The sequence below is a fragment of the Kitasatospora sp. NPDC005748 genome (genome assembly GCF_040630735.1).
Classification (GTDB): Bacteria; Actinomycetota; Actinomycetes; order Streptomycetales; family Streptomycetaceae; genus Kitasatospora.
Window position 1 is genome coordinate 1 of the sequence record NZ_JBEXYD010000008.1, and the last position, 199,185, is coordinate 199,185.

Here is a 199,185-nt window from a genome sequence, read left to right on the forward strand (position 1 = left end):
TCCTCGATCACGATCACCGTCGCCAGCGCGTCCGCCCCCGCACCACCGAACTCCTCCGGCACGTGCACCGCGTGCAGGTCGTTGCCCCGCAACGCGTCCAACGCCTCCTGCGGGAACCGACCCTCCTCGTCCACCTCCGCCGCGAACGGAGCGATCTTCGCCTCGGCCAGCGAACGCACCGCCTCACGCAGCATCTCGTGCTCCTCGGAGATCCGGAAGAGATCGAAGTCCGCCGACCCTGCGCTGCCCGCCATGATGCCTGCCTCGCCGCTCAGTTGTTAGTTACCGTTAAGTAGATCCTAGGGCTCCGACCTGCGGCTGCCTAGGTTCAGTCGACGTCGGACCCGAGGGTGTCGCCGGCCCGGTGCTCCTGGAAGTACTCCGGCATCCGGTCGTTGCGCATCGCCTCCCAGAGCTGCGCCGCCGGACGCTCGTCCAGCAGCACGACGCTCTGGCCGTCGCGGGTGTCGAAGCCGCCGAACGGCGCGTTCATGAAGCGGACATCGTCGGCGCGCAGCGAGCGCAGGCCCCAGGCGAGCTGGAAGAGGTCGGTGTTGGAGAGCCGGTCGTCCACGCTGACCACCTCGCCGACCGACTGCAGCAGGCCGCCGAGGCGGGACGGACTGGCCAGCGTGCCGGAGTCCATGACCCGGAGCATCAGCGCGCGCAGGAAGTTCTGCTGCCGCTTCGTGCGGTCGAGGTCCCCACCGGGCAGGCCGTAGCGCTCACGGACGTACAGCAGCGCCTGGGCGCCGTCCATGTGATGGGTCCCGGCCTCCCAGGCGCGGGCCTCGCCGGCCGCCTCGATGGTGCGCGCAATGGTGATGTCCACGCCACCGACGGCGTCGGTGAGGGCGCGGAAGCCGTTCCAGTCGACCACGGCGAGGTGGTCGATCCGGATGCCGGTGAGGTTCTGCACGGTCTCGGTCATCAGGGCCGGGCCTCCCCAGGAGTACGCGGCGTTCAGCTTGGCCTTGCCGTGCCCGGGGACGTCCACCCAGGTGTCGCGGGCCAGCGAGACCAGCGAGGCGCTGCGGCCGTCCTCGGACAGGTGCAGCAGCATCATGGTGTCACTGCGGGCCGCGCCCTCCTGCCAGACCGGGGCCTTCGCCACGCTGCCGGTGGTCGGCACGTCGGAGCGGGCGTCCAGGCCGACCAGCAGCAGGTTGAGGCCGCTCGCCGGGACGGGCCTCGGCTGGGCGGACTCCGGCGCGGTCGGGAAGGCGTCCGGGATCCGGGTGACCGAGGAGGCGTAGTGCTCGGCCGCCCAGAAGAGCGCGCCGCCCGTACCGAGGACCAGCACCAGCAGCGCGGAGAGCGTCCACAGCAGGACGCGGCGGGTGCGACGGCGGCGGGCCGGCGGCTCGGGGCCCCGGCCCGGCCCGGCGGCCTCCGCGCCGCCGGCGCGCGGCTCGAAGAGGCTGAGCCCCTCCGCCCGCCCGCCGGACCCGTCGGGACGCGGCGGTTCTTCGGTGGGGGGCGCCTCGTCGGCGTGGGGCGGTTCTGCGGCGTGGGGCGGGCGCGGCGGTTCTTCGGCGTGGGGTGTGTCCGGTGTGTCCGTGCTCTCGGGCTTCGGATCCATGCGCGCATTGTGCCGCCGGTCACAGCACCCGTGTGGGGGTTCCGCCGGATCGCGCCCGGCGCACACCCGGCGCCCGGCGGCAGCGCCCGGGTGCCCGAAACATCGGCGCAGGCGGGACGGCCTGGGCCGGGTCCGGACGGGCGGATAGCATCGGTGCTCGCACGTCCTGCCCGTCCCACGGCAGGCAAGGTCGAGATTCCGCAAAGGGGAACCCGTGACCCTCCGCATCTCCGTGATCGGCACCGGCTATCTCGGTGCCACCCACGCCGCCGCCATGGCGGAGTTCGGCTTCGAGGTGCTGGGTCTGGACATCGACCCCGAGAAGATCGCCACGCTGACCGCCGGCCGGGTGCCGATGTACGAGCCGGGCCTGTCCGAGCTGCTGCTCAAGCACGTGGCGGGCCACGAGGGTTCGACCGGCCGGCTGCGCTTCACCACCTCCGCCCAGGAGGCCGCGGAGTTCGGCGACGTGCACTTCGTCTGCGTCAACACCCCGCAGCGCAAGGGCGAGTTCGCCGCCGACATGTCCTACGTGGACGCCGCGATCGACGAGCTGGCCCCGCACCTGACCCGGCCGGTGCTGGTGGTCGGCAAGTCCACCGTGCCGGTCGGCTCCGCGAACCGGCTGGCCGAGCGGCTGGCCGCGCTGGCGCCGGTCGGCGAGGACGCCGAGCTCGCCTGGAACCCGGAGTTCCTGCGCGAGGGCTTCGCCGTCCAGGACACCCTGCGGCCGGACCGGATCGTGGTCGGCGCCCGCAGCGAGCGCGCCGAGCGGCTGCTGCGCGAGGTGTACGCCGAGCCGATCGCGGCCGGCGTGCCGTTCGTGGTCACCGACTTCGCCACCGCCGAGCTGGTCAAGGCCGCCGCCAACTCCTTCCTGGCCACCAAGATCTCGTTCATCAACGCGATGGCCGAGGTCTGCGAGGCGGCCGGCGCCGACGTCACCCTGCTCTCCACCGCGCTCGGCCACGACGACCGGATCGGCCGCAAGTTCCTCAACGCGGGCCTGGGCTTCGGCGGCGGCTGCCTGCCCAAGGACATCCGCGCGTTCATGGCCCGGGCCGGGGAGCTGGGCGCCGACCAGGCGCTGGCCTTCCTGCGCGAGGTCGACTCGATCAACATGCGGCGCCGCTCCCGGATGGTCGAGCTGGCCCGCGAGCAGTGCGGCGGCGGCTTCCTCGGCCGCCGGGTCGCCGTCCTCGGCGCCGCCTTCAAGCCCAACTCCGACGACATCCGGGACTCCCCCGCGCTCAACGTCGCCGCCCAGATCCAGCTCCAGGGCGCGCAGGTCACGGTGTACGACCCGAAGGCGATGGACAACGCCCGCAAGATGTTCCCGGGACTGGCCTACGCGCAGTCCCCGCTGGAGGCCGCCGAGGGCGCGCACGTGGTCCTGCACCTCACCGAGTGGCAGGAGTTCCGCGACCTCGACCCGGCCGAGCTGGGCACGGTGGTCGCCGAGCGCCGCCTGCTGGACGGCCGCAACGCCCTGGACGCCGACGCCTGGCGCGCGGCCGGCTGGACGTACCGGGCGCTGGGCCGCCCGAGCTGACGCGGCACGCGCCGAGGCCCGCCGGTCGTTCCGACGACCGGCGGGCCTCGTGCGTGCTAACCGAACCGCCCGCCGAGCCCGAGCCGGGGGATCTCGATGGCGGGGCACTTGTCCATCACCATCGCGAGACCGGCCGCGCGGGCCCGCTCGTAGGCGGCCTCGTCCACCACGTCGAGCTGGAACCAGACGCCCTTGGCACCGATGGCCACGGCTTCGTCGGCCACCGCGCCGGCGAGGTCGGACCGGACGAAGGTGTCGACCACGTCGACCTCGAACGGGATGTCCGCCAGCGAGGCGTACCCCTGCTCCCCGTGAACGGTCTCGGCCTTCGGGTGCACGGGCACGATCCGCTTCCCGAAGCGCTGCAGCACCTCGGCGACGCCGTACGCGGCGCGCCGGCGGTTGGACGACAGGCCGACCACGGCCCAGGTGTCGCCCAGCTCGGTAAGGATCTTGCGGACCGTCTCCGGGTCGCCGTACATGCCCTGCCTCCTCGCAGCCGCGGACTCAACCACTGGCAGCACCCCGGTCCGTCCGGCCATTCCCGGGCGGACCGGGCCGGGAACGGCCGTCCGTGCTGGTGCTCAGCCGTCGAGGCCGTGGACGTCGTGCTCAGCCGTCGACGTCGTGCTCAGCCGTCGAGGCCGTCGAGCTGCGCGAGGGTGGCGATGGACGGGCGGCGGGTGGTCCGCAGCTCACGCGCGACGGCCTCGGCGTCGCGCAGCACGCGTACCGCGTTGTGCCAGGTGAGCTTCCCGAGGTCGGTCGGCGACCAGCCCCGGCCGAGCAGTTCGGCGATCAGGTTGGGGTAGCCGGCCACGTCGTCCAGCCCGGCCGGGAGGAACGCCGTGCCGTCGAAGTCGCCGCCGATGCCGATGTGGTCGATGCCGGCCACCTCGCGCATGTGGTCGAGGTGGTCGGCGACGGTGGCCGGGGTGGCGACCGGGCGCGGGGTGGCCTGCTCGAAGGCCCGCTGGCAGGCCATCCCGGCCGGGGTGGTGTCGAGGTGGTCGAAGCCGTGGGCGCGCATGTTCTCGTCCGCGGCGGCGGTCCACTCGATGGCGGCGGGCAGGATGAACTTCGGGACGAAGGTGGCCATCGCCACGCCGCCGTTGGCCGCCAGCCGGCCGAGCACGTCGTCCGGGACGTTGCGCGGGTGGTCGCAGACGGCGCGCGCCGAGGAGTGCGAGAAGAGCACCGGCGCCTCGCTGACCCGCAGCGCGTCGCGCATGGTGTCGGCGGAGACGTGCGAGAGGTCGACCAGCATGCCGAGCCGGTTCATCTCCCGGACGACCTCCTCGCCGAACCGGGTCAGGCCCCCGGCCGCCGGCTTGTCGGTCGCCGAGTCGGCCCACGGGGTGTTGTCGTTGTGGGTGAGCGTCAGGTACCGGACGCCGAGCTCGTACAGGGCGCGCAGGGTGGCCAGCGAGGAGTCGATGGAGTGGCCGCCCTCGGCGCCCATCAGGGAGGCGATCCGGCCGTCGGCGCGGGCGGCCTCCATGTCCTCGGCGGTGAACGCGAGGCGGAGCCGGTCGGGGAAGCGCGCGGCCAGGGCCCGGACGAAGTCGATCTGCTCCAGGGTGGCGCTGACGGCGTGGTCGCCGGCCAGCCGCGAGGGGACGTAGACGGACCAGAACTGCGCGCCGACCCCGCCCGCGGCGAGGCGGGCGAGGTCGGTGTGCAGCCGTGAACTCTGGTCGGCGGCCAGGTCGAGCGTGTCGAGGTCGTAGCCGACCTGCTCGCGCATCGCCCAGGGGAGGTCGTTGTGGCCGTCCACCACGGGGGTGTCGCGGAGGAGGGCGCGGGCACGGTCCAGCAGGGCGGCCGGGTCGGGCTGCTCAGCGGAGTCCAACAGCTCAGAGGTCATACGAGCTGTTGTATCCGATATGACTACTTTCCAAAGCCGAAGGAGGCGGAACCCGCCACCTTGGCCCGCAGCTTCTTCCCCTTCTCGGTGGCCTGGCTGTTCAGCTCGGCCTGGAAGTCGGTCATCTTCTCGGTCAGCTCCGGGTCGAACGCGGCCAGCATCCGCACCGCCAGCAGGCCCGCGTTGCGCGCACCCGCCACCGAGACGGTGGCCACCGGCACCCCGGCCGGCATCTGGACGATCGACAGCAGGCTGTCCATGCCGTCCAGGTAGCGCAGCGGCACCGGGACGCCGATGACCGGCAGCGGGGTGACCGAGGCGAGCATGCCCGGCAGGTGGGCGGCGCCGCCGGCGCCCGCGATGATCGCCTTCAGGCCGCGCCGGTGGGCCTCCTCGCCGTACGCGACCATCTCGCGCGGCATCCGGTGCGCGGAGACGACGTCCACCTCGTAGGGGATCTCGAACTCGTCGAGGGCCTGGGCCGCGGCCTCCATGACCGGCCAGTCGGAGTCCGAGCCCATCACGATGCCGACCAGGGGGCCGTGGGAAGAGGAGGTCATTCGGTGATCGTTCCTCGCAGGTAGGCGGCCGCGTGACGGGCGCGCTCGCGGACGTCGTCGAGGTCGTCCCCGAAGACGTTGACGTGACCGACCTTGCGGCCGGGCTTCACGTCCTTCCCGTACATGTGGATCCGCAGGCCGGGGTCACGGGCCATGCAGTGCAGGAAGGCGTGGTACATGTCCGGGTAGTCGCCGCCGAGCACGTTGACCATGACGGTCCACTTGGCGCGCGGCCGGGGGTCGCCGAGCGGCAGGTCGAGCACGGCCCGCAGGTGGTTCTCGAACTGCGAGGTGACGGCGCCGTCCTGGGACCAGTGCCCGGAGTTGTGCGGGCGCATGGCCAGCTCGTTGACCAGGATCCGGCCGTCCCGGGTCTGGAACAGCTCGACCGCCAGGTGGCCGGTGATGTCCAGCTCGCCGGCGATCCGCAGGGCCAGCTGCTGGGCCTCGTCGGACAGCGCCGGGTCGAGGTCCGGCGCCGGGGCGGTCACCTCGGCGCAGACGCCGTTCTCCTGGACGCTCTCCACCACCGGGTAGGCGACGGCCTGGCCGCTGGGCGAGCGGACCACGTTGGCGGCCAGCTCGCGGACGAAGTCCACCTTCTCCTCGGCCAGCACGGGGACGCCGGCCAGGAACGGCGCGTGCGCCTGCTCCTCGTCGTCGACGACCCAGACGCCCTTGCCGTCGTAGCCGCCGCGGACGGTCTTGAGGACGACCGGGTAGCCGGCGCCCTCCTCGGCGAAGGCCGTCACGTCGGCCGGGCCGGAGACGATCCGGTGCCGGGGGCAGGGCACCCCGATGGAGTCGAGCCTGGCCCGCATCACGCCCTTGTCCTGGGCGTTGACCAGCGCCTCCGGGCCGGGCCGGACGGCCACGCCGTCGGCCTGCAGGGCCCGCAGGTGCTCGGTCGGCACGTGCTCGTGGTCGAAGGTGATCACATCGCAGCCGGCCGCGAAGCGGCGCAGCGTGTCGAGGTCGCGGTAGTCGCCGAGGACGGTGTCGGAGACCACCTGCGCGGCGGAGTCCTGGGGCGTGTCGGCGAGGAGTTTGAACCGGACCCCGAGCGGGATGCCCGCCTGGTGTGCCATCCGGGCCAGCTGCCCGCCGCCGATCATGCCCACTACTGGAAAATTCGCATTGCCCGGGGAAGTCACCCCGCCAGGATATCCGGGCCGGTCGGGGGCCATGGAACCGCCATGGAACCGCACGGCCGGCGGGCACCGTCCCAGGGAGCGAGGAGCCCGGGGGGCTGAGCCGATCGGCGGAACCGGGTAGCCTGGACCGCTAGGTCCTGGTACGCGTGGTCCGATCATGTGCGTGCACGCAGGGCTCAAGGGGCCAGCCGCGCATCCGCTCCGGGCCCCCTCGTCCGCAGCACATGGAGGCAGCCCGGTATGGCGACGACCGCAGCGTCGAACCCCCCGCTGACGCAGAGACTGCGCGGTCTGTCGGGCGAGGTGGTGAAGTTCGGCATCGTCGGCCTGAGCGGTGTGGTGGTCAACTTCGCCGTCTTCTGGATCTGCATCAACGGGTTCCACCTGGCCTCGCTACGGTCCAACATCGCCGCCACCCTGGTGGCCATCGCGACCAACTACCTCGGCTACCGCTACTGGCTGTACCGGGACCGCGACGCCGCCTCGCGCAAGCGCGAGATCACGCTGTTCCTGCTGTTCAGCGGCGCCGGGATGCTGATCGAGACCGGGGTGCTGGGCTTCTCGGTCTACGTGCTCGGCCTGGACTCGCACTTCGAGCAGCTGGCCGCCAAGGTGGCCGGCCTCGCGGTGGCCACGGTGTTCCGCTTCGTCTCCTACCGGACGTGGGTCTTCACGGCCGTCCCGGAGACCGGCGCCGAGCCCGCCCCGGCGGCCGAGGTCGTCGCGCAGGCCGAGCTGGTGCTCGCCGCCGAGGAGATCCGGTACGCCAAGGCCGAATAGGCCCACCCCCTTGCCCCGCCCGCTCGGGCGGGAGGACAGTGGTGACCGAGGGCGAGCACGGCCGGCGAACGATCGAGGCCCGGGGGATCACAGGAGGCTCGCCATGGCGTTCGTCCAGATCATCGACTGCAAGACCGACAAGGTGGACGACCTCAACCGGCTGATGGACAGCTGGGCCGAACAGACCGAGGGCCGGCGGACGGTCGGACACGCGATGGTCGGCGCCGACCGCGCGGACCCGCGGCACCTGGTGGAGATCGTCGAGTTCGCCTCCTACGAGGACGCGATGAAGAACTCCGCGCTGCCCGAGACCGACCGGATCTTCCGGGAGATGGTCGCGCTCTGCGACGAGCCGCCGACCTTCACCGACCTGGACGTGGTCCGCGACACCCGGTTCTGAGGGCACCGCACGGGCCGGACCGGGAGCGCCGCGCGAAGACCTGCCGCTCAGGCCTCGCGCTGGCTGCGGCCCAGGAAGATGGCGAACACCGGCGGCTTCAGCGAGAGCAGTTCGAGCCGGCCGCCGTCCGCCTCCGCGAGGTCGCGGGCCACCGCCAGGCCGATCCCCGTCGAGTTGCGCCCGCTGACCGCCCGTTCGAAGACCCGGTTGCCCAGCTCCGGCGGCACCCCGGCGCCCTGGTCCTGCACCTCGACCACCACCGACGTCCCCGACGGCCGCACCCGCAGGGTGATCAGCCCGGCGCCGTGCATCAGCGAGTTCTCGATCAGGGTGGCCAGCACCTGGGCCACCGTGCCGGGGGTGCCGACGGCGGTGACCCCGTGCAGGCCCTCCACCTGGAGCACCCGGCCGGTGCCGCGCAGCGACGGGCCCCACTCCTCCACCTGCTGCTTGACCACGTCGTCCAGGTCGAAGGCGACGGCGGTGGGGCTGCGCGGGTCCCGCTGGGTGGTGAGCAGCCGCTGGACGACGTCGGTGAGCCGCTCGACCTGCTGGAGGGCGATGGTCGCCTCCTCCTTGACGGTCTCCGGATCCTCGGCGACCGCGGTGATCTCCTCCAGCCGCATGGAGAGCGCGGTGAGCGGGGTGCGCAGCTGGTGCGAGGCGTCGGCGGCGAGCCGCCGTTCGGCGGTGAGCATCCGGGCGATCCGCTCGGCGCTGACGTCCAGCACCTCGGCGACCCGGTCCAGCTCGGGCACGCCGTAGCGGCGGTCGCGCGGGCGCGGGTCGCCGGAGCCGAGCCGCTCGGCCGTCTCGGCGAGGTCGGTGAGCGGCCGGGCCAGCCGCTTGGCCTGCCAGACGGCCAGGGCGACGGCCGCCTGGACGGCGAGCAGTGCCACCACGCCGAGCAGCAGCAGCATGTTGGCGATCTCGTGGTCGACGCCGGCCCGGGACTGCTCGACGGTGACGGTCTCCCCGCTGGCGCCCTGCTCGACGGACTTCAGCAGATGGGTCCCGGCCGGCCGCTCGCCGCTGGAGACGACGGACTTGCCGGGGATGTCCACCTCGACGTACTGGCCGTCGGTGACCTGGTTGGCGAACTTGTCGCCGGTGACCGGCTCGCCCGCGGAGAGCCGGTTCTCCACCAGCGCGAGCACCCGGACGGCGGCCGCGTCCACCCGGTCCTGCGCCGAGTTCACGATGGTGCGCTTCTCGACCAGGGCGAGCGGGACGCAGAACACCGCGACCACCACCAGGACGACGCCCAGCAGCGAGTTGATCATCCGGCGCTTCACGCTGCCGCTCCCCGTGGTGGTTCGTTCCCCTTACGGGGGCCAGTTCTTCTTACAGGGGCTAGTTCTTCTCGAAGCGGAAGCCCACTCCGCGCACGGTGGCGATGTAGCGGGGGTTGGCCGCGTCGTCGCCGAGCTTCTTGCGCAGCCAGGAGATGTGCATGTCCAGCGTCTTGGTGGAGGTCCACCAGGTGGTGTCCCAGACCTGGCGCATGATCTCCTCCCGGGTGACCACCCGCCCGGCGTCCCGAACCAGCACCCGCAGCAGCTCGAACTCCTTGGCGGAGAGCGTCAGCTCCTCCTCGCCGAGCCAGGCGCGGTGGGACTCGATGTCGATCTTCACCCCGTGCGCGCCGGTGGTGAGCTGGTCCACGTTGCCGCGCCGGAGCAGGGCCCGGACGCGGGCGAGCAGTTCGGCGAGGCGGAAGGGCTTGGTGACGTAGTCGTCGGCACCGGCGTCCAGGCCGACCACGGTGTCCACCTCGTCCGCACGGGCGGTGAGGACGAGGACGGGGCAGCTCTTGCCGTCGGCCCGCAGGCGGCGGCAGACCTCCAGGCCGTCCATCTCGGGAAGACCGAGGTCGAGGACGACGAGGTCGACCTCCTCGGTGAGCCCGGCGGCCAGTGCGGCCGGACCGTCCTCGCGGACGAGCACCTCATAGCCCTCGCGTCGCAGGGCCCGGGCGAGCGGTTCGGAGATCGCCGGATCGTCCTCGGCGAGCAGCACACAGGTCATGTGGTGATGGTAGTCCGCCGGGGATAGGGGGCCTGCGCTGTGAGGTAGTTCACAGAGCGTGATCGTTATACGGAGCGCGATCACCGCTCAACGGACATGCCCCAACCGCCTGTTCGGCGAAGATTCCACGGCTGGGTCTTGCATCCGAAGGAACATGTCCAGCCCTACCATGGATCTATCGATCAGATTGATCGCAGACTTTGCCATCGCCATACCTAATTGGCGTGTTTTGTCAGCTGATAACGCCAAATCTGGCCACGTACAGTGGTTTGGTCCACGTCCGCCGTACCCCCCTAGGCGGACGCTGTCAGCAAGGAACCACTACACATGGCGTCTACGACCCTGGAGTCCGGCGTTCAGTCGGCCTCTCCCAGCGGCAAGACCTTCCTCGGGCACCCCCGTGGACTCGCCACTCTCTTCATGAGTGAGATGTGGGAGCGCTTCAGCTACTACGGCATGCGCGCCCTGCTGGTCCTTTACATGACCGCCTCCATCACGGAGGGCGGTCTCGGCATGAAGATGGCCGTGGCCAGCGCGGTCTACAGCGTGTACACGGCCATGGTCTACCTGCTGGCCCTGCCGGGCGGCTGGATCGCCGACCGATTCCTCGGTGCCCGCAAGACCGTCGCGGTGGGCGGCTCGATCATCATGATCGGCCACTTCCTGCTGGCCGTTCCGGCGAGCGTGTCGTTCTTCGTCGGCCTGGCGTTCATCGCGCTCGGCTCCGGCCTGCTGAAGGCCAACATCTCGACGATGGTCGGCCACCTGTACGACGGTCCGAACGACCCGCGCCGTGACGGTGGCTTCACCATCTTCTACATGGGCATCAACCTCGGTGCCTTCGCGGCGCCGCTGGTGATCGGCACCATCGGCCAGAGCGTCAACTGGCACCTCGGTTTCGCCCTCGCCGGTGTCGGCATGGCGATCGGCCTGATCCAGTTCATGCTGGGCAGCCGCCACCTGAGCGCCAAGAGCGACGTGGTGACCTCGCCGATCTCGGCAGCCGAGAAGCGCGTGATCTTCAGGAAGGCCGGCTTCTGGCTGGCGCTGGCCACCGTGTTCTACGCGGTCGTCGCGCTGACCGGCCACTTCACGATCAACTGGGCGATCTGGCCGCTCTCCATCGCCGGCATCGCGCTTCCCGTGTTCGTCTTCGCCAAGGTGAAGCGCGACAAGGACCTCGACGCGGGCGAGCAGTCCAAGATGAGCGGTTACATCTGGTTCTTCGTGGCCGCCGCCGTGTTCTGGATGATCTACGACCAGTCGGGCTCGACTCTGAGCATCTTCGCGGACGAGAACACCTCGTCCACGCTGTTCGGCTTCGACTTCCCGTCGACCTGGTTCCAGTCGCTGAACCCGCTGTACATCATGGCGCTGGCCCCGGTCTTCGCCTGGCTCTGGGTGGCCCTGTCCCGCAAGGCCAAGAACCCCAGCACCACCATGAAGTTCGCGTTCGGTCTGCTGATGATCGGCGCCTCCTTCCTCGTCATGATGCTGGCCATGGCGGCTGCCGCGGGCGGCACCAAGGTCACCCCGCTCTGGCTGGCCATGGTGTACCTGATCCAGACCGTCGGTGAGCTGACGCTCTCCCCCGTGGGCCTGTCCGTCACCACCAAGCTGGCCCCGGCGAAGTACGCCAGCCAGATGATGGGCGTCTGGTTCCTCGCCGTCACCGCCGGTGACTGCGTCGCGGCCATCTTCCAGCTCGTCCTCGGCGACAGCGTGGTCGGCAGCACCTGGTACTTCGCGGTCCAGGGTGCGATGGCGATCGTCGCGGGCATCGGTCTGGCGATGTACCGCAAGAAGGTCGTGAAGCTGATGGGCAACGTCCACTGACGCACCCCGAAGCACCGCCGGGCACGCCCCGGCACGAGGGGCCGGTACGGATCGGAAGATCCGTACCGGCCCCTTTTTCGGACGCGTGACCGCCCCGAGGCGTGTCAGGGTGTCGGGCATGTCGAGTGAATCGCTGCCCCGTCAGCTCGCCCGTACCCGTCGGTTCTCCCTCGGGGTGCCCGCCCATCCGGTCGTCTGCGACGGCGGTCGGACGGTGCTGTTCCTGCGCAGCCGGGCCGGGGACGACCCGGTCGGCTGTCTCTGGGCGCTGGACGCCGACAGCGGCGAGGAGCGGCTGCTGGCCGATCCGGCCGGGCTGGGCGGCGAGGGCCGGGACGTCCCCGAGGCGGAGCGGATCCGCCGCGAGCGCTCCCGCGTGCACGCCACCGGAATCACCGCCTTCGCCGCCGACCGGGCCGGCCGGACGGTCGTCTTCGCCCTGGGCGGGGAGCTCTGGGTGGCGGACCCCGTCGGTGGCGGCGTCCGCCGGATACCGACCGCCACCGGCGTCTACGACCCGCGCCCGGACCCGACCGGCCGCCGGATCGCCTACGTGGGCGACGGGGCGCTGCGCGTCATCGGGGTGGACGGCACCGGGGACCGCGCGCTGGCCGAGCCCGAGCACGCCGAGGTCGCGTACGGCGTCCCCGACCACGTCGCCGCCGAGTCCATGCACCGCACCCGGGCGTACTGGTGGTCGCCGGACGGCACCCGGCTGCTGGCCGCCCGGGTGGACAACGGCCCGCTCGCCCGCCTCCACCTCGCCGACCCGGCCGATCCGGCGCGGCCGCCGCGCGTCCTGCGCTACCCGCTGGCCGGCACCACCAACGCCGACGTCTCGCTCTGGCTGCTGGACCTCGACGGCGGCCGTACCGAGGCCCGCTGGGACCGCGCCGGGTTCGAGTACCTGGCCGCCGCCGGCTGGGACGCCCACGGCCCCTTCGCCGCCGTGCAGAGCCGGGACCAGCGCACCGTCCGCACCCTCGCCGTGGATCCGGCCGACGGCGCCACCCGGACGCTCGCCGAGCAGCGGGACGAGCACTGGGTCGAACTCGTCCCCGGCCTGCCCGTCCGCACCGCCGCCGGGGTCCTGGTCGACGCCGCGGACCTCGGCGACACCCGCCGGCTCACCGTGGGCGGCGAGCCCGTCACCCCGCCCGGTCTCCAACTGCGCTCGGTGCTCGGGACCGACGGCGAACAGGTCCTCTTCACCGCCTCCACCGAGCCGACCGAAACCCACCTGTGGTCGTACGACCCGGCCGAGGGCGCCGTACGGCTCAGCTCCGCGCCCGGCGCGCACACCGGCGTACGGAGCGACGGCACCCTCGTCCACACCGCGCGGACGCCCGGTGCGCCCGGCGGGCACACCACCGTCCACCGGAACGGGCGCCCCGCCGTCGACCTGCGCTCGCACGCGCAGCGCCCCGTCCTCACCGCCCGGCCCGAGCTGCTCCGGCTGGGCCCGCGCGAGCTTCGCGCCACGCTCTTCCGGCCCACCGGCCACCGCCCCGGCGACGGCCCGCTGCCCGTCCTGCTCGACCCCTACGGCGGGCCCGCGCTGCAGAAGGCCACCGCGGCCGGCGGCTGGCCCGACCTGGTCTCGCAGTGGTTCGCCGACCAGGGCTTCGCCGTCCTGGTGGTGGACGGGCGCGGCACTCCCGGCCGGGGCCCGCACTGGGAGAAGGCCGTGTTCGCGGACATCGCCACGCCCGTGCTGGACGACCAGGTCGAGGCCCTGCGGGAGGCCGCACTGGCCCGCCCGGGGCTGCTGGACCTCGACCGGGTCGCCGTCCGGGGCTGGTCCTTCGGCGGCTTCCTGGCCGCCCTGGCCGTGCTGCGCCGCCCGGACGTCTTCCACGCCGCGGTGGCCGGGGCCGCGCCCACCGACCACCGGCTGTACGACACCCACTGGAAGGAGCGCTTCCTCGGCCACCCGGACGAGCACCCGGAGCGCTACGACGCCTGCTCGCTGATCCCCGACGCCGCCGGCCTGCGCCGGCCGCTGCTGCTGGTGCACGGCCTGGCCGACGACAACGTGCTGCCCGCGCACACGCTGCGGCTCTCCGCCGCCCTGCTCGCCGCCGGCCGCCCGCACGAGCTGCTGCCGCTCAGCGGGGCCACCCACTCCCCCAGCGACGAGACGGTGGCGGAGAACCTGCTGCTGCACCAGCTGGACTTCCTGCGCCGCGGCCTCGCCGCGCGGGGCCGGTAACGGCCCGGGGGGCGACGGCGGTCGCCGTCGCCCCCCGGGCCCCGGAGCCGTGAAGGTCAGACCTCGCGGACCCCGGCCCGCCAGACCGCCGCCGTCAGCGGGACGCCCGGCCGGTACGCGAGGTGGACGTGCGAGGGCGCCTCCAGCAGCTGGAGGTCGGCCCGGGCGCCGACCGTCACCACGCCGACGTCGGTGCGCCGCAGCGCCCGGGCGCCGCCCGCGGTGGCGGCCCAGACCGCCTCGTCCGGCGTCATCCCCATCTCCCGGACCGCGACCGCGATGCAGAACGCCATCGAACTGGTGAAGCTGGAGCCCGGGTTGCAGTCGGTGGAGAGCGCGACGACGGCGCCCGCGGCGAGCAGCCGGCGCGCGTCCGGGTAGGCGGCGCGGGTGGAGAACTCCGCGCCCGGCAGCAGCGTCGCCACCGTCTCCGAGCCGGCCAGCGCGGCCACGTCCTCGTCGGTGAGGTGGGTGCAGTGGTCGGCCGAGGCCGCCCCCAGCTCGACGGCGAGCTGGACGCCCGGGCCGTAGGAGAGCTGGTTGGCGTGCACCCGGGGGGTGAGACCGCGCTCGATCCCGGCGGTCAGGATCGCCCGGGCCTGGTCCCCGTCGAAGGCGCCGTTCTCGCAGAAGACGTCCACCCAGCGGGCGTAGGGCGCGCAGGCGTCCAGCATGTCGCCGGTGACCAGGTCCACGTAGCCCGCCGGGTCGTCGGCGTACTCGGGGGCGACCACGTGGGCGCCCAGGTAGGTGGTCTCGGAGGTGTACGAGGAGGCGATCCGCAGCGCCCGGGCCTCGTCGACGACGGTCAGCCCGTAGCCGGACTTGCACTCGATCGCGGTCGTCCCCTGCCGCAGCGCCTCGCGCACGAACCGGGCCAGGTTGGCGTCGAGTTCGGCGTCGCTCGCGGCCCGGGTGGCGGCCACCGTCGTCCGGATCCCGCCCGCGGTGTACGACTGGCCGGACATCCGGGCGTTGAACTCCGCGGTGCGGTCCCCGGCGAACACCAGGTGGGCGTGCGAGTCGACGAAGCCGGGCAGCAGCGCCCGCCCGGCCGCGTCGAACCGCTCGTCCGCGGCGGGCGCCTCGGCCGCCGGCCCGACCCAGGCGACCGTGCCGCCGTCCACCACCACGGCCGCGTCGGTGAGCAGGCCGAGCGGCCCGGTCCCGTACGCGGGGTCGTTGGTGACCAGGCTGCCGATCCCGGTGATCAGGGTGCTCGGCATGCCCTGACTCTGCGGGCTGCTCGGGGTGCTCACATCAGGCCTTTCGGGGCTGGACCCGGGGCGGGCGGGGTCGGCCCCGCCCGCCCCCGGGAGGTACGGGGACTCAGCAGCTCAGCGCGGCGATCGAGGACCGCAGCGCGGCCGGGACGTCGGGCACCAGCTGGTGGACGCCGTCCCGGACGATCTGCCGTCCGCCGACCACCACGTGCCGCACGTCGGCGGCCGAGGCGGCGAACACCGCGATCTCGGCGCCGAGCCGGCTCGGCGGCCCGGCGGTGCGCACCGAGTCCAGGGCGATCACGGTGAAGTCGGCCAGGGCGCCGGCCTCGATCCGCCCGGCCTCCGGCCAGCCGAGCGAGGCGTGTCCGTCCTCGGTGCCCGCCCGCAGCAGCGAGTTGGCCGTCCAGTGGCCCCGGGTCCTGGTCCGCAGCCGCTCGTCCAGCTCCAGCGCGCGGGCCTCCTCGAACGGGTCGATGACGGCGTGGCTGTCACTGCCCAGGGTGATCGGGCAGCCCGCCGAGGCGAGCCGGCGGGCCGGACCGATGCCGTCGGCGAGGTCCCGCTCGGTGGTGGGGCACATGCAGATGGCGGTCGAGGAGTCGCTGAGGAGCTTGACGTCCTCGTCGGTGAGGTGGGTGGCGTGCACCGCCGAGGTGCGCGGGCCGAGCGCGCCGTGGTCGGCGAGCAGCCTGGTCGGGGTGACGCCGTGCGCGGTGAGGCAGGCGTCGTTCTCGGCGGTCTGCTCGGAGAGGTGGACGTGCAGCGGGGCCCGGCGGCCGTCCGTCCACCGCGCGACAGTGCCGAGCTGCTCGGCCGGTACCGCCCGCACCGAGTGGATCGCGGCGCCGATCCGGGCGTGCTCGCGCGGCTTGAGCGCCTCCACCCGCTCGGCCCAGGCGTCGGCGTCGCCGTCGCTGAACCGGAGCTGCGGCCTGGTCGGCTCGGCGCCGAAGCCGGCCGACAGGTAGCAGGTGTCCAGCAGGGTGATCCGGATCCCGGCCCGGGCGGCGGCCTCGATCAGCGCCTCGCCCATCGCGTTCGGATCGTCGTAGCGGCTCCCGCCGGGCGCGTGGTGCAGGTAGTGGAACTCCCCCACCGCGGTGATCCCGGCCAGCGCCATCTCGGCGTAGACGGCGGTGGCGAGCTCCAGGTAGCTGTCCGGGTCGAGCGCCCCGGCGAACCGGTACATGGTGTCGCGCCAGGTCCAGAAGGTGCCGGAGCCGACCTGCACGTGGCCGCGCAGCGCCCGGTGGAAGGCGTGCGAGTGCGCGTTGGCCTGGCCGGGCAGCAGCAGCCCGGCCAGCCGGACGGCGCCGGGCGGGCAGGGCCCGCTGTCCGGCGTCACCGCGGTGATCCGGCCGCCGGGGCCGGTGGCGATCAGCACGTCCTGCTCGACCACCGGCCCGTTGGCGTGCGGCAGCCAGGCGTGCTCCGCCCAGTAAGTCGTCATGTGCGCGCCTCCGGCACGGCCTACTGACACGCCAGGTCCTCCAGTACGTCGGCGAGGGCGGTCACGCCGGCCAGGCAGTCGGCCGTCTCCGCGTGCTCGGCCGGGGAGTGCGAGACCCCGCTCGGGTTACGTACGAACAGCATGGCGGTCGGGATCGCCGATGCCAGGATTCCGGCGTCGTGTCCCGCGCCGGTGGGCAGGATGGGCACGCCGTCGGGGGCGCCCGCCGCGTTGAGCCGCCGGGCGAGCCGGTCGCGCAGCGGGCCGTCGAACTCCACCACCGGGGTGTAGGACTCGCGGGTCAGTTCGACCCGGACGCCGTCGCGGTCGCCGCGCTCGTACGCCGCCCGCTCGATCTCCTCGACCAGGGCGGTGAGCGTCTGCTCGTCGGCGGCCCGGGAGTCCAGCCAGCCGCGCACCAGGGAGGCGATCGCGTTGGTGCCGTTGGGCTCGACCGCGACCTTGCCGAAGGTGGCCAGCGCCCCTGCCGTCCGCGCCTTCTTCCGCGCCGCGAGCACGGTGTTGGCGTAGGTGAGCATCGGGTCGCGGCGGTCCTCGATCCGGGTGGTGCCGGCGTGGTTCGCCTCCCCGTGGAAGTCGAACCGCCAGCGGCCGTGCGGCCAGATCGCGCCGGCCACGCCGACCGGCTGGTCCTCGGCGAGGTAGCGGCCCTGCTCGACGTGGAGTTCGACGAAGGCGCCGATCCGGGCCAGCCGATCGCCGTCCGCGCCGATCCCGGCCGGGTCGTAGCCGGCCTTCTCCATCGCGTCGGGCAGCCGGACGCCGTCGGCGTCGCGCAGCTCGTACGCCTGGTCGCGGCCGAGCACGCCCGCGCTCAGCCGGGAGCCGATGCAGGCCACGCCGAACCGGGCGCCCTCCTCGTCACCGAAGTTGACGATGGCCAGCGGCCGGTCGAACTCGGCTCCCCGCCCGCGGAGTTCGTCCAGCGCGGCGAAGGAGGAGACCACCCCTAGCGGGCCGTCGAAGGCGCCGCCGTCGGGGACGGAGTCCAGGTGCGAGCCGGTGACGATCGCGCCCTCGCCCGCCGGGTCGCCCAGCCAGGCCCACTGGTTGCCGTTGCGGTCCAGCTCGTAGGTCAGCCCGCGGCCGCGGGCCTGCTCCTCGAACCAGGACCGGCACTCGGCGTCGGCGGAGTTCCAGGCGAAGCGGCGGTAGCCGCCGGAGGAGGCGGAGCGGCCCACCGGGAGTAGCTCCGCCCACATCTCTTCGAAGGTCACAGCTCACCCATCGGGCCGTGCTCGTTCATCGGGACGCGGACGCCGCGCTCGGCGGCGACCTCGTCGGCCCGGTCGTAGCCGGCGTCGACGTGGCGGATCACGCCCATGCCCGGGTCGTTGGTGAGCACCCGGCGGATCTTTTCGCCGGCCAGCGCGGTGCCGTCGGCCACCGTGACCTGGCCCGCGTGGATCGAGCGGCCGATGCCGACGCCGCCGCCGTGGTGGATGGAGACCCAGGACGCGCCGGAGGCGACGTTGACCATGGCGTTGAGCAGCGGCCAGTCGGCGATCGCGTCGGAGCCGTCCAGCATTGCCTCGGTCTCCCGGTACGGGGAGGCGACCGAGCCGCAGTCCAGGTGGTCACGGCCGATCACGATCGGCGCGGACAGCTCGCCGGAGGCGACCATGTCGTTGAACCGCTCGCCGGCCTTGTCGCGCTCGCCGTAGCCGAGCCAGCAGATCCGCGCCGGCAGGCCCTGGAAGTGCACCTTCTCCTGGGCCATCTTGATCCAGCGGTGCAGCGACTCGTTCTCCGGGAAGAGGTCGAGCACGGCCTTGTCGGTCTTGGCGATGTCCTGCGGGTCGCCGGAGAGCGCCGCCCAGCGGAACGGGCCCTTGCCCTCGCAGAACAGCGGCCGGATGTAGGCCGGGACGAAGCCCGGGAAGGCGAACGCGCGGTCGTAGCCGGCCAGCTGGGCCTCACCGCGGATCGAGTTGCCGTAGTCGAACACCTCGGCGCCGGCGTCCATGAAGCCGACCATCGCCTCGACGTGCCGGGCCATCGACTCGCGCGAGCGCTGGGTGAACTCGGCGGGCTTCTCGGCCGCGTAGGTCGCCATGTCGTCGAAGGCGACGCCGACCGGCAGGTAGCTCAGCGGGTCGTGGGCGCTGGTCTGGTCGGTGACGATGTCGATCGGCGCGTCCATCGAGAGCAGCTGCGGGAACACCTCGGCGGCGTTGCCCAGCAGGCCGATGGAGAGCGGCTCGCGGCGGTCGCGGGCGGCGGTGGCCAGCTCCAGCGCGTGCGCGAGGTTCTTGGCCTCGACGTCCAGGTAGCGGTGCTCGATCCGGCGGGAGATCCGGGACGGGTCGCAGTCGACGCAGATCGCCACGCCGCCGTTCATCGTCACGGCCAGCGGCTGGGCGCCGCCCATGCCGCCGAGGCCGGCGGTGAGGGTGATCGTCCCCGCCAGGGTGCCGTCGAACCGCTTGTTGGCGACCGCGGCGAAGGTCTCGTAGGTGCCCTGGAGGATGCCCTGGGTGCCGATGTAGATCCACGATCCGGCGGTCATCTGGCCGTACATGGTGAGGCCGAGGCTCTCCAGCCGCCGGAACTCCTCCCAGTTCGCCCAGTCGCCGACCAGGTTGGAGTTGGCGATCAGCACGCGCGGCGCCCACTCGTGCGTCTGCATGACGCCGACCGGCCGCCCGGACTGGACCAGCATGGTCTCGTCCTGCTTCAGCGTCTCCAGCGTGCGCACCATGGCGTCGAACGAGCGCCAGTCCCGCGCCGCCTTGCCGGTACCGCCGTAGACGACGAGCTTCGACGGGTGCTCGGCCACCTCGGGGTCGAGGTTGTTCATCAGCATCCGCAGGGCAGCCTCCTGCTGCCACCCCTGCGCCGTCAGCCCTGTACCGCGCGCCGCCCGCACCTCGCGCGGCCCGCTCGCCTGCTGCTGCACCATGTCCCGGCTCCCTACGGATGAATTCATTCAAGCTCGACTTGGCTGAATATATCCAATCATTCAGTCTCCGGCCAGACCTGAGCGCATCCGATCAGCCGGCATCGCGACAACCCCGCCGCGCTACCCCGAGTCGGGCGAACACCAGCCACTCGGCCCAGGCGCCGCCGGGTGGAGGGCACGGCGACGCCCCCCGCCGTACGCCCCGGACGGCCGCCGCGGAGTCCGGGCGAGGCATGGGCCGGCGCGCGCGGGATCGTCGCGGGAGCCGCCCGGCCCTGCGCGGCGGGCGCGCGAGGCGGACGGCCGACCCGACCCGGCGTCAGGCCGCCGCGCCGCCGTCCCAGTCGATGCCGATCTCGGCGAGCCAGCGGCGGTCGTCGGCGTCGGGGTCCGCGGGCGCGGCCGGGGCGGCCTCTGCGGCCGGGCGCGGCGGGCGGGGGATCTCCTGGACGGGGCCGAGGCCGTACTTGTCGGCGGCCGCCGCGGCGCGGCCGTCGGGCTCGATGACGCCGACGTGGACGGCGCTCTCGTCACCGGCGTCGAGGACGACGAGTTCGGGTTCGGGCAGCCGCCGCAGAGTGACGCGGCGTCCGCAGGCCGGGCAGGACCATTCGTCGGCGCCCGAGGCGAGTCGGCCGACGAACTTCATCTCGTGGATCACGCGCATCACAGGCTCCCCCTGCCGGTCGGCCCTGCTCCGGGGCCTGTTGACAGGATTCCCGCCCCGGGTACGGTCCTACTCCAAAAACAGCCCACGAGCCGTCGCGGACTGCTCGATCGACTCCAACCGGGCCTCGGCGCCGGGGAGTTCGTCGCACATCGTCTGGAGCAGCACCCGGCCGAGCATCATCGGCGCGCACGCGGTGTCGAAGACCAGGCCGGTGCCGACGGCGGCCGGCAGCATCAGGTCGGAGAGCTTGGCGACCGGCGCGAAGGCGCTGTCGGCGACGGTCAGCACCGTCAGACCGCAGTCCCGGGCCACCGTCAGGGCGTCCATCAGCTCGCGCGGGTAGCGCGGCAGAGCGAAGCAGAGCAGCGCGGAGGCGCCGGCGGCGGCGGCCTGTTCCAGGCGGTCGGCGAGCATGCTGCCACCCTCGTCGAGCAGCCGGATGTCCGGGTGCACCTTGGCCGCGAAGTAGGCGAAGCCGCGGGCCTGCGCGGAGGCGGCCCGCAGGCCGAGGACGGGCAGCGGGCGGGAGGCGGCGAGCAGCCGGGCCGCGCGGATGATCGGCTCGGGGTCGGCGAGCAGCTCGGCGAGCAGCCGCAGGTGCTCGATCTCGGCGAGGACGGCCTGCTGGTGCTCGTTGCGCACCACGTCGTCCGGGGTCTCCGGGGCGCTCGGCTCCCCCGCGCCCAGCTCGCGCAGCTGCTTGCGCAGCGCCGGGTAGCCGTCGTAGCCGAGGGCCACCGCGAAGCGGGTGACCGAGGGCTGGCTGACGCCGGCCAGTTCGGCGACCTCGACGCTGGAGAGGAACGGCGCCTCGGTGGCGTGCCGGACGAGCGAGTGGGCGATCCGGCGCTGGGTGGGGGTGAGCCGGTGGCCCTCGAAGAGCTGGAGGAGTCGGGCGGAGGGGCCTACCGTGCCGGTGTCGTCGGTGGCGGTCATCAGCGGTACCTCCGGGTGCGAGCTGTTCGGACGACGACTGTGCAGCAGCGGACTGCCGCTGGCAAAGACGTCTCGTACGCCGGGACGCCCGATGAGACCCCCCGGCGGTGCGGATCACCCCTCCGGGTGACCCTGATTTCCCCCTGATCCGCCCCGATCCCGGCGCGAACCGATGGACTGGAGCCCCGGCGCTGCACCAGGCTGAGCGCCATGGACACACGCCAGGACGAACTGCGACGCGACCTCGACGCGGCTCTGCAGACCCGCAAGGAGCTGGGCGAGGAGTACGAGTCGGAGATCGTCGACTCGTTCCTCGCCCGGCTGGACGCCCGGTTGGACGCCCGCCTCGACGCGCGGGTGGAGCGCCGGGTGGCGGAGCGGCTCGACGGCTACGGCCCGGCGGAGCACCTGCGCCGGCGCTCCTTCGGCCGTTCCGGCTCGAAGCTGCCGCTGATCTCGCTGGTCCTCGGCATCCCGCTGACCGGCATCGCGACCAGCGGCTCGAACGGCTTCATGGGCCTGCTGGTCTGCTGGGCCGGCATCGTCGGCGTCAACTACGCCGCCATCGCCGCCGACCGGCGCGAGGAGAAGCGCGCCCGGCCGCCGCGGGGCGAGTGGGACTGACTCCCGCCCGCCCCGGGCGGTGGCGGCCTCGTCAGGCCAGCGGCCCGGTGACCTTCTCGACGGCCCGCACCAGCTCGCCGGAGGCGACCAGCGCGGCGGCGGCCTCCAGGTCCGGCGAGAGGAAGCGGTCGCGGCCGGCGCCGCCGACCCCGGCCTCCCGGGCGACGGCCAGCGCGGCGAGGGTCGCCGGCGAGGGCGTGCCGCTGGCGTCGGCCTGCCGGCGGATCTCCAGCGCGCGGGAGGCGGCGGTCAGCTCGACGGCCAGGATCCGGCCGAGGTTCTCGACGGACTGGCGCAGCTTGCGGGCGGCCGACCAGCCCATCGAGACGTGGTCCTCCTGCATCGCGGAGGACGGGATCGAGTCGACCGAGGCCGGCACGGCGAGCCGCTTGTTCTCGCTGACCAGGGCCGCCTGGGTGTACTGGGCGATCATCAGACCGGAGTCCACGCCCGGGTCGTCGGCGAGGAAGGCCGGCAGGCCGTGCGAGCGGGCCTTGTCCAGCAGCCGGTCGGTACGGCGCTCGGAGATCGAGCCGAGGTCGGCGGCGGCGATGGCGAGGAAGTCCAGCACGTAGGCGACCGGGGCGCCGTGGAAGTTGCCGTTGGACTCGACCCGGCCGTCCGGCAGCACCACCGGGTTGTCGACCGAGGCGGCCAGCTCGCGGGAGGCGACCAGGGCGGCGTGGGCCACCGTGTCGCGGCCGGCGCCGGCGACCTGGGGGGCGCAGCGGATCGAGTAGGCGTCCTGGACGCGCGGGGCGTCGTCCTGGTGGTGGCCGGTGAGGCCGGAGCCCTTGAGGACGGCCAGCATGTTGGCGGCGCTCAGCGCCTGGCCGGGGTGGGGGCGGATCGGGGCGTGCAGCTCGGGGGCGAGCACCTTGTCGGTGCCGAGCAGCGCCTCCAGGGTCATCGCGGCGGTGATGTCGGCGGTGGTGAAGAGGCGCTGGAGGTCGGCGATGGCCATCACCAGCATGCCGAGCATGCCGTCGGTGCCGTTGATGAGGGCCAGGCCCTCCTTCTCCAGCAGCTCGACCGGCTCGATGCCGGCCGCGGCGAGCAGCTCGCCGGAGGGCTTGTCGACGCCGTCCGGGCCGGTCGCCACGCCCTCGCCCATCAGGACCAGCGCACAGTGCGAGAGCGGGGCGAGGTCGCCGGAGCAGCCGAGCGAGCCGAACTCGCGGACCACCGGCGTGATGCCGGCGTTCAGGATGGCCGCCATGGTCTGGGCGACCACCGGGCGCACGCCGGTCCGGCCGGAGGCCAGCGTCTTCATCCGCAGGAACATCAGCGCGCGGACCACCTCGCGCTCCACCGCCGGGCCCATCCCGGCGGCGTGCGAACGCACCAGCGAGCGCTGCAGCTGGGCGCGGAGCTCGGGGCTGATGTGCCGGACGGCGAGCGCGCCGAAGCCGGTGGAGACGCCGTAGACGGGGCGCGGCTCGGCCGCGAGGGCCTCGATCCGGGCCCGCGCGGTCGCCATCTCGGCGAGCGCGTCCGGACCGATCTCTACCCGGGCGTTGCCCCGGGCGACGGCCAGCACGTCCTCGGCGCTGACGTCGGCCTTGCCGACCTGGACGAGGGGCGCATCGGGGGCCACAGCACTGTGCATATCCATATGCATCATCACACCAGCTGAATGAAGATATGACAACCAGTGGATCCCACCTGGCGGACTCCCGCCCGCCGGACGGAGCCGGCCGCGGCCGCCCTCCACGTCCCGCCGGAGGGCGCGCCGGCTCCGACGGCCCCGGCCGGGACCTCCACGCCACCTTCGCCGACGGCGGGCGCCGGCCGCCTCACGGCATCGCCGATCAGGTGACGGGCGCCCGCCCACGAGTCGCCCCCACCGGCGCCCGGCCACCGGCCCCACCCCGATTTCCGAAGCGCCACCCCGATACCGCACGCTGGGGTCGACGGACGGCACGGAGCGGAGGACCGATGACGCGGGCGACGGCACGGCGGCGAGTGGTGCGGCTGCACGGGGACGGCCGCAGCACGCGACCGGACGCCCTCGCGGCGGAGGAGCCGCTGGAGATCCGGGTCGGCGGCGAGCCGCTGACGGTGACCATGCGCACGCCCGGCCAGGACTTCGACCTGGTGGCCGGCTTCCTGGTCGGCGAGGGGCTGGTGCACACGGCCGAGGACCTCGCGGCCCTGCGCTACTGCGCCGGGACGGACGAGGACGGCGCGAACACCTACAACGTGGTGGACGCGGCCCTGCGCGGCGCCCGCGCCCTCCCGCTCTCCGCCCACCGCAACCTGCTCACCACCAGCGCCTGCGGCCTCTGCGGCCGCGACACGGTGGACGCCGTCCGCACCCACGTCCGCCACCCCGTCGGGGACGACCCGCTGACCGTCCCCCCGGCCCTGCTGTACGGGCTGGCGGACCGGCTCCGGGCCACCCAGCGGACCTTCGACTCGACCGGCGGCCTGCACGCGGCCGGGCTGTTCGACGGGACGAGCGGCGCACTGCTCTGCGCCCGCGAGGACGTGGGCCGGCACAACGCGGTGGACAAGGTGGTCGGCTGGGCGCTGCGCGCGGGCCGGCTGCCGCTGACCGGGCACGTGCTGCTGGTCAGCGGTCGCGCCTCGTTCGAGCTGACCCAGAAGGCCGCGCTGGCGGGCGTCCCGCTGCTGGCCGCCGTCTCCGCGCCGTCCTCCCTCGCGGTGGACCTCGCCGAGGAGCTGGGCCTGACCCTGGTCGGCTTCCTGCGCGGCGAACGCGCCAACGTCTACACCCGCCCGGACCGGATCAGCGGCTGACCGGCCGGCCACCGCCCGCCCCACCGGCGAGCCGACCCGCCGCGGAGCGTGCGGGCTCGGTCCGAACCTTCAGCAAGACGAGACGTATCGTTTCGGCAGCGCCCTAGAATGGGCCCATGACCCGCAGCAGCTCTCCCGATCCCGCCCGCCGCAGCGAGCGCTCCCGCCAGGCCGTCCTCACCGCCGCCGCCGAACTGGTGGCCGAGGTGGGCTTCGGCAAGCTGACCATCGAGGCGATCGCCGCCCGGGCCGGCGTCGGCAAGCAGACCATCTACCGCTGGTGGCCCTCCAAGGGCGCGGTGGTCTTCGACGCCTTCCAGGCCGCCAACGAGAACGCCTCCGGCAGTCTGGCGCTGCCCGACACCGGCGACCTCGCCGCCGATCTGCGCGCCGTCCTGCGGCCGACGGCCGACCAGCTCGCCGACCCGGGCTTCGACAACACCGGCCGCGGCCTGGTCTCCGAGCACCTGCGCGACCCGGCCCTGCTGCGGGAGTACCGCGAGCGCCTGCTGGACCCTCTGCTGGAGGTCACTCGGGAGCGCCTGCGCACCGCCCGCGAGGCCGGGCAGATCACCGCCGACGCCGACCTCGACCTCGCCGTCGAACTGCTCTACGGCCCGATGTACTACCGCTGGCTGCACGGCCTCGGCCCGCTCGACCACGCCTACGCGGACCGTCTGGTGGCGGGCGTCCTGCGCGCCCTGCGGCCGTGACCGGTCCGGCGGCCGGCCCGTGGACCCACCGGGTCCACGGGCCCGCGCGGTCTACTGCCGGTTGCGGCGGCGGAGCATCACGACCACCGCGATGATCACGGCGATCACGATCAGCACCACCACGATGCCGATCACCACACCGATGATCTTGCCGAAGAAGCCCTTCTTCTTCTTCTTCGACTTCGACTTGGACTTGTCCTTGGACCCGGCCAGCCGGGTGCCGTCCTGCTGCCCGGCCACGGCCGGGGCCGCCTGGGCCGCCTGGACGGCGCCCCCCGCGGCGGCAGAACCGGCGGCAGAACCGGCGGCGGTGCTGACCGCGGCGGCGCGCGGCGCGGCCTCGGCCACCGGGGCGGCTGCCAGCGTGGCACCGCCCAGCGCCAGCACCGCGGAGAGGACAAGGCTCGTCAGACGAGCGCGCATGGGTTTCGACCCCCGTTCCGGCCCGGCCCCCGTGGCCCGCCGACGGCGGATACCATCCCACGTCCGGGGCTCGCCGCCCAGCCCCGCGGCAGCCTCCGCACCGGACCGCGACCGGCTCGGAACAGGCCGGTCACCGAACCGGCACAAGCCCCCCGCCCGGTCCGTCCACGAACCGGGCCCGCCTCAGCCCGGCGGCGGGGAGGCCGGGCCGGAGAGCGCCACGGCGACCAGGGCCCGCATCGCGCTGGCGACCTGTCCGAGCGGCAGCGTCGCGTCGTCGGCGAACAGTTCCACCAGCCAGCCGCCGGCCGGGTTCTGGCCGCCCGCCGCGACCATCCCCCGGTAGCCGCTGACCACCAGCATGGCCTCCTCGGACGGGTCGTTCCCGGCCGCGCCCGCGCGCAGCGCGAAGGACCCGCCGCGCACCGCCTGCCGGGTCATCGGGTAGTGCCGCAGGTCGAAGACGGCGTCCGGGGCCTCGATCTGGGCCCGCTGGGTCTCCGCCCGCGAGCTGCTCGGTCCGCTGGTCATCCGGTACACGGCGTGCTGGGCGGTGCGCATCAGGTGCGAGCCGGGCGGCACGTAGGAGACCCACCAGCCGACCGCGTCGAGCAGCCGGGAGGCCGTCTCCGCGACCACCGCCAGCTTGCCGATGGTGTCGGCGGGGTGGACCGAGCGGGTGACCCCGCGCTGGTCCAGGGCGGCGAGCACGGCGGTGAGCAGCTGTCCCGGGTCGGCGCTGTGCGCGGCGCCGCGGAACCGCCGCCGGTCGCCGGCGCCCGGCCGGCCCGGGACGCGCCCCCGGCCGTCGGCCCGGTGGTGCGGATCGGCGGCGTCGGCCAGCAGCACGGTCGGGTCCGGCGACAGGCCGGGGCCGTGGCTGCGGCCGGCCACCACGGGATGTGCGGCGCGGGCTGCCTTGGCCCGGTACTGCGCGGCGTCGGCGAGCCGGAACAGCCGGTCGGGCGTGGTGACCGGGCCGATCGAGTCCCCGGTGGAGGCGACCCCGCAGGCGACGCCCTCGCCCTCGGCCAGCGCCAGGGCCCGCGCGCACAGCTCCTCGGCGACGGCGACCACCTCGTCCGCCTTCTGGCCCTCCACCAGCAGGCAGAACTCGTCGCCGCCGAGACGGGCGGCGAGGCTGCCGGGCAGCCTGGCGGCGGCCAGCGACAGCTGGTGGGCGAAGCGCTCCAGCAGCCGGTCGCCCATCTCGTGCCCGAGCTGGTCGTTGACCCGCTTCAGGCCGTTGACGTCGCAGACCACCAGCGAGACCACCGTGCCGTCGCGGTTGTGCGCCTCCAGCGCGCTCTCCAGCCGGGCGTCCACCGCCCGCCGGTTGGCCAGCCCGGTCAGCGGGTCGGAGAAGGCGAGCTTGCGCAGGTCGGCGAGGCGTTCGGTCTGCGCGAGCCCGGCCGAGATCTGGGCGGCGAGCAGGGTGGCGTACTCGGCGTCGCCCTCGGTGAACTCCGCCGTCCCGGTGGACCTGGCCAGGTAGAGCTCCCCCCAGGCCTGTCCGTGCAGCACGATCGGGGCGACCACGCAGCAGCCCCGGCCGCGCCGGCGCAGCGCGGCGGCCCGCTCCTGGCAGTAGGCCCCGGCGGTGGGGTGGGCGTGCCCGGCGTGGAGTTCGGTGTTCTCGGCGCTCTGCAGCCAGGCGCGGGGCAGCCGTCCGGTGGTCCAGCGCTCCTCCAGGTAGGTGACGATCTCGGGGAAGTCCGCCACCGGGTAGGACTCGTCCTCCGGCAGCTCCTCCTCGCCCGGCGCCAGCTCCCCGTAGTTGACCAGGACCCGCAGCCGGCCGGACTCCCGGTCCCAGACCGAGACGGCCGCCATGGTGGCGCCGAGGGCCTCGGTGGCGCGGACGGCGGCCGCGCGGACCGCCTCCAGCGGGGTGAGCGCCCCCGCCATGTCCTGGGCGAGCTCCACCACGGACGTCAGCCGCGGGTCGGGGACGGCCGGCAGCTCCGGGCGGTCGCACACGCAACCGCGGTCCGTCGTGATCGCCTCACTGCCCACCGGCTCGCCCCGTTCCCTGTGCTCGGTCCCGTCCGGCGCGGTGGCTCACCCACCGCGAACCGGACCCGTCCGCCTGCACCAAGACTAGGGCGGTTTCGCTCGGTTATGCCCCGTTTGCCCGCACGGATCCGCCCGGCCGGACCGGTTTCAGCCGTACGGCTTTCGGACGACGGCCACCGGCCCCGCCGGGTGACCGTGCCGCCGGCCCGGACTCCGCCGCGCCCTGCCCGGACGTCGGCCTACCCCGTGAGCGGCCGGGTACTCCCCGCGGCCTCCGGGAGCCCGGCGGTACGTGGCGGCGCCCGCTACTCGCCGCGCGGCCGCCGCGACAGCAGCCACGGCTCGACCAGCCCCAGCCCGCGCACCGGCCGGCGCCACATCGGCTGGAGGCTGAACCGGCGCCCCGCGTCCGGCGCCGGCACCGGGAGCCCGGAGGCGGGCAGTCCGGAGGCGGCCGACAGCGCCTCGGCCAGCCCCGGCCCGTCCGCGTCGGCCGGGGCGACACTGCCGTTCTGCTCCAGCGCGGCCGCGAACTCGCCGTCGATCAGCACCGCGTCCTTCGGGGCGATCGAGGTGAGCCGGCTGGCCAGGTTGACCGTGGTGCCGAAGACGTCGCCCATCCGCGAGGTGACGGTGCCGAAGGCCATGCCGACCCGCAGCGCGGGGATGGTGTCGTCCTCGGCCAGCGCCTCGATCAGGCTGAACGCGATCTCGGCGGCCGTCCCCGGGTCCTCGGAGACGTACAGGATCTCGTCGCCGAGGGTCTTGATCACCCGGCCGCCCTGGCCGGCGATCAGGTCGGAGCAGGTGTTCTCGAAGGTCTCGACCAGCTCGCCGAGCTCCTCCTCCTCCAGCCGGCGCGAGAGCCGGGTGAAGCCGACCAGGTCGGCGAAGCCGACGGCCAGCCGGCCACTGGTGATCTCGGTGTCCTCGGCGGCCTGCACCACCCGGCCGGTGACGGCGGCCAGCTGGCGGCGCCAGACGTACACCAGGAACTGCTCCAGCTCCGGCAGCAGCAGCTCGACCAGCGGGTAGGCCACGTCGGCGCGGGTCAGCCCGGGCTCGACGGACTGGGTGAGGTTCTCCAGGAAGGTGTCCATCTGCCAGCCGGCCAGCCGGGCGGTGGTCTGCCCGGTCGAGCGGGCGACCTGGATCGCCATCGGCTCGCTGAGCAGGCCCGACTCCACCAGACCGGCGAGCCGGCGCAGCGCGATCACGTCGCCGTCGGTGAGCGCCCGGGACTGCCCGATGTCCGGGAAGCCCATCGCCCGCCAGAAGCGGGTGGCCAGCTCCATCGGGACGTCGGCGGCCCGCGCGGCCTGGTACGGGGTGTAGCGGCGTGGCGCGTCCAGGATCAGGCGTTCCAGGTCGAGCGCGACCGTCTGGTCGTCGGAGCCCGCCGTACCGCCGTTGCCGCCGTCCTCTGCCACCGGTCCGTCCCCGTGCGGTCGCCGCACTTGCCTCGTGTCCTGCCTGTCCGAACGCGCCCGCCACCCGCCGGGCAGTGGCGCGCCTCACACTGCTGCCAGGTGGAATGTTCGCACGGAATCCCGCGATCCGGGGCATCCGCCCGGGTCAAGGAGAGGTGAAGAGTGCCGCTCAGCGCGGCTCGGGGCGCACATGGACGACGTCTCCCGCGCCCACCGGACGCCGTGCACCGTCGGGGGTGCGGACCACCAGCCGGCCGTCGCCGTCGATCGCCACCGCCTCGCCGACGAGCTCACGGTCGCCCGGCAGGTGGACCTTGACCGGACGGCCGAGCGTGGTGCACCGGTCCGCGTAGGCGGCCAGCAGACCGCTGGCGTGCGGGTCGCCGGCCGCGGCCGTCCACTCGGTGTAGAGGACGGCGAACTCGCGCAGCAGCGCGCGGAGCAGGGTGGACCGGTCGGTCACCGCGGCGCCGGCCAGCAGCAGCGAGGCGGCGGTCGGGACGGGCAGCTCGCCCTCGCGCAGCGACACGTTGAGGCCGAGGCCGGCCACCACCGCGCCACCGCTGAGCTCGGTGAGGATGCCGCCGAGCTTGCGCTCCGCGCCGTCGACGGTGACCTGGAGGTCGTTGGGCCACTTCAGGCCGACCTCGACCTCGGCGACCCGGCTCAGCGTGGCGGCCGCGGCGACGCCGACCAGGATCGGCAACCAGCCGTACCGTTCGACGGGTACCTCGTCCGGGCGAAGCAGGACGGAGAGGAAGAGCCCCGACCGGGGCGGCGCCGTCCACTGCCGCTCCAGCCGCCCGCGCCCGGCGCTCTGCGCCTCGGCGACCAGCACGGCGCCCTGCGGCGCGCCGGCCCCGGCCCGGGCGGCGAGGTCGCTGTTGGTGGAACCGGTCTCGGTGACGATGTCCAGCGCGGTCCAGAACCCGCCCGGCCGGACGAGGTCGCGGCGCAGCGCCTCGGCGTCCAGCGGCGGCCGGTCCAGATCGGTCCAGGGCGACGGCCCGGCGTGGCCGAAGCCGCGCAGTCCACTGCGGCGGGGGGTGTCGGATTCGGTCATGACCACGAGACTAGGGGTTTCGCCCCGCCCGCCGCGCGGTGGCCGTAGGCCGCCATATCGTCCCGCAGAACGGGCGTTGACACACTGTGTCGCTGGCCATAACCGGAAAGCCCCGGTGCTGGCTACGCTACTCGACGGTAGTTCGTTGCGCCGCCCTGCCCTCATGCGCGTGTCCCCGCCCAGACGCGCGTACCACCGAACAGGCCGCGGCCCATGGATCAGGGAGAGCCCACCCGATGACCGAGGCCCCGTACGACCCCCACACCACCGCCGGCAAGCTCGCCGACCTGCGGCGCAGGATCGACGAGGCGGTGCACTCCGGCTCCGCCAAGGCCGTGGAGAAGCAGCACGCCAAGGGGAAGCTGACCGCGCGTGAGCGCGTCGTCGAGCTGATGGACGAGGGCTCCTTCGTGGAGTTCGACGAGTTCGCCCGGCACCGCTCGACCAACTTCGGCCAGGAGAAGAACCGCCCGTACGGCGACGGCGTGGTGACCGGCTACGGCACCGTCGACGGCCGTCAGGTCGCCGTCTTCGCGCAGGACTTCACCGTCTTCGGCGGCTCGCTCGGCGAGGTGTTCGGCGAGAAGATCGTCAAGGTGATGGACTTCGCGCTGAAGACCGGCTGCCCGGTCATCGGCATCAACGACTCCGGCGGCGCCCGGATCCAGGAGGGCGTGGTCTCGCTCGGCCTGTACGGCGAGATCTTCCGCCGCAACGTGCACGCCTCCGGGGTCGTCCCGCAGATCTCGCTGATCATGGGCCCCTGCGCGGGCGGCGCGGTGTACTCGCCCGCGATCACCGACTTCGTGGTGATGGCCGATCAGACCTCGCACATGTTCATCACCGGCCCGGACGTGATCAAGACCGTCACCGGTGAGGACGTCGGCATGGAGGAGCTGGGCGGCGCGCGCACCCACAACACCAAGTCCGGCAACGCGCACTACCTGGCCGCGGACGAGAAGGAGGCGATCGAGTACGTCAAGAGCCTGCTCTCGTACCTGCCCTCCAACAACCTCTCCGACCCGCCGGCCTTCCCCGAGGAGGCGGACCTCTCCGTCACCGACGAGGACCTCGAACTCGACACCCTCGTGCCGGACTCGGCGAACCAGCCGTACGACATGCACACGGTGATCGAGCACGTCCTGGACGACGGCGAGTTCCTGGAGACCCAGGCGCTGTACGCGGGCAACATCATCACCGGCTTCGGCCGGGTCGAGGGCCACCCGGTCGGCATCGTCGGCAACCAGCCGATGGACCTGGCCGGCTGCCTGGACATCAACGCCAGCGAGAAGGCCGCCCGGTTCATCCGGACCTGCGACAGCTTCAACATCCCGGTGATCACCTTCGTGGACGTGCCCGGCTTCCTGCCCGGCACCGAGCAGGAGTGGGACGGCATCATCCGCCGCGGCGCCAAGCTGATCTACGCCTACGCCGAGGCCACCGTGCCGATGATCACCGTGATCACCCGCAAGGCCTTCGGCGGCGCGTACGACGTCATGGGCTCCAAGCACCTGGGCGCCGACCTCAACCTGGCCTGGCCGACCGCGCAGATCGCGGTGATGGGCGCGCAGGGCGCGGCCAACATCGTCTACCGGCGCGAGCTGGCCGAGGCCGCCGCCGCGGGCGCCGACGTCGACGCCCGCCGGGCCGAGCTGGTCTCCGAGTACGAGGACACCCTGCTCAACCCGTACCTGGCCGCCGAGCGCGGCTACGTGGACGCCGTCATCGCGCCGAGCGACACCCGCCGGCACATCGTCCGCGGGCTGCGCGCGCTGCGCGGCAAGCGTGAGGTGCTGCCGCCGAAGAAGCACGGAAACATCCCCCTGTAAGCGCTGCCGCGAGAGGATTGAGCCATGGCCCCGATCCACGTGCTGCACGGGCAGCCGACCCCCGAGGAGCTGGCCACCGTCCTGGCGGTGGTCCAGTCCCGGGCCGCCGCCGCGCAGGCGGCCGCCGAGGCGGCCCGCCGGGCCGGCGCCGGCCCGGACTCCGCCTGGAACGACCGCGCCCGCCGGCTGCGCGCCACCCCCCGCCCGGGCGTCAACGCCTGGCGCACCTCGGGCTGGGCCGGCTAGCACCGCCGGGAGGGGGTGGGAGGCCGGCCCGTCCGGCGTCCCACCCCCTTCGCGCGCCCGGATTGCCCCGAAAGCTGAGTACGCGTACTCAGGCGTCACCGCGGCGGCGCGACGCACCCTGGACAGGTGCTCTGGTCCGACCCCCGCGACGAGCCCTCCCCGGAGGCCCGCCGACTGCAGGAGAGGCTCCGCCGCGCCGGCCATGTGCTCGCGGCCTGCCTCCTGCTGATCGCCGTCCTGCTGATGGTCTGACCGGTGTGGTCTGACCGGCGCCCGGACCGGCCCCCGGCGGGCGGGCGGAGCGACGGCGGCCACCCCCTACCCTGGTGGGCATGACCGACCGCCGCGCCCTCGTCCTCGCCTCCGCCTCCCCCGCCCGCCTCGGGCTGCTGCGCCAGGCGGGCCTCGACCCGCGCGTGGTGGTCAGCGGCGTCGACGAGGACGCGATCACCGCCGCGAGCCCCGCCGAGCTCGCCCTCGTCCTCGCCGAGGCCAAGGCCAAGGCGGTCGCCGCCGAGCTGACCGGCGGCGAGCTGGTGATCGGCTGCGACTCGGTGCTGGAGCTGGACGGGCAGGCGCTCGGCAAGCCCGCCGACGCCGCCGAGGCCCTCGCCCGCTGGCAGGCGATGCGCGGCCGGTCCGGGGTGCTGCGCACCGGGCACTGCGTGATCGACACCGCCACCGGCGAGCAGTCCTCGGCCACCGCCTCCACCACCGTCCGCTTCGGCACCCCGGACGACGACGAGGTCGCCGCCTACATCGCCTCCGGCGAGCCGCTGCACGTGGCCGGCGCGTTCACCCTGGACGGCCGCTCGGCGCCGTTCGTCGAGGGCATCGACGGCGACCCGGGCAACGTCATCGGCCTCTCCTTGCCGCTGCTCCGCCGGCTGCTCGCCGACCTCGGCGTCCGGATCACCGACCTCTGGGCCTGATCCGCCGCCGGCTCCCCCGCCACGAGGACCGACCGCTCCCCTCACCGTCCGTCCCCGTGGCCCTCGCGGGAGCCCGCTAGGCTGACCGCCGCCGTTCGAACGGGGAGGGGACAGGCCGATGACCGACAGTCTGCTCAACGTGCTGCTGGGGCTGGTGGCGAGCGCGATCAGTGCCGCGCTCGCCTGGCTCGCGCAGAACCTGCGCCGCCGCCGGCGGCTGGAGCGGGTCCGCGCCTTCTTCGGCCTGCCGGCCGGCAGCGAGTGCCTGATCGTGGTGAACCGCAGCGTCGGGGTCGGGGCGCACGCCCGGACGGTCACCCGGCGCGACGCCTACGCGCTGATGGAGCTGGCCGCCCTGGTGAAGGAGTGCGACGCGCGGACCGACCTGGTCGCGCACGACGCCGTCCACCGCGGCCTGGGCACCAAGACCGAGTTCTGCTTCGGCGGCCCCAGCAGCAACGAGCGGATGGCCGCCCACCTGGCCTGGGGGCTGCCCGGAGTGACAGTCACCAACGGCTCGGAGGGCCCGAACAACGTCATCGTGGTGGGCGACCGGACCTTCACCGTCGACTGGGACACCGAGGTGTACGCCCTGCTGGCGCGCCTCGCCACCCCCGAGGGCGGGCACCCGGTCTTCCTGATATCCGGCCAGACCGGCATCGCCAACCACGCCGGCGTCCGCTACCTCGTCGCCAACCACCGCCGGCTCGCCCGCCGGTACGGTGAGGACGGTTCGTTCGCCCTGGTCCTGAAGGTCGTCAACCCGAAGGCCTACGGCCCCGATGTGGTGGAACTGGCCGCCGACATCACCGCGCCGGCCCGCGAGCGGGCCGCCTCCGCGGCCCCCGCGGGGTGAGTGTGGCCAAGGCCACCGCGTCGCCGCGCCGCCCCGTCACCGTCCGCACGGGACGGCTCGCGGCGACGGCACCGGCACCCACCTGGGAAGACCCCGACCGGGTCGCGGATCGGGTCCCCGAACGCATCACCCTCCGTGTGGGATAGTTCACAACCTGGGGCTACTCGCCGGTACCACCCAGAAATCCATAAACTCGACCAGGTTCAAGAAGGGAGCCACAGTGCGCAAGGTGCTCATCGCCAACCGCGGAGAAATCGCCGTCCGCGTCGCCCGGGCCTGCTCGGACGCCGGTATCGCCAGCGTCGCCGTCTACGCCGAGCCGGACCGGGATGCGCTGCACGTCCGCGCGGCCGACGAGGCTTACGCGCTGGGCGGCGACACCCCCGGTACCAGCTACCTCGACATCGCGAAGGTCCTGAAGGCCGCCGCCGACTCGGGGGCGGACGCCGTCCACCCCGGCTACGGCTTCCTGTCGGAGAACGCCGAGTTCGCCCAGGCCGTCCTCGACGCGGGCCTGACCTGGATCGGCCCGCCCCCGCAGGCCATCCGCGACCTCGGTGACAAGGTCACCGCCCGGCACGTGGCGCAGCGCGCCGGTGCCCCGCTGGTCGCCGGCACGCCGGACCCGGTCTCGGGCGCCGACGAGGTCGTCGTCTTCGCCCAGGAGCACGGCCTCCCGGTCGCCATCAAGGCGGCGTTCGGCGGTGGCGGCCGCGGCCTCAAGGTCGCCCGCACGCTGGAGGAGATCCCGGAGCTCTACGAGTCCGCGGTTCGCGAGGCGGTCGCCGCCTTCGGTCGCGGCGAGTGTTTCGTCGAGCAGTACCTGGACAACCCCCGGCACGTCGAGACCCAGTGCCTGGCCGACCGGCACGGCAACGTGGTGGTCGTCTCCACCCGTGACTGCTCGCTGCAGCGCCGGCACCAGAAGCTCGTCGAGGAGGCGCCCGCGCCGTTCCTCACCCCCGAGCAGAACGCCGAGCTGTACCGGGCGTCCAAGGCCATCCTCAAGGAGGCCGGCTACGTCGGCGCCGGGACCTGCGAGTTCCTGGTCTCCCAGGACGGGCTGATCTCCTTCCTGGAGGTCAACACCCGCCTCCAGGTCGAGCACCCGGTCTCCGAGGAGGTCACCGGGATCGACCTGGTCCGCGAGATGTTCCGGATCGCCGACGGCGAGGAGCTCGGGTACGACGACCCGGAGGTGCGGGGTCACTCGATCGAGTTCCGCATCAACGGCGAGGACCCGGGCCGCGGCTTCCTGCCCGCGCCCGGCACGGTGACGCTGTTCGCGCCGCCGTCCGGCCCCGGCGTCCGGCTGGACGCGGGCGTCGAGACCGGCTCGGTCATCGGCCCCGCCTGGGACTCGCTGCTCGCCAAGCTGATCGTCACCGGCACCACCCGCAAGCAGGCGCTGCAGCGCGCCGCCCGGGCGCTGGCCGAGTTCAAGGTCGAGGGCATGGCCACGGCCATCCCGTTCCACCGCGCGGTCGTGACCGACCCGGCGTTCGCGCCCGAGGTGCACGGCGGCGACGGACCGTTCACGGTCTTCACCCGGTGGATCGAGACCGAGTTCCAGAACACCATCCCCGCGTTCGCCGGTGCGCCCGGCGAGGGCGAGGAGGCCGAGGGCCGCGAGACCGTGGTGGTCGAGGTGGGCGGCAAGCGGATCGAGGTCTCGCTGCCGTCCTCGCTGGGCGTCGCGTCCGCCCCGGCGGCCGCCACCGGCGGTGCGGCCAAGGCCAAGCGCCGGGTCGGCGCCAAGAAGGCCGGCTCGGCGGTCAGCGGTGACACCCTGGCCTCCCCGATGCAGGGCACCATCGTCAAGGTCGCCGTCGAGGAGGGCCAGGTCGTCGCCGAGGGCGAGCTGATCGTCGTCCTGGAGGCGATGAAGATGGAGCAGCCGCTGAACGCCCACAAGGCGGGCACCGTCGTCGGCCTCAAGGCCGAGGTCGGCGGCAGCGTCAGCAGCGGCGCCGCGCTCTGCGAGATCAAGGACTGACGGCTCAGGCCGCCGGACCGGTCCGTACGCCCCTCGGGGTGTGCGGACCGGTTCCGTTTCCGGCCCCGCGACGGCGGTACCGGTCGGCGCCGCCACCGGCACGGCGCCCGCCCGGTGGCGGCGTCAGCGCCCGCGCGGGACGGCCCCCAGCTCGGCGAGCCGGGCCGGCAGTGGGCCGCCCGGCCCACCGGGGCCGCCGTGCGCGCCGGGGCGGCGCTGACCGGGCAGCGGGGCACCGGGCGGCGGGGCCGCGCGCCGGGCCAGCGGGCCGGGCTGGGTCTGGTGGACGGGCCCGCTGCCGGTGCCGTGCACGGGGGCGTCCCCGGTCGGCGCGGCGCTCAGCGGCGCCAGGTCGATCTGCACCCCGCAGTCGGCGAGCGCGTCCAGCTCGCGGGCGGTGGTGTCGTCGGCGGCGGCGTGCTCGTCGGTGACCAGCCGGGTGATGGTCTCGGTCGGGACGGTCTGGAACATGGTGTCCGCGCCGAGCTTGGTGTGGTCGGCGAGGACGATGACCTCGGCAGCCGACTGCACCAGAGCCCGGTCCACGCTCGCGGAGAGCATGTTCGTGGTCGACAGCCCGCGCTCGGCGGTCAGTCCACTGCCGGAGATGAACGCCTTGGAGACCCGCAGCCCGTGCAGCGACTGCTCGGCGCCACTGCCCACCAGGGCGTAGTTGGAACCCCGCAGGGTGCCGCCGGTCATCACCACCTCCACCCGGTTGGCGTGCGCCAGCGCCTGCGCGACCAGCAGGGAGTTGGTGACCACCGTCAGCCCGGGCACCCGGGCCAGTCGGCGGGCCAGCTCCTGCGTGGTGGTACCGGCGCCGACCACCACCGCGTCACCCTCCTCCACCAGGCCCGCGGCGAGATCGGCGATGGCGCTCTTCTCGGCCGCGGAGAGGTGGGTCTTCTGCGGATAGCCGGGTTCGCGGCTGAAGCCGCCGGGGAGCACCGCGCCGCCGTGCCGGCGGTCGAGGAGCCCTTCTGCCTCCAGTGCCCGTACGTCACGACGTACGGTCACTTCGGAGGTCTGGACGACGCGGGCCAGTTCGCGGAGCGACACAGCTCCGTTGGCGCGCACCATTTCGAGGATCAACTGGCGACGTTCTGCTGCAAACACAGAACCGACGGTAACCTGCGTGACCGTCTGCTTTCAGGCGTTTGCAGCTAGTAGCGGGAATTGCTCACGCACGAGCGGCGCGTGACCGTACAATACGCGCCGTCAGCAATCCGGGACTGCGCCCGCCGTCCGGGTGACGGACCCGCCCGCGCGAAGGGCGGCCGCCGACCGGCAGCCGCCCCCAACTGCGCGTCCGGTGCTCAGGATTCGCCGTCGGCCCGCTTGCGGATGTGCAGCTGCCGGGCGGCCTCGGCGGTCGAGCCGGAGACGGACGGGTAGACGGTGAAGGCGCTGGCCACCTGTTCGACCGTCAGATTGGCGTCCACCGCGAGCGCGATCGGGTGGATCAGCTCGCTGGCGCGCGGGGCGACCACCACGCCGCCGACCACGATGCCGGTGCCCGGGCGGCAGAACAGCTTCACGAAGCCGTCCCGGATGCCCTGCATCTTGGCCCGCGGGTTGCCCCGCAGCGGCAGCTTGACCTCGACCGCGTCCATCTTGCCGCAACTCACGTCGGCGGCGGTGTAGCCGACGGTGGCGATCTCCGGGTCGGTGAAGACGTTGGAGGCCACGGTCTTCAGGTTCAGCGGCTGCACCGCGTCGCCGAGCGCGTGGTACATCGCGATCCGGCCCTGCATGGCCGCCACCGAGGCGAGCATGAAGACGCCGGTGCAGTCACCGGCCGCGTACACGCCGGGGGCACTGGTGCGGGAGACCCGGTCGACCTTGATCTGACCCCAGTCGTTGAGCTTCACCCCCGCCTCCTCCAGGCCCATCTCGGCGGTGTTGGGGATCGAGCCGACCGCCATCAGGCAGTGCGTGCCCCTGATCACCTTGCCGTCGGAGAGCGTCACCTCGACGTGGTCGCCGACCCGCTTGACCGTCTCGGCCCGGCTGCGGCCCATCACGTTCATGCCGCGGCGGCGGAAGACCTCCTCCAGCACCTCGGCGGCGTCCGGGTCCTCGCCCGGCAGCACCCGGTCGCGGCTCGACACCAGGGTGACCTTGGAACCGAGCGCCTGGTAGGCGCCCGCGAACTCGGCGCCGGTCACACCGGAGCCGACCACGATCAGCTCGGCCGGCAGCTCCTCCAGGTCGTACACCTGGGTCCAGGTCAGGATCCGCTCGCCGTCCGGCTGGGCGTCCGGCAGCTCGCGCGGGTGCGCGCCGGTGGCGACCAGCACCGCGTCCGCGTGCAGCGACTGGACGCTGCCGTCGGGCGCGTCCACCAGCACCTCGCGGGAGCCGTCCACGGCCTGCCCGCCGCCGCCGAGCCGGCCCCGGCCGCGCAGCACGGTGACCCCGGCCCGGGTCACCGACTGGGTGATGTCGTGGGACTGCGCGATGGCGAGGCGCTTGACGCGTCGGTTGACCTTGCCGAGGTCCACGCCGACCACCCGGGCCTGCCGCTCCAGCGGTGGGGTGTCGTCGGCGACGATGATGCCCAGCTCTTCGTACGAGCTGTCGAAGGTCGTCATCACCTCCGCGGTCGCGATCAGGGTCTTCGACGGCACGCAGTCCGTGAGCACCGCCGATCCGCCCAGACCGTCGCGGTCGACGACGGTCACCTCCGCGCCGAGCTGGGAGGCGACGAGCGCCGCCTCGTAGCCGCCGGGTCCGCCACCGATGATCACGATCCGAGTCACGTCCACCATTGTCCCGTATGCCGAGCGCGCTGCCACGCCGGGGTCGGGGCTTCTGTCCGATCGCCCAGTCGCCGTAGGCTGCACCCCATGCCCCTCTACGCCGCGTATGCCACCAACCTCGATGCTCGGCAGATGACCCGCCGCGCTCCGCACTCCCCGCTGCGCGGTACCGGGTGGCTGGACGGCTGGCGGCTCACCTTCGGCGGCGAGCAGCTCGGCTGGGAGGGCTCGCTGGCCACCGTGGTCGAGGACGAGAAGGAGCAGGTCTTCGTCTCGCTCTACGACGTCGCGCCGATGGACGAGGAGGGCCTGGACCGCTGGGAGGGCGTCCAGCTCGGCATCTACCGCAAGATCAAGCTGCGCGCGCACACCCTGGACGGCGACATCCCGGTCTGGACGTACGTGCTCAACGACTACGAGGGCGGCCTGCCCGCCGCCCGCTACCTGGGCCTGGTCGCCGACGCGGCGGAGAGCGCCGGGGCGCCGCACGACTACGTCCTGGACCTGCGCCGCCGCCCCTGCTGACCTCCGGGCCCGCGCGGCACCGCCGCACCCCCGACTCCTCCCGGCCCCCGACTCCCCCCGGCCCGGGCGCCCGCCGCCCCCGGGCCGGCGCACGGCTCGGCGCCGCCCGGCCCGGCGGCCGCGCGGCGCCGGACGGCTGTAGCTTGCTCCCACCAGAGCCGCCGGAAGCAGGCCTGCGAGCTGTACTTTCACGCCATCCGGGTAACGATCCGGCACGTCGTACCGGGATCTTCTACGCGCGTAGCCGATTCCCGTCTATCCTCGGACCTGTGAACGCATCTCCTCAGTCGGTCGTCTCCGCCGACCCCTACGCCGCCGCCCAGGCCGCCGCCGAGCGCCTGCGCGAGCTGACCGGCGCCGAGCGCCACGACGTCGCCCTGGTGATGGGCTCCGGCTGGGTGCCGGCCGCCGACGCCCTCGGCGAGACCGTGGCGGAGTTCCCGGTCACCGACCTCCCGGGCTTCCCCGCCCCCGCCGTGGCCGGCCACGCCGGCACGATCCGCTCGGTGAAGATCGGCGACAAGCGCGCCCTGATCTTCCTGGGCCGCAACCACTACTACGAGGGCCACGGCGTGGCCACCGTGGTCCACGGCGTGCGCACCGCCGCCGCCGCCGGCTGCGGCATCATCGTGCTGACCAACGGCTGCGGCGGTCTGCGCGACGGCTGGGTCCCCGGCCAGCCGGTCCTGATCAGCGACCACATCAACCTGACCGCGGACTCCCCGATCGTCGGCGCCAACTTCGTCGACCTGACGGACCTCTACTCCAAGCGGCTGCGCGACCTCTGCCGCGAGGTGGACTCCACCCTCGACGAGGCCGTCTACGTGCAGTTCCGCGGCCCGCACTACGAGACCCCGGCCGAGGTCCACATGGCCCGGGTGATCGGTGGCGAGCTGGTCGGCATGTCCACCACGCTGGAGGCCATCGCCGCCCGCGAGGCCGGCGCCGAGGTGCTCGGCATCTCGCTGGTCACCAACCTGGCGGCCGGCATCACCGGTGAGCCGCTCAACCACGCCGAGGTGCTGGAGGCCGGCAAGGCCTCCGCCGAGCGCATGGGCGCGCTGCTCGCGAAGGTCCTTGAGCGGATCTGATCCGGCTCTGACGCACAATCGTGAGCGACGGGGTTCGCGGGCGGCTGTGATCCGCTGATCACACCCGCCCGCGGGCCCCGTCCGCATGCGCGCCCCACTCTCGCGGAACCCTCCGGCCGACCGAACCGACGCACTTCCCCATGGAGTCGCAGCCATGACGCAGGCACCCACCACCGATCTCCTCGCCCGGGCCCGGACCTGGCTGGCCGAGGACCCCGACCCGCAGACCCGCGAGGAGCTGGCCGCGCTGCTGGCCGCGGCCGAGGGCCCGGACGCCGAGTCGGACAGCAAGCTCGCCTGGTCGCGGCTGGCCGAGCGGTTCTCCGACCGCCTCCAGTTCGGCACCGCCGGCCTGCGCGGCGAGCTGGGCGCGGGCCCGATGCGGATGAACCGCGCCGTGGTGATCCGGGCCGCCGCCGGCCTGGTGGCGTACGTGAAGAAGGAGAACCTGGGCGACCTCGTCGTCATCGGCTACGACGCCCGGCACAAGTCCTTCGACTTCGCCCGGGACACCGCCGCCGTGGTGGTCGGCGCCGGCCTGCGGGCCGCCCTGCTGCCGCGCGCGCTGCCCACCCCGGTGCTCGCCTTCGCGGTCCGCCACCTGGGCGCGGCCGCCGGCGTCACCGTGACCGCCAGTCACAACCCGCCGCAGGACAACGGCTACAAGGTCTACCTGGGCGACGGCTCGCAGATCGTCCCGCCGGCCGACGCCGGGATCGCCGCCGAGATCGACGCGATCGGCTCGCTCGCCGAGGTCCCGCTCGCCGAGGACGGCTGGGACGTCGTCGGCGAGGACGTCGTGGACGCCTACCTGGCCCGCGCCGTCTCCATCGTGGACCCGCACAGCCCGCGCGACCTGGCCGTCGTCTACACCCCGATGCACGGCGTCGGCCGGGACACCCTGGTCGCCGCCTTCGACCGGGCCGGCTTCCCCGCGCCCACCGTGGTCGCCGAACAGGCCGAGCCCGACCCGGACTTCCCGACCGTGGCCTTCCCCAACCCGGAGGAGCCGGGGGCGATGGACCTCGCCTTCCGCACCGCCGCCGCGGTCGGCCCGGACATCGTCATCGCCAACGACCCGGACGCCGACCGCTGCGCGGTGGCCGTCCCGGCCAACGGCACCGCCGACGGCGACGGCACCGGCTGGCGGATGCTGCGCGGCGACGACGTGGGGGCGCTGCTGGGCGCCGCGCTGGTCGCCAAGCGGGCCACCGGCACCTTCGCCACCACCATCGTCTCCTCCACCCTGCTCGGCCGGATCGCCGAGGCGGCCGGGCTGGGTTACGCCGAGACGCTGACCGGCTTCAAGTGGATCGCCCGCGCCGACGGCCTGCGCTACGGCTTCGAGGAGGCGCTGGGCTACTGCGTCGACCCGCAGGGCGTGCGCGACAAGGACGGCATCACCGCCGCCCTGCTGGTCGCCGAGCTGGCCGCGACCCTCAAGCGGTCCGGCCGCACCCTGGCCGACCTGCTGGACGACCTGGCGCTGGAGCACGGCCTGCACGCCACCGACCAGCTCTCCGTCCGGGTGGAGGACCTCGCGCTGATCGCGGAGGCGATGCAGCGCCTGCGCGAGCGGCCGCCGACCGTGCTGGCCGGCCTGACGGTCACCCGGGCCGACGACCTGACCGCCGGCTCCGCCGACCTGCCGCCCACCGACGGCCTGCGCTACTACCTGGCCGGCGAGGGCGTCCGCTCGGCCCGGATCGTGGTCCGGCCGTCCGGCACCGAACCCAAGCTGAAGTGCTACCTGGAGGTCGTCCTCCCGGTCGGCTCGGCCGCCGACCTGGCCCCCGCCCGGGAGCGCGCCGCCGAGCTGCTGGGCGCGATCAAGCGCGACCTGGCCGCGGCCGCCGGCATCGACGCCTGATCCACCCGCGCATGCCGAAGGGGCCCGCCGTTCCCGGCGGGCCCCTTCGTCGTGCTCCTCGGCGTGCTCAGGCGACGATCGCGGCGATCAGCGCGACCAGACCGAGCAGGGTCGGCGCGATGATCCACCAGCACCACCGCACGACCAGCGGGCCTGCCGCGTCGGGGCGGCCCGCGTTCCGCTCGGCGGTCTCCTGGAGGATCGCGACCACCTGGTCGGACCAGGCCCGGTTCGGGTCCGGCGCGCCCTCGACCACCGACGGCGCCGGCCGCCCGAAGGCCGTGCCCAGCCGGGACGCGTGCTGCTGCCCGCCGCCGCGCTGCTGGATCCGGTTGGCCCGCTTGCGCTGGCGCAGCGACACCGGCACGGCCCACACCTGGTACTTGTGGCCCCCGGCCAGCAGTTCCACCGAGTACCCCGCGCGCAGGGCGTCCACGGCCGCCCACGGCGCGGTGATCGTCCGCAGCGGGTTGCGCACCACCAGCCGGCGGTCGTTCACCCGCACGGCCGGCCGCAGCGTGTAGGCGATCACCGGGAAGGCGAACACCGGTACCGCGGCCAGCGCGACGTACGGGGTCCTGCCCGTCCCGTTCAGCACCGCGTCCCCGATCAGCCACCCGGCCACGGCCAGCAGGAGCACACCGGAGATCACACCGGGAATGGAGCGGTACACGCGGTCGGCGTACACGGGCTCCCCGTCGGAGCCGGCCGAGCCCTGGTGGGGCTTGCCGTCGGATTCGGTCATGGCGACGATTCTGCCCCATGCACCCCGTGATCTACAGGGGTGGCGATCACCGTGGTGGCCCCGGCCGTCGCCCCCGGCCCGGCGGCCGGGCCCCGCCGTTCCTCCCGCCGCTCCTCCCGCCGCTCCCCGCCGCTCTCCGGCCACTCCCCCGCCGCGAGCCGCTCCCGGGCCGCGCCCACCGGGCCGAGATCTCGGTCCGGCATCGAAAAGCGGGCCCCCTAGCGGTTGGCTACGCGCGTAGATATGCTGGTGTGGTGACTATGTCCACTCTTGCAGCCAATGCCCCCGGCGCTGCGGGCAGCGGTCTTGAGGACGTTGCGGCGTCCGAGGCCTCGCTCCGCCGCTTCCTGCACGGCCTGCCCGGCGTCGACCAGGTCGGCCTGGAGGCGCGCGCCGCCACTCTCGGTACCCGCTCGATCAAGACCTCGGCGAAGGCGTACGCCATCGACCTGGCCATCTCGATGATCGACCTGACCACCCTCGAAGGCGCGGACACCGCCGGCAAGGTGCGCGCGCTGTGCGCCAAGGGCCGGACCCCGGATCCGTCCGACCCGGCCACCCCGCGCGTCGCCGCCATCTGTGTCTATCCGGACATGGTCGCCACCGCGAAGGACGCCCTGCGCGGCACCGACATCCAGGTCGCCTCCGTCGCCACCGCCTTCCCCGCCGGGCGCGCCGCGCTCCCGGTCAAGCTCGCCGACACCGCCGACGCGGTCGCGGCCGGCGCCGACGAGATCGACATGGTGATCGACCGGGGTGCCTTCCTCTCCGGCCGCTACCTGGACGTCTTCAACGAGATCGTCGCCGTCAAGGAGGCGTGCAAGCGCCCCGACGGCACCGCCGCCCACCTCAAGGTGATCTTCGAGACCGGCGAGCTGCAGACGTACGACAACGTGCGCCGCGTCTCCTGGCTGGCGATGCTGGCCGGCGCCGACTTCATCAAGACCTCCACCGGCAAGGTCGCCGTCAACGCGACCCCGCCGGTCACCCTGCTGATGCTGGAGGCCGTCCGCGACTTCAAGGCGCAGACCGGCGTCCAGGTCGGCGTGAAGCCCGCCGGTGGCATCAAGACCACCAAGGACGCCATGAAGTACCTGGTGATGGTCAACGAGACCCTCGGCGACAACTGGCTGACCCCGCACTGGTTCCGCTTCGGCGCCTCCAGCCTGCTCAACGACCTGCTGATGCAGCGTCAGAAGCTGACCACCGGACGGTACTCCGGCCCCGACTACGTGACGGTGGACTGATCACCATGGCCAAGAAGAAGAACATCGAGGAGCCCGCGGCCCAGCCGACCGGCGGCCTCTTCAGCTACGCCCCGGCACCCGAGTCCCCCGCCGCCGCGGGTGACATCGCCACCTCGTACGGCCACTTCATCGGCGGCGAGTTCGTCGACTCCTCCGGCAGCGAGGCCCTGAAGACGGTCAACCCGGCCACCGAGCAGGTGCTCGCCGAGTTCGCCCAGGGCACCGAGGAGGACGTCGACCGCGCGGTCGCCGCCGCCCGCAGGGCCTTCACCGACTGGTCGGCGCTGCCCGGCAGCGAGCGCGCCAAGTACCTGTTCCGGATCGCCCGGATCATCCAGGAGCGCAGCCGCGAGCTGGCCGTGCTGGAGTCCATCGACAACGGCAAGCCGATCCGCGAGACCCGCGACGTCGACCTGCCGCTGGTCGCCGCGCACTTCTTCTACTACGCGGGCTGGGCCGACAAGCTCGACTTCGCCGGCTACGGCGCGAACCCGCGCCCGCTGGGCGTGGCCGGCCAGGTCATCCCGTGGAACTTCCCGCTGCTGATGCTGGCGTGGAAGATCGCCCCGGCGCTGGCCACCGGCAACACCGTGGTGCTGAAGCCGGCCGAGACCACCCCGCTGACCGCGCTGCGCTTCGCCGAGATCTGCCGCCAGGCGGGCCTGCCGAAGGGTGTCGTCAACATCGTCACCGGTGACGGCCGCACCGGCGCCGCGCTCACCTCGCACCCGGACGTCAACAAGGTCGCCTTCACCGGCTCCACCCCGGTCGGCCGGGCGATCGCCAAGCAGATCGCGGGCACCCGCAAGAAGCTCTCGCTGGAGCTCGGCGGCAAGGCCGCGAACATCGTCTTCGACGACGCGCCGATCGACCAGGCGGTCGAGGGCATCGTCAACGGCATCTTCTTCAACCAGGGCCACGTCTGCTGCGCGGGTTCGCGCCTGCTGGTCCAGGAGTCGATCCACGACGAGCTGCTGGACGCCCTGAAGCGCCGGATGGGCACCCTGCGGGTCGGCGACCCGCTGGACAAGAACACCGACATCGGCGCCATCAACTCGGCCGCCCAGCTGGCCCGGATCACCGCGCTGACCGACGCCGGCGAGGCCGAGGACGCCGAGCGCTGGTCGCCCGCCTGCGAGCTGCCCGGCACCGGCTTCTGGTTCAGGCCGACCGTCTTCACCGGCGTCAGCCAGGCCCACCGGATCGCCCAGGAGGAGATCTTCGGGCCGGTCCTGTCGGTGCTGACCTTCCGCACCCCGGCCGAGGCGGTCGACAAGGCCAACAACACCCCCTACGGCCTCTCCGCCGGCATCTGGACGGAGAAGGGCTCGCGCATCCTCTGGACCGCAAACCGGCTCAAGGCCGGCGTGGTCTGGGCCAACACCTTCAACAAGTTCGACCCGACCTCGCCGTTCGGCGGCTACAAGGAGTCGGGTTACGGCCGCGAAGGTGGCCGCCACGGTCTGGAGGCCTACCTCGATGTCTGATGTCGTGAGCCGTCTTGATGTCCTCAAGACCTACAAGCTGTACGTCGGCGGGAAGTTCCCGCGCTCCGAGAGCGGGCGGGTGTACGAGGTGACGGACTCGAAGGGCGAGTGGCTGGCCAACGCCCCGCTCGGCACCCGCAAGGACGCCCGGGACGCCGTGCTGGCGGCCCGCGCGGCCGTCAAGGGCTGGGCCGGCACCACCGCGTACAACCGCGGCCAGGTGCTGTACCGCGTCGCCGAGATGCTGCAGGGCCGGCGCGAGCAGTTCGCCGCCGAGGTGGCGCTCTCCGAGGGCGTCGGCCCGAAGAAGGCCGCCGCCCTGGTGGACGCCGCCATCGACCGCTGGGTCTGGTACGCGGGCTGGACCGACAAGGTCGCCCAGATCGCGGGCGGCGCCAACCCGGTCGCCGGGCCGTTCTTCAACCTCTCCACCCCGGAGCCGACCGGTGTGGTCGGGATCGTCGCCCCGCAGGCCGGTTACGGGCACTCGCTGCTCGGCCTGGTCTCGGTGATCGCGCCCGCCATCGCCACCGGCAACACCGTGGTGGTCGCGGCGGCCGCGGACGCCCCGCTGCCGGCCCTGTCGCTGGGCGAGGTGCTGGCCACCTCGGACGTCCCCGGTGGCGTGGTCAACATCATCTCGGGCCGGACCGCCGACATCGCGCCCACCCTGGCCTCGCACCAGGACGTCAACGCGGTGGACCTCACCGGCGCCATCGCCGCCGACGGTCCCGGCGCGGCGGGCGCGCTGGAAGCCGCCGCCGCGGATACCCTGAAGAGGGTGGTCCGTCCGGAGCTGGACCCGTTCGCCCAGGACTGGACCAATGCTCCCGGTACCGACCGGCTACTCTCGTTCCTGGAGACGAAGACGGTCTGGCACCCGATGGGGATCTGACCTCCTCGTCACCCCCGGGCCCGGTGGGCCCACCGAGTAACAACTCCACAAGCTGGCCGTCCCCAGTGCCCTCACCCCCCCAGGGCCCGGACGGTCATTGGACGGACCCGCGCCTCTCCCCCCCTGGCGCGGGTCCGTCGACTTTCCGCCTCCGGTGTCCCCGGCGGCTCTCCTCCCTGGATCCGTCGACTTTCGTCGCCGGCCCGCCATCCTTTCGGCGCTCCCGGCCGGCCCCCGCCCCCGCGCAGACTGGGGCGACACCGCACACCGAGGGGGCACCGCGTGGGAGAGATCGCCGGCGAGCTGATGGCACTGTTCGCGGACGGGTTCGTCCGCAGGCTGTTCGTGGCCCGCGCCCGGCGCCGGCTGGCCGCCGGCAAACCGGTCCGGATCCCCTGCTCGGCCCGCTCCGACGGTCCCGGCTGGCCGCCGCGCTACGTCAACGGGGGGATCCGCGTCACACCGGGCGCCGCGAGCGCCGAGTTCGGCTCGCGCGAGCTCGACGGCGCCGGCCCGGTCGTACTGGCCGCCGGCGGGGCCTTCCGGGCCCCCGAGCCGGACACCTGGCACGACCACGACTGGGCCGCCACCGCCTACCTGGCGCCCGGCGCCGGGCAGCCGGTCTTCCTCCAGGCCGACAGCCGGTACCTGCCGCTGCTGCACCTCGCCCTCGCCGCACCGCGGTCGCCGCACAAGGGGTGACCCGACGGGTTTCGGCATCCGGCCCCGATGCGTCAGACTGGTGTCCCGTGAGTGACTCCCCGCTGAATGCCGCGCCGATAGCCCGTGCCCGAGTGGTCCTGCTGTCCGGGCCCTCCGGATCGGGGAAGTCCTCACTGGCGGAACGGAGCGGCCTGCCGGTGCTCCAGCTCGACGACTTCTACAAGGACGGGGACGACCCCACCCTGCCGCTGCTGGACGACGGCGCGGTCGACTGGGACTCCCCGCTCGCCTGGCACCGTGACGAGGCCCTGGCGGCGATCCGCGGCCTCCACGAGAGCGGCCGCGCCGAAGTCCCGGTGTACTCGATCCCGGCCAACGGCCGCGTCTCCACCCAGGTGCTGGACCTCGCCGGGGCGCCCGCGTTCATCGCCGAGGGCATCTTCGCCGCCGAGATCGCCGGCGCCTGCGCCGCCGAGGGCCTGCTGGGCGACGCCCTGTGCCTGCGCAACGGCGCGCTCACCACCGCCTGGCGGCGGCTGCGCCGGGACGTCCGGGAGAGCCGCAAGTCGCTGCCCGTCCTGGTGCGCCGCGGCTGGCGGCTGATGCGGGCCGAGCGCTCGATCGTCGGCCGGCAGGTCGAACTGGGCGCCCACCCCTGCACCGGCCCGGAGGCGGACCGGCGGATCCGCGCGGCGGCCGGACGGCAGCTCTCCGCGGTCTGAGCTCCACCGCGGGCCGGCACGCCCGCAGGCACGCTTGCACGTCCGCACTCACGCACTCACGCACGAAGAACGGCGGGCCCGGTGCGTCTCCCCCGCACCGGGCCCGCCGCCTTCCCGGACGGTCATCGGGCTCCCCCGGTTACGCCGCTCCCCCGAGCCGGCGCTGCCAGTTTCCCTGACCGTCCTCACCCGTCCCCCGACGGGAGTCCCTCGCCCCTCGCGGGGCCGTTCTCAGGCGACCAGCTCGCCGAACGCCCGGGCGGTGTCGCCCGACTTGTTCAGGTGCTCGTCGTCGCGCAGCCGGCGCAGCGCGCGCCAGATGCTGCTCTTGACCGTGCCGACGCTGATGCCGAGCACGTCGGCGATCTCCGGGTCGGTCTTGCCCTCGTAGTAGCGCAGCACCAGCATGGTGCGCTGGTTCTCCGGCAGCTTGGCCAGCGCCTGCCAGAGCACGGCGCGCAGCTCGGTGCCGCCCATCGCGTCGGTGTCGCCGACCGTCTCCGGCAGCTCCTCGGTCGGGTACTCGTTGACCTTGCGGCGCCGCCAGGCGGAGATGTGCAGGTTGGTCATGGTGCGGCGGAGGTAGCCCCCCACCGCGGCCTTGTCGGTGATCCGGCCCCAGGCCCGGTAGGTGCTGAAGAGCGCGCTCTGCAGCAGGTCCTCGGCCTCGAAGCGGTCACCGGTCAGGTGGTACGCCGTGGCGTACAGGGAGGCGCGGCGCTCGCGCACGTACGCGGTGAACTCCGTGGTGTAGTCCTCCGCGACGGCCGGGTGCTCCCCCTGCGCGTCTCCCTGTCCCGCCTCGGCGGTGCGGGTCGCCGCGGGGTTCAGCCGCAGCAGCGTCGCACCCGCGGCCCCGCGGCCGGCCGACTCCCCCGAGTCGACCTTCCGCAGCCCGCTCCCCCCGATCCCCCGGGTTCCCCCGTTCCCCCCCAGGGTGTCCTTGCCCTCGACGCGGACGGGGAGGATCCCCCGCAGCGTCAGGGTGTTGGCGGAGTCGGCCACGTTCCCCCGGTGGCCGATCCCGTACAGCTCCCCCTGCCTGCCGCCGCCGCTCACCCGGCGGGCGACAGTGTTTCCACCGGCGCTGTGCGCGCACCCCCGCACGGTCACGGCACCGGAGGTCTCGTCGGTCCTGACCTCGTAACGGGTCCGGTGGGTGGCCGATGACGAACGCGCGGTGCGGTCAGCCGGGTTGGTCCGGGTCTGCAGCCTGGCGTTCATCGTGCGCCCCCTTGGTCGGTACGAGCGGTTCCTGTTGCCGCCGTTCAGCCGGCCAGTTGGCCCGCTGTCCTGCGGCGACATGGAAAATCTTGCCCGCCGGTTGTGATGACGCTGTCCGTCGACTGTCACAGGGCTGTCACAGGGGCGGGGCTTTCGTCCCGCATCGCCTCCCGCCGTGACGGACGCCGGTGGCTCGGGTTCCGGTTCCCACCCGCTCGGTGGCCGGTGCCGGGGGGTGATTCGGCGCTCCGGGTGAGCCAGAATGAGGCCGTGCCTTTCCTCCTACTGATCGAGGACGACGACGCCATCCGTACCGGCCTCGAACTCGCTCTCACCCGCCAGGGCCACAAAGTGGCCACCGCCGCCTCCGGCGAGGACGGTCTGAGGCTCTTCAAGGAGCAGCGGCCGGACCTCATCGTGCTGGACGTCATGCTGCCCGGAATCGACGGCTTCGAGGTCTGCCGCCGGATCCGCCGCACCGACCAGCTTCCGATCATCCTGCTCACCGCCCGGTCCGACGACATCGATGTCGTGGTCGGCCTGGAGTCCGGCGCGGACGACTACGTCGTCAAGCCGGTGCAGCCGCGCGTCCTGGACGCCCGGATCCGGGCCGTGCTGCGACGCGGTGAGCGGGAGAGCTCGGACTCCTCCGCGTACGGGACCGTGGTGATCGACCGCGCGGCGATGACCGTCACCAAGGACGGCGAGGACCTCCAGCTCACGCCGACCGAGCTGCGGCTGCTGCTGGAGCTCAGCCGCCGGCCCGGGCAGGCCCTCTCCCGCCAGCAACTGCTGCGCCTGGTCTGGGAACACGACTACCTCGGCGACTCCCGGCTGGTGGACGCGTGCGTCCAGCGGCTGCGGGCGAAGGTCGAGGACGTGCCCTCGGCGCCCACCCTGATCCGCACGGTGCGCGGGGTCGGCTACCGTCTGGACCCGCCGGCGTGACCGCGCCCGGCAGCGCCCCGCTGCTGATATCCCGCCTCTCCTGATCTTCCGCAACGACAGGCTCCCGTGACTGACCTTCAGACGACCAGCCGCTTCTCCTCGGGCCCGTGGCGACGGCTGCGTTCCCTGCGGGTGCGGCTGATCGCGGTGTTCGCCGCGGTCGCGCTGCTCGCCGCCGTCTCGGCCTCCGGCATCGCGTACTGGCTCAACCGGGACGCGGTGCTCAAGCGCGCCCAGAACACCGCGCTCAACGACTTCCGGGTCTCGCTCACCCGCAACGTCTCCGAGCTGCCGCTGAACGCCACCTGCGCCGAGCTGAACCAGCTCGCCGCCAGCGTCGCCAGCTCCGGGCTCAGCTACGAGGTGGTGGTCTCCGACCCCGCCCACCCGGACTGCCTCGCCTCCTCGGCCCCGCTGACCTACACGCTCGCCGACGTCCCGGCCAAGCTGCGGGACACCGTCGCGAAGCCGCGCGAGCTCACCGAGAACAACCCGTACGCGTTCCACCTGTACTGGCAGCGGCAGAACCTGGAGGGGCGGCCGTTCGTGATCGGCGGCACCAAGGTGGTGCCGACCGGGCCGACGGCCTACATGTTCAAGTCGCTGGAGAACGAGCGGGCCGACCTGAGCACGCTCGGCTGGTCGCTGGCGATCGCCACGCTGCTGGCGCTGATCGGCTCGGCGCTGCTCGCCCAGGCCGCGTCGGCGACGGTGCTGCGCCCGGTCAAGCGGCTCGGCGAGGCCGCCCGGCGGCTCGGCGAGGGCCATCTGGACACCCGGCTCGAAGTCGAGGGCTCGGACGAACTCGCCGATCTGGCAAGGACGTTCAACCGCACCGCGGAGTCGCTGCACGAGCAGGTCGAGGAGCTGAGCGCGCGGGAGGCGCAGAGTCGGCGGTTCGTCGCCGACATGTCGCACGAGCTGCGGACGCCGCTGACCGCGATGACCGCCGTGACGGACATCCTGGAGGACGAGGCAGAGTCGCTGGACCCGATGATCGAGCCGGCCGTGCGGCTGGTGGTCAACGAGACGCGCCGGCTCTCCGACCTGGTGGAGAACCTGATGGAGGTGACCCGCTTCGACGCCGGTACGGCCAAGCTGGTCGCCGACGAGGTGGACATCGCCGATCTGATCATGTCCTGCATCGACGGCCGGGCCTGGTACGACGCGGTGGAGCTGGACGCGCCGCGCGGTGTCCGGGCCGTGGTCGACCCGCGCCGGCTGGACGTCGTCTTCGCCAACCTGATCGGCAACGCGCTCAAGCACGGCGGCTCGCCGGTGCGGGTGACGGTCCGGGAGGAGGGCCCCGCGCAGGCTCCGGCGGACGGCCCGGCCGACGGCCCGACGGACGGCCGGGAGGATGACGGCCCGGTGGTCGGCCCGGCGGTCGGAACGGTGATCGTCGAGGTCTCGGACAGCGGCCCCGGCATCCCCGAGGACGTGCTGCCGCACGTCTTCGACCGGTTCTACAAGGCGGACAAGGGGCGGGCGCGTTCGGAGGGCAGCGGTCTGGGCCTGTCGATCGCGATGGCCAACGCGCAGATCCACGGGGGGACGATCACGGCCGCGAACGGGGAGGTGGGGGCGGTGTTCACGCTGACGCTGCCGCGAACCCAGCCTCCGCCGTCGGCCGACGACTCCGAGGAGAGTGCGCTGTGACCTCCCGCCCGTCCGTTCCGGCGGGTCCGGCCGACCGGGCCCGCGCCGTCCGCGGTTCCGGCCCGGGCCGCGGTTCCCGCCCGGACCGTGGTTCCCGCCCGGGCCGGGTGTTCGGCGCCGCCGCCCTGGTGGCGCTGGCCGCCCTCGCCGCCGGGTGCGGCATCCGCCCGACCGCCGTCCCGGTGGACGCCGGCGCGCCCGCCAGCCGGACGGCCTGCCCGACCGCGCCGCAGATACCGACGGTGCCGGCCGCACCGTCACCGGTCGGCCCGACTCCGCCCGCCGCGCACTCCTCGGCGAAGTACTTCGGGAGCCCGTCCCCGTCGGTCACCCGAGTGACCCCGGGGCCGTCCACCCCGCCGGCGGACAACGTGTTCACCGCGGTGGCGACGCCGTCGCCGACGGCGTCGGCCACCTGCCGCTGATCGACTCCGTGGGATCCGGGCCGCATCTCGACCGGATCGGGTCCGAACGGGGGCGCTCCGGGCCGTTTCGGTCCGCTCCGGGCGTGCGGCGGAATGTTCACGCCGGGCGTGGAACCGCCGCGCCACCGGCTCACGTCCTTCCCCGCGTGCAGCGAGATGGCACCAGGGCACGCGACGAGCGTTCCGGCGTGCGGACCGAGACCGGGCCGGCGGCGGCCGTCCACCGTCCCCTACGGCTGGTCGGCCTCGTCGGCCTCACCCTCCACCTGGCCCTGGCGGGCTGGCTGGTGCTGAGACCGTTGCCGGTGGCCTGGGTCTACGACGCCAACCTGACGCCGCTGGCCTCGCTCCGCTCCTCCACCGCCTGGCAGGTCCTCGGCGAACTGCTGCTGCTGGCCCCGCTCGGCGTCCTGCTCCCGCTCGCGGGCGGCCGCCTGCGAGCCCCCTGGCTCCCGTCCTTCCTCCGCACCACCGGCGCCTCCGCCCTGCTGGCCACCGCCCTGGAGTTCCTCTCCTCCTGGGCCCCGGGCCACATCCTGAACGTGGACCACATACTGCTCGCCAGCGTCGGCGTGGCGATCGTCCACCTGGCCCTGGTGCCCGGCTGCCGGTCCCTGCTGCTCCGGCCCCGCCGCGCGGGCGCCGACCGCCCGGCGCCCGCCCGGGCCCCCGCGCCGGCCCACACGCCGCCTCGCACGCCGGTCCACGCACCGACCCACGCTCCCGTCTACGCGGAGCCCGTCTCCTCCCACGGCCGCTGAGGCGGCTCGCTGCTCGCCGGGCAGGAAAGGCAGCCGGGAGCCGCCACCGCGCACGAGCCCGGGTCGAGCAGCCGCCCGTCGTCGGGGGCGACCCGCCCGCACGCCCGGCAGCGCACCGCGACCCGCCCGCCCGCCGCCCGCAGGCGGGCCACCGCGACGTCGAGGTCCCGCAGGTTTCCGTCCCGCACGGGTGCGGGCAGGTCGTCCAGCAGCAGCCTGCCGCGCCAGAGGCTCAGCCCGGTCACGGCGCGGAGGGCGCGGAGCAGCTCGATCCGCCGCTCCCCCGCGCCGGTCAGCTCGGCGACGAACTCCGGTTCCTCCATCCGCCCGGCCCTCCCCGGCCCGCCTGCTCCGGCCCGCCTGCCCGCTCCGGCTCGCTCCGCCCGGCCGGGCGTACCCGGCGGGCGGTCAGCGGCCGGGGCGCTGCGTGCGCTGCCGGCGGCGCAGCACCACCAGGGCACCCAGCCCCATCGCGATCGCCATGCCGCCGGTGATAGCCATCGGCGCGGAGGAGGACCCGCCGCCCGTCGACGCCAGCCCGGAGGCCTGGTCCGGCACGGGGACGGGCACCGGCACCGGAGCAGCCGTGGTCGCCGGGCCGTTCGGCGCCGAGGCGGTGACCTGCGCGACGACCACCGCGGCCGCCGACGGCGCGGTCGGCACCGGAGCGGGGCTCGCCGGAGCGCTCGCCGTCCCGGTGGCGGTCGCGGTGGCGGAGGGCGTCGCAGACGCCGTGGCGGACGGCGTACCGGCGCCGCCCGGCGCCGCGATGCCGAACGGGACCGCCCGGCTGGACGTCGTGACGCCGAGCCCGCTGACCTCCGGCATGCTGTGCCCGGTGAGCAGCACGGACGCGGCACCGACCGGGGCATCCTTGGCGAAGGCCAGCCGGACGTTGATCGTGCGGGACTCGCCGTCGTGCAGCTTCACGAGGTCGGCGTCCTTGCTGCCCGACGGGAGCCCCAGGATCAGCCTGCTCGTCGCCGCCTCTGGGAGGGGCCTGGCGGCCAGCCACTCGCCCTCCGGGGTCTGGAACTCGAACCGGACCGCGTCGGCGGGCAGCGTGCTCCCGGCCTGGAGGGTGACCTCGGGGAGGACGCGGATGTCCTTGCCGCTGTGGTTGGCGAGGACCAGCTTGAACGCCTTCGCCTCGCCGCCCGTGGTGAAGGAGGCGGGGACGCCCTCGACGCTCGGCTCGGCCGGGCCGGGAGCGGTCACCGGCGGGGTGCTGGGGCCGCCCACCGGGTCGATGGTGAAACGTCCGAACTCGCTGGCCGGGGTGGAGATCCGCTGCTCCGGGGGCAGCGTCGGGTCCGACACCACGGCCCGGAACCCGGCCGTGGCCGTGCCGCCGACGGCGCCGGTGGTGACGGCGAGACGCAGCCGGTAGGTGACCGAAGCACCGGCCGGCACGCTGATCCTGGTGGCGAAGGTGTCCAGCTCCCACACCGCGCCGACCGTCTGGCCGGGGCTGAGCAGGGCGTTCTTCCACTGCGTGCCGCCGGGCGACTGGAACTCCAGCTTGAGCTGGGTCTCCTTGATGCCGGAGTTGACGTCGGCCAGGGTGAAGCCGGTCGTGGCGTCGACCGCGTGGTCGGCGGAGTTCTTCAGGGTCGCGGTGAACTCGACCGGCGCCGCACCGGCGGTGAAGGTGCTGGGCAGGCCGCTCAGCGTGATCGACACGGGCCCGTTCTGGGCCTGGGCGCCCAGGGTGCCCTGGGTGTGCCGGGTGATCGAGGGGGCGGCGAGCGCCGCCGGGGCGGCGGCGACGGCGGTGCCGGAGACCAGGGTGGCTGTGGCCGCCAGAGCGAGGAGACTGCGGTGCTGAGTGCGCAAGGGGACCTCACGGAGGAGAGCGGGCCGAGCCCGGCAGACGATGGGTCGCCTGGACTGAGAGGGAACCTCGTCGCAGGCCATGTCCGTCCCGCTGCTTCGCCCCCAAACCTCCAGCAACGGCGGCATCATATCCGAACGTGTGGACCATTCGTGAAGGAGTATCGGTCGCCGGGACGAACGCCGGGTGACGGCTGTCACGCCGCTCGCCGCACCCGGCCGCCGACCTCGATCAGGCCGCCGGGCCGGACGCCGGTGACGAGCTGGGAGCCGACGCCTTGAGTGATGATCAGGTCGCGCCCGAGCTCGGCCGTGAGCAGGATCGCGGCGGCGCCGGTGGCCTCGTCCTCGTCGATCCCGTCACCGCGGCCGGGGAAGGCGCGCGCCCGTACCGTACCCGCCCGCTCGTCCTGCCAGGCCCAGGCGTAGATCCACTCCCCCGGCGGCGGGACGTCCAGCACGTCCACCTCGGCGGCGGACCCGTACCGCCTGAGCGTGCGGCCCGGCGCCCAGGCGGCGCGGCCCTCGATGCGGGTGAACTCGCCGTCGCGGCGCACCCCGACGGCGCCGGCGGCGGTCACGAGCCGGTCCACGCCCAGCAGCCAGGCCGCACCGACACAGGGGTGCCCGGCGAAGGGCAGCCGAAGGCTCGGCGTGTAGATGTCGATCACACCGCGCTCCGCGTCGTCGACGAAGACGGTCTCGCTGAAACCGAGCTGCCGGGCGACGGCCAGCCGGTCGGCCGCACCGGGAACGGCGGCGCCGTCGCGGACCACGCCGAGCGGGTTCCCGTGACCGCCGTCGGGGCCGCAAAAGACCCGAAGGACCTCATAGTCAGTCATTCACCCACCCAACCACGGGTGGGGGCGCCGCCGGTATACGAGTTCGTGACGAAAACGTGGCGGCGATTGTCCGCGGGGTCCAGTACTGTGCCCACTCGTCCCCAAGGATTTCTTTCTCTCACCTCCCACAGGAATTGACTCCGTGAATCTCGACTTCACCGTTGACCCGCTTTTCTCCTGGTACGTCGTGCTGCTGGCCATCAGCGGCATCGCCATGGTCGTGCTCGGCGCCGTCAACGTCGGCGGCGGCCTGAGCGGCGGCTGGCGGGTCATCAACGTGATCGCCGGCATCGCGTTCGCCGGCTACGCGTACTACCTCGCGTTCGTCTTCGAGGGCGGTGAGTACCGGATGTTCTTCCAGGCGTTCATCCTCCCCGTGCTGCTGATCGCCAACGCCGTGAAGGCCCTGGTCGCCCGCAGCAACGCCCCGGCGGCCCCGCAGCCGGCGGCCTACCAGGCCACGTACGACCCGAACGCCCAGTACAACCCGAACGCCGCGCAGAACCCCTACGCCCAGCCCGCCCCGGCCCCGCAGGCGGCCCCGGTCGCCCAGCCGCCGGCCCCGCAGGCTCCCCCGGCCGGCTGACCGGCTCGCATCCCCACGCCGTCCGCCGGGCACCCGCCCGGCGGACTGCGGCGAGCGAGAACAGCATTCACGGGCGGGGAATCTGCTGGCGCAGATTCCCCGCCCGTCACGCCAGCGCCTCCATCGCCGCACCGATCAGGGCCCGGGCCTGCTCCCCGTGGACGGCCTGGTCGGCCAGTTCGCCGAAGGCCTGGGCGTAGAGGGCGATCTCGCTGGGCTGGGTGATGGTGAGGTAGCCGGAGACCAGTTCCACGTTGACCTGGGCGGTGTCGTAGATCCAGAAGCCCTCGACCGGCATCCGGGAGCGGCCCGGCCCCATGGGGACGATGCCGAGACTGACATGGGGCAGCGCGCCCACGGTCAGCAGGTGCGCCAGTTGCTCGCGCTGAACATCCCGGCTGCCGGGGCCGGACCGCAGGACGGACTCCTCCAGGAGAACGGCGAACCGCCGGTCACCTTCGCGGAGGATCCGCTGCCGCTCCATCCGGACTTCCACAGCGGCGTCCACATCGTCCACCACGACCCGGCGCCGCTGCACGGCCCGCAGCACCGCGTCGATGTAGGCCCGCGTCTGGAGCAATCCGGTCACCAGCCACGACGAATACGCCCGGAAGCGGCGCGTGCGCTCGTAGCGCGGTAGGACTGACTCCTGCACGCGCTTCAAACCGTCACGCTCGATGCGGCGCCATTCGACGAACATGCCCTCGACAGCCCGCAACGAGGCAATGAGATCCGAGGCCTGGTCATCGGCTCCGGAAACCCGACACCAAGCCAGAAGATCTGCGGGTGAAGGCACCGTCCGGGCATTCTCGATTCGGGACGTCTTGGACGGATGCCAGCCACAGAGCTGCGCGAGTTCCCGCCCGGTGATCCCCGCCTCCCGCCGGATCTCGCCGAGCCGATCGGCGAGATCCCGGCGCGCCTGCTGAACGCTTGACGATGCTGACAGAGTCACGGATCAGGTCGGCCGGTACTCCGAGTGGGGGACGGCGCGCAGCCAGACGGATTCGAATGCCCTGGCGTACAGCTCTACCAGAGCCGGGTCCGTGCAGACCTCCATGCCCGAGCCGGCCCACTGCCCATCACCGCTGAAGTGATGGAGGATCAGCGTCTCGCTGTCCACTACCCAGCAGTCCAGAGCGGGCAACAACAGATCACGCGCTGTCGATCGAGGCAGCCAGCGCACCTGCTCACCTGCCGCGATATTCGTGAACGTGCCGTCGTACTCGTACTGGATGTAGTCACTGACAGGCTCCGACACGACGCGGGCCCGCCGCACCGAAACGCCTCGTCCGGTCGTCTCGGCCACGACATCGAGCCATGGCCGCCACCAGGATTCACGATCCTCCGGATCTTCCCGGTGCCCTCCCTGCCAGGAGATGAACGCCGGGTCGTCACGCATGTAGCTGTCACGCATCTCAAGGTGCACGGCCGACCGCCGGGCCTTGGCGAGCGCCTCACGAACCGCAGTGGCCACCGTTGACCTCGCCATCGACTCGGGGGACGAACTGAAGCATGTTGGCGGGGAGCCTGATCACGGTCTCGTGATCGGGAACGTCCGTTGAGTGCCCAGGAATCGACCCGATCTCCTGGCAGCGCCTGATGGTCTCCTCGTCTGCTTTCCACGATTGAATGACCAGGTCACCACTGGTCTCATCGAGCCAGATGGTCGGAGATCCGTCGTCCGGGGTGTTGGGGTAGATCCCGAGGAACTTGAGCGGCATTCCTGTCTCCCTCTGTGTCGAGTGAGTCACTTCTGCCGCAAGGGTTCACCGCCCGTCGATCCTGGGTCAAGGCCACGACCCGGCGCACCGGAGTGAGGCCCGGCGCGGGGGCGCATCAGTGCAATTCGCCGCAACTCTCTTGGAGACAAGGGAGATCGCTACCTACCGTGGCGATGGCTCGACGTATCGAGCCATCGCCACCATGCGAGAGGTGTCTTCATGACCGCCCCCGGAGATCGCCCGAAGCCCCCAGAGCGTCCGCCCGGTCCGATGCCGCCGGACGTCCGGGGTCGCGCGACTTGATTCACCTCAACCACCCTCAGCAGCAGAGGAGAAGGACCATGGCATGGGGAACCGGCAAGGGCGGCAGCTCCGGCGGAGGCAGCGGCCCCAACGACGGCGGGCAGGGCAGGCACGCCGGCAACAAGGACCCGGGCAAGGCTGCGCCGAGCCCTGACACCGACAAGGCGAAACCGGAGCCGAAGCACAAGTGACCCAGATCCAGCAGGAGGAGGAGCAGGTCGCCATTCGCGGCCTGCTCCTCTCCGTACGTGATGAGCTCGGTCACGAGGTCGCCGCCGAATGGCGGACGGCGGCACTCGCCCTCCCGCGACACCGCTTCCTTCCCGATCTGATCTGGCTCCGGGACGACCGGGGCCGCTACCGAGCTTGTGATCGCCGGACAGATCCCGCAGCTTGGTTCACCGCGGCCTACACCGACGAGGCAGTGGTGACACAGATCAATGACGGTGCGTCTCCGGCGGAGGGCGACCGGCCGTGGCCGTCGTCCTCCGCCTCTGCGCCGTCTGTGGTCTTCCGCATGCTCGAAGCACTCGATCTCTCGGCCGGCATAAGAGTCCTGGAGATCGGCACCGGTACCGGCCTCACCTCGGCCTACCTCGCACACCGGCTCGGCGATGCCAATGTGGTCACCATCGAGGTGGATCCGGCACTCACGGAGAAGGCCCGGGCAGTGCTGGCGGCGAACTCGGCGAAGCCGACGGTGATCTGCGGGGACGGGCAGAAGGGTTGGCGGCGAGATGCACCGTACGACCGGGTGGCTGCCACCTGCTCCGTCACTCGCGTACCGGACGCATGGGTTCAGCAGACCAGGCCCGGCGGGGTGATCCTCACGCCGTGGGACAACCCCTGGATCTGCTGGGGCCTGTTGAGGCTCACGGTCAGAGGGGACGGCACGGCAGAGGGCCGGTTCAGTCCGTACAGCGCCTTCATGACGTTGCGCGACCAGCGGCAACAGCACCGGATCTACCGTGACGTGGTGCGGGACGAACACGAGCCGAAGGAGTCCTCGACCGGGCTCGCCCCCCGGCTCGTGGCCGGCGGTGAATGGGAGTCGGACTTCGCCGTCGGCCACCGGCTCGGTGACGTCTGGTACGTCTGGCACGACGATCCCGAGGTGGAGGGAGTACAGCGGCGACTGTGGCTCGCCACGACGGACTGCACGTCGTGGGCCGCCGTCGACTGGGACGGTGATGAGAACGCCGAGCGGTACGCGGTATGGCAGTACGGTTCGCGGCGCCTCTGGGAGGAGGCCGAGGCGGCATACCGATGGTGGGGTGACCACGGACGGCCAGGACCGGAGCGATTCGGCCTCACGGTGAGTGGCGAAGGCCACCAGGTCTGGCTGGACGACCCTGCGAACAGTTGGTTACTGCGCGGTTGAGCGATTGTGTGGGGGCGGGCGGCCTGGTGGCCGCCCGCCCTCCGCGCTCGCTACTCAGATGAAGTGGTCGAACTCGCCGGCCTTGACCCCGAGGATGAACGCCCGGAGCTTGGCCACGTCGGTCGTGACGACGACATCGGGGTCGTCCGACTCGCGCAGATGGCGCAGGTCGCCGGTGCCGGAGGCCAGTTCGAGGCAGTTGTTCGAGGCATCTCCTCCGCTGAATGACGACTTCTGCCACAGGACTTCTGACATCACAGGCCTTTCAGACTTGGATCAGGTAGAGAAGGTGGTGGAGGAGGCCCCATGAGTCACGGAAGGCCATCCCACGCCGAGGCTCGGCCGCGCTGACAGCAGGAAGGGCCAGATCCTTCAACTGATCGAACATCTGCCGGTAGGCCGCGATGCTCTCCGGGTCACCATAATGCTCGGCACGACGCAGGAGGCCCGGTAGGCGTCATCCGTCTCCCGGGGTCCCGACCCGGTCAAGAAGAGCCGCCCTGGCGCCCGGAGGCGCAAGGACGGCGCAGGGACGCACCGGCGACTCGGCAGTGGCGGCACGCGCTGCTCAGACCAAGTGGTCGAACTCGCCGGCCTTGACCCCGAGGATGAACGCCCGGAGCCTGGCCACGTCGGTCGTGACGACGACATCGGGGTCGTCCGACTCACGCAGGTGGCACAGGTCGCCGGCGCCGGGGGCCAGTTCGAGGCAGTTGTTGGAGCCTTCCCCTTCACTGTAAGAGGACTTCTGCCAGGAGAGATGGGACATCGGGCACCCTTCAGGACTGAAGCAGATAGACGAGATGTTGGATGAGCCCCAGAGAGCTGCGAGCAGGAAGGTTACGCAGGGACTTGCTCGTGTCAACGGCAGGAAGTGCAACGTCACTCAGCTGCTGGAGCTTCCGACGATAGGCCGCGATGTCGGCCTGGTCACCGAGGTGCTCGGCACGCCGGGGAGCGTCCAGAATCACGGTCGATAGATCGGCACAGCCAGGATCGCACAGGAGGAACGAGGCCGAGAGGGGCGCATGCCTCGGAGCCGTGAACGGCAACACCTGGACAGTGACATTGGGAAGTGCCGCCATATCAACAAGGTGGAGCAATTGAGCCATCATGACGTCGTCGCCAGCGAACCGCATGCGCAGTGCAGCCTCGTGAATGACGAACCGGAACTCACGCTGCCTGTCGTCCGACAGAATTCGTTGCCGCTCCGTCCTGAACCGAACCTGCGTCTTGGAATCCCACACAGTCGTCTGGTTCGGACTCTCATAGATCGCTATGGCGTACGCAGGGAGCTGGAAGACTCCTGGGATGTAGAGGCTGTCATAACTGGCCAGTGAGGTTGCCCGGTCCTCTACCTCGGCCAGATCCAGCGCGAGGGTCGGGACCTTCCCCTTGAACTCCGTCCACCAGCCCTTGCCGTCGCTGGCACCCAGCTCGTGCAGGATGGCCATGTAGGTCTCATCCGTGCACCCATAGGTGGACAACAGAGTCGTGAGTCGGGCCGGGTCGAGCCCGGTCCGTGCCGCCTCGATGTGGCTCAGTTGCGGACCGCCCATGCCGATCGTGGCTCCGGCATCCTTCACCGCCAGCCCAGCGGCCTCACGAAGTCTCCTCAGCTCAGCGCCGAACCGCTTCTGCCGCTCGCTGATTTGAGTCCTGAGTGCCAAGGGTCTTCCTTCCGTGTCGGAGCAGTTTCCCCCTTCGAGGGCGCGAGGCGCCACCCACAAGAGTGAGGCTACTCAACTGACGAGCCCATCTTGGCCGATCGTGTTGCACGCGTGGAACTTGTGTTCCTACTCTCAGTGTTGCACCGATCACACGACGGAGCGTCAGTAATGCCCTGTCCGGGCGCCGCAGAGCAGCCGACACAGCCTGGCTCACGGTCTCGCCTTCGTCGCGAACTCCCTCTCCCCTCCCGGAGGTTCTTCGTGCGCGCCCTCACCCCTCCCGACTGGTCCGCCGCCCGGCGCGAACTGCGTGCGGCCCTCGCCTCCTCCGGGTGGCCGCCCGACCCCATCGCCGACGCCGAACTCGCCCTCCACGAGCTCTTCGTCAACGCCTGGCGCCACGCAGGCAGCCAGGCGCCCCTCGTGGTCGTCGTCCTCGCGAACCGCACCCTCCGGGTCTCGGTCGCCGACGACAGCCCCACCCTCCCCGAGCAGCGCACCTCCGCCGACCCCTACGAACTCTCGGGCCGCGGCATCCACTTGGTCCGCTCGCTCACCCACCGCTTCGGCGCCGACGCCCGCAAGGACGGCAAGGTCGTCTGGTTCGAGCTGGACGCCGCCGCATGACCCACCACGCCCCGGTCGCACCGGACGCCCCCCGGACGCGCGACTACACCGAACCCCAGGTCGCCGCGCTGCTCGCCGAACTCCACGAGCGCGGGCGCCCGTTCGGCATCGCCTGGGGCTCGGCCGCCACGAACGGCAGCGCCGACGGCCGCGTCCTCATCGGCTTCGGCAACGCCCCCGTCGCCACCCTCCTCAACCCCCTCGGCCTCCTGCGCGCCGCCGCGAGCGCCGCCGAACGGGGTGACCCGTGGGCGTCCTGATCCCGCTCCTCACCCAGGCGATCCACACCGAGCGCACCACCGTCGCCTACCTCGCCGTGGAGGCCGTCCCCGACGCCGCGCTCCAACTCCGCGTCGCCGTCGACCTCGACGTCAACGCCGGCCCCGGCGAGCACCTCGCCCTCCCGCTCACCCGCGACCAGGCCGACGAACTGCTCCACGCACTCGCCGCCCGTCTCGGCCGCCGCGTCATCGGCGTCCGGCGGTGAGGGCCGGCGGCACCGCCGGCTTCCTCGTCGCCACCGCCTTCGTGCTCCTCCTCGCCCTCGCGCTCCTCACCGTCGTGCTCGGCGTGATCACCGCGCTCAGCGTGAACCGGCGCACCGAGGACGATCCCGAACGCGAGCGCCTGCCCCGCTGACCCACCCGGGCCCGGCGGCTGCCGCCCCAGCCGCCGCGACCTACCGACGCACAGGAAGCCGGCCCGGCCGACGTCCCACTCCATTGCAGAGTTGTCACCTCGTCCGAGCGCGTGTGCTCAACCCCACCGGTCGTCTCGCCATCTTGTACGGCCGGAAGCCGAAAGGGGCGCCCTGGCGGCCCGACAGTCTGGTCCGGATTCTGACCAGCGAAGCCGCAAGGGGCTACCTCATAAGCGGTGGCCGGGCCGTGATCGGCGACGACGGCACGCCTGTCCGTATCGCGCCGCCCCTGGGGGACCGGGCCAGGTACGACGCCCTGGTGGCGAAGTTCGGCCCGAAGCGCAAGGCCCCGAGGAAGAGACCCCGGCGGATTCCCGCTGGGGTCGGCACACCCGCGTGTACGCCGAGCTGTGCGAAAAGCTCGGCGGGTTCGTCCACCACTACCCGGAGCGCCACGATGAGGCGGCTCTGGTCCGGACCGTCGCCCTGATCGAGGAGGCCGGGTACACGCCCGACCACGAACTCTGGACCGGCCCGACCCGCTCCCTGGTGTCCGTGGCCGCGAACTGCTCCCACACTCCGGTGCCCGGTGGTTGCGGGCCGATCAACCCCGGAGGGTGCGCATCGCACTGCAACGGGGGTGGCGGAGGCGGCGGAGGTGGTGACGGCGCCCGCTAGCCTGGGCGCACCGAACTCCGAAAGGGCGGGAAACGTGGACGAGAACGAAGCCCAGCAGATGGCCAACACCCTCCGGCGGTTGGGCGTTCGGGGGATCGTCTCCCCCGAAGACCTCGACAATCCGAACGGCCGCTGGCGGGTGTACGACAGTGCCGATGTCACTACCCGGCGGGACATCACCGACGAAGCACTGACCGTCATTGCGGGTAGGTCCCAACAGGGCGGTCCGGCGCGAGGGTTCGTCGTTCCGCAGTCTCGCTGAGTCACCCATCGAAACGGCCCCGTCCCGGTTCGCCGAGGCGGGGCTACTCCTTCGTCCGATCCTTCACGTAGCTGCCGCGTCGCGCCACGGTGAACGCGTACCCCTCGCGCCTGAGCGTGAACCGGCGCGCCCCGACGCGCAGGAAGTCGGCCCGCCCGACGTCCCGCTCCGCCGCAGAGTCGCCACCTCATCCGGGCAAGCGGAAGGCAGGACCCCCCGGGAGAAGAAGGCCCTGCCCGACAACCGCACCCCACGCCGACTCAGCGCACCCGGCGCACCCACAGCGCGCAGAAGACCAGCAGCGCCGCCGTGGCCAGCAGGCTCAGCCCGGTCTGCGTCCAGTGCATCACCCACTCGTCGGCCGGCGGGTGGTAGAGCGTGTAGAACCGGTCGATGGTGTCGTAGTGGGCCTGGCAGGCCTCGCTGGGGCAGACGGCCGTCCCGTCCGGGAGGGTGCCGATCCAGTCGCCGTCGGAAGGGATCCGCAGGCCGTCCCGGGTCAGGAAACCGTTCTCCACGATGTGCGATTCGAGCGGCGAGGACGTCGTCACCCGTCCGGTCTGGACCACGGACATCGGGCCGACCGCATCGGGCGCAGCCATCCGGACGCTCGCCAGCGCCTCCCGCGCCGGCGTCAGCAGGTACCGCCCGGAGTCCACCGCGAACCGTACGGCGACGGTCAGCACCGCCGTGACCACGATCGAGGCCACCACCCGCCGCACCACCAGTCCGACGGCGGCCCCGAGCGCGACGGAGAGCAGGCAGGACGCGACCAGCGACGGCCCGGAGGCACCGCGGCTCATCCAGCTGAACCAGTGGTACAGGCCGGGGAGGGAGAACCGCCCCTCGACCTGGTGGACGAACCGGGTCGAGACGACCGCGAGCAGGCTCGACCCCACCAGGGTCAGCAGCAGCGGCACGCCCAGCCGGGCCGCCAGCCAGCGCTGCCGCGACACGGACTGCGTCCAGGCCAGCGCGTACGTCCCGGTCTCGAACTCCCGTGCCAGCAAAGGCGCGGCGTAGAAGACGCCGAAGGCGATCGGCAGGATCACCAGCAGCCAGCCGGTGATCATCACGGCGACGCCCCAGTGCGCGTCGAGCGTGATCGCCTGACTGGTCTCGCACTCCGCCGGGAAGTAGACGACGGTGCAGCCCTGGAGATGCCATTCGGCTATCTGGTCGGCGATCCGGCTGTGCAGGTAGACCATCCAGCCGCAGAGCAGCACCAGGACGGAACCGGCGATCAGGAGCGGCGTGCGGTCCTGGCGCAGGCCCAGCCAGGTGGTGCCGCTCAGCAGGCGACGCCCGGACGGGCGGCTCCGCGGCAGGGGGGCGAGGTCGGCGGTGCTCATCGGGCCGCCACCTCCTCGCGACCGGCGGTGTGCGCGCCGACCTCGACCGGGGGCCGGCCCTGCGGGGCGGCGGTACGCAGATAGGCGATCAGAATCTCCTCCAGGTTCGGCCGGCTGACGTCCCAGCGCGGGTCGATCTCTCCGTGGGGCCTGAGCAGCGCGGTCGCCTGGCGGCCGGTGCGGCGCAGCTCGACGAGCTCGTGGCGCGCCAGCTCGGCCGGGGTGCCGTCGGTGCCCTCGGTGGCGCCGACCACCAGGCGGTGGTCGTCCAGCAGGTCGTCGACGTCACCGCTGAGCCGGATCCGCCCGTCGCGCAGCACGGTGACGTGGTCGCAGACGCCGTCCAGCTCGGCGAGGACGTGCGAGGAGATGAGGATGGTCGTCCCGTGCTCCGCCGCCTCGGCCATCAGGATGCCGGTGAGTTCCTGGCGGGCCACCGGGTCGACGTCGGCGAGCGGCTCGTCGAGCATCAGCAGGTCGGGGCGCTTGCCGAGGACGAGCGCGAGGGCGACCCGGGTGCGCTGGCCGGCGGTGAGCGTGCCCACCCTGGCGTTCTGCGGGAGGTCGCCCAGCCGGACGATCCGCTCAGCGATCTCCTGGTCCCAGCCCGGGTTGAGCTCCCGGCCGGCGCGCAGGGTCTCCGCGACGGTGAACCGCGGGTAGAGCGGCTTGTCCTGCCGCAGGTAGGCGGTGCGCCGCAGGGCGGCGGCTCCGCTCGGTCCGGTCCCGAACACCGCGACCGTTCCCTCGGTCGGCGCGAGGAGTCCGGCGGCGAGCGCCATCAGGGTGCTCTTGCCGGCGCCGTTCGGGCCGACGAGCGCGCAGACGCGGCCGGCCGGGAGCCGGAGTTCGCAGTCGCGCAGGGCCCAGCGCCGGCGGTACTTCAGACCGAGGCCGGTCGCCTCCAGGGCGGGGGCGTCCTCGGTCGGTCGGTGCTCTGCTGCGGGGTGGTTCACCCGGACTCCTCGGGGGCCTCGGTGCTGGTGGGGTAGGCGCGGTCGAGGGCGGTGTCGACGAGAGCGGCGATGTCCTCGCGTTCCAGGCCCGCGTCCCGCGCCCGGGCGATCCAGTCGGCGAGGTCGACGCGCAGGGCCGAGTCCTCGACGGTCGGCGGTTTGGCGAGGGACTTCCGGACGAAGGTCCCGACGCCCCTCCTGCTCTCGACCAGGCCTTCGCGTTCGAGCTCGCGGTAGGCCTTGAGCACGGTGTTCGGATTGATCGCCGTCGCCTCCACCACCTCGCGGGCGGTGGGGAGTTGGTCACCGGGTCGGAGCACTCCGAGCCGCAGTGCCCGCTTCGTCTGCTCGATGATCTGCAGATACGGCGAGAGGCCGCCGCGACGGTCGATGAGGTACTCGACGATGACATCCACCTTTCCACTAGTTAACTAGTGGAATAGTGCACCGGAGATGATCGGCCGTCAACTCCGAACCGGACCGTCGCCCCCACGAGCGGCCCTCCGACCCCCTCGCACCGGAAGTCGGCCTGCCCGACTTCCCACTCCTGCGCAGGCGAACCTCCGGGGCACCCCCGAGACAAACCCCGAGGTCGGGTCCTCCTCACCGGGGACAAAGGCCAGGGTCGGGATCGCCGCCGAGGCTGAGGATCCGGGGGCGGAGGCGGCGGAGTATGGAAGTACGCCCTCCGGAGAGCCCGGACCGGGCGCCAGGAACACGGAGACCGCCATGAGCCGCCTCGCCCGCCCCCGCCACAACCGCGTCATCGCCGGCGTCTGCGCCGGGATCGCCGAGCGCTTCGGCCTGACCCCGTGGACCGTCCGGATCATCTTCCTCGCGTCCTGCCTGCTCCCCGGCCCGCAGTTCCTGATCTACCTGGCGCTCTGGCTGCTCCTCCCCCAGGAGCCGTGAGCCCGGCGCCCCCACGCCCCCTTCGCCTCTGGCGCCCAGCACCCACGCACCCACGCACCCACGCACCTGAGTCCGAACGCCGAAACGGGCCGCCCGCACCCCGGGATCACCGGGGTGCGGGCGGCCCGTCGGCCGTGGCGGGAGCGTCAGCCGCCGAGGCCGGGCAGCGGGAGGGCCTGGGTCAGGCCACCGACCGGGGTGCTGCCGAGACCCGGGATGCTCGGCACGCCGGCGCGGGGAGCGGCGTCCGCGGCCGGGGCCATCGCCTGGCCGGCGCTCGGGGTCAGGGTGCCGAGGGTGCCGGCGACCTTGTCACCGCCGGGCAGCTTGCTCGCGGTGTCGGTGACCGCGCCGGTCACGGCGGGGTTGGTCACGGCGCCGGTGGGAAGCCCGAGGCCACCCGCGGCGACCGGGTCGGCGGACGCGCTGCCGGCGCCGACCGCCGCGATGGCGAGCCCGAGCACGGCGGTGCCGGCGGCCTTGAGAGTGGCCTGCTTCATGTTCGTCCCCTTGGATCCTCGTCGGTGGCCGACATTCACGGCGGGGTAGCGGGTTCCGCCACCTCCGCCGGTCGGCGTTGACTGCCACACCGTAGTGATCGGATCGCACGGGGACCAAAGGCCGTTAACCCACACGAGTGGGTAGTCAGATGAACGCCAACACCCAGGGGTGACCAGGGCGTTCACCCGACCGACCGCACCGCCTCAGGAGGTCGCGCTGAACAGCCACTCCGCCTTGAGCTCGGCGTAGCCCGGCTTGATCACGTCGTTGATCATCGCCAGCCGCTCGTCGAACGGCAGGAACGCCGACTTCATCGCGTTCACCGTGAACCACTCCATGTCGCCCAGCGTGTAGCCGAACGCCTCCACCAGGTGCCCGAACTCGCGGCTCATGCTGGTGCCGCTCATCAGCCGGTTGTCGGTGTTGACCGTGACCCGGAACTTCAGCCGGCTGAGCAGCCCGATCGGGTGCTCGGCGTACGACGTGGCGGCCGCCGTCTGCAGGTTGGAGGTCGGGCACATCTCCAGCGGGACGCGCTTGTCGCGCACGTACGCGGCCAGCCGGCCCAGCTCGACGCTGCCGTCCTCGTTCACCGTGATGTCGTCGACGATCCGCACGCCGTGGCCGAGCCGGTCGGCGCCGCAGCACTGCAGGGCCTCCCAGATCGACGGCAGGCCGAAGGCCTCGCCCGCGTGGATGGTGAAGTGGTTGTTCTCGCCCTTGAGGTAGTCGAAGGCGGCCTGGTGGCGGGTGGGGGGGTACCCCGCCTCGGCACCGGCGATGTCGAAGCCGACCACGCCGCGGTCGCGGTGGCGGTTGGCCAGCTCGGCGATCTCCGAGGAGCGGGCCGCGTGCCGCATCGCGGTGATCAGGGTGCCGACGCGGATCCGGTGACCGGCCGCGCGGGCGTTGGCCTCGCCGAGGCGGAAACCCTCGTTGACGGCGTCGACGACCTCGTCGAGGGTGAGGCCGGCCTCCAGGTGCTGCTCGGGGGCGTAGCGGACCTCGGCGTACACGACGCCGTCGGCGGCCAGGTCCTCGGCGCAGTCCGCGGCGACCTTGATCAGGGCCTCGCGGGTCTGCATCACCGCACAGGTGTGCGCGAAGGTCTCCAGGTAGCGGACCAGCGAGCCGGAGTCGGCGGCCTCGCGGAACCACTCGCCGAGTTCCTTCGGGTCGGTGGTGGGGAGGCCCTCGTAGCCGACCGCGGCGGCCAGCTCGACGATGGTCTCGGGCCGCAGCCCGCCGTCGAGGTGGTCGTGCAGGAGCACCTTCGGGGCGCGGGCGATCTGGTCGGGGGTGGGGATCCGGGGGCCGGTGCCCGCGGTGGTGACAGGGGTCTGGTTCTCCATTGCGGGAGTGTAGCTCCTACGCGCGTAGACAGGCCACACCCGCGCGGCCGGTTCGGCCAATGTGCACCGGGAATTCCTCCGAAGGGCCGAGCGCGGCGCGCGGCGCGCCAGCTCAGTCGTGCTGCAGCAACCGCCCCCGGCGGGCCAGCACGAAGTCGCGGAACGCCGCCACCGGCGGGGTCGGCGGCCGACCCGCCGCCCAGGCCAGGCCGATCGCCCGCCGGGTGCGCGGCGCCGTCACCTCCAGCTCGACCGCCCCCGGCCGGGGCACCAGCGCGGGCGGCAGCAGCGCCACCCCGAGCCCGGCCGCGACCAGGCCGCGCAGCGTCTCGGCGTCCTCGCCCTCGAAGGCGAGCCGCGGCACGAACCCGGCCTCGGCGCAGAAGCCGTCGGTGATCGCGCGCAGCCCGTAGCCGCGCTCCAGCCCGACGAACGGGTCCCGGGCCACCTCGGCCAGCCGGATCCGGCGCCGCCCGGCCAGCCGGTGGTCGGCCGGCACCACCAGGTGCAGCCGCTGCTCGTCCAGCGGGCGGGCCACCAGCGCCGGGTCGTCCGGCACCGGCGAGACCAGGCAGAGGTCCAGCTCGCCGGCCAGCAACCGCTCCAGCATCGCGCCGACGTAGTCCTGCACCAGCTGGAACCGCACCTGCGGGTGCGCCGCCCGGAACCCCCGCAGCAGCGCCGGCACCGCGTCCGTCCCCATCGTGTGCAGGAAGCCGAAGACCACCCGCCCGGCCGCCGGGTCCGCCTCCGCCCGGGCCGCCTCCGCACCGCGTTCGACCTCGGCCAGCGCCCGCTCCACCGAGGCCAGCAGCAGCCGTCCGGCCCTGGTCAGCCGGACGGTCCGGCCCTGACGGGCCAGCAGGTCCACGCCCAGCTCGGCCTCCAGCCGGGCCACCGCCCGGGACAGCGTCGGCTGCGGCACGCCCAGCAGCGCGGCCGCCTGCGTCATGTGCTCCAGCCGGGCCACCGCCGCGAACTGCGCCAGCCGGGGCGCGAGTTGGACGGCCGGCAACTCCGGCCCCAGCTCCGCCGGCCGGTGCGGGCGATCGGCCTCGTCCGTGCTCTCCGCCACTCCCGCGCCATCCTCACCGCTTCGAACTGCACTCATACCCCTGCGCATCGATTCTCCCGCATTCATGCATTGGACGCATCAGAGCGGCCGGTCCTAACGTCGACGACATGCAGCCCGCCAGTACCGGGGCGTCCGCGACCGTGCCGGATGCCCTCGCCAAGCCGTCCCCGCTCGCCACCGACGACGCCCGCCACCGCCCCGGGCAGCGCGCCTTCCGCCGCGCCAACCTGGCCCTCTTCGCCGCCGGCATCGCGACGTTCGTCCTCCTCTACTCCACCCAGGGCCTGCTGCCGGTCCTCTCGGCCGACCTCGACCTCACCCCCGGCCAGGCCAGCTGGACGGCCTCCGCCGCCACCCTCGGCCTCGCCCTCGCCCTGCTCCCGGCCAGCGCCCTCTCCGACCGGTACGGACGCACCGCGGTGATGACGGCCTCCGTGCTCGCCGCCTCCGCGCTCGCCCTGGCCCTGCCCTTCGCGCCGGACCTCACCACCCTGGTCGTGCTGCGCGTCCTCCAGGGCGCCGCCCTCGCCGGGCTCCCCGCCACCGCGATGGCGTACCTCGCCGAGGAGATCCACCCCAGCGCACTGGCCTCCGCGATGGGGCTGTACGTGGCGGGCAACAGCATCGGCGGCATGGGCGGGCGGCTGATCTCCGGCTGGACGGCCGCCGGCTTCGGCTGGCGCTGGGGCCTGGCCGCCTCCGCCGCCCTCGCGCTGCTGGCCGCGCTCGCCTTCCGGCTGCTGATCCCGCCCGCCCGCCACTTCACACCCGCCCCGGTGGACGCCCGCGCGCTGGCCCGCACCGTCGGCCGCCACCTGGGCAACCCGCTGCTGGTCCGGCTGTACGCGCTCGGGCTGCTCTTCATGGCGGTGTTCGGCGCGGTCTACAACACCGTCGGCTACCGCCTGATCTCCGCGCCGTTCCACCTGCCGGAGTCGGTGGCGGCCTCGATCTTCGTCGTCTACCTGGTCGGCACCGGCACCTCCGCCGCCGCCGGACGGCTCTCCGGCCGCCTCGGCCGACGCGGCGCGCTGTACGTGGCGATCGGCGTGACCACCGCCGGCCTGCTGCTCTCGCTCGCCGACTCGCTGCTCTGCGCGCTGCTCGGCCTGGTGCTGATCACCGCCGGCTTCTTCGCCGGCCACGCCACCGCGTCCTCCGCCGTCGGCCGCACCGCCACCGAGGGCCGCGCCCAGGCCTCCGCGCTGTACCTGATCGCCTACTACCTGGGCAACAGCCTCGGCGGCACCATCGGCGCCGACGCCTACCACTCCACCGGCTGGCCCGGCGCGGCCGCCGTCGGCCTCACCGCGATGACCCTCGCCGCCGGCGTCACCCTCTACGCCACCCGCCGCGCCCACACCACCCGCCGTGCGGCCGTCCCGGTGGGGCGCTGACGATCGGCTTCTCCCCGACGGATACCTGACACAGGGTGTCGGGTATCCGCCGTAGCTTCCTCTCGTCGCCCAGCCCGTTCGACCGCCGACCGATGGACCAGAGGAAGAAGACGCCATGGCCACCTACGTACTCGTCCCCGGCATGCTGCACGGCGCCTGGTGGTACCGGCCGCTCACCGAGGGGCTCCGCGCCGCCGGGCACGAGGTGTACCCGGTGACGCTGACCGGCGTCTCCGAGCGCGGGCACCTGAACAACGCGGCGGTCGACCTGGACACCCACGTCCAGGACGTGGTCGGACTGCTGGAGGCGGAGCGGCTCACCGACGTGGTGCTGGTCGGGCACAGCTACGGCGGGATGGTCCTCTCCGGGGTCGCCGACCGGGTGCCGGAGCGGGTCGGGGCGCTGGTGTACGCGGACGCCTTCGTCCCCCGCGACGGCGAGTCGGCCTACCGGATCGTCAACGAGGTCTGGAAGCAGCGCTACCTGGCCGGCGCCGCGGCGGGCGGCGGTGTCACCGTGGTCGGATCGAACCCCGCCCTCGACCCGCGCGCCACCGTCCACCCGGTGGCCAGCCTCCTCCAGCCGATCGCCCTCACCGGCGCGGCCGACGCCGTCACCCGCCGGGTCTACATCCACGCCGAGCGCTTCGAGGACAGCCCGCTGCTGGAGACCTTCGACCGCCTGCGCGACGACCCGGCCTGGACCGTGCACACCCTCCCGGTCGGCCACGACCTGATCCACGAGGCCCCCGAGGAGTTCCTGAAGATCGCCCTCACGGCGGCCGGCTGAGCGACGGCGCGGCTGTCGGGGCCCGTCGATACATTCCGAGCATGAGCATCGATCCTGCTGTGTACGCTCGGTTGCGCGAGATCGCCGATCAGCTGCCGCAGATTCCCGGCATAGGGAAGGTCGAGATCGCCGACGGCGAGATCGTCATGACGATGTCGCCGGTGAAACGGCACGAGCTCGCCGTGATCCGCCTGGCCCGGCAACTGAACGCCCAGTTGCCGAACACCCACCCCGGCTACATCGCCCACGGTGGCGCGGATCTGGAGGACATCGGACTGGGACGGCTGCGCAATCCCGACCTGATGGTGTTCCCCGAAGCCGCCCTGGACGACGAGGGACGAGCTCTGCTCCCCCACGAGATCCTGCTGGTGGCGGAGATCGTCTCGAAGTCGAACCCGGAGAACGACTACCACGGCAAGGTCCGCGACTACGCGGCCATGGGCATCCCGCTCTACCTGCTGGTCGACCCCCGCAAGGGCACCGGCATCGTCCACGACGGGCCCGGCTACCCGTCCCGCAGGGAGTTCGCCTTCGGCGACACCGTCACCGTCGGCCCGTGGACGCTGGACACCGGTGTCCTGCGCACGTACGCCTGAGCGGCCGCACGTGCGCAGGACGGCGGGTCACGCGATGCGGTCCAGCACGATCGGGTTCGGGGTGAACGCGGTGCCCGCCGGGGCGACCTCGATGCCGCCGGCCAGCGCCTCGATCGCGTAGTCGTAGCGCTCGGGGGTGTCGGTGTGCAGGGTCAGCAGCGGCTGGCCGGCCACCACGGTGTCGCCGGGCTTGGCGTGCATCTCGACGCCGGCGCCGGCCTGCACCGGGTCCTCCTTGCGGGCCCGGCCGGCGCCCAGGCGCCAGGCGCAGACGCCCACCGCGTACGCGTCCAGCGCGGTGAGCACGCCCGAGGCCGGGGCCGGGATGACGTGCTGCTCGCGGGCGACCGGCAGCGGGGCGTCGACGTCGCCGCCCTGGGCGGAGATCATGCGGCGCCAGTGGTCCATCGCGGAGCCGTCGCGCAGCGCGTCGGCCGGGTCCTTGCCGTGCACGCCGGCCGCGGCGAGCATCTCGCGGGCCAGCGCCAGGGTGAGCTCGACGACGTCGGCCGGGCCGCCGCCGGCCAGTACCTCGACCGACTCGCGGACCTCCAGCGCGTTGCCGGCGGTGAGGCCGAGCGGGGTCGACATGTCGGTCAGCAGCGCGACGGTGTTGACGCCGGCCGCGGTGCCCAGGCCGACCATGGTGCGGGCCAGCTCGCGGGCGTTGTCCAGGTTCTTCATGAAGGCGCCGGAGCCGACCTTCACGTCCAGGACGAGGGCGCCGGTGCCCTCGGCGATCTTCTTGGACATGATCGAGGAGGCGATCAGCGGGATGGCCTCGACGGTGCCGGTGACGTCGCGTAGCGCGTACAGCTTCTTGTCGGCGGGGGCCAGACCGTCACCGGCGGCGCAGATGACGGCGCCGGCGTCGTGCAGCACCTTCATCATCTCGTCGTTGGAGAGCAGGGCGCGCCAGCCGGGGATCGACTCCAGCTTGTCCAGGGTGCCGCCGGTGTGGCCGAGGCCGCGGCCGGAGAGCTGCGGGACGGCGGCGCCGCAGGCGGCGACCAGCGGGGCGAGCGGCAGGGTGATCTTGTCGCCGACGCCACCGGTGGAGTGCTTGTCGCTGGTGGGCTGCGCGAGGGAGGAGAAGTCCATCCGGACGCCGGAGCGGATCATAGCGTCGGTCCAGCGGCTGATCTCGCGCGGGTTCATGCCGTTCAGCAGGATCGCCATGGCGAGGGCGGACATCTGCTCGTCGGCGACGTCGCCGCGGGTGTAGGCGTCGATGACCCAGTCGATCTGAGCGTCGCTCAGCTCTCCGCGGTCGCGCTTGGTCCTGATGACGGAGATGGCGTCCATGGCTGCTCCAAGAGGGGTTCAAAATGCGAAGAGTGTCGCGAGCTGGCCGGATTGCGGCCCCACTCGCGACACTCTACGCGCGTAACAGAAACAAAGACTAGAGCCGCTCCGGCCCGAACGCGTCGGGCAGGACCTCGCTCATCGGCTTCACGCCGGACGGCAGCTCGACCAGCAGATCGGGCCCGCCGTGCTCGTACAGCAGCTGGCGGCAGCGGCCGCACGGCATCAGCAGACCGCCGCTGCCGTCCACACAGGTGAACGCGGTCAGCCGGCCGCCACCGGTGGCGTGCAGCATGGAGACCAGGCCGCACTCGGCGCAGAGCGCGAGTCCGTACGAGGCGTTCTCCACGTTGCAGCCGGTGACCACCCGACCGTCGTCCACCAGCGCGGCCGCGCCGACCGGGAACCTGCTGTACGGGGCGTAGGCGTGGGTCATCGCCTCGCGCGCCGCCGCCCGCAGTGCCTCCCAGTCGACCGCCGCCGCGGGGGCCGTCACTTGCCCTGGCCCTTGCGGTAGATCTGGCCGTCGGCCTTCGGCGGCCGCAGCCGCTGCGAGGCCAGCGAGAGCACCACCAGGGTGATCACGTACGGCGTCGCCACGATCAGCGGACGCTGCACCTCCTCGGTGGTGGCGTACCAGACCGCCAGGCCGCCGGCCACCACGAAGGTGATCAGCGCGGCCGGGATCTTGCGGCGGTACAGGTTCCAGAGGGCCAGCAGGAACATCGCGATGGCGACCACCAGGATCAGCACGTGCACCGACTCCGGGTCACGGAGCTGGAGGCTGTCGGTGAAGCCGAACAGACCGGCGCCCATGGCCAGGCCCCCCGGCATCCAGTTGCCGAAGATCATCGCCGCGAGGCCGATGAAGCCTCGGCCGTTGGTCTGGCCGTCCTTGTAGAAGTGCGCCGCGACCAGCGAGAGGTACGCGCCGCCGAGGCCCGCGAAGGCGCCGGAGGTGATGACCGCGAGGTACTTGTACTTGTAGACGTTGACGCCCAGCGACTCGGCCGCCGTCGGGTTCTCGCCGCAGGAGCGCAGGCGCAGGCCGAACACGGTGCGCCAGAGGGCGAAGTAGCTGACCACGATCAGCGCGCCGGCCAGCAGCACGACCACCGAGATGTTGGTGACCAGACCGCCGAGCACGCCCGCGACGTCGGACACCAGGAACCAGTGGTGGGTCTCGATGTCCTTCAGCCCGGAGGAGAGCCCGGGGATGGTGATGTACGGCAGCGGATCGGCCGGCGGGGACTGGTTCGCCCCGGCGCCGACGGAGATGTAGTCCTTGTAGTAGATCCGGTTGACGTACGCGCAGATGCCGGGGATCAGCAGGTTGACGCCGACACCGGAGACGATGTGGTCGACGCCGAAGGTCACCGTGATGACGGCGTGCAGCAGACCGCCGAGCGCACCGCCGAGCATGCCGGCCACCAGGCCGAACCACGGGTTGACCAGGTAGCCGCCCCAGGCGCCGCAGAAGGTGCCGGCGACCATCATGCCTTCGAGGCCGATGTTGACCACGCCGGCCCGCTCGGACCAGAGGCCGCCCAGACCGGCCATGCCGATCGGCACGGCGGCGCTGAGCGCGGCGGTGACCTGGCCGGAGGAGGTCAGCGAGTGGTTGCCGGTGGCCATGCCCACGGCGGAGAAGAGGACCAGGGCGCCCGCGATCAGCAGCAGCACCACCGGCCAGGACAACTTGCGCTTCTTGGCGGGAGCGCCCGGCGCCTTCGCGCGGGCAGCGGTGGCCGTGCTCATGCGGACACCTCCTTCTTCTCGTTGGCGGCAGCCTGGGCCGCGAGCTCGGCGCCGACCTTCTGCTGCTGGCGCTTGAGGCCGTAGCGGCGCACCAGCTCGTAGGCGACGACGACGCAGATGACGATGGTGCCCTGCATGACCGGGACGATCTCGAACGGGAAGCCGCCCTGGAGGGGCAGCTGCGAGCCGGTGGCGTCCAGGAAGGCGAACAGCAGCGCGGCGAAGGCCATGCCGATCGGGCTGTTGCGGCCGAGCAGGGCGACCGAGATGCCGAGGAAGCCGAGGCCGCCCTGGAAGCTCTGACCGAAGTTGTACGAGTTCTGCAGCAGCTCGGGCATGCCGATCAGGCCGGCCAGCGCACCGGAGACCACCATCGAGGTGACGACCATGCGCTTGACGTTCACGCCGGAGGCGGTCGCGGCGGTCTCGGAGCGGCCGGTGGCGCGCAGGTCGAAGCCGAAGCGGGTGCGGGTCAGGGTGAACTGGAAGGCCACGCCGACCAGGATCGCGATGAAGAGGAAGCCGTAGAGCGGCCCGCCGTCGGTGTTGATCGCGAAGAAGTGGCTGGACTCCGAGACCGGGCTGGTCTGGATGGAGTTGCTGGTCGAGCTCTTCTCCGGCGCGAAGATGCCGGGGACGAGCAGCAGACCGACGATCGCCACCGCGATGGCGTTCAGCATGATGGTCGAGATGACCTCGCTGACGCCGCGGAAGACCTTCAGCAGACCGGCGATGCTCGCGTACAGGCCACCGACCAGCATGGCGGTGATCAGCAGCAGCGGGATCTGGATGAACGACGGCAGGTCGAGCCGGCTGCCGACGAACGCCGCGAACAGCGCCGCCACCTTGTACTGGCCCTCGACACCGATGTTGAAGAGGTTCATCCGGAAGCCGAAGGCGGCGGCCGCGGCGGCCAGGTAGTACGTGGTGGACCGGTTGAGGATGGCCACCTGGCCGTCCGACTTGGTGGCGTACGTGATCATCACGTTCCAGGCGTCGAACGGGTTCTTGCCCGAGGTCGCCAGGAGCACCGAACAGATCGCGACGGAGAGCAGCACGGCGAGCACCGGCGCTGCGAGGGCGAGCACGATCTTCTCGCCGTCGAACCGCTGCGCCAGCTTGCTCTTGGCCGCGGGGTTGGGACTGGTCATGTGGCTACTCCCCCGCCTGCGGGTCGGCGGTGTCGGTGGGGGTGTCGGACGAGGTGGCGTCCTGGGCGGCGGCGTCCTCGGTGGAGCCGGTCCCGGCGGCCTCGGCCTCGGTGCCCTCCGCGGTGACCGCGTGGAACTCCTCGACGGCCTCGGGCTCGGACTCGATGTGGCCGCGGGCGGCACCGGTCATCGCGGTACCCAGGTCCTCGGCGGTGACCGTGGCCGGGTCGGCGTCGGCCACCAGACGGCCGCGGTAGATCACCCGGATGGTGTCGGAGAGGCCGATCAGCTCGTCCAGGTCGGCGGAGATCAGCAGCACCGCGAGACCGGCCCGCTGGGCGGTCCGGATGTGCTCCCAGATCTGCGCCTGCGCGCCGACGTCCACCCCGCGGGTGGGGTGGGCGGCGATCAGCAGCTTGGGGTCGTGGCTCATCTCGCGGCCGATGATCAGCTTCTGCTGGTTGCCGCCGGAGAGCGACGCCGCGGTGACCTCGATGCCGGGGGTGCGGACGTCGTACTCGTCGACGATCCGCTGGGTGTCCTTGCGGGCACCGGCCGGGTCGAGCAGCATGCCCTTGGAGTTCGGGCTCTCGGTGACGTGACCGAGGATCCGGTTCTCCCAGAGCGGGGCCTCCAGCAGCAGGCCGTGGCGGTGGCGGTCCTCGGGGATGTAGCCGATGCCGGCCTCGCGGCGGCTGCGGGTGAGCGAGCCGGAGAGGTCCTTGCCGTCCAGTGTGACGGCGCCGCCGTCCAGCGGCAGCATGCCCATGATGGCCTCGACCAGCTCGGCCTGGCCGTTGCCCTCGACACCGGCGATGCCGAGGATCTCGCCCTTGTGGATCCGCAGCGAGATGTCGTCGAGCACCACGCGCTCGATGCCCTCGGCGTCGGTCTTGGCGATCCGCAGGTCCCGGACGTCGAGCATCTCGGTGGTGGTGACGGTCGACTCGCGGCTCCCCGGGGAGGGCAGCTCGGCACCGACCATCAGCTCGGCCAGCTGGCGCGCGGTGACGTTCGCCGGGTCGGCGTCGCCGACCGTGGTGCCGCGCCGGATGACGCTGATCGCGTCCGCCACCGACAGCACCTCGTGCAGCTTGTGCGAGATGAAGATGACGGTGACGCCCTCGGCCTTGAGCTCGCGCAGGTTGCCGAAGAGCGCCTCGACCTCCTGCGGGACGAGCACCGCGGTGGGCTCGTCGAGGATCAGGATCTTGGCGCCGCGGTAGAGCACCTTGAGGATCTCGACCCGCTGGCGGTCGGCCACGCCGAGGTCCTCGACCAGCGCGTCCGGGCGCACGCCCAGGCCGTACTGGTCGGAGATCTCCTTGATCTTCGCCTTCGCCTTGGCCCCGATGCCGTGGAGCTTCTCGCCGCCGAGGACGACGTTCTCCCAGACGGTGAGGTTGTCGGCGAGCATGAAGTGCTGGTGCACCATGCCGATGCCGCGCGAGATGGCGTCACCCGGGGTGTTGAACTCGCACTGCTCGCCGTTGATCGCGATGGTGCCCTCGTCCGGCTTCTGCATGCCGTAGAGGATCTTCATCAGCGTCGACTTGCCGGCGCCGTTCTCACCCATGAGGGCGTGCACGGTGCCGGTGCGGACGGTGAGGTTGATGTCGTGGTTGGCCACGACGCCGGGGAAGCGCTTGGTGATGCCGCGCAGTTCGACGGCCGGTGTCGCCGTCCCCGCGCTGGGGGTACCGCCCTTGCTGAGGGCGGGGTCGGATGCGGTGATGGCGATCTCCTGGTGGTCTGGAGGCGCGTCGTTGCGCTGGAGGGCCAAGAAAAAACGGTGGGGTACGGGACGGGGCCCGGGGGTACGCACTGAGCGCACCCTTCCGGGCCCCTCCCTGATGCTGCGTCAATCATTGCGCTGCCGGGCAGGCGGCAGCGGCAGCGACGTCCGGGCGCGCCTTACGGAGCGGTCGGGACGGTGGTGGCGCCGCTCTTGATGGCGGTGGCGGCGTCGTTGAGCTTGCCCTGGATGTCGTCGATCTTGCCGCCGGTGGTGGCGAGCGAGACGCCGTCGGCCTTCAGGTCGAAGTTCTTCACGCCGGTGAAGGGGGAGCCCTTCTTGGCGGAGTCGATGTAGGCGAAGACGGCCTTGTCGACGTTCTTCACCATCGAGGTGAGGATGCTGGCCTTGTACTTCGCCAGGGCGGGCTGGGCGGCCTGGTCGGAGTCGACGCCGATCGCCAGCTTGCCGGCGTTGGCGACGGCCTCGATGGCACCGTTGCCGGAGGAGCCGGCGGCGGTGTAGATGACGTCCGCGCCCTTGTCCAGCTGACCCTGCGCGGCCTCCTTGCCCTTGTCGGGCGAGTTGAAGCCGGAGAAGTCCGGGGGGGTGGTCAGGTAGGTGGTCTCGACCGCCATGCTCGGGTCGACGGACTTCACGCCCGCCTTGTAACCGGCCTCGAACTTCTTGATCAGCTCGGACTGCACACCGCCGATGAAGCCGACGTGCTTGGTCTTCGTCTTGAGGGCGGCGGCCACACCGGCCAGGTACGAACCCTCCTGCTCCGAGAACGTCAGCGAGGTGACGTTGCTCGGCTGGGTGTCGGACGCCGAGTCGATGATCGCGAACTTGGTGTTCGGGTTGTCCTTGGCGACCTTCTCGACGGCGCCCTGGTACACGAAGCCGACCGCGATGATCGGGTTGTAGCCGGCGGTGACCAGGTTCTTGAGCCGGGTCTCCTTGTCGGCCTCGGCCTCACCGGTCTTGGCGTCGGCCTCGGTGACGGCGACGCCCAGGTCGGCCTTGGCCTTGTCGAGACCGCGGGCGGCGGAGTCGTTGAACGACTGGTCGCCACGACCACCGATGTCGTAGGCCATACCGACCTTCAGGCCGCCCTCGGACGAGCCGGAGGAAGCGGTGGTGTCGTTGCTCTTTGCGCCGCAAGCGGCGAGCGAGGCGATGCCCAGGGAACCCGAGAGCACAACCGCAGCGAGCTTAGTAGAACGGCGCAAGGGAGTATCTCCTTCTCACACGCACCCGTTTAGCGTGGTCGGACGCCACCGTAACGCGCGTAGAACACGGTTGGGTCACAGGTCGCCGGAGCATTCGGGTTGTTATCAAACCGTGGTCTGACAGTCTTCCCGGGGCCCCTTTCCCGTACGCGGAGGGTGATCGGAACTGGCGCTGCCCAGTGTACGTAACCGGACAAAAAGCCAGGAAGCAGATAACTCGGGCGTTGCTCGATCGAGGCCCGGCCCGGTGAACCGACGACGGGCCCGGTCCGTTGCGGACCGGGCCCGGGACGCCCACCGGGGAGCGGACTACGCCCCCTCGGTCTCCAGTGCCAGCGCCGCGAACAGCTCCACGCCGATCCCGATCGCCCGCTCGTCCGCGTCGAAACGGCCCTGGTGAAGGTCACGGACCGTGCTGTCGCCGGGAGTGCGGACGCCGAGCCGGGCCAGCGCGCCCGGGGCGTGCTCCAGGTACCAGGAGAAGTCCTCGCCGCCGAGGCTCTGCTCGGTGTCCTCCACCACCTGCTCGGCGGCCGCCGTGGCGCGCCCCTCGTCCCGGTGCCCGAAACGGGCCGTCATCGCGGCCTCCAGCAGGCCCACCGAGACGGCCTCGTTGACCACCGGCGGCACCCCGCGGTGGTAGTCGAGCGTCCACTTCGCCCGGTAGGTCTCGGCCAGCTTGGCGATCAGCTCGTGCAGCAGGTCCGGCGCCTCGCGCCAGCCCTCCAGCTCCAGGCAGCGGACGGTGCCCTCCAGCTCGGCGTGCTGCGGGATGACGTTGGGGGCCGAGCCCGAGGCGATCCGGCCCCAGACCAGGCTGACGCCCCAGCGCGGGTCCATCCGGCGGGACAGCGCGGCCGGCAGGTCGGCGGCCATCCGGGCGATCGCGGTCACCAGGTCGGTGGTCAGGTGCGGGCGGGCGGTGTGGCCGCCGGGGCCGTCCAGGTGCAGCACCAGGCGGTCGCAGGCCGAGGTGATCGCCCCGGTGCGCAGCGCGATCCGGCCGGCCTCCACCTTCGGGTCGCAGTGCACCGCGAAGATCCGGCCGACGCGGTCCATCCCGCCGGCGGCGATCACGTCCAGCGCGCCGCCGGGCATCAGCTCCTCGGCGGGCTGGAAGATCAGCCGGACCGGGCGGCGCAGCTCGCCGGACCGGGCCGCCTCGGCGAGCACCAGGGCGGTGCCCAGCACGACGGAGGTGTGCACGTCGTGGCCGCAGGCGTGGGCCCGGCCGGCGACGGTCGACCGGTACGGCACGTCCGTCTTGGCGTCGTCGATGGGCAGCGCGTCGATGTCGGCGCGGAAGGCCAGGAACTCGGCGCCGCGCGGGGCGCCCTCCGGGACGATGTCGACGATCATCCCGGTGCCGCCGGGCAGCACCCGGGGGGCCAGACCGGCGGCCGTCAGCCGGTCGCGCAGCAGGGCGGTGGTGCGGAACTCCTGGCGGCCCAGCTCCGGGTGGCGGTGCAGATCGCGGCGGAACGCGATCAGCTCCGACTCCAGCGCCGCGACACGGTCGCGCAGGGCGGCGACGGGGCGGGCAGCGGTGGGCATGACGGCCGGCTGGGCGGACTCAGGACGGTTCATCTCAACAAGGGTAGGCCTGTTGGGGGGATTTGGCCCGACTTCCCGAAAAGAAGTCCCCGTATGGGCGCATAGGGGCTGAGCAGGTGGGTATGACATCTCGTTTCAGTCGCCTTCCCCGGGTTGCGTGCCCTGTGCAACGACGACCCGCACCGGCGGTCACGGGGCCACTCCGACGGGGGATTGACGCCGTTCGGGACGGCTGGAGGACCCACCGGGGTGGACGTCCCCCACCGCGGCGCGAGCCCGGTCGGCGTCATTGAGATGATCGGACGAGCGACCGACGTACTTCCCCCGACCGACGCGTTCCTCCAGGGAGTGGCAATGACCGAGCACAAGGTGGCCGTGGTCACCGGAGCCAGCAGTGGAATCGGCGCGGCGACCGCCCGCCGGCTCGCGGCCGAGGGCTTCGAGGTGGTGCTGACCGCCCGCCGCACCGAGCGGATCGAGGAGCTCGCCAAGGAGCTCGGCGGCCGCGCCCACACCCTGGACGTCACCGACCGGGCGGCCGTGGACGCCTTCGCGGCCGAGGTCGGCCGGGTGGACGTCCTGGTCAACAACGCCGGCGGGGCGATCGGCGCGGAGCCGGTCGAGACCGCCGACCCGGCCGACTGGCTGGCGATGTACCAGGTGAACGTGCTCGGCGTGCTGCACATGACCCAGGCCCTGCTGCCCGCGCTGCGGGCGAGCGGCGACGGCACCGTGCTGGTGCTCTCCTCCACCGCGGCGCTGGCCGCGTACGAGGGCGGCGGCGGCTACGTGGCGGCCAAGCACGCGGCCCACACCATCGCGGCCACCCTGCGGCTGGAGCTGTGCGGGGAGCCGATCCGGGTGATCGAGATCGCCCCCGGCATGGTCAAGTCCGAGGGCTTCGCCGTCACCCGCTTCCGGGGCGACGAGGAGAAGGCCGCGGCCGTGTACGCGGGCGTCGCCGAGCCGCTGACCGCGGACGACGTCGCGGACACCGTCGCCTGGGCGGTGACCCGGCCCCCGCACGTCAACATCGACCTGCTGGTCGTCCGCCCACGCGCCCAGGCCGCCAACCACAAGGTGCACCGGGTCTGACGTCCGGGCGGCGCGGGCGGGCGGTCCGACGCCGGGGCCATGATCCACGCGGTCCCCCGGCAGTGATACATACGTGCGATGAGATCTCTTCGGGCCGCCCGCCCGCGCTTTCTGCTGACCGCTTTCGCGGCCGGCACCCTGCTTCTCGGCTCCGCCTGCAACGACAGCACCAAGCCCGCCCAGGACGGGGCCGCCGCGGCCCCGTCGGCCGCCCAGGCCACCCCGACGGCCGCCCCGACGCCGACCGCCAAGCCCACCGGCGCCGACGACCCCGCGCTCAAGCCGTTCTACGGCCAGCAGATCGCCTGGGCCGCCTGCCCGGCCGACCCGCAGGCCGCCCGGGCCAAGATCGACATATCCGCGATGCTCTGCGGCCGGCTGCACGTCCCGCTCGACTACACCGCCCCCGCCGCCGACGCCCTCGACCTCGCGCTGATCAAGCTGCCCGCCGCCCGGCCGGACCAGCGGCTCGGCTCGCTCATGGTCAACCCGGGCGGCCCGGGCGCCTCCGGCGTCGAGATGGTCAAGTACGGCGCCACGGAGTACGACGGCACCCTGCACGACCGCTTCGACGTGGTCGGCTTCGACCCGCGCGGCACCGGCGAGAGCTCCCCGGTGGTCTGCTACGACGACAAGCAGCACGACGAGGTCAACCAGCGTGACACCCCGCTGGAGCCGGCCGCCCGCACCGCAGACCGGGTCGGGAACGCCACCGACCACGCCGCCGCCTGCCAGGCGAAGTCCGGCCGGCTGCTGCCCTTCGTCGGCACCCGCAACACCGCCCGCGACCTGGACGTGCTGCGCGCCGCCGTCGGCGACCGGAAGCTCAACTACCTCGGCATCTCCTACGGCACCTACCTCGGCGCGCTCTACGCCGAGGAGTTCCCGCAGAACACCGGCCGGCTGGTCCTGGACGGCGCCGTCGACCCCGCCCAGGACCGGCTGGACCACGGCGTCGACCAGCAGATCGGCTTCGAGAAGTCCTTCGAGCGCTTCGCCGCCGACTGCGTGAAGAACCACGCGGCCGAGTGCCCGCTCGGCAAGGACCCGGCCAGGGCCGCCCAGAAGGCCGCCGACTTCCTGGACGGCCTGTACGGCCACCCGATGACCGCCTCCGACGGCCGGAAGGTCGGCCGCGACCTCGCCTGGACGGGCGTCATCAGCGCGCTCTACGGCGACGAGAAGACGTCCTGGACGTACCTGCGCAACGCGCTCGGCTGGGCCATGGTCGGCCACAAGGTGGACCCGCTGCTCGCCTCCGCCGACGGCTACGACGGCCGCGACGAGAAGGGCCACTTCAGCCCGATGGAGGAGGCGAACCGCGCGATCAGCTGCGCCGACGCCGCCCCGCCGGCGCCCACCGCGGAGCGCGCCCAGCAGGCGGTGGCCAGGCTCCTGGCCGAGGCCCCGCTGGTCTCCAAGGGCGTCACGGTGGAGGACTACAGCGAGGCCGGCTGCGCCCGCTGGCCGTTCCGGACGACGGAGCGGCCGCACGCCGTCCGCGCCGAGGGCAGCGCGCCGATCCTGGTGGTCGGCACCACCGGCGACCCGGCCACCCCGTACGCCTCCGCCGAGGCGCTCGCCAAGGGCTTCGCCGACGCCACCCTGCTGACCCGGGTCGGCGAGGGGCACGGCGCCTTCGGCAAGGGCAACGGCTGCGTCGACGCCGCCCTGACCGCGTACCTCGTCGAGGGGACGATGCCGGCGCCGGGGACGCGCTGCTCCTGAGTGGAGCCGGCGGCCGAAAGGCCTGGACGATTAGCAGATGTGAACGGGGAGGGCGCTGACACCGAGGTGTCAACGTCACAACTTGATAGCTCGATCGGATGAATTCCGCGTGCGCTCTCCCCAACTGATGACTGCTCAACTACCGTTGAGCCGCTGCCCGGCGGGTCTCGAACACCGCCCCGCGGCCTCATACTTCACCTGCTTCACCACCCCCTTTCACCGGCACCTTCCCGCCCTCACGAGGAGGACCCGCTGGCCAGCGACATCCCGTCACCGCGGCTCGATCCCAGCTCCGAGCCGACCCTCCTCGGGTTGCACCGCTTCAACGAGGCCGACGCCGGCGCGGCCGAGGAGGCCCTCCTGGCCTGCTGCGGCAGCCACCGCTGGGCCCTGCGGCTCACCGCCCACCGGCCCTACCCCGACATAGAGTCCCTGCTGGCCGCGGCCAGCGAGGCCTCCTACGACCTGCGACCGGCCGACCTGGCCGAGGCGCTGGCGGACGAGAGCTGGATGCCGCAGCCGCTCCTGGGCATGCGCGCACCCGGCAGCCAGGCGGCGCACACCGCCCTTCGCGCCGCCCACGCCGCGTACGAGGCCCGGTTCGGGCACGTCTTCGTGGTCTGCCTGGAAGGGGTGGCCCCCGAGGAGATGCTCGACACCGTGCTCAGCTCGATCCGCACCCGGCTGGCGCACGACCCGGACGAGGAACGGCTGATCGCCTCGGACGAGCTCCGCCGGATCGCCCTGACCCGGTTGGAGCACCTGGTCGCCACCCACTCCGAGGCCGGAGCCCGCTGAGCCGGGCCCGCCCTCACCCGTGCGCCTGCGCGGCGCGGAGCTTCGCCACCTGCTGCCGGACGATCCGCTCGTCCGGCACGGGGGCGGGCTCCGCGCCGACGCCGACGGTGGTGAGCACCGCCAGCACCGGTCCGACCCGGGCCACCACGGCACGCTGGGCGAGCACCACGCTGCCCGACTCACTCGTCAGGGTGAACCCGGTCACCGCGTCGGCTCCCCCGGGCGTGGGCGTGTCGTCCCGGATCAACCGGTGCCTGGTCCGCACCGGCTTGCGGCTCTTCTCCGCCGGCGGCGGCGGCGCGCTGGAGACGAACGAGGCGCACGGGCCGAACAGCTTCTCCAGCTCCGACTGCAGCAGCGCCGCCCGCCCGGTCCGGTAGCCGAGCAGTCCTCCGTACACGCCCCCCTGGGGATCGGCCGCCCGCGCCACGCTCAGATCGGTCTCCGCGTACGGATCCCCCGGGCCCGGCGAGGCGGTGGCGCCGCCCGCCGCCACCGCCGGGGTCACCGCGTCCAGCAGCGGCTGGCAGACGGGCAGGTCGGAGACCTCCCGGCCGCCGCCCGAGCCGGTCTCGCCGTGACCGGGCGTCATCACCGTCACCGTGTACCCGGCCCCCAGGTCGCCGTCGGCCACCGCGGCCGCCCGCAACTCGGCGGCGGACAGCTCGCGGGCCGGCGCGGCCCGGTCGGCGGAGCCGCCGACCGTGGTGCAGCCCGCGGCGAGCAGCAGGGCGCAGACCGCGACGGCGGGGGACGGGCGGCGGGGCGGGCTGAGCGGCACGGGGGCCTCGGCAGAGTGTCGGCGACGGAAGCGGCGGCCACGGTAGCGCAGTCGAACGGTCACGCTGCGTGGCCGTGGGGCCTCCGGAGCCGCCCGGGTTCCCGCCGCACTAGGCCAGTCGTGCCTGATTGATCACACCTCGGGCCCCCGGAGGCGGTTCGCAATAACGCGTCGATAGGATGCTGGCGGCCGGTGGACCGTACCCGGCCGGGCTGACCGACACCGAAGCCGGCCGAGCCCCCAATCGCTTCCGGAGGGTTTTTCCGTGCCGGCTGGAACGCTGTACCGCGGCCGGGAAGGCATGTGGAGCTGGGTGGCTCATCGAGTCACCGGCGTCCTCATCTTCTTCTTCCTGTTCGCTCATGTCCTGGACACCGCACTGGTGCGAGTGTCGCCCGAGGCGTACGACTCTGTGATTCAGACGTACAAGACGCCCCTGGTGAACCTGATGGAGTACGGCCTGGTGGCCGCCATCCTGTTCCACGCCCTCAACGGCCTGCGGGTCGTCGCCGTCGACTTCTGGTCGAAGGGTCCGAAGTTCCAGAAGCAGATGCTCTGGACCGTGGTCGGGGTGTGGGTCGTCCTGATGGCGGGCGCCTTCTACCCGATCCTTCAGCACACGCTGACCACCTGGTTCGGGAAGTGATCTGAGACATGTCCACGGAAATCTCCGACGCCCTGGTGGTCCCCTCCGCCCACGCGCACACCGGCAAGGGCCTCGGCACCGGCAACCCCGCCGACGCCTTCGTGGTCGAGCCGGCCCGCCAGCGGACCAAGAAGACCCCGCGCCGCACCCGGACCAACTTCGAGATGCTGGCGTGGCTCTTCATGCGCCTGTCCGGCATCGTCCTGGTGGTCCTGATCCTCGGCCACCTGCTGATCATGCTGGTGCTCGACGGTGGCGTCTCCAAGATCGGCTTCGCCTTCGTGGCCGGCCGCTGGGCCTCGCCGTTCTGGCAGGGCTGGGACCTCCTGATGCTCTGGCTCGCCATGCTGCACGGCGCCAACGGCATGCGGACGGTCATCAACGACTACGCCGAGAAGGACTCCACCCGGCTCTGGCTGAAGGGCCTCATGGGCGCCGCAACGGTCTTCACCGTGCTGCTCGGCACCCTGGTCATCTTCACCTTCGACCCGAACATCTAATCGGCAGAGGCCAGAGGCGAGTTAGAACCCCCATGCAGATTCACCAGTACGACACCGTCATCGTCGGCGCCGGCGGCGCCGGCATGCGCGCGGCCATCGAGTCGACCCAGCGCAGCCGCACCGCGGTGCTCACCAAGCTCTACCCCACCCGGTCCCACACCGGCGCGGCCCAGGGCGGCATGTGCGCCGCCCTCGCCAACGTCGAGGAGGACAACTGGGAGTGGCACACCTTCGACACGGTCAAGGGCGGTGACTACCTGGTCGACCAGGACGCCGCCGAGATCATGTGCAAGGAGGCCATCGACGCCGTCCTCGACCTGGAGAAGATGGGCCTGCCCTTCTCCCGCACCGAGCAGGGCCGGATCGACCAGCGCCGCTTCGGCGGTCACTCCCGCAACCACGGCGAGGCCCCGGTCCGCCGGTCCTGCTACGCGGCGGACCGCACCGGCCACATGATCCTCCAGACGCTGTTCCAGAACTGCGTCAAGCACGGTGTCGAGTTCTTCAACGAGTTCTACGTCCTCGACCTGCTGATCAACGAGGGCAGGACGGCCGGCGTCGTCGCCTACGAGCTGGCCACCGGCGAGATCCACGTCTTCCAGGCCAAGTCGGTCGTGTTCGCCTCCGGCGGCACCGGCAAGTTCTTCAAGGTCTCCTCCAACGCCCACACCCTCACCGGTGACGGCCAGGCCCTGGTGTACCGCCGCGGCCTGCCGCTGGAGGACATGGAGTTCTTCCAGTTCCACCCGACGGGCATCTGGCGCATGGGCATCCTCCTCACCGAGGGCGCCCGCGGCGAGGGCGGCATCCTGCGCAACAAGGACGGCGAGCGCTTCATGGAGCGCTACGCCCCCGTCATGAAGGACCTCGCGTCCCGTGACGTCTGCTCCCGCGCGATCTACACCGAGATCCGCGAAGGCCGCGGCTGCGGTCCGGACGGCGACCACGTCTACCTGGACCTCACCCACCTGCCGCCGGAGCAGCTGGACGCCAAGCTCCCGGACATCACCGAGTTCGCGCGCACCTACCTCGGCATCGAGCCCTACACGGACCCGATCCCGATCCAGCCCACCGCGCACTACGCGATGGGCGGCATCCCGACCAACGTCGCCGGTGAGGTGCTGCGCAACAACACCGACGTCGTCCCGGGCCTGTACGCGGCCGGCGAGGTCGCCTGCGTCTCGGTGCACGGCGCCAACCGCCTGGGCACCAACTCGCTGCTGGACATCAACGTGTTCGGCAAGCGCGCGGGCATCGCCGCCGCCGACTACGCGCAGACGGTGGACTACACCGAGCTGCCCGAGAACCCGGCCGAGAAGGTGCAGGCGCTGGTCGAGGGCCTGCGCGAGTCCACCGGCACCGAGTCCGTGGCGCAGATCCGCAAGGAGCTGCAGGAGACCATGGACACCAACGCCATGGTCTACCGCACCGGCGCGACGCTGAAGCAGGCGGTCGAGGACATCGCCGCGCTGCGCGAGCGCTACAAGAACGTCTCCATCCAGGACAAGGGCTTCCGTTACAACACGGACCTCCTGGAAGCCGTCGAGCTGGGCAACCTGCTCGACCTGGCCGAGGTGCTGGCCGTCTCCGCGCTCGCCCGCGAGGAGTCGCGCGGCGGTCACTACCGCGAGGACTTCCCGACCCGTGACGACGTGAAGTTCATGCAGCACACCATGGCGTACCAGGAGGTCGCCGAGGACGGCACCACCTCCATCCGCCTCGACTACAAGCCGGTCGTCACGACCCGGTACCAGCCGATGGAGCGTAAGTACTGATGAGCACTCCTACTGCGGAGAAGCACTCGGCCGCTCTGGACGCGGCCGAGGCGGGCGGCGTCCAGCTGATCACCGTCACCTTCCGGATCCGCCGGTTCAACCCGGAGGAGCACCCGGACCCGGTGTGGGTCGACTACCAGCTGACCCTCGACCCGAAGGAGCGCGTCCTGGACGCGCTCAACAAGATCAAGTGGGAGCAGGACGGCACCCTCACCTACCGCCGCTCCTGCGCGCACGGCATCTGCGGCTCCGACGCGATGCGGATCAACGGGCGCAACCGGCTGGCGTGCAAGACCCTGATCAAGGACGTCAACCCGGAGAAGCCGATCACGATCGAGGCCATCAAGGGCCTCACGGTCCTCAAGGACCTGGTCGTGGACATGGACCCGTTCTTCCAGGCGTACAAGGACGTCATGCCGTTCCTCATCACCAAGGGGAACGACCCGACCCGCGAGCGCCTGCAGTCCGCCGAGGACCGCGAGCGGTTCGACGACACCACCAAGTGCATCCTGTGCGCCGCGTGCACGTCGTCCTGCCCGGTCTTCTGGAACGACGGCCAGTACTTCGGACCGGCCGCGATCGTCAACGCGCACCGCTTCATCTTCGACTCGCGCGACGAGGGTGCGGAGCAGCGGCTGGAGATCCTGAACGACCGTGAGGGCGTCTGGCGCTGCCGGACCACCTTCAACTGCTCGGAGGCCTGCCCCCGCGGCATCGAGGTCACCAAGGCGATCCAGGAAGTGAAGCGGGCCCTGGTCACCCGCCGCTTCTAGTTCCTGCCCGAGCACGCCGAGGCCCCGTCCGATCACCCGATCGGACGGGGCCTCGGCGTTGCGGCTACTCGGCGGCGGGCTCGCGGCGGGTGGCGCGGAGGCCGCGGAGACCGATGGCGCCGACGGCGACGCCGAGGACGAAGGAGGTCACGGCGAGCAGGAGGTGGATCCAGAAGAAGGCGGTCGGCTGGGAGTGGTCGCCGTCGGTGAAGGCCTGGCCGCCGGAGTCCTTCCAGAGGTTCTTGACGAAGGTGATCCAGATGATCATGGACCAGACGCCGAAGGCGGTCAGGAACCAGGAGGTGCGGCGGCTGAGCTTCATGGAGCGTCCTCGGCGGCTGAGGTGAAGATGGTGTGCGGTTCCAGTATGCGCGGGCGGCCGTTCGGCGTACGGTGGCCCCCTCCTGCGGAGGACGGGCCCGGAGGGGCGGACGGCGGCGGCCCCGACTGGGTACGGTCTGCTGGTGCCCACACGCCGTAAGCTCGCACACCTGCTCGTCGCGTACGCCGCGGCGCTCCCCGTCCTCCTCGCCGCCCCGGTGGCCGTCGCGGCCCCGCACGAGCCGCCGCCCCCGCCGGCCGCGATCGGGGGCGAGAGACTGGGGCTCTCCGGTGCCCAGGTGGCACCCCTGCCCGGCGCCCCGGCCCTGCCGGGGGATCTCACCGGGCGGTCCTGGATAGTCGCCGACGCGACGTCAGGAGAGGTGCTGGCGGCCAGCAACCCCCATCTGCGGCTCGCGCCGGCCAGCACCCTGAAGATCCTCTTCGCGGACACCGTGCTGCCGAAGTTCGACCGCAACCTGGTGCACCGGGTCCAGGACGCGGAGATCCAGGGGATCGGCGCCGGCAGCAGCCTGGTCGGCATCAAGGAGAACCTGGACTACCGGGTCGAGGACCTCTGGCGCGGGGTCTTCCTCAGCTCGGGCAACGACGCGGTGCACGTCCTGTCGCACATGAACGGCGGGGTCCAGCAGACCGTCGCCGAGATGCAGGCCCGCGCGGACGCGCTGCAGGCCCGGGACACCCGGGTGATCTCCCCGGACGGCTACGACATGGACGGCCAGCTCTCCTCGGCCTACGACCTGACCCTGTTCGCCCGGGCCGGGCTGCGCAATCCCGACTTCCGGATGTACTGCGCCACCCGGGACGCGCAGTTCCCCGGCGCGGTGGACAAGAACACCGGGCAGCGGGGCAGCTTCGGGATCGCCAACACCGACCGGCTGCTCGGCAAGTACCCGGGCCTGATCGGCGTGAAGAACGGTTTCACCACCGAGGCCGGCTCGACCTTCGTCGGCGCCGCCGAACGGAACGGCCGCACCCTGCTGGTGACGGTGATGCACCCCTCGACGTACCAGAAGGTCTACGACGAGACGGCGGCGCTGCTGGACTGGGGGTTCGCGGCGGCCGACAAGGTCACTCCGGTCGGCAGGCTGGTGGACGAGGCGCCGGCCGGCGGGGAGCCGACCGGACAGGCGGGTGGCACCGCCGGTGCGCCCGCGCCGCCGCCGCACCCCTCCCCGAGCGCCTCCCCGACCGCCCCGGCGGCCGCCGCGGCCGGTGGTGACGGGGGCTCGGGCCCCGGCCCGGTCGGCTGGGTGGGGATCGCGCTGGCCCTCGCGGCGGGCGGCGCCGGTGCGCTGTTCCTGCTACGGCGGCGCGGCGGCCCCGCCGCCGACTGACGGCGGTGCCGTCGGGGGCCCGGTCTCACTCCTGGGGCCGGGCCTTCGGCCTGCCGTCCCCGCCGTCCCCGTCACCCCCGCCGTCCCCGTCACCCCCGCCGTCCTTGCCGTGCTTGCCGTGCTTGCCTTCCTTGCCCGTGGTGGCGGCGTCGTCCCGCTCGGCCGCCTCCGCCTCGTTCGCGGCCTTCAGCATGGCCCCGGCGCGCTCGCGGGCCCGGTCGCGGGCGGCGGCCGGGTCGGCCAGCGCCGTCCAGGCGACGCAGTACATCAGCAGCCGGGAGACGAAGTTGATCCAGAGCAGCAGCGCCACCGGCACCCCGAAGGCCCCGTAGAGGCTCTTGCCCGCGACCGAGCCCAGGTAGGAGGCGAGCAGGATCTTCAGCAGCTCGAAGCCGACCCCGCCGATCAGCGCGCCCTGCACCACGTCCCACCGGTGCTGGCCGCCGATCCGGGGGAAGGGCGCCAGCAGGTAGGCGAAGAGCACCATGTCGGAGGCGACGGCGATCAGCAGGCCGACGCCGGTCAGCAGGTAGCCGCCGGGCCCGCCCGTCCCCAGGCCGATCCAGCCGGCGATCCGGCCGGCCAGCGTCGTCCCGGCGGCGGAGGCCGCCAGCGAGAACAGCGAGACCAGGCCCAGGCCGCCCAGCACCAGGCAGTCCCAGGCCTTGCGCAGGATCGGGTTGCCCTCCTCCTCCGGGAGCTGCCAGACGTCCCGGATCGAGGTGCGCATGGTGTCGACCCAGCCGAGGCCGGAGATCAGCAGCAGCACGCCGCTGACCAGGCCGACGGCGCCCGCGTTGGCCACCAGCGCGTTGAGGTTGAGCGCGTCCGAGATCCCCGGCAGCTGGTCGGAGATGTGCTTCTGGATCTCGTCGACCCGGGAGTCGGTCAGGGTGGCGACCGCGATCGCCAGCGCCACGGTGAGCAGCGGGAAGAGCGCCAGGAAGCCGAAGAAGGTGACCGCGCCCGCCAGCCGGTTGCCGCGCGCGGCGGTGAAGTGCTCGTACACGCGGTACGGGTGGCTGCGCAGGACCCGCGCCACGAGCGGGCCGATGACCGGGAGCCGGGTGAGGAAGTCCACCTGTCCGGTTATACCGGCCGTTCGCCCGAACGGCCGTCAGGCTCGGCGGGCGGCAAGGGGTTCGACGGGCGCCGCGGCCGCCGGGGTCAGCGCTTCAGCAGACGGCGGGCCCCGGCCAGCACCCGGACCGTGCGGTAGGCGCCGTACCGGCCGTGGCTCAGCAGCTCGGTGCGCACCCCCGCCACCCCGGCGGGCGGCGTGTAGCCGGCCGGGCGCAGCCGGGCGCAGTGCTCGGCGGCCCGGCGGAAGTACTCGCGGCGGTCGCGGGGCGGGACCCGGCCGGGCTTGGAGACCACGGTGTTCAGGTGGTGCAGCATCCGGCCGTAGACCACCGGGCGCCAGCGGTCGAGGTCCGGGCGGCCGTCCAGGAAGGCGAAGACCAGGTCGTACTGGGCGAAGACGTCGAAGTGCTTGCGCGAGGCGGTGGCGAGGATGTTGCCGCCCTCCTGGCGCTGGCGGTAGTGCACGCCGACCTGGTCGAGCAGGGTGATGCTCCCGGCGGCGAGCAGCGCCGGGTAGGTCCAGGGGGTGTCCTCGTAGTACCCGGCGGGGAAGGTGAGGCCCTGCTCGGCGACGAAGCCGCGGCGGTAGGCCTTGTTCCAGACCACCTGGAGGAGGTCCAGCAGGTCGGGGCGGCGGTCGAGGTCGAAGACGTCCGGGGAGTCGGCGCCGAAGACGTGCGCCGAGGCGGCCTTGGTGATCCGGCCGTCGGCGTAGGTGCGGGCGTAGTCGTAGACCAGGACGTCCGGGTCGCCGCCGGCCGCCAGCCGGTCGTCGACGGCCTTGAGCAGGCCGGGGGTGAACGTGTCGTCGCTGTCCAGGAAGATCACGTAGTCGCCGGTGGCGACCGCCAGGCCGGCGTTGCGGGCCCGGCCGAGGCCGACGTTCTCCGCCAGGTGCAGCACCCGCACGCGCGGGTCGCGGGCGGCGGCCTCGTCGAGGATCGCGCCGCAGCCGTCCGGGGAGCGGTCGTCCACCGCGATCAGTTCGAAGTCCGGACCGCCCTGGCCGAGCACCGAGTCGAGGCACTCGGGAAGGTATTCCTCGACCTTGTGGACGGGGACGATGACGCTGAAGCGGGGCATGGCCACAGAGTAGTGGCCCCCCGGACGGCCGGACCCACCGCGCCCGGGCAGCCGGGCGCCCGCGGGCGGGCCGAAGGCCCCGGAGTGCCCCCGGGACCGGACGGTAGGATCGGTGGGCACGTACGCACCGGTTCAAAGTGCGGCCAGACCCCGACCGGGCTGCCACGCTCCTTCCCAAGAAAGGCCTGCGTAGCCGATGGCTCCCCGCCTCTCCATCGTCGTTCCGATCTACAACGTCGAGCGCTACCTCGTGGAATGCCTCGACTCGATCGCCGCCCAGACCTTCACGGACTTCGAGTGCGTCATGGTCGACGACGGTTCGAAGGACGGCAGCGCGGCACTCGCCGAGGCGTACGCCGCCAAGGACTCCCGGTTCCGGCTGGTCCGCCAGGTGAACAAGGGCCTCGGCGCGGCCCGCAACACCGGCATCCGCCACATCGACCCGGACGGCGAGTTCCTCTGCTTCGTCGACTCCGACGACTCGATGCCGCCGAGCGCCTACGAGCTGATGATCAACACGCTCGACGAGACCGGCTCGGACTTCGCCACCGGCAACGTCCTGCGGTTCCGCGCGGTGGGCTACTACCAGTCCGGCGGGCACTCGCGGCCGTTCAAGGAGACCAGGCTCAAGACCCACATCACCGAGATCCCCGCGCTGGTCACCGACCGCACGGCGTGGAACAAGGTGTACCGCCGCTCCTTCTTCGACGCGGCCGGCATCCTCTACCCCGAGGGCATCCTGTACGAGGACGCCCCGGTCAGCGTGCCGCACCACTACCTCGCCACGAGCGTGGACGTGCTCTCCGAGCCGATCTACCACTGGCGCGAGCGCGAGGTCGGCGAGATGTCGATCACACAGATGCGGACCAACCCCAAGGGCCTGGTCGACCGCGTCACCTCGGTGGAGCTGGTCCGCACCTGGCTGAAGAAGCAGACCGACCCGCGCTTCGCCGAGTACCTGCGCTCCTACGACGAGAACACCCTCGTCGAGGAGATCCCGATGTTCTTCTGGTCCGTCGTGGACGGCGACAAGGAGTACCGGGACGCCTACCAGAAGAACGTCGGCCGGCTGCTCCGGTCGATCGGCCCCGAGCAGGTCCGCAAGCTGCGCGCGCCGCTGCGGCTGAAGTACCACCTGACCCTGGCGGGCCGGATCGACGAGTTCGTCGAGCAGATCAAGTACGAGGGCGAGAGCAACGGCGGCGTCGCCGCGCGCGGCCTGCTGCGCCCGTACGCCGACTACCCGTTCCTGCGCGGTGGCCGCAAGAGCGTGCCGGCCGGCATCCTGAAGCTGGACAACTCGCTGGTGATGCGCAGCCGGCTGTACGAGTCGGCCTGGGAGGGCGGCAAGCTGCAGCTGACCGGGCACGCGTACCCGGAGCAGCTGGGCGCCGAGAACCGGCACGACATGGTCCGGGTGCTGGTGCTCCGCGAGACCAAGGGCCGGCGCGTGCTGGCCGTGCCGACCAGGACGCAGTACAGCCCGGAGGCGACCGCCAGCTGCCACCACGACCTGTACAACTGCGACTGGGCCGGCTTCACCGCCGCCATCGACCCCAAGCGGCTCAAGCACCGGGGCCAGTGGAAGGACGGCAACTGGCGCGTCCTGGTGGCCGGCGCCGGCAAGGGCGGTGTCTACAAGGGCCGGATCTCGGCGGGCTGGAGCGACACCGCCCAGTACCTCCCCGCGCACTGGGTCGAGCCGGACGTGCGGATCGTGCCGTGGGTCCGCGACGGCAGCGTCTACCTGCGGGTGGAGACGGTCCGGACCAGGGTGACCGGGCTCGCCGTGCGGGACGGCCGGCTGGAGATCTCCGGCGCCGCCCGCTCCGGCCCGAACCTCACCGGGGCCCGCTTCAAGCTGACCCACGTCGAGTCGGACCGCGAGGTGGTCTACCCGCTGGAGCTCACCGCCCCGGTCGGCACCCTCCAGCCGTTCACCGTCACCGCCCCGGTCGACGAGCTGACGGCCGTCCGCGAGGCCTGGGCCGAGCTGGACCCGGTCGCCCCGGAGCGGGCCCGGGACCGCTGGGACACCGCCATACTGCTCGCCGACGGCAGCACCGTGCCGGTGGCCTGGGACGACCGCAACGCACCCGAGCAGCTGCACCTGCCGCTGAACCCGGACGCCCCGGTCGACGAGCGCCGCGCGCTGTACTCGAAGCCCTCCCCCGGTGGCTACCTCCAGCTCTCCGACCAGCTGCTGCAGCCGGTGGTGACCGAGGTCGCCTCGCGCGGCGCGGACGGCTACCTGCTCAGCGGCACCTTCCCGCTGCCCGGCACGCACCGCTGGGAGCTGGTCGTGCGGCACAACTGGCGCGAGGAGGAGCACGTCTACCCCGTGGAGATCGCGGACGGCGGGTTCCGGGCCGCGCTGCCGGCGGTGCCGACGGCCTCCTTCGCCGGCCGGGTGCCGCTCGCCCAGGGCACCTGGGACGTCTTCTTCCGCCCGCTCGGCGAGCCGGTCGAGACCCCGGCGACCCGCTACGCGCTGATCGCCCCGGAGTGCTTCGCCACCCTGCCGCTGGAGGTGGAGTCGCGCGGCAAGCGGATCGTGCTGGAGCGCCGCCACTACGACGGCCTCTCGCTGGAGTCGCACTCCGCGCTGCTGCCCGAGGAGCGCAGCGGCTTCCGGCAGCGCCAGCTGCGCACCACCGACTACCCGTCGGCCCGCCGGCTCCCGCTGCGCGACACCGTGCTCTACAACGTCGCGCTGGGCGGCCTCTACGCGGACTCGCCGCGGGCGATCCACGAGGAGCTGGTCCGCCGCGGCCTGCCGCTGGAGCACCTCTGGGGCAGCGACGACCTGCAGGCCGAACTGCCGCAGACGGCGGGCGCGATCCGGCTCTGGAGCCCCGAGTGGTTCGAGACGCTGGCCACCGCCAAGTACATCGTCACCAGCGCGCACCTGCCGGACTTCTTCGTCCGGCGCCCCGGCCAGGTGGTCGTGCAGACCTGGCACGGCACCCCGCTGAAGCAGATCGGGTACGACTTCGAGAAGGTCTGGTTCACCGACGCCAACTACCTGAAGGGCGTCGTCAAGGAGGTCCCGAACTGGAGCATGCTGGTGGCCGGCAACAGCTGGTCGGCTCCGGTGCTGCGCCGCGCGTTCGATTTCAAGGGCGAGATCCTGGAGAGCGGCGCGCCGCGCAACGACCTGCTGTTCGCCCCCGACCGGGAGAAGACCGCCGAGCAGGTCCGCGAGCGGCTCGGGCTGCCCGAGGGCAAGAAGGTCGTGCTCTACGCGCCGACCTTCCGTGAGGACCGCCGCCGCCCGAACGGCGGCTACCAGATCGACCTGCGGATCGACCTGGAGGCGGCCAAGGCGGCGCTCGGCGACGACCAGGTGCTGCTGGTCCGCCGGCACAGCGTGATGTGCGGTCAGATCCCCGGTGCCGGCAACGGCTACATCTGGGACGTCGGCAGCTACCCCGACATGGCCGAGCTGCTGCTGATCGCGGACGTCCTGGTCACCGACTACTCGGCGACGGTGTTCGACTTCGCCACCACCGGCAAGCCGGTCCTGTTCTTCACGCACGACCTGGAGCACTACCGCGACAACCTGCGCGGCTTCAGCCTCGACTACGAGGCGGAGATGCCCGGCCCGCTGCTGGCCACCTCCGAGGAGCTGGTCGCGGCGCTGGGCCGGGTTGACGAGCTGACGGGTGAGTACGCCGAGAAGTACACGGCGTTCCGCGAGGCGTACTGCGACCTGGACGACGGCCAGGCCGCGGCCCGCGTGGTGGACGGCATGCTCCGCCAGCAGTAACCGGTACCGCCCCGGAGGCGCCCGACGCGAATCCCGCGTCGGGCGCCTCCGTGTTTTCCCGGGCCGCCCCGGACAGCTTTCCGGACTTTTCTGGACGCTTTCCGGGAGGCCGCCGGAGATTCATATGAACAATTCAATCGAACCCATGTTTCGCCTACGGATTTCTCAGCTATTCCTCCGGGTTTCTCAGTTGACCCCGGGTGTCATTTCGGTATTCGATATTGAATCGGCTTCGTCCGCTCCCCCGGTACGAATGCCGCCCCGGACCGCCGCCATGGGCCGGGATCCCGTTGCCGAAGGGCCACCCCATGCCTGTCCTCACGCGGTTCGTCCTCCCGCAGGCCTCCCCCCACTCGCACGACGACCTGCCCGCCGCCGACGAGGGCGTCGCCTTCGGCCTGCTGCGCGCCCGCTGGCACGCCCGCGGCCTCGAACTCACCGGCTTCGCCCGCCCCGACGACCTGGACACCGCCCGCCCCGGCTCGGCCTGGACCTGGCTGACCCTGCTCCGGGACGACGCCGAACCGCCCCTCCACCTCCGGTCCCGGCCGCGCCGGCTGCCCGAGATCACCGACGACAGCGCCCAGCCCGACCACAACCACGACTGGTCCGGCTTCACCGCCCTGGTCGAACCGCGCCGGCTGCGGCGGGCCGAGGAGTGGCTGCTCGGCGACTGGCGGATCGGGGTCACCCTGTTCACCCGCCCCCGGCCCACCCGGCTGCGCCGCCAGTACGGCGCCCTCGCCCCGCACTGGTGCGGCTCCGGCGAGTACCCGCCGGCCCGCTGGGTCGACCACGACGTCCGCCTCCAGCCGCACTTCGCCGACGGCCGGCTGCGGCTGCGGCTCGAACGCCCCGGCGTCCGGCTCACCCACGCCGCCCCCGCCCCGGACGGCCTCGACCTGCGCGGCACCGCCGGGCACTGCCCGCCCGGCACCGCGCTGCGGCTGCGCCACCGGGAGAGCGACGCCGTCCTGCTGCGGCCGGTCGCCCGGACCGGCAACACCTTCGCCCTCCACCTGCCGTACCGGCCGTTCACCGCCGACGGGCGCGGCGCCGGCCACCTGGAGCACTGGGACGCCGAACTGCTGCGCCCGGACGGCTCCACCGAGCAGCTGACCCTGGACGAGCGCGGCGGCCCGGTGGCCGGTCAGCACGCGCTGCCCGGCACCCTCGACCGGGCGCTCTACCTGAAGCACCTCGCCGACGGCCGGCTGCAGTTCTGCGTCCAGCCCGCGGCCGGCTACGTCGAGCGGATCGCGGTGCGGGCCGGCGGCTTCGAGCTCACCGGGCACTGCCCCGGCCGCGAGCCGCTCGACCTCGTCCTGCGGCACACCGGGACGGCCGGCGAGGTCCGCCACCGGGTCGACCGCGGGGCGGACGGCCGTTTCACCGTCCGGCTGCCCGCCACCCGCACCGGCTCCGACGGCACCGCGCTGCCGCTGCGCAAGGGCGTCTGGGAGGCCTCGCTGCAGCCGTCCGGCCGGCCGGGAGCACCCCGGCCGCTGATCGCCGCCCCCGCGGCGCTCCCCGCGCTGCCCGCCGCCACCGGGGCCGGCGGCAAGCGGATCCTGCTCCAACGCCGCTGGCACGACACCCTGCTGGTGGACTCCACCCCCGTCCTCTCGCCCGCCGAGCGCAGCGCCTGGAGCCAGGCCCGCCAGCGCGCCGACGGGTACCCGGCCGCCCGCCGGGAGCCGCTGCGCGACGCCGTGCTGTACGACGTCTTCGGCGGCCGCGGGTACGCCGACTCACCGCGCGCGGTGCACGCCGAACTCGCCCGGCGCGGCGAGCCGTTGGAGCACCTCTGGGCGGTCGACGACGCCCAGGCCGAACTGCCCGCCGGTGTCCGCGCGGTACGGGTCTGGAGCCCCGAGTGGTACCGCGCGCTGGCCACCAGCCGGTACCTGGTCGGCAACACGCACTTCCCCGACTTCCTGGACCGCCGGGACGGCCAGGTGGTCGTCCAGACCTGGCACGGCTCGCTGCTCAAGCGGATCGCGCACGACGTCGAGAACCCCTGGCTCGCCGACCACGGCTACCTGGCGGCGCTCGACCGGGAGACCCCGCAGTGGAGCCTGCTGCTCTCGCCCAGCCCGTTCGCCACCCCGCTGCTGCGCCGGGCGTTCCGCTTCGGGGGCGAGGTCCTGGAGTCCGGCTACCCGCGCAACGACGTGCTGGCCCGGCCGGACGCCGGGCGGGCGGCGGCCGTCCGGCGCCGGCTCGGCATCCCCGACGGCAGGCGCGTGGTGCTCTACGCCCCGACCTGGCGGGAGGACCAGCGGCGCGGCGACGGCGAGGGGTTCCGCCTCGACCTGCGGATCGACCTGGACCGGGCCCGGCGCGCCCTCGGCCACGACCACGTCCTGCTGATCCGCCCGCACGCGCACGTCCGCGAGCCGCTGCCCGGCGCCGGGGACGGCTTCGTCCTCGACTGCGGGGACTACCCCGACGTCCAGGAACTGCTGCTGATCGCGGACGTGCTGGTCACCGACTACTCGTCGATCACGTTCGACTTCGCGATCACCGGCCGCCCGGTGCTCTTCTTCACCTACGACCTGGAGCACTACCGCGACACGCTGCGCGGCTTCTCCTTCGACTTCGAGGCGCAGGCTCCCGGCCCGCTCATTCCCGACTCGGCCGGGCTGCTCGACGCACTGCGGGGGCTCGCCGACGACGGCTCCGGCCCGCCGCCCGGGTACCGGGAGCGCTACCGCGCGTTCCGCGCCACGCACTGCGGGCTGGAGGACGGCGGGGCCGCGCGCCGGGTGGTCGACCGGATGCTCGACCTCGGCCGGGCGGGCGGGCACGGGGCACCGCGGCCCGACGGCCGCGCGGCCGCCGGCGGCGGCGCGGGTCAGCCGAAGTCGTAGGAGCGCCAGGGGCGCCAGACCTCGTCGACGTCGAACCGGGACAGGCCGAAGCCCGGCACCGCGAAGGCCGCCCGGAAGCCACGGGTCTGCCCGTACGCCTGGTCCAGCACGTCCTCCGCCAGCCCGTGCGCCACCGTGACGTGCGGGTGGTACGGGAAGGCCAGCTCCCGGGCCAGCGGGCCGGAGCGGATGTCCGCCTCCAGCAGCCGGCACTCCTGGGCGCCCCCCTCGACCCGGACGAAGACCACCGGCGAGACCGGCCGGAAGGTCCCGCTGCCGCGCAGCAGCATCCGGAACGGCCGGTGCGCCCGGGCCACCGCCGCCAGGTGCTCCTCGATCTTCGGCAGCTCGGCGGCCGCCACCTCGGTCGGCGGCAGCAGGGTGACGTGCGTGGGTATCGACCGGGCCAGCGGATCGCCGAACCCGGCCCGCGCGTCCTGGATCGCCGAGCCGTACGGATCCGGGACGCTCACGGACACGCCGATGGTGACGAGCTCGGGGAGATCGTCACCATCGGGCAGGCTCGTCAGGGCTGTCACCGCTTGGCGGCCGGGAGGAAGCCGATCCGGTCGTACACCGTCTCCAGCGTCTGCGACGCCACCGTGCGGGCCTTCTCCGCACCGATCGCCAGCACCCGGTCCAGCTCGGCCGGGTCGTCCAGGAAGGTGCGGGTGCGCTCCTGGAAGGGCGTCACCCACTCGGTGAACAGCTCGGCCAGCTCGGTCTTCAGGGCGCCGTACATCTTGCCCTCGAAGTGCGCCACCAACTGGTCGACCGACTGGCCGCTGAGCGCGGAGTGGATGCGCAGCAGGTTGGAGACGCCGGCCTTCTCCTCCTCGTCGTAGGAGACGACGGTGCCGGTGTCGGTGACGGCGCTCTTGAACTTCTTGGCGCTGACCTTCGGCTCGTCCAGCAGGCTGACCAGGCCCTTGGCCGAGGAGGCCGATTTGCTCATCTTGATGCCCGGGTCCTGGAGGTCCTGGATCTTCGCCGTCTCCTTGAGGATGTACGGCTTCGGGACGGTGAAGGTCGGGCTGTAGCGGGTGTTGAAGCGCTCCGCGAGGTCCCGGGTGAGCTCCACGTGCTGGCGCTGGTCCTCGCCGACCGGCACCGCGTCCGCCTGGTAGAGCAGGATGTCGGCGATCTGCAGGATCGGGTAGGTGAAGAGGCCGACCGAGGTGCTCGCGGCGCCCTGCTTGGCGGACTTGTCCTTGAACTGGGTCATCCGGGAGGCCTCGCCGAAGCCGGTGAGGCAGTTCATCACCCAGCCGAGCTGCGCGTGCTCGGGCACGTGGGACTGGACGAACAGGGTGCAGCGCTCCGGGTCCAGGCCGGCGCCGAGCAGCTGGGCGGCGGAGACCCGGGTGTTCTGGCGCAGCGTCGCCGGGTCCTGCTCCACGGTGATCGCGTGCAGGTCGACCACCATGTAGAAGGCGTCGTTGGCCTCCTGGAGATCGACCCACTGGCGGACGGCACCGAGGTAGTTGCCCAGGTGGAACGAGCCGGAGGTGGGCTGGATGCCGGAGAGTACCCGGGGACGGTCCTTGACCGGACCAGTGACCGCTGCGTTGACCATGCGGGCCATTGTTCCAGTTCCACCGACCGGTCAGGAAACCTCTGCCCCCGGAGGTTCCGACAGTGTGACCGCACTCACCCCGACCCGGGCGATCCGCCGGCCCTCCAGCTTGGCCACCGTCAGCCGGACCTCCTCGGCGCCGATCGGGATCCGGACCTGGTCACCGTCGACGGGCAGCCGGCCGAGCGCGGCCACCAGGCAGCCGGCCACCGTCTCGTACGGGCCCTCGGGCAGGGTGACGCCGGTCTCCTCGGTGAAGTCGCCGAGGTTCAGCAGGCCGTCCAGCTCCATGGCGCCGCCGGCCAGCCGGCGGGTGGTGCTCGGCTCCTGGGAGTCGTACTCGTCACGGATCTCGCCGATCACCTCCTCGACCAGGTCCTCCAGGGTGACGATGCCGGCGGTGCCGCCGTACTCGTCCACCACGATGGCCAGGTGGTGGCCCTCCCGGCGCATCTCGCCCATCGCCGCCAGCACCCGCTTGGTGCCGGGCAGCAGCTTGATCGGGCGGGCCAGGTCGCGCACCTTCACCGCCTGCTCGCCGCGGGCACCGTACAGGTCGCGGACGTGGACGAAGCCGGTGACCGCGTCGTAGCTGCCCTCGACCACCGGATAGCGCGAGTGCGGCGAGGAGTCGGCCTGCTCGCGGACCTCGGCGAGCGGGCGCTCTGCGTCCAGGAAGGTCACCTCGGTGCGCGGGACCATCACCTCGCGCAGCTGGCGCTCCCCCGCGGCGAACACGTCGGCGATCAACGCCCGTTCGTCGCTTCCGAGTTCGGTGTTGGTGGCGACCAGGCCGCGGAGCTCCTCGGAGCTCATCGAGCCGCGCCCGGCCGCCGGGTCGCCGCCGAGCAGGCGGACCATCAGGTTGGTGGAGTGGCCGAGCAGCCAGATCACCGGGCGCAGCGCCACCGACATCACGTCCACCACCGGGGCGGCGAGGACGGCGATGGAGTCGGCGCGCTGGAGGCCGATCCGCTTGGGGGTGAGCTCGCCGAGCACCAGCGAGGCGTAGCTGATCAGCAGGGTGAGGCCGACCAGGGCGAGCGCGTCGGCGACGCCCGCGGACAGCCCGGCCCGGACGAACAGCGGCGCCACCTTGCCGGCCAGGGTGTCCGCGCCGAAGGCGGCGGACAGGAAGCCCATGCAGGTCACCCCGACCTGCACGGCGGCCAGGAAGCGGTTCGGGTCGGCGGCCAGGTGTGCGGCGCGGGCCGCGCGCCGGGTCCCGCGCCCCTCCAGTGACCTGATCTGGCCCTCGCGCAGCGAGATCAGCGAGATCTCGGCGACGTTGAACAGGCCACCCAGCATGATGAAGACGAGGACGAGGGCCGCGTCCTCCAGGGTTTCGTTCACAGCGGGTCAGTGTAGGGCGACGGCCCGCCGCCTCCGGTCAAGGAGGCGGCGGGCCGTCGAAGGTCCTGCCGGGAACGGGCTCAGATGAGGCCGAGCTCCGTGACGGCGTCGCGCTCCTCGACCAGCTCCTGGACCGAGGCGTCGATGCGGCCGCGGGAGAAGTCGGAGATCTCCAGGCCCTGGACGATCTGGAACTCGCCGTCCTTGGTGGTGACCGGGAAGGAGGAGATCAGACCGGCCGGAACGCCGTAGGAGCCGTCGGAGACGACACCCATGGAGGTCCAGTCGCCCTCGGCGGTGCCGTTGACCCAGGTGTACACGTGGTCGATGGCGGCGTTGGCGGCCGAGGCGGCCGAGGAGGCGCCACGGGCCTCGATGATGGCCGCGCCGCGCTTGGCGACGGTCGGGATGAAGTCGCCCTCCAGCCACGCCTGGTCGGCGCCGACGGCCTCGAAGGCCGGCTTGCCGGCGATCTCGGCCTGGAAGATGTCCGGGTACTGGGTCGCCGAGTGGTTGCCCCAGATGGTGACCTTCTTGATCTCCGACACGGCGGCACCGGTCTTGGCGGCCAGCTGGCCGAGCGCGCGGTTGTGGTCCAGGCGCGTCATCGCGGTGAAGCGCGCGGCCGGCACGTCCGGGGCGTTGCGCTGGGCGATCAGGGCGTTGGTGTTGGCCGGGTTGCCGACGACCAGGACCTTGATGTCGTCCGCGGCGTGGTCGTTGATGGCCTTGCCCTGCGGGCCGAAGATGCCGCCGTTGGCCTGCAGCAGGTCGCCGCGCTCCATGCCGGCGGTGCGCGGACGGGCGCCGACCAGCAGCGCGACGTTGGCGCCGTCGAAGGCCTCGTTGGCGTTGTCGGTGATCTTGATGTCGCGCAGCAGCGGGAAGGCGCAGTCGACAAGCTCCATCGCGGTGCCCTCGGCGGCCTTCAGGCCCTGCGGGATCTCCAGGAGGCGCAGGTTCACCGGCACGTCGGCGCCGAGCAGGTGGCCCGAGGCGATGCGGAAGAGCAGCGCGTAGCCGATCTGGCCGGCCGCTCCGGTGATGGTGACGTTGACGGGGGTGCGGGTCATTTCTACCTTCTCCAGCAAATCGCCAGGTGCCCCAGGCACACCGGCGCACTGGAGCCGAGGATGATCTCTCGACATCGAGAGACCGGCGTCAGGTTATCGCAAAGCGAAGCGTATGCCGCGGGTGCCGTCGTGGCTGATTGGTCACAGACGATGACGGCCCCCGTCCCGACGGTGCGGGCGGGGGCCGATCGGGCCGGGCGGGCGGGCCGGGCGGGTCAGTGCTTCGGCCGCCCGACCAGCTCGCCGACGTTGTCCAGCAGCGGGATCTCCAGCCACGGGTTGGGCTGGGCCACCAGGGTCAGCAGCACGATCGAGACTCCCAGGAAGGTCAGCACGATCACGTCGGTGAACCGGCTGCGCACCGCCAGCATGCCGACCTCGGGCAGCACCAGCCGCAGCAGCGCGCCGAGCAGGACGCCGCCGCCGAGGATCAGCAGCCCGTACTTGAAGCCGTCCTTGAAGTCGGCGAACCAGGTGACGGCGAGCCCGGCGCCGACCACCAGCAGGACGAGGGTTATCGGCCACTGGCGCACCGGCAGGGCGTGGTCACGCCCCAGCGCCGCCGCCGAGCCCTCGGGGGGCAGCGTTCCGGTGGTCTTCACCGGCCTGCGCCGGGAGCTCGCCGGCCGTGGCCCGCTCATCGGCCCACCCCGCCCCGCTCGGCCGCCGCGTCGCGAAACGCGCGGCTCGCCGGCCTTCGCTCGGTCCGCCCGTTCATAGCTCGCCGTCCTTCCGGAGTCGGATCGCGGTCGTTCAGAGGCCGGCGCGGCGCTCGGCCGCCACGACGATGTTGTTCAGCAGCATGGCGCGGGTCATCGGGCCGACGCCGCCCGGGTTCGGGGAGATCCAGCCGGCCACCTCGGCCACGCCCGGGTGGACGTCACCGACGATCTTGCCCTCGCTGCGGCTGACGCCGACGTCCAGCACGGCCGCGCCGGGCTTGACGTCCTCCGGCTTGACCAGGTGCGGCACCCCGGCGGCGGCGACCACGATGTCGGCCTTGCGCAGGTGGTAGGCGAGGTCCCGGGTGCCGGTGTGGCAGAGGGTCACGGTGGCGTTCTCGCTGCGGCGGGTGAGCAGCAGGCCGATCGAGCGGCCGACGGTGACACCGCGGCCGATCACGACCACCTCGGCCCCGTCGATCGCCACGTCGTGGCGGCGCAGCAGCTCGACGATGCCGAGCGGGGTGCAGGGCAGCGGGCCCTCGATGCCCAGCGCGAGCCGGCCGAGCGAGGTGGGGTGCAGGCCGTCGGCGTCCTTGTCCGGGTCCATCAGCTCCAGGACGGGGTTCTGGTCCAGGCCCTTGGGCAGCGGGAGCTGGACGATGTAACCGGTGCAGGCCGGGTCGGCGTTCAGCTCGCGGACGACGTTCTCGACGTCCTCCTGGGTGGCGGTGGCGGGCAGTTCGCGCTGGATGGAGGCGATGCCGACCTCGGCGCAGTCCTTGTGCTTGCCGTTGACGTACCAGCGGCTGCCGGGGTCGTCGCCGACCAGGACGGTGCCGAGACCGGGCGTGACGCCCTTGGCACGAAGGGCCACCACACGGGCGGCGAGTTCGGACTTGATCGCGGCGGCGGTGGCCTTGCCATCGAGAATCTGGGCAGTCATGACCCCATTCTCCCGGATGCCGGAGGCGGACGGCGCCAGCCCCCGGCGACAGCGGTGCCGGGGAGCCCCGGCGGCTCGAAAACCGTTCGGACCACGTTGCGGTTGCGCCACAGTCCGGTCCGCCACGCGGGCGCGGCTGGACAGCGCCGGGCCGCCCGGTCGACGATAAGCGGGCATTCCCTGCCGCCTCCGGCCCGGTGACGGGCCGACGGACACCGGCGGGGCGTACCCGGGGGAAGAACAGAGTGAGCCGACCACACCACACCGTGCCGCCCGACCGCCACGGCCGCGTGCTGCCAGGACCGCAGCCGTCGATGCTCCCGTTCGCGCCGGACCGGCGCCACCCACGTTCCTGAGCCAGCCCGTGCCGGCGGGCGCCGGACCGTGTCCGCCCCCGTTGTCACCGCGCTCCGCTATCGTCCCGTCCGCTCGGCAGTTCGCCCCGCCGGTGCGTTCCGGACCCAGCGCTGTCCCGTCCCACGTCCCCACATCCCTGCCCGGAGGCATCGATGAGTTACCCGCCCGACCCGAACAACCCGTACGGCCAGCAGCCCCCTCAGCAGGGCTACGGCTACCCCCAGCAGGCCCCGCCGGCCGCCGGGTACGGCTACCCGCAGCAGCCGCCGCAGGCCCCGCAGTACGGTGTGCCGCAGCAGCCGGCGTACGGGTACGCGCCGATGCCGGGCACCCTCCAGGCCAACAACGGCTACATCAACATCGCCCAGCTGGGCACGGTGAAGATCGCCACCATGGGCCAGCGCTTCCTGGCCCGCCTGATCGACGGCCTCGCGATCGGCGCGGTCGTCGCCCTGGTGATGGCGCTCGGCCTGGCCAGCGCGCTCGGCATCGCCAAGGACACCCAGGACTGCAGCGGCAAGTACACCTACGGCGGCTCCAACTCGGCGTACTACGACTGCCTGAACGCCAACAACGACGCCGCCGCGGGCTTCTTCGTCACCATGCTGATCATGGTCGGCGTGCTCTCGGTGTTCAACCTGCTGTACGAGTGGCTGATGGTCTCCTTCGCGGGCGCCACCCTCGGCAAGATGGCCCTGGGCCTGCGCGTCGTCAAGGAGAGCAACGGCCAGGTCCCCGGCCTGGGCGGCGGCTTCATCCGCTTCATCATCCCGATCGTCGGCGCGTTCCTCTGCTACATCGGCGCCGCGCTGGTCTACCTGTCCCCGTTCTTCGACAACTCCGGGAAGCTGCAGGGCTGGCACGACCGTGCCGCCGGCACCCTGGTGATCAAGAAGTAACACCCACCGGCGACAGCGGAGCGGCCCGGTCCCCTTCCCAGGGGGCCGGGCCGCTCCGTCGTACCGTCACACCGCCGGTGCCGGACCGGGATCCTCCCGACCCGGAACCGGCGTCGGCGTCAGTGGAAGAAGTGGCGGGTACCGGTGAAGTACATCGTCACGCCGGCCGCGGCGGCGGCCGCGACGACCTCCTCGTCCCGGATCGAACCGCCCGGCTGCACCACGGCCTTGACGCCGCCGTCGAGCAGGATCTGCAGGCCGTCCGCGAACGGGAAGAAGGCGTCGGAGGCCGCGTAGGAACCCCGGGCCCGCTCGCCGGCCCGCTCCACGGCGAGCTTCGCCGAGTCGACCCGGTTGACCTGGCCCATCCCGACGCCCACCGAGGCACCGCCCTTGGCCAGCAGGATCGCGTTGGACTTGACGGCCCGGCAGGCCCGCCAGGCGAACGCCAGCTCGGCCAGCTCGGCCGCGGGGAGCGCCTCGCCGGTGGCCAGCGTCCAGCTCGCCGGGTCGTCGCCCGCGGCGTGGATCCGGTCGGCGTCCTGGAGCAGCACGCCACCGGAGATCGGGCGCACCTCCTGGCGGTTGGCCGGCGCCTCGGGGGCGACCAGCACCCGCAGGTTCTTCTTGCGCGCCAGCACCTCGACGGCGCCGTCCTCGTACCCGGGGGCGACGACGACCTCGGTGAAGATCGGGGCGATCTGCTCGGCCAGCTCGACGGTCACCGGGCGGTTGACCGCGATCACGCCGCCGTACGCGGAGACCGGGTCGCACTCGTGCGCCTTGCGGTGCGCCTCGGCGACGTCCGCGCCGGTGGCGATGCCGCACGGGTTGGCGTGCTTGATGATCGCGACGGCCGGCTCGGCGTGGTCGTACGCGGCGCGACGGGCGGCATCGGTGTCGACGTAGTTGTTGTACGACATCTCCTTGCCGTGCAGCTGCTCGGCGCCGGCCAGGCCGCCGGTGCCGTCGCTGTAGAGCGCGGCGCCCTGGTGCGGGTTCTCGCCGTAGCGCAGCACGTTCTGGCGCTCGTAGGTGGCGCCCAGGAACTCCGGGAAGCCCTCGACGTCGCCGGCCGCGTAGCCGGCCTCGAACCAGGAGGCCACCGCGACGTCGTAGGCGGCGGTGTGCGCGAACGCGGCACCGGCCAGGCGCTTGCGGGTGGCCAGGTCGAAGCCGCCCTCCTGGACGGCCTTCAGCACGTCGCCGTAGCGGGCCGGGTCCACCACGACGGCGACCGACGGGTGGTTCTTGGCCGCGGCGCGGACCATGCTCGGGCCGCCGATGTCGATCTGCTCGACGCACTCGTCCGGGCTCGCGCCGGAGGCGACGGTGGCCTTGAACGGGTAGAGGTTCACCACGACCAGCTCGAAGGGCTCGACGCCCAGCTCGGCGAGCTGCGCGCGGTGCGACTCCAGCCGCAGGTCGGCGAGCACACCGGCGTGCACGCGGGGGTGCAGCGTCTTCACGCGCCCGTCGAGGCACTCGGGGAAGCCGGTCAGCTCGGAGACCTCGGTCACCGGGACGCCCGCGGCGGCGATCCGGCCGGCGGTGGATCCGGTGGAGACGATGGCGACCCCGGCGGCGTGCAGGCCCTGGGCCAGCTCCTCCAGACCGGTCTTGTCGTACACGCTGATCAGCGCGCGACGGATCGGGCGGACGCCGCTCTCCTCGTCGAGGGGGGCGGTGACGGGGGACGTGGTGCTGGGGGCGGCGCTCATGCCGGGATCCATACCTTTCGGTCCTCGATGCGGTGACCCTCGCGGGCCAGCCGGCCCACGATGTCGACGAGCAGCTTTCGCTCGACAGTCTTGATGCGCTCGTGCAGCGCGTCGCCGCCATCGGCGTGGTCGGCGTCGGTGACCTCGACGACGCCCTGCGCGATGATCGGCCCGGTGTCCACCCCGGCGTCGACCAGGTGGACGGTGCAGCCGGTGACCTTCACCCCGTACGCGAGCGCGTCGGTGACGCCGTGGGCGCCGGGGAAGGCGGGCAGCAGTGCGGGGTGGGTGTTGATGATCCGCCCGGCGAAGGCCGCGATGAACGCGGGGCCGAGGATCTTCATGAAGCCCGCCGTGACCACGAGGTCCGGCCGGTGCTCCGCGACGGAGGCGGTCAGCGCGCCGTCCCACGCGGCGCGGTCGGCGAAGTCCTTCAGTCGGTGCACGAAGACCGGCAGCCCGGCCCGCTCGGCGCGCTCCAGGCCCGCGATGCCGTCACGGTCGGCACCGACGGCGACGATCTCCGCGCCGAAGGCCGGATCGGCCACGGCGTCGATCAGCGCCTGTAGGTTGGTGCCGGAGCCGGAGACCAGCACCACCAGCCGGGCCGGGCCGGGAGTGCGGGGCGGGAAGAGTTGAGCGGGGGCGGCGGCCACTGCGCGATTCTCCGTAGGTCGGGCGCCGCCCGCTGGTACATCCACCGGCGGTGGGGCCACTACGAACGGCAGGTCGAGCGAGGGGGAACACCGGAGGAACCCGCCGCGATGCGGGCCCGGGGAACCTATCTGAGCTGCTGACCGTCACCACGATAACGGCTGGTCGGACGGCCCTTGAAACGCCCTGGCGGCGCTACGCGCGTAGTTGAGACGGGGATCTCCATCGGGGCGCCGTTCACCCGCCGTCGGCCCGGCGTCCGCCCGCCGGCCGTGCGCGGACGGCGGGCCGACGGCAGCGACGGGGTGGTACGGAGCTGCCGGCGGTGGCCGGCCGGGTGGGGCGGGGCGTCGGCGGAGTGGGGCGGAGCGCCGGGGGCGGGACGTCGGGTGCGGCCGGGCGGGCGGCCCCTCGCGGGTTCGCCGGTGCGGTGGAACGCGCCCCGAAGGCAGGCCGCCGAAGGCTCCACGGGCGACTGCGGGATCATAGGGTGGCGCGGGCGTCCGCCCCACCGACCGAGAAGGAATGGCTGAACCATGAGCAGCGGTGACAACACCGGCGAGCGCAACCCCTTCGCGCCGCCGCCGGCGGATGCCCCGGACCAGCCGTGGCAGCCCCGCAACCCCGGGCCCACCGGAGGTTCCAGCGGTGCCGACGGCACCGACGGCGGCGGAAACCCGGACGAGCGGCCCGAGGTCCCGCCGCCGCACCCGTGGAGCCCCGGCTACCAGGGTGGCGGCCGGCACCCCCGCCCGCCCGCCCCGCAGCCGCCCAAGCTCGACCCGAGCGACCCGGCGCAGCGCAAGGCCCGCAACGCCGCGCTGGCCGGTATGGGCGCGCTGGTCTGCGCGTTCGCCTCGCTGCACTACGTGGCGCTGTTCGTCGGCGCGCTGGCCATCGTCTGGGGAGTCGCCGCGATGCGGGCCCCCAAGCCGGCCGCCGCGACCGCGACCGGCGGGGCGGCACCCGCCGCCGGCGAGTCCGCCGCCCCCAACCCGCTGACCCCGGCCGCCCTCGCCGGGGTGCTCACCGGCGCGATGACGGTGGTCTTCGTCTCCTCGGTGATCGGCCTCAGCCTCTACTACAACGACTACGTGACCTGCGTCCGGGACTCGCTCACCTCGACCGGCGCGGACAACTGCGAGCGCCTCGCGCCGAAGTGGTACGTGGACATCACCTCGAAGAGCGAGTAGCGGGTAGCGGGCGGACGGACGGCGGCGCCGTCAGTCCAGCTCCTCCGGGCCGGTCGCGTCCTCCGCGGCCGCCTCCGCGCCGTCGGCCGACCGACCCAGCCGCAGCACCACGGCGTACGCGCGGGCGCGCAGCCACAGCACGCCTCGGCGCGCGCGGCCGGCGATCGCGCCGCTCCCGGGGGCGACGACGGCCCCGGGCACGCCGATGGTTCCGGGAAGGCCGACGGTTCCGGGAACGCCGACAGTCCCGCCCCGGGGCAGGCCGACCGCGTCGGTATCGAGTCCGGTGTCCGCACCGGCCGCCGCCGTGGTGGCCGACGCCCGGGCCGCGACCCGGGCCCGGGTCAGCAGGGCCCCCGGGACGGCCACCGCGGCGATCCAGCCCGCCGCCGCCAGCCCCGTCCGCCACGGCACCGGGCCCAGCTCCGCCATCCGGCCGCCGGCCAGCGCCCCGCCGGAGAGCCAGCCGAGCACCGCGGCGGCCGCACCGGTCAGCAGGGCCACCGCCAGCACGGCGACGGCCGTCCCCGCCGGCCGCCACGCACCGGGCCGGGCCGGCCCCTCCCGCTGCCGGATGGTCCGGTCCGCGCCGCCCGGGTACCGGGCCCCGGCCGCCGCACGGCCGATCAGGACGGCCGGGACCACCCCGGCCAGGGCCGGCAGCAGGCAGACCAGCTGCCGCCAACCGCCCGCGCCGGGCTCCGCCAGCAGGGCGAACAGCGGGAAGTCCGGCACCGGCCCCCGCACCGTGCCGGACGGCGCCACCACCGTCCCCGCACCCGCCGCGAACCCCGGGCCCAGCGCGTAGGCCGCCCCCCAGAGCACCGCGTTCGGCAGCAGTGCCACGCTGAGCAGCAGCAGTCCGGCGACCGCGGCCGGGCCCTGCGCGAGCGCCACCGTGCCGTGGCCGCCCCCGGTCACCGCGTCCAGCAGCGCCGCCACCGCGACCACCGCCGCACCCGCCGCCACCAGCCCCGCCCCGGCGGCCAGCGCCGCCGACCGGATCGCCGCCGCGCCCCCGTCCAGGCGGGCCCAGGCGGGCAGCCCGTCCAGCGCCCGCCGCCGGAGCACCCGCCAGGGCGCCGTCCAGGGCGCCGTCCAGGAGGCCGGCCAGGACGCCGGCCCGGACCTCGGCGAGGGCGCCCCGGTCCCCCGGGCGCCGGCGGCCGTCGCGACGGCCGCCACCAGCGCCACCACCAGGACGTCCGGCAGCACCCGCGCGCGGAACAGGCCCGCGCCCGAACACTGCGCGACCACCACCACGGCGACCGCGCAGTAGCCGGACCACACCGCCAACGGGCCGCTCCAGCGCGGCCGCAGCCGGCGCCGGGCCGCCGCCCGGGCACCCGCGCGGTGGAGCTGGCCCACCGCCAGCAGGCCGAGCAGCAGCGGAGTTACGGTCAGCGGGGCGTCCAGGGCGCCGCGGAGCACCGGCGCGCCGTGCCCGAGCAGCCAGAGCGCCCCGGCCAGCCGGACGGCGCCGGCCGCGCCGTCGTCCGCGTACGGGGTCACCACCCAGAGCCCGAGGACCGGGACGGCGACCACCGCCAGGCCGAGCAGCGCCGTCCGCACCCCGGTGAGCACGTCGGCCAGGACGGGTCTGGCGCCCAGCTCGCCCGGCACTTCCAGGATCGGACGGCCCATCAGCTGCGTCATGCGCCTCATGGTGCCAAGGCGACTCGCCATGCTCCGTGAAGAGGCAAACCACCGTCGTGTCCCAGATTATTGGCTTATGCGCATTTTCAGACCCTGCCCTCATGCCGTCGCCCCCGCTCCGGCCCGGAGCGTCTGATGACCACGCCGCCGACCGCCGAGCGCCCGGCCGACGCCGCCGCCAACCACCCCGCCCGGACCGCCGGGTCCGCCGACCCCCCGGCACCCCAGGGACGCCCCGGGAAGGAACGCCCCGGAAAGGGCCGGACCGAACGGGGCCGGGGGGCGCAGGCCGCCGCAGGTGCTGCGGGTGCCGCCGGTGCCGCCGGGCCCGGCCGGGCCACCGAGGCGAACGGGCCGGCCGTAGGGCAGAGCGAGGCGCTCCGGCTGCTGCGGCAGTTGACGCCGCGTGAAGCCCAGGCCCTCGCCCACCTCGCGGCGGGCCGGGACCTCGCCCAGTCGGCGGCGGCGCTCGGCGTCACCCCGGCCACCGCACGCAGCTACCAGCACCGGGCCATGCGCAAGCTCGGCACGCGGACCCACGCCGAGATCGTCGCCTTCGCCGCACTGCTGAGCCCCGCTCAGGGCGCCTCCGGCGGTCCGGCGGGCCCGCCGGACACGCCGGGGCCCGGCACCCCGGTGGAGCAACCGGCCGGGCGGGAACGGCGCGGGCACACCGAGGCCCGGCCGACCGGCCCGGGCGACGCCGCCTCCCACGGAGCCCCGCGCCCCGGGGAGGAGGCCCCCGCGCCGCGACCCGCCGCCGACCCGAACCCCACGCGCCCCGGGACACCCCGGCCGAACGGCGGCAAGGCCGGCGCCGCGCACACCCCCGCCGCCTCCGGGACGCCCCGCACCGACGACGGCACACCCGACGCCCCGGCCACCGGCGCGGTGAACACCCCCGCCGCCGCCGGGACGCCCCGCACCGACGGCCGCACCGCCCCCCGGACCGGACCGGCGTCAGGCGCACCGTCCCGGCCGAACGGCGGCAGGCCGGCCGGCACCGCCGCGAAGCCGCCCGCCCGGACGAACCCCGCCGAGGGCCCCGCACCCGCCGGGTCGCCTCGCACCGACGGCGGGAGCGCCCCCGAGCCGAACGACCACAGGCCCGCCGCCGCCGCGCTGGCCGCCGCGAACGCGGCAGGTGCGACCGCGGAGCCCCTGGACGCCGTACCCGTACCGTCCTTCGAGGAGCTGTACGAGGCCGCCCACACCCGCCTGGTCCAACAGGTCTTCCTGCTCACCTCCTGCAAGCACCGCGCCGTGCACTGCGTGCGGCTGGCCTTCGGCGAGGCGCGCCGCCACTGGGACGAGGTGGCGGCCGGGGCCGATCCGGAGGGCTGGGTGCGGGCGCGGGCCTGTGAGGCGGCGCTCTCGCCGTGGCACCGGGGCGGTCCGCGGCGGACGCACGTCTGGCGGCTGCCGCACCGGCGGATCAAGGTCCGCCCGGCCGACGAGTCGCAGGCCGTACTGCCGGACCACGACCGGCTCACCGACCGGGACCGCGCACTGCTCAAGGCGCTCAGGCGGCTCTCCCGCCCGCAGCGCCGGGCGCTGGTGCTGCACGACGGCCTGGGCCTGCCCGCCGCCGCCGTGGCCGTCGAGGTGGAGTCGACCGTGGCGGCCGCCGAGGGCCGGGTGTGGGCCGCCCGGGCGGCGTTGGCGGAGTGGGTACCGGACCTGGTCGGGCCCGATCCGGCCGCCGAGGGTTTCGCCGACGGGCTCGCCGGACTGCTGCACCGGGCCGCCGTCCGCGGCTGCCCGGAGCCGCAACGGCCTCCGGTGCCGGTGCTGCGCGCCAGGCACCGGCTGGCGAACGCCACCCGGACCGGGGCGGCGGTGCTGATCACGGTGGCGGTCGGCGGCGCGGCGGCGGCGACACTGGCCGGCAGCGGCCCGGGGTCGCTGTTCCACCGGGCCCCCGAGCCGCCGAAGCAGGCGGTCTGCGGCGCGGTCAACGGCTCCGCCGTGCCGCTCGTCCCGGACGGTCCGCCGACGGGCATCCGCAGCCTCTGGTGCAGTCCGACGCCCGGGGTCGAGCCGGTCGTGGCGGACCCGCCGCCGCCCCGGGCGCCGCTGTGGGAGCTGCCGGCCGCCGCGCGCGCCGCGGCGGCCCTGCCCCCGCCCGGCTCGGCGGGCGGGCCGGCGGCCTGCACCCGCTGGTCGCTCCTCCCCTGCCCGGCGGACCGCTGAGCGGCCCGCCGACGGAGTCCCCGGCGTCCGACCCGGGCCAGGTCGGACGCCGGGGCGACGGGCGACTGGGCGACTGGGCGACTGGGCGACTGGCCACACCTCACCGGCGACGGCCGGAGCCGCGGCCGGATCGGCGCGCGGTAGGGCCGCCGCTCTCCCGGCCGCAGGCCCCGCCACAACGGCGAGCGCCCCGCCCGGAGATCCGGACGGGGCGCTCGATGCGCGGGGCGAGCGTCAGCCGTTGATCAGCTCGCGCGCCAGGCGGGCGGTCTCGGACGGCGTCTTGCCGACCTTGACGCCGGCGGCCTCCAGGGCCTCCTTCTTCGCCTGCGCGGTGCCCGAGGAGCCGGAGACGATGGCGCCGGCGTGGCCCATGGTCTTGCCCTCGGGGGCGGTGAAGCCCGCGACGTAGCCGACGACCGGCTTGGTGACGTGCTCGGCGATGTAGGCCGCGGCACGCTCCTCGGCGTCGCCACCGATCTCACCGATCATGACGATGAGCTCGGTCTCCGGGTCCTCCTGGAAGGCCTTGAGAGCGTCGATGTGGGTGGTCCCGATGACCGGGTCACCGCCGATGCCCACGGCCGAGGAGAAGCCGATGTCCCGCAGCTCGTACATGAGCTGGTAGGTCAGGGTGCCGGACTTCGACACCAGGCCGATCTTGCCGGCCTGGGTGATGTCCGCCGGGATGATGCCGGCGTTGGACTGTCCGGGGCTGATCAGGCCCGGGCAGTTCGGGCCGATGATCCGGGTCTTGTTGCCCTTCGAGCCCGCGTACGCCCAGAAGGCGGCCGAGTCGTGGACCGGGACACCCTCGGTGATGACGACCGCGAGGCCGATCTCGGCGTCGATGGCCTCGACGACGGCGTCCTTGGTGAACTTCGGCGGCACGAAGATGACGGTGACGTCGGCACCGGTCTTCTCGATGGCCTCGGCGACGGAGCCGAAGACGGGCACGTCGGTGCCGTCGACGTCGACCGTGGTGCCGGCCTTGCGCGGGTTCACGCCACCGACGATCTGGGTGCCCGAGGCGAGCATGCGGCGGGTGTGCTTCATGCCCTCGGAGCCGGTCATGCCCTGGACGATGACCTTGCTGTCCTTGGTAAGGAAGATAGCCATGGTGTTAAGTCCCCTTCCTTACTTGTTGGCCAGCTCGGCGGCACGGTCGGCGGCGCCGTCCATGGTGTCGACGCGCTGCACCAGCGGGTGGTTGGCGTCGTCGAGGATCTTGCGACCAAGCTCGGCGTTGTTGCCGTCCAGGCGGACGACCAGCGGCTTGGAGACGTTCTCGCCCTTGGACTCCAGCAGGGCCAGAGCCTGCACGATGCCGTTCGCGACGGCGTCGCACGCGGTGATGCCACCGAAGACGTTGACGAAGACCGACTTGACGTCGGGGTCGCCCAGGATGATCTCCAGGCCGTTCGCCATGACCTCGGCGGACGCGCCGCCACCGATGTCGAGGAAGTTGGCGGGCTTGACGCCACCGTGGCTCTCGCCCGCGTAGGCGACCACGTCGAGGGTGCTCATGACGAGACCCGCGCCGTTGCCGATGATGCCGACCTGGCCGTCGAGCTTGACGTAGTTCAGGCCCTTGGCCTTCGCCGCCGCCTCCAGCGGGTTGGCGGCGGCCTTGTCCTCGAGCGCCTCGTGCTCGGGCTGGCGGAACTCGGCGTTCTCGTCCAGGGAGACCTTGCCGTCGAGCGCGATGATCTTGCCGTCGCCGGACTTGATCAGCGGGTTGACCTCGACGAGGAGGGCGTCCTCCTTGATGAAGACGACCCAGAGCTTCTGCAGGACATCGGCGACCTGGTCCGCGATCTCCGCCGGGAACTTCGCGGCGGCGACGATCTCGGCGGCCTTCTCCGGGGTGCAGCCCTCGTTGGCGTCGACCGGGATCTTGGCGAGCGCCTCGGGGTTCTCCTCCGCGACGACCTCGATCTCCACACCGCCCTCCACGCTGGCCATGGCCAGGAAGGTGCGGTTGGTGCGGTCCAGCAGGAAGGAGACGTAGTACTCCTCCTTGATGTCCGCCGTCTGGGCCAGCATCACCTTGTGAACGGTGTGGCCCTTGATGTCCATCCCGAGGATCGCCTCGGCCTTGGCGACGGCGTCCGCCGGGTCGGCGGCGAGCTTCACGCCACCGGCCTTGCCTCGGCCGCCCACCTTCACCTGAGCCTTGACGACGGCGCGGCCGCCGAAGCGCTCCGCGATGGCGGCAGCGTCTGCGGCGGTCTCGATGACATCACCGTCAAGCACGGGAACCCCGTGCTTGGCGAAGAGGTCCCTCGCCTGGTACTCGAACAGGTCCACGTGTTTGTCCTTGTTCGTGGTCGCGGATTGTGTCTCTACGAGCGTGCCACGGCAGGATCTTCGCTGCGGGTCGTCGGGGCGGTGCGGGTACGCAGAGGTACGGCCTTGCGGCCCACACAGCCACGGGCGCACACGTCAATCAACACGCGCGTCACGTCCGTCTGGCAGGTTATCCCCGGACGGCAGGCGTGTTTCGCCCGGGACCGGCCCGGCTTGGGTGAGAACCGTCACAGCCAGGCCCCGACCGGCTGCCGCGCGCCCTGCTCAGCAGGTGCGCAGATCAGCGGTGCGGCCGGGCCCGGGTTCGCTCGTCCGGGTGAACCCGCGCACCCGGTCGCTACCCGCCCTGCGGCGGGACGGGGATCGGCCGCTTCTCGATCGCCGCCGCCATGACGTCCGGGAACGCGTCCGGCGTGCAGGCGAACGCGGGGGCGCCGAGCGTGGCCAGGGCGGCCGCGTGCGCGTGGTCGTACGCGGGCGCCCCTTCGTCGGAGAGCGCGAGCAGCGCGACGAACTGGACGCCGGCCGCCTTCATCGCCGCCACCCGCTTGAGCATCTCGTTCCGGATGCCGCCCTCGTAGAGGTCGCTGATCAGCACCACGACGGTCTCGGACGGGCGGGTGATCCTCGACTGGCAGTAGGCCAGCGCGCGGTTGATGTCGGTGCCGCCGCCGAGCCGGGTCGCGAACAGGACGTCCACCGGGTCGCCGAGCTGCTCGGTGAGGTCGACCACCGAGGTGTCGAAGACCACCAGCCGGGTGTCCAGCGTCCTCATCGAGGCCAGCACCGCGCCGAACACCGCCGAGTGCACCACCGAGGGGGCCATCGAGCCGGACTGGTCGATGCAGAGGATGACGTCCTTCTTCACCGCGCGCTGCGCCCGGGCGTAGCCGACCAGCCGCTCGGGGACGACGGTGCCGTGCTCGGGCAGGTAGTTCTTCAGGTTGGCCCGGATGGTGCGGTCCCAGTCGATGTCGCGGTGGCGCGGGCGGTTCACCCGGGCGCTGCGGTCCAGCGCGCCGCCCAGGGTGGCCCGGGTGCGGTCGGCGAGCCGGCGCTCCAGCTCGGCGACCACCTTGCCGACCACCGCACGGGCGCTCTCCCGGGTGGTCTCGGGCAGCGCGTGCTTCAACGAGAGCAGGGTGGCGACCAGGTGGACGTCGGGCTCGACGGCCTCCAGCATCTCCGGCTCCAGCAGCAGGCGGTCCAGGCCGAGGCGGGTGATGGCGTCCTGCTGCATCAGCTGGACGACGCTGGTGGGGAAGTACTCGCGGATGTCCCCGAGCCACCGGGCCACCTGCGGCGCCGAACCGCCCAGCCCCGCGGTGCGCCGGCCGGACCGCCCGGCCCGGCCCTCCTGCGGCGTGCCCCGGTACAGCGCGGCGAGCGCGCCGTCCATCGCGGCGTCCCGGCCGCGCAGCGCGCTGCCGGTGCCGTCCGCCTCGCCGCCGAGCACCAGCCGCCAGCGGCGCAGCCGCTCCTCGGCGGCGAGGGTGACGGGAGCGGCGGGGGTGGTGGCCTCTGCCATCGGGTGCTCCTTCCGGTCCATCGGGTCAGGTGCGTCGTCGGGTGCGGGTGCATCGCGTCGGGGGCGTCGCGTCGGGCGCGTCGGGTGCGGGGTCAGGTGTCACGGCCCTCGGCCTGTCGGGGGATCCGCGGCGGCCCCGCGGGGTGGACCGGGCAGCCGGGCAGGCCGAGCAGCAGGGCGACCACGGGCAGCGCCGCGTCGGCGCGGGCCGGATCCAGCTCGGGGCCCGTGCCCGCCGCCGCCACCGGCTCGGTGCCCAGCGGACCGGCCGCGACCCTGCTGCCGACGGTGGTGCGGACGCCCGCCTCCAGCGCGGAGAAGGTGCGGCGCAGGAGCGGCAGCACATCGGTGAAGACCTCGGCCGGCACCGCCGTCAGCCACCCGTCGAGCAGGCCGAGCAGCCGGGGATCGTGCAGCAGCAGGGCGCCGCCGCCGCTGAGGAAGCCCTCCACCCAGCCTGCCGCGTCCGCCGGGGCGTTGGCCGCCGAGAGGACGAGGCCCATCCGGCGGCCGGCCTCCTCGGAGTCGAGCCGTCCGTCGTCCAGCAGCAGCCGGACGGCGCGCCCGCGCAGCAGGCCGGGCACGCCCGTGGCCGGACCGCCGACCGGTTCGCGGCGGGCGAGCGCCCGCAGCGTCCCGGCCCACCGGTCGGCGAGCCCGCCGCCCGCCTCCAGCAGGCCGATCGCGCCGTGCACCTCGTCGAGCCGGCCGCGCACCGCCTCCGCGCCGGCCGCGTCCAGCCCGGTGCAGGCGGGCGGCAGCCCGACGCAGATCCGGTCGGCGAGGCCCGTCGCGACCTCGCCGAGCGCACGGTGGTCGGTGCCGCGGACGTCGCCGTAGCGCAGCGCGCGGACCAGCGCCGGCAGCGCCCCGGCCAGCTGGGCGACGTCGGTGTCGAGCGCGGCGCAGTCGGCGAGGATCCGCATCACGGCGGGCAGCGCGTCGGCCAGCCCGGCCAGCAGGCAGGTCTCGACCAGGGCGGTCAGCTCGGCGAGCTCCACCGCGGCCCGCGCCGCGCCGACCGCCCGGCCGGTCGCCGCCTCCTCGACGGTGGTGCCCCACTGGGCGGCCTCGGCGATCCGGACGGCGAACTCGGGTTGCCAGCAGAGCCGCCAGCTCTCCCGGAAGGTGCCCGTCGAGGTGACGGCGGAGCGGCTCGGCACGCCCCAGTCGATGCCGAGCAGCCGCAGCCGGTGCAGCAGCCGGGAGCGGGCCGCGTCGTTCTCCTTGCGCAGGTCCAGGTCCAACTCCCGCGGCTCGACCGCCGGCTTCAGCCGCAACGAGCGCTGCAGCCGGGTCAGGTCCCGCTGCAACGGCACCGCCGGAGCGCCGTCCGGCACCCCGCCGAGGACGTCCCCGGTGACCAGGCGGTCGTGCACCAGCGCCAGTGCGACGTCCGAGCCGTCGCACATCACCGAGCGGACGGCGTCCAGGGTCTCGGTCAGGCCGGCGAGCGGGCGGCCGCGCATCACCGCCAGCGTCCGGGCCAGCCGGACGGCCTCGATCACGTGCGCCGAGGAGACCGGGTGGTCCTCGGCCCGCAGCAGGTCGGCGGCCCTGGTCAACCAGAGCGGCACCGGATCACCCGTGGTGGTGAACAGGTGGTGGTACCAGCCCGGCGAGACGATCCCGGCGCCGTAACCGCTCTGCTGGGAGAGCCGGCGGTGCGTCCACGGCACCCAGGTGATGTCGGTGCGCACCTTCTTCGGCAGGCCGGCCAGCACCGCCCGGTCGTGCGCGACGGTCGGCAGCACGGCCAGCGCCGGGACGTGGAACGCCCCGCAGACCACGGCGATCCGCCGGTGCCCGGCCCGCTTGGCGGCCCGGATCTGCTGGCGCATGTACGCCTCCCGCAGGTCGTCGCGCCGGACGGGCCCGCCGGGCGCGACGTCCTCGCGCAGCGCCGCCATCGCCTCGGCGACCGCGGCGAACGGGGCCAGCGCGTCGGTACCGGGCGAGCGGTGCTCGATCACGTCCTCCCACCAGCGCTCCGGGTCGTCGCTGCCGGCGGCCTCGGCGAGCATCCCGATCGGGTCCGCCGCCCGCTCCGGCTCCGCTGCCCGGTCCGGCTCCTCCGGCTGCTCCCGCTCCTCGGCGAGGCCGTAGGCCGCCGGGAGGTCGATGAAGCGGACCGGTACACCGGCGTCGAGTCCGTACCGGATCGCCACCCACTCCGGGGAGAACTCGGCATAGGGCCAGAACGCGGCCCTGGCCGGGTCGTCCACGACGTGGGCGAGCAGGGCGACCGGTGGCACCATGTCCTTCTCGGCCGCCAGCCCGACGATCGGATCGGCCTCCGGCGGGCCCTCGATCAGCACCGCGTCCGGCCGCAACTGCTCCAGTGCGGCGGCCACCGCGCGGGCCGAGCCGGGACCGTGGTGCCGTACGCCCAGCAGCGTCACCTCCGCGCTCATCGCGCCCTCCCTCCTCGTGCCTCGAACTGACTCGGACTGAATCGAACTGCTCAGCACTGCTCTGAACTGCCTTGGACCGCCTTGAACTGCCGCGAACTGCCTTGAACCGCCATGAACTGCCATGGCGTCAGCGGGCGTTCTCCCGGGCGGCGCGGTAGAAGTCCTTCCAGCCGTCCCGCTCGCGCAGCACGCCCTCGACGTACTCGCGCCAGACCACCTGGTCCGCCACCGGATCCCGGACGACGGCGCCGAGGATGCCGGCCGTGACGTCGCCGGCCCGCAGCACGCCGTCCCCGAAGTGGGTGGCCAGCGCCAGACCGTTGGTCACCACCGAGATGGCCTCGGCCGTCGACAGCGTGCCGCTCGGCGTCTTCACCTTCGTCCGGCCGTCCACCGTAAGGCCGGCCCGCAGCTCCCGGAAGACCGTCACCACCCGCCTGATCTCCTCGGCTCCACCGGGCAGTGGCGCGAGTTCCAGCGAGCGCCCGAGCTGGTCGACCCGCCGGGTGACGATGTCCACCTCCTCCTCCAGCGAGCCGGGGAGCGGCAGCACCACGGTGTTGAACCGTCGGCGCAGGGCGCTCGACAGCTCGTTGACGCCGCGGTCCCGGTCGTTCGCCGTGGCGATCAGGTTGAACCCGCGCACGGCCTGCGTCTCGCCGCCCAACTCCGGTATCGGCAGCGTCTTCTCCGACAGGATGGTGATCAGACTGTCCTGGACGTCCGCCGGGATCCGGGTCAGCTCCTCGACCCGGGCGATCTTCCCGTCCGCCATCGCCCGCATCAGCGGCGAGGGCACCAGCGCCGCCCGGCTCGGACCGTTGGTCAGCAGCTGGGCGTAGTTCCAGCCGTACCGGACGGCCTCCTCCGGCGTACCGGCCGTCCCCTGGACCAGCAGGGTCGAATCGCCGCTGATCGCCGCCGCGAGGTGCTCCGACACCCAGGTCTTCGCGGTGCCGGGCACGCCGAGCAGCAGCAGCGCCCGGTCCGTGGCCAGCGTCGTCACGGCGACCTCGACGATCCGCCGCGGGCCGATGTACTTGGGGGTGACCACGGTGCCGTCCGGCAGCTCGCCACCGAGCAGATAGGTGGCGACGGCCCACGGCGAGAGCTTCCAGCGCTCGGGACGCGGGCGGTCGTCCTGCGCGGCCAGCGCGGCCAGTTCCGCCGCGAAGGCGTCCTCCGCGTGCTGCCGCAGAACGTCGGTCATCAGGGGGCTCCTTCGGGTCGGCCGCCGGACACACCGGTGGCGGGCGGCGAGGTGATCGGGGGGAGCCAGGTCGGCGTCCCGGCCTGTGGGAACCACCCTGCACCGGACCACTGACAATCCTGACCGGACCTCAGTTCGACCACCCGGCCTGTCAGTCCCTCCGCCTACCGTCGTCGGCATGGAGGAACGCTGGAGCACCGAACACGTCCTGTCCCTGGCACCCGACGCGAGCTCGCAGAAGGCCGCGGGCAAGCTCTCCTCGCCCGCGCCCTGGTCGGCCACGGGCACCGACGGCGCCGCGCTCTGGGGCGAGTGCAGGGGCAGCGGCCGGACGCCCTACCGCACCGCCGTCGAGCTGGCCACGCCCGCCTACTCGTGCACCTGCCCGAGCCGGAAGTTCCCCTGCAAGCACGCGCTCGGGCTGCTGCTGCTCTGGAGCGGCACCCCCGAGGCCGTCCCGGCCGGCGAGCCTTCCGACTGGGCGTCCGACTGGCTGGCCGAGCGCCGCGACCGCGCCGAGCGGCGGGCGACCGGCGCCACCGCCGCGGCCGACCCGGCCGCCGCCCTCCGCCGGGCCGAGAAGCGCCACGCCCGGGTGGCCGCCGGCGCCGGTGAGCTGCGTCTGCGGCTGGCCGACCGGGTCCGCCACGGCCTCGCGGACCCGTCCGCCGCCGGCCCCTGGGAGGAGGTCGCCGCCCGGATGGTCGACGCCCAGGCCCCCGGCCTCGCCACCCGCGTCCGCGAACTCGACGCCGTCACCGGGCCCGACCTCCTGGAGGAGTACGCCATGCTCCATCTGCTCGCCACCGCCGCCACCCGGATCGACGACCTGCCCGCCCCGCTGGCCGCCACCGTCCGGGCCCGGGTCGGCTACACCACCGACGCCGCCGAGGTACTGGCCGGCCCCACCGTCCGCGACCGCTGGTACGTCCTCGGCAGCCGCACCTCCCCGCTGGACGGCGCAGCGGACGAACGCCTCACCACCCGCCGGCTCTGGCTGCGCGGCGCGAAGACCGGCCGGGCCGCCCTGCTCCTCGCCTTCGGCCGCCCCGGCCGGGCCCCCGACCTCGCCCTCCCCACCGGCCACCTGCTGGAGGCCGAACTCGCCTTCCACCCCGGGGCCCGCCCCCTGCGCGCCGCCCTCGGCACCCGCTACGACGCCCCCGGCCAGGGCCCCGCCGCCCCGCCGCCCGGGCTCACCCCCGCCGAAACGGTCGCCGCCTACGGCGACGCCGTCGCGGACGATCCCTGGCTCGACGCCTGGCCGGCCGTCCTGACCGGCGTCGTCCCGGTCCTCACCCCCGACGGCTGGCAGCTCACCGACGGCCGGCACACGCTCCCGGTCCACCGCGGTGCCACCCCCGAAGCGGCCCTCTGGCGCCTCGCGGCCGTCTCCACCGGCCGCCCCCTCACCGTCTTCGGTGAGCAGGGCCACCACGGTTTCGCCCCGGTCACCGCCTGGGGCGCGGACCACCGCCCGATCGACCTCACCACCGGGTAGGCGCCGAAGCGGGGACCGGCCCGCGCGGCCCACGGGCCCGCCGCGGGCCCCGGCGCCCCACCCGCCCGAGAGCCTCCGACCAGCACCCACCGACCCGCAGGAGCCCCGCGTGCCGCCCACCGCCCCGACCCCGACCGACCCCTGGGAGTCCCTCCACACCACCGCCCTCCTCGGCACCGACCGCCGCCCCCTGCTGCCCCCGGCCGCCGGTGACTCCGTCGCCCACCTGGCCGTCGACCGCACCGACCCGGCCACCGCGCTGCTCGAACTCGCCGCCCTGGAGACCGTCCGCCGCCGCGCCGGAGCCCGCCCGGCCCCCGCCGGCGAGGCCGTCACCGCCCTGCTCGCCGCCCCCGCCCCCGAGGACCACCGGCCCGAACTGCCCACCCCCGCGGCCCGCCGGCTCACCCTCCTGCTCGGCAGCCGGGGCGCCGGATCCCCCGGCACCCTCGCCAACCTCACCGAACTGCTCCCGCAGTGGCTCGCCACCGCCCGCGCCCGGGGCTTCCGCCCACCCGCCGCCGCCGTACCTGCCCTGCTGGACGCCGCCCGCGGCCGGACCGAGCTGCGCCCCGACGCCGTGGCGCTGGCCGGCCCCCTGGGCCGCTGGCTCGCCGCCCGGAACGCCGACTGGCGCTTCGTCCTCCGCACCACCACCGACGCGCCCGCCGGCACGGCCGCGCCCGATGGACCGGACGGACCCGATGGAGCGGCGGCCGCCGCTCCCGGGGACCACCACCTCTGGCACGAGGGGCTCTTCGCCGAGCGCGTCACCCATCTGACCGCACTGCGCCGGAGCGACCCCGCCGCCGGCCTCGCCCTGCTGGTGAGCACCTGGCCCACCGAGCGCGCCGAGGACCGGCTGCTCTTCCTGGACGCCCTCCAGGACGGCCTCTCGCTCGCCGACGAGCCCTTCCTCGAAGCCGCGTTGGGCGATCGCAGCAAGAACGTCCGGGCCACCGCCGCCGAGTTGCTCTCCACCCTCCCCGGCTCCACGCTCGCCCACCGGATGGCCGAGCGCGCCCGGGCCGCCGTCCGCCTCTCCGAGCGCGGCACGCACCTGCTCGTCACCCCGCCCACCGAGTGCGACACCGCGATGCAGCGCGACGGCATACCACTCAAGTCGCCTACCGGGCGCGGCGAGCGGGCCTGGTGGTTCGGCGAGGTGATCGCCGCCACGCCGCTCTCGCTGTGGCCGGAGTCCACCGGTCTGACGCCGGGCCGGCTGCTCGGGCTCCGGGTGGGCGACAGCCTCGACGAGAGCGACAGCAGCTGGGCCGACGACCTGCGCGAGGCCTGGGCCAGGGCCGCCGTCCGCCAGCAGGACGCCGACTGGGCACGGGCGTTGCTGGGTCCCGCCCCGGCCCCCGCACCGGGGTCCCGCGGCGGCCGTGCCGCCCGTGCCCCCCGGGGCACCGGAGCCCCCGCCAAGCTGCTCGCCGTCCTCCCGCCCGCCGAACGCGCCGTCTGGACGGCCGCGTTCATCGAGGTGCACGGCCTCGGCGAGGCCTTCCAACTGCTCGGGGCCTGCGCGGCTCCGTGGACCCCGCCGCTGTCCACCGCCGTCGTCGCGGCGCTCGCCCGGGCGGCCGCCTCCGGGGCGTACCCGTGGAGCCACAGCGGGGTGCTCGGTATGACGGAGCGCGCGCTCTCCCCCGCAACGGCCACCGCCGTCGAGGAGTTGGCCGCCGAGGCGGCGCCCGCCGGCGCCTGGGCCGAGACCTTCTCCCGGCTGGCCGGCACCCTGCGCTTCCGGGAGGCGATGCTCGCCGAACTCGGCGCCTGACCGCCCGCGCCGGAACGCGGCCGGGCCGGTACGGGGGTGTCCCGCACCGGCCCGGCCCAGCACTCGGCAGGCGCACCCCACCGGCGCGCACCCCTCGGGCACGCACCCGGCTGGCACACGGTCGAAGCAGGCGCTCGCCCGCAGCGGGCGCAACGGCAGGCGGGCGCGTACCCGGCAGGCGCGCGCCCCGCGGAACACCTCCGCCCGAGGGGTCAGCTCGCGGCCCGCAGGTTCGCCTCGACCCAGGCCACCACGTCCCGGGTCGGCGTCCCCGGCGTGAAGATGTCCGCGACGCCCATCGCCTTGAGCTCGACGATGTCCTCTTCCGGGATGATGCCGCCGCAGAAGACCTTGATGTCCTCCGCCTCGCGCTCCCGCAGCAGCTCCAGCACCCGCGCGCAGAGCGTCATGTGCGCCCCGGAGAGGACCGACAGCCCGATGCCGTCCGCGTCCTCCTGGATCGCGGTGTCGACGATCTGCTCGGGCGTCTGGTGCAGGCCGGTGTAGATGACCTCCATACCGGCATCACGCAGGGCACGCGCGATGACCTTGGCGCCGCGGTCGTGACCGTCGAGCCCGGGCTTGGCGACCACCACACGGATCGGGCCTGACACACCCATCACTGCCTCCTGGACTTCGTCGTCCACCACCCACCGGACCTCGTCGGGCACGGGCGCGGTTAACCAGCAATAACAACCTGAGGGGAGGTTAGCGTCACCCGGGCGGACTGACCGTGCCGCCCCTCAAGAGGAGGGCAAAATCACAGGCCCACCCCTTGCTACCGACGGGTATACCCCGACGGCTCCGTCCGCAGGCCGCCAACTCCCCTCTTGACATACGGACTTTTGTCCGGATCCCGGCGTTACGGCTACAGTCTCGGCTGTTTTCCCCTCGCCTTTCCGTCCGTCCCTCCCCTCGCCCTTCCCCTCGCCCGACGATGTGCCCGAGGTCCACCGAGGAGGCAGCCCCCGATGGCTCCCGACGCAGCCGCCCGCCCGACCCGTGCGGAGCTGCGGGTGGCCGCCCGCGAGCAGTCGCGCGCCCAGCGCCGCGGCGCCGCCAAGGCCGCCACCCGGACCGCCCTGCTGCGCGTCGCGCTGCCGTCGATGGCCGCCCTCGGAGTGGCCGGGGCAGCCGCCGCGACCGTCCAGGGCGAGGCCGACCAGCAGCGTGCGCAGGCGGCCGGCCGGGCCCCCGAGCAGGCCGCCGAGGCCCCGGACACCGCGCCCGCCAGGGCCGCCGCCCAGCAGGTCCTCGCCGCGGGCGAGGCCGACCAGGCATCCCGCGGCGACGCCCGGGCTCCGCTCTCCGGCACCCAGCCCGCCGGCCCGGCGGGCGGGACGGCGCTCGCCGCTCCGGCCCCGGCGCCGGAGCCCGAGCTCCCGAAGGTCATCCTCCCGGTCGCCCAGCGCGGGCTCGGCGAGATGTTCGGCGCGTCCGGCACGCACTGGGCGGCCCGCCACACCGGCATCGACTTCCCCGTCGACGGCGGCACCCAGGTCATGGCGGTCACGGACGGCGTCATCCGCACGCAGTGGAACCCGTCGTACGGCTACATGTCGATACTGAAGATGGCCGACGGCACCGAGGCCTGGTACTGCCATCTGCGGTCGTACAAGATCCGCAAGGGGACCGTGAAGGCGGGCGACGTCATCGCCTTCGTCGGCAGCAGCGGCAACAGCACCGGCCCGCACCTGCACTTCGAGATCCGCCCGGCCGGCGGCGGCGCCCCCGTCGACCCGCTGCCGTGGTTCCTCGCCCAGGGCGTCGACCCCCGCTGACCGCGCCCCGCCGGGCCGCACCCGCCCCGGCCCCGCCCCGCCGGGCCGGTCGCGCGCACCCCGGCGCGGCGCGGACCCGGGTGGGACCCCGGGCCCGCGCCGCCGGGCCCTACAGCTTCTCCACCGGCGCGTACCGCAGCAGCAGCTGCTTACGCCCCTCCGTCCCGAAGTCCACCGTGGCCTGCGCCTTGTCGCCGACACCGGCGGTGGCCACCACGGTGCCCAGGCCGAAGGTGTCGTGGGTGACGCGGTCCCCCACCGCCAGGGCCACGACCTCGCGCTCGACCGCCGTACCGGCCCGCCGGGCCGACTGCCCCCAGCCCGCCTTCGGTGAGGCGGCCGCCGCCGCACCGCGCGACGCGCCCCGGGAGGAGCCGCCCGAACCGGCGGACTTCCCGCCCCAGGACGACCCCGAGGAGTACCCGCGCGAGGCCGGCACCGACGCCGCGCCCGTCCGCTTCCACTCCACCAGCGTGTCCGGGATCTCCTCCAGGAACCGCGAGGCCGGGTTGTACGAGGGCTGCCCCCAGGCACTGCGCAGCACCGAACGCGTCAGGTAGAGCCGCTCCCGCGCCCGGGTGAGGCCGACGTACGCGAGCCGGCGCTCCTCCTCCAGCTCCTTGACCTGGTTGAGCGCCCGCATGTGCGGGAAGATGCCGTCCTCCATGCCGGTCAGGAAGACCACCGGGAACTCCAGCCCCTTGGCGGTGTGCAGGGTCATCATCGTGATGACGCCCCGGCCCTCCTCGTCCTCGTCCGGGATCTGGTCCGAGTCCGCGACGAGCGCGACCCGCTCCAGGAAGTCGGCCAGCGAGCCGACCGGCGGCGCGTCGTCCTCCCCCGCGTCGGGCCGCTCGCCCGGGTCCTGCTCGTACTCCAGGGCGACGGAGGCCAGCTCCTGGAGGTTCTCCACCCGCGTCTCGTCCTGCGGGTCCGTGGAGGACTGCAGCTCGGCGAGGTAGCCCGTCTCCTCCAGCACCGCCTCCAGCACCGCGGCGGGCCCGGCACCCGACTCGACGACCTGTCGCAACCCGGCCATCAGGGCGTTGAACTTCTTCACCGCGTTCGCCGAGCGGGCGGCCATGCCGTACGCCTCGTCGACCCGCTGGAGCGCCTGCGCGAAGGAGATCCGCTCGCGCCCGGCGAGCGCGTCGATCATCGCCTCGGCCCGCTCGCCGATGCCGCGCTTGGGCACGTTGAGGATCCGGCGCAGCGGCACGGTGTCCTCCGGGTTGGAGAGCACCCGCAGGTACGCCAGGACGTCCCGGACCTCCTTGCGCTCGTAGAAGCGCACCCCGCCGACCACCTTGTACGGCAGGCCGACCCGGATGAACACCTCCTCGAACACCCGGGACTGGGCGTTGGTCCGGTAGAAGATCGCGACGTCGCCGGGCTTGGCCTCGCCCCGGTCGGTCAGCCGGTCGATCTCGTCGGCGATGAACTGGGCCTCGCCGTGCTCGTCGTCCGCGACGTAGCCGACGACCTTCTCGCCGTGGTCGCCGGCCGTCCAGAGCTTCTTCTCGCGGCGGCTGGTGTTCCGCTCGATGACGGCGTTGGCGGCGCTCAGGATGGTCTGCGTGGAGCGGTAGTTCTGCTCCAGCAGGATCGTGGTCGCGTTCGGGTAGTCCTCCTCGAACTGGAGGATGTTGCGGATCGTCGCACCGCGGAAGGCGTAGATCGACTGGTCCGCGTCACCCACCACGCACAGCTCGGCCGGCGGCACCTCGGCCAGCCGTCCGGCGGCCGGGTCCACGTAGTCGCCGTCCACGGTGCGCTTCGGCGCGGCCGCGGCGGAGCCCCCGCTGAGCTCCCGGACCAGCATGTACTGGGCGTGGTTGGTGTCCTGGTACTCGTCGACCAGGATGTGCCGGAACCGCCGCCGGTAGTGCTCCGCGACGTCGGGGAAGGCCTGGAGCAGGTTCACCGTCGTCATGATGATGTCGTCGAAGTCGAGCGCGTTGGCCTCGCGCAGCCGCCGCTGGTAGAGGAAGTAGGCCTCGGCCAGCTTCTTCTCCATCGGGTTGGCCGCCTGGTCGGCGTACGTCTCCTCGTCGATCAGCTCGTTCTTGAGGTTGCTGACCTTGGCCGTGAAGGACTTCGGCGGGAACTGCTTCGGGTCCAGGTCGAGGTCCCGGCAGACCAGGGACATCAGCCGCTGCGAGTCGGCCGAGTCGTAGATCGAGAACGAGGACGTGAAGCCGAGGAGCTTGCTCTCCCGGCGCAGGATCCGCACGCAGGCGCTGTGGAAGGTGGACACCCACATCGCCCGGGCCCGCGGCCCGACCAGCTGCTCGACGCGCTCGCGCATCTCGCCGGCCGCCTTGTTGGTGAAGGTGATCGCCAGGATCTCGCCCGGCTGCACCCCGCGGGCGCCCAGCAGGTGGGCGATCCGGTGGGTCAGCACGCGCGTCTTGCCGGAGCCGGCGCCGGCCACGATGAGCAGCGGCGAGCCCGCGTGCAGGACCGCCTCGCGCTGCGGGTCGTTCATCCCCTCCAGCAGCTGGGCCGGGTCCACCACCGGGCGGGCGGCGCCGTTGCGGTAGAAGGCGTCCCGCTCGGCCTGGGCCGCGTGGTCGGTCTGGAACAGCCCCTCGGGGATCGCCTCCTCGTACGCGTCGTACGGGACGTCGTCCTCGAACGGCGGCGGCTCCTGCGCCGTCGGGGCGGCGGCGGGCTGCTGCTTCGACCCGGCGGCGGGGGCCTCGAAACCGGGGAGCGGGAGGTCGTCAAAGAGGCTACTCATGGCACTCCGAGTCTATGGCCCCGCACTGACAAGCCCGCCCGGCCCGGAGGAATCCGGGCCGGGCGGGCGGCCTCGCGAGGGCCGTCGGCCCTGGCGCGAGCGGCGTCGCGAGGGCCGTCAGACCAGGCGGCGGGCGGTGGCCCACCGGGTCAGCTCGTGCCGGTTGCTCAGCTGGAGCTTGCGCAGCACGGCCGAGACGTGGCTCTCCACCGTCTTCACCGAGATGAACAGCTGCTTCGCGATCTCCTTGTAGGCGTAGCCGCGCGCGATCAGCCGCAGCACCTCGCGCTCGCGCTGGGTCAGCCGGTCGAGGTCCTCGTCCACCGGCGGGGTGTCCGTGGCGGCGAAGGCGTCCAGCACGAAGCCGGCCAGCCGCGGCGAGAACACCGCGTCGCCGTCGGCGATCCGGAAGACGGCGTTGACCAGGTCCGTGCCGGTGATCGTCTTGGTGACGTAGCCGCGGGCACCGCCGCGGATCACACCGATGACGTCCTCGGCGGCGTCCGAGACGGACAGCGCCAGGAACTTCACCTGCTCGCCCATCAGCCCGGCCGAGCGGCGCAGCACCTCGACCCCGCCGCCGCCCGGCAGGTGGACGTCGAGCAGCACCACGTCGGGCCTGGTCTCGGCGACCACGCGGACCGCCGACTCCACGTCGTCGGCCTCGCCGACCACGTCGATGCCGGTGACCTCGGTGCGCCCGATCTCGGCCCGCACCCCCGTCCGGAACATCCGGTGGTCGTCGACCAGTACGACCCGCGCGACCCTCCCCCCGCCCTCGGCCGGGGTCCCTCCCGTCGGCGCTGCGTCAGTCATTCGTTCTCTCCATCTCCAGCTCGACCTCGGTGCCGCCGTCCGGCGCGGGCCGCACCCGTGCGGTGCCGCCGTTGCGCTTCATCCGGCCGATGATCGACTCGCGGACACCCATCCGGTCCTCGGGCACCGTGTCGGGGTCGAAGCCGGGGCCGTGGTCGCGTACGAACACCGACACCGTCTCTCCCTCCACCTCGGCGTAGACCTGGACCGGTCCCCCGCCACCGTACTTGGCCGCGTTGACCGTCGCCTCCCTCGCGGCCTGCATCTGCGCGGCGATCCGCTCGTCCATCGGGCAGTCGCCGACCACGACCAGCTCGACCGGGACGCCGTGCCGGTCCTCGACCTCGGCGACCACCGCGCGCAGGCTCTCCGCCATGGTGTCCGGCGCGTCCTCGGCGACCGCCTCCGGGCGGTAGAGCCAGAGCCGCAGCTCGCGCTCCTGGGCGCGGGCGAGCCGCAGCACCTCCTTCGGGTCCTCGGCCCGGCGCTGGATCAGGGTCAGGGTGTGCAGCACCGAGTCGTGGACGTGGGCCGCGATCTCGGCGCGCTCCTGCGCGCGGATGCGGGCGGTACGCTCGGCGCCGAGGTCCTGCCACATCCGCAGCGCGTACGGGCCCACCAGCACCAGGACGCCGGCCAGCACCGCCAGCGAGGCCTCCACCACCGAGCCGAGCGTGGAGCCGCTGCCCTGCATGGCGAGGAAGGCGATGGTGCCGGCCACCACCAGCAGCACACCGCCGCCGACCCGGGTGTAGGCCCCGCGCCGCTTCTCGCCCTCCTCCAGGCCGAACCAGCGCTGCCAGCGGGAGTCGTCGGCCTGCCGCCAGACCAGCGCGACACCGACGCCGATCGCCAGCAGCGGCCAGGTGTACGGCCGGGCGGTCTGCACGCCGAGCGCGTTCAGCAGGGCGATCAGCCCGATCACCACCATGACCAGCGCGGCGAGCTGCCCCAGACCGCCCTGGCGCCGCCCGGCCCGCCCCGGGGCGGGCTCCCCGCCCGGCTCGGCCACCGCCGTGGCGGGCTCGCCCTGCAGCGCGTGCTGCAGCAGTTCGCGCAGCCGGCCGATCCAGCCGCGCCGACCCTTGCTCAGCTCCGCCCCCGACGCCCCGGAGGCCTGCCAGGAGCCGGCCGGCACGAAGGCGCCGTTGACGTAGACCCAGTGCGCGCCGCCGCGCTGCGCGGGCTCGCCGATGCCGATCGGCACCACGAACCAGAACGCCGCGTACAGCAGTGCGCCGATCCCCTGCGCGAAGAAGAGCAGCACGAAGGCGACCCGGACCCAGGCGACCGGCAGCCCGAGGTGCACCGCGAGCCCGTGCGCGACGCCGCCGAGCATCCGGCCCTGGGGGCTCCGGTAGAGCCGCCGGTACGGCGGGCGCTCGCTGCCGGGCACGGCCGGGTCGGCGACGGCCGCCGACGCGGGGTCGGGGACGAGGGGGCGGGGATCGGTACCGGGTGCTGCCACGGCACCGATGGTTCCACGCACGCGTGCCCGGGCGCATCAGGGTGGAGCCCCCATCCCTCTCAGGGACAAGTCAGGGTACGGACAGGGCTCGCACCGGTTGGGCGGCGCCGCCGGAGCCACCAGGATGGTGGGCATGACCGAGGACCACCGCATCCAGGAGACCGGGACGAGCGCCCCGCCGGCACCCGACCGCCCGCCGCTGAACCGCACCGAGCACCACCGCGTGGTGGCCGGGGTCTGCGGCGGCCTGGGCCGGCACCTGGACATCGACCCGGTGGTCTTCCGGGTGGTGACGGTCGTGCTCTGCCTCTCCGGCGGCCTCGGGCTCTTCCTGTACGGGCTGGCCTGGCTGATCATCCCGACCGAGCCGGTCCCGGACGGCCGGGGCGGCAGCAAGGGCGGCCGCACCGAGCTCCAGCGGGTGCTCACCGGCCGGGTGGACGGCCAGTCGATCGGCGCGGTGCTGCTGACCGTGATCGGCACCGGCGTCTTCTTCGCCTCGATGGGCGACGGGGACACCATGTTCCCGCTGCTGCTGCTCGGGGCCCTGGTCTTCCTGGCGGTCCGCTACGACCCGGAGCGGCGCCACGGCCGGCCGCGCGGGCGCCGGCGCGGCCGGGACCGGCGGCACGGCCCGTACGACCGGTGGTTCCCCGAGGCCGAGCCGGCCGCCGACCACTCCTGGCCGCGCACCGACGAGGGCGAGCGGGCCCGCGAGCGGCACGCCCGGGAGCGGGCATCCGGCACGGTGCCGGCCGACACCCCGCACGCGGGCCCGAGCGGCTACCTGTGGGACCCCCGCCACCCCGAGCGCAACCCGTACGGCGCAACCGCCACGCCTCCTCCCGGCGGCCCCGCGCAGCCCTGGTGGCAGCGCCCCGACCTGCCCGAGGGCGACCCGCTGCGCAAGGGCGGTCCGGCCGCCCCGGCGCCGCCGCGGCCGGTGGTGGTGCACCGCCGGCACGAGCGCTCGCCGCTCGGCCTGATCGGGCTGCTCCTGGCGGTCGGCGCGGCCAGCGCGGTCTGGTCGGCCTCCGCCCACGGCGGCGCCGAGGTGGTGACCGGCACGGTACTGGCCACCGCGCTGCTGGTGGTCGGGCTGACCCTGCTGGTGGGCGCCAAGTTCGGCCGGGCCCGCCGGCTGGTCGTCCCGGGCCTGCTGCTCACCCTGGCGCTGGCGTTCACCCACGGCTCGTCGTTCTCGGTCCGGAACGCCGTCGGCGACCGCGACTGGACGGTCGTCTCGGCGGGCGACCTGGACGACCGGTACACGCTCGGACTCGGCAACGGCCGGCTGGACCTCAGCGGGCTGGACCCGGCCGGTGCCACCCTGCACAGCACCGTCGACCTCGGCGCGGGGCAGCTCACCGTGGTGGTGCCGCCGGACGTGACGGTGAGCCTGGACACCAAGGTCGGGCTGGGCAACGTCAAGGTGCCCGGGTCGGACGAGGTCAGCGGCAACAGCTCCCGCGGCTTCCAACTGCACCCGGTGAACGGTCAGGCATCCAAGGGCACGCTCGTCCTCTCGCTGAGGGTCGGGCTCGGCGACATCAAGGTGGTCCAGTCGTGAGGAAGCACCAGCTCGACCTGTTCTCGCTGATCGCGGGAGGCCTGTTCACCGTGATCGCGGTGCTCTACCTGGTGGCGGCGATCAACGACGTCTCCGTGAACGGCCGGATCGTCATCCCGGTGACCTTCATCGTGCTCGGCGTCGGCGGGCTGGCCGGGGCGGTCGCGGCGGCGGTGCGGCGCGGCCGTCCGGAGCCGCGGGACCAGGACGCGCCCTGACGGGCGCGCCCCGGCGGGGGCCGCGCAGCTCAGCTCTGCAGCGGCCCGAGGTTCAGCTTGTCGCCGTCCTTGGTGACCCCGTACCGGGGCAGCGGCTTGGTGGCCGGGCCGTTGACCACCGCGCCGGTGGCCGCGTCGAACCGGGAGCCGTGGCACGGGCAGTAGAACTGGCCGTTCTTCGGCGCGTCGACCGCGCAGCCGGAGTGCGTGCAGATCGAGGAGAGCCCGCAGTACTGGCCGGCCTTGGGCTGGACGATGTAGACCGCGTCACCGGTGGCCGGGTCCTTGACCTGGGCCGAGCCGCCGACCGGGACGCTCGCGGCGTCCACCGAGACGGGCGGTCCGGCGGGCGCCGGCGCGGCCGAGGGGCCGACGGCCTTCTTGTCCCGGCCGAAGGTGGCGGTCAGCGAGCCGGTGAGCAGCCCGGCGCCGCCGATCGCGACGGCCGCGATCCCACCGTCCATCAGGGCCCGCCGCCGGACGTGCTGCTCGCGCAGCCCGCGCTCGCGGTCCCGGGCGGCCCGCCGGGCCAGGTAGCCGTCCAGCGAGAGGTACGGGGTGCCGGCCAGCACCAGCGGGGTCCAGGCCATCAGGTAGGCCAGGTCGTTGCCGAGGTAGTACGGCGAGACGTTCCAGCTGACGGTCAGCCAGAGGCTCAGGTTGATCAGCGCGCCGCCGAGCGCCGCGACCCGGCCCCAGAGGCCGAGCAGGGTGCCGAGGCCGACCGCCAGCTCGCCGAAGGCGACGGCGAGCGCGAACAGGGTCGGCGCGTCGAGCGCGGCTCCGAGCAGGAACGAGATCGGGCTGGAGCCCTTGGCCGCCTGGGTCTGCGAGACGAACGACGCCGGGTCGCCCGCGCCGGCCAGGTAGTGCGAGTCGGCGAGCTTGTCCAGCGCCGCGTAGACGAAGGTGACGCCCAGGAAGATCCGCAGCGGCAGCAGCGCGTACCGGGAGGCGGCCGCCTTGCGCTGGGCCAGTCGCCCGGCCCTGCCGCCGCCCGCCGCCACCGCGCCGGTCACCGTGGAGTCGCCCGCCGCCGTGGAGCTGCTGGTCGCCACGGAGCTGCTGGCCTCCGACATCCCTCACACCTTCCTTCACGGCCCGCCATCACCTGACAGGTCCGGTCCGCATTCTGCACGCTCGTGAGCGCTTTCGGTGGGAGATCCCACCCGGCGGGCGCCCGGTGCCCCGGTCCGCCACCGCGAACGGCCGCGCCGTCGCTCCCTTGTGTACGGGAACGACGGCGCGGCCGTTCAATGCCGGTTCAGGGCCGGCGGGGAGTGCCTACTCCCACTCGATGGTGCCCGGCGGCTTGCTGGTGCAGTCCAGCACCACGCGGTTCACATCGGCGACCTCGTTGGTGATCCGGGTGGAGATCTTCGCCAGCACGTCGTACGGCAGGCGCGACCAGTCCGCCGTCATGGCGTCCTCGGAGGAGACCGGGCGCAGCACGATCGGGTGGCCGTACGTCCGGCCGTCGCCCTGGACGCCGACGCTGCGGACGTCCGCGAGCAGCACCACCGGGCACTGCCAGATCTCACGGTCCAGGCCGGCCGCGGTCAGCTCCTCGCGGGCGATCGCGTCGGCCTCGCGGAGCAGGTCCAGGCGCTCCTTGGTGACCTCGCCGACGATCCGGATGCCCAGGCCGGGGCCTGGGAACGGCTGGCGCTGAACGATCTCCTCCGGCAGGCCGAGCTCCTGGCCGACCATCCGGACCTCGTCCTTGAAGAGCTTGCGCAGCGGCTCGACCAGCTGGAACTGCAGGTCCTCGGGCAGGCCGCCGACGTTGTGGTGGGACTTGATGTTGGCGGTGCCGGTACCGCCGCCGGACTCCACCACGTCCGGGTACAGGGTGCCCTGGACCAGGAAGTCCACGGACTCGCCGTGCTCGCCGGCCTCGGCCACGATCTCGGCCTGGGCCTGCTCGAAGACCCGGATGAACTCCCGGCCGATGATCTTGCGCTTCTCCTCCGGGTCGCTGACGCCCTTCAGCGCGTTCAGGAAGCGCTCCTGCGCGTCGACGACCTTCAGCTGCACACCGGTGGCCGCGACGAAGTCCTTCTCGACCTGCTCGGTCTCGCCCTTGCGCATCAGGCCGTGGTCGACGTAGACGCAGGTCAGCTTGGTGCCGATGGCCTTGTTGACCAGGGCGGCCGCGACCGCGGAGTCCACGCCGCCGGAGAGGCCGCAGATGGCGCGCTTGTCGCCGACCTGGGCGCGGATCAGCGCGACCTGCTCGTCGACCACGTTGCCGGTGGTCCAGGTCGGCGCGATGCCGGCGCCGCGGTAGAGGAAGTGCTCCAGGATCTGCTGGCCGTGGTCGGAGTGCAGCACCTCGGGGTGGTACTGCACGCCGTAGAGGCGGGCCTCGTCGTTCTCGAAGGCCGCGACCGGGACCACCCCGGTGGAGGCGGTGACGGTGAAGCCCTCGGGCGCGGCGGAGCAGGCGTCGCCGTGCGACATCCACACCGAGTGCTGCGCCGGGACGCCCTCGAACAGGGTCGAGCCGGTGCGGGAGACCGTCAGCGGGGTGCGGCCGTACTCACGCGCACCGCTGTTGTCGACGGTGCCGCCGAGCGTCTTGGCCATCAGCTGGAAGCCGTAGCACATGCCGAAGACCGGCACCCCGGCCTCGAAGATCGCGCGGTCGAGCTGCGGCGCGCCCTGCTCGTAGACCGACGAGGGACCGCCGGAGAGGATGATCGCCTTCGGGTTCCTGGCGAGCATCTCCGCGACCGGCATGCTGCTCGGCACGATCTCGCTGTAGACCCGGGCCTCACGCACCCGACGGGCGATGAGCTGGGCGTACTGGGCACCGAAGTCGACGACCAGGACGGTGTCGGTCTCGGGCGCGGACTGGTCGGGAATAGCAGAGGACACGGACGGCCTTCCGGCAGCGGTATCTAGAGGTGTCGCGGAGCACGCCCCCGGAGGGACGGCGGCGGCGACGGGCGGGGGTCTGGACACGAGTCTACCGGGCTGGCCGGTTTCACTCGTCTGCACGTCCAGGAGACCGTGACCGGCCGGGCGGCCGCTTCGTTGCATCTGACGAACGCACGACCGCGCCGCGCCCGCCAGGTGCGCCGCCTCCGCCCCGGCAGGGGCGCCGCCGTGCGGGCTAGCAGGACCACGCGTGGAGCTCATCCCAGTCCACCGGCGCGCGTGGCGCAGCCGCTGTCCCGGCCCCGCCGGGAGCGCTGCGCCGTGGGACCGCGCGCGGGTGCAGCGGCCGGCCAGCAGGGGACAGCGACCCCGGCCGTGACTGGACACCCAAGGAGGTGGGGCGGCCGGCCCCGGGGACGCCCGGGTACCGGCCGCCGCACCCCGGCGCGCCTCGGGCGCGCACCGTTCACCGTCCCCGCGCCACCGTGCGCTTCCCTGTGCGCTTCCCTGTGCGCTGCAGCACCACCACTACGCACGGTGATCATCGACAGTGCCTGCCCCGCGCCTCCCGGCGGACCGCCGAGCCGGTCCGAACGGCCGCCGCGCCCCGGCCGGGACGAAAATGGACTGTGCCGAATCATGCCGAATCGGTTGCAGAGCAAGCCCTTCGTCCAGCACGATGCTGCTTGGAAGAGGTTCTCCCGGCAGCCGAAGGCCCCCCGCGGAGTGCCGTCCCGATGCCTCCGAGACCCGCGATGGCAACGATTATCACCTCACGCTCCGTGAGCGAGCGTCCGGTGCAGGCATGCGCGCCGGCCCGCCCCGCCGCGTGCGTACCCGCCCTGCGCGACCGGCCCACCTCATGCCGGTGCCGCGCCGGCACCACCCAGAAGCCATTCGACGCGACGGCGCTCCTCCCCCGGCGCCGTCACCCCCAGCACCGGCGCAGCCCTGACGCCGAGTGCTGAGCGACAAAGGGCCCCGTTCCCCCGCGGGGCCCTTTGCCCTGTTCGGGGGCGGTGCGCCCGGTTCCGCACCGCGCGCACCGCTCCGGCCGCGCCGCCGCTGCCGACCACGCCACCGCTGCCCGCCCGCGAGCGCGTTCCGGCGGCGGGTCGGCCGAGCCGCACGGATGCGTGAGGGGCGCGCGGCTGCTGGCCACGCGCCCCTCGACCGCTACTGCTGCTTGCGCCAGACGCTCGGGTCGACCGGCTCGTCCTCGCCCGGCGACCGCGCGGGCGGCACCCCGCCGGACGGCGTCGCCGGCGGCTCCTCGTGCGAGCCGATCACCTCGCTCACCCCCGGCCGCAGATCGGCTTCCGGCGCGATCACCGCCTCCTGCGGCGTGCGGGCCGGAGCGGGCGCCCCCTGATACGGCGCGTCCTGCGGCGCCGCGCCGGGCACCGCCTGGACCCGGCCGCCGCCCGTGGCCGCCAGCAAGGGCGGCACCGCCAGCGCGCCGACCGCCGCCCAGATCACATTGACCGCCAGCACGGTGGCGAAGGCCAGCCCCACCGCGTACTCGGCGCCGAACTCCCGCTGCCGCCCGGAGTACGTCGTGGTGGAACTCGTCGAGACCACCGCGCCGGCGATCGCCATCAGCAGGCTGAGCCCCGCCGCGTACACCACCGCCAGCCGGAGCCGGTCGGCCGTGTCCAGCCGCCGCCGGTACGCCGTCCACCCGAGGAAGGCCACCGCGGCCAGCGCGAGCAGGCCGGTCCACCGCCAGTCGGCGCTCTCCCCGTGCAGGTCGAAGAAGGAGAACTCGCCGTTGTCACGCGAGCCGGACTCCCCGTCCGGGTCCGCGGTGGAGGGGCTCCCGCCGCTGCCCACCTCCAGCGTCGCCGCCGACCCCAGGCCGAGCAGCAGCAGACCGACGTTCGGCAGCACGGCCAGCGAGGCGCCGGCCTCGCCGCCCTCGCCCTGGACCGCGATCAGCACGAAGCCGACCAGCGAGGCGAGGCCGATCGTCATCGTCAGCGCACGGCCCGCCGCCAGCGCGGCCACCGCCCAGCCGCGTACCGCCCGGTTGCGCCAGGCCGCCCAGCGCAGCGCGTCCGTCCCGTGGACGGCGAACGCCACCAGCCCGGCCAGCAGCGCCGTCCAGCCGACCGCCTGGAGCCAGCCGGAGTCGGCCGAGTACGTCACCCCGCCCAACGAGCCGGCGTAGTGGTCCACGTCGAACCGGCCGTCGGAGGTCCCCGGGTGCCAGTCGGCGCCGGCGAGCAGGCCGATCAGCAGGGTCACCGCCGCCGCGGCCACCGCGGTCCGCAGCGCCTCGGCGGCCGCCTGCCGGCTGGTCCACTGCTCACCGGTACCGGCCTGGCGACGGCGCGCGGCGGTCCGCAGACCGATCCAGAGCGCGAGCAGCCAGAGCGCGGTGACCGTCATCGGCACCGCCCGGACGAGCGCCTCGCCGCCACCGTCCCCGTACCGGCCCCCGCCGGTGAAGCCCAACTCGAACGGCGCGCCGAGGGCGGCCAGCGCGAGGGCCAGCGCACCACCGAAGCGCTCGCCGAAGGACGGCGCCCGGAACAGGTAGAAGAAGGTGTAGTCGTCCGGGACCGCCGCGATCAGCGCCGCCAGGAACAGCACCGCGGTCGGCGCGATCATCACCTTGAACGCCGGCCGCCAGTCCGCGCCGGTCAGCCCCCGCAGGACGGCCGGGCGCGCGGCGGCCGGGTCGTAGGGCCGGCCGGTGCCCCAACTGCCCACCGCCGGCGGCGCGAAGGCGGGCGGGGCCGGTGGTGCGGCGGGCGGCGGAGGCGTGAACCCGGCGGGCGGTGCCGCGGGCGGGGCGGGCGGCGGCGGGGGCGGCGGCATCAGCGGCCGCCCACACGAGGCACAGCCGAGCGCCCCCTCCCCCGAAGCCGCGCCGCACGATGCGCAGATGGCCATGGACCCCGAACCCCCCGTGAACGGTTGCTCCCTGGTCCCCCCAGGGAGCCCGTTTATCCCATCGTGCCCGGACGGCTGTCAACCGGCACCGGCCACGGCTGCCAATCGGACCGGCGGAGCGTCAGGAGCCTCCCGGGTCGCGCTTCTTGGGCACCACCGGAACGGCGAGCAGCGGCAGTCGCAGCGCACCGAAGGCCTCGGCCGGCACGGCCGGACGCACCGGCGCCACCGCCGCGACCCGCCGGTAGGCCTCGCCCGGAGCCGGGCGGCCGTCCGCCTCGCCCTTGTTGGGCCACATCGACATGGCCCGCTCGGCCTGCGCGGTGATCGTCAGCGAGGGGTTCACCCCGAGGTTGGCGGAGACCGCGGAACCGTCCACCACGCTGATCCCGGGGTGGCCGTGGAGCCGGTGGTACGGGTCGACCACGCCGGTCTCGGCGGAGTCGCCGATCGGGCAGCCGCCGAGGAAGTGGGCGGTCATCGGGATGTCGAAGATCTCGCCGACGGTGCTGCCCGCGAACCCGTTGATCTCGGCGGCCAGCGCCTGGGCCCCCTGCTCGGCCGCCGGGATCCAGCTCGGGTTGGGCGCGCCGTGGCCCTGGGTGGAGGTCAGCTGGCCCTTGCCGAGGCCCTTGGTCTTCAGCGAGACGGTGATCGAGTTGTCCAGCGACTGCATCACCAGGCCGATGATGGTCTTCTCCGACCAGCGGTGCTGGTTCATCGACCGCGCGAAGGTCACCGGGTGGCGGGCCGCCGTGCCCAGGTAGCGCAGCCAGCGGGGGCCCTTCCCGCCGCCCTTGACCTGCATGACGGACAGCGCGCCCATCGCGTTGGAGCCCTTGCCGTAGCGCACCGGCTCGATGTGGGTGTTCGCGTCCGGGTGGATCGAGGAGGTGATCGCGACGCCCTTGGTGAAGTCCGCCCGGCTGCCGTAGCGCCGGTCGGTCGTCTGCGCGCCGACCAGCGCCTCGGAGTTCGTCCGGGTCAGCTCGCCGAGCCGGGCGGAGAGCCGCGGCAGGTGGCCGCCGTCGCGCATCCGGTGCAGCAGCGACTGGGTGCCGTAGGTGCCGGCCGCGACCACCACCCGGGCGGCGGTGATCGTCCGCGCGCCCGCCTTGACCCGGTCGGTCGTGGAGCGGGCGTCGGTCCGGCGGACGTCCACCGCGAAGCCCTCGCCGTGCTCGCGGATCCGGGCCACCGTGGTGAGCGGGTGGATCTCGGCGCCACCGCGCTCGGCCAGGTACAGGTAGTTCTCGGTGAGCATGTTCTTGGCCCCGTGCCGGCACCCGGTCATGCACTCGCCACACTCCACGCAGGCCCGCCGGGCCGGGCCCGCCCCGCCGAAGTACGGATCGGCCACCTCCTCGCCGGGCGCCGCCCCGACCGCGCCGTCGGAGTCCTTCCCGTCGCCGAAGAAGACCCCGACCGGCGCCAGGTGGAAGGTGTCCCCGACGCCCATCTTCTCGGCGGCCGCCTTCAGATGGACGTCGGACGGGGTGACGGTCGGGTTGAGCCGGACCCCGAGCATCCGCTGCGCCTGGTCGTAGAACGGCGCCAACTCCTCCTGCCAGTCCGTGATGTGGCGCCACTGGCGGTCCTCGAAGAACGCCTTCGGCGGCACGTACAGGGTGTTCGCGTAGTTCAGCGAGCCGCCGCCGACCCCGGCGCCCGCCAGGATCATCACATTGGCCAGCAGGTGGATCCGCTGGATGCCGTACAGGCCGAGCCTGGGCGCCCACAGGTACTTGGCGAGGTCCCAGGAGTTCCGGGGCAGTTCGTCGCGCTCGAAGCGCCGCCCGGCCTCCAGGACGGCGACCCGGTAGCCCTTCTCGGTCAGCCGCAGCGCGGAGACCGAACCACCGAAGCCCGAGCCGATCACGACCACGTCGTAGTCGAAGTCCGCCTCGTCGCGGGACGCCACCATGTGCCACTGCTCCTTCGGGATACGAACGGACTTCGGGGCCGGGCGCCCGGGCCGGGCGGCTCCGCCGGTCGGTCCGGCCCTCGGGCCGAACCGGAGGGGACTACTTGAACCGCAGCGCCTTCAGGACCCGCAGCCCGCCGGTGAACACCGCGGCGAACTGCCGGTCGTCCAGGCCGAAGGCGGGCGCGAGCGGCATCACCCGCTGGCTGGCGATGGTCTGCGCCTCGGTGAACCGCAGGATGCCCTCGCCGCCGTGCCGCCGGCCGAGCCCGGACTCGCCCATCCCGCCCATCGGCGAGCCGACCGAGCCGTACGCCGCCGCGTAGCCCTCGTTGACGTTGACCGTGCCGGTACGCAGCCGCGCCGCGATCGCCCGGCCGCGCCGGCCGTCCTTCGTCCAGACGCTGGAGTTGAGCCCGTACGGCGTGGAGTTGGCGATGGCCACCGCCTCGTCCTCGGTGTCGAAGCGGTACACCGAGACCACCGGGCCGAAGGTCTCCTCGGAGCAGACCGCCATCTCCGGGGTGACCCCGTCCAGGATGGTCGGCTCGTGGAAGAACGGGCCGAGGTCCGGCCGGGCGCGGCCGCCGGCCACCACCGTGGCGCCGGCCTTGACCGCCTCCTCCACGTGCCGGGTGGTGGCGTCCAGCTGTCGCACCGAGACCAGCGACCCCATGTCCGCGCCGTAGGCGAGGCCGCCGCCCAGCCGCAGCGCACGGGTGCGCGCGGCGAACTTCGCCAGGAACGCGTCGGCCACCGAGCGGTGCACCAGCAGCCGCTCGATCGAGATGCAGAGCTGGCCGGCGGAGGAGAAGCAGGCCCGGACGGCGCCCTCGGCGGCCCGGTCGAGGTCGGCGTCGGCGAGCACCAGCATGGCGTTCTTGCCGCCGAGTTCGAGCGAGGCGCCGACCAGCCGGGCGGCGGCGCGCTGGGCGACCTCGCGGCCGGTGCGGGTGGAGCCGGTGAACGAGACGTAGTCGGCGTGCTCGACGACGGCCGGCCCGACCACCGGGCCGTCACCGATCACGATCTGCCAGAGGTCGGCCGGCAGCCCGGCCTCGATCAGCAGCTCGCGGGCCCAGAGCGCGGTCAGCGCGGTCTGCGTGTCCGGCTTGTTGACCACCGCGTTGCCCGCCACGAAGGCGGGCAGCGCGTCGCCGATGGACAGCTCCAGCGGGTAGTTCCAGGGCGAGATGTGCCCGATCACGCCCTTGGCGCGGCGGGCCTCGACCGCCCGGGTGAGCACCGGCAGCGCCCCGCCGTGCCGCTTGTCGCGCAGGTACCCGTGCGCGGCGCGCCCGTAGTGCCGGGCCGCCATGGCGACGGCCAGCACCTCCTCGAAGGCGTGCAGCCGGGCCTTGCCGGTCTCCGCCTGGATGAGGTCCAGGACCTCGTCCTGGCGCTTGAGCAGCAGGTCGTGGAAGCGCAGCAGGACGGCGGCGCGGCGGCGGACCGGCAGCGCGGCCCAGACCGGCTGGGCGCGCCGGGCCAGCTCGTAGGCGACCTCGACGTCGGCCGGGGTCGAGCGCGGCAGGGCGGCCAGCGGCTCACCGGTCAGCGGGGCGACGGTCTCCACCAGGTCCGGCTCGCCCGCCGCGGTGACCCCGGCGGCGAGGCGGGTGACCAGGGAGGGCGGAACGGCCGCGGCGACGGTACGGCCGCCGCCGGGGGCGGCGGGGTTGCGGGCCGCGGCGCCGGCGCCGGGCTGCTCGGAGACCGTGGCATCTGCTGTGAGGTCCGTCATGGGGCGCAGCCTAGGCGCTCGGCGGCCGGTTCGGTACCCGTCGGTAACAAGAATGTCGGCGCGCCGAGGTGCGGCCGGGAGCCCGCCGACCCGGTGGGGCGACGGCTCAGCGGGTGGGCGTGAAGTCCTTGAGCACCGCGTTGAACCGCTGCTCCCCCTCCGGCCAGTCCTTGTCCGTGTCCGGGCTGGAGAGGTAGATGGCGTAGCCCGTCCCGTCGCGGTCGATGAACTCCGCCTCTATCGCCCGCCGCCGGCCGCCCTCCTTGGCCGCGTAGCTGAACTCCCAGACCGCCGCGTCGTGGCCGTTCACCAGGACGCTGGTCAGCTTGTGCTGGCGGTACTCCTTCAGCTTCGAGACCGTGGTCTCCATCTGCCGCAGGTGCTCCAGCGGCTTGACCGACTGGCCGACGGTGACGGCGAACTGGAGGTAGTGGGTCTTGTTGTCCGGGCTGTAGAAGATCTGGTTCGCGGTGTCGGTGCTGCGCTGCCAGGCCGGGGTGGCCACCGGCAGCGGGAACCGGAAGCCCGCCGGGTCGTCCACCCAGCGGTAGCCGGTGGGCGGGGGATCGGTGTCGCCGGACGCGGTGGGCTGCGGCGTCCCGGAGCCGGTGGCGGTCGGGGAGGGACCGGGCCCCGGGGCTCCCCGGTCACGGGTCGCGAGGAAGGTCGCCCCGGCGGCCGCCACCGCGACGGTCAGGGCGATCGCGACGACCCGCAGCACGGCCCGGCGCCTGGCCGGGCCACGCGCGGGCGAAACGGAGTGCGCTCCCGGCGTGGGCGTGGCGGCGTGCGCTCCCGACATGGGCGTGGCGGCGTGCGCCCCGGACAGCACGGCCGGTCCGGCGGCCCCCAGCGGCCCCGTACCCGGCCGCTCGGCGTCCCCCGCGGCGTGTACCGGCGGCTGCGGCGTGGTCGGCCCCTCGGAGTCGACGGCCGGGACCGGCCCGGCCGGCGCGTCGGTGCGGTCGACCACCGGCACCGACTGGGTGGGCGTCTTGACCGGCGCGACGGGCTTGAAGCCCATGGTGTGCCCGGCCTTCACCTCGGCCAGCATCCGGGCCGCCTCGTCCGCGCTCGGCCGCTCGGCCGGGTCCTTGGCCATCAGCGCGGCCAGCACCGGCCCCAGCGCCCCGGCCCGCTTCGGCTCCGGCAGCGGCTCGCCGACCACCGCGGCCAGCGTGGTCAGCGGCGAGGTCCGGCGAAACGGCGAGTCGCCCTCCACGGCCGCGTACAGCGTCGCCCCGAGGCCCCACAGGTCGGAGGCCGGGCCCGGCCGCTCGCCCTGGGCGCGCTCCGGCGCCAGGTAGTCCGGCGAGCCGACCAGGTCGCCCGGGCGGGTCAGCTCGGTCGAGCCCTCGAAGGTCGCGATGCCGAAGTCCAGCAGCACCACCCGCCCGGTGCCGCGCTCCAGCAGCACGTTGGCCGGCTTCACGTCCCGGTGCAGCACGCCCAGCTGGTGCCCGCGGTGCAGCGCGGCCAGCACCTGGCCGCCGACCTCGGCGGCGGCGCGCGGCGAGAGGGTGCCGTCCTGGCTGATCACATCGGCCAGCGAGCGGCCGTCGACCAGCTCCATCACGATCCACGGCTTGCCGTCCTGCTCCAGCACGTCGTGGACGGTGATCACGCCGGGGTGCTTGATCCGGGCGGCGGCGCTGGCCTCGCGCTTCATCCGGGCGTTCAGGATCTGCAGTTCCTCTTCGGGGAGGTGGCTGACGGTCAGCTCCTTGACCGCGACCTCGCGGTCCAGCATCCGGTCCCAGGCCCGCCAGACCGTGCCCATGCCGCCCCGGCCGAGCCGGTCACCCAGCTCGTAGCGCCCGGCCAGCAGCCGCTCACCCTCGGCCGTCCCCGGCCGGTCCTGCACGCCCATCGGCGACCGCTCCCCCTCCTCCACCTGCCGTCACCGCGACGGAGGGCCCGGTACAGACCACATTTCGAACAGCTCTCACGGCACACCCTAGGCGCACCGCCCGGCCCCCGGTAACCTCCCCCGGCCGCAGGAAGGACGGGGGCGGCCCGGCGGGCACCGTCAGCCTGCGAACATCACCACGGCGGCCACCCCGAGCACCAGCAGCAGGAACACCCCGCCGACCAGGACCGGGCCCAGCAGGGCGGGTGGCAGCAACGGCTTCCGGGCGGGCGGCGGACCGGCGTCGGGCGCTGCCTCCGGGCGCGGGGCGCCGCGGCCGCGCCGACGCGGGTTCAGCGGTACCAGCGGCCCCTCCGGCCGGAGTTCGAGCGCCCGGGCCGCGCGCTCCTCGTCGACCGGCTCCGGGGCGCCCGCCAACAGGTCCGCCAGCTCCCGCCGGATCCCCTCCGCCCCCGGCCGCAGCGCCGGATCGGGCTGCAGCAGCCGCTCGACCAGTGGCGCCAGCGGCCCGCAGACCGTCGACGGCTCCCGCCGGCCGTCGCGCACCGCGGTCACCAACTCGGGCACCCCCTGGTCGGGGTACGGCGACCGGCCCGTCACCAGCCGGTGCAGCAGCACGCCGAGCGCCCAGCAGTCCCCGGCCGGGCCGCCGTCCAGCGGCCAGCGCTCCGCCACCGCACCGACCAGGGTGGCCCGGACCTCGTACCGGCGGCGGCCGCCGGGCCCGCCCAGCTCCTCCGCCAGCGCCTCCTCGGCCACCCCCGGGAGCAGCCCGCCCAGCAGGGCCGCACCGTCCTCGCAGACCAGGACGGACTCGGCGGTCAGGTTGCCGTGCGTGAGCCCGGCCTCGTGCAGCGCCCGCAGCGCGCCGGCGAGGTCCGCCGCCAACTCGGCCGCCCGGTACGGCGCGACCGGTCCGGCGGCGGCCAGGTCGGCCAGCAGCACCCCGGCCGGCCACTCCTCGACCGTCCGGAGCAGCTCACCGTCGACGAACGCGCCGACGCCCTGCAGCAGCCTCGGGTGCACGGGCGCGGCCGAACCGACCTCGGCCACCCGGCGGACCAGCCGCTCGCTCTGCTCGGGCATCGGGCCGTCCGGATCGTCCGGGTCGTGACCGCTCGTCAGCAGCGCGGGAAGCTCCAGCGCGCGCAGCAGGACGGTGGCTCCCGTCCGCTCGTCCACCGCGAGTGCCCGCAGCGCCTCCGGACGGTCCGTCAGTCGGTAACGCCCCGCCAGTACCTGACCCGGACCCGCTCGCATGGGTGTTCCTCTCGCTCACCGCCCAGCCTAGGCCCTGACCGGCCGAACCTCGCCGGGTGCGCGGCGACCGGCCCAACGGGGCCGCGTCGACGACCGCATTACGCTCGTTCCATGGACTGGACCGATCTGATCGACGCGGCCTTCGACGTGGCCGGCAACAGCAACCGTGACAACCGGGCCGAGGCCCTGCGCACCGTCGAGGCGAACGTCGTGCCCGACGAGAAGCCGGTCGCCTCCACGGCCGGGCGCCACCCCGACCACTTCCGCAAGGGCGTACTGGTCCTCACCACCCAGCGGCTGCTCTTCCTGAAGGACGGCAAGCCGCCGGTCCCGGTTCCGCTCTCCGCGGTGACGGACGCGACCGTCAACCGGAGCAGGCTCAACGGCGAGGTGCTGCTGGTGGTCGCGCTCACCGGCTCGCACCGCTTCGAGGACGTGGTCAAGGCCGAGGTGTTCGCCGAGCAGATCCGGGCCACCGCCCGGCTGGTCCGCGAGGCCGCGGCGAAGGCCCCGGCCGCACCCGCCGGCGCCCCGGCCGTCGCGCCGGCCGCCTCCGGCACCGAGCTGCTGGACCAGTTGGAGCGGCTGACCGCCCTGCACACCGCGGGGGCGCTCACCGACGAGGAGTTCAGCCGCGCCAAGCAGCGCCTGATCGGCTGACCACCGCCGGCCGGGCCCGGCCTCGGGCCCGGCCGGCGGAGCCGCCTACGGTGCGGGCTGGAAGGTGTCGAAGGCGACCTGACGGGCCTGCACGCTCGCCGGCGTGCCCCAGTCCGCGTCCGGGGTGATCCAGTAGATCGAGTACCCGTACTTGGCCGGAGTGCCGGTCACGAAGCCCCGGTTGAGCGAGTGCATCCTGGGCGTGCCGTTGGTCCACTCCCAGTCGGCGGAGTTGGCCCAGTCCCGGTAGGTGATGGCCTGCAGCTGCACCCGCTGGTAGTTGCTGACCTGGGCACGCAGCCCCGGCTCGGACTCCTGCCAGTCGGCGACCGCGCTCGGGCCCGGGGTGGTGGTCCACTCGATCTTCAGGGTGCTGCCGTTGCCCTTGAAGACCCGGCGGATGGACTCCGAGCCGGCGGGCTGCAGCCAGTCCGGCAGGACGATCGAGAAGCCGGTCGGGTCCTTGTACTCGTGGTACCCGGCGGGTACCGCCGCGCCGGGAGCCGCCGGGGCGGGCGGCACGGCGGCGGGCTGGGTCGCGGGCACGGCGGCCGGAGTGGTCTCGGCCGGAGCCGCCCCGCTCCCGGCCGGGGTCGTCGCGGCCGGTGCCCCCGGCGCCGGGGTACCGGGCGCGGCGCTGCCGGGCCCCGCGGTGGCGGCCGCCGGAGTGTCGGGTGCCGAGGAACCGGTCACGGCGGCCGGGGAGGTGGCGCCCGCGCCGTTGGCCGCGCCGCCGTCGGCGTCGCCGAAGGCCCGGACCATCGCCACCGCCCCGGCGATCAGCAGCAGCACCACCACGACGGTCACCACGGCGAGCCGCCGTCGGCCCTTGCGCGGATCGGCGCCGGCGGCCTGGGTCGCCCCGAGGGTCCACTCACTGGTCACCGGCCGGATCGGCTCCGCCGCGGGCGCGGCGGCGGCCCCGGCGGCGGGCTTCGCGGTGTCCTCGGCGGGCTCGGCGTCCTTGGCCCGGCTGCCCACCCGGACGGTGCCGAGCAGCCCGCCGATCGTGCGCCGGGAGGCCTCCCCGCCCGTCGGCTTCGCCGTGGCGCCGCCCTCGGAGTCGCCTTCCCCGGCTTCGCCGGCCGCGGGCTCCCCGGCGGCCGGCTTCACCGGCATCGCGTGCTCGGTGGTCGACTCCGCCCGGGTGGTCGCGTCGGCCACCACCCGCTTGAGCAGCGAGCGGGTCTGCGAGGCGTCCAGCCGCTCGGCCGGGTCCTTCGCCAGCAGCCCCTCGATGACCGGCCGCAGCGGCCCGGCGTTGAACGGCGTGCCGAGCTCCTCCGTCATCACCGCCGTCAGGGTGGCGAGCGCCGAACCCCGGTCGTACGGCGGCCGGCCCTCGACCATCGCGTACAGCGTGCCGCCCAGCGACCAGAGGTCGGCCGGCGGCCCGGGCTTCTGCCCGCGGGCCCGCTCCGGGGATATGTACGAGGGCGCGCCGACCAGCATGCCGGTCGAGGTCACCGAGGCGTCGCCCTCCACGCTGGCGATGCCGAAGTCGGTGAGCACCACCCGGCCGTCCTCGCCGATCAGCACGTTGGACGGCTTCACGTCACGGTGCAGGATGCCGTGCGCGTGCGCGGCGACGAGCACCCCCAGCACGTCCAGCGCGATCTCGGCGGCCCGGCCGGGCGACAGCGGCCCGTCCTCCTTGATCACGTCCGCCAGCGAGCGGGACTCCACCAGCTCCATGACGATCCACGGCCGGTCGTCCTCCTCGACGACGTCGAAGACGGTGACGGCCGAGCTGTGCCGGATCCGGGCGGTGGCCTTGGCCTCGCGCAGCGTCCGGACGATCAGCCGGTGCTTCTCGTCCTCGTCGACGCTGCCGTTCATCCGCAGTTCCTTGACCGCGACGATCCGGCCCAGCATCTCGTCCTCGGCACGCCACACGGTGCCCATGCCGCCGCGCCCGAGCACCGCGTCCAGCCGGTAGCGTCCGGCCAGGAGGCGGCCGGTGGAGCCCTGCGCCTGGGTCATTCGGAACGTTCCCCCATGTGCTGCTGGCGGTCGAGGTGACGGCGCGTCGGCCCGGCGCGGGCCCGAACGCCAAGCCTCCATCATCCCCTGTCCCGAGGGCCCGCGACCACCCGGCCCCCGGCCAGCCTGGTGACGGACCGGAACGGCCCCGGCGCTCCGTGCCCGATCTGTGATCGAAAACTCTGTCCGGCCGCCCCCGGGCGCTGCTAGCGTTCGGCAGCTCACCGTCTTTCCCGGGGGGATTCGACGCCCATGACCGCACCCGCACCGGGCACTGACGGCCGGTCGGACCGGCCGCGTACGGCCACGCACTACTCCGTCGCACCGGAACCGGAGACCCCCGAGGGCTATGTCGCCCCGGGCATGCCCGGGGCCCCGGTGGCCGGTTACCACCCCACCCCCGCGCCCGGGCCCGCCCCGCAGGGCCGGCGGCGCCGGGGCCGCGGGGGCCGCTGGGGCGGCCGCACCGCCGTCGCGATCGCCCTCGCCGTCGCCGCGATGCTGGCCGGCGCGCTGGCCTACGGTCTCGCCCCGGCGCGGGCGGCGAGCACCGTCGGCTGGCTGGCCATCGCCCCGGCCGCCGCCGTCGCCCTGCCGCTCGGCCGGCTCGGCGGCCGCGGCCACGCCCTGCCCCCGCTGGGCGCGCTGCTCGCCGCCGGCGCGCTCTTCCTCGGCCAACTGATCGGCGAGGCCCGCCGGCTGCCCGGGCCGACCGGTGCATACGACGCGCTGCTCCGGGACGCCCTCGCCCACTGGCGCGCCGACCGCCACCCGCTGGACGCCGTCTTCTACGGCATCGCGCTGATCGGCGGCTTCCTGCTCACCCGCCGCGCGGCCGCCCGGGACTGAACGCGGGAGGCCCCCGCCGGAACGCGTCCGGCAGGGGCCTCCCGCACAGCGGGGCGGCTCAGCGGTGGTTGAGCGCCGGGTTGACCGTCACCTCGACCCGCTGGAACTCCTTGAGCTCCGTGTAGCCGGTGGTGGCCATCGCGCGGCGCAGCGCGCCGAACAGGTTCATGGTGCCGTCGGGGGTGTGCGACGGACCGGTGAGGATCTCCTCGGTGGTGCCGACCGTGCCGAGGTTGACCCGCTTGCCGCGCGGCAGCTCCTCGTGGACGGCCTCCATGCCCCAGTGGAAGCCCTTGCCCGGGGCGTCCGTGGCGCGGGCCAGCGCCGCGCCGATCATCACCGCGTCGGCGCCGCAGGCGACGGCCTTGGGAATGTCGCCGCTGTAGCCGACCCCACCGTCCGCGATCACGTGCACGTAGCGGCCGCCGGACTCGTCCATGTAGTCGCGGCGGGCGGCCGCGACGTCGGCGACGGCGGTGGCCATCGGCACCTGGATGCCGAGGACGCCACGGGTGGTGTGGGCGGCGCCGCCGCCGAAGCCGACCAGCACGCCGGCCGCACCGGTGCGCATCAGGTGCAGCGCGGCCGTGTAGGTGGCGCAGCCGCCGACGATGACCGGGACGTCCAGCTCGTAGATGAACTGCTTGAGGTTCAGCGGCTCGGCGCCGCTGGAGACGTGCTCCGCGGAGACGGTGGTGCCGCGGATGACGAAGACGTCGACACCGGCGTCCACGACGGCCTTCGAGAACTCGGCGGTGCGCTGCGGGGAGAGCGCGGCGGCGGTGACCACGCCGGAGTCGCGGACCTCCTGGATCCGCTGCTTGATCAGGTCGGCCTGGATCGGCGCGGCGTAGATCTCCTGCAGGCGGCGGGTGGCGGCGGCCTCGTCGGTGAACGTGGCGATCTCGTCCAGCAGCGGCTGCGGGTCCTCGTAGCGGGTCCAGAGGCCTTCCAGGTTGAGCACGCCCAGACCGCCGAGGCGGCCGATCGCGATGGCCTGCTGCGGGGAGACCACGCTGTCCATCGGGGCGGCCAGGAACGGCAGGTCGAAGCGGTAGGCATCGATCTGCCAGGCGATCGAGACCTCCTTCGGGTCCCGGGTGCGGCGGCTGGGGACGACGGCGATGTCGTCGAATGCGTACGCCCGGCGGCCGCGCTTGCCTCGCCCGATCTCGATCTCAGTCACTTCGTTCGAGCCCTTCTGGTTTGTTGCTCATACCCGCCGGGTCACCCCGGCCGCCCCCAGTATCCCGCACACTGTGTTGGTCGCGCGCTCGCCTCCGGGGCGCTCGACCCGGCGCCGACAGTCGTCGCTCCAACGCCCCCCGCATCTTCGCCCGCTCGCCTCCGGGGCGCTCGACCCGGCGCCGACAGTCGTCGCTCCAACGCCCTCGTACCTCGGTCGTCCTCGCTCCTCCCTTTCGGCACCGGCGCGCCCCTTCGGCTCGGGGCGGGCCGGGTCCGCGAGGGCTGGGGCGGGCAGCACCGGCGCGCCCTTCGGCTCGGGGCGGGTCGGGTCCGCGAGGGCTGGGGCGGGCAGCACCGGTCCGGGCCCCTTCGGCTCGGCGCGGGCCCCGATCTGGCTCCGCGGGTCGGGTCGTCCTCGCTTCCTCCCCTACGGCACCGGTCCGCACCCCGGACAAGCACGAGGGACCCACCGCCGGGTGGCGGTGGGTCCCTCGGTGTCGGGCGGTGTCAGCGGCTGGTGTAGTTCGGCGCCTCGACGGTCATCTGGATGTCGTGCGGGTGGCTCTCCTTGAGGCCCGCCGAGGTGATCCGGACGAACCGGCCCTTGCTCTCCATCTCGGCGATGGTGGCCGCACCGACGTAGCCCATGGTCTGGCGCAGGCCGCCGACCAGCTGGTGCAGCACCGCGGACAGCGGCCCGCGGTAGGGCACCTGGCCCTCGATGCCCTCGGGGACGAGCTTGTCGTCCGAGGCCACCTCGGCCTGGAAGTAGCGGTCCTTGGAGTACGAGCGGCCCTGGCCGCGGGACTGCATGGCGCCCAGCGAGCCCATGCCGCGGTAGGACTTGAACTGCTTGCCGTTGATGAACAGCAGCTCGCCCGGGGACTCCTCGCAGCCGGCCAGCAGCGAGCCCAGCATCACGGTGTCGGCACCGGCGGCGAGCGCCTTGCCGATGTCGCCGGAGTACTGCAGGCCGCCGTCACCGATCACCGGCACGCCGGCCGCCTGGCACGCGACCGCGGCCTCGTAGATGGCGGTGACCTGCGGGACGCCGATGCCGGCGACCACGCGGGTGGTGCAGATGGAGCCGGGGCCGACGCCGACCTTGACGCCGTCCACGCCGGCGTCGATCAGCGCCTGGGCGCCGTCACGGGTGGCGACGTTGCCGCCGACCACGTCGATGCCCACGGCGGCCTTGATCTTGGCGATCCAGGCCAGCGCGTTGTGGCTGTGGCCGTGCGAGGTGTCCACGACCAGGAAGTCCGCGCCGGCCTCGACCAGGGCCTGGGCCCGGTCGAACGCCTCGGCGCTGGCGCCGACCGCGGCACCGACGAGCAGCCGGCCCTCGGCGTCCTTGGCGGCGTTCGGGTACTTCTCGGCCTTGACGAAGTCCTTGACGGTGATCAGGCCCTTGATCCGGCCCTCGTCGTCGACCAGCGGGAGCTTCTCGATCTTGTGCCGGCGCAGCAGCCCGATCGCGTCCTCACCGGAGATGCCGACCTTGCCGGTGATCAGCGGCATCGGGGTCATGATCTCGCGGACCTGGCGGGTGCGGTCCGACTCGAAGGCCATGTCACGGTTGGTGACGATGCCGAGGAGCCGGCCCGACCCGTCCGCGATCGGCACGCCGCTGATCCGGAACTTGGCACAGAGCGCGTCCGCCTCGGCCAGGGTGGTCTCCGGGCCGACCGTGATCGGGTCGGTGACCATGCCGGACTCGGAGCGCTTCACCAGGTCGACCTGGTTGGCCTGGTCCTCGACCGAGAGGTTGCGGTGCAGGACGCCGACGCCGCCCTGCCGGGCCATCGCGATCGCCATCCGCGCCTCGGTGACCTTGTCCATCGCCGCGGACAGCAGCGGGATGTTGACGCGCACGTTCCGGGAGACCCGCGAGGAGGTGTCGACCTGGTTCGGCAGCACCTCGGAGGCCCCGGGCAGCAGCAGCACGTCGTCGTACGTGAGCCCGAGCATCGCGAACTTCTCGGGTACGCCTGCGGCGTTGTAGGACATTTGGGGGTACCTTCCGTGGCCGGCCTAATCCGCTCGCGCCCTGAGGGTGGGGGCGCACTCCATCGCTCACTCGCTCAGGCCGCCGAAAGCTCGGTGCCATTGGAGGAACCTCCAGGGAAACCCCGCTCGCACCCACGGAACTTTGGCGACCCGCCCAGGCGCCGATACCCCATGGTACTGGCACCGCGAATGTGTCCTCGTGTGCCCTTGACAACACCGACCGCCCATGGGCCATTCCAGCCCCCCACCAGGGCGGACGATCAGGAGGACTCCTCCGCGAGCGCCCGCAGCCGGCTGAGCGCCCGGTGCTGGGCGACCCGGACCGCGCCGGGCGACATCCCGAGCATCTCGCCGGTCTCCTCCGCCGACAGCCCGGCGGCCACCCGCAGCAGCACCAGCTCACGCTGACGGGCCGGCAGGTTGGAGAGCAGCTCCTTGGCCCAGGCCGCGTCGCTGCTGAGCAGCGCCCGCTCCTCGGGGCCGAGCGCCTCGTCCGGCACCTCCGGCAGGTCGTCCTGCGGGACGACCGTCGAGCCGGGGCCGCGCATCGCGGCCCGCTGCAGATCGGCGATCTTGTGCGCGGCGATGCCGTAGACGAAGGCCTCGAACGGGCGGCCCTGATCCCGGTAGCGCGGCAGTGCGCAGAGCACCGCGACGCAGACCTCCTGGGCGACGTCGTCCACGTGGTGCCGGGCCCCGCCCGGCAGCCGGACCAGCCGGCCGCGGCAGTAGCGCAGTGCCAGCGGGTGGACGTAGGCGAGCAGCGCGTCGATCGCCGGGCCCTCGCCCCGGACGGCGGCCGCGACCAGCTCGCCGACCAACGGGGAGCTGCCGGTGCCGAGCACCGGGGGGCGGCCGGGGCCGATGTCGTCGGGGCCGTGTTCGGGGCCCTGGTCGGAGCCGTGGTCCGGCTCGCCGCCACCGAGATCCGCGTACGACGGACCGCGGCCCGGACCGGAGGGCTCGGCCTCCACCGGGTCAGCCTCGCCGGGAGTACCGGCAACGTCGTCACGCATCGGTCCATGGTGCCTGGTCGAACGGGAAAACGCGGCACCGCGTCCGGAGTTGTGCACCGGAACGTTATGCGGTGCGACGCCGGGCACCGCGCCGTCGCGCACCACCGGCCCCTCCTGCACCGTGCCACCTCCCGCCCCGCTGCCGTCGGTGGTCCCGTCCGTCGCGCCGTCCGCCGAATGCGCCGCGGCTCCGTGGTTCGCCGCAGTGCCTGTCCGCTGGTCCCCGAGGTGCTCCACACCTCCATGGTGCAACCTCGGGACCGTAACGTCACACGCCCCTGCGGGGGGAACCGCGACGAGCGCGCCGCAGCCGGCGGAGCCGGCGGTGGTCAGCGGACCAGGCCCCACCGGAAGCCCAGGGCCACCGCGTGCGCGCGGTCCGAGGCGCCGAGCTTCTTGAACAGCCGTCGGGCGTGGGTCTTCACGGTGTCCTCGGAGAGGAAGAGCTCGCGGCCGATCTCGGCGTTGCTGCGGCCGTGGCTCATGCCCTCCAGCACCTGGATCTCACGCGCCGTCAGCGTCGGCGCGGCGCCCATGTCGGGGCTGCGCAGCCGGCGCGGGGCGAGCCGCCAGGTCGGGTCGGCGAGGGCCTGGGTGACGGTCGCCCGCAGCTCGGCGCGCGAGGCGTCCTTGTGCAGGTACCCGCGGGCACCGGCGGCCACCGCGAGGGCGACGCCGTCGAGGTCCTCGGCGACGGTGAGCATGATGATCCGCGCGCCCGGGTCGGCGGACAGCAGCCGCCGGACCGTCTCGACCCCGCCGAGGCCGGGCATCCGGACGTCCATCAGAACGAGATCGGAGCGGTCGGCCACCCAGCGGCGGAGGACCTCCTCCCCGTTCGTCGCGGTGGTGACCCGGTCGACGCCGGGTACGGTCGCGACCGCGCGGCGAAGCGCCTCGCGGGCGAGCGGGGAATCGTCGCAAACGAGAACGGAAGTCATGACCGTCGTCCTCCGCAGCTGATCCGCGTCACGTTGAGCCTCCTGGCTGGTACGAATCTCTCCGACACGGCCGATTGGCGACGGACTCCGTGCCGATCGCCTGAACTTCCCCGCGATCGTTCCCGACGTCCGGCGCCCGCTAACCGCCTCCGCACTTCCAACGACCGTCACTCGAATGAGTTACGGCTTTCAGGGCCATCTCCACCACTGTACGTGGCCAACCCGTTACCGATCAGCTACCTCGCGGTGCACACGCCGCTCTTTTGTGCAGCTCGCGCGCGGTGGGCGCACCACCCGCACACCGGTACGGATCGTCGCGCGCCCGTCGGCCACCCGATTGCCACGTCTGCGCCCGCCGAACTCCATGCCCACTTTGCCCGCTTTTATAGCTTTTGTATGGTCATTGACTGTTGTGCCACTCTGTGGGTGACTTGTCCATGGAGTTGCCGTAAGTCATATTTCCAGGTGTCCACACCAGCGCATCGATGCCTCGCCGTGCCGTGCAGCCCCGCCCGCCGATGGCCGGTCCGCGGCCGCGAGCCTCTGAAGGGAATGAGCCATGGCAGATTTCTCCCGCCTCCCCGGCCCCAACGCCGATCTCTGGGACTGGCAGCTCTCCGCGGCCTGCCGCGGCGTGGACAGCTCGCTCTTCTTCCACCCCGAAGGGGAGCGCGGCGCCGCGCGGAGTTCGCGTGAGGCGAGCGCCAAGGAGGTCTGCATGCGCTGCCCGGTACGCACCGAATGCGCGGCGCACGCACTGGCCGTCCGCGAGCCGTACGGCGTCTGGGGAGGCCTGACCGAGGATGAGCGCGAGGAGATGATGGGCCGCTCGCGCAACCGCCTCGTGGAAGTACCGCTGGTCGCGCCGACGGGGCTGCCGCGCTAGGCACGCACCCGCTCCGCGCCATGAAGAAACGTTTCTTCATGGCGCTTCGAGCCGCCGGTGCGCCCGGGCGAACGCCCGGTCAGCGCCCGGCCGCCGCGCCCGCCAGCCGCTCCAGCATCAGCGCCACCGCCGGCACCTCGGCGAGGTCCGGCAGGGTCAGGGCGACCACCTGCCGCACCGCCGGCGCCCCCGAGGCGGTCCGCACCGGCACCGCCGACACGCCGTCGGGGCGCACCGACTCCAGCGCCAGCCCCGGGAGCACCGCCACCCCGAGCCCGGCCGCCACCAGGCCGACCACCGCCGGGTAGTCGTCGGTCGCGAAGTCGATCCGGGGCTCGAAGCCCGCCCCCGCGCAGAGTTCCACCAGGTGCCCCCGGCACTGCGGGCAGCCCGCGATCCACTGCTCCCCCGCCAGTTCGGCGAGTTCCACCGGCCCGCGCCCGTCGCCGCGCCCCGACAGCGGGTGCGCGGCGGGCAGCAGGCCGACCATCGGGTCGTCGAGCAACGGGGTGACCACCAGGTCGGACCAGTCGGTGGTGGCGCTGAGCTGCTGGGCCTCCAGATTGGCCTCGGCCCGCGCCTCGCGCGGCGTGCCGTGCCCGGGAGCGGACGCCGGAAGGGGCGTCGGCGCGCCGCCGGGGGCCTGCGGATACCTGAAGGCCAGCGCGATCTCGCACTCGCCGCCGCGCAGCATCGCCAGCGACTCCGGCGGTTCGGCCTCGACCAGCGACACGCGCACCCCCGGATGGCTGTCCCGCAGCCGGGCGACGGCCGGCGGCACCAGGGTGGAACTCGCGGTGGGGAAGGAGACCAGCCGCACCCGCCCGGCCCGCAGTCCGGCGATCGCCGCGACCTCCTCCTCGGCGGCGGAGAGCCCGGCCAGGATGCCGGTGGCATGCTTGAGGAGCACCCGCCCGGCCTCGCTCAGCTGCATGCCGCGCCCCGAACGGACCACCAGCGGGGTGTCGACGGACTTCTCCAGGGCCTTCATCTGCTGGCTGATGGCGGGCTGCGTACAGCCCAGCTCACGAGCGGCGGCGGAGAAGGAGCCGGTGCGGGCGACGGCACGCAGAACGCGCAGGTGGCGGGCCTCGATCATGCCTTAGTTATAAGGCAATCTTTGCTTTATGCAAAATTCAACTGATAGTTGAAGAGTCAAACGCCCCACACGCCGCAGGCCCGGCCCGTACCCCGAGGGGCGCGGACCGGGCCTGCGGTCACTGATCAGGCGTCAGTGGGAGTGGCCGTGGCCGCCGTGCGAGTGGCCGTTGTCGGCCTCCTCTTCCTTCTTCTCCACCACGAGGGTCTCGGTGGTGAGCAGCAGGGAGGCGATCGACGCGGCGTTCTCCAGCGCGGAGCGGGTGACCTTGACCGGGTCGATGACGCCGGCCTTCAGCAGGTCGCCGTACTCACCGGTGGCGGCGTTGAAGCCGTGACCGGCCTCCAGCTCGGCGACCTTGTGGGTGATGACGTAGCCCTCGAGGCCGGCGTTCTGGGCGATCCAGCGCAGCGGCTCGGCGAGCGCCTTGCGGACGACCGCGACACCGGTCGCCTCGTCGCCCGACAGGCCCAGGCCGCCCTCCAGCACCTTGGCGGCGTGGACGAGGGAGGCGCCACCGCCGGCGACGATGCCCTCCTCGACCGCGGCACGGGTCGCCGAGATGGCGTCCTCCAGGCGGTGCTTGCGCTCCTTCAGCTCCACCTCGGTGGCGGCGCCGACCTTGATGACGCAGACGCCGCCGGCCAGCTTGGCCAGGCGCTCCTGCAGCTTCTCGCGGTCCCAGTCGGAGTCCGTGTTGGCGATCTCGCCCTTGATCTGGGCGACGCGGCCGGCGACGGCCTCGCTGTCACCGGCACCGTCGACGACGGTGGTCTCGTCCTTGGTGATGGTCACGCGGCGGGCGGTGCCCAGCACGTCCAGACCGGCCTGGTCGAGCTTGAGGCCGACCTCCTCGGAGATGACGGTGGCGCCGGTCAGGGTGGCCAGGTCGCCCAGGATCGCCTTGCGGCGGTCACCGAAACCCGGGGCCTTGACGGCGACCGCGTTGAAGGTGCCGCGGATCTTGTTCACCACGAGGGTGGACAGCGCCTCGCCGTCGACGTCCTCGGCGATGATCAGCAGCGGCTTCGAGGCGCCGCCCTGCAGGATCTTCTCCAGCAGCGGGAGCAGCTCCTGGATGGAGGAGATCTTGCCCTGGTTGATCAGGATGTACGGGTCCTCCAGGACCGCCTCCTGCCGCTCCGCGTCGGTGACGAAGTACGGCGACAGGTAACCCTTGTCGAACTGCATGCCCTCGGTGAAGTCCAGCTCCACGCCGAAGGTGTTGGACTCCTCGACGGTGATGACACCGTCCTTGCCGACCTTGTCGATCGCCTCGGCGATGAGCTCGCCGACCTGGGTGTCCTGCGCGGAGAGGGACGCGACGGCGGCGACGTCGTCCTTGCCCTCGATCTCGCGGGCGATGGACAGCAGGTGCTCGGAGACCGCGGCGACGGCCTTGTCGATGCCCTTCTTCAGGGCGGCCGGGCCGGCGCCCGCGGCGACGTTGCGCAGACCCTCGTTGACCAGGGCCTGGGCCAGCACGGTGGCGGTGGTGGTGCCGTCGCCCGCGACGTCGTTGGTCTTGGTGGCGACCTCCTTGACGAGCTGCGCGCCAAGGTTCTCGTACGGGTCGTCGAGCTCGACCTCACGGGCGATGGTGACACCGTCGTTGGTGATGGTCGGCGCACCGAACTTCTTGTCGATGACGACGTTGCGGCCCTTGGGGCCGATGGTCACCTTGACGGTGTCGGCCAGCTTGTTGACACCGCGCTCCAGCGAGCGGCGGGCGTCCTCGTCGAACTGCAGGATCTTCGCCATGTTCCCTATTCCCTCGGGGCTGCGACCGGCACGCCGGCCACCGGACTACGTGAACCAACAACCACGCCCCGGGCCCCTGTCACTGGGACACGGATCCGGGGCGGGCTGGAACGTCTTACTTCTCGGTGCTGCTTACTTCTCGATGATGGCGAGAACGTCGCGCGCCGAGAGGACGAGGTACTCCTCGCCCTGGTACTTCACCTCGGTGCCGCCGTACTTCGAGTACAGGACGATGTCACCGACGGCGACGTCGAGCGGCAGACGCTGGCCGTCCTCGAAGCGGCCCGGGCCGACAGCCAGGACGACGCCCTCCTGGGGCTTCTCCTTGGCGGTGTCCGGGATAACCAGGCCGGAGGCCGTGGTGGTCTCGGCGTCGAGCGGCTGGACCACGATGCGGTCCTCGAGCGGCTTGATGGCAACCTTGCTGCTGGTGGTCACGTCCGAGCTCCCCTTCGGAGATTACGGGGTTGTCTAACGGGTAGTGGCGAACCTACGGGCCTGCCGTCGCGGGGGTCAGACACGCTTCTTCGCGTTAGCACTCTCCTGGTGGAGAGTGCCAAGGACGACCATAGGCCGCGGTTAGCACTCAGTCAACCAGAGTGCCAACGGCGCGCCCGAAACGGTTCTCGCGGGCGGCTGCCGGGCCGCACTCCCGTACGACGCCGCCGATGATCCGCACCCGTGTGCGCCCGATCAGGGCCCACTCCACCAGTGCGGTCGCCCCTCCGCCCCGGTCCGGTCCGGTCCGTCCACCCCGGGCGGGCCGGCCCCGGGCTGCCCGGCGCGCCGACCGGGGAGAATGAGCGGGTGGAGACCGAGAACCTGCAGCCCCTGCTGACCCCCGAGGGGCAGTCCCTGCTCGCCGAGCTGCGCGAGTTCGCGCCCGAGGAGGAGCTGGCGCTGGCGACCAGGCTGCGCCGGGAGCACCCGGCGGAGCTGGTCTCGGCGGCGTTCGGGCAGGCCCGGCTGCGGCAGCGGGCGCGGGCGAAGTTCGGCGCGGACGCCGACCTGATGTACTTCACGCCCAACGGCGTCGAGCAGTCCACCCGGCGCAGCGTCGCCGAGTGGCGGGCACGGCGCTTCGCCGAGCTGGGCGTGCGGCGGCTGGCCGACCTCTGCTGCGGGATCGGCGGCGACGTCCTCGCGCTGGCCCGGGCCGGGATCGAGGTGCTCGCCGTGGACCGGGACCCGGCGGCCTGCGCGGCCACCGCCGCCAACGCCGCCGCACTGGGCCTGGCGGACCTGGTCGAGGTGCGCTGCGCGGACGTCGCCGACGTCGACGTCACCGGCTACGACGCGGTCTTCACCGACCCGGCCCGCCGCACCTCGCGCGGCCGGGTGTTCGACCCCGAGGCGTACGCCCCGCCGCTGTCCTGGGCGATCGAGGCCGGCCGGCGCACCCCGATCGGCGCGCTCAAGGTGGCCCCCGGCATCCCGCACACGGCCGTGCCGGGCGATGCGGAGGCCGAGTGGGTCTCCGACCACGGCGACGTCAAGGAGGCGGTGCTCTGGTTCGGCACCGGGGCCGACCGCCCGCACCGCGCCACCCTGCTGCCGCACGGCGACTCGCTGACCGGCGGCGACCTGCCCGACCCGCCGGCCGGACCGGTCGGCCGCTACCTCTACGAGCCGGACGGCGCGGTGATCCGGGCCCACCTGGTCGCCGAGGTGGCCGAGCGGGTGCACGGCCGGCTGATCGACCCGAAGATCGCCTACCTCACCTCGGACCGGCTGGTCGCCACCCCGTACGCGCACGCCTTCGAGCTGACCGACGTGCTGCCGTTCCACATCAAGAAGCTGAAGGCGCTGCTGCGCGAGCGGGCCGTCGGCACCGTGGTGATCAAGAAGCGGGGGATGGCGATCACCCCGGAGGAGCTGCGCCGCCAGCTGAAGCCGAGCGGGCCGAACAGCGTCACCGTGATCCTCTGCCGCACCGACCAGGGCCCGCTGATGATGCTCGGCCGGCCGGTGGCGCTCCCGTAGGCGGACTCCCGGTCAGCCGGCGGGCGGCCGGATGTAGTCCTCCAGCCGGGCCACCGCGAAACCCTGCTCCTGGATGCGGGCCAGCAGCTCCCCGAACATCTGCGTCATCGTCTCGCCCTTGAGGTCCTTGGGCCCCCGGAAGTGGGCGAGGACGATGTCGCCGGGCCGCAGCTTCTTGTCCGCCGCCTGGTACTGCATGTCGTGGATCTGCATCGACTCGCGCCAGAGCACGATCGCGCGCGGCCCGCACTGCTGCACCGAGGTGTTCAGCGCCGGGGTGTTGGCGCCGTCCCCGTACGGCGGGCGGAACAGCAGCGGCGCGGTGCCGTACTGCTGGGTCAGCGCGGACTGGGCGTCGCAGATCTCGGACTTCTGCTTCTCCGGCGCGACCTTGCTCATCTGGGCGTGGTCGACGGTGTGGTTGTGGATGTGGTTGCCGAGCGCCTGGAGCGGCTTGAAGTAGCCGTAGTTGTCCTTGACGATGTCCCGGGTCAGGAACATCGAGACCGGCACCTTGAGGTCGGTCAGCATCTCGACGAACTTCGGGTCCTTCTCGGCGCCGTCGTCGATGGTGACGAAGACGACCTTGTCGGTGGTCTTCACCTCGCTGAACACCGGTACGGGGCCGGTCCGTTCGAGCTTGACCGGCTTGTCGGCCGGCGCCGGCGGGGCGGGCGGCAGCGGCTTGAGGTTCCACTTCGCCCAGGCCGCCGCGTCCCCGGCGGCGGGCACCGCGGCGGGCGTCGCCGTGGGCGTCGGACTCGCCGCGGCGGACGGCCGCTGCCCGGCCGCCGGCGGCGTCGCGGCGGTCGCCGCGGGCCCGGCGCCCGTGCCGCCGCTGCCACAGCCGGTGGCGGCGGCCAGCAGTGCCAGCGCCCCCACCGCGTACGTCCTCGTCCTGCCCCGCCCGTACCGCTCCACCGCGCCGCGCTCCCAGCTACCGTCCAGCATGCTCTCAGCTATGCACGGTAGTGGCCGGCCGTTCGGTTCCCGGACAGGCCCGGCAGCTCGCTACTCCGGGTCCGCCCCGGACGCCGGGTTCGCGCAGGTCTCCGGACCCGCCCCGGTCTCCGGGTGCTCGCTGGACTCCGGGGGCTCGCTGGACTCCAGGTGCTCGCTGGCGAAGGACCAGCGGTGCACCGGGCGGCCGATCAGCGCGGCGGGCGGCTCGGGGACGGGCACCGGCTCCGCCGTCCACCAGGTGATCAGCAGCACCCGGTCGCCCGGCGCACCGAACAGCTCGGCGCGGACCAGACCGGCCGAGCCGCGCAGCGCGGGCAGCGCGACCTCGCGGACCCAGGCCGACAGCTCGGCCCCGCGGCCGTCGGCGGCCCGCGCCTCCCACATCGCGGCGGTGGTGGTCACCGACCGCCGCCCAGCGCCTGGTACGCCTGGCCGTGCACGTCCGTGTGCGGGACGTGCACCTCGGTGACGGGCAGCGAGGAGTCGGCCGACAGGTCGAAGGACGAGGGCGCGCGGTCGCGCCAGACCATCTCGGACCCCAGCGCGGCGACCATCGCGCCGTTGTCGGTGCACAGGCCCGGACGCGGCACCCGCAGCCGGATGCCCGCCTTGTCGCAGCGCTGCTGGGCCATCTCGCGCAGCCGGGAGTTGGCCGCCACGCCACCGCCGATCATCAGGTGGTCGACGCCGTTCTCCTTGCAGGCCTTGACCGCCTTGCGGGTCAGCACATCGGTCACCGCCTCCTGGAACGAGGCCGCGACGTCCGCGATCGGCACCTCCTCGCCGGCCCGGCGCTTGGCCTCCACCCAGCGGGCGACGGCGGTCTTCAGGCCGGAGAACGAGAAGTCGTACGCCGGGTCCTTCGGGCCGCTCAGGCCCCGGGGGAAGGCGATCGCCTTGGGGTCGCCCTCACGGGCGGTGCGGTCGACCACCGGACCGCCGGGGAAGCCGAGGCCGAGCACCCGGGCGACCTTGTCGAAGGCCTCGCCGGCCGCGTCGTCGATGGTCGCGCCGAGCGGGCGGACGTCACGGGTGATGTCCTCGCTGAGCAGCAGCGAGGAGTGCCCGCCGGAGACCAGCAGGGCCATCGTCGGCGAGGGCAGGCGGCCGTGCTCCAGCTGGTCCACGCAGATGTGCGAGGCCAGGTGGTTGACCCCGTAGAGCGGCTTGTCCAGCGCCCAGGCGTAGGCCTTGGCCGCGCTCACGCCGACGAGCAGCGCACCCGCCAGGCCGGGGCCCGCGGTGACGGCGATGCCGTCGAGGTCGCTCGCCTTGATGCCGGCGGTGTCCAGGGCGCGCTGGATGGTCGGGACCATCGCCTCCAGGTGCGCGCGGCTGGCGATCTCGGGCACCACACCGCCGAACCGGGCGTGGTCGTTGACGCTGGAGGCCACCGCGTCGGCGAGCAGGGTGGTGCCGCGCACGATGCCGACGCCGGTCTCGTCGCAGGAGGTCTCGATACCGAGGACGAGCGGTTCGTCAGCCATGGCGGTCTTCCTTCAGGTCCTTCGGGTCAGTACTGGGGTGGTCGAGGCGCATCACCAGCGCGTCGATGCCGGCCGGCTGGTAGTAGTTGCGCCGGATGCCGACGGGTTCGAAGCCGAAGCGCTCGTAGAGCCGCTGGGCGCGCGGGTTGTCCACCCGCACCTCCAGCAGCAGTTCCGCGCAGTCGCGCCGGGCGGCCTCCCGGATCAGGTCGGTGAGCAGCAGCGCGCCGAGGCCGGTGCCCTGGTGCCGCGTGTCGACGGCGATGGTCTGCACATCGCCCTCGCCGGCCACCGCCATCAGCCCGGCGTAGCCGACGACCGCGCCGTCCGGGGTGGTGGCCACGGTGTAGTGGCGGGTGCCGCCGCGATGGGCCTCGGCCAGCTCGGACCAGTACATCCCGGTCGACCAGGCGTCCTCGGGGAAGAGCGCCAGCTCCAGCTCCATCACCGGCGCGATGTCCCACCAGCGCATCGGGCGCAGCGTGGTGCTGTGGCCCGGTCCGTCGGGGCCGTGGCCTGGTCGGCCGGGGCCGGTCACGCCGTTCGGGCCGGTCACGCCGGGAGCACCGCCTTGTAGCCGGCGGGCACCTGGGCGTCCGGGCGGCGCAGGTACAGCGGCACGTTGGGCAGCAGCTCGCGCCCGGCGGCCAGCTCGGCGGCGGCGAAGTCGGCCAGCGCGCCGGCCGAGACGTGCTCGGGTCCGTGCGCGCCGGGGAAGGCCTCCGGGTACAGCAGCGCACCGGCACCGACGGCCCGCGGCCGCGGCGTCAGCTCGGCCGGGCGGTCCACGGCGGGGCCCTCGGCGCGACGGCCGTCCGCGTCGTACGAGGCCCAGTAGACCTCCTTGCGGCGCGCGTCGGTGGCCACCGTGAACGGCTGCCCGGCGAGGCCCTCGGCGCGCGCCCGGTGGGCGATCGCGTCCAGGGTGCAGACGCCGTGCACCGGGACGCCCAGCGCGTGGCCGAGCGCGGCGGCGGTCACCAGGCCGACCCGCAGGCCCGTGTAGGGGCCGGGGCCGACGCCCACCGCGATGCCGGTCAGCCGGTGCTTGTCGACACCGGCCTCCCGCAGCACCCGGTCGATGGCGGGGAGGAGCAGTTCACCGTGGCGCCTGGCGTCGACCTGGTCGGTCTCGGCGAGGACGGCCGTGCCGTCGTGGACGGCGGCGGTGACGGCAGGGGTAGCGGTGTCGAACGCGAGCAGCAGCACGGGTCAAGGTTAGACCGGTCGGAGCCGTGGACCGCCTCCGGTCCTGGTCCGCCCGATCGACAAGGTGTCCTGGTTCGGAACACACGTCCTACGGGGTGCGGGCGGGAACGAGCGGACCTGGCACGATGGGGCCGACGGGTTTTGGGACGGCGGTGGGAGCGACACGTGGCGAAGATGGGTCCTGGAGTGGTGGTCACGGGGCTGACCCTGGGGGCCCTGGCGGTGGTGAGCCTGCTGGCCTTCCAGGCCAACGGCGCACAGGACCGCGCAGGCGCCACCGGGCCGACCGCGAGCACCACCGCCTCGTCCGGCGGACCGTCCGCGTCGGCCACCCCGACCGCCTCGGCCACCCCGACCGTCCCCGCGCTCCCGACCACCTCGGGCGCCGGTCTGCGGGTCGTCTACTCGGCCGGCAGCCACTACGTCTGGCTGGTCGACCCCAAGAAGAACCCGCAGGTGGTGGCCTCCTTCGCGGTCACCCCGGGATCGGTGGAGCCGACCCCCGGCAGCTACCCGGTGTACAGCCGGGCCGCCACCAGCACGGGCACGGACGGACGGCAGATCGAGCACGTGGTGCGCTTCGCCCAGCAGAACGGCGTGGTGTTCGGCTTCAGCGCGGCCGTGGACGGCGCCACCCCCGCCGCCGACCCGAAGACCAAGACCGGCGGGATCCGCAGCGGTCGGGCGGAGGGGCAGCTGCTCTGGGACTTCGCGCCGAGCGGCACCAAGGTCGTCGTGATCGCCTGAGGACGCGCGACCCGCAGGCCGGGCCGGGGGGCGGCGGGCCCGAGGCGGTATCCGGCTCGGGTGCGGCCCCGGTTCGGGGCGGGTGCCGAGTGTCAGGCCGCGCGGGGCGTGTCGGCCACCGGTTCGGCCGGTGCCGTGCTCTCCCGGCGCTCCGGCGGAGTGGAGACCGCCTCCGCGGCCGCACACGCGGCCAGCAGGGCCCGCATCGGCGCGCCCTGGACGCTGCGGGCGGGCTCTCCGGCCCCGGTACCACGCGGCGCGCGCTCCGGGGCGGGGGTGGTGCTCGACATGGCGCCTCCCTAGTTAGGCAGACCTAACCGCGACACCCATCCCATCACGCCCGGCACCCCGCCCGCAACACTTTGCCGACAGCCTGTCGGCAACCGTCGGTGTCGGCCCGTGCCCGCGGGTATTCACTTGTGTCGGCCGACGGGCGTCCGTGCCCGCCGGCGCTCGTCGGCTCAGGCCAGCGCGGCCAGCTCCACCCCGGTCCAGCGCGACCCGATCCCGTTCAGCAGCACCCGGCGCGGATCCAGATCGTCGTCGTCCGCCTCGGCGCCGATGGCGCGCTCGATCCGGACCTCCAGCCGGCTCTCGGCGAGCCGTTCGACCTTGCCCTCGCCCCACTCGACCACGACCACCGACTCCGGCAGCGAGACGTCCAGGTCGAGGTCCTCCATCTCGTCCAGGTCCCCGCCCAGCCGGTACGCGTCCACGTGCACCAGCGCCGGGCCGCCGACCAGCGACGGGTGCACCCGGGCGATCACGAAGGTCGGCGAGGTGACCGCCCCGCGCACCTGGAGGCCCTCCCCCAGGCCCCGGGTGAGCGTGGTCTTCCCGGCCCCCAGCTCCCCCGAGAGCAGCACCAGGTCCCCCGGCCGCAGCAGCGCGGCCAGCTCCCGGCCGAGTCGGCCCATCCGCTCGGGAGTGGCGACGGTGAGAGTGGCGTGCGAGCCCATGCGCGATTCAAGCCCTTCGATCCGTACTGCGGCGCACCGACCGCCGGGCGCCTCCGCTACGGTGCCACATCCCCGGCCGGGCGTGCGCCGGTGGCCCGGGCCGCTACGGCGTCTCGCCCACCGAGGAGGGCAGCGGCGCCGCGCCGCGGTAGTCGACCGCCTGTTTGAGCAGCGCGACCAGCCGCTGGTCGACGAGGTCCGGGCGCTCCAGCATCACCAGGTGCCCGGCGTCCTCCACCAGGAGCAGCTCGGCACCGGGCAGCTGCTCGGCCATCGCCTCGCTGTGCGCGGGCGGGGTCAGCAGGTCCTTGGTGCCGGCGAGCACCAGGGTGGGGATGCCTCGCAGGGCCGCCAGCGCGGCGGTCTTCTCGTGCGCGCCGAACACCGGGTAGAACTCGGCCACCACGTCGATCGGCGTGGCGTCGAGCAACTGTTCGGCGAACCGCACCACGCCCGGGTCGACGTCCTTCCCCCCGAAGGAGAACTTCCGGTAGAAGACGGCGCTGACGTCCGCGCCGAGCCGCCGGGTGGCCTCGACGAGCTCGACCTGGCGGCCGAGCAGCTTCATCACGCCGGGTGCGACCTTCTTGAACAGCTTGGCGCCGACCGCCGGCAGACCGAGCGTCACGGCCTCCCAGTCCCCCGCCAGCGTGCCGATCAGCGCGACCCCGGCGACCCGTTCCCGGAACAGCTCCGGCTCCTGGTCGGCGAGCGCCATCACCGTCATCCCACCCATCGAGTGGCCGACCAGGACCAGCGGGCCGGTCGGCGCGACGGCGTCGATCACCGCCTTGAGGTCCCCGCCCAGCTGGTCGATGCTCGCGAGTTCACCGGCCAGGAACGAGCGGGAGCGCTCGGACCGGCCGTGGCTGCGCTGGTCCCAGAAGACCAGGCGCATGCCCTCGCGCAGCGCGGCCCGCTGGAAGTGCCAGCTGTCCTGGTTGAGGCAGTAGCCGTGGCAGAACACCACGGTCAGCGGTTCGCGCCGCCCGACGGCGGCGGCGGGGCCGAGGCCCGAGCGCCGGCCGGCCCGCACCAGCGCGCCGGAGCCGCCCAGCAGACCGGGCAGCCCGCTCCGGTCGACCGGTCCGTCGCCGGTGCCGGTAGCGGTGCCGGCGCCAGAGCCGGTAGCGGTGCCGGGGCCGTCCGTCCGGCGGCGGACGAACCAGCCGCGGCGGGCGGCGGCACTGGTACCGGGGGCCGGGCCTGGGCGTGGGGCTGCGACGACCTCGTCGTCCGGGCGTTCTTCCGGGTGCTCTTCCGCGTCCTCCTCGGGCCGGACGCTGACGGGCTCGGGCCAGCCGGTGCCGTCCAGCTCGACGTACAGCTCGGTGCCGTCGGCGGCGGTCACCGTGCACGGGCGCCCGCGGAGCGAGCCGTACGGGGCGTTGGCGTCCAGCTCCGCGCGGGCCCGGCGGCGGGTGGCCCGGCCGACGGTCAGCCGCTCGATCGCCACACCGGCGGCCGCGCCGGCCGCGACCACGCCGACCGAGATCCCGATCAGACCGGCCCGGCTCACCCCGGAGGCCGCACCGGCCGCCTTGGCCACCGCCGCGACCGGACCGGAGCCGGCCTCCTCGCTCATACGCTCGCGCCCTCGGTCGCCGCGCCCGCCGTCGGCACGCCCTCGGCGGCAGGGGCGTCGGCCGTCGGGGCCTCGGCGGTCGCGCCCAGGTAGCGGCGCGGCACCCGGGCACCGATCCGGGTCACGATCTCGTAGGAGATGGTGCCGCAGGCCCGGCCCCAGTCCTCGGCGGTCGGCTCGCCCTGCTCGCCGTTGCCGAACAGCAGCACCTCGTCGCCGACCGCGGGGGTGTCGCCGCCGAGGTCGACGACGAACTGGTCCATCGCCACCCGACCGGCCACCGTGCGCCACTTGCCCGCGATCTGCACCGGGCCGGTGCCGCTGGCGTGCCGGGGGATGCCGTCGCTGTAGCCCACCGGCACCAGACCCAGGGTGGTCGGGCCGGGCGTGGTGTAGTGGTGGCCGTAACTGACGCCGTGCCCGCCGGGCACCTGCTTGACCAGGGCCAGCCGGGCGGTCAGCGCCATCACCGGGCGCAGCCCGAAGTCGGCCGGCGAGCCGACCTCCGGGACGGGCGAGAGCCCGTACATCGCCAGGCCGGTACGGACCAGGTCGTAGTGCGACTGCGGGAGCAGCAGGGTGGCCGGGGAGTTGGCGAGGTGCCGCACCGCGGGGCGCAGCCCGGCCGCCTCCGCGTACGCGAGCGCCTCGCGGAACGCGTCCAGCTGGGCCTGGATGGACGGGTGGCCGGGCTCGTCCGCCGCCGCGAAGTGCGACCAGACGCCGACCACCGTGAGCAGGCCCTCGGCCTCGGCGCGGCGCGCCGCGCCGACCAGCTCCGGCCAGTCGTGCGGCTGGCAGCCGTTGCGGCCGAGGCCGGTGTCGGCCTTCAGGTGCACCCGGGCCGGGACACCGGTCGCGCGGACGGCGGCGAGCAGCTCGTCCAGCGCCCACTGGGCGCTGACGGAGACGTCGATGTCGGCGAGCAGCGCCTCGCGCCAGGGGCCGCCCGGCGTCCAGAGCCAGCAGAGGATGCGGGCCTGGTCGGGGCGGATCCCGGCGGCGCGCAGAGCCAGCGCCTCCTGCGGGAGGGCGGTGCCGAGCCAGCCGACGCCTGCGGCGACCGCCTCGCGGGCACAGCGGACCGCGCCGTGGCCGTAGGCGTCCGCCTTGACCGTGGCCATCACCGTGGCGGCGCCGACGCGCTCGCGCAACGCGGCGAGGTTGCCGCGCAGGGCGGCCAGATCGATGGTCGCCTCAGCCCGTACGCCGTCGGTGAGAGTGGCCGTGCCGGTCGTGTTCGCAGTTGTCATCAGGGTCAGTCTCCCAGACGTCTCATGGTCCTCGCCGAACGGCCCGTCGGCGCGGCGGCCCGGCCCCCACCCGCCGACCCGCCCCTACACCCCGCCACCTCGTCCCCGACGCCCCCGAAGCACCACCGGTTCCCGCCGGGGCCGGAGCACCCGCGGCACCCGCGGCACCGGGGAGCGGGCGCCGCCGGGGCGGCCGGGGCTGGGCCAGGCGTGGGAGCAGGAAGTCGGCCCGGCCGACTTCCTGCTCCTGCTCTTTCTCCGCCCGGCCCCTCCGGGCTCCGCCGTGCTCCGACCGGACCCGCCGCCGGGGGCAGGAATATGTAGACCGGTCTACCTTTTGGCCCTCGTTCTTCAATTCACCGCACAGGAAGTCGGCCCGACCGACTTCCCACTCCCGGCGGTCGCCGCCCGCCCCCGCACTCGCACTCGCACTCGCTACCGAGCGAATCACCACAGGAAAATATGTAGACCGGTCTACCTTCCGAGGCCGGCCCCGCCCCCCAGGACCAACTCGCCGGAGTGGGAAGTCGACCTGTCCGACTTCCCACTCCGGCCTCCGCTCTTTAGAGACTCACGGCATCCGCCGACCAAATATGTAGACCGGTCTACATCGCCAGTCACTCTCCGCCCCACCTGCACGAGAAGTCGGCCCGGTCGACTTCCCACTCCGCTCCGGGCGCGGCGAGCGCACGCGATCCGCCCACTATGTAGACCGGTCAACCTATTCCCCGCCAGCCCCCACGGCCCCAGCGACCCCCGCGGACGACCGCACATCGCGCCAGACCGCCGACAGGGCGCCCGCCACCTGCAACGCGGTGACTGGCGCACCCGGCACGCCCAGCGCCCCCTCGTCGCTCGCCATGCCCACACCTGCGCCAACACCCCCCGCCAACCCTGCTGCGCGGCGGCCGGCCAGGCCGTGCAGGTACGCCGCCACCGATGCCGCGTCCAGCGTGGACAGGCCGGCCGCCAGCAGGGAGCCGGCCAGGCCGGCGAGGACGTCGCCGCTCCCGGCCGTCGCCAGCCACGGGGTGCCGGTCGGGTTGACCCGCACCGCGCCTCCCGGGTCCGCGATCACCGTGGTGGAGCCCTTCAGCAGCACCGTCGCCCGGTACGCGGCGGCGAGTCGGCGCGCGGTGGTCAGCCGGGCGGCGGCGAGGTCGTCGGCCGGCGGCGGTGCGGTGCCCGCAGCCCCCGCCCCCGCCAGCAGCCGGGCCGCCTCACCGGTGTGCGGGGTGAGCAGCGTGGGCGCCGTCCGCCCGGTCAGGGCCTGCGGGCCGAGTCGGCCCAGTTCGGTGAGCCCGTCCGCGTCCACCAGCACGGGCACGTCGCTCGCCAGCGCCTCGCCGAGCGCCTGCCGGGCTCCGTCCCCGCCACCCGGGCCGACCACCCAGGCCTGCACCCGCCCGGCCCCGGCCGGTCCGCCCTCGGTGACCAGCACCTCGGGGAACCGTCGCACCACCTCCTCGGCCGCCGAGCCGACGTACCGCACCGCCCCCGCGCCACCGCGCAGCGCCCCGGCGACCGCCAGCAGTGCGGCCCCCGGATACGTCGCCGAGCCGGCCGCCACCCCGACGACGCCGCGCCGGTACTTGTCGCTCTCCGCTCCCGGGACCGGCAGCAGCGCCGCCACCTCGGCGTGCTGCAGGGCCTCCACGTCGGCCGTCGGCAGCTCCAACCCGATCTCCACCAGTTGCACCGCACCGGCGTAGGAGGCTCCTGGATCGATCAACAGCCCGGGCTTGTGGGTGCCGAAGCAGACCGTGACGTCCGCCCGCAGCGCCACTCCCGCCACCTCACCGGTGTCGGCGTCCACACCGCTGGGCACGTCCACCGCGACCACCACACCCCGACGCGCCGCCCGTGCGTACGGCTCCGCCTCCGGGCGCAGCCCGCCCCGGCCGCCGATGCCGACGATGCCGTCCAGCACCAGGTCCGCGCGCGAGAAGTCGGCCAGGCCGACTTCCTGCTCCAGTACGACCCGCCCGCGCGCGGCCCGCAGCGCGGCCAGCCCGTCCACGTGCGCGCGCTCGGGCGCGAGCAGTACCGCCGTCACCCGCGCGCCCCGCCGCGCCAGTGCCGCGCCGGCGTACAGCGCGTCACCCCCGTTGTCCCCGCTGCCCGCGAGCACCACGACCCGGCTCCCGTACACCCGGCCGCGACGGCGCGTCAGCAGCCGGGCGCAGGTGGCGGCGAGACCGGCGGCGGCCCGTTGCATCAGGGTGCCCTCGGGCAGCCGGGCCATCAGTTCGGCCTCGGCGGCCCGGACCTGTTCGACACGGTGAGCACGGCGCATGCGCAAGCCCCTAACCCTCGGCTGACCCTCGGCAACGACTACCGCCGACGCTACGCCCGCGTCGTGGCCGAGCGACACCTGCCGCGAGCCGACGCCGCGTTCGGCTGCCCCGCAGACCCTCCCACCACGGTGCTCCCCCGCTTCGCGAACACCTACCGTGTCGCCCACGAGGGCCGGCGGAAGGAAGGAGAGGCAGTAAGGAGAAGGGCCGGGCTCGCCACGCCGGCGGTCGAGCGCCCCGCCGGGCCCGGGGAAGTCCTCCAGGCGTTCCTGGGGCCGGGAACACCGCCGGCTTCAAGGCCGTGCCGATCGGGGGCGACATCGTCCTGACGCCACGCCGGACGGAGCGCACGAGGCCGCGTCCGCACCGCTCGACCGGCAGTTCATCCGAAAGGCCGCGATCGAGTTCGACCCGCCGGGCCACCAGGGCCCGATCGCGCGGGGCCCCATGGCGCGGGGTGTGGCCCGATCGAGCGGGGCCCGACCGCGCCGACCGGACGATTCACCCCGGCGGCACCATCAGTCCGGTCGGGGCACTTCCCGAGCCCGAGCGCCGGCTCCCGGCCGGAGGCCTTCGGCGTCCGGCGTCCGGCGTCCGGCGTCCCCCTAGTCTTCGAGGTGACGTCGCCCGGCCCGGTCAAGGACCGGCCGACCACGGCAGCCACCGCGACCGCGACGAGGCCCCGTTCAGCGAAGCTGATCGACCCGCCCCGTTCCCCCCGCCGCTCGACACGGTGCCCCTGCGGTAGGACGCAGCCACCGCAGGGGCACCACCCGAGTCAGAACGGCGATCGGCTACTCGACGGTGACCGACTTCGCCAGGTTGCGCGGCTGGTCGACCTCGTGGCCCTTGGCCGTGGCCAGCTCGCAGGCGAAGACCTGCAGCGGCACGGTGGAGACCAGCGGCTGCAGCAGGGTCGGCGTCACGGGGATGCGGATCAGGTGGTCCGCGTACGGGACGACCGCCTCGTCGCCCTCCTCCGCGATGACGATGGTGCGCGCACCGCGGGCCCGGATCTCCTGGATGTTGGAGACGATCTTGTCGTGCAGGATCGACCGCCCGCGCGGCGACGGCACGACCACCACGACCGGCAGCCCCTCCTCGATCAGCGCGATCGGCCCGTGCTTCAGCTCGCCCGCCGCGAAGCCCTCGGCGTGCATGTACGCCAGCTCCTTGAGCTTGAGCGCGCCCTCCAGGGCCACCGGGAAGCCGACGTGCCGGCCGAGGAACAGCACGGACTTGGCGTCGGCCAGCGAACGCGCCAGCTCGCGCACCGGCTCCATGGTCTGGAGCACCTGCTCGACCTGCTTGGGCGCGTCGCCGAGCTCCTTGATGACCGCGGAGATCTCGTCGCCCCACTTGGTGCCGCGCACCTGGCCCAGGTAGAGCGCGACCAGGTAGCAGGCGACCAGCTGGGTCAGGAACGCCTTGGTGGAGGCGACCGCCACCTCCGGGCCGGCGTGCGTGTAGAGCACCGCGTCCGACTCGCGCGGGATGGTCGAGCCGTTGGTGTTGCAGATCGCCAGCACCTTGGCGCCCTGCTCGCGCGCGTGCCGCAGCGCCATCAGGGTGTCCATGGTCTCGCCGGACTGCGAGATCGCGATGACCAGCGTGCCCGGGCCCATGATCGGGTCGCGGTAGCGGAACTCCGAGGCGACCTCGACCTCGCAGGGGATGCGGGTCCAGTGCTCGATCGCGTACTTGGCGATCATGCCGGCGTGGAAGGCCGTGCCACAGGCGACGATGACGACCTTGTCCACCGAGCGCAGGTCAGCGTCGGAGATCCGCAGTTCGTCGAGGGTGAGCCGGCCGTCGGTGCCGATCCGGCCGAGGAGGGTGTCGGCGACGGCCTTCGGCTGCTCGGCGATCTCCTTGAGCATGAAGTAGTCGTAGCCGCCCTTCTCGGCGGCCGAGGCGTCCCAGTCGACGTGGTACTCGCGCACCTCGGCCGGGTTGCCGTCGAAGTCGGTCACCGTGACGCCGTCCCGGCGCAGCTCGACGACCTGGTCCTGACCGAGCTCGATCGCCTCACGGGTGTGGGCGATGAACGCGGCCACGTCCGAGGCGAGGAAGTTCTCGCCCTCGCCGCGCCCGACCACCAGCGGCGAGTTGCGGCGCGCGCCGACCACGACGTCCGGCGCGTCGGCGTGCACGGCGACGAGGGTGAACGCGCCGTCCAGCCGGCGGCAGACGATCCGCATGGCCTCCGCGAGGTCGCCCTCGTACACCTCGGCCAGCAGGTGCGCGACGACCTCGGTGTCCGTCTCGGAGCGCAGCGTGCGGCCGCGCTCGGTCAGCTCCGCCCGCAGCTGGGCGAAGTTCTCGATGATGCCGTTGTGGACCACGGCCACCCGGACGGCGTCGTCCAGGTGGGGGTGGGCGTTGGCGTCCGTCGGGCCGCCGTGGGTGGCCCATCGGGTGTGGCCGATGCCGGTGGTGCCGCCGGGAAGAGGGGTCTCGGCGAGCGACTTCTCCAGGTTGGCGAGCTTGCCCGCCCGCTTGTCGGTGGCGAGGCTCCACTGCCCGTCGGAGCCCTGCACCTGCACCGCGACACCGGCCGAGTCGTAGCCCCGGTACTCCAGTCGCTGCAGGCCTGCGATTACTACATCAAGGGCGGGCTGAGAGCCCACGTATCCAACGATTCCGCACATGCGTGCCAGCATAAGGGCGCCCGGGACGCCCCATTCGCACCCTTCCCCCACCGTGCGTGACCGACACCACAGCCACCGTGAACGCCGCTACGGCCCACAATGGAGCATGTGCTGACCGAACTCTGTACGCGGGGCGCCGCCACGCCCGGCCCGTCGCCGTCCCCCTACGTGGACCTCAGCCGGGCCGAGTGGAGCGCGCTGCGCGAGCGTACGCCGCTGCCGCTGACCGCCGAGGAGGTGGAACGGCTGCGCGGTCTCGGCACCGCCCTCGACCTGGACGAGGTCCGTGACGTCTACCTGCCGCTGTCCCGCCTGCTGAACCTCTACATCCACGCCACCCACGACCTGCGGGGCGCGCTGGGCACCTTCCTGGACACGCCGGACACCGAACGCACCCGCACGCCGTTCATCATCGGCGTGGCCGGCTCCGTCGCGGTCGGCAAGTCCACCACCGCCCGTCTGCTCCAGGCGCTGCTGGCCCGCTGGCCCGAGCACCCCCGGGTCGAGCTGGTCACCACCGACGGGTTCCTGCTGCCCAACGCCGAGCTGCGCAGGCGCGGTCTGATGGCCCGCAAGGGCTTCCCGGAGTCCTACGACCGCCGTGCGCTGATGCGCTTCGTGGCGGACGTGAAGGCCGGCAAGGAGCTGGTCACCGCGCCGGTGTACTCGCACCTGGTGTACGACATCGTGCCCGGCGAGCGGCTGACCGTGGAGCGTCCGGACATCCTCATCGTCGAGGGCCTGAACGTGCTCCAGCCGGCCCTGCCCGGAACGGACGGCCGGACCAGGCTCGCGGTCACCGACTACTTCGACTTCTCCATCTACGTCGACGCCCGCACCGACGACATCGAGAACTGGTACCTGGACCGCTTCCGCAAGCTGCGGCAGACCGCCTTCCAGGACCCGAACTCCTACTTCCGCCGCTTCACCGAGGTGCCGGAGGAGGAGGCGATGGAGTACGGCCGCCAGGTCTGGCGCACCATCAACAAGCCGAACCTGCTGGAGAACGTGCTGCCCACCCGCGGCCGCGCGACCCTCGTCCTGCAGAAGGGCCAGGACCACAAGGTCCGCCGCGCGCTGCTGCGCAAGCTCTGACCTGGGCCGCCCCGACAGAACGCCGCAGGGCCCCCGCCGTTCGTCACGGCGGGGGCCCTGCGCACACGCTGAGCGGGCGTCAGCCCAGGTACGTGCGGACGGCCTCGGCCAGCCGCTCGGCGACGGCCTTGGCCTGCACCTGGTCGGCGGCCTCGACCATCACCCGGACCAGCGGCTCGGTGCCCGAGGGGCGCAGCAGCACCCGGCCGGTGGAGCCCAGCTCGGCCTCGGCCTCGGCGACCGCCGCGGACAGCTCGACGCAGGAGTTCACCCGGCCCTTGTCCACGCCCTTGACGTTGATCAGCAGCTGCGGAAGCCGGGTCATCACGGCGGCCAGGTCGGCCAGCGGCTGCTTGGTGGCGGCCAGCCGGGCGCCCAGCATCAGACCGGTCAGGGTGCCGTCACCGGTGGTGGCGTGGTCCAGCAGGATGACGTGGCCGGACTGCTCGCCACCGAGCGCGAAGCCGTGCTCCTTCATCGCCTCCAGCACGTAGCGGTCGCCGACCGCGGTCTGCACCAGCTCCACGCCCTCGCGCTCCATCGCCAGCTTGAAGCCCAGGTTGGACATCACGGTGGCGACGGCGGTGTTGCCGCGCAGGGTGCCGGCCTCCTTCATGGCGACGGCCAGGATCGCGATGATCTGGTCGCCGTCGACCTCGTTGCCCTCCGCGTCGGCGGCCAGGCAGCGGTCGGCGTCGCCGTCGAGCGCGATGCCGAGGTCGGCCCGGTACTCCTTCATCGCGGCCTGCAGCCGGTCCAGGTGGGTGGAGCCGACGCCGTCGTTGATGTTGAGACCGGTGGGCTCCGCCCCCAGGGTGTGGACGACCTCGGCGCCGGCCCGGGCGAACGCCTCGGGGGCGACGTAGGCGGCCGCGCCGTGCGCGCCGTCGATGACGACCCGGATGCCGTCCAGGCGGTTGGGCAGCACGCCGATCAGGTGGGCGACGTACTTGTCGAAGCCCTCGGTGTACTCGCGGACCCGGCCGACGGCCTCGCCGGTCGGGCGCTTCCACTCCTCGCCGCCGACGGCGTGGGCGCGGTAGTGCGCCTCGATGGCGTCCTCGATCCGGTCGTCCAGCTTGTGGCCGCCCCGGGCGAGGAACTTGATGCCGTTGTCCGGCATGGCGTTGTGGCTGGCGGAGAGCATCACGCCGAAGTCGGCGCCGAGGGCGCCGGTGAGGTAGGCCACCGCCGGGGTGGGCAGCACGCCGACCCGCAGTACGTCGACGCCCGCGCTCGCCAGGCCGGCGATGACCGCGGCCTCCAGGAACTCGCCCGAGGCGCGCGGGTCGCGGCCGACCACCGCGACCGGCCGGTGGCCGTCGAAGGCCCCCGCCTCACCGAGGACGTGCGCCGACGCGACGGACAGCCCGAGCGCCAGCTCCGCCGTCAGCCCCACGTTGGCCACACCGCGTACGCCGTCCGTACCGAAGAGTCGTCCCACTGTCCCGTCCTCCATCACCGCTGCTGGCAGGTAAACCCGGCAGTCCATTCGATCGAATCCCCGGCCTTCGCACCATGCGCGGGGAGCACGACGCCCCGGAGTACACGGGGTACTCCGGGGCGTGAGAGCGCAACCGGGGGTGTGCACCACCAGGGCGGCACACACCCCCTCGGGCGCGACTAGCGCTTGCTGTACTGCGGGGCCTTACGGGCCTTCTTCAGACCGGCCTTCTTGCGCTCGACGGCACGCGCGTCACGCATCAGGAAGCCGGCCTTCTTGAGGGCGGCGCGGTTGTTGTCCACGTCGGCCTCGTTCAGGGCGCGGGCCACGCCGAGGCGCAGCGCGTAGGCCTGACCGGAGGTGCCGCCACCCGAGATGCGGGCGACGACGTCGTAACGACCGTCCAGCTCCAGCAGCTTGAAGGGCTCGTTCACGGTCTGCTGGTGCACCTTGTTGGGGAAGTAGTTCTCCAGGGTGCGACCGTTGATCTTCCAGACGCCGGTGCCCGGGACGATGCGCACGCGGGCGATCGCCTCCTTGCGGCGGCCAAGGCCGGCGCCGGGGACGGCCTCGCCGAAGCGGCCGGCCAGCGACTCGGAGGTGTAGCTCTCCTCGGAGGTGAACTCGCCCTCGACGACGGTCTCGTCGAAGTCGACCTCAAGGGTTTCAGTGGTCTCGGCCACGGTGTTCCTCAGCTCTTTTCAGTGTTGGGGGGCTAGGTGGCCGGAGTTACTGCGCGACCTGGGTGATCTCGAACGGCACCGGCTGCTGCGCAGCGTGGGGGTGCTGGTCGCCCGAGTAGACCTTCAGCTTCGAGAGCATCTGGCGACCCAGGGTGTTCTTGGGGATCATGCCCTTGATGGCCTTCTCGACGGCCTTCTCCGGGTTGTTCGCCAGGAGGTCGTCGTAGCGGACCGAGCGGAGACCGCCCGGGAAGCCGCTGTGGCGGTACGCCAGCTTCTGGGTCTTCTTGTTACCCGACAGGTGCACCTTGTCCGCGTTGATGATGATGACGAAGTCACCGGTGTCAACGTGCGGCGCGTAGATCGCCTTGTGCTTACCCCGGAGGATGTTGGCGGCCTGGGAGGCCAGGCGGCCGAGCACGACGTCGTTCGCGTCGATGACGTGCCACTGACGCTGGACGTCGCCGGGCTTGGGGCTGTACGTACGCACGGTCGTAGCCTCTGCTTTTCAGTGAGTGAGTCCTGACAGGAGCACCCGGTCGAGGGCATCAGCCTGGCCGCCTTGGACGCAATTCAAGGGGAGCCGCTGGGTCGTCGACCTGATATCTCCGGCGTACCGACCTCTCACGTGAGATAGAGCGAGCCAATACGCACAACAAGCCCCCAGGCTACCGGGCGCGCCGGGGTCGGTCAAAATCCCCCCTCGGCGTCCGGGCCGGAAAGCGGCCCGGACGGCCCCCGATCGGTGCTCCCGCACCGCCCGGGCGGGGCTCCGGTCAGCGCTCGCGCTCGACCCGGGTGACGTCCCAGACCGGGTCCGCGGACTCGTACACACGGCCGTCCGCGCCGAAGACCAGGAAGCGGTCGAAGGTCTTGGCGAACCACCGGTCGTGCGTGACGCACAACACGGTGCCGTCGAAGGCCTCCAGGCCGGCCTGCAGCGCCTCGGCGCTCTCCAGGTCCAGGTTGTCGGTCGGCTCGTCCAGCAACAGCGCCGTCACGCCGTCCAGTTCGAGCTTGAGGATCATCAGCCGGGCCTGCTGGCCGCCGGACAGCGACTCGAACTTCTGCTCCTCCTGGCGGTCCAGCTCGTAGCGCCGCAGCGCCCCCATCGCGGCGCCGCGGCTGAGCGCGTGCTCCTCCTCGACGATCGAGCGCACCGTGCGGCCGAAGAGCTCCGGGTGGGCGTGGGTCTGCCGGAAGTGGCCCGGCACGACACGGGCGCCGAGCTTCCACTGACCCGTGTGGGCGACCGTCTCGTCGCCGGCGAGCAGCCGCAGGAAGTGCGACTTGCCCGAGCCGTTGGAGCCCAGCACGCCGATCCGCTCGCCGTAGAAGACCTCCAGGTCGAACGGCTTCATCAGGCCGGTGAGCTCCAGCTGCTCCATGGTGAAGGCCCGGAAGCCCGTCCGGCCGCCCTTGAGCCGCATGGTGATGTTCTGCTCGCGGGGCGGCTCCTCCGGGCGGCCCGCCTCCTCGAACTTCTTCAGCCTGGTCTGCGCCGCGGCGTAGCGGGTGGCCAGCGCGTGGCTGACCGAGGCGGCCTGGCGCAGGGTGACCACCAGCTTCTTGAGCTTGGCGTGCTCCTCGTCCCAGCGCCGGCCGAGTTCCTCGAAGCGGGCGAAGCGGTCCTTGCGGGCCTCGTGGAAGGAGTCGAAGCCGCCGCCGTGCACCCAGACGCTGCTGCCGGCCGCGCCGGACTCGACGCTGATGATCTTCTCGGCGGTACGGGAGAGCAGTTCGCGGTCGTGCGAGATGTAGAGCACGGTCTTGGAGGTGGCCTTGATCGCCTCCTCCAGCCAGCGCTTGCCGGGGACGTCCAGGTAGTTGTCCGGCTCGTCCAGCAGCAGCACCTCTTCGGGGCCGCGCAGCAGGGCCTCCAGGACGAGGCGCTTCTGCTCCCCGCCGGAGAGCGTGTTCAGCCCGCGCCACTGGGCCTTGTCGAAGGGCATCCCGAGGGCCGCCGTGGTGCAGACGTCCCAGTCGGTCTCGTAGTCGTAGCCGCCGACGTCGGCCCAGTCGGAGAGCGCCTGGGCGTAGGCCATCTGCGTCTTCTCGTCGTCCTGGGCGATCATCGCCAGCTCGGCGGCGTCGACCGCGCGGGCGGCGACGGCGATCCGCTCGGGGGCCACCGAGACCAGCAGGTCGCGGACGGAGGCGTCGGCGGCCAGCGGGGCCGGGCCCTGCCGGTCCTCGTCGGCCTGCTTCGCCTCGCGCCCGGTGGTGCCGACGAACTGGCGCATCACGCCGAGGCCGCCGCTGATCGTGACCGAGCCGCCGTGCGGCTGGAGGTCGCCCGCGATCATGCGCAGCAGGGTGGTCTTGCCGGCGCCGTTGGCGCCCACCAGGGCGACCGCGGAGCCCTCGCCGACCCGGAAGGACGCGTCGTCGAACAGCACCCGCCCGTCCGGCAGGTAGTACTCAAGGTGCGAAATCTCGACGTGTCCCATGCGGACGATTCTCCCAAGCCGCGGCCCAGGACCAAAACGGATTAGCCGACCACCGGCTGTCCCGGCAGCGTCCTGATCCGGCGGGCCAGCCGGCTGCGCTCGGCGAGCTGGTCGTCGGCCGGGTAGCCGACCTCCTCCAGCGTCAGCCCGTACGGCCGGATCACGTTGACCGCGGAGTTGCGCACCCCGCCGGCCAGCACCTCGCCGGGGAACTCCACCGGCCGGTGCCCGTCGCCGACCAGCAGCATCGCGCCGACCAGGGCCCGCACCATGTTGTGGCAGAAGGCGTCGGCGCGGACGGTGGCGACCGCCAGCGAGCCCTCCTGCGAGGCGTAGGAGTCGACCGGGACGCGGTCCCAGCGCAGTTCCAGCAGCGTGCGGATGGTCGTCGCGCCCTCGCGCTTCTTGCAGTACGCGGCGAAGTCGTGCTCCCCCAGCAGCAGCGCCGCGGCCGCGTTCATCCGCTCGACGTCCAGCGGCCGGTCGTGCCAGAGCACATGGCCGCGCAGCAGCGGGTCCACCCCGCCGGGGTGGTCGGCGACGCGGTAGGCGTAGCGGCGCCAGATCGCCGAGAAGCGGGCGTCGAAGCCGGCCGGCGCCTCGCCGATCCGGTAGATCCGGACGTCCCCGGGCAGCCGCCCGGCCAGCCTGCGCAGCAGCTTCTCGCGGTGCGCGGCCCACAGCTCGGCCGGCAGGTCGACGTGCGCGACCTGGCCGCGCGCGTGCACGCCGGCGTCGGTCCGTCCGGCGACCGTCAGCGGGTACAGCTCGGTGCTGCGGGTGACGATCTGCAGCGCGCTCTCGATCTCCTCCTGCACCGTGCGGCGGCCACCGCGCTGGCGGGCCCAGCCGGAGAACTCCGCGCCCTGGTAGGCGAGGTCGAGCCGGACCCGGACGTACCCGTCGGCCGGGCCGTCCTTCACCGGCGGACGCTCGGCGCAATCGTCGATCACTGCTTCACTCCAGACAGAAGGAACGGGCCCGCTCCCCCACGGAATGGGAGAGCGGGCCCGCACTGCACCCAAAGGCGTCAGGCCTGCTCGGCCTCGGCCTCGTCGGCCTTGGTGTCCTCGACCTTGGTCTCCTCGACCTTGGCCTCGGCCTCCTTGACGGCGCGCTTGGTGGCACCCTCGGCCTCGCCGACGGCGGTCTGCGCGACGGTCAGCGCCTCGACCAGCTCGATCACGGCCATCGGGGCGTTGTCGCCACGACGGGGACCGATCTTGGTGATACGGGTGTAGCCACCCGGGCGGTTCTCGTAGCGCGGCGCGATCTCGGTGAAGAGGGTGTGCAGCACGGAGATGTCGGTGATCGTCTTGCGAACCAGACGACGGTTGTGGATGTCGCCCTTCTTCGCCTTGGTGATCAGCTTCTCCGCCAGCGGGCGCATCCGACGGGCCTTGGCCTCGGTCGTGGTGATGCGGCCGTACTGGAACAGCTCCCGGCACAGGCCGGCCAGCAGCAGCGGCTCGTGGTGGGGGCCGCCGCCGAGGCGGGCACCCTTGGTGGGACGCGGCATGGAATTACTCCTTGAATCTCCGACTGCGGCCGTACCAGGTACCGCAGCGGGCGTACGGACACGGTGCCCGTACGGCTTTCATGATGACGGGGGCGGCTCCGGGGAACCGCCCCCACCAGCAAACTCTTAGTACTGCTCGGTCTCCGCGTAACCCGCGTCGTCCAGGTCGTCGGCGCCGAAGGCGTCGGCGGCGGCGGTCGGGTCGAACCCGGGCGGGCTGTCCTTGAGGGCCAGGCCCATGCCGGCCAGCTTCGCCTTGACCTCGTCGATCGACTTCGCACCGAAGTTGCGGATGTCGAGCAGGTCGGCCTCGGAGCGGGCGACGAGCTCACCCACGGTGTGGATGCCCTCGCGCTTGAGGCAGTTGTACGACCGAACGGTGAGCTCAAGCTCCTCGATCGGCAGCGCCAGGTCGGCGGCCAGGGCGGCGTCCGTGGGGGACGGGCCCATGTCGATGCCCTCGGCGTCGATGTTCAGCTCGCGGGCGAGACCGAACAGCTCCACCAGGGTCTTGCCGGCCGAGGCCATGGCGTCACGCGGGCGCATGGCGGGCTTGGTCTCGACGTCGACGATCAGCTTGTCGAAGTCGGTCCGCTGCTCGACACGGGTCGCCTCGACCTTGTAGGTGACCTTCAGCACGGGGCTGTAGATCGAGTCGACCGGGATGCGGCCGATCTCCTGCCCGGAAGCCTTGTTCTGCACGGCGGAGACGTAACCGCGACCGCGCTCGACGGTCAGCTCCATCTCCAGCTTGCCCTTGCCGTTCAGCGTGGCGAGGACCAGCTCGGGGTTGTGCACCTCGACACCGGCCGGCGGCGCGATGTCGGCGGCGGTGACCACACCCGGGCCCTGCTTGCGCAGGTACATCACGACCGGCTCGTCGTGCTCCGAGGAGACGACCAGCTGCTTGATGTTGAGGATGAGGTCGGTGACGTCCTCCTTGACGCCCGGCACGGTGGTGAACTCGTGCAGGACGCCGTCGACCCGGATGCTGGTGACAGCGGCACCGGGGATCGAGGAGAGGAGCGTGCGGCGAAGGGAGTTGCCGAGGGTGTAGCCGAAGCCCGGCTCCAGCGGCTCGATCACGAACCGCGAGCGGAATTCGTCGACGACCTCTTCGGTCAGCGAGGGACGCTGAGCGATCAGCATGTTTTCAGATCCTCCAGTTGTCTTCGGCACCCACTATTTGATGCCGAACAGAACCAGCGTACGGGGTCCCGGACGAACCGGGACCCCGTACGCGGTGTCAAGCGAACACCAGTGCCCGAAGGCGCTGCGTCAGACGCGGCGGCGCTTCGGCGGACGGCAGCCGTTGTGCGGGGTGGGGGTGACGTCCTGGATCGAGCCCACCTCCAGGCCGGTGGCCTGGAGCGAGCGGATCGCGGTCTCACGGCCGGAGCCCGGACCCTTGACGAAGACGTCGACCTTGCGCATGCCGTGCTCCTGCGCGCGACGGGCAGCGGCCTCGGCGGCCATCTGCGCGGCGAACGGGGTGGACTTGCGCGAGCCCTTGAAGCCGACGTGGCCGGCGGAGGCCCAGGAGATCACGTTGCCCGCGGGGTCGGTGATCGAAACGATGGTGTTGTTGAACGTGCTCTTGATGTGCGCGTGGCCGTGAGCGACGTTCTTCTTTTCCTTGCGGCGGATCTTCTTCGCGCCGGCAGCCTGACGACCCTTGGGGGGCATAAGTCTGTTCTCCTACTGAGGTGGTCGGTCCGCTGACCCGCGGGCCGGAGGGATGTCCGGTGACGGGACGGACTACTTCTTGCCCGGCTTCTTCTTGCCGGCGATCGCGCGACGCGGGCCCTTGCGGGTACGCGCGTTGGTGTGGGTGCGCTGACCGCGGACCGGCAGGCCGCGGCGGTGACGCAGACCCTCGTAGCAGCCGATCTCGACCTTGCGGCGGATGTCGGCGGCCACCTCACGGCGGAGGTCACCCTCGACCGTGTAGTTGGCGTCGATGTACTGACCCAGCTTGACGAGGTCTTCCTCGGAGATGTCGCGAACGCGGACATCCGGGCTGACACCGGTCTCGGCCAGGGTCTGCTGGGCGCGGGTACGACCGATGCCGTACACGTAGGTAAGGGCGATCTCGATCCGCTTCTCACGGGGGAGATCAACGCCGGCGAGGCGTGCCATTCAAGGCTCCTGTGTTTCTTCAGAGGTCTTGCGTGCTACCTACTCCGACACCTCACGGTGTGGGAGCCCCGGCCTCTGACCGGGGGTGGCAGTCCGCCCTGCGAAGGGCGGATCGGGTAGCCCGCTTATGACGTTTTCGCGTCGCGCGAAGTACTACGAGAAATGCTGGGGAGAACTGATCAGCCCTGGCGCTGCTTGTGGCGCAGGTTGTCGCAGATCACCATGACCCGGCCGTGACGGCGGATCACCTTGCACTTGTCGCAGATCTTCTTGACGCTCGGCTTGACCTTCATGCTTCAGGTTCTCCGGGTCTAGATCTGACGTTCTTACTTGTAGCGGTAGACGATCCGGCCACGCGTGAGGTCGTAGGGGCTGAGCTCCACCACGACCCGGTCGTCCGGCAGGATGCGGATGTAGTGCATGCGCATCTTGCCGCTGATGTGCGCGAGGACCTTGTGACCGTTCTGCAGCTCGACCTTGAACATCGCGTTCGGAAGAGACTCGATCACGGTGCCCTCGATCTCAATGGCGCCTTGCTTCTTAGCCATGAACTGCGAGATCCACCTTCCGGGACCGGCTACCGTATGCGGCACGCTCGTGCGAACCTGGGTCCACCCCGTCCCCCGAGAGGGAAGAGGGCGTGCTGGAGCACGCTACGAGTGAGCCGACGGTCCATCCTACGCCAGTGCGCCCGATGGGCCAAAACGAGGCCGCCGGACGCGGCCGGCGCCGTCCGTCCGGCCGTCACAGGCCGGGGCTGACCACCAGCGGCTCGACGTGGGCGGTGCAGGCGCTGCAGCGGCGCGCGGCCTGCGGTATCTCGGTCAGGCACTCGGGGCAGGGGCGCTTCGGGGACTTCGGCTTCTTCGGCAGGTAGCGGGCGGTGGCCTTGGTCACCGGCAGCACGACGCAGAAGTACAGCACCGCGGCGGTCATGAGGAACGCGATCAGCACGTTGAGGAACTGCCCCCACGGGAAGATGACCCCGCCCAGGTTGGCCTTGTAGGAGCTGAAGTCGCCGGCGGCACCGACCACCACGCCGACCAGCGGGGTGAGGAAGGCCGACACGAAGCCGGTCACCACGCCGGTGAAGGCCGCACCGATGACGACACCGACGGCCATGTCGACCACGTTGCCGCGCATCATGAAGTCGCGGAATCCCTTGAGCACTGCACTCTCCTGCTTGATCGAAGCCGCTGAAGCCAGTGAAGCCACTGCCAGCCGATAAAAATAGGACAAAAGCCCTGGGGGTCCAAACCCCCAGGGCTCTGATCCGTTGTCGGACGCGGTAGTCGACCGCCTCCGCGACTACCCGAGGGGGTCCGGAGCTGCGGTGATGCCCAGCTTCGCGAGTTCGGCGCGGCCGCCGTCGAAGGCCGTCAGGACCAGCGGGCCCTGCTCGGTGACGGCCACCGAGTGCTCCCAGTGCGAGGCCCAGGTGCCGTCGGTGGTCACGACGGTCCAGTCGTCCTCCAGCACGGTGGTGTGCGGAGTGCCCAGCGAGACCATCGGCTCGATCGCCAGCACGGTGCCGGGGATCAGCTTGGGGCCCTTGCCGCGCCCCCGCTCGACGTAGTTCAGCACGTGCGGCTCCATGTGCATCGCGGTGCCGATGCCGTGGCCGCCGTAGCCCTCGGTGATGCCCCACTTGCCCTTCGGCGGGAGCGGCTGGCGCCGGATGAAGCCCTCGATCGCCTTGGAGACGTCCGCCAGGCGGTTGCCCTTCTTCATCTGGGCGATGCCGGCCCACATCGAGCCCTCGGTGACCCGGCTGAGCATCTCCACCTCGGGGCGGACCTCGCCGACCGCCACGGTGATCGCCGCGTCGCCGTGCCAGCCGTCCACGATGGCGCCGCAGTCGATCGAGATGACGTCGCCCTCCTGGAGCACCCGGTCGCCGGGGATGCCGTGCACGACCTCGTTGTTCACCGAGGCGCAGATCACCCCGGGGAACCAGAGCCCGCCGTGGTCGGCGCGGAAGTTCGAGGTGGCGCCGTGGTCGGTGATGACCTTGTCCGCGATGTCGTTGAGCTCCTGGGTGGTCACCCCCGGAGCGACCGCCTCCCGGCAGGCCTTGAGCGCCTCGGCGACGACCAGCCCGGCCACTCGCATCTTCGCGATCTGCTCGGGGGTCTTGATCTCCACCATCTGGTCACGCCTTCCTAGGGTTCCCGCCCGGTCCTTGCCGGACGGCCGTGCACTCGTTCCACCGTACGACGCCGTACGGCCGCGCTGCCCCGGCGAGGGGCGGCGCGGCCGTACGGCGTCGCTCGGTAATGTCAGTTGTCCTGCTTCAGCGCCTCGATCGCGCGCTGGGTCACCTCGTCCACCTTGCCGAGCGCGGGGATCGTCGCCACCAGGCCCTGCTGGGCGTAGTAGTCGATGATCGGCTCGGTCTCGGTGTGGTAGACCTCCAGCCGCGTCCGCACCTTCTCCTCGGTGTCGTCCGAGCGCTGGTACAGCTCGCCGCCGCACTCGTCGCAGACGCCCTCGGCCTTCGGCGGGTTGTAGTCCACGTGGAACACGTGGCCCCCGTCGTTGCGGCACAGGCGACGGCCGGCGATCCGGCGGACGACCTCGTCCTCGGGAACCTCCAGGTCCAGCACGCCGTCCAGCGCGATGCCCTGCTCGGCCAGGAACTCGTCCAGCGCCTTGGCCTGGCCAAGGTTGCGCGGGAAGCCGTCGAGCAGGAAGCCGTTGCCGGCGTCGGGCTGGAGCATGCGGTCCTTGGCCATCCCGATGGTGACCTCATCCGGTACCAGGCGACCCGCGTCCATGAAGCTCTTGGCCTCGAGCCCCAGCGGGGTGCCCTGACCGATGTTGGCGCGGAACAGGTCGCCGGTGGAGATGTGGGGAATGGACAGGGTCTTGGCGAGCAGGTGCGCCTGAGTACCCTTCCCGGCCCCGGGAGGTCCGACGAGGACGATACGCATCAGCGGAGGAACCCTTCGTAATTGCGCTGCTGGAGCTGGCTCTCGATCTGCTTCACAGTTTCGAGTCCGACGCCGACGACGATGAGAACGCTGGTGCCGCCGAACGGGAAGTTGGTCTGCTGCCCGAAGGCCACCAGGGCGATCATCGGGATCAACGCGATCAGGCCCAGGTAGAGCGAACCCGGCCACGTGATGCGGGTGAGCACGTAGTTCAGGTACTCGGCCGTCGGCCGGCCGGCCCGGATGCCCGGGATGAACCCACCATACTTCTTCATATTGTCGGCAACTTCTTCGGGGTTGAAGGAGATGGCGACGTAGAAGAAGGCGAAGAAGACGATCAGCAGGAAGTAGGTGGCCATGTAGACCGGGTGGTCACCCTTGACGAAGTTGGTCCTGATCCACGTCGCCCAGCCGGCCTGGCTGCTGGTCAGCTGGACCACCAGGGCGGGGATGTACAGCAGCGACGAGGCGAAGATGACCGGGATGACACCGGCCTGGTTCACCTTGAGGGGGATGTAGGTCGAGGTGCCGCCGAAGGCGCGGCGCCCGATCATCCGCTTCGCGTACTGCACCGGGATCCGGCGCTGCGCCTGCTCCACGAAGATGACCAGCATCACAACGATGACGCCGACCGCGACCACGGAGAGGAACTCGACCCAGCCGCCGCCGATGGTGCCCGAGGTCTTGATCGCCCACATCGAGCCCGGGAAGCCCGAGGCGATCGAGGTGAAGATGAGGATCGACATGCCGTTGCCGATGCCGCGGTCGGTGATCAGCTCACCCAGCCACATGATGAACGTGGTGCCGGCGGTCATCGTGATCACCATGACGGCGATCCGGAACACCGACTGGTCCGGCACGATCTGGTTGGCGTAGACGCAACCCGAGAACAGCGCGCCGCTGGAGGCCGTCGCCACGATGCCGGTGCCCTGGAGCACGGCGAGCGCGATGGTCAGGTAGCGCGTGTACTGGGTGATCTTCGCGGTACCGGCCTGCCCCTCCTTCTTCAGCGCCTCGAGCCGCGGGATCACGACGGTGAGGAGCTGGAGGATGATGCTGGCCGTGATGTACGGCATGATGCCGAGCGCGAAGATCGTGAGCTGGAGGAGCGCGCCACCACTGAACAGGTTGACGAGCCCGAACAATCCGCTGCTCTTGGTGTCCTTCACACATTCGTTGACAGCTTGGAAGCTGACCCCGGGTACCGGGACGTGGGAGCCCAGCCGGAACAGCACCATGATGCCCAGCGTGAACAGCAGCTTCTTGCGCAGGTCGGGCGTCTGGAACGCCCGCGCGAACGCACTGAGCACGGTGCCTCCTGCGCCTCCCGCGCGTCGTCGGCGGGAGGGTCGGTCCTGAATGGGGAGTTTGCGGTTCGGGCCCCCGTACAGACGGCACAGGCGAGCCTACGCGCAGCCTACAAGGGAACTCCACGGACTCTAACAGTGCGCGGCCGCTCGAAAGAAGCGCGTACGGCCCCTCCCCCACTCACGGGGTACGGGATGCCCGGGTTTGCCACACAAAAGAACGAGGCCCGTACCCGCTTGAGTGCGGCTACGGACCACCGGGACAACGCACGAGCCCCGCACCTCCGTGACGGAGGTGCGGGGCTCGTGGGGAGTCAGCGGGCTCAGACGAGCTCGGTGACGGTACCGCCGGCGGCGGTGATCTTCTCGGCGGCGGAGCCGGAGACGGCGTCGACCGTCACCTGCAGCGCGACCGAGATCTCGCCGGTGCCGAGCACCTTGACGAGGGAGTTCTTGCGAACCGCGCCCTTGGCGATCAGGTCCTCGACAGTGACCTCGCCACCCTGCGGGTAGAGCTCGGCCAGCTTGTCGAGGTTGACAACCTGGAACGTGATCTTGAACGGGTTCTTGAAGCCCTTCAGCTTCGGCAGGCGCATGTGGAGCGGCATCTGGCCACCCTCGAAGCGCTGCGGAACCTGGTAGCGGGCCTTGGTGCCCTTGGTACCACGACCGGCGGTCTTACCCTTGGAGCCCTCACCACGACCGACACGGGTCTTGGCGGTCTTGGCACCCGGGGCGGGACGCAGGTTGTGAACCTTGATCGGCGAGTCGCCCATAATCAGTCCACCTCCTCGACCGTGACGAGGTGACGCACGGTCTGGGCCATCCCGCGGATCTCGGGACGGTCCTCCTTGACGACCACATCGTGCATGCGCTTCAGACCCAGCGAGCGCAGCGTCTCGCGGTGGTTCTGCTTGCTGCCGATGTAGGACTTGGTCTGCGTGATCTTCAGGCGAGCCATCAGGCACTCACCCCTGCAGCACGAGCCCGCAGCAGAGCGGCGGGAGCCACGTCCTCCAGCGGCAGGCCACGACGGGCGGCGATCTCCTCGGGGCGCACGAGGCCCTTCAGAGCGGCCACCGTGGCGTGCACGATGTTGATCGCGTTGTCGGAGCCGAGCGACTTCGACAGGATGTCGTGGATACCGGCGCACTCGAGCACGGCACGCACCGGGCCACCGGCGATAACACCGGTACCGGGGGCAGCCGGCTTCAGGAGCACGACGCCGGCAGCCTTCTCGCCCTGGATCGGGTGAGGGATGGTGCCCTGGATACGGGGGACCTTGAAGAAGTTCTTCTTGGCCTCCTCAACACCCTTGGCGATGGCGGCCGGAACCTCCTTCGCCTTCCCGTAACCGACACCTACGGTGCCGTCACCGTCGCCCACCACGACCAGCGCGGTGAAGCTGAAACGACGACCACCCTTGACAACCTTGGCGACACGGTTGATCGCAACGACGCGCTCGACGTAAGCGGTCTTCTCGACGGCGGGGGCATTGCCCCGGTCGTCACGCTTACGGTCACGCCGCTCGCCACCGCCGGTGCCGCCGCCGGCGCCGCTACCGCGGCGCTGGGGTCCAGCCATTGGAATTACCTCTCTCGATTACGTCCGTCGACTGAGCCGACGAGCGGCTTAGAAGTCGAGCCCGGCCTCACGGGCAGCATCGGCCAGAGCGGCGATGCGGCCTGCGTACCGGTTGCCCGCGCGGTCGAAGACGACCGACTCGATGCCGGCGGCCTTGGCGCGCTCGGCGACCAGGCTCCCGACCTTCTTGGCCAGCTCGGTCTTGTCGCCCTCGACGCCCTTGATGGACACGTCGAGGGTGGACGCCGACGCCAGGGTGTGACCCTTGGCGTCGTCGATGACCTGGGCGACCATGTGACGGTTCGAGCGCGTCACAACGAGGCGCGGACGCACCTCGTTGCCGACGACGCGCTTGCGAACGCGGATCGCGCGGCGCTTGCGAGCGGCGCTCTTGTAGGCGTTGCCCTTGCCGATCTTGACAGAGACGCTCATCGCTTACTTACCACTCTTTCCGACCTTGCGGCGGATGACCTCGCCCGCGTACTTGACGCCCTTGGCCTTGTACGGGTCGGGCTTGCGCAGCTTGCGGATCTTCGCGGCGACCTCGCCGACCTTCTGCTTGTCGATGCCGTCCACGTGGAACTTGGTGGCCGACTCGACGACGAAGGTGATGCCCTCCGGGGCCTCGACCAGGATCGGGTGGCTGTAGCCGAGCTGGAACTCCATGTTGGAGCCCTTCGCCAGGACTCGATAGCCAACACCGCTGATCTCCAGCGACTTGCGGTAGCCCGCGGTCACGCCGGTGATCATGTTCGCCACCAGCGTGCGGGAAAGGCCGTGCAGGGCCTTCGACAGACGCTCGTCGTTGGGGCGGGTGACGAGCAGCGTGCCGTCCTCGCCCTTGCCGATCTCGATCGGCGCGGCGACATGGTGGGTGAGGGAGCCCTTGGGGCCCTTCACCGAGACCGCCTGGCCATCGATGGTGACGTCCACGCCGGCGGGAACCGGGATGGGCAGCCGTCCAATGCGCGACATTGCTGTACCTCCGTTTCCCGAATTACCAGACGTAGGCGAGAACTTCTCCGCCTACGCCCTTCTTGGCTGCCTGCTTGTCGGTGAGGAGACCGGAGGACGTGGAGATGATCGCCACGCCCAGGCCGCCGAGCACCTTCGGCAGGTTGGTGGACTTTGCGTAGACCCGCAGGCCCGGCTTGCTGATCCGCTTGATGCCAGCGATCGAGCGCTCACGGTTGGGACCGAACTTGAGCTCGATGGTCAGCTTCTTGCCGACCTCGCCCTCGACGGGCTCCTCAACCTTGTAGGAGGAGATGTACCCCTCCTGCTGCAGGATCTGGGCGACGTGCGCCTTGATCTTGCTGGCCGGCATCGCCACGGAGTCGTGGTACGCCGAGTTAGCGTTACGCAGACGCGTGAGCATGTCTGCGATGGGGTCGGTCATGGTCATGATGGCCTCAGGCCTCTCTCGCCGTGGTTTCTCCGCACCAGGTCCCCCGTGTTCCTGAGGAACACGGGGCACAGGCGCAGGGGACCTGCGACGTAGTAAGTCTGGGTGCGAGCCCTCGAAGAGGGTCAGCGGCCGCTACGGAGCGACCGTGACAGGGGGCCCGACCCCACTACCTTACGGGATTCCGTACGGGAGCCCAAAAACGGGCGGTGTGGGATCGGGCACCCTGCTTCGCGTGATGCGACTAGAGCGGTTGCCCTCTAAGGGAAGAGGACTACCAGGAGCTCTTGGTCACGCCCGGCAGCTCGCCGCGGTGCGCCATCTCACGGAGGCACACACGGCAGAGGCCGAACTTGCGGTACACCGAGTGCGGGCGACCGCAGCGCTGGCACCGGGTGTAGGCCCGGACGCCGAACTTCGGCTTCCGCTCGGCCTTTGCGATGAGGGACTTCTTCGCCATTGGCTCACGCCTCCTTGAACGGGAAGCCCAGAGCGCGCAGGAGCGCCCGGCCCTCGTCGTCGGTCTGAGCGGTGGTCACGACGGTGATGTCCATACCGCGCTGACGGTCGACCTTGTCCTGGTCGATCTCGTGGAACATAACCTGCTCGGTCAGACCGAAGGTGTAGTTGCCACGGCCGTCGAACTGCTTGGGGGAGAGACCACGGAAGTCACGGATACGCGGCAGAGCCAGCGACACCAGACGGTCCAGGAACTCCCACATGCGGTCACCACGGAGGGTGACGTGGGTGCCGATCGGCTGGCCCTCGCGCAGCTTGAACTGCGCGATGGACTTACGAGCCTTGGTCACGGCCGGCTTCTGACCGGTGATCGCGGTCAGGTCGCGGATCGCGCCCTCGATCAGCTTGCTGTCACGGGCGGCCTCGCCGACACCCATGTTGACGACGACCTTGACCAGGCCGGGCGTCAGCATGACGTTCTCGTACGAGAACTGCTCCTGCAGCTGACCCTTGATCTCGGAGTTGTAACGCTCCTTGAGACGGGGGGTCACCTTCTCAACAGACGTCTCAGACATCAGATGTCCTCACCGGTTCGCTTGGCAACGCGGATCTTGTTGCCCTCGTCGTCGAAGCGGTAGCCAACGCGGGTGACGACCTTCTTGCCGTCCTTCTCCACGACCAGCTGGACGTTGGAGACGTGCACCGGGGCCTCGACGGTGACAATGCCACCCTGAGTACCCGGGCCCGGCTTGGTGTGCTTCTTGACCCGGTTGACACCCTCGACCAGGACCTTGTTCTCGGCGGGCATGGCCTGGATGACCTTGCCCTGCTTGCCGCGGTCCTTGCCGGTGATGACCTGGACCAGGTCACCCTTCTTGATCTTCATGCTGTTCGCCATGGGTTAGAGCACCTCCGGCGCCAGCGAGATGATCTTCATGAACTTCTTGTCGCGCAGCTCGCGGCCCACCGGGCCGAAGATGCGGGTACCGCGGGGGTCACCATCGGTGTTCTTGAGAACCACGGCGGCGTTCTCGTCGAACCGGATGTACGAACCGTCGGGACGGCGGCGCGACTTCACGGTACGGACGACGACGCACTTGACGACGTCACCCTTCTTGACCGAACCGCCGGGGATCGCGTCCTTGACGGTCGCGACGATGACGTCCCCGATACCGGCGTAGCGGCGACCGGAACCACCGAGAACGCGGATGCAAAGGATTTCCTTCGCGCCCGTGTTGTCGGCGACACGCAGTCGCGACTCCTGCTGGATCACAGCTTTCTCCTGATCGTCAACGAGAGCTGACGGGCCGGCCGCTGCTCACACCGGCGCCCGCGAGGGACCCGTTGCACATACGGCCGTACCACATCGACTTCGTTACTTGGCCTTCTCGAGGATCTCGACGACGCGCCAGCGCTTCGTCGCGGACAGCGGGCGGGTCTCCGCGAGGAGGACCCGGTCGCCGATGCCGCAGGCGTTCGCCTCGTCGTGCGCCTTCAGCTTGTTCGTACGGCGGATGACCTTGCCGTACAGAGCGTGCTTGACGCGGTCCTCGACGGCGACGACGACGGTCTTGTCCATCTTGTCGCTGACGACGAGGCCCTCACGGGTCTTGCGGAAACCGCGCGTCTCGTTGGTGTTCTCAGTCATCAGGCGTTCTCCACCGTCTCGATGCCCAGCTCGCGCTCGCGCATCAGGGTGTAGATCCGCGCGATGTCCTTACGGACGAGCTTGAGCCGTCCGTGGTTGTCGAGCTGCCCGGTCGCCGCCTGGAAGCGGAGGTTGAACAGCTCCTCCTTGGCCTCACGGAGCTTGGCAACGAGACCCTCGTTGTCCAGCTCGCGGAGGTCAGCAGCCTTGGTGCCGGCCGACATCAGCTCTCACCTGCCTCGCGCCGGATGATCCGGCACTTCATCGGGAGCTTGTGAGCTGCGCGGGTCAGCGCCTCACGAGCCACCTTCTCGTTGGGGTACGACAGCTCGAACATGACCCGACCCGGGTGCACGTTCGCGATCCACCACTCGGGCGAACCCTTACCGGAACCCATGCGGGTCTCGGCCGGCTTCTTGGTGAGCGGACGGTCCGGGTAGATGTTGATCCAGACCTTGCCGCCACGCTTGATGTGACGGGTGACGGCGATACGAGCGGACTCGATCTGCCGGTTCGTCACGTAGGCCGGGGTAACGGCCTGGATGCCGTACTCGCCGAAGGCGAGCTCGGTGCCACCCTTGGAGGCGCCGCGGCGCTTCGGGTGGTGCTGCTTGCGGTGCTTGACCCGACGGGGGATCAGCATTTGGGTCAGGCCTCCGTTCCGGTGTTCTCGGCAGCCGGGGTCTCGGCGGCGACCGGGGCCTGAGCCTCGGTGCCGGCGGGACGACGGCCACGGCCACCGCGCTCGCCACCACGGCGCTCGCCACCGCGGGCGGGACGACCACCCTCGGGACGGGCCGGACGGTTGCCCGAGCGGGCAGCGGCGTTCTCAGCGCGGACCTCGGCGATGTTCTTGACGTCGCCCTTGTAGATCCAGACCTTCACGCCGATACGGCCGAAGGTCGTCTTGGCCTCGAAGAAGCCGTAGTCGACGTTCGCGCGCAGGGTGTGCAGCGGCACACGGCCTTCGCGGTAGAACTCCGAACGGCTCATCTCGGCGCCGCCGAGACGACCGGAGCACTGGACCTTGATGCCCTTGGCGCCGGACTTCATGGTGCCCTGCATCGACTTGCGCATGGCACGGCGGAAGGAGACGCGGGAGGACAGCTGCTCCGCGACGCCCTGAGCCACGAGCTGGGCGTCCAGCTCGGGGTTCTTGACCTCGAGGATGTTCAGCTGGACCTGCTTGCCGGTCAGCTTCTCCAGGTCGCCGCGGATGCGGTCGGCCTCGGTGCCACGGCGACCGATGACGATGCCGGGGCGCGCGGTGTGGATGTCGACGCGGACGCGGTCGCGGGTGCGCTCGATCTCAACCTTCGAGATGCCGGCGCGCTCCATGCCCTTCGTCATCATGCGACGAATGGCGACGTCTTCCTTGACGTAGTCCTTGTACAGCTTGTCGGCGTACCAGCGGGACTTGAAGTCCGTGCTGATGCCGAGGCGGAACCCGTGCGGGTTAACCTTCTGGCCCATTACCGGGTCCCTTCCTTGCTGCTGACGACCACGGTGATGTGGCTGGTCCGCTTGCGGATCCGGTAGGCACGGCCCTGGGCACGCGGACGGAACCGCTTCAGGGTCGGGCCCTCGTCAACGTACGCCTCGCTGATGACGAGGTCGTCCACGTTGGAGTGGTTGTAGTTGTGCGCGGCGTTGGCAATGGCGCTGTTGAGCACCTTGCTGACCGGCACGGTAGCGGCCTGCGGAGCGAAACGCAGGACCGCCTGGGCCTCCGTGGCGTTCAGGCCACGGATGAGGTCCACCACGCGGCGGGCCTTCATGGGCGTGACGCGGATGTACCGCGCCTGGGCCCTGGCTTCCATGGTTGTCCCCTTGCTGGTGTAAGTCATTGAGTCGGTAATCTCGCTGGCGACTAGCGACGCTTCGACTTGCGGTCGTCCTTGACGTGACCGCGGAAGGTACGCGTCGGCGCGAACTCGCCGAGCTTGTGGCCGACCATCGACTCGGTGACGAACACCGGGACGTGCTTGCGGCCATCGTGCACCGCGATCGTGTGGCCGAGCATGGCCGGGAAGATCACGGAGCGACGGGACCAGGTCTTGATGACGTTCTGGGTACCCGCCTCGTTCTGAGCGTCCACCTTCTTGAGAAGGTGGCCGTCAATGAAGGGGCCCTTCTTGAGACTGCGCGGCATCTGACCTGCTCCTAGCGCTTCTTGTTGGTCTTGCGGCGGCGCACGATGAGAGCGTCCGACGCCTTCTTCGGGCGACGGGTACGACCCTCCTTCTGGCCCCACGGCGAGACCGGGTGGCGACCACCGGAGGTCTTACCCTCACCACCACCGTGCGGGTGGTCGATCGGGTTCATGGCCACACCACGCACGGTCGGGCGAACGCCCTTCCAGCGCATACGGCCGGCCTTGCCCCAGTTGATGTTCGACTGCTCGGCGTTGCCGACCTCGCCGACCGTCGCGCGGCAGCGCGCGTCGACCAGGCGGATCTCACCGGAGGGCATGCGCAGGTGCGCCATCTTGCCCTCACGCGCCAGCAGCTGGATGCCGGCACCGGCGGAGCGGGCCATCTTGGCACCGCCGCCGGGACGCAGCTCCACCGCGTGGATGGTGGTACCGACCGGGATGTTGCGAAGCGGCAGGTTGTTGCCGGGCTTGATGTCGGCGCCAGGGCCGTTCTCAACCCGGTCGCCCTGCGCGATGCCGCGCGGCGCGATGATGTAGCGCTTCTCGCCGTCCGCGTAGTGCAGGAGCGCGATGCGCGCGGTGCGGTTCGGGTCGTACTCGATGTGCGCGACCTTGGCCGGCACGCCGTCCTTGTCGTGACGACGGAAGTCGATCACGCGGTAGGCGCGCTTGTGACCGCCACCCTGGTGGCGAACGGTGATCCGACCGGCGTTGTTACGGCCGCCCTTGCTGTGCAGGGGGCGAACCAGCGACTTCTCCGGCGTGGACCGCGTGATCTCTACGAAGTCGGCCACGCTGGAGCCACGACGGCCCGGCGTAGTCGGCTTGTACTTGCGGATGCCCATTTGGCTCTCTCGTCCTCGTCCTTATCGACGATCACGATCTCCGTTAGGAGACCGGACCACCGAAGATGTCGATGCGGTTGCCCTCAGCCAGCGTCACGATGGCGCGCTTGGTGTCCTTGCGCTTGCCAAAGCCCGTCTTGGAGCGCTTGCGCTTGCCCTGACGGTTGAGCGTGTTGACGGACTCGACCTTGACCGAGAAGACCGTCTCGACGGCCTGCTTGATCTGGGTCTTGTTGGCACCGGGCGACACGACGAACGTGTACTTGTTCTCGTCGAGGAGCGAGTAGCTCTTCTCCGAGATGACCGGCTTCACCAGGACGTCACGGGGGTCCGTGAACGTCTTGCTCGTGATCTCTGCAGCCATCAGGCGGCGCTCCCTTCGAGCTCGCCCTCAGCAGCCACGGCCTTGGCGGACGCGGCGGGACCCGCCACGAAACGCTCGAAGGCGGCCTGGGTGAAGACCACATCGTCGGAGACGAGCACGTCGTAGGTGTTCAGCTGGCCGGCGTCCAGGATGTGCACGTGCGGCAGGTTACGAGCGGACTTGAGGCCCAGCTCGTCCGCGCGCTCGACGACCAGGAGGACGTTCTTGCGCTCGGTGATCTTGCCGAACAGGCTCTTGGCGGCCTTGGTCGACGGCGCCTCGGTCGCGGTCACGTCGGTGATGACGTGGATGCGGTTGTGGCGGGCCCGGTCGGTGAGCGCACCGCGCAGGGCGGCGGCGATCATCTTCTTCGGGGTCCGCTGCGAGTAGTCGCGCGGCACGGGACCGTGCACGACGCCACCGCCGGCGAACTGCGGCGCGCGGGTCGAGCCCTGACGGGCGCGGCCGGTGCCCTTCTGGCGGTACGGCTTCTTGCCGCCACCGCGGACCTCGCCACGCGTCTTGGTCTTGTGGGTGCCCTGACGGGCCGCAGCGAGCTGCGCCACGACGACCTGGTGCATCAGCGGAACGCTGACCTTCGCGTCGAAGATCTCGGCCGGCAGCTCAAGGCTGCCGGTCTTGTCGCCCGAGGGCGACAGGATGTCAATGGTGCTCATATCCTCACAGCCCCTTCGCCGCGGTGCGGACGAGGACGAGGCCGCCGTTCGGGCCCGGGATTGCGCCCTTGATCAGGAGCAGCCCCTTCTCCGCGTCAACGGCATGGATGGTCAGGTTCTGGGTGGTCACGCGCTCGTGGCCCATCCGGCCGGCCATCCGTACGCCCTTGAACACACGACCCGGGGTGGCGCAGCCACCGATCGAGCCGGGCGAGCGGTGCTTGCGCTGCACACCGTGACCGGCGCCGAGGCCCCGGAAGTTGTGGCGCTTCATGACACCGGCGAAGCCCTTGCCCTTGGAGGTGCCGGTCACGTCGACCTTGACACCCGCCTCGAACAGCTCGGCGGTGATCTCCTGGCCCAGCGTGTACTCGGACGCGTCCGTGGTACGCAGCTCGACCAGGTGCCGGCGCGGGGTGACACCGGCCTTGGCGAAGTGACCCGCGAGGGGCTTGTTCACCTTGCGGGGGTCGATCTCGCCGAAGCCGATCTGGACGGCGTCGTAGCCGGCCGGGCTGTCGGCGGTGTGGACCTGGGTCACGACATTGGGCCCAGCCTTGACGACGGTCACCGGAACGATCCGGTTGTTCTCGTCCCAGACCTGGGTCATGCCGAGCTTCTCGCCCAGGATGCCCTTAATCTGCTTAGCCATCTTCGGTGTGCCTCTCAGAGCTTGATCTCGATGTCGACACCAGCCGGCAGGTCGAGACGCATCAGCGAGTCAACCGTCTTCGGCGTGGGGTCGAGGATGTCGATCAGACGCTTGTGAGTGCGCATCTCGAAGTGCTCGCGCGAGTCCTTGTACTTGTGCGGCGAGCGGATGACGCAGTACACGTTCTTCTCAGTGGGCAGCGGCACCGGGCCCGCGACCTGCGCACCAGTGCGAATGACGGTCTCGACGATCTTCTTCGCCGAGGAGTCAATCACCTCGTGGTCGTAGGCCTTGAGCCGGATGCGGATCTTCTGTCCCGCCATGGCTACTCAGTAGTCCTTTGTGTCGTCTGCTGCTTCTACGGCCGGATTCATCCAGGTGGACTGTGTCCGGTGGTGCCTGTGGATGGTTTCCTCCGACCCACGCGGTCGGGCGTGTCGCCCTGTCGCTTGCAAAAAGTCCGCGAAGAGGTTGCCCTCTGCGGATTTCCTACGGATCGGTGAGGTCTTGCATCCACCAGGCGCCGGATCGAGGCCCCGCCCACGCTTCCCGGAAGATTCCCGTACGTCCGCCCCGCAGCTGCCGCGGTGTCGCCTTCACACCACTGCGTCCACATACCTCACGTGAACACATGAACGGCCATCACGGGAACGACGAGTACATGGGACTCGCTTCCAGTCCTCCCGGCGGGAGGCGCGTAGCATCGGCACTCAACCGAGCAACTTGGACATACTGCCACATGGAGCAGCGACAAAGCCAATCGGGGCCGGCGGGGATCTCCCCCGCCGGCCCCGACGGGGTCCGTCCCGGTCACCCGGCCCGTCCGGTCACCCGGTGCACCCGGTCACCTGGTGCGTCCGGTCGCTCAGCGCTTGCGCCAGATCATCCAGCCCTGCTGCTTGTTGGTCCGCTCCACGTACCACTCGTCCGGATGTTCCTTCCAGTAGGACTCCGGCGCCTTCCCCTCCTCGGCCAGCGGGGTGACGAGCGCGGTCGCCGCGGCGGGGACGGGCTGCCAGCGCGGATCCAGGTACCAGACCCGGCCGTCGTAGACCTCGAAGGCCTGGGCCATCCGCAGGCTGCCGTCGAGGTCCCAGGCGAGCACCAGGTTGTCCTTGGGCTTGATCCCGGCGGCCTTGGTGAAGCCCGTCGCGAGCGGCTTGCGCCAGTCCGAGTGCGGGTAGGCGACCTGCTCGGTGATGGTCGCGGTGGCGAATCCGGCGAACAGCGCGAGCGAGAGGCCGACCGCCCAGAGCACCCGGCGCCCGCCGGCCACCAGCATCAGGGCGACGGCGCCGAGGATGATGAACGCCGCGGCGGTCGAGCGCATCATGTTCAGCCGGGACCAGTCGGCGGCCAGGAAGGTCACGTCCGGCATGCCCCAGCCGATGAAGACCTGGGTGTGGAGCAGCTTGCCGGCGGACCAGATCACCAGCTTGGCGAGGACGAGGGTGAGCACCACCGAGCCCGCCACCGTCAGGACGACGTTGCGCAGGCTGAACCGGGCGAGCACCGCGACCCCGGCCACGAAGGCCACCGGGACGAGGTAGGCCACGTAGCGGGCGTAGACCCAGTTGTCGATGCGGGCGTCGTCCGGCAGGGCGGCGGCCGAGGCGAGCGCGGTGCCGACCAGCAGGGCCACCATCACGCCGCCGACGATCCGGTGCGGGCGCGGGAAGCGGCCGCTGAACAGCGCGAACAGGCAGACCACGACCGCCAGGCCGCCGATCCCCCAGGTGGAGACGATGAAGTACCAGATCTGCCCGGTGGTCCTGGTCAGCGTGCGCTGCAGGATGTCGGGGTTCTTCAGGCCGTCGATCAGGTAGCTGCCGACCTTGCTCGGCTCGACGGTGAACTGGCGGTCGAGCCACCAGGAGAGCGCCTTGGCGCCGACCGAACCGACGCCGAGCGCGCCCAGGCCGACCAGCGTGGTGCGCCACGGGGCCCAGCGCAGCACCAGGACGCCGACGAGGACCACTCCGGTGAGCGCCACCACGACACCGCCGCGGTCGTGCGTGGCCATCGTGTACGCGGCGGCCGCGCCGGTGCCGGCCGCGTACCAGTAGCGGTGCTTGACCGGGCCCTCGCTCAGCCAGCCGTGCATGCAGAGCAGCCAGGCCAGGATCAGCACCGGCAGCACGGTGTCCGACATGACGAACTCGGAGTAGAAGATCACCGGCGGCAGCAGCGCGGTGGCCCCGGC

General features: G+C 72.8%; 189 protein-coding genes and 3 pseudogenes. 62 read left to right on the forward strand and 130 right to left on the reverse strand.

Going from position 1 to position 199,185, the window contains the following annotated elements:
- Both ABZ495_RS08805 and ABZ495_RS08810 read right to left on the reverse strand, forming a co-directional pair.
- Positions 1-254 (reverse strand): acyl-CoA dehydrogenase family protein (locus ABZ495_RS08805; RefSeq protein WP_359835045.1); only part of this gene is annotated, 254 nt, incomplete at its 3' end.
- 74 nt (positions 255-328) lie between these two features.
- Positions 329-1,582, reverse strand: a complete 1,254-nt coding sequence (locus tag ABZ495_RS08810) for an LCP family protein (RefSeq protein WP_359835046.1) — start codon at positions 1,580-1,582, stop codon at positions 329-331.
- Positions 1,583-1,796: 214 nt separating this feature from the next.
- Here ABZ495_RS08810 and ABZ495_RS08815 point away from each other — a divergent pair, with 214 nt between their 5' ends.
- Positions 1,797-3,134: a UDP-glucose/GDP-mannose dehydrogenase family protein gene (locus ABZ495_RS08815; RefSeq protein ID WP_329487948.1), complete on the forward strand. Its 1,338-nt coding sequence runs from the start codon at positions 1,797-1,799 to the stop codon at positions 3,132-3,134.
- Between the two features lie 56 nt (positions 3,135-3,190).
- Here ABZ495_RS08815 and ABZ495_RS08820 read toward each other — a convergent pair whose 3' ends face one another.
- From ABZ495_RS08820 to ABZ495_RS08835, 4 genes are all read right to left on the reverse strand, one after another.
- Positions 3,191-3,616 (reverse strand): CoA-binding protein, encoded by a 426-nt coding sequence (locus ABZ495_RS08820; protein WP_359803654.1) that lies wholly within the window; start codon positions 3,614-3,616, stop codon positions 3,191-3,193.
- A gap of 149 nt (positions 3,617-3,765) precedes the next feature.
- On the reverse strand, positions 3,766-5,001 hold the full coding sequence (locus ABZ495_RS08825; protein ID WP_359803652.1) for a dipeptidase: 1,236 nt from the start codon (positions 4,999-5,001) through the stop codon (positions 3,766-3,768).
- Positions 5,002-5,024: 23 nt separating this feature from the next.
- Positions 5,025-5,561, reverse strand: a complete 537-nt coding sequence (gene purE, locus ABZ495_RS08830; RefSeq protein WP_329487951.1) for a 5-(carboxyamino)imidazole ribonucleotide mutase — start codon at positions 5,559-5,561, stop codon at positions 5,025-5,027.
- On the reverse strand, positions 5,558-6,748 hold the full coding sequence (locus tag ABZ495_RS08835; protein ID WP_352297982.1) for a 5-(carboxyamino)imidazole ribonucleotide synthase: 1,191 nt from the start codon (positions 6,746-6,748) through the stop codon (positions 5,558-5,560). Before ABZ495_RS08835 ends, purE begins: the two co-directional genes overlap by 4 nt.
- Before the next feature lie 207 nt (positions 6,749-6,955).
- On the opposite strand from ABZ495_RS08835, the gene ABZ495_RS08840 reads away from it, so the two are divergent.
- On the forward strand, positions 6,956-7,495 hold the full coding sequence (locus ABZ495_RS08840) for a GtrA family protein (RefSeq protein ID WP_329487953.1): 540 nt from the start codon (positions 6,956-6,958) through the stop codon (positions 7,493-7,495).
- Positions 7,496-7,598: 103 nt separating this feature from the next.
- A pseudogene (locus ABZ495_RS08845) lies at positions 7,599-7,889 on the forward strand (ester cyclase); the annotation flags it as partial.
- A 53-nt stretch (positions 7,890-7,942) separates the two neighbouring features.
- On the opposite strand, the gene ABZ495_RS08850 reads toward ABZ495_RS08845, so the two are convergent.
- Both ABZ495_RS08850 and ABZ495_RS08855 read right to left on the reverse strand, forming a co-directional pair.
- Complete coding sequence (locus tag ABZ495_RS08850; RefSeq protein WP_329487954.1) at positions 7,943-9,190, reverse strand: ATP-binding protein; 1,248 nt, start codon at positions 9,188-9,190, stop codon at positions 7,943-7,945.
- Between the two features lie 58 nt (positions 9,191-9,248).
- On the reverse strand, positions 9,249-9,923 hold the full coding sequence (locus ABZ495_RS08855) for a response regulator transcription factor (protein ID WP_073924168.1): 675 nt from the start codon (positions 9,921-9,923) through the stop codon (positions 9,249-9,251).
- Between the two features lie 327 nt (positions 9,924-10,250).
- On the opposite strand from ABZ495_RS08855, the gene ABZ495_RS08860 reads away from it, so the two are divergent.
- Together ABZ495_RS08860 and ABZ495_RS08865 are read left to right on the forward strand one after the other, a co-directional pair.
- Positions 10,251-11,759: an oligopeptide:H+ symporter gene (locus ABZ495_RS08860; protein WP_359803648.1), complete on the forward strand. Its 1,509-nt coding sequence runs from the start codon at positions 10,251-10,253 to the stop codon at positions 11,757-11,759.
- 118 nt (positions 11,760-11,877) lie between these two features.
- Entirely contained in the window at positions 11,878-13,971 is a 2,094-nt protein-coding gene (locus tag ABZ495_RS08865; protein ID WP_359835048.1) for a prolyl oligopeptidase family serine peptidase, read from the forward strand.
- Between the two features lie 56 nt (positions 13,972-14,027).
- Here the strand turns inward: ABZ495_RS08865 and hutI are convergent, their stop codons facing one another.
- The 6 genes from hutI to ABZ495_RS08895 form a co-directional block, all read right to left on the reverse strand.
- Positions 14,028-15,197 (reverse strand): imidazolonepropionase, encoded by a 1,170-nt coding sequence (hutI, locus tag ABZ495_RS08870; protein WP_359835049.1) that lies wholly within the window; start codon positions 15,195-15,197, stop codon positions 14,028-14,030.
- Between the two features lie 103 nt (positions 15,198-15,300).
- The gene (locus ABZ495_RS08875; protein WP_359835050.1) at positions 15,301-16,647 is read right to left on the reverse strand and encodes a formimidoylglutamate deiminase; all 1,347 of its coding nucleotides are present in this window, start codon (positions 16,645-16,647) and stop codon (positions 15,301-15,303) included.
- Between the two features lie 20 nt (positions 16,648-16,667).
- Positions 16,668-17,870: an allantoate amidohydrolase gene (locus ABZ495_RS08880; protein ID WP_329492124.1), complete on the reverse strand. Its 1,203-nt coding sequence runs from the start codon at positions 17,868-17,870 to the stop codon at positions 16,668-16,670.
- 11 nt (positions 17,871-17,881) lie between these two features.
- Entirely contained in the window at positions 17,882-19,570 is a 1,689-nt protein-coding gene (gene hutU, locus ABZ495_RS08885; RefSeq protein WP_352295424.1) for a urocanate hydratase, read from the reverse strand.
- 319 nt (positions 19,571-19,889) lie between these two features.
- Positions 19,890-20,237 (reverse strand): hypothetical protein, encoded by a 348-nt coding sequence (locus ABZ495_RS08890; protein WP_359803638.1) that lies wholly within the window; start codon positions 20,235-20,237, stop codon positions 19,890-19,892.
- Positions 20,238-20,306: 69 nt separating this feature from the next.
- The gene (locus tag ABZ495_RS08895) at positions 20,307-21,176 is read right to left on the reverse strand and encodes a MurR/RpiR family transcriptional regulator (protein WP_359803636.1); all 870 of its coding nucleotides are present in this window, start codon (positions 21,174-21,176) and stop codon (positions 20,307-20,309) included.
- A gap of 210 nt (positions 21,177-21,386) precedes the next feature.
- Here ABZ495_RS08895 and ABZ495_RS08900 point away from each other — a divergent pair, with 210 nt between their 5' ends.
- On the forward strand, positions 21,387-21,800 hold the full coding sequence (locus ABZ495_RS08900; RefSeq protein ID WP_352295420.1) for a hypothetical protein: 414 nt from the start codon (positions 21,387-21,389) through the stop codon (positions 21,798-21,800).
- A 31-nt stretch (positions 21,801-21,831) separates the two neighbouring features.
- On the opposite strand, the gene hutH is transcribed toward ABZ495_RS08900, so the two are convergent.
- Positions 21,832-23,415, reverse strand: a complete 1,584-nt coding sequence (gene hutH, locus ABZ495_RS08905) for a histidine ammonia-lyase (protein WP_359803632.1) — start codon at positions 23,413-23,415, stop codon at positions 21,832-21,834.
- 323 nt (positions 23,416-23,738) lie between these two features.
- Between hutH and fdhD the strand changes: the two genes are divergently transcribed.
- Entirely contained in the window at positions 23,739-24,563 is an 825-nt protein-coding gene (fdhD, locus tag ABZ495_RS08910) for a formate dehydrogenase accessory sulfurtransferase FdhD (RefSeq protein ID WP_329487963.1), read from the forward strand.
- Between the two features lie 116 nt (positions 24,564-24,679).
- The gene (locus ABZ495_RS08915) at positions 24,680-25,276 is read left to right on the forward strand and encodes a TetR/AcrR family transcriptional regulator (RefSeq protein WP_359803628.1); all 597 of its coding nucleotides are present in this window, start codon (positions 24,680-24,682) and stop codon (positions 25,274-25,276) included.
- A gap of 51 nt (positions 25,277-25,327) precedes the next feature.
- Here ABZ495_RS08915 and ABZ495_RS08920 read toward each other — a convergent pair whose 3' ends face one another.
- From ABZ495_RS08920 to ABZ495_RS08935, 4 genes and pseudogenes are all read right to left on the reverse strand, one after another.
- Entirely contained in the window at positions 25,328-25,699 is a 372-nt protein-coding gene (locus ABZ495_RS08920) for a hypothetical protein (protein ID WP_359835053.1), read from the reverse strand.
- 882 nt (positions 25,700-26,581) lie between these two features.
- Positions 26,582-27,607: pseudogene (locus ABZ495_RS08925) on the reverse strand (sensor domain-containing diguanylate cyclase); the annotation flags it as partial.
- A 413-nt stretch (positions 27,608-28,020) separates the two neighbouring features.
- Positions 28,021-29,145, reverse strand: coding sequence for an adenylate/guanylate cyclase domain-containing protein (locus ABZ495_RS08930; RefSeq protein WP_329487966.1), 1,125 nt, complete (start codon positions 29,143-29,145; stop codon positions 28,021-28,023).
- A 169-nt stretch (positions 29,146-29,314) separates the two neighbouring features.
- Complete coding sequence (locus ABZ495_RS08935) at positions 29,315-30,208, reverse strand: biotin--[acetyl-CoA-carboxylase] ligase (protein ID WP_359803624.1); 894 nt, start codon at positions 30,206-30,208, stop codon at positions 29,315-29,317.
- A 236-nt stretch (positions 30,209-30,444) separates the two neighbouring features.
- Between ABZ495_RS08935 and ABZ495_RS08940 the strand changes: the two genes are divergently transcribed.
- The 6 genes from ABZ495_RS08940 to ABZ495_RS08965 all read left to right on the forward strand — a co-directional run bounded on the left by ABZ495_RS08940 (position 30,445) and on the right by ABZ495_RS08965 (position 36,067).
- A complete protein-coding gene (locus ABZ495_RS08940) occupies positions 30,445-32,037 on the forward strand; it encodes an acyl-CoA carboxylase subunit beta (RefSeq protein WP_329487968.1) in 1,593 nt (530 codons plus the stop codon).
- A gap of 24 nt (positions 32,038-32,061) precedes the next feature.
- Positions 32,062-32,283: an acyl-CoA carboxylase subunit epsilon gene (locus ABZ495_RS08945; protein ID WP_093861821.1), complete on the forward strand. Its 222-nt coding sequence runs from the start codon at positions 32,062-32,064 to the stop codon at positions 32,281-32,283.
- 126 nt (positions 32,284-32,409) lie between these two features.
- Positions 32,410-32,535 (forward strand): hypothetical protein, encoded by a 126-nt coding sequence (locus ABZ495_RS08950; RefSeq protein WP_329487969.1) that lies wholly within the window; start codon positions 32,410-32,412, stop codon positions 32,533-32,535.
- 80 nt (positions 32,536-32,615) lie between these two features.
- Positions 32,616-33,215 (forward strand): nucleoside triphosphate pyrophosphatase, encoded by a 600-nt coding sequence (locus ABZ495_RS08955; RefSeq protein ID WP_329487970.1) that lies wholly within the window; start codon positions 32,616-32,618, stop codon positions 33,213-33,215.
- A gap of 118 nt (positions 33,216-33,333) precedes the next feature.
- On the forward strand, positions 33,334-34,071 hold the full coding sequence (locus ABZ495_RS08960) for a hypothetical protein (RefSeq protein WP_359803621.1): 738 nt from the start codon (positions 33,334-33,336) through the stop codon (positions 34,069-34,071).
- Between the two features lie 220 nt (positions 34,072-34,291).
- Complete coding sequence (locus ABZ495_RS08965) at positions 34,292-36,067, forward strand: biotin carboxylase N-terminal domain-containing protein (RefSeq protein ID WP_329487972.1); 1,776 nt, start codon at positions 34,292-34,294, stop codon at positions 36,065-36,067.
- A gap of 123 nt (positions 36,068-36,190) precedes the next feature.
- Here ABZ495_RS08965 and ABZ495_RS08970 read toward each other — a convergent pair whose 3' ends face one another.
- The gene (locus tag ABZ495_RS08970; RefSeq protein WP_359835122.1) at positions 36,191-37,150 is read right to left on the reverse strand and encodes a DeoR/GlpR family DNA-binding transcription regulator; all 960 of its coding nucleotides are present in this window, start codon (positions 37,148-37,150) and stop codon (positions 36,191-36,193) included.
- 236 nt (positions 37,151-37,386) lie between these two features.
- Positions 37,387-38,841 (reverse strand): NAD(P)H-quinone dehydrogenase, encoded by a 1,455-nt coding sequence (locus ABZ495_RS08975; RefSeq protein WP_359835055.1) that lies wholly within the window; start codon positions 38,839-38,841, stop codon positions 37,387-37,389.
- Positions 38,842-38,919: 78 nt separating this feature from the next.
- Between ABZ495_RS08975 and ABZ495_RS08980 the strand changes: the two genes are divergently transcribed.
- The 3 genes from ABZ495_RS08980 to ABZ495_RS08990 all read left to right on the forward strand — a co-directional run bounded on the left by ABZ495_RS08980 (position 38,920) and on the right by ABZ495_RS08990 (position 42,318).
- Positions 38,920-39,357 carry a gamma-glutamylcyclotransferase gene (locus ABZ495_RS08980; RefSeq protein ID WP_329487974.1) on the forward strand — a complete coding sequence of 146 codons (438 nt, stop codon included), beginning with the start codon at positions 38,920-38,922 and terminating at the stop codon, positions 39,355-39,357.
- A 269-nt stretch (positions 39,358-39,626) separates the two neighbouring features.
- The gene (locus ABZ495_RS08985; RefSeq protein WP_329487975.1) at positions 39,627-40,448 is read left to right on the forward strand and encodes a purine-nucleoside phosphorylase; all 822 of its coding nucleotides are present in this window, start codon (positions 39,627-39,629) and stop codon (positions 40,446-40,448) included.
- 154 nt (positions 40,449-40,602) lie between these two features.
- On the forward strand, positions 40,603-42,318 hold the full coding sequence (locus tag ABZ495_RS08990; RefSeq protein ID WP_359803618.1) for a phospho-sugar mutase: 1,716 nt from the start codon (positions 40,603-40,605) through the stop codon (positions 42,316-42,318).
- 67 nt (positions 42,319-42,385) lie between these two features.
- On the opposite strand, the gene ABZ495_RS08995 is transcribed toward ABZ495_RS08990, so the two are convergent.
- Positions 42,386-43,063, reverse strand: coding sequence for a PH domain-containing protein (locus ABZ495_RS08995; RefSeq protein ID WP_329487977.1), 678 nt, complete (start codon positions 43,061-43,063; stop codon positions 42,386-42,388).
- Positions 43,064-43,323: 260 nt separating this feature from the next.
- Here ABZ495_RS08995 and deoC point away from each other — a divergent pair, with 260 nt between their 5' ends.
- From deoC to ABZ495_RS09020, 5 genes are all read left to right on the forward strand, one after another.
- Positions 43,324-44,310 (forward strand): deoxyribose-phosphate aldolase, encoded by a 987-nt coding sequence (deoC, locus tag ABZ495_RS09000; protein ID WP_359835057.1) that lies wholly within the window; start codon positions 43,324-43,326, stop codon positions 44,308-44,310.
- Positions 44,311-44,315: 5 nt separating this feature from the next.
- A complete protein-coding gene (locus ABZ495_RS09005) occupies positions 44,316-45,797 on the forward strand; it encodes an aldehyde dehydrogenase family protein (RefSeq protein WP_359835058.1) in 1,482 nt (493 codons plus the stop codon).
- Entirely contained in the window at positions 45,790-46,692 is a 903-nt protein-coding gene (locus tag ABZ495_RS09010) for an aldehyde dehydrogenase family protein (protein ID WP_329487980.1), read from the forward strand. Before ABZ495_RS09005 ends, ABZ495_RS09010 begins: the two co-directional genes overlap by 8 nt.
- A gap of 282 nt (positions 46,693-46,974) precedes the next feature.
- Complete coding sequence (locus tag ABZ495_RS09015; RefSeq protein ID WP_359803614.1) at positions 46,975-47,394, forward strand: hypothetical protein; 420 nt, start codon at positions 46,975-46,977, stop codon at positions 47,392-47,394.
- A 47-nt stretch (positions 47,395-47,441) separates the two neighbouring features.
- Positions 47,442-48,077: an ATP-binding protein gene (locus ABZ495_RS09020; protein ID WP_359803612.1), complete on the forward strand. Its 636-nt coding sequence runs from the start codon at positions 47,442-47,444 to the stop codon at positions 48,075-48,077.
- A 231-nt stretch (positions 48,078-48,308) separates the two neighbouring features.
- Here ABZ495_RS09020 and ABZ495_RS09025 read toward each other — a convergent pair whose 3' ends face one another.
- A complete protein-coding gene (locus ABZ495_RS09025; RefSeq protein ID WP_329492126.1) occupies positions 48,309-48,971 on the reverse strand; it encodes a SigE family RNA polymerase sigma factor in 663 nt (220 codons plus the stop codon).
- A gap of 600 nt (positions 48,972-49,571) precedes the next feature.
- Between ABZ495_RS09025 and ABZ495_RS09030 the strand changes: the two genes are divergently transcribed.
- The 4 genes from ABZ495_RS09030 to ABZ495_RS09045 all read left to right on the forward strand — a co-directional run bounded on the left by ABZ495_RS09030 (position 49,572) and on the right by ABZ495_RS09045 (position 53,094).
- Positions 49,572-50,249, forward strand: a complete 678-nt coding sequence (locus ABZ495_RS09030; protein ID WP_329487983.1) for a response regulator transcription factor — start codon at positions 49,572-49,574, stop codon at positions 50,247-50,249.
- 66 nt (positions 50,250-50,315) lie between these two features.
- Positions 50,316-51,908: a HAMP domain-containing sensor histidine kinase gene (locus ABZ495_RS09035; protein WP_359803610.1), complete on the forward strand. Its 1,593-nt coding sequence runs from the start codon at positions 50,316-50,318 to the stop codon at positions 51,906-51,908.
- On the forward strand, positions 51,905-52,333 hold the full coding sequence (locus ABZ495_RS09040) for a hypothetical protein (protein ID WP_359803608.1): 429 nt from the start codon (positions 51,905-51,907) through the stop codon (positions 52,331-52,333). Before ABZ495_RS09035 ends, ABZ495_RS09040 begins: the two co-directional genes overlap by 4 nt.
- Before the next feature lie 188 nt (positions 52,334-52,521).
- The gene (locus ABZ495_RS09045) at positions 52,522-53,094 is read left to right on the forward strand and encodes a VanZ family protein (RefSeq protein WP_359803606.1); all 573 of its coding nucleotides are present in this window, start codon (positions 52,522-52,524) and stop codon (positions 53,092-53,094) included.
- On the opposite strand, the gene ABZ495_RS09050 is transcribed toward ABZ495_RS09045, so the two are convergent.
- The 3 genes from ABZ495_RS09050 to ABZ495_RS09060 all read right to left on the reverse strand — a co-directional run bounded on the left by ABZ495_RS09050 (position 53,061) and on the right by ABZ495_RS09060 (position 55,769).
- Positions 53,061-53,417 (reverse strand): hypothetical protein, encoded by a 357-nt coding sequence (locus tag ABZ495_RS09050; RefSeq protein ID WP_359803605.1) that lies wholly within the window; start codon positions 53,415-53,417, stop codon positions 53,061-53,063. The genes ABZ495_RS09045 and ABZ495_RS09050 overlap by 34 nt on opposite strands.
- 85 nt (positions 53,418-53,502) lie before the next feature.
- The gene (locus tag ABZ495_RS09055) at positions 53,503-54,930 is read right to left on the reverse strand and encodes a hypothetical protein (RefSeq protein WP_359803603.1); all 1,428 of its coding nucleotides are present in this window, start codon (positions 54,928-54,930) and stop codon (positions 53,503-53,505) included.
- A gap of 194 nt (positions 54,931-55,124) precedes the next feature.
- A complete protein-coding gene (locus ABZ495_RS09060) occupies positions 55,125-55,769 on the reverse strand; it encodes a PhzF family phenazine biosynthesis protein (protein ID WP_359835060.1) in 645 nt (214 codons plus the stop codon).
- Between the two features lie 142 nt (positions 55,770-55,911).
- Between ABZ495_RS09060 and ABZ495_RS09065 the strand changes: the two genes are divergently transcribed.
- Positions 55,912-56,355, forward strand: coding sequence for a hypothetical protein (locus ABZ495_RS09065; protein ID WP_359835062.1), 444 nt, complete (start codon positions 55,912-55,914; stop codon positions 56,353-56,355).
- A 106-nt stretch (positions 56,356-56,461) separates the two neighbouring features.
- Here the strand turns inward: ABZ495_RS09065 and ABZ495_RS09070 are convergent, their stop codons facing one another.
- Genes ABZ495_RS09070 through ABZ495_RS09080 form a run of 3 tightly spaced genes read right to left on the reverse strand, consistent with a single transcriptional unit; the run spans position 56,462 to position 58,079 of the window.
- Positions 56,462-57,310: a helix-turn-helix transcriptional regulator gene (locus ABZ495_RS09070; protein WP_359835064.1), complete on the reverse strand. Its 849-nt coding sequence runs from the start codon at positions 57,308-57,310 to the stop codon at positions 56,462-56,464.
- A 3-nt stretch (positions 57,311-57,313) separates the two neighbouring features.
- Positions 57,314-57,832 (reverse strand): DUF6879 family protein, encoded by a 519-nt coding sequence (locus ABZ495_RS09075; protein ID WP_359803598.1) that lies wholly within the window; start codon positions 57,830-57,832, stop codon positions 57,314-57,316.
- On the reverse strand, positions 57,813-58,079 hold the full coding sequence (locus tag ABZ495_RS09080; RefSeq protein WP_359803596.1) for a hypothetical protein: 267 nt from the start codon (positions 58,077-58,079) through the stop codon (positions 57,813-57,815). The genes ABZ495_RS09075 and ABZ495_RS09080 overlap by 20 nt, the downstream gene beginning before the upstream one ends.
- A 341-nt stretch (positions 58,080-58,420) precedes the next feature.
- Here ABZ495_RS09080 and ABZ495_RS09085 point away from each other — a divergent pair, with 341 nt between their 5' ends.
- Entirely contained in the window at positions 58,421-58,573 is a 153-nt protein-coding gene (locus ABZ495_RS09085) for a hypothetical protein (RefSeq protein WP_359803595.1), read from the forward strand.
- The gene (locus ABZ495_RS09090; protein WP_359803593.1) at positions 58,570-59,763 is read left to right on the forward strand and encodes a methyltransferase domain-containing protein; all 1,194 of its coding nucleotides are present in this window, start codon (positions 58,570-58,572) and stop codon (positions 59,761-59,763) included. Before ABZ495_RS09085 ends, ABZ495_RS09090 begins: the two co-directional genes overlap by 4 nt.
- A 54-nt stretch (positions 59,764-59,817) precedes the next feature.
- Here the strand turns inward: ABZ495_RS09090 and ABZ495_RS09095 are convergent, their stop codons facing one another.
- The 3 genes from ABZ495_RS09095 to ABZ495_RS09105 form a co-directional block, all read right to left on the reverse strand.
- The gene (locus ABZ495_RS09095; RefSeq protein ID WP_359803591.1) at positions 59,818-60,018 is read right to left on the reverse strand and encodes a DUF397 domain-containing protein; all 201 of its coding nucleotides are present in this window, start codon (positions 60,016-60,018) and stop codon (positions 59,818-59,820) included.
- Positions 60,019-60,331: 313 nt separating this feature from the next.
- Positions 60,332-60,532, reverse strand: a complete 201-nt coding sequence (locus tag ABZ495_RS09100) for a DUF397 domain-containing protein (RefSeq protein ID WP_359803589.1) — start codon at positions 60,530-60,532, stop codon at positions 60,332-60,334.
- A 10-nt stretch (positions 60,533-60,542) separates the two neighbouring features.
- Positions 60,543-61,433: a helix-turn-helix transcriptional regulator gene (locus tag ABZ495_RS09105; RefSeq protein WP_359803587.1), complete on the reverse strand. Its 891-nt coding sequence runs from the start codon at positions 61,431-61,433 to the stop codon at positions 60,543-60,545.
- A 261-nt stretch (positions 61,434-61,694) separates the two neighbouring features.
- On the opposite strand from ABZ495_RS09105, the gene ABZ495_RS09110 reads away from it, so the two are divergent.
- The 5 genes from ABZ495_RS09110 (at position 61,695) to ABZ495_RS09130 (ending at position 63,640) form a co-directional block, all read left to right on the forward strand.
- Positions 61,695-62,060 carry an ATP-binding protein gene (locus tag ABZ495_RS09110; RefSeq protein ID WP_359803585.1) on the forward strand — a complete coding sequence of 122 codons (366 nt, stop codon included), beginning with the start codon at positions 61,695-61,697 and terminating at the stop codon, positions 62,058-62,060.
- Positions 62,057-62,320: a hypothetical protein gene (locus ABZ495_RS09115; protein WP_359803584.1), complete on the forward strand. Its 264-nt coding sequence runs from the start codon at positions 62,057-62,059 to the stop codon at positions 62,318-62,320. Before ABZ495_RS09110 ends, ABZ495_RS09115 begins: the two co-directional genes overlap by 4 nt.
- Positions 62,308-62,547 (forward strand): hypothetical protein, encoded by a 240-nt coding sequence (locus ABZ495_RS09120; protein ID WP_359803582.1) that lies wholly within the window; start codon positions 62,308-62,310, stop codon positions 62,545-62,547. The genes ABZ495_RS09115 and ABZ495_RS09120 overlap by 13 nt, the downstream gene beginning before the upstream one ends.
- A complete protein-coding gene (locus ABZ495_RS09125; RefSeq protein ID WP_359835065.1) occupies positions 62,544-62,699 on the forward strand; it encodes a hypothetical protein in 156 nt (51 codons plus the stop codon). The genes ABZ495_RS09120 and ABZ495_RS09125 overlap by 4 nt, the downstream gene beginning before the upstream one ends.
- Positions 62,700-63,412: 713 nt before the next feature.
- On the forward strand, positions 63,413-63,640 hold the full coding sequence (locus ABZ495_RS09130; protein ID WP_359803579.1) for a hypothetical protein: 228 nt from the start codon (positions 63,413-63,415) through the stop codon (positions 63,638-63,640).
- A gap of 260 nt (positions 63,641-63,900) precedes the next feature.
- Here ABZ495_RS09130 and ABZ495_RS09135 read toward each other — a convergent pair whose 3' ends face one another.
- From ABZ495_RS09135 to ABZ495_RS09145, 3 genes are read right to left on the reverse strand one after another with little or no spacing between them, the layout of a single operon-like run.
- Entirely contained in the window at positions 63,901-64,992 is a 1,092-nt protein-coding gene (locus tag ABZ495_RS09135) for a hypothetical protein (protein WP_359803577.1), read from the reverse strand.
- Complete coding sequence (locus tag ABZ495_RS09140) at positions 64,989-65,948, reverse strand: ABC transporter ATP-binding protein (RefSeq protein WP_359803575.1); 960 nt, start codon at positions 65,946-65,948, stop codon at positions 64,989-64,991. Before ABZ495_RS09140 ends, ABZ495_RS09135 begins: the two co-directional genes overlap by 4 nt.
- Entirely contained in the window at positions 65,945-66,355 is a 411-nt protein-coding gene (locus ABZ495_RS09145) for a GntR family transcriptional regulator (RefSeq protein ID WP_359803681.1), read from the reverse strand. Before ABZ495_RS09145 ends, ABZ495_RS09140 begins: the two co-directional genes overlap by 4 nt.
- A 322-nt stretch (positions 66,356-66,677) precedes the next feature.
- Here ABZ495_RS09145 and ABZ495_RS09150 point away from each other — a divergent pair, with 322 nt between their 5' ends.
- Positions 66,678-66,860 carry a PspC domain-containing protein gene (locus ABZ495_RS09150; RefSeq protein ID WP_329488007.1) on the forward strand — a complete coding sequence of 61 codons (183 nt, stop codon included), beginning with the start codon at positions 66,678-66,680 and terminating at the stop codon, positions 66,858-66,860.
- A gap of 146 nt (positions 66,861-67,006) precedes the next feature.
- Here ABZ495_RS09150 and ABZ495_RS09155 read toward each other — a convergent pair whose 3' ends face one another.
- The 3 genes from ABZ495_RS09155 to ABZ495_RS09165 all read right to left on the reverse strand — a co-directional run bounded on the left by ABZ495_RS09155 (position 67,007) and on the right by ABZ495_RS09165 (position 69,740).
- Positions 67,007-67,360: a hypothetical protein gene (locus ABZ495_RS09155; RefSeq protein ID WP_359803573.1), complete on the reverse strand. Its 354-nt coding sequence runs from the start codon at positions 67,358-67,360 to the stop codon at positions 67,007-67,009.
- Between the two features lie 204 nt (positions 67,361-67,564).
- Positions 67,565-68,713, reverse strand: coding sequence for an adenosine deaminase (locus ABZ495_RS09160; RefSeq protein WP_329488009.1), 1,149 nt, complete (start codon positions 68,711-68,713; stop codon positions 67,565-67,567).
- Between the two features lie 112 nt (positions 68,714-68,825).
- Entirely contained in the window at positions 68,826-69,740 is a 915-nt protein-coding gene (locus ABZ495_RS09165) for a LysR family transcriptional regulator (protein ID WP_359803679.1), read from the reverse strand.
- A 155-nt stretch (positions 69,741-69,895) separates the two neighbouring features.
- Between ABZ495_RS09165 and ABZ495_RS09170 the strand changes: the two genes are divergently transcribed.
- From ABZ495_RS09170 to ABZ495_RS09180, 3 genes are all read left to right on the forward strand, one after another.
- Positions 69,896-71,185, forward strand: a complete 1,290-nt coding sequence (locus ABZ495_RS09170) for an MFS transporter (protein ID WP_359803571.1) — start codon at positions 69,896-69,898, stop codon at positions 71,183-71,185.
- Between the two features lie 115 nt (positions 71,186-71,300).
- The gene (locus ABZ495_RS09175; RefSeq protein ID WP_359803569.1) at positions 71,301-71,975 is read left to right on the forward strand and encodes an alpha/beta hydrolase; all 675 of its coding nucleotides are present in this window, start codon (positions 71,301-71,303) and stop codon (positions 71,973-71,975) included.
- A gap of 41 nt (positions 71,976-72,016) precedes the next feature.
- On the forward strand, positions 72,017-72,571 hold the full coding sequence (locus tag ABZ495_RS09180) for a Uma2 family endonuclease (RefSeq protein ID WP_359803567.1): 555 nt from the start codon (positions 72,017-72,019) through the stop codon (positions 72,569-72,571).
- A gap of 27 nt (positions 72,572-72,598) precedes the next feature.
- On the opposite strand, the gene ABZ495_RS09185 is transcribed toward ABZ495_RS09180, so the two are convergent.
- The 7 genes from ABZ495_RS09185 to ABZ495_RS09215 all read right to left on the reverse strand — a co-directional run bounded on the left by ABZ495_RS09185 (position 72,599) and on the right by ABZ495_RS09215 (position 81,306).
- Positions 72,599-73,876, reverse strand: a complete 1,278-nt coding sequence (locus tag ABZ495_RS09185) for a thymidine phosphorylase (protein WP_359803565.1) — start codon at positions 73,874-73,876, stop codon at positions 72,599-72,601.
- A 97-nt stretch (positions 73,877-73,973) separates the two neighbouring features.
- Entirely contained in the window at positions 73,974-74,372 is a 399-nt protein-coding gene (locus ABZ495_RS09190) for a cytidine deaminase (protein WP_329488014.1), read from the reverse strand.
- Positions 74,369-75,634 carry an ABC transporter permease gene (locus tag ABZ495_RS09195; protein WP_352291250.1) on the reverse strand — a complete coding sequence of 422 codons (1,266 nt, stop codon included), beginning with the start codon at positions 75,632-75,634 and terminating at the stop codon, positions 74,369-74,371. Before ABZ495_RS09195 ends, ABZ495_RS09190 begins: the two co-directional genes overlap by 4 nt.
- Complete coding sequence (locus tag ABZ495_RS09200; RefSeq protein WP_359803563.1) at positions 75,631-76,785, reverse strand: ABC transporter permease; 1,155 nt, start codon at positions 76,783-76,785, stop codon at positions 75,631-75,633. The genes ABZ495_RS09195 and ABZ495_RS09200 overlap by 4 nt, the downstream gene beginning before the upstream one ends.
- 4 nt (positions 76,786-76,789) lie before the next feature.
- Positions 76,790-78,448: an ABC transporter ATP-binding protein gene (locus ABZ495_RS09205; RefSeq protein WP_359803677.1), complete on the reverse strand. Its 1,659-nt coding sequence runs from the start codon at positions 78,446-78,448 to the stop codon at positions 76,790-76,792.
- A 251-nt stretch (positions 78,449-78,699) separates the two neighbouring features.
- Positions 78,700-79,752 (reverse strand): BMP family ABC transporter substrate-binding protein, encoded by a 1,053-nt coding sequence (locus ABZ495_RS09210; RefSeq protein WP_329488017.1) that lies wholly within the window; start codon positions 79,750-79,752, stop codon positions 78,700-78,702.
- A gap of 309 nt (positions 79,753-80,061) precedes the next feature.
- Complete coding sequence (locus ABZ495_RS09215) at positions 80,062-81,306, reverse strand: amidohydrolase (RefSeq protein WP_359803675.1); 1,245 nt, start codon at positions 81,304-81,306, stop codon at positions 80,062-80,064.
- A gap of 354 nt (positions 81,307-81,660) precedes the next feature.
- Between ABZ495_RS09215 and ABZ495_RS09220 the strand changes: the two genes are divergently transcribed.
- The 3 genes from ABZ495_RS09220 (at position 81,661) to ABZ495_RS09230 (ending at position 84,927) form a co-directional block, all read left to right on the forward strand.
- The gene (locus ABZ495_RS09220) at positions 81,661-82,401 is read left to right on the forward strand and encodes an SDR family oxidoreductase (RefSeq protein WP_359803561.1); all 741 of its coding nucleotides are present in this window, start codon (positions 81,661-81,663) and stop codon (positions 82,399-82,401) included.
- A 78-nt stretch (positions 82,402-82,479) separates the two neighbouring features.
- The gene (locus ABZ495_RS09225; RefSeq protein WP_359835067.1) at positions 82,480-84,129 is read left to right on the forward strand and encodes an alpha/beta hydrolase; all 1,650 of its coding nucleotides are present in this window, start codon (positions 82,480-82,482) and stop codon (positions 84,127-84,129) included.
- Positions 84,130-84,441: 312 nt separating this feature from the next.
- Entirely contained in the window at positions 84,442-84,927 is a 486-nt protein-coding gene (locus ABZ495_RS09230; RefSeq protein ID WP_329488020.1) for a 2-oxo-4-hydroxy-4-carboxy-5-ureidoimidazoline decarboxylase, read from the forward strand.
- Positions 84,928-84,940: 13 nt separating this feature from the next.
- Here ABZ495_RS09230 and ABZ495_RS09235 read toward each other — a convergent pair whose 3' ends face one another.
- A complete protein-coding gene (locus ABZ495_RS09235) occupies positions 84,941-85,708 on the reverse strand; it encodes a hypothetical protein (protein WP_359803558.1) in 768 nt (255 codons plus the stop codon).
- A gap of 265 nt (positions 85,709-85,973) precedes the next feature.
- Here ABZ495_RS09235 and sdhC point away from each other — a divergent pair, with 265 nt between their 5' ends.
- From sdhC to ABZ495_RS09255, 4 genes are read left to right on the forward strand one after another with little or no spacing between them, the layout of a single operon-like run.
- Positions 85,974-86,354 carry a succinate dehydrogenase, cytochrome b556 subunit gene (sdhC, locus tag ABZ495_RS09240; RefSeq protein ID WP_329488022.1) on the forward strand — a complete coding sequence of 127 codons (381 nt, stop codon included), beginning with the start codon at positions 85,974-85,976 and terminating at the stop codon, positions 86,352-86,354.
- 8 nt (positions 86,355-86,362) lie between these two features.
- On the forward strand, positions 86,363-86,854 hold the full coding sequence (locus ABZ495_RS09245; protein WP_329488023.1) for a succinate dehydrogenase hydrophobic membrane anchor subunit: 492 nt from the start codon (positions 86,363-86,365) through the stop codon (positions 86,852-86,854).
- 32 nt (positions 86,855-86,886) lie between these two features.
- Positions 86,887-88,629 (forward strand): succinate dehydrogenase flavoprotein subunit, encoded by a 1,743-nt coding sequence (gene sdhA / locus ABZ495_RS09250; RefSeq protein WP_329488024.1) that lies wholly within the window; start codon positions 86,887-86,889, stop codon positions 88,627-88,629.
- A complete protein-coding gene (locus ABZ495_RS09255; protein ID WP_352291254.1) occupies positions 88,629-89,402 on the forward strand; it encodes a succinate dehydrogenase iron-sulfur subunit in 774 nt (257 codons plus the stop codon). The genes sdhA and ABZ495_RS09255 overlap by 1 nt, the downstream gene beginning before the upstream one ends.
- Positions 89,403-89,466: 64 nt before the next feature.
- On the opposite strand, the gene ABZ495_RS09260 is transcribed toward ABZ495_RS09255, so the two are convergent.
- A complete protein-coding gene (locus tag ABZ495_RS09260) occupies positions 89,467-89,724 on the reverse strand; it encodes an SCO4848 family membrane protein (protein WP_352291255.1) in 258 nt (85 codons plus the stop codon).
- A gap of 142 nt (positions 89,725-89,866) precedes the next feature.
- Between ABZ495_RS09260 and ABZ495_RS09265 the strand changes: the two genes are divergently transcribed.
- Positions 89,867-91,081 carry a D-alanyl-D-alanine carboxypeptidase gene (locus ABZ495_RS09265; RefSeq protein ID WP_359803555.1) on the forward strand — a complete coding sequence of 405 codons (1,215 nt, stop codon included), beginning with the start codon at positions 89,867-89,869 and terminating at the stop codon, positions 91,079-91,081.
- Positions 91,082-91,106: 25 nt separating this feature from the next.
- On the opposite strand, the gene ABZ495_RS09270 is transcribed toward ABZ495_RS09265, so the two are convergent.
- A complete protein-coding gene (locus ABZ495_RS09270; protein WP_359803553.1) occupies positions 91,107-92,162 on the reverse strand; it encodes a YihY/virulence factor BrkB family protein in 1,056 nt (351 codons plus the stop codon).
- A gap of 230 nt (positions 92,163-92,392) precedes the next feature.
- Positions 92,393-93,247, reverse strand: a pseudogene (locus ABZ495_RS09275) (glycosyltransferase); the annotation flags it as partial.
- A gap of 196 nt (positions 93,248-93,443) precedes the next feature.
- Here ABZ495_RS09275 and ABZ495_RS09280 point away from each other — a divergent pair.
- Together ABZ495_RS09280 and ABZ495_RS09285 are read left to right on the forward strand one after the other, a co-directional pair.
- Complete coding sequence (locus tag ABZ495_RS09280; protein WP_359803551.1) at positions 93,444-97,016, forward strand: bifunctional glycosyltransferase family 2 protein/CDP-glycerol:glycerophosphate glycerophosphotransferase; 3,573 nt, start codon at positions 93,444-93,446, stop codon at positions 97,014-97,016.
- 308 nt (positions 97,017-97,324) lie between these two features.
- A complete protein-coding gene (locus ABZ495_RS09285) occupies positions 97,325-99,889 on the forward strand; it encodes a CDP-glycerol glycerophosphotransferase family protein (protein WP_359835069.1) in 2,565 nt (854 codons plus the stop codon).
- Here ABZ495_RS09285 and ABZ495_RS09290 read toward each other — a convergent pair.
- From ABZ495_RS09290 to ABZ495_RS09315, 6 genes are all read right to left on the reverse strand, one after another.
- Positions 99,874-100,362 carry a 2'-5' RNA ligase family protein gene (locus ABZ495_RS09290; RefSeq protein ID WP_359803548.1) on the reverse strand — a complete coding sequence of 163 codons (489 nt, stop codon included), beginning with the start codon at positions 100,360-100,362 and terminating at the stop codon, positions 99,874-99,876. The two genes, ABZ495_RS09285 and ABZ495_RS09290, sit on opposite strands and share 16 nt — an antisense overlap.
- 62 nt (positions 100,363-100,424) lie before the next feature.
- Positions 100,425-101,465 carry a tryptophan--tRNA ligase gene (gene trpS / locus ABZ495_RS09295; RefSeq protein WP_329488032.1) on the reverse strand — a complete coding sequence of 347 codons (1,041 nt, stop codon included), beginning with the start codon at positions 101,463-101,465 and terminating at the stop codon, positions 100,425-100,427.
- 30 nt (positions 101,466-101,495) lie between these two features.
- On the reverse strand, positions 101,496-102,818 hold the full coding sequence (locus ABZ495_RS09300; protein ID WP_329488033.1) for a hemolysin family protein: 1,323 nt from the start codon (positions 102,816-102,818) through the stop codon (positions 101,496-101,498).
- Between the two features lie 80 nt (positions 102,819-102,898).
- Positions 102,899-103,891: a malate dehydrogenase gene (locus ABZ495_RS09305; RefSeq protein ID WP_329488034.1), complete on the reverse strand. Its 993-nt coding sequence runs from the start codon at positions 103,889-103,891 to the stop codon at positions 102,899-102,901.
- A 215-nt stretch (positions 103,892-104,106) separates the two neighbouring features.
- Positions 104,107-104,493 (reverse strand): DUF3017 domain-containing protein, encoded by a 387-nt coding sequence (locus ABZ495_RS09310; RefSeq protein WP_329488035.1) that lies wholly within the window; start codon positions 104,491-104,493, stop codon positions 104,107-104,109.
- A 151-nt stretch (positions 104,494-104,644) separates the two neighbouring features.
- Positions 104,645-105,499, reverse strand: coding sequence for a bifunctional methylenetetrahydrofolate dehydrogenase/methenyltetrahydrofolate cyclohydrolase (locus ABZ495_RS09315; protein WP_329488036.1), 855 nt, complete (start codon positions 105,497-105,499; stop codon positions 104,645-104,647).
- 509 nt (positions 105,500-106,008) lie between these two features.
- Here ABZ495_RS09315 and ABZ495_RS09320 point away from each other — a divergent pair.
- Positions 106,009-106,755: an RDD family protein gene (locus ABZ495_RS09320; RefSeq protein WP_329488037.1), complete on the forward strand. Its 747-nt coding sequence runs from the start codon at positions 106,009-106,011 to the stop codon at positions 106,753-106,755.
- 119 nt (positions 106,756-106,874) lie between these two features.
- Here the strand turns inward: ABZ495_RS09320 and purH are convergent, their stop codons facing one another.
- Together purH and purN are read right to left on the reverse strand one after the other, a co-directional pair.
- A complete protein-coding gene (gene purH, locus ABZ495_RS09325) occupies positions 106,875-108,476 on the reverse strand; it encodes a bifunctional phosphoribosylaminoimidazolecarboxamide formyltransferase/IMP cyclohydrolase (RefSeq protein ID WP_359803545.1) in 1,602 nt (533 codons plus the stop codon).
- On the reverse strand, positions 108,473-109,132 hold the full coding sequence (purN, locus tag ABZ495_RS09330) for a phosphoribosylglycinamide formyltransferase (protein ID WP_359835071.1): 660 nt from the start codon (positions 109,130-109,132) through the stop codon (positions 108,473-108,475). Before purN ends, purH begins: the two co-directional genes overlap by 4 nt.
- A gap of 534 nt (positions 109,133-109,666) precedes the next feature.
- Here purN and ABZ495_RS09335 point away from each other — a divergent pair.
- Positions 109,667-110,323 (forward strand): hypothetical protein, encoded by a 657-nt coding sequence (locus ABZ495_RS09335; RefSeq protein WP_359835073.1) that lies wholly within the window; start codon positions 109,667-109,669, stop codon positions 110,321-110,323.
- Positions 110,324-110,353: 30 nt separating this feature from the next.
- Here ABZ495_RS09335 and ABZ495_RS09340 read toward each other — a convergent pair whose 3' ends face one another.
- Complete coding sequence (locus tag ABZ495_RS09340; RefSeq protein WP_359835075.1) at positions 110,354-111,979, reverse strand: DUF6350 family protein; 1,626 nt, start codon at positions 111,977-111,979, stop codon at positions 110,354-110,356.
- Between the two features lie 135 nt (positions 111,980-112,114).
- On the opposite strand from ABZ495_RS09340, the gene ABZ495_RS09345 reads away from it, so the two are divergent.
- Complete coding sequence (locus ABZ495_RS09345; RefSeq protein ID WP_359835076.1) at positions 112,115-114,172, forward strand: LuxR C-terminal-related transcriptional regulator; 2,058 nt, start codon at positions 112,115-112,117, stop codon at positions 114,170-114,172.
- 234 nt (positions 114,173-114,406) lie between these two features.
- On the opposite strand, the gene sucD is transcribed toward ABZ495_RS09345, so the two are convergent.
- The 5 genes from sucD to ABZ495_RS09370 all read right to left on the reverse strand — a co-directional run bounded on the left by sucD (position 114,407) and on the right by ABZ495_RS09370 (position 121,634).
- Positions 114,407-115,291 (reverse strand): succinate--CoA ligase subunit alpha, encoded by an 885-nt coding sequence (gene sucD / locus ABZ495_RS09350; RefSeq protein ID WP_329488045.1) that lies wholly within the window; start codon positions 115,289-115,291, stop codon positions 114,407-114,409.
- A gap of 18 nt (positions 115,292-115,309) precedes the next feature.
- Positions 115,310-116,482 (reverse strand): ADP-forming succinate--CoA ligase subunit beta, encoded by a 1,173-nt coding sequence (gene sucC / locus ABZ495_RS09355; RefSeq protein ID WP_329488047.1) that lies wholly within the window; start codon positions 116,480-116,482, stop codon positions 115,310-115,312.
- A 337-nt stretch (positions 116,483-116,819) separates the two neighbouring features.
- Positions 116,820-118,010, reverse strand: a complete 1,191-nt coding sequence (locus ABZ495_RS09360) for a VWA domain-containing protein (protein ID WP_359835078.1) — start codon at positions 118,008-118,010, stop codon at positions 116,820-116,822.
- 92 nt (positions 118,011-118,102) lie between these two features.
- Positions 118,103-120,424: a DUF5682 family protein gene (locus ABZ495_RS09365; protein WP_359835080.1), complete on the reverse strand. Its 2,322-nt coding sequence runs from the start codon at positions 120,422-120,424 to the stop codon at positions 118,103-118,105.
- 127 nt (positions 120,425-120,551) lie between these two features.
- On the reverse strand, positions 120,552-121,634 hold the full coding sequence (locus ABZ495_RS09370; RefSeq protein WP_329488051.1) for an AAA family ATPase: 1,083 nt from the start codon (positions 121,632-121,634) through the stop codon (positions 120,552-120,554).
- Positions 121,635-121,812: 178 nt separating this feature from the next.
- Between ABZ495_RS09370 and ABZ495_RS09375 the strand changes: the two genes are divergently transcribed.
- Both ABZ495_RS09375 and ABZ495_RS09380 read left to right on the forward strand, forming a co-directional pair.
- Complete coding sequence (locus tag ABZ495_RS09375) at positions 121,813-123,135, forward strand: SWIM zinc finger family protein (protein WP_359835082.1); 1,323 nt, start codon at positions 121,813-121,815, stop codon at positions 123,133-123,135.
- Between the two features lie 109 nt (positions 123,136-123,244).
- The gene (locus tag ABZ495_RS09380) at positions 123,245-124,921 is read left to right on the forward strand and encodes a DUF5691 domain-containing protein (RefSeq protein ID WP_359835084.1); all 1,677 of its coding nucleotides are present in this window, start codon (positions 123,245-123,247) and stop codon (positions 124,919-124,921) included.
- Between the two features lie 212 nt (positions 124,922-125,133).
- Here ABZ495_RS09380 and ABZ495_RS09385 read toward each other — a convergent pair whose 3' ends face one another.
- Entirely contained in the window at positions 125,134-125,541 is a 408-nt protein-coding gene (locus ABZ495_RS09385; RefSeq protein WP_329492132.1) for a cobalamin B12-binding domain-containing protein, read from the reverse strand.
- 351 nt (positions 125,542-125,892) lie between these two features.
- Between ABZ495_RS09385 and ABZ495_RS09390 the strand changes: the two genes are divergently transcribed.
- Positions 125,893-126,702, forward strand: coding sequence for a M23 family metallopeptidase (locus tag ABZ495_RS09390; RefSeq protein ID WP_359835086.1), 810 nt, complete (start codon positions 125,893-125,895; stop codon positions 126,700-126,702).
- A gap of 109 nt (positions 126,703-126,811) precedes the next feature.
- Here the strand turns inward: ABZ495_RS09390 and pcrA are convergent, their stop codons facing one another.
- From pcrA to ABZ495_RS09405, 3 genes are all read right to left on the reverse strand, one after another.
- Entirely contained in the window at positions 126,812-129,445 is a 2,634-nt protein-coding gene (gene pcrA, locus ABZ495_RS09395) for a DNA helicase PcrA (RefSeq protein WP_359835087.1), read from the reverse strand.
- A gap of 117 nt (positions 129,446-129,562) precedes the next feature.
- Entirely contained in the window at positions 129,563-130,261 is a 699-nt protein-coding gene (locus ABZ495_RS09400; protein WP_329488057.1) for a response regulator transcription factor, read from the reverse strand.
- Complete coding sequence (locus ABZ495_RS09405) at positions 130,254-131,600, reverse strand: PspC domain-containing protein (RefSeq protein WP_329492133.1); 1,347 nt, start codon at positions 131,598-131,600, stop codon at positions 130,254-130,256. The genes ABZ495_RS09400 and ABZ495_RS09405 overlap by 8 nt, the downstream gene beginning before the upstream one ends.
- A gap of 262 nt (positions 131,601-131,862) precedes the next feature.
- Here ABZ495_RS09405 and ABZ495_RS09410 point away from each other — a divergent pair, with 262 nt between their 5' ends.
- Both ABZ495_RS09410 and ABZ495_RS09415 read left to right on the forward strand, forming a co-directional pair.
- Entirely contained in the window at positions 131,863-133,299 is a 1,437-nt protein-coding gene (locus ABZ495_RS09410; protein WP_359835089.1) for a PspC domain-containing protein, read from the forward strand.
- Positions 133,296-133,517: a hypothetical protein gene (locus ABZ495_RS09415; protein WP_329488061.1), complete on the forward strand. Its 222-nt coding sequence runs from the start codon at positions 133,296-133,298 to the stop codon at positions 133,515-133,517. Before ABZ495_RS09410 ends, ABZ495_RS09415 begins: the two co-directional genes overlap by 4 nt.
- A 29-nt stretch (positions 133,518-133,546) precedes the next feature.
- On the opposite strand, the gene ABZ495_RS09420 is transcribed toward ABZ495_RS09415, so the two are convergent.
- The 7 genes from ABZ495_RS09420 to ABZ495_RS09450 all read right to left on the reverse strand — a co-directional run bounded on the left by ABZ495_RS09420 (position 133,547) and on the right by ABZ495_RS09450 (position 146,096).
- On the reverse strand, positions 133,547-134,596 hold the full coding sequence (locus ABZ495_RS09420) for a Rieske 2Fe-2S domain-containing protein (RefSeq protein ID WP_329488063.1): 1,050 nt from the start codon (positions 134,594-134,596) through the stop codon (positions 133,547-133,549).
- 205 nt (positions 134,597-134,801) lie between these two features.
- On the reverse strand, positions 134,802-136,397 hold the full coding sequence (gene guaA, locus ABZ495_RS09425) for a glutamine-hydrolyzing GMP synthase (protein WP_359835091.1): 1,596 nt from the start codon (positions 136,395-136,397) through the stop codon (positions 134,802-134,804).
- 1,179 nt (positions 136,398-137,576) lie between these two features.
- Positions 137,577-139,223: a hypothetical protein gene (locus ABZ495_RS09430; RefSeq protein WP_359835093.1), complete on the reverse strand. Its 1,647-nt coding sequence runs from the start codon at positions 139,221-139,223 to the stop codon at positions 137,577-137,579.
- A gap of 196 nt (positions 139,224-139,419) precedes the next feature.
- On the reverse strand, positions 139,420-141,222 hold the full coding sequence (locus ABZ495_RS09435; protein WP_359835095.1) for a GMC family oxidoreductase: 1,803 nt from the start codon (positions 141,220-141,222) through the stop codon (positions 139,420-139,422).
- Between the two features lie 100 nt (positions 141,223-141,322).
- Positions 141,323-142,966: a succinic semialdehyde dehydrogenase gene (locus ABZ495_RS09440; RefSeq protein ID WP_359835096.1), complete on the reverse strand. Its 1,644-nt coding sequence runs from the start codon at positions 142,964-142,966 to the stop codon at positions 141,323-141,325.
- Between the two features lie 106 nt (positions 142,967-143,072).
- Positions 143,073-144,836 carry a protein kinase gene (locus tag ABZ495_RS09445; protein WP_359835098.1) on the reverse strand — a complete coding sequence of 588 codons (1,764 nt, stop codon included), beginning with the start codon at positions 144,834-144,836 and terminating at the stop codon, positions 143,073-143,075.
- A 159-nt stretch (positions 144,837-144,995) separates the two neighbouring features.
- Positions 144,996-146,096 carry a protein kinase gene (locus tag ABZ495_RS09450; protein ID WP_359803516.1) on the reverse strand — a complete coding sequence of 367 codons (1,101 nt, stop codon included), beginning with the start codon at positions 146,094-146,096 and terminating at the stop codon, positions 144,996-144,998.
- A 111-nt stretch (positions 146,097-146,207) separates the two neighbouring features.
- Here ABZ495_RS09450 and ABZ495_RS09455 point away from each other — a divergent pair, with 111 nt between their 5' ends.
- Entirely contained in the window at positions 146,208-146,756 is a 549-nt protein-coding gene (locus ABZ495_RS09455) for an SHOCT domain-containing protein (protein WP_352291282.1), read from the forward strand.
- Between the two features lie 45 nt (positions 146,757-146,801).
- On the opposite strand, the gene ABZ495_RS09460 is transcribed toward ABZ495_RS09455, so the two are convergent.
- Positions 146,802-148,739, reverse strand: coding sequence for a serine/threonine-protein kinase (locus ABZ495_RS09460; protein WP_359835100.1), 1,938 nt, complete (start codon positions 148,737-148,739; stop codon positions 146,802-146,804).
- Positions 148,740-148,991: 252 nt separating this feature from the next.
- Here ABZ495_RS09460 and ABZ495_RS09465 point away from each other — a divergent pair, with 252 nt between their 5' ends.
- Entirely contained in the window at positions 148,992-149,588 is a 597-nt protein-coding gene (locus ABZ495_RS09465; protein ID WP_359835102.1) for a hypothetical protein, read from the forward strand.
- Between the two features lie 58 nt (positions 149,589-149,646).
- Here ABZ495_RS09465 and ABZ495_RS09470 read toward each other — a convergent pair whose 3' ends face one another.
- The 4 genes from ABZ495_RS09470 to ABZ495_RS09485 form a co-directional block, all read right to left on the reverse strand.
- Positions 149,647-150,774 carry a GuaB3 family IMP dehydrogenase-related protein gene (locus ABZ495_RS09470; RefSeq protein ID WP_329488079.1) on the reverse strand — a complete coding sequence of 376 codons (1,128 nt, stop codon included), beginning with the start codon at positions 150,772-150,774 and terminating at the stop codon, positions 149,647-149,649.
- A gap of 509 nt (positions 150,775-151,283) precedes the next feature.
- The gene (guaB, locus tag ABZ495_RS09475) at positions 151,284-152,786 is read right to left on the reverse strand and encodes an IMP dehydrogenase (protein WP_359803510.1); all 1,503 of its coding nucleotides are present in this window, start codon (positions 152,784-152,786) and stop codon (positions 151,284-151,286) included.
- A 260-nt stretch (positions 152,787-153,046) separates the two neighbouring features.
- A complete protein-coding gene (gene shbA, locus ABZ495_RS09480) occupies positions 153,047-153,631 on the reverse strand; it encodes an RNA polymerase sigma factor ShbA (protein WP_329492134.1) in 585 nt (194 codons plus the stop codon).
- 500 nt (positions 153,632-154,131) lie between these two features.
- The gene (locus ABZ495_RS09485; RefSeq protein ID WP_014136228.1) at positions 154,132-154,743 is read right to left on the reverse strand and encodes a response regulator transcription factor; all 612 of its coding nucleotides are present in this window, start codon (positions 154,741-154,743) and stop codon (positions 154,132-154,134) included.
- 559 nt (positions 154,744-155,302) lie between these two features.
- Here ABZ495_RS09485 and ABZ495_RS09490 point away from each other — a divergent pair.
- Positions 155,303-155,629 carry a WhiB family transcriptional regulator gene (locus ABZ495_RS09490; RefSeq protein WP_329488083.1) on the forward strand — a complete coding sequence of 109 codons (327 nt, stop codon included), beginning with the start codon at positions 155,303-155,305 and terminating at the stop codon, positions 155,627-155,629.
- Between the two features lie 79 nt (positions 155,630-155,708).
- Here ABZ495_RS09490 and ABZ495_RS09495 read toward each other — a convergent pair whose 3' ends face one another.
- The 3 genes from ABZ495_RS09495 to groES form a co-directional block, all read right to left on the reverse strand.
- Entirely contained in the window at positions 155,709-156,728 is a 1,020-nt protein-coding gene (locus ABZ495_RS09495; protein ID WP_359835104.1) for a LysR family transcriptional regulator, read from the reverse strand.
- Positions 156,729-156,860: 132 nt separating this feature from the next.
- Positions 156,861-158,489, reverse strand: coding sequence for a chaperonin GroEL (groL, locus tag ABZ495_RS09500; RefSeq protein WP_329488086.1), 1,629 nt, complete (start codon positions 158,487-158,489; stop codon positions 156,861-156,863).
- Positions 158,490-158,621: 132 nt separating this feature from the next.
- The gene (groES, locus tag ABZ495_RS09505; RefSeq protein WP_014136232.1) at positions 158,622-158,927 is read right to left on the reverse strand and encodes a co-chaperone GroES; all 306 of its coding nucleotides are present in this window, start codon (positions 158,925-158,927) and stop codon (positions 158,622-158,624) included.
- Positions 158,928-159,296: 369 nt separating this feature from the next.
- Between groES and ABZ495_RS09510 the strand changes: the two genes are divergently transcribed.
- A complete protein-coding gene (locus tag ABZ495_RS09510; RefSeq protein WP_359835106.1) occupies positions 159,297-160,472 on the forward strand; it encodes a class I SAM-dependent methyltransferase in 1,176 nt (391 codons plus the stop codon).
- 12 nt (positions 160,473-160,484) lie between these two features.
- Here ABZ495_RS09510 and ABZ495_RS09515 read toward each other — a convergent pair whose 3' ends face one another.
- From ABZ495_RS09515 to tsaB, 5 genes are all read right to left on the reverse strand, one after another.
- Entirely contained in the window at positions 160,485-161,423 is a 939-nt protein-coding gene (locus ABZ495_RS09515) for a polysaccharide deacetylase family protein (protein WP_359835108.1), read from the reverse strand.
- Positions 161,424-161,483: 60 nt separating this feature from the next.
- Positions 161,484-161,837: a hypothetical protein gene (locus ABZ495_RS09520; RefSeq protein WP_359835110.1), complete on the reverse strand. Its 354-nt coding sequence runs from the start codon at positions 161,835-161,837 to the stop codon at positions 161,484-161,486.
- The gene (tsaD, locus tag ABZ495_RS09525; protein WP_329488090.1) at positions 161,834-162,922 is read right to left on the reverse strand and encodes a tRNA (adenosine(37)-N6)-threonylcarbamoyltransferase complex transferase subunit TsaD; all 1,089 of its coding nucleotides are present in this window, start codon (positions 162,920-162,922) and stop codon (positions 161,834-161,836) included. The genes ABZ495_RS09520 and tsaD overlap by 4 nt, the downstream gene beginning before the upstream one ends.
- On the reverse strand, positions 162,915-163,394 hold the full coding sequence (gene rimI, locus ABZ495_RS09530; protein WP_359803671.1) for a ribosomal protein S18-alanine N-acetyltransferase: 480 nt from the start codon (positions 163,392-163,394) through the stop codon (positions 162,915-162,917). Before rimI ends, tsaD begins: the two co-directional genes overlap by 8 nt.
- 80 nt (positions 163,395-163,474) lie before the next feature.
- Positions 163,475-164,131, reverse strand: coding sequence for a tRNA (adenosine(37)-N6)-threonylcarbamoyltransferase complex dimerization subunit type 1 TsaB (tsaB, locus tag ABZ495_RS09535; RefSeq protein ID WP_329488092.1), 657 nt, complete (start codon positions 164,129-164,131; stop codon positions 163,475-163,477).
- Between the two features lie 174 nt (positions 164,132-164,305).
- Here tsaB and ABZ495_RS09540 point away from each other — a divergent pair, with 174 nt between their 5' ends.
- Positions 164,306-164,878, forward strand: a complete 573-nt coding sequence (locus tag ABZ495_RS09540; RefSeq protein ID WP_329492136.1) for a hypothetical protein — start codon at positions 164,306-164,308, stop codon at positions 164,876-164,878.
- Between the two features lie 92 nt (positions 164,879-164,970).
- Here ABZ495_RS09540 and ABZ495_RS09545 read toward each other — a convergent pair whose 3' ends face one another.
- The 6 genes from ABZ495_RS09545 to glmS all read right to left on the reverse strand — a co-directional run bounded on the left by ABZ495_RS09545 (position 164,971) and on the right by glmS (position 173,623).
- Positions 164,971-165,168: a hypothetical protein gene (locus ABZ495_RS09545; RefSeq protein ID WP_359835112.1), complete on the reverse strand. Its 198-nt coding sequence runs from the start codon at positions 165,166-165,168 to the stop codon at positions 164,971-164,973.
- A 171-nt stretch (positions 165,169-165,339) separates the two neighbouring features.
- A complete protein-coding gene (tsaE, locus tag ABZ495_RS09550) occupies positions 165,340-165,837 on the reverse strand; it encodes a tRNA (adenosine(37)-N6)-threonylcarbamoyltransferase complex ATPase subunit type 1 TsaE (protein WP_352291294.1) in 498 nt (165 codons plus the stop codon).
- Between the two features lie 103 nt (positions 165,838-165,940).
- The gene (locus ABZ495_RS09555) at positions 165,941-167,422 is read right to left on the reverse strand and encodes an alpha/beta hydrolase (RefSeq protein ID WP_359803502.1); all 1,482 of its coding nucleotides are present in this window, start codon (positions 167,420-167,422) and stop codon (positions 165,941-165,943) included.
- Positions 167,419-168,675: an alanine racemase gene (gene alr, locus ABZ495_RS09560; RefSeq protein ID WP_359803500.1), complete on the reverse strand. Its 1,257-nt coding sequence runs from the start codon at positions 168,673-168,675 to the stop codon at positions 167,419-167,421. Before alr ends, ABZ495_RS09555 begins: the two co-directional genes overlap by 4 nt.
- Before the next feature lie 721 nt (positions 168,676-169,396).
- Positions 169,397-170,971, reverse strand: coding sequence for an NAD(P)H-hydrate dehydratase (locus ABZ495_RS09565; protein WP_359835114.1), 1,575 nt, complete (start codon positions 170,969-170,971; stop codon positions 169,397-169,399).
- A 795-nt stretch (positions 170,972-171,766) separates the two neighbouring features.
- Entirely contained in the window at positions 171,767-173,623 is a 1,857-nt protein-coding gene (glmS, locus tag ABZ495_RS09570; protein ID WP_329488100.1) for a glutamine--fructose-6-phosphate transaminase (isomerizing), read from the reverse strand.
- 99 nt (positions 173,624-173,722) lie between these two features.
- Here glmS and coaA point away from each other — a divergent pair, with 99 nt between their 5' ends.
- Positions 173,723-174,718 carry a type I pantothenate kinase gene (coaA, locus tag ABZ495_RS09575; RefSeq protein ID WP_352286377.1) on the forward strand — a complete coding sequence of 332 codons (996 nt, stop codon included), beginning with the start codon at positions 173,723-173,725 and terminating at the stop codon, positions 174,716-174,718.
- 79 nt (positions 174,719-174,797) lie between these two features.
- On the opposite strand, the gene glmM is transcribed toward coaA, so the two are convergent.
- The 37 genes from glmM to ABZ495_RS09760 all read right to left on the reverse strand — a co-directional run.
- On the reverse strand, positions 174,798-176,162 hold the full coding sequence (glmM, locus tag ABZ495_RS09580) for a phosphoglucosamine mutase (RefSeq protein WP_329488103.1): 1,365 nt from the start codon (positions 176,160-176,162) through the stop codon (positions 174,798-174,800).
- 179 nt (positions 176,163-176,341) lie between these two features.
- A complete protein-coding gene (gene rpsI / locus ABZ495_RS09585) occupies positions 176,342-176,845 on the reverse strand; it encodes a 30S ribosomal protein S9 (RefSeq protein ID WP_329488104.1) in 504 nt (167 codons plus the stop codon).
- Positions 176,846-176,891: 46 nt separating this feature from the next.
- The gene (rplM, locus tag ABZ495_RS09590; RefSeq protein ID WP_359835116.1) at positions 176,892-177,335 is read right to left on the reverse strand and encodes a 50S ribosomal protein L13; all 444 of its coding nucleotides are present in this window, start codon (positions 177,333-177,335) and stop codon (positions 176,892-176,894) included.
- A 286-nt stretch (positions 177,336-177,621) separates the two neighbouring features.
- A complete protein-coding gene (locus tag ABZ495_RS09595; RefSeq protein WP_359835118.1) occupies positions 177,622-179,295 on the reverse strand; it encodes an ATP-binding cassette domain-containing protein in 1,674 nt (557 codons plus the stop codon).
- A 41-nt stretch (positions 179,296-179,336) separates the two neighbouring features.
- Positions 179,337-180,248 carry a tRNA pseudouridine(38-40) synthase TruA gene (gene truA, locus ABZ495_RS09600; protein ID WP_329488110.1) on the reverse strand — a complete coding sequence of 304 codons (912 nt, stop codon included), beginning with the start codon at positions 180,246-180,248 and terminating at the stop codon, positions 179,337-179,339.
- A 77-nt stretch (positions 180,249-180,325) separates the two neighbouring features.
- Complete coding sequence (rplQ, locus tag ABZ495_RS09605; protein ID WP_329488111.1) at positions 180,326-180,814, reverse strand: 50S ribosomal protein L17; 489 nt, start codon at positions 180,812-180,814, stop codon at positions 180,326-180,328.
- A 126-nt stretch (positions 180,815-180,940) separates the two neighbouring features.
- Positions 180,941-181,963: a DNA-directed RNA polymerase subunit alpha gene (locus ABZ495_RS09610; protein WP_030232516.1), complete on the reverse strand. Its 1,023-nt coding sequence runs from the start codon at positions 181,961-181,963 to the stop codon at positions 180,941-180,943.
- Positions 181,964-182,092: 129 nt separating this feature from the next.
- A complete protein-coding gene (rpsK, locus tag ABZ495_RS09615) occupies positions 182,093-182,500 on the reverse strand; it encodes a 30S ribosomal protein S11 (RefSeq protein ID WP_030232513.1) in 408 nt (135 codons plus the stop codon).
- 72 nt (positions 182,501-182,572) lie between these two features.
- A complete protein-coding gene (gene rpsM, locus ABZ495_RS09620) occupies positions 182,573-182,953 on the reverse strand; it encodes a 30S ribosomal protein S13 (protein WP_329488114.1) in 381 nt (126 codons plus the stop codon).
- Between the two features lie 179 nt (positions 182,954-183,132).
- A complete protein-coding gene (gene rpmJ, locus ABZ495_RS09625) occupies positions 183,133-183,246 on the reverse strand; it encodes a 50S ribosomal protein L36 (RefSeq protein WP_003956441.1) in 114 nt (37 codons plus the stop codon).
- Between the two features lie 33 nt (positions 183,247-183,279).
- Complete coding sequence (gene infA / locus ABZ495_RS09630; RefSeq protein WP_003956442.1) at positions 183,280-183,501, reverse strand: translation initiation factor IF-1; 222 nt, start codon at positions 183,499-183,501, stop codon at positions 183,280-183,282.
- Positions 183,502-183,697: 196 nt separating this feature from the next.
- Positions 183,698-184,123, reverse strand: a complete 426-nt coding sequence (mscL, locus tag ABZ495_RS09635) for a large conductance mechanosensitive channel protein MscL (RefSeq protein ID WP_329488115.1) — start codon at positions 184,121-184,123, stop codon at positions 183,698-183,700.
- 138 nt (positions 184,124-184,261) lie between these two features.
- Positions 184,262-185,101: a type I methionyl aminopeptidase gene (gene map, locus ABZ495_RS09640; RefSeq protein WP_329488116.1), complete on the reverse strand. Its 840-nt coding sequence runs from the start codon at positions 185,099-185,101 to the stop codon at positions 184,262-184,264.
- Positions 185,102-185,232: 131 nt separating this feature from the next.
- A complete protein-coding gene (locus tag ABZ495_RS09645; protein WP_329488117.1) occupies positions 185,233-185,886 on the reverse strand; it encodes an adenylate kinase in 654 nt (217 codons plus the stop codon).
- Positions 185,886-187,196, reverse strand: coding sequence for a preprotein translocase subunit SecY (gene secY / locus ABZ495_RS09650; protein ID WP_329488118.1), 1,311 nt, complete (start codon positions 187,194-187,196; stop codon positions 185,886-185,888). Before secY ends, ABZ495_RS09645 begins: the two co-directional genes overlap by 1 nt.
- 320 nt (positions 187,197-187,516) lie before the next feature.
- Positions 187,517-187,972, reverse strand: a complete 456-nt coding sequence (rplO, locus tag ABZ495_RS09655; protein ID WP_329492137.1) for a 50S ribosomal protein L15 — start codon at positions 187,970-187,972, stop codon at positions 187,517-187,519.
- Positions 187,972-188,154 (reverse strand): 50S ribosomal protein L30, encoded by a 183-nt coding sequence (rpmD, locus tag ABZ495_RS09660; RefSeq protein WP_030300409.1) that lies wholly within the window; start codon positions 188,152-188,154, stop codon positions 187,972-187,974. The genes rplO and rpmD overlap by 1 nt, the downstream gene beginning before the upstream one ends.
- Positions 188,154-188,777: a 30S ribosomal protein S5 gene (gene rpsE / locus ABZ495_RS09665; protein ID WP_030055834.1), complete on the reverse strand. Its 624-nt coding sequence runs from the start codon at positions 188,775-188,777 to the stop codon at positions 188,154-188,156. The genes rpmD and rpsE overlap by 1 nt, the downstream gene beginning before the upstream one ends.
- A gap of 48 nt (positions 188,778-188,825) precedes the next feature.
- Positions 188,826-189,209: a 50S ribosomal protein L18 gene (gene rplR / locus ABZ495_RS09670; RefSeq protein WP_359803488.1), complete on the reverse strand. Its 384-nt coding sequence runs from the start codon at positions 189,207-189,209 to the stop codon at positions 188,826-188,828.
- Between the two features lie 3 nt (positions 189,210-189,212).
- Positions 189,213-189,752 carry a 50S ribosomal protein L6 gene (gene rplF, locus ABZ495_RS09675; protein WP_329488120.1) on the reverse strand — a complete coding sequence of 180 codons (540 nt, stop codon included), beginning with the start codon at positions 189,750-189,752 and terminating at the stop codon, positions 189,213-189,215.
- A gap of 22 nt (positions 189,753-189,774) precedes the next feature.
- Positions 189,775-190,182: a 30S ribosomal protein S8 gene (rpsH, locus tag ABZ495_RS09680; protein ID WP_031063036.1), complete on the reverse strand. Its 408-nt coding sequence runs from the start codon at positions 190,180-190,182 to the stop codon at positions 189,775-189,777.
- Positions 190,183-190,456: 274 nt separating this feature from the next.
- On the reverse strand, positions 190,457-190,642 hold the full coding sequence (locus ABZ495_RS09685; RefSeq protein ID WP_030393303.1) for a type Z 30S ribosomal protein S14: 186 nt from the start codon (positions 190,640-190,642) through the stop codon (positions 190,457-190,459).
- A 4-nt stretch (positions 190,643-190,646) separates the two neighbouring features.
- The gene (gene rplE, locus ABZ495_RS09690; protein WP_030300393.1) at positions 190,647-191,216 is read right to left on the reverse strand and encodes a 50S ribosomal protein L5; all 570 of its coding nucleotides are present in this window, start codon (positions 191,214-191,216) and stop codon (positions 190,647-190,649) included.
- Positions 191,216-191,527 carry a 50S ribosomal protein L24 gene (gene rplX, locus ABZ495_RS09695; RefSeq protein ID WP_030055828.1) on the reverse strand — a complete coding sequence of 104 codons (312 nt, stop codon included), beginning with the start codon at positions 191,525-191,527 and terminating at the stop codon, positions 191,216-191,218. Before rplX ends, rplE begins: the two co-directional genes overlap by 1 nt.
- A gap of 15 nt (positions 191,528-191,542) precedes the next feature.
- The gene (rplN, locus tag ABZ495_RS09700) at positions 191,543-191,914 is read right to left on the reverse strand and encodes a 50S ribosomal protein L14 (RefSeq protein WP_030393301.1); all 372 of its coding nucleotides are present in this window, start codon (positions 191,912-191,914) and stop codon (positions 191,543-191,545) included.
- Positions 191,915-192,016: 102 nt separating this feature from the next.
- Positions 192,017-192,289 carry a 30S ribosomal protein S17 gene (gene rpsQ / locus ABZ495_RS09705; protein WP_030055826.1) on the reverse strand — a complete coding sequence of 91 codons (273 nt, stop codon included), beginning with the start codon at positions 192,287-192,289 and terminating at the stop codon, positions 192,017-192,019.
- Positions 192,289-192,513, reverse strand: coding sequence for a 50S ribosomal protein L29 (gene rpmC, locus ABZ495_RS09710; RefSeq protein ID WP_063348970.1), 225 nt, complete (start codon positions 192,511-192,513; stop codon positions 192,289-192,291). Before rpmC ends, rpsQ begins: the two co-directional genes overlap by 1 nt.
- Positions 192,513-192,932 carry a 50S ribosomal protein L16 gene (gene rplP / locus ABZ495_RS09715; RefSeq protein ID WP_030393299.1) on the reverse strand — a complete coding sequence of 140 codons (420 nt, stop codon included), beginning with the start codon at positions 192,930-192,932 and terminating at the stop codon, positions 192,513-192,515. The genes rpmC and rplP overlap by 1 nt, the downstream gene beginning before the upstream one ends.
- A gap of 5 nt (positions 192,933-192,937) precedes the next feature.
- On the reverse strand, positions 192,938-193,762 hold the full coding sequence (rpsC, locus tag ABZ495_RS09720) for a 30S ribosomal protein S3 (RefSeq protein ID WP_327677868.1): 825 nt from the start codon (positions 193,760-193,762) through the stop codon (positions 192,938-192,940).
- Entirely contained in the window at positions 193,762-194,109 is a 348-nt protein-coding gene (rplV, locus tag ABZ495_RS09725; RefSeq protein ID WP_329488124.1) for a 50S ribosomal protein L22, read from the reverse strand. Before rplV ends, rpsC begins: the two co-directional genes overlap by 1 nt.
- A 50-nt stretch (positions 194,110-194,159) precedes the next feature.
- Positions 194,160-194,441 carry a 30S ribosomal protein S19 gene (gene rpsS, locus ABZ495_RS09730; RefSeq protein ID WP_030055821.1) on the reverse strand — a complete coding sequence of 94 codons (282 nt, stop codon included), beginning with the start codon at positions 194,439-194,441 and terminating at the stop codon, positions 194,160-194,162.
- An 11-nt stretch (positions 194,442-194,452) separates the two neighbouring features.
- Positions 194,453-195,289, reverse strand: coding sequence for a 50S ribosomal protein L2 (gene rplB / locus ABZ495_RS09735; protein WP_327677872.1), 837 nt, complete (start codon positions 195,287-195,289; stop codon positions 194,453-194,455).
- Between the two features lie 43 nt (positions 195,290-195,332).
- A complete protein-coding gene (gene rplW / locus ABZ495_RS09740; protein ID WP_352286400.1) occupies positions 195,333-195,656 on the reverse strand; it encodes a 50S ribosomal protein L23 in 324 nt (107 codons plus the stop codon).
- On the reverse strand, positions 195,653-196,330 hold the full coding sequence (gene rplD, locus ABZ495_RS09745; RefSeq protein ID WP_329488126.1) for a 50S ribosomal protein L4: 678 nt from the start codon (positions 196,328-196,330) through the stop codon (positions 195,653-195,655). The genes rplW and rplD overlap by 4 nt, the downstream gene beginning before the upstream one ends.
- Positions 196,331-196,334: 4 nt before the next feature.
- On the reverse strand, positions 196,335-196,982 hold the full coding sequence (gene rplC / locus ABZ495_RS09750; RefSeq protein ID WP_327677876.1) for a 50S ribosomal protein L3: 648 nt from the start codon (positions 196,980-196,982) through the stop codon (positions 196,335-196,337).
- A 14-nt stretch (positions 196,983-196,996) separates the two neighbouring features.
- Positions 196,997-197,305 carry a 30S ribosomal protein S10 gene (gene rpsJ / locus ABZ495_RS09755; RefSeq protein WP_012785157.1) on the reverse strand — a complete coding sequence of 103 codons (309 nt, stop codon included), beginning with the start codon at positions 197,303-197,305 and terminating at the stop codon, positions 196,997-196,999.
- A gap of 542 nt (positions 197,306-197,847) precedes the next feature.
- The coding region (locus tag ABZ495_RS09760; RefSeq protein ID WP_359835120.1) for a hypothetical protein at positions 197,848-199,185 on the reverse strand (1,338 nt) is incomplete at its 5' end.

Coding starts and splice junctions, on each gene's coding strand:
- ABZ495_RS08810 (WP_359835046.1), bottom strand. CDS start 1,582: ATGGATCCGAAGCCCGAGAGCACGGACACACCGGACACACCCCACGCC.
- ABZ495_RS08820 (WP_359803654.1), bottom strand. CDS start 3,616: ATGTACGGCGACCCGGAGACGGTCCGCAAGATCCTTACCGAGCTGGGC.
- ABZ495_RS08825 (WP_359803652.1), bottom strand. CDS start 5,001: ATGACCTCTGAGCTGTTGGACTCCGCTGAGCAGCCCGACCCGGCCGCC.
- purE (WP_329487951.1), bottom strand. CDS start 5,561: ATGACCTCCTCTTCCCACGGCCCCCTGGTCGGCATCGTGATGGGCTCG.
- ABZ495_RS08835 (WP_352297982.1), bottom strand. CDS start 6,748: ATGGCCCCCGACCGGCCCGGATATCCTGGCGGGGTGACTTCCCCGGGC.
- ABZ495_RS08840 (WP_329487953.1), top strand. CDS start 6,956: ATGGCGACGACCGCAGCGTCGAACCCCCCGCTGACGCAGAGACTGCGC.
- ABZ495_RS08855 (WP_073924168.1), bottom strand. CDS start 9,923: ATGACCTGTGTGCTGCTCGCCGAGGACGATCCGGCGATCTCCGAACCG.
- ABZ495_RS08860 (WP_359803648.1), top strand. CDS start 10,251: ATGGCGTCTACGACCCTGGAGTCCGGCGTTCAGTCGGCCTCTCCCAGC.
- ABZ495_RS08865 (WP_359835048.1), top strand. CDS start 11,878: ATGTCGAGTGAATCGCTGCCCCGTCAGCTCGCCCGTACCCGTCGGTTC.
- hutI (WP_359835049.1), bottom strand. CDS start 15,197: ATGCCGAGCACCCTGATCACCGGGATCGGCAGCCTGGTCACCAACGAC.
- ABZ495_RS08875 (WP_359835050.1), bottom strand. CDS start 16,647: ATGACGACTTACTGGGCGGAGCACGCCTGGCTGCCGCACGCCAACGGG.
- ABZ495_RS08880 (WP_329492124.1), bottom strand. CDS start 17,870: ATGTGGGCGGAGCTACTCCCGGTGGGCCGCTCCGCCTCCTCCGGCGGC.
- hutU (WP_352295424.1), bottom strand. CDS start 19,570: ATGGTGCAGCAGCAGGCGAGCGGGCCGCGCGAGGTGCGGGCGGCGCGC.
- ABZ495_RS08890 (WP_359803638.1), bottom strand. CDS start 20,237: ATGCGCGTGATCCACGAGATGAAGTTCGTCGGCCGACTCGCCTCGGGC.
- ABZ495_RS08895 (WP_359803636.1), bottom strand. CDS start 21,176: ATGACCGCCACCGACGACACCGGCACGGTAGGCCCCTCCGCCCGACTC.
- ABZ495_RS08900 (WP_352295420.1), top strand. CDS start 21,387: ATGGACACACGCCAGGACGAACTGCGACGCGACCTCGACGCGGCTCTG.
- hutH (WP_359803632.1), bottom strand. CDS start 23,415: ATGGATATGCACAGTGCTGTGGCCCCCGATGCGCCCCTCGTCCAGGTC.
- fdhD (WP_329487963.1), top strand. CDS start 23,739: ATGACGCGGGCGACGGCACGGCGGCGAGTGGTGCGGCTGCACGGGGAC.
- ABZ495_RS08915 (WP_359803628.1), top strand. CDS start 24,680: ATGACCCGCAGCAGCTCTCCCGATCCCGCCCGCCGCAGCGAGCGCTCC.
- ABZ495_RS08920 (WP_359835053.1), bottom strand. CDS start 25,699: ATGCGCGCTCGTCTGACGAGCCTTGTCCTCTCCGCGGTGCTGGCGCTG.
- ABZ495_RS08935 (WP_359803624.1), bottom strand. CDS start 30,208: ATGACCGAATCCGACACCCCCCGCCGCAGTGGACTGCGCGGCTTCGGC.
- ABZ495_RS08940 (WP_329487968.1), top strand. CDS start 30,445: ATGACCGAGGCCCCGTACGACCCCCACACCACCGCCGGCAAGCTCGCC.
- ABZ495_RS08945 (WP_093861821.1), top strand. CDS start 32,062: ATGGCCCCGATCCACGTGCTGCACGGGCAGCCGACCCCCGAGGAGCTG.
- ABZ495_RS08955 (WP_329487970.1), top strand. CDS start 32,616: ATGACCGACCGCCGCGCCCTCGTCCTCGCCTCCGCCTCCCCCGCCCGC.
- ABZ495_RS08960 (WP_359803621.1), top strand. CDS start 33,334: ATGACCGACAGTCTGCTCAACGTGCTGCTGGGGCTGGTGGCGAGCGCG.
- ABZ495_RS08970 (WP_359835122.1), bottom strand. CDS start 37,150: ATGGTGCGCGCCAACGGAGCTGTGTCGCTCCGCGAACTGGCCCGCGTC.
- ABZ495_RS08975 (WP_359835055.1), bottom strand. CDS start 38,841: ATGGTGGACGTGACTCGGATCGTGATCATCGGTGGCGGACCCGGCGGC.
- ABZ495_RS08980 (WP_329487974.1), top strand. CDS start 38,920: ATGCCCCTCTACGCCGCGTATGCCACCAACCTCGATGCTCGGCAGATG.
- ABZ495_RS08990 (WP_359803618.1), top strand. CDS start 40,603: ATGACGCAGGCACCCACCACCGATCTCCTCGCCCGGGCCCGGACCTGG.
- ABZ495_RS08995 (WP_329487977.1), bottom strand. CDS start 43,063: ATGACCGAATCCGACGGCAAGCCCCACCAGGGCTCGGCCGGCTCCGAC.
- deoC (WP_359835057.1), top strand. CDS start 43,324: ATGTCCACTCTTGCAGCCAATGCCCCCGGCGCTGCGGGCAGCGGTCTT.
- ABZ495_RS09005 (WP_359835058.1), top strand. CDS start 44,316: ATGGCCAAGAAGAAGAACATCGAGGAGCCCGCGGCCCAGCCGACCGGC.
- ABZ495_RS09010 (WP_329487980.1), top strand. CDS start 45,790: ATGTCTGATGTCGTGAGCCGTCTTGATGTCCTCAAGACCTACAAGCTG.
- ABZ495_RS09050 (WP_359803605.1), bottom strand. CDS start 53,417: ATGGAGGAACCGGAGTTCGTCGCCGAGCTGACCGGCGCGGGGGAGCGG.
- ABZ495_RS09060 (WP_359835060.1), bottom strand. CDS start 55,769: ATGACTGACTATGAGGTCCTTCGGGTCTTTTGCGGCCCCGACGGCGGT.
- ABZ495_RS09080 (WP_359803596.1), bottom strand. CDS start 58,079: ATGCCGCTCAAGTTCCTCGGGATCTACCCCAACACCCCGGACGACGGA.
- ABZ495_RS09085 (WP_359803595.1), top strand. CDS start 58,421: ATGGCATGGGGAACCGGCAAGGGCGGCAGCTCCGGCGGAGGCAGCGGC.
- ABZ495_RS09095 (WP_359803591.1), bottom strand. CDS start 60,018: ATGTCAGAAGTCCTGTGGCAGAAGTCGTCATTCAGCGGAGGAGATGCC.
- ABZ495_RS09100 (WP_359803589.1), bottom strand. CDS start 60,532: ATGTCCCATCTCTCCTGGCAGAAGTCCTCTTACAGTGAAGGGGAAGGC.
- ABZ495_RS09115 (WP_359803584.1), top strand. CDS start 62,057: ATGACCCACCACGCCCCGGTCGCACCGGACGCCCCCCGGACGCGCGAC.
- ABZ495_RS09135 (WP_359803577.1), bottom strand. CDS start 64,992: ATGAGCACCGCCGACCTCGCCCCCCTGCCGCGGAGCCGCCCGTCCGGG.
- ABZ495_RS09150 (WP_329488007.1), top strand. CDS start 66,678: ATGAGCCGCCTCGCCCGCCCCCGCCACAACCGCGTCATCGCCGGCGTC.
- ABZ495_RS09155 (WP_359803573.1), bottom strand. CDS start 67,360: ATGAAGCAGGCCACTCTCAAGGCCGCCGGCACCGCCGTGCTCGGGCTC.
- ABZ495_RS09160 (WP_329488009.1), bottom strand. CDS start 68,713: ATGGAGAACCAGACCCCTGTCACCACCGCGGGCACCGGCCCCCGGATC.
- ABZ495_RS09170 (WP_359803571.1), top strand. CDS start 69,896: ATGCAGCCCGCCAGTACCGGGGCGTCCGCGACCGTGCCGGATGCCCTC.
- ABZ495_RS09175 (WP_359803569.1), top strand. CDS start 71,301: ATGGCCACCTACGTACTCGTCCCCGGCATGCTGCACGGCGCCTGGTGG.
- ABZ495_RS09180 (WP_359803567.1), top strand. CDS start 72,017: ATGAGCATCGATCCTGCTGTGTACGCTCGGTTGCGCGAGATCGCCGAT.
- ABZ495_RS09185 (WP_359803565.1), bottom strand. CDS start 73,876: ATGGACGCCATCTCCGTCATCAGGACCAAGCGCGACCGCGGAGAGCTG.
- ABZ495_RS09195 (WP_352291250.1), bottom strand. CDS start 75,634: ATGAGCACGGCCACCGCTGCCCGCGCGAAGGCGCCGGGCGCTCCCGCC.
- ABZ495_RS09200 (WP_359803563.1), bottom strand. CDS start 76,785: ATGACCAGTCCCAACCCCGCGGCCAAGAGCAAGCTGGCGCAGCGGTTC.
- ABZ495_RS09215 (WP_359803675.1), bottom strand. CDS start 81,306: ATGCCCACCGCTGCCCGCCCCGTCGCCGCCCTGCGCGACCGTGTCGCG.
- ABZ495_RS09220 (WP_359803561.1), top strand. CDS start 81,661: ATGACCGAGCACAAGGTGGCCGTGGTCACCGGAGCCAGCAGTGGAATC.
- ABZ495_RS09225 (WP_359835067.1), top strand. CDS start 82,480: ATGAGATCTCTTCGGGCCGCCCGCCCGCGCTTTCTGCTGACCGCTTTC.
- ABZ495_RS09245 (WP_329488023.1), top strand. CDS start 86,363: ATGTCCACGGAAATCTCCGACGCCCTGGTGGTCCCCTCCGCCCACGCG.
- sdhA (WP_329488024.1), top strand. CDS start 86,887: ATGCAGATTCACCAGTACGACACCGTCATCGTCGGCGCCGGCGGCGCC.
- ABZ495_RS09255 (WP_352291254.1), top strand. CDS start 88,629: ATGAGCACTCCTACTGCGGAGAAGCACTCGGCCGCTCTGGACGCGGCC.
- ABZ495_RS09260 (WP_352291255.1), bottom strand. CDS start 89,724: ATGAAGCTCAGCCGCCGCACCTCCTGGTTCCTGACCGCCTTCGGCGTC.
- ABZ495_RS09280 (WP_359803551.1), top strand. CDS start 93,444: ATGGCTCCCCGCCTCTCCATCGTCGTTCCGATCTACAACGTCGAGCGC.
- ABZ495_RS09285 (WP_359835069.1), top strand. CDS start 97,325: ATGCCTGTCCTCACGCGGTTCGTCCTCCCGCAGGCCTCCCCCCACTCG.
- trpS (WP_329488032.1), bottom strand. CDS start 101,465: ATGGTCAACGCAGCGGTCACTGGTCCGGTCAAGGACCGTCCCCGGGTA.
- ABZ495_RS09305 (WP_329488034.1), bottom strand. CDS start 103,891: ATGACCCGCACCCCCGTCAACGTCACCATCACCGGAGCGGCCGGCCAG.
- ABZ495_RS09315 (WP_329488036.1), bottom strand. CDS start 105,499: ATGACTGCCCAGATTCTCGATGGCAAGGCCACCGCCGCCGCGATCAAG.
- ABZ495_RS09320 (WP_329488037.1), top strand. CDS start 106,009: ATGAGTTACCCGCCCGACCCGAACAACCCGTACGGCCAGCAGCCCCCT.
- purH (WP_359803545.1), bottom strand. CDS start 108,476: ATGAGCGCCGCCCCCAGCACCACGTCCCCCGTCACCGCCCCCCTCGAC.
- ABZ495_RS09335 (WP_359835073.1), top strand. CDS start 109,667: ATGAGCAGCGGTGACAACACCGGCGAGCGCAACCCCTTCGCGCCGCCG.
- ABZ495_RS09340 (WP_359835075.1), bottom strand. CDS start 111,979: ATGACGCAGCTGATGGGCCGTCCGATCCTGGAAGTGCCGGGCGAGCTG.
- ABZ495_RS09345 (WP_359835076.1), top strand. CDS start 112,115: ATGACCACGCCGCCGACCGCCGAGCGCCCGGCCGACGCCGCCGCCAAC.
- sucD (WP_329488045.1), bottom strand. CDS start 115,291: ATGGCTATCTTCCTTACCAAGGACAGCAAGGTCATCGTCCAGGGCATG.
- ABZ495_RS09360 (WP_359835078.1), bottom strand. CDS start 118,010: ATGGCAGAGGCCACCACCCCCGCCGCTCCCGTCACCCTCGCCGCCGAG.
- ABZ495_RS09365 (WP_359835080.1), bottom strand. CDS start 120,424: ATGAGCGCGGAGGTGACGCTGCTGGGCGTACGGCACCACGGTCCCGGC.
- ABZ495_RS09370 (WP_329488051.1), bottom strand. CDS start 121,634: ATGACCGACGTTCTGCGGCAGCACGCGGAGGACGCCTTCGCGGCGGAA.
- ABZ495_RS09375 (WP_359835082.1), top strand. CDS start 121,813: ATGGAGGAACGCTGGAGCACCGAACACGTCCTGTCCCTGGCACCCGAC.
- ABZ495_RS09385 (WP_329492132.1), bottom strand. CDS start 125,541: ATGGGTGTGTCAGGCCCGATCCGTGTGGTGGTCGCCAAGCCCGGGCTC.
- ABZ495_RS09390 (WP_359835086.1), top strand. CDS start 125,893: ATGGCTCCCGACGCAGCCGCCCGCCCGACCCGTGCGGAGCTGCGGGTG.
- pcrA (WP_359835087.1), bottom strand. CDS start 129,445: ATGAGTAGCCTCTTTGACGACCTCCCGCTCCCCGGTTTCGAGGCCCCC.
- ABZ495_RS09400 (WP_329488057.1), bottom strand. CDS start 130,261: ATGACTGACGCAGCGCCGACGGGAGGGACCCCGGCCGAGGGCGGGGGG.
- ABZ495_RS09405 (WP_329492133.1), bottom strand. CDS start 131,600: ATGCTCGGCGGCGTCGCGCACGGGCTCGCGGTGCACCTCGGGCTGCCG.
- ABZ495_RS09410 (WP_359835089.1), top strand. CDS start 131,863: ATGACCGAGGACCACCGCATCCAGGAGACCGGGACGAGCGCCCCGCCG.
- ABZ495_RS09420 (WP_329488063.1), bottom strand. CDS start 134,596: ATGTCGGAGGCCAGCAGCTCCGTGGCGACCAGCAGCTCCACGGCGGCG.
- ABZ495_RS09430 (WP_359835093.1), bottom strand. CDS start 139,223: ATGCCGCCGCCCCCGCCGCCGCCCGCCCCGCCCGCGGCACCGCCCGCC.
- ABZ495_RS09435 (WP_359835095.1), bottom strand. CDS start 141,222: ATGGTGGCGTCCCGCGACGAGGCGGACTTCGACTACGACGTGGTCGTG.
- ABZ495_RS09440 (WP_359835096.1), bottom strand. CDS start 142,966: ATGACGGACCTCACAGCAGATGCCACGGTCTCCGAGCAGCCCGGCGCC.
- ABZ495_RS09445 (WP_359835098.1), bottom strand. CDS start 144,836: ATGGGCGTGCAGGACCGGCCGGGGACGGCCGAGGGTGAGCGGCTGCTG.
- ABZ495_RS09450 (WP_359803516.1), bottom strand. CDS start 146,096: ATGCGAGCGGGTCCGGGTCAGGTACTGGCGGGGCGTTACCGACTGACG.
- ABZ495_RS09455 (WP_352291282.1), top strand. CDS start 146,208: ATGGACTGGACCGATCTGATCGACGCGGCCTTCGACGTGGCCGGCAAC.
- ABZ495_RS09460 (WP_359835100.1), bottom strand. CDS start 148,739: ATGACCCAGGCGCAGGGCTCCACCGGCCGCCTCCTGGCCGGACGCTAC.
- ABZ495_RS09465 (WP_359835102.1), top strand. CDS start 148,992: ATGACCGCACCCGCACCGGGCACTGACGGCCGGTCGGACCGGCCGCGT.
- guaB (WP_359803510.1), bottom strand. CDS start 152,786: ATGTCCTACAACGCCGCAGGCGTACCCGAGAAGTTCGCGATGCTCGGG.
- ABZ495_RS09485 (WP_014136228.1), bottom strand. CDS start 154,743: ATGACTTCCGTTCTCGTTTGCGACGATTCCCCGCTCGCCCGCGAGGCG.
- ABZ495_RS09490 (WP_329488083.1), top strand. CDS start 155,303: ATGGCAGATTTCTCCCGCCTCCCCGGCCCCAACGCCGATCTCTGGGAC.
- ABZ495_RS09495 (WP_359835104.1), bottom strand. CDS start 156,728: ATGATCGAGGCCCGCCACCTGCGCGTTCTGCGTGCCGTCGCCCGCACC.
- groL (WP_329488086.1), bottom strand. CDS start 158,489: ATGGCGAAGATCCTGCAGTTCGACGAGGACGCCCGCCGCTCGCTGGAG.
- ABZ495_RS09515 (WP_359835108.1), bottom strand. CDS start 161,423: ATGCTGGACGGTAGCTGGGAGCGCGGCGCGGTGGAGCGGTACGGGCGG.
- tsaD (WP_329488090.1), bottom strand. CDS start 162,922: ATGGCTGACGAACCGCTCGTCCTCGGTATCGAGACCTCCTGCGACGAG.
- rimI (WP_359803671.1), bottom strand. CDS start 163,394: ATGCGCTGGTGGGACATCGCGCCGGTGATGGAGCTGGAGCTGGCGCTC.
- ABZ495_RS09540 (WP_329492136.1), top strand. CDS start 164,306: ATGGGTCCTGGAGTGGTGGTCACGGGGCTGACCCTGGGGGCCCTGGCG.
- ABZ495_RS09545 (WP_359835112.1), bottom strand. CDS start 165,168: ATGTCGAGCACCACCCCCGCCCCGGAGCGCGCGCCGCGTGGTACCGGG.
- tsaE (WP_352291294.1), bottom strand. CDS start 165,837: ATGGGCTCGCACGCCACTCTCACCGTCGCCACTCCCGAGCGGATGGGC.
- ABZ495_RS09555 (WP_359803502.1), bottom strand. CDS start 167,422: ATGAGCGAGGAGGCCGGCTCCGGTCCGGTCGCGGCGGTGGCCAAGGCG.
- alr (WP_359803500.1), bottom strand. CDS start 168,675: ATGACAACTGCGAACACGACCGGCACGGCCACTCTCACCGACGGCGTA.
- ABZ495_RS09565 (WP_359835114.1), bottom strand. CDS start 170,971: ATGCGCCGTGCTCACCGTGTCGAACAGGTCCGGGCCGCCGAGGCCGAA.
- glmS (WP_329488100.1), bottom strand. CDS start 173,623: ATGTGCGGAATCGTTGGATACGTGGGCTCTCAGCCCGCCCTTGATGTA.
- coaA (WP_352286377.1), top strand. CDS start 173,723: ATGGAGCATGTGCTGACCGAACTCTGTACGCGGGGCGCCGCCACGCCC.
- ABZ495_RS09595 (WP_359835118.1), bottom strand. CDS start 179,295: ATGGGACACGTCGAGATTTCGCACCTTGAGTACTACCTGCCGGACGGG.
- rplQ (WP_329488111.1), bottom strand. CDS start 180,814: ATGCCGCGTCCCACCAAGGGTGCCCGCCTCGGCGGCGGCCCCCACCAC.
- ABZ495_RS09610 (WP_030232516.1), bottom strand. CDS start 181,963: ATGCTGATCGCTCAGCGTCCCTCGCTGACCGAAGAGGTCGTCGACGAA.
- rpsK (WP_030232513.1), bottom strand. CDS start 182,500: ATGCCCCCCAAGGGTCGTCAGGCTGCCGGCGCGAAGAAGATCCGCCGC.
- rpsM (WP_329488114.1), bottom strand. CDS start 182,953: ATGGCACGCCTCGCCGGCGTTGATCTCCCCCGTGAGAAGCGGATCGAG.
- rpmJ (WP_003956441.1), bottom strand. CDS start 183,246: ATGAAGGTCAAGCCGAGCGTCAAGAAGATCTGCGACAAGTGCAAGGTG.
- infA (WP_003956442.1), bottom strand. CDS start 183,501: ATGGCTAAGAAGCAAGGCGCCATTGAGATCGAGGGCACCGTGATCGAG.
- map (WP_329488116.1), bottom strand. CDS start 185,101: ATGGTGGAGATCAAGACCCCCGAGCAGATCGCGAAGATGCGAGTGGCC.
- ABZ495_RS09645 (WP_329488117.1), bottom strand. CDS start 185,886: ATGCGTATCGTCCTCGTCGGACCTCCCGGGGCCGGGAAGGGTACTCAG.
- rpmD (WP_030300409.1), bottom strand. CDS start 188,154: ATGGCTCGCCTGAAGATCACGCAGACCAAGTCCTACATCGGCAGCAAG.
- rpsE (WP_030055834.1), bottom strand. CDS start 188,777: ATGGCTGGACCCCAGCGCCGCGGTAGCGGCGCCGGCGGCGGCACCGGC.
- rplR (WP_359803488.1), bottom strand. CDS start 189,209: ATGAGCGTCTCTGTCAAGATCGGCAAGGGCAACGCCTACAAGAGCGCC.
- rplF (WP_329488120.1), bottom strand. CDS start 189,752: ATGTCGCGCATTGGACGGCTGCCCATCCCGGTTCCCGCCGGCGTGGAC.
- rpsH (WP_031063036.1), bottom strand. CDS start 190,182: ATGACCATGACCGACCCCATCGCAGACATGCTCACGCGTCTGCGTAAC.
- ABZ495_RS09685 (WP_030393303.1), bottom strand. CDS start 190,642: ATGGCGAAGAAGTCCCTCATCGCAAAGGCCGAGCGGAAGCCGAAGTTC.
- rplE (WP_030300393.1), bottom strand. CDS start 191,216: ATGTCTGAGACGTCTGTTGAGAAGGTGACCCCCCGTCTCAAGGAGCGT.
- rplX (WP_030055828.1), bottom strand. CDS start 191,527: ATGAAGATCAAGAAGGGTGACCTGGTCCAGGTCATCACCGGCAAGGAC.
- rpsQ (WP_030055826.1), bottom strand. CDS start 192,289: ATGACTGAGAACACCAACGAGACGCGCGGTTTCCGCAAGACCCGTGAG.
- rpmC (WP_063348970.1), bottom strand. CDS start 192,513: ATGTCGGCCGGCACCAAGGCTGCTGACCTCCGCGAGCTGGACAACGAG.
- rplP (WP_030393299.1), bottom strand. CDS start 192,932: ATGCTGATCCCCCGTCGGGTCAAGCACCGCAAGCAGCACCACCCGAAG.
- rpsC (WP_327677868.1), bottom strand. CDS start 193,762: ATGGGCCAGAAGGTTAACCCGCACGGGTTCCGCCTCGGCATCAGCACG.
- rplV (WP_329488124.1), bottom strand. CDS start 194,109: ATGGAAGCCAGGGCCCAGGCGCGGTACATCCGCGTCACGCCCATGAAG.
- rpsS (WP_030055821.1), bottom strand. CDS start 194,441: ATGCCGCGCAGTCTCAAGAAGGGCCCCTTCATTGACGGCCACCTTCTC.
- rplB (WP_327677872.1), bottom strand. CDS start 195,289: ATGGGCATCCGCAAGTACAAGCCGACTACGCCGGGCCGTCGTGGCTCC.
- rplD (WP_329488126.1), bottom strand. CDS start 196,330: ATGAGCACCATTGACATCCTGTCGCCCTCGGGCGACAAGACCGGCAGC.
- rplC (WP_327677876.1), bottom strand. CDS start 196,982: ATGGCTAAGCAGATTAAGGGCATCCTGGGCGAGAAGCTCGGCATGACC.
- rpsJ (WP_012785157.1), bottom strand. CDS start 197,305: ATGGCGGGACAGAAGATCCGCATCCGGCTCAAGGCCTACGACCACGAG.